Raw genomic sequence first — 221095 nt, 5'->3', positions numbered from 1 at the left:
TGGACGGGTCGAGGAACAGCAGGACGAGCCCGAGCAGCGGCACCCCGCTGGTCAGCCCCCAGGTGAGCAGCAGCCGGGGGCGGACGCCGAGGGTCAACCGCCCGGCCGGCGGGTGCGCGGCGAGCGCGCGGGCGGTGACCGCACGGGCGGCGCGGGCGACCAGCAGATAGGTCACGCCCGCGGTCACCACGCCGCCGAGGAGCGTGGCGACGCCGGTGCGGATGCCGATGCGGGCGTCGGGGAACACCGCCGCCGAGACGACGCCGATGAGCACCGCGGCGATCCCCCAGATGACGCCGGCGACGATCGCGGTGTCGACCGGCAGCCGCAGCGCCTGGGTCGCCTCGGCCGTCGTCGGGGCGCGGTCGGCCATGAGCCAGGCGTTGGTCACCCGCTGCCGGCGCATCCCGATCAGCGTGCCGACCGGCAGCGCGATCACGGTGTAGCCCAGCGCCGTCCACAGGACGGCGGCACGACTGCCACCGCCGGCGTCACCGGAGACGCCGATGAGCAGCAGGGTGACCGTGGCGACGCCGACCAGGTTCGCGACGTTGACCAGGAGCACGATCACCGGGACGGCGAGCCGGCCGCTCGGCGCCCACGACGCCCAGTCGCCGTGCCGTTCGCTGCTCATGATCGCTCCAACGAGTCCCCGGCCTCCCCGCAACGGGAACCGCGATCATGATCACCGGATCGGGTCAACCGCGCGAACCGACCACCACGGTGAGCAGCACGACCGAGTCCTCCAGGGCGGTCAGGTCGTGCCGGGTGAGCGGCAGCACCAGGTAGTCGCCGGCGCGGCCGTCCCAGCTGCTCTGACCAGCGGTGACCCGCACCCGGCCGGACAGCACCTGGAGGGTGGCCTCGCCGGGGCTCTCGTGCTCGCCGAGCGCCTGCCCGGCGACGAGCGCCAGCAGGGTCTGGCGCAGCGCGGACTCGTGCCCGCCGTGCACCGTGTGCGCGCTGCGCCCGCTGTGCGCCTGCCGGGCGGCGGCGAGGTGGTCGTGCGCGAGGTCGGTCAGCGAGAGGCCGTCCATGCCGGTCAGCCTGCCAGGAGCCGGCCCCGGTGACGACGAGACCGGTGACCTGCGGGCGCGGTCGCCCGGGCGGTCAGAGCTCCGTGCGGCGGCCGCGGCGCACCGCACCGTCCCGGCCGTGCCAGTGGTTCAGCTGCAGGAGACCGAGGTCGGCCTCGACGTGCTCGAACCGGTGCACCTCGTCCAGGGGAAGACCGTCGATGTCCCGCCAGGCGCGGCAGTGCTCGTGGAGGAGGTGGGTGTGCACGGACATGTCTTCTTGCACGGCGGCGTTCCCGGAACGGGTTCACGACGCGCCGATGCGCCAAGATCCGGGTCGAGTTCGTCAGCATCGGAGGTCCCTCGTGGCACGCAGCGGTACCCGCCGCAAGCGGGTGGTCGGCGTCGTCGTCCTGGCGGTGATCGCGGTCGTCGTGGGGATCGCCACGACGGTCGTGGCGGCGGTGGCCGCACCCGAGCGGATCACCGCGCTGTGGGTCAGCGCGACGGTCGCCGACGACGGCAGCGCGCAGGTCGAGGAGGTCATCGACTACGACTTCGGCGGCCACCAGCGGCACGGCATCTTCCGCGACGTTCCCGGCCTGCGGACCTCGGCGCCGATCGAGGTCAGCTCGCCGGACGCGCCCGACTCGTTCACGCTGACCGGTTCCTTCCCACCCCAGATCAAGATCGGCGACCCGGACGAGACGGTGAGCGGGCAGCACCGGTACGTGCTGCGGTACACGGTGGACGGCGTCGCCCCGGGCGGGGCGTTCGCGTGGGACGCCGTCGGCACCGGCTGGCAGGTCGACATCGAGGACGTGGAGGTGCACGTCGTCGCTCCGACGTCGCTGTCCGGTCAGCGGTGCGTGGCCGGGACGACCGGGTCGACCGACCGGTGCGCGATCGACCAGCCGGAGCCCGGGCACCTCGTGGCGCACGTCGACCGGGTGCCCTCCGGCGAGGGCGTGACCGTCTACGCGACCGCCGGGGAACCGCTGGCCACCGCGCCGGCGCAGCCCTCCCCGCCGTCGCAGGCCGCGGCCGCCCCGCCGACCGGCACCTCGCCCGCCGTCCCCGGTCTGCTCGCCGGTGTGCTGGCCCTGCTGGTGGGTCTGCTGACCGTGCGGGTGCTCCGGCAGGCCGGCCGCGAGCGGGTACCGGCCACCGGCATCCCGTCGCTCGGCGCTCCGGGCGAGGAGGCGCGGATCGACTTCGAGGAGCTCGGCGGCTACGCGACGCCGACGCCGACGCTGCCGGCCGGGCTGTCAGCGGCGCAGGGCGGCGTGCTGCTCGCCGACGCCGTCCGCAACGAGCACAAGGCCGCGTGGCTGGTCGAGCAGGCGGTGGCCGGCACGATCGAGCTCACCGGCGGCGAGGGCTGGGACGCCAAGGACATGGCGCTGGTGCGGCTCGCCCCGGGGGACGCCGGCGCGCAGCGGCTGCTGGACACGGCCTTCCGCGGCCGGCAGGTGGTCGTGCTCGGCCGCTACGACCAGGACTTCGCCGGCATGTGGAAGCAGCTGGGCGAGGAGCTCTCGGGGTGGCGCCGGGCCTCCGGGCTGTGGGACGGCGCCGCCGACTCCCGGACCGTTCTCGTGCGCGTGCTCGGCACGCTGGTGGGCCTGGTCGGGGCCGGCCTCGCGGTGCTCGGCGGGTGGCTGTCGGCCGAGCAGGTGACCCTGCCGCTGGTGCTCGCCGGTGTCGGGGGCGTGCTGGTCGGCGCCGGGTTCGCCGGGCTGGTGCGCGGGTGGGAGCTCAAGGTGCTGACGCCGGCCGGCTCGGCGACCTGGCTGCAGGCGGAGTCGCTGCGGCAGTTCCTGGAGCAGTCGCCGCCGACCGCGATCGACGAGGCGGTCGGGAACGGCCGGCTCGGCATCTACACGGCGTGGGCGCTGGCGCTGGGTCAGGGGAAGCGCTGGAGGGAGCTCGCGACGACGGCCACCGTGCCCGGGCGGCGCGGCTACTACTCCGACCCCTACTACCGGTATGCCGCCTACAGCCCGGTCTTCGTGCACAGCTGCTCGACCGCCGGCACCGCGCCGTCGTCGTCCTCGTCCGGTGGCGGCGGGGGCGGCGTCGGCGGCGGTGCCGGGGGCGGGGGTGGCGGCTCCTGGTGACGGCCGGCCGGCAACCGGCCGACCGTCACCATCGGCTCACGGCGCGGTGATCGACACGGCCTCCACGTCGGCCGTACCCGGGACGGCGCCGGCCACGGAGAAGAAGGCGAGCAGGTTGCGGCCGATCGCGGTCAACCCCTGGTAGTCGCCGAGGAAGTACCCCCGGGCGACCGGTGCGTTCCTCATGTCGAAGTCCCCCGGGTAGAGCGACCGCTCCGGTTCCCAGGCCGCCCCGGCCGTGTGGGAGTGGGCGAGCACGACCGAGGTGGTCGCCCCGCCCCCCGGGAGGTTGTTCCGGAAGTCGTAGTAGAGAACGGCGACGGTCCCGTCCGAGGTCACCGCCACCGTCGCGTTGAACGCGGCCGCAGCGGCCACCGGCGTCTGGTTCACCTGCACCGGCGTGGTCCAGGTCCGGCCGTTCGTCGACGTGGACAGGACCACGTCCGGCGTCGTCCCGCCGGAGAACCGGGCGTCGGACCACACCACGTAGATCCGCCCGGCCGCGTCGACCGCGATGTCGGGGATCTCCACCCCGGCGCGCACCGGATCCACCTGGTTGTCCGGGTCGCAGACCCCCTCGACGCCGCAGCCCTGAGGATCGACGAAGTTCGAGATCCTGCTGACCGGCGACCAGTGCCGCCCCGCGTCGGTGGACACCATCACGCCGATGAAGTTCTGGTTCGGCGAGGGCTGCACGCCCGAGCCGCGACCGCTCCAGAAGACGTCCACGAGCGTGCCGTCGGGCAGCACGGCGATCTGGTTGCCCAGGGTGAACACGTTCGCGTTGCTCATCGCCACCGGCGTCGACCACGTCGCGCCGTAGTCGCTCGTGAACGAGAACATCGGCTGCCCGCGGTAGGCGAAGGAGTGCGCCTCGGAAGTCAGGCTGCGGTTGCCACCCGGCAGGGTGCCGCGGTCCCACACCGCGTAGACGTACCCCGGCCTGGTCGGGTCGGCGGTGATCGACTCCTTGTCGTTGAAGTGCAGGGCGTCGTCGTCGCGGATCAGCGTCGTGGGCGCACCCCAGGCGAGGTCGCCGTTCGCCAACGGGGAACCCTTCGACACCAGGATCGCCGAGGTCACCTGGTCGGCGGAGACCGACAGCGAGATCTGGTAGGCGTTGCCCGCCGGGTCGAAGGTGACCCAGGGGTCGGAGGCACGGTCGTAGACCGGATCGCCGCCGGAGCACTCGCTGAACCTGGCGGCGGTCTGCGACCAGGACGCCCCGCCGGTGAGGGACGTCGAGGTGGTCAGACCGCGGGCTCCGCCGTCGCTCCAGCGGTCCTGCTGGTAGACGCCGACGATGTGGTTCGGGTTGGTCGGATCGACCGCGACGAACGGCTCCACCTCGGTGTTCGGGTAGTTCGTCCCCGTCGGCCCGCCGGCCGTGCAGGCGGGGTTCAGAGGATTGGTCGCCGAGGCGAGGACCGGTGCCCCGACGGTGTACGGGTAGGCCGCGGCCGGGCCCGCCCCCACGAGCAGCACAGCTGCCGATGCGCCCGCGATGATGGCAGTGCGGTCGGTACGCAAGAGACCACCTCCAGCGTCGGAGATCCGACGGCGGATGGCCCTCCGCCGCCGGTGGACCTGTCCCCCGCTGGCGCCCCGTCCGTCCGATCGGCCCCGCCACACCGGCGAGACCGATCGGTCCGCGCGGCGCAACATAGCCCGCTCACAGGTGGGTCACCAGATGCTCCGCAACTGGGCCGACAGGGCCCCGGCGTGTCGGAGCACCGGCTCCGAGCGAGACCGCTTCAGCCGACGGCGACCGGCTCGCGGTCGACGACCGGGGCCGGGACGACGGTCGGCCGGAAGCCCTTGGCGATCAGGTAGACGGCGAGGCAGATCTCCCACGCGAACACCGGGGCGACGAACAGCACCGCCACGGCGGAGAACAGCTCGGTCCCGCCGAACATCGACATCAGGTTCCAGCCGAACACCAGCGGCCCGCCGACCAGGCCGAGGACGGCGATGAACCGCGGCACCAGGCGCGAGCGGTACATGAGCGCGGCCAGGACGACGGTGTTCGTGCCGCAGACCAGGCCCGGGCCGACCAGGAACGTCCAGTCGCGCACCGCCACCAGGCCTTCGGCGACGGGCTCGGTCGCGGCGCCCGACTGCCGCAGGGTGACGACGGCGAGCAGCGCGACGACGCCGGCGACGATGACCGCCGCCTCCAGCGTGCGCAGGCCGACGTAGCCGATCGCCAAGCCCTCCCCGTGGCGCTTCACCACCGGGTACAGCGCGACCGCGGTGCCGACGACGGACAGCGCGAGGAGCACGTCGCACAGGCCGCCGACCAGCACGCGGGTGTCGCTCCCGGGGCCCAGCGGGTCGTCGAGGAGGCCGCCGTACAGGACGACGGCCGCGATCGACGTCACGTGGGTGATCAGGTACAGCACACCGGCGGTGATCGCTGTTCTGCGTTTCATCGAGGGCCTCCTCCGTTCGAGGTGTACGGCGTACACCATGCCGGAGACCGTAGGTGTACCGTGTACACCTGTCAAGGAGGGAGGCGCCGGTGCCCCGCGAACGGCTCAACCGCGACCGCGTCCTGCAGGGCGCCGTCGCGCTCGCCGACCGGTCCGGCATCGAGGCGCTGAGCATGCGCGCGCTCGCCCAGGACCTCGGCGTCGTCCCCATGGCGCTGTACAAGCACGTCAAGGACAAGGACGAGCTGCTCGACGGGATGGTCGACGTCCTCATCGACGAGTTCGAGCCGCCGGACCCGGCGCTGGACTGGAAGGCGGCGATCCGGCACCGCCTGCTCTCCGCGCGGCGGGTCGTGCTGCGCCACCCCTGGGCGCGCAAGGCCATCGAGTCGCGCACCCGCCGGACGCCGACCGTGCTGGCCTACATGGACTCGGTCACCGGCATGTTCCGCGCCGCCGGCTTCTCGGCGGACCTGACGCACCACCTGATGCACGCGCTCGGCAACCGGATCTGGGGGTTCAGCCCCGAGCTGTTCGACGAGCCGCGGGACGACGACGCCCCGCCGCTGACCCCCGAGCAGCAGGCCGCGCTGGCGGCCGAGTTCGCCCAGCGCTACCCGCACATCCTCGAGGTCGCCATGGCCGCGACCCGGGGCGACCTGTCCGGGGTCGGCGCGGGCTGCGACGAGGAGTTCGAGTTCGAGTTCGCCCTCGACCTGCTGCTCGACGGCGCCGAGCGGCTGCACGCGCGCGGCTGGAGCTCGCGCGATCGGGCGGCGCGCCCCGCTTGACCTTGCCCGCCGGTCAGGCCTCAGGCTGCCCGACGTGGACGAGCTCATGCCGATCGGCGACTTCTCGGCGAGGTCCGGGCTGTCGCCCAAGCAGTTGCGGAGCTACGCCGCGAGCGGGTTGCTGACGCCCGCGGCCGTGGACCCGTACACCGCCTACCGCTACTACTCCCCCGCCCAGCTCGGCGACGCCCGGCTGATCGACGCGCTGCGCGACGCCGGGATCCCGCTGGCCGAGATCTCGCTGCTGCTCCGGGACCGCGATCCCGGCCGGCTGCGCGCCTGGGCGGCGCGTGTCCGCGACGACGCCGAGCGCCGGCACGAGGCGCTCGACCAGGCGCTCGCCCTGCTCGGCTGCGCCGCCGACCGACCGACAGGAAGGAACACCATGGCGTACCTGGACTGCGCCGGACGGACCGACATCGGTCTCGTCCGGGAGAACAACGAGGACGCGATCGTCACCGGCTCCCGGTTCGTCGCCGTCGCCGACGGTCTCGGCGGCCACGCCGGCGGCGAGGTCGCCTCGCGCCTGGCCACCGAGCTGGTCGCCGCCAGCTTCACCGGGGGCTCGCTCGACGAGCTGGCGACGGCGGTCCGCGCCGCGAACTTCGCCGTCTGGGAGCGCGGGTCGAGCACGGCCGGGTCCGAGGGCATGGGGACGACGCTGGTCGCCGCCGGCCTGGTCGGCGACGGCGTGCTCGGCGTCGTGCACGTCGGCGACAGCCGGGCCTACCTGGTGCGCGACGGCGGGCTGCAGCGGCTGACCGAGGACCACACCGTGGCCGCGCAGATGGTCCGCGACGGCGAGCTCACCGAGGCCGACGCCGTCGGCCACCCGCACCGCAGCGTCCTGACCCGCGCGCTGGGCGTCGGCCCCGACGTACCGCTGGACGCGGTGGAGCGGGCGGTCGTGCCCGGCGACCGGCTGGTGCTGTGCAGCGACGGTCTGTTCAACCACGTGCCGGACGACGAGCTCGCCGCGCTGGCGCTCTCCGGGGCGAGCCCGCAGGCCGCCGTCGACACCCTGCTGGAACTGGGCCTGGCCCGGGGTGGGGAGGACAACCTCTCCGTCGTCGTCGCGGACGTGCGCGCCTGAGCGGCAGCGGGGTTAGGCTGCGGCGCATCACCGGGCGGCGAGGTGAGCCATGCGTGAGTTCGGCACCGTCATGGACGGCCTGTCCTACCTCGAGTGCCCGCGCTGGCACGAGGACCGGATCTGGGTCTCGGACTTCTACACCCACCAGGTGCTCTCGGTCCGGGAGGACGGCAGCGACCTCCGCCTCGAAGCGGAGGTGCCGGGTCAGCCGTCGGGACTCGGGTGGCTCCCCGACGGCCGGCTGCTCATCGTCTCCCAGCACGACAACCGGCTGCTGCGCCGTGAGCCCGACGGATCCCTCGCCACGCACGCCGACCTCTCGGCGCACGTGACCGGCGAGCCCAACGACATGGTCGTCGACGGGCAGGGCCGCGCGTTCGTCGGCAACTTCGGCTTCGACCTGATGGCCGGCGCCCCGGTCGAGCCGACGGTGCTCCTGCGCGTCGACCCCGACGGGACGGTCACGCAGGTGGCCGACGACATGTGGTTCCCCAACGGCAGCGTGATCACCGACGACGACGTCCTGCTGGTGGACGAGACGTTCGGCAACCGCATCACCGCGTTCGACGTCGACGCGGACGGCACGCTGACCAACCGTCGGGTGTGGGCGTCGTTCGGTGAGCTGCCGGGCGACCGTGACCTCCAGGCGGCACTCGGGCAGCTGAAGGTCGCCCCCGACGGCTGCGGTCTGGACGCCGAGGGCGCGCTGTGGGTCGCCGACGCGCTCGCCGGCCGGGTCCTCCGTCTCCGGGAAGGCGGCGAGGTCCTCGAGGAACTGCCCGTCGGCACCGGCGTGTTCGCCTGCATGCTCGGCGGATCCGACGGACGGACGCTGTTCCTGTGCAGTGCGCCGGACTTCGACCGCGCCGCTCGCAGTGCCGCGCGCGAGGCGCGCCTGCTCTCCTGCCGGGTCGACGTGCCGCACGGTGGTCGCCCCTAGTCCCGACGATCGCAGAGGGGGAATCGCATGGACGTCTCGGTCGCCTTCCCGACCGCGCTGGACTCGCACGAGAACATCGCGCTCGCGGAGGAGCTCGGGTACGCGCGGGCCTGGCTGTACGACACCCCGCAGAACAGCCCCGACGTGTGGATGTGCCTGGCTCTCGCCGCCGAACGCACCTCCCGCATCGGCCTCGGACCCGGCGTCCTGGTGCCCTCGCTGCGGCACCCCATGGTGAACGCCGCTGCGACGGCGATGCTGGTGGCGATGGCACCGGGCCGGGTCGAGGTCGCGTTCGGCACCGGTTTCTCGGGACGCCGGGCGATGGGCTACAGGGGCATCCCGTGGTCGTTCATGGCCAGGTACATCCGGGCCTACCGGGGGCTGCTGCGCGGCGATGTGGTCGAGTGGGAGGGCGCCCAGATGCAGATGATGCATCCGGCCGGCCACGCGCCGGCCCGGCCGATCGACGTCCCCGTCCTGATCAGCGCGCTGGGGCCGAAGGGCGCCGAGGTCACCCGCGAGCTGGCCGACGGGCTGTACGCGACGCTGCAGCTGCCCGACTTCGCCCGCGAGTTCGCGCGGGTCTCCTACCTGGCCTGGGGCACCGTCCTGGACGAGGGCGAGGACCCGACCGCCGAGCGGGCCCGTCTCGCCGGCGGCCCGGGGACCGCGCTCGCCTGGCACGGTGCGTACGAGTTCGGGGGCCAGGAGGCGGTGGCCGGACTGCCCGGTGGGAACGCCTGGAACGAGGTGGTGAGCCGGACGCCCCAGGACCGGAGGCACATCGCCGTGCACACCGGGCACTGCGTCGAGCTCAACGAGGCCGACCGCGCGGCGTGGGAGTCGGGCGGATCGACCCTGATGGAACCGACCACGCTCAGCGGGACGGCGGAGCAGGTCCGCGGCAAGCTCGACGACCTGGCCGAACGCGGTGTCACCGAGATCGTCTACCAGCCGTGCGGACCCGACGTCCGGCGCGAGCTCGAGAGGTTCCTCGACGTCGCCAGCCGCTCGGCGGCCGGCGTGGGCGGCTGAGCGCACCGTGCAGACGGCGGAGCTGCGCGAGCGCTTCGCCTCCTCCGCTGTCGCCCGGCTGGCGACCGTCCGACCGGACGGCGCTCCGCACCTCGTCCCCGTCGTGTTCGCGACGTCCGGGGACATCGTCTGGCTGGCCGTCGACGCCAAGCCCAAGCGGACGACGCAGCTGCAGCGACTGACCAACCTGCGCCGCGAGCCCCGCTGCGCCCTGCTCGTGGACCACTACGAGGCGGACTGGCGCCGGCTGTGGTGGGTGCGTGCCGACGGCACCGGCACGGTCGTCGACGAGCCGGACGCCGGCGACCCGGGCCTGGCCGCCCTGGTCGAGCGGCATCCGCAGTACCGGGTGGACCCGCCGGCCGGGCCGCTCGTCGTCGTGCGGGTCGACCGCTGGAGCGGGTGGTCGAGCGCATGAGCGCCGCACCGCATCAGCGCGGCTCCTGCCGACGGCTGGTGTCGATCCAGCCGTCGATGGTCGCCCACCACCGGTAGAGCCAGTCGGTCAGCTCGGCGTCCTCGCGCGGCACCTCGGCCGCAGGCACGAACCACCACCGCAGGCGCAGGGTCTTGTCCATGGGCAGGCCGCGCCAGAGGTCGCGGACGGTGCTGAGGTGTTCGAGCCCGGTGTGCGCGACGAAGACGACGTCGGCGTGCGGGGCGGCCCGGACCGCGGCGGTGAGTCCGCCCGGCCGGGGCGGGAGGACGTTCTGCATCGCCTCGGCCCGGCGGGTGGCCTTCACCAGCCCGCGCTGCCGCAGCCGCTGGATGGCCTTGAACCGGCGCTTCGGGGTGAAGTTCCCGCCCTCGGGGAAGATCAGCAGGGCGTCCTCGTCCCCCATGTCGCGGGCCAGGTCGGCGATCGCCTCCTCCGAGCTGTGGTCGCCCGGTGTCACGAAGTAGTTCGGCAACCGGTTGAGGTAGACGTCGATCAGCGGGTCGAGCTGCAGCACGTCCTTGAGCACGACCCGCGGCTGACGCAGGTGGTCTCGGTTCATGAGCGTGTGCACGAGCAGGAACGAGTCGCCCGGACCGGCGTGCCGGCAGAGCACCACCATGGCGTTCTCCGAGCCGGGCACGCCGTCGTCCATCGGCGACCACGACGTCCCGTCGGTGACCACCCGCAGCGCGAACAGCCGCCCGGCCGTCCGCATGAGCACGTCGAGCATCAGCCGCAGCGCGGTGTAGTGCGCCGTCCGGAACGCCGGGGCGTCGATCCGCCGGCCGAAGCCGCTCGCCACCCACAGAACCCCCGCGACGGTGAGCCCGGCCACCTCGAGGGCCAGGTAGACCAGTCCGAACGCCAGCAGCCGCAGCGCGTACCAGCGCCCCGGCAGGAACACCGAGACGACGACCGCCAGGACCACCAGGACCGGCAGCGAGATCACCGCGGCCGCCAGGGCGGCGACGAGCAGCAGGCCGGAGACGCGGCGGACCGGGCGAGGGGGCACCACGTCAGGCCGCCCCGTCCTCGGGAGCGACCAACTGGTCGAGGTAGTCGCGGGCGGCGACGTACGCCTGGTCGATCCGCTCGGGGACCTGCGAGAAGTTGCGGTAGCGCAGGTTGGCCGTCGAGGGGGGTGTCTCGTCGCCGGCCGGCAGCAGGCGCAGCGTCACGCCGGCGGGCAGCGCGGCCAGGTCACCGACGAACCGGTGCCGCCGGGCGATCTCGAAGGCCACCTGCGCCACCTCCCAGGGGCTGGCCGGCGGGTGCAGCGGACGGTCGATCCGCCCGACGTGCAGCACGTAGATGGTGTCGGCGCCCAGGGCGACCGCCCGGCCGACCGGGATGCTGTGCACGAGGCCGCCGTCCAGGTAGTGCTCGCCGTCCACCTCGACCGGCGGGAGCAGGCCGGGGACGGCGCACGAGGCGAGCACCGCGTCGACCAGCGCGCCGTCGGTGAACCAGTGCTCGGCGGCGCGCTCGATGCTGGCGGCCACGCACTGGAACGGAACGGCCAGCTCGTCGAAGGTCTGCACCGGCAGGTGGGAGGTGAGCAGGTCCCGCAGCGGCTCGCGCGGGTGCAGGTGCGTCCGGGTGCGCACGAGGGTGCCCACGCGGGCGAACACCGACCCGGCGAAGATCCGCTGGGAGGCGAGGTCCTCCCACACCTGGCGCAGCCGGTCCACCGCGCTCGGCGTGGGGTCGGCGGCCACCAGCGCGCCGTTGATCGCGCCCACCGACGTGCCCACGATCAGGTCGGGGCGGATCCCGCGCTCGAACAGCGCCCGCAGCATCCCGACCTCGGCCGCCCCCAGCACGCCCCCGCCACCGAGGACGAACGCCGTGCCGCCGGTCGGCGCGGGGGTCGAAGCCATGGACGCATCGTGCGCCATCCCGCTCGGGCGTGCGCGACCGTCCGCGGGGGGCGGGCCGGTTGACGCGTGTGTCATGGTGACCGGGTGGCGACGGTGCCGGACGGCCTGGTGGCGGTCGTCAAGCGCGACTGCCCCACCTGCACGCTCGTCGAGCCGGTGCTGGGGCAGCTCGCCGCCGCCGTCCCGCTCACCGTCTACAGCCAGGACGACCCCGCCTTCCCGGACGGGCTGCCGGTCGTCGACGACCGCGAGCTGGAGACCAGCTGGCGGCTGGGCGTCGAGACGGTGCCCACGCTGCTCCGGGTCGAGGACGGCGTGGAGACCGGGCGGGTCGTCGGCTGGCTGCGGTCGCAGTGGGAGGAGTTCACCGGCGTCCGCGGGCTCGGTGACGGGCTGCCCGAGCACCGGCCAGGGTGCGGGTCGCGCAGCGTCGAGTGGGGCGTCGAGGAGGAGCTCGCCCGCCGCTACGGCGGCCGCGTCCTCGCCAGCCGGCAGGTGGAGCTCGCCGACCTCGAGGACGACGTCGAGGCGATGTACGACCGCGGCTGGACCGACGGGTTGCCCACCGTCACGCCCACCGAGGAGCGGGTGGTGCGGATGCTTGCCGGCACCTCCCGCGCGCCGGACGAGGTGGTCGCCGTCGTCCCACCCGACCTGGTCGAGTGCACCGTCGAGAAGGTGGCGGTCAACGCCGTCCTCGCCGGGTGCCTGCCCGAGCACCTGCCGGTGGTGCTGGCCGCGGTCGAGGCCGCCTGCCGCGATGAGTTCGCCCTGCACGGGGTGCTCGCGACGACGTACTTCGCCGGGCCGGTGCTGGTCGTCAACGGTCCGGTCACCCGGCGGCTGCGGATGAACTCCGGCATCAACGCCCTCGGCCAGGGCAACCGGGCCAACGCCACGATCGGCCGGGCGCTGCAGCTGGTGGTGCGCAACGTCGGCGGCGGCCGGCCCGGCGAGGTGGACCGGGCGACGCTGGGCAGCCCCGGCAAGTTCACGTTCTGCTTCGCCGAGGCCGAGGACGAGCTGTCTCCGTTCGAGCCGCTCGCCGCCTCCCGCGGGGTCCCGGGATCGGCGGTCACCGTGTTCGCGGGGTCGGGGCTGATCCCGGTCACGGACCAGGCCAGCCGGACACCGGAGTCGCTGGCCCGCACCTACGCGCTCGTGCTGCGCACGGTCGGTCACCCCAAATCGGCGCTGGGCATGGACGCGCTGCTGATCGTCAGCCCCGAGCACGGCCGGGTGTTCCGCGAGGGCGGCTGGGACCGCGCCCGCCTGCTCGCCGAGCTCGAGCCGCTGCTGGTGATGCAGCCCGACGAGCTGCGCCGCGGGTCGCTGGGCATCGCCGAGGGCATGCCTCCGGGGCTCGACGACCGTCCGCTGCCGAAATTCCGCACCGGCGGCCTGCTGGTGGCCTACGCCGGCGGCCCGGCCGGCATGTTCTCGGCCGTCGTCGGCGGCTGGGCCAGCGGCGCCACCGGCAGCTCGCCGGTCACCGTCCCGATCGAGGAGGCCGCATGGCCCGCGTCCTGATCGACCCGACCTCGGAGCGCCGGCCGGCGGCGCGGCAGGTGAACCCGCGGCCCCCCTCGCTGGACGGCCGCACGGTCGGGCTGCTCGACATCTCCAAGAGCCGCGGCGACGTGCTGATCGACGAGCTGGAACGGCTGCTCGCCGCCGACGGCGTGCGGACCGTCCGGTACCGCAAGCCCACCTTCGCCCGGCCGGCACCGGTGGACCTGCGGCACGAGATCGCCACCCACTGCGAGGTGGTCATCGAAGCCCTGGCCGATTAGGGCTCCTGCACGTCGTGCAGTGTGCACGACATCGCAGACCTCGAGGGCCGAGGCGTCGTGGGGGTCTTCCTGGCCTCCGCGGAGTTCGCGGACGCCGCCGTCGCGCAGTCGGCTGCGCTGGGTATGGCGGTTCCGCACGTCCTCGTGCCGCACCCGATCCAGGACCGCACGGACGACGAGCTGCGGCACCTGGCCCGTGCCGCCTACCCGGCGGTGCTGGCCGCGGTGACCGGCGGCTGACCACGTACCTGCAGACGAAGGCCGGGGGGATCTTGGCGAAAAGGAAGACCCCAGGTACGGCCAATCGCCGCGAGTTTGCACACTGCGGCCTGCGCCGGCGGTGTCGGGCTGGCTGACCCGTCCGGCGAGGCCGGTGACGGAGATGACCTCCCGGTCACCGTGACGACCGCGCCCCCTCCTCGGCCAGCCACTGAACGCCCGGCCCGGTCAGCTGGGGCAGAGCTGTGCGGGTCCGGCCGGTGAGGAGGAGCAGCAGCGCCTGGACCGGCCCTCGGACCTCGACGCCGTCGCCTGCGGCCCATTCGACGTCCGTCGCGCTCAGCCGCAGTCCGCGCAGCCGGCGCCGGGCCCAGAAGGGCCAGCCCATGCGCCACACCCGGTCGGCGCCCTCACGTGCGGCGTCCAGCGGCATGGCGACCGTCCGGTCCAGAGGAACCGCGACGTCCTGGACGTGCACCAGGGTGTCGAAGAGCAGATTGTCCAGCGTGGTGATGGCCGGCTTGCGCCTGCTGCCGGCCAGCCGCCGCAGTTCGGAAACCAACTCGGCGCTCGGGCGGTCGGCGTGCCCGACCGCCAGGTCCCGGTTGACCACGTCGAAATCGCCCCGAGCGCGCAATGCCATGCCGAGGATGCGCAGGAGGCCCGGCGACTGCGGGGTCAACGCGATGTGCGCGGCGACATCCCTCACCCGCCACTCGGTGCACAGCGACGGCTGGTTGCACTGCGCCTCGTCGAGTCCGTCCAGCAGGTCGGCCAGCTGCCGGCGCTGGCCGGCGATCACTGCCCACTTCTCGTCGCGCTCCACGGGGCATTCCCCCTGAGATGGTGAGAGAGACTGACCAACTCGTCAGAGTGTCTTACTTCTCTCTAGCATCGTCAACCATGACCGGGGCGCTGAACGTCGGGCTGCTGCTGTTCCTGCCGTACCGGGCGATGGAGACGCGTGTGTTCGATGGGCTAGCGGCTGCGGGGTTCGACGACTTCACGCCCGCGCAGGCGCGGGTGTTCCAACGGATCGCGTCGACGGGCAGCCGGCTGACCGAGCTCGCCGCGCAAGCCGGGATCACCAAGCAGAGCGCCGGGTTCCTGGTCGACCAGCTCGAACGCGCCGGCTACGTGGAGCGCGTCCCCGACCCGGCCGACGGCCGGGCACGCCTTGTCCGGATTGCCGAGCGTGGCGCGCGCAGCGTGGAAGCCTCACGCCGGGTCGTCGCCGAGGTAGAGGCCGAATGGACCGCCCACCTGGGAGAGCAACGCATGAGGCAGCTCCGGGACATCCTGACCGATCTGCGAGAGATCACCGACCCCTGGCGGTGAGCCAAAGCGGCGGCGAGCGCGTCGGTTCCGCGCCCGTGTACGACGAAAGCCGGGGCCACCGCTGTCCGCGGTGGCCCCGGCCTTCGTTCGGGGTGGAGGTGGCGGGAATCGAACCCGCGTCCTACGACGCCAGTCCAGGGCTTCTCCGAGCGCAGTCCGCTGTGTCTCTGCTCGGCCCCACCGATCGCACGGACTAGCCGGTGTGACGGGCCCAGTCGCTGTTTGATGTCCCCTCCAGCACCCGCGACCGGTGCGGAGGGTCAGTCACCTAGCTGATGCCAGGATCCGGGCCGGTGACGAACCCGGGCTGACAGAGTCGAACTAGCTACTTAGGCAGCGAGTTCGAACTCGCGCTGACTGGAGTCGGCGCTTGTGTTGTTTGCAACGCGTGGTTAACGAGCTCATCGTTGCCTTCCTCGGCTCGCTTCCCCTGGCCAAACGACCGCAGTCGAGACCATTCACCCCCTGTGCAGTTGTGCAGTCAGGGTAACCGGCCGGGCCACCGAGTTGTTCCGCCGCCACGCGCGCATCACCCAGCCGCGTGCCGACCGCCGTCGCTACCCTCCGCGCATGCAGGGCGTGCGCGTCCGTGCCTGGGTCGGCACGATCGTGTTCCTCGTGGTCACACCGGGCGTGGTGGCCGGGCTGATCCCGTGGTCGATCACCAGGTGGCAGATCCCGTGGACCGGTGGGTGGGCCTCGCCGCTGGTGATCATCGGCGCCGTCCTCGTCGCCGGCGGCATCGTCGTCCTGCTCGACGCGTTCGTCCGGTTCGCCCGTGCCGACGGGACGCCGGCGCCCCCGATGCCGACCAAGCACCTCGTCGTCGTCGGGCCGTACCGGTACGTGCGCAACCCGATGTACGTGGCGGTGCTGTCGATCATCCTCGGGCAGGCCCTGATGTTCGGGAGCTGGGGGACGCTGCTCTACGGGGCCCTCGTGCTGTTCCTGGTGGCCTCGTTCGTGAAGCTCTACGAGGAGCCCACGCTCGAGGGCGAGTACGGCGACGAGTACCGGGAGTACCGGCGCCACGTCCACGCCTGGGTCCCCCGTCTTCGGGCGTGGAGCGGGGCGGCGACCTCTAAATCCAGTCGCGACGCTTGAAGACGCCGTACAGGATCACGCTGACCAGCAGCATCAGCACGATCGCGAACGGATAGCCCAGGTGCCAGTGCGTCTCGGGCATGTCGTCGAAGTTCATCCCGTAGACGGTCCCGACCAGGGTCGGGGCGAACAGGATGGCCGCCCAGGCGGAGATCTTCTTGACCTCCTCGCCCTGCGCGATCGACGTCTCGGTCAGCTCGCGGATCTCGTCGTTCTGCCGCTGCGCAACCAGGGTCGCGTTCACGGTGAGGATGTCGCGCAGCTGCAGCCGGAAACCGTCCACGCGCTCGTTGACCTGGACGACGTGGTCGGCGACGTCGCGCAGGTAGCTGCGCAGCTCCTCGTCGACGCCGTACTTGTCGAAGCCGGCGGTGATCGCGGCGAGGATCCCGGTCAGCGGCTGGGCGGCGCGCTGGAAGTCGAGGACCTCCTGCGAGAGCTCGTAGATGCGCCGGGAGACGCCCGGGTCCCCGCGGAAGACCTCGGTCTCGATCTCGTCGATGTCGTTCTCGAGGCCGGCGAGCACCGGCACGTAGCCGTCGACGACGGCGTCGAGGATCGCGTAGAGCACCGCCTCGCTGCCCTTGGCGAGCAGGTCCGGCTCGCTCTCCAGCCGGCGGCGCACCCGGGAGAGGTCCGGCGACTCGCTGTGCCGGACGGTGATGGCGAACTCCTCGCCGAGGAACAGGTGCAGCTCGCCGAACTCGACCTCTTCCAGCTCGTCGACGTAGCGGGCGGCCTTGAGGACGACGAACAGCGTGTTGCCGTACCGCTCGAACTTCGGCCGCTGGTGCGCCTGGATGGCGTCCTCGACGGCCAGCTCCGGCAGGTCGAACAGCTCGGCGAGCTCGCCCAGGTCCCGCGGCTCGGGCCGGTAGAGCCCCAGCCAGGCGAGGCGCTCCTCCCCCAGGTCCAGCTCGGCGCGGCTGTCGGCCGGTGACTCGGGCGTGGCGATCCGGCGGCCCGCCGAGTAGACGGCGTTGTCGACCAGCCGCGAGGTCCGGCGCGTCTCGGTCGCCGCCGCCGGCGTGGCCGGCGCGGGACGCGCGGGGCGGACGTCGACGCCGGGACGGCGGCCCAGGATGGACAGGGCGGTCAGGGGGGTGCGGCGGTCGGCCATGACGGACTCCCGATTCGACGCGGGGACGAGGACGCCGAGGAGGTCCTCCCCACGCGACCGCGCACCGGCCGATCCGGCCGTGCGTCAGGCGGGGAGAACCTCGGGACTGGGACTGGGAGGTTCGCTGCGCATCGCCCGAGCCTCCCTCCCTCGCCGGCCCCGTCCGTCACGATGTCTTCTCGCGCAAGGCCGTCGTCCATCGTGACACGTCGTGTCCAATCCGCGTCCCCCGGTCGGGTGAACACGCCATGACCAGCGGGGAAGCAGCTGGTCAGCACGATGACCTGCGCCGCGTGGTCGTCGCCCTCGCGGCACGACCCGCGGGTCGCGGCCACGCCGCGAGGGTGATGACCGGCGCGAGCTCAGCCGCGCGCGGGGAACAGCTCGGCGGGGTACGCGCCGGCGGCGACCAGCCGAGCCGAGAGGCCCCGGCCGAGCTCGACGACCCGCGCCGTCCGCTCCGGCCCGAGGTGCGCCCACGGCGCGGCCGACAGCTCGTCGGTCTCCGCCTCGATCCGCGCCCGCAGGTCGGCGCCCTCCGCGGTGAGCTGCCCGTCGGCGAGCAGACCGCGCTCGGTCAGCGACGCGACGGTCGCCGTCCAGTCCTCCTCGCTCCAGCCACGAGTGACGCGGGCGCCGTGCTCGCTGAAGCCGCGGCCGGTGACGACGTGGGTGATCAGCGCCTCGAGGCCGGTCAGGCCGGCGCGAAGCAGCGCGGCCAGGTGCCCGTCGCCGCGGTGCTCGCGCAGCAGCGTCGCCCCGTGCCACAGCTCGAGCACCGGCTCGTCGGGCCAGAGCAGGTCGGCGTGCCCCGCGTACAGCGGCCGCGCCTCGGGGGTGAGCACCGAGCAGGCCTCGCGCAGCAGCCCAGCCAGCTCCGCGACCTCCGGCGACCCGGCGGCGTCGCCGAGCAACCGGGTCAGCGACGCCCGCGCGGCCCCGAATCGGGCGGCGACGACCTCCTCCGGCGAGGCGAGGGTCCAGGCGCGGGGGATGTGCCGGGCGACCAGGGACGGCGAGAAGTTGTAGAACGTCGCGGCGACGACCCCCGGCCCGACCGGGCCCATCGGCGCCGCCCGCCCGGCGAAGTAGCACATGCGCCCCGGCCGCAGCCCGACGGCGGTGAGCCGCTCGTCGTGCTCGGGGGCGAAGTAGACGTTGTTGTGCAGGGGCTCCACCGCGCGGTGGGCGCGGGCGACCACGCGGGGGTCGAAAGCGGGCGAGTCGACGCTGACCATGGCCGCGATTCGATCAGGCCCAGGAACCGCCCCCGCCGCCGGGTCGGCTGAGCAGCACCCACGTGAGCACCGGGCCGAACGGACCGAACGGCAGCATCCGCAGCTGCCATGGCTTCGGGTCCTCCCCGAAGCGCTCGGCCACCAGGCCGGTCAGGCGCGCGCTGAGCACCAGGACGGCAGCGACGAGCACGATCGAGCCCGCCGCGATCGCCAGCCCGGTCATGCCGGAAGCGTAGTTCGGTCGCGCCGGTACATCAGGTAGTCGCCGCGCTCGCTGACGCGCGTGAAGCCGGCGCGCTCGTACAGCGCGCGGGCGGGGTTGGCGCGGTGCACGCCCAGTTCGACCGACCGCCCGTCGGCATCGGCGACCACGCGGTCGAGCAACCGCCGGCCGAGGCCGCACCGCCGGAACTCCGGCAGCACCTGCACGGTGACGACGGTGGCGGTCTGGCCGGTCGGCATCCACATGACGAAGCCGGCCGGCTCGCCGGCGACCTCGGCGACCGTGGTTCGCAGCAGGTTCGCCACCCACAGCTCGAGGTTGCGGTCGGTGGCCCGGATCCAGGCGGGTTCGGCATCCGGCTCGACGTCGCGGATGTAGGCCAGCTCCGCGCGGTAGACCATCGGCAGGTCATCCGGCGTCGCCGCCCGGAACGACGGCGTCACGAGCGAGGTGGCAGCGCGCGGGCCCACGACACCGAGGTGCGCCGGACCGTGAAGCCGAGCCCCTCGTAGAGGCGCAGCGCGCCGGTCACGTTCTCGCTGTCGACCTGCAGGCTGGCCCGCCCGCAGCCGGCGTGGGCGGCGGCGCGCAGCGAGGCGGCGATCGCGGTGGTGGCCAGGCCGCGGCCGCGGTGCTCGGGCAGGGTGCCGATCTGGCCGAAGTGGGCGTCGGCCACCCCGGTCGCCCGGGTGTCGGAGTCGTAGACGTAGACCAGCGCGTAGGCGGCGACCGCGCCGTCCACCAGCGCCAGCGTGGACAGCTCCGGCCGGAACGCGCGCTGCCCGGTGAACATCACCTGCCAGGACGCCGGATCGCGCTCGCTGGAGCCGTGGTGGCGGGTGAACGCCGCGTTGTGCGCCCGGCGGACCTCGTCGTCCCTCTCCCAGGTGAACGGCACGAGCTCGGCGGAGGGGACGGCCGGCAGGTCGGAGAGCGGGCGCTCCATCAACCGGTACCACCGCTCGGCGGTCAGCCCGGCCCCCTCGACCAGCGCGGCCAGCCCGGGCATCGTCTCGAACACCCCGACGGAGAGGCGCGCCGGCGCCTCCGGGTGCCGCTCGGCGTGGATCTGCGCACCCCGCGCCAGCTGCCAGTCCAGCACCGCCCGCCCGATGCCCCGCCGGCGGTGCTCCGGGTGCACCCGGCCCTCGAGGTACACGGCGAACGCGTCCCGGAACGTCGGGGGCGCCAGCGTGGTCCCGTACGCGACGATGCCGCCGTCCTCGCCGCAGACCGCCAGCCCGTCGCGATCGAGGTCGACCAGCTCGTTGACCCACCACTCGGTGAGGTCGTCGGCCTCGAAGTTCTCCCCGGTGTCGTCCACCTTCTCGGCGGCCTGCAGCAGGCCGGCGACGGCGTCGACGTCGTCGGGGGTCAGCGGCCGCGTGGTCAGGCCGGCGGGCAGGGGCAGCGGGGCGGGCACGCCAGGGAGGGTAGGGAGACCGGCGGTCGCTCGCGAACGGTTATGCCGCGGACCGACCGAAGGCGGGGGGCCTCCACACCGCAGGGCCGCAGGGCTCTGGCCGCTCCCCGGGCGGCGGGCCAGGCTCCGACAGCGCACGGGGGTACCCGAGAGGAGGGCCCCCATGGCCCGCTACCTGTTCATCGCCAACTACGGGCCGCAGGGCTCGCGCGCTCTGATGCAGGCCGGTGGATCGGCCCGCGTGACCGGGATCGAGAAGACCCTCTCCGGTCTCGGTGGCCGGCTCGAGTCGTTCGACTTCGCGTTCGGCGGTGACGACGCGTTCGTGATCGTCGACGTGCCCGACGCCGAGACGGCCGCCGCGGTGGCCTTGACGGTCAACGCGAGCGGCACGGTCAGCGTGCGGACGGTCGCGCTGCTCACCCCGGAGCAGGTCGACCGCGCTGCCCAGATCCGCCCCGACTACTCGCCTCCGGGGCAGAGCTGACCCGAGCGCTCTACTCCCGCACCCAGAGGCAGAACGGGTGACCGGCCGGGTCGAGGCAGACCCGGACGTCGTCCTGGGGCTGGAAGTCGGCGACCTTCGCACCGGCCTCGGTGGCGATCGCGACGGCGGCCTCGAGGTCGTCGACCTCGATGTCCAGGTGGACCTGCATCTGCTGGTCGCCGTCGCCGGCCGGCCAGGTCGGCGGGGTGTGGTCGTCCTCCAGCTGGAAGGACAGCCCGGCCCCGCCGCCCTCCGGGCGCAGCGTCGTCCAGGTGGGGTCGTCGCTGCCGATCGGCCAGCCGAGCAGGCGCTGGTAGAAGCGGGCCAGCCCCTGGGGGTCCGGCGTCCCGAGCACGGCGGCGGTCAACGAGAAGCTGGGCATCAGGTCTCCAGTCCGAACAGTCGGGCGCCGTTCTCCCACAGGACGGCGCGCAGCCACTCCTCCCCCAGGTCGAGCCGGTGCAGCGCCGCGAGCTGGTGCGCGTACGGATAGGGGATGCTCGGGAAGTCGCTGCCCAGCAGCACCTTCTCGCGGAGTGCCGACAACCGCGACCGGTCGGCCGGGTCGAACGGCATGAGCTGCTCGGTGAAGTCGGTGCCGAACATCGTGGTGTCCAGGTGCACCCGCTCGTACCGCTCGGCCAGGTCGAAGAAGGCGGCGTACTCCGGCATGCCCATGTGCGCGATGACCAGCTGCAGCCGCGGGTGCCGCGCGAGCACCTCGCTCACCGGCCCCGGCCCGGTGTGCGTGCCGGCCCGCGGCCCCGACCCGCAGTGGATCACCACCGGTGTGCCCTCGGCCTCGAGTCGGCCCCACACCGCGTCCAGCACCGGCGAGCGCGGGTCGAACTCACCGACCTGCACGTGCACCTTGAACACCCGGGCGCCCCGGTCGAGCGCCTCGGCGACGTAAAACGGCGCCTCCGGCTCCGGGTAGAAGGTCGCCGACTGCAGGATCCGCGGATCGCGGCCGGCGAACTCCGCCGACCAGTCGTTGAGCCACGCGGCCATGCCCGCCTTGTGCGGGTAGGGCAGCGTCGGGAAGGCCCGCACGCCCAGCCGCTCGAGGACCGCCAGCCGCTCGTCCTCGTCGGGCATCGCGTAGGCGATCGGCCAGTCGGTGCCGTAGTGCGCGGCGCCGTCCTCGAAGAACTTCCAGACCTTCGCCTGCACCCGGGGCGGCAGGAAGTGCACGTGCGTGTCGACCAGCCCGGGCAGACCGAGCTCGCGCCAGTAGCGCGGAACGTCGGCGTCGTCCTCCGGCGGCCTGATCACAGCATCCATGGTTCGACTCCGCCCTCGCTCCGCTCCTCGGTCGCTGGCGCTCCCTGCGATGCTCACTCGGGCGTCGTTCTCACAACGTGACGACGACCTTGCCGCGCACGTGCCCGCCGGCCAGCAGCTCCTGCGCCTGGCGCACCTGCTCCAGCGGGAACGCCTTCGCGATCGAGACCCGCAGCTGGCCGGCGTCGGCCATCAGGGCCAGCTCCTCCAGGTCGTGCGCGTCGGGCCGCACGAACACGTACCGGCCGCCCAGGTCGCGGACCGCGGGGTCGACGATCGACACGATCCGGGCGGGGTCGCGCACCTGCTTCGGCGCGTCGGCCAGCGTGTCGCCCCCGACCAGGTCGAGGACGGCGTCGACCGGCTCGGCGAGCTGCCCGCTGATCGGCCCGGCGGAGTAGTCGAGCACCTCCGCGGCGCCGGCGTCGCGCAGGAAGCCGTGGTTGCGCGGGCTCGCGGTCGCGATCACCTGCGCGCCCAGCGCCACGGCGATCTGGACGGCGAAGAACCCGACGCCGCCCGCGCCGCGGTGCACGAGCACCCGGTCGCCCTCGCCGACGTCGAGCGCCTCGGTCAGCGCCTGGTAGGCGGTCAGCCCGGCCAGCGGCACGGCCGCGGCCTCGGCGAACGACAGCGACTGCGGCTTGCGGGCCACGCAGCGCACCGGGGCGGGCACGAGCTCGGCCATCGCGCCCCACTGGACGTCGTCCCGGCGGACGTAGGCGTACACCTCGTCACCCGGCGCGAGGTCGGTGACCGCCGGGCCGGCGGCCTCCACGACCCCGGACAGCTCCCAGCCCGGGATGATCGGGAAGTGGTGCGGGAACGCGCCGGCCAGCCGCCCGGCGCGGATGCCCAGGTCCACCGGGTTGACCCCGGCGGCCCGCGTGCGCACCAGCACGGTGTCGGGTCCGACCGGCGGCTCGGGCAGGTCGTCGCGCACGGTCAGGACGTCGACGTCGCCGAAACCGTCGTACGCGGCACCCCTCACCGGCGGCCCTTCACGTACCGGCCGAACGCCTTCTGGATCTCCCGGCGCGAGTCGCGCTCGGCGAGGTCCTGCCGCTTGTCGTAGGCCTTCTTGCCGCGCGCGAGCGCGAGGGTGGCCTTGACCTTGCCGTCCTTGAAGTACAGGTCGAGCGGGACGAGCGTGAGCCCGCCCTCCTTGGTCTTGCCGATGAGCTTGTCGATCTCGGCCCGGTGCATGAGCACCTTGCGCTTGCGCCGCGGGGCGTGGTTGGTCCACGTGCCCTCGGTGTACTCGGGGATGTGCACGTGCTGCAGCCACACCTCGCCGTCGTCGACGGTGGCGAACCCGTCGACGAGCGAGGCACGGCCGGCACGCAGGCTCTTCACCTCGGTGCCGGTGAGCACCAGGCCCACCTCGTAGGTGTCGAGGATCGAGTAGTCGTGCCGCGCCTTCTTGTTCTGGGCGATGAGCTTCCGCCCCTGTTCACGCGGCATGACACCAGGTTACCGAGACGCCGTCACACGGGCCGTCACATGCTCCGACCGCAGCCTGTGCGCCATGACCGCACTCCTGACCGCACCCGCACCGGCCCCGGTTCCGGAGCCCGCCCCCGCGCCGGCCCGCGACCTGCTCACCGTGCTCGGCGACGCGCTCGTGCTGTGCGCCGAGTGCGACGACGCGGAGCTGGGCAGCTGCACGCACGCCGGCCAGGCGGTCCTCTCGCTGGCCGCGCTGGCCCGCCGGACGGCCGCCGCGCTCGGCGTCGACCCCGGCGTCCCGCTCACCGCCGGGCCCGGCGTCGTCGTCGTCCGTGACCTGTCCTCGGCGACCGGCCTGCTCGTCCGCGCGGTCGGCTCGAGCGCGAGCCCGTCCACCGACGTCGCCGAGGAACTGCTCGTCCGGCTGCACAAGGGGCTGACGGCGAACCCGTGATCGGGCACGCTGACGCGCGGCAGAGGAGGACCGCCGTGCTGGACGTGCAGCTCCTCGGGCAGCCGTCGGTGCGCGTCGACGGCGTCCCGGTCGACGGACCACGGGGCAACAAGACCTGGGCGCTGCTGGCCTACCTGGTCGGCGTCGGCGTGCCGGTCCCCCGGGACCGGCTGGTCGGGCTGCTGTTCCCGGACGCCGACGACGGGCTGGCGGCGCTGCGCTGGAACCTCACCCAGCTGCGCCGGGCGGTGCGCTCCCCGCAGTCCTTCCGCGGCGATCCGGTGGCCGTCGCCCTCGGCCCCGACGTGCGGGTCGACGTGCACCTGCTGGCCACCGCACCCTGGTACGAGGTGGTCGACCGGGTCGACGTCGGGGCGCCGCTGCTGGAGGGCGTCACCTTCCCCGCGTGCCCGGGCTTCGAGCTGTGGCTGGAGGGCGAGCGGCGGCACGTGGTCGAGCTGGCCTCCTCGGCGCTGCGCGAGGCGGCCCGGGCGCTGCTCACCGCCGGCCGCCCGGACGACGCCGCACCCCACGCGCGGCGCCTGGTCGACCTGCAGCCCTGGGACGAGAACGCCCACGAGCTGCTCGTCCGGGCGCTGGCGGCCGGCGGTGACGTGGCCGCCGCCCGCCGGCACGTCGCCCTGGTCACCGAGCTGTTCCTCGAGGAACTGGGCGCACCGCCCGCCCGGTCGCTGGCCGCCGCGGCCGAGCCGGTGCTCGCCCGCCCGAGCGGCGCCAGCCGGACCCGGACGACGGCGCAGCTGCAGGCCGGCGCCTCCGCGATGGCCGCCGGCGCGCCCGAGGCGGGCATCGAGTCGCTGCGCCGCGCGGTGGCCGGGGCGCGCGAGCTGCGCGAGCCGGAGCTGCTGGTGCGGGCGCTCACCGAGCTGGGCAGCGCCGAGGTGCACGCGGTGCGGGGCTCCGACGAGTCCGGGGCGTCGGCGCTGCGCGAGGCCGTCGCCGTCGCCGAGCGCAGCGGCCGGCCGGAGCTGGCCACGACCGCCTGCCGCGAGCTGGGCTACGTGGAGTTCCTGCGCTGCCGGTTCGAGGCGGCCGAGCGCTGGCTGGACCGTGCGGCGGTCACCGTCGGCGCCGACGAGTCCGAGCGGGCGTGGATCCTGGCGCTGCGCGGCTCGGTGCGCAGCGACGCGGGTCGGCACGACGAGGCCCTGGTGCTGCTGCGCGACGCCGTCCGGCACGCGGAGATGGCCGGCGACGGGCGGGCCGCGACGTTCGCGCTGACCCACCTGGGCCGGCTGCACGTGCTGCGGCACGAGGACGACGCGGCGGTCGAGTGCCTGGAGCGGGCGGACCGGCTGACCGAGACGTCGGGCTGGCTGTCCTTCTGCCCCTATCCGCGCTCGTGGCTGGCGGAGGTGGCGCTGCGCCGCGGCCGGGTCACGGAGGCCGACGAGCTGCTCGTCTCCGCGCACACCCTCGCGCTGGAGGTCGGCGACCCGTGCTGGGAGAGCCTGGCCGCGCGCGGGCTCGGCCTGGTCGCCGCCGTCCGCGGGGACGACGACACCGCCGCCCGCCTGCTGCACGACGCACCCGCCGCCTGCCACCGCTGGACCGACGCCTACCTCTGGCTGGAGGCCTACGGGCTGGTCGCCCAGGCCGGGCACGCCCTCGAGCACGGCCTGCCGCGGGCGCTGGAGCTGATCGAGGAGCTCGACCGGATCGCCTCCGCCCACGGCATGCGCGAGCTGCAGGCGGAGGCGGCGCTGCTGCGCCTGGCGGCCGGCCGGCCCGGCGCGCTGGACGCCGCGCGCAGCGCCGTGGCCGCCGTCGACAACCCCGTCCTCGCCGCGCGGCTGGCCGCGGCGGAGAAGGGCCTCAGAGGCGCACGTACAGCCGCAGGGTGATGTAGGCGGCGATGCCGGCCGCGACCACCCCACCGATCGTGATGTACGCGCCCGTGGTGGCGACCGAGCTCCAGTGGATCTCGGTGATGATGCCGGCCTTGATCGGGCCGGCCAGCGTCTTGTCGACGAACAGCAGCTTGGTCAGCACCAGGCCGCCGACGGCGAGCAGCCCACCGACCAGCCCGGCCAGCCCGGCCTCGAGGATGAACGGCAGCTGGGTGTACCAGCGCGAGGCGCCGACCAACCGCATGATGTTGGTCTCGTTGCGCCGGTTGAAGGCCGCGAGCTGGATCGTGTTGGAGATCAGCAGCACCGCGGCCAGGGCTTGCACGACGGCCACCGCGATCGTCGCGTTTCTCGCCCCGTTGAGCAGGCTGAACAACCGGTCGAGGAAGTCGCCTTCATCCCTGACCTGGTCGACGCCGTTCTGCCCGTTGGGGAACTCGCTGGCGATCACCGAGTAGCGCTCGGGGTTGACCAGCTCGACGCGGAAGCTCTCCGGCAGCGCGTCGGGGCCGACGTTGTTGACCAGGTCGGGCTGCTGCGCGAACTGCTCCTTGAAGCGCTTGTACGCCTCGTCCTTGGACTCGTAGATGTAGCTCTTGACCTCGTCGGACGCCTTCAGCTTCTGCTCGATGGCGCTGCGCTGGTCGTCGGTGACGTCGTCGGTCAGGAAGATGGAGACCTGCACCTTGTCGTAGTAGATCTCCTTCATGTCGGAGATCATCGTGGCGATCAGGATGCCGGTGCCCATGAGGCCGAGGGAGATGGCCGTCGTCAGGATCATCGCGACCGTCATGGTCAGGTTGCGACGCAGCCCGGTGGCCACCTCGGAGAGCACGAAGTTGACGCGCATGGATTCCCTGTCGTGGAGTTCTGCTTGTCGAGGAGCGGGTTACCGGCCGACGCCGTAGACACCGCGCGACTGGTCGCGGGTGATCTGGCCGCCGTTGAGCTCGATCACGCGCCGGCGCATGGAGTCGACGATGTGGTAGTCGTGCGTCGCCATGATCACCGTGGTGCCGGTGCGGTTGATCCGCTCCAGCAGCAGCATGATCCCCTCGCTGGTCTCGGGGTCGAGGTTGCCGGTCGGCTCGTCGGCCAGCAGCACCAGCGGCCGGTTGACGAACGCGCGGGCGATCGCCACCCGCTGCTGCTCACCACCGGAGAGCTCGTGCGGCAGCCGGTTGGCCTTGCCCTCGAGGCCGACCATCTCCAGCACCTCGGGGACGACGCGCTTGATCGTGCGCTGGGGCTTGTTGATGACCTCCAGCGCGAAGGCCACGTTCTCGGCGACCGTCCGGTTGCGCAGCAGGCGGAAGTCCTGGAAGACGCAGCCCATCGTGCGGCGCAGCTTCGGCACCTTCCACTTGCTCAAGGTGTTGAGCGTCTGCCCGTTGATCGAGATCGTGCCCTTGGTGGGGTCGTCCTCCTTCAGCAGCAGCCGGAGGAAGGTCGACTTGCCCGATCCGGACGAACCGATGAGGAAGACGAATTCGCCCTTGTCGATCTCTGTCGACACGTCATCGAGGGCCGGCCGGGAGCTGGCCGGGTAGAGCTTGGTGACGTGTTGCAATTCGATCACGAGGGTCCACGGTACCGGCCCCGGGCCGCCGAGGGCCGCCGTCGAGGTGAAACGCCCAGGCCTGTCTTCTCAGGTGTGACGGACGGGACGTCCGCGGTCAGTTCGCGGCCACCGATTCCTGCTGGCGGCGCCACCGGATGCCGGCCTCGATGAAGCCGTCGATGTCGCCGTCCAGGACCGCGGTGGTGTTGCCGGTCTCCTGCTCGGTCCGCAGGTCCTTGACCATCTGGTAGGGGTGCAGGACGTAGGAGCGCATCTGGTTGCCCCAGCTGCTCCCCTCCCCCTTGAGCGCGTCCATCTCGGCCCGCTGCTCCTCCTGCCGGCGGGCCAGCAGCCGGGCCTGGAGCACGCGCATGGCGGCGGCCCGGTTCTGGATCTGGCTCTTCTCGTTCTGGCAGGAGACGACGATGCCCGTGGGCAGGTGGGTGATCCGGACGGCGGAGTCGGTCGTGTTGACGCTCTGCCCGCCCGGACCGCTGGAGCGGAAGACGTCGATCCGGATGTCGTTCTCGGGGATGTCGACGTGGTCGGTCTGCTCGACGACCGGCAGCACCTCGACGCCGGCGAAGGAGGTCTGCCGCCGTCCCTGGTTGTCGAACGGCGAGATGCGCACCAGCCGGTGGGTGCCCTGCTCGACCGAGAGCGTGCCGTAGGCGTAGGGCACCTTGACCGAGAACGTGGCCGACTTGATGCCGGCCTCCTCCGCGTAGCTGACGTCGAGCAGCTCGACGGCGTACTTGTGCCGCTCGGCCCAGCGCATGTACATCCGCATGAGCATCTCGGCGAAGTCGGCGGCGTCGACGCCCCCCGCCTCCGAGCGGATGGTCACCAGCGCCTCGCGGGAGTCGTACTCGCCGTTGAGCAGCGTGCGGACCTCGAGCTCGTCGATCTCCTTGCGCAGCCCCTCGAGCTCGCGGTCGGCCTCGGCCAGGCTGCCGGCGTCGCCCTCCTCCTCGGCCAGCTCGTGCAGGACGGCGGCGTCGTCCAGGCGGCGGCGCAGGTCCTCGACCCGGCGCAGGTCGCCCTGCAGGTAGGACAGCTTCGAGGTCAGCGCCTGCGCGGACTCGACGTCGTCCCAGAGGTCGGGCGCGGCGGCCTGCTGCTCGAGGTCGGCGATGTCACGCCGCAGCCGGTCGACGTCGAGGACCGCCTCGATCGACGTCAGGGTCGTGTCGAGCTCGTCGAGGACGGCGGAGAAGTCAGCGGCCACGTCGATCCAATGTAGTCGCGCCCCGGAGCTCGGCCCCGTGCGGCAGAAGTCGCGACTTCTGCCTAGGGGGCCGGGACGGACGGCGACAGGTGCGGAGCGCGGCGCCAGACGGACATCCAGCGCTCCAGGTCGTCGGCGGGCATCGGCCGGGCGATGTGGTAGCCCTGCGCGAACGTGCAGCCCAGCGCGGCGGCGCGGGCCAGCTGCTCGGCGGTCTCCACGCCCTCGGCCAGGGTGCGCGCGCCGCAGGCCGCCGCCAGGCCGACGACGGCGGCGATGGCCGCCTCCGCCGAGCCCTCGCGGCCCTCGATCCCGGCGACGAGGCTGCGGTCGATCTTGATGACCCCGGTCGGGATGTTGATCAGCTGGCTGATCGAGGACCAGCCGCTGCCGAAGTCGTCGATGGAGACCTCGACGCCCGACCGGCGCAGCGCGGCGAACTGGGCGGCGGCGCGCTCCGGTTCGTCGGCGACGGAGGTCTCGGTGAGCTCCAGGATCAGCTGCTCGGCCGGCAGCCCGGCGGCGGCGAGCGCCTCGGCGACGTCGTCCACGAGCGTGCCGGTGGCGAAGTGGCTGGCGCTGATGTTCACCCCGGTCACCACGTGCAGCCCGCGCCGCGACCACTCGGCGGTCTGCCGGGTGGCCTCCCCGAGCACCCAGCGGGCCAGCGGGGCGACGAGGTCCTGCCGCTCGGCGGCGGGGAGGAACTCCCCCGGCGGGAGCAGCCCGCGCTCGGGGTGCTGCCAGCGCACCAGCGCCTCGACGCCGCTGCACTCGCCGGTGGGCAGGTACATGACCGGCTGGTAGTGCAGCACCAGCTGCCCGGCGTCGATGGCGGTGCGCAGCTCGCCGGCCAGCAGCGCCTTGCGCTCGGCGGCGTAGCGCAGGTCGGTGGTGAACGTCCGCACCCGGTTGCGCCCGGCGGCCTTGGCCGCGTACATGGCCAGGTCGGCGTCGCGCACCAGGTCGGTCGAGCGCAGTCCGGTGTCCTCCGCGCCGCAGGTCGCGATGCCGATGCTGGCGGTCAGCCGCGCGGTGCGCGGCCCCAGCGCGAACGGCTCGTCGAAGGCGCTCTGGAAGCGGCCGGCCAGCGCCTCGGCGCCGGCGGTGTCGCAGTCCCGGCAGAGGACGACGAACTCGTCGCCGCCGAGCCGGCCGACCGTGTCGCCGGAGCGGGTGCGCGTGGACAGCCGCGCGGCGACCTGACGCAGCAGCTCGTCACCGACCTCGTGCCCGAGCGAGTCGTTGACCTCCTTGAAGCCGTCGCAGTCGAGGAACAGCACGGTGACCGCGCCGCGGCCGGGGCGCCGCAACTCCTCGTCGATCAGCTCGTGCAGGTGGACACGGTTGGGCAGCTCGGTCAGGTGGTCGTGCCGCGCCTGCCACGCCGAGGTCTTCTCGGCCAGCACGCGGGCGGTGATGTCGGTGTGGGTGACGACGATCTGGCCGGCCTCGTCGACCCGGGAGGCCTGCAGGTGGAACCAGCGGGTGCCGTCGCCCTCGGGCGCGACGCAGTCGACCGCGACCGAGTCGCGCTCGCCGCGGGAGAGCTCGGCGAGGGCGCTGACCAGCGCCTCTCCGGCGGCCTCGTCGCCGAAGCGGCGCGCGGCGGCGAAGTAGTTGCCGCCGACGCCGAGCGCGACGGGCGTGTCCGCGACGGCGGCGTTGCGGGCGGACCAGGCGGAGTTGGCGAGCAGCACGGTGCCGTCGGCGCCCAGCAGCACGGTGGGCGAGGGCAGCGCGTCGATCACCGCCTCCACCCGGACGGCGTGGTTCGCCGCTCGCACCGGCACGCGACCTCCCGAGCCCGCGCGGCGCCCGCCCTGGCGCCACTCCTCCCCCACCATCGGACGCGGGGCGGCCGTTGTTGAGTTCCGCCACGCGGTCGGACCCGAATGGGTGACTCCTCGACGGCGTGTCCGGCGAAACGCGCTGGTCAGGCGTCCCGGGTCTCGGCGGCCAGCCACTCGAGGTAGGCGGGGTTGCCGGCGACCACCGGCAGCGCGAGCACGCAGGGGACGTCGTAGGGGTGCAGCTCGCCGGCGCGCGCGACGATCGCCGGCACGAGCGAGCGGCGGGTGTGCAGCGCCACCCGGGCCTCCGCCTCGTCGTGGACGGCGCCCTGCCAGCGGTAGATCGAGCGGACCTCGCGCACCGCCTGCCCGCAGGCGGCCAGCCGCTCCTCGACCAGGGTGCGGGTGAACCCGGTCAGCCAGTCCGCGTCGTCGGCGGTGACCACGACCTCGCAGAACTCGGTGTCCTCCACGTGCCGATCCTGCCCAGGTGGGTAGGGCGGGCGCATGAGCGACTTCGTGAACATCCGCGTGGACGGCGAGGAGTACGTGCTGCGCCCCGAGGACGGCGGGCTGCAGGTCGGCCGGCGGGTCGGCGGGGACGTGACGTGGCTGGACGACATCGACACCAGCGTGTTCCCCGCCGAGGCCCGCGCGGCGATCGACCGCGGGGACGCCGAGGACCAGTCGCTGCTCACCGCGCTGCGCGGCGTCATCCAGGCCGAGGTCGAGCGCGGCGGCTGACCCTGGTTACCGCAGGTCGATCACCCGGTGCATCCCCATGACGGCGTGCGACATGCCGTCGCCCTCGTCGGCGACGAAGCACAGCAGGACGTACCGGCCGGGCGGCAGGTCGTAGTCGACGGCGTGCCGGACGCCCGGTGAGATCACCTCGCTGCCGACCGGCGGACGGGTCGGGTCGGCGAGGTCGCCCACCGAGCCACCGCCGCTGGCCTCCAGCGCCTGCTGCACCTGGCGCTCGGTGGTGCCCGGCTGCACCGGCTGCAGCAGCATGAAGTGCAGGGTGTCGTCGGCGTTGGTCAGCCACCACGTGCCGGCCCGCGGCCACACGCGCGGGGCGAGGAAGCGGTCGTCGGTCAGCCGCACCCGCACGTCGGCGTGCCGGCTGCCGTCGCCGCCGCTCCCACCACCCGTGACCCGGAAGCGGGTCACGGGGGGATCGTTCACCGGGTCCGGCGGGGTGGTCAGGTCCATGAGCCAGTAGGTGCCGGGCCGCAGGTTCTCGGTGACCGCGAGCGGCACCCCCGGGACGACGTCGGCGAGGCCGTAGAACGTGGCGTGCCGCCGCGCGTCCCGTGTCCCCTCCGCGCGGACCGACAGGTCGGTGGGGTGGAACTCCTTGCGGACGTCGTCGAAGAACTGGTCCAGCGTCGCGCCGTTCTTCAGCTGGAACATCGTGACCGCGCTGAACGCCGGCGCCACGCTGGACACCTCGAAGCGGACCGTGCCGGCGTGCACGTGGTCGTCGTCGACCGAGGCCGCGGTGCCGTTGCCCACGACGTGGACCGTCTGCACGTCCCGCCCGTGGCCGTGGTCGCCACCGGCCAGCGCGGCCGGACCGCCCCCGACGAGGACGGCGCCGGTGGCGGCGAGGACGAGGGTCGAGCGGAGCAGCCGACGGCGCATGGCATCCCTCCGGTGGTCGGGGCAGCGGCCTGGGCAGGATCCCACTCCTGCTGCCGTTGCGGAACCCGCGGGTCACACCCCCCGATCCGCCAGCCGGCGGACGAACGCCAGCCCGGACCAGGTCGCGTCGATCGCGCAGACCTTCACGTCGACCAGGCCTCCGGCCAGCCCGAAGTCGCGGACGACGTTCTCGGTGAGGTCGGTCGGCACGCCGCTGCTCTTCTTCGGCCAGCACACCCACAGCCGCCCGGGCGTGGTCACCCGCGGCACGAGCGCCGGCCAGCGGGTGTGCAGCCGCGCCGCGTCGGGGGCGAAGAGCAGGACGACGTCGTACGGGTCGCGGCCGGGACGGCGGTGCCCGTCGAGCGGGACGTCGTCGGGGGCGCCGTCGAGCAGCACCCGCGTGCCGGCCGTGATGCCGAGCTTGGCCGGCAGCGGGGTGCCGCTGTACCCGGCGGTCACGGCGACTCCAGGCAGGACAGCGACGGGTTCGAGGAGACGATGCAGCTGAGGAAGTCGTTGAGCGCCTCGTGGTAGCCGGCGGGGTCCACGTTCCACGACTGGACGTGCCCCGCATCGCGCACCCGGACCTCCCGGACCAGGTTCGGGTGCGCCTCGTACAGCTCGTCGCTGGTGGCGATCGGCACCGTGTCGTCGTCCGTGCCGTGGAACAGCAGCACGGGCATGCGCACCCAGTCGCCGGGCAGGTAGTCGACGGCGTCCCAGTCCAGGTCGTACCGCTCGGTGGCCAGCCACTCCGCGGTGTGGGTCAGCACGTCGGGCAGGCCGGTGCCGATCACCGGCAGCCGGCGCCGGCTCGCGCCGTACTCGACGGTCGCCTTCAGGTCGAGCGCCGGAGAGTCGAGGACGACGCCGGTGACCAGCCGCGCCTGCGCGGAGTGCTCGAGGAAGGAGGCGACGATCGCCCCGCCCATCGACGAGCCGAACAGGACGACCTCCTGGGCGCCGTGGTCGACGGCGAAGGTGACGGCCGCGTCGAGGTCACGCCACTCGGTCGCGCCGTAGCCGTACCGGCCGCTGGGGTCCGCCGGCGCGTCGGGGTCGTTGCGGTAGCCGATGTCGAGCACGGAGATGCGGTCGTCGACCGCGACCTGCATGGCGCGCAGCGGCTCGGCCCGCGTCGCGCCCTTGCCGTGGACGGCGATCCACCAGGTCGACGGGCGTCCGGGCACGTACCAGGCGGGGCACTGCCCGCCCGCGCACGGGAAGGTCACGTCCTGGTAGTCGACGCCGTAGGCGGCCTTCGGGTCGGTCCAGACGTTCACCTCGAGCCGCGCGGGGGTCCCGTGGCCGGGCCGGCTGCCGGTCGTCGTCCGGAGGTCCCGGTGGACGGCGCCGCCGATCTCGCGCACCGGCTGGCCGGAGAGCACGCCCGCGCCGCCGGGCCAGACCAGGCCGTAGGTGTCCCCGCTGTCGAGCGGGTCGTCGGCGGGCACCTCGCCGGTCCGGCGCAGGACGACGGACTCCCCGTCGACGGCGTCGACGACCAGGTCGTAGCGCGCCGGGTCCACCCGGTGGTCGGCGGCCAGCGCCTCGCTGCCGATCTGGCCGGAGTAGTACCAGCTGCCGCCCGCGAACAGCACGAGCACGAGCAGGACGAGGACGGCGAGCACGAGCAGCAGCCGCCGTCGCGGCAGCCGGCGGCGGGTGCGCCGGGGCCGCGGCGGGTCCTCCGGCGCCCCCGCGACCAGGACGCCCTCGCTCGATGCCATGCCGCGAAACCTAGGCCGCGCGGCGCCGTTCCGCCTCCACCATCTCGCGGACTGCCGGTGCGACCTCCTGACCGAAGACGGCGAGATCGTCGGCGTCGTCCGCGGCGAGGATGAACGCCGAGAAGCCGTGCTCGAGGCTGAACTCGGCCAGCCGCTCGCCCCAGGTGGCCGGCGGGCCGGTCAGGCCCCCGCCGCCGAGGCTGCCGCCGACGTTGAGCAGCCGGCGGATCCGCGCCGGGTCGCGGCCGGCGTCGGCCGCCGCCTCGTCGATCAGCGCGTTCGACCCGGCGATCGCGTCGAGGCCGAGGTAGGACAGCGAGGGCAGCCAGCCGTCGGCGGCCCGGCCGACCAGCCGGAGCATCCGCGGCTTGAGCGCGCCGAGCCAGATCGCGATGTCGTGGGCCGGGCGGGGACCGCGCTTGGCGCCCTCGACCCGGTGGTGGCCGCCCGGCACCCGGAGCAGGCTCCGCTCGTCGCCGTCCCAGATGCCGCGGATGATCTCGATGGCGTCGGCGAGGGCGGCGACCGCCTGGCCGGAGGACAGCCGGATGCCGCCCATGGCCTCGATCGCGTCCCAGAAGCCGCCGGCGCCGAGGCCCAGTTCGAGGCGGCCGTCGGTGAGCAGGTCGAGGCTGGCCGCGGCGCGCGCCACGACCGCCGGCGGCCGCAGCGGCACGTTGAGCACGTTCGGGGCGAGGTGCACCCGCTCGGTCCGGGCGGCGACGTAGGACAGCAGCGTCCAGGTGTCCAGGAACCGGGGCTGGTAGGGGTGGTCCTGAAAGGTGACCAGGTCCAGTCCGGCGCGCTCGGCGGCCTGCGCGAGCGCGACGACCGCCTGGGGATCGCGGTTCGACGGGGTGAGGAACGAGCCGAACTGCAGCTCGTGTCCGTAGTCGGGCATGGCAGCGGCAACTCTGCGCCGGCAGCGGCTCTTCCCGGGCCCGATCTGTGACCGGCGGCACGCGCTCGGCGTGACCTCCACCGCAATCGGGGCCCGGCGGCCACCCCGGAGGGTGAGCGACCCGCAAGGACCTCGCCGCGACCGCCGATGACACAAGCGTATTGCGGACAACGAAGTCCGAGCAGCGGCACCGCGGTGGCGACTGGCCCAACTCCATGGGTTGAGTGACTCAAGTCTGCCGCCGGAGTGCCGATCACAAGGGGGACGACGTGCTCGACGCGGAGCACCGCACGGCCTCGACGCGCTCGGGGAGCCCGGCACCCCCACTTGACCAGCCAGGAGAAGGACCATGGACGACATCGACGTGAACCGGCCCCCGGAGTGCACGCAGGCCGACGTCACGCTGGTGACCCGCGGCATCACCGTGACCGCCTGCGTGGACGTGTCCACCGACTACGCGCTGGTGGTCAGCCCCCAGGGCGAGGGCTCGGCGTGGAAGACGGCACTGTCGCCGGGCGACAAGGTCGAGGTGTTCTGGGTGGCCGGCAACGAGGAGCGCACGCTCCCGGCCAAGATCGTCGAGGTCGAGGACGGCGAGGAGCCGCGCTGGCACCTCGCGGCCACCGGGCCGGCCGAGCGCAGCCAGCGGCGCAAGGCCGTGCGGGCCCGGCTGTCGCTGCCCGTGATCATGCCCTGGGCCGACTCCCAGCTGATCGGGACGACGGTCGACCTCAGCGAGGCCGGCATGCGCGCCCAGGTCGACGGCTGGGGCGTGCCGCCCGAGAAGGGCACCCGCATGCAGGTGACCATCGACCTGGAGAAGGGCTTCGTCGACCTGCACGGCGAGCTGATCTGGGTGGTGCCCGACCGCGGACCGCAGTGGCTGCTCGCCATGCGCTTCGACGACGTCCGCGAACTGGACGCCGACCGGCTGCGGCAGCGGGTGTTCGAGGCCCTGCGCGCGGAACGGGCCCTCGCCAGGGGCTGAACGCTCCGAGAGCGCGCCGTTCCGCAGTAGCGTGTCGCCCTCGCCGGAGGAGCCGGGGGTGCGCATGGCCGTCCAACACGAGGAACTGGTCGTCGACGTCGTCCCGGCCGCGGGCGACCGCAACCTGCTGACGCAGGAGACCGTGGCGATGACGGTGCTGGCGCAGGACCCCACGATCGTCGACGACGGCGGCCCGATCCGGGCACCGATCCCCGTCCCCGCCGGACGGCTGGAGCGCGGCCCGTGCGGCGAGCGCTTCCGGGTGGTCTCCCCCGCCGGCGCTCCGCTGCCGGTAGTGCTGCACGCCGGCGACCCCTGGCGCTACGTCGACCGCTGGTCGCCGTCCGCGCAGCCCGACGCGACGGCCCTGCCCGACGACCCGGACTTCCGGGCGCAGAACGTCTACGCCGTCGCCGCGCACACCCTCGCGCTGTTCGAGCAGCAGCTGGGCCGCCCGGTGCCCTGGCACTCCGGCCTGCCGCAGCTCGACCTGGTCCCGCAGGCCGCGGCCGGCAAGGCGAACGCGTTCTACTCGCGCGAGCGCAACTGCGTGCTGTTCGGCTGGCTGCCGGTGCTGCCCAGCCGCCCGTCGCTGTACACGGCGCTGTCCTACGACGTCATCGCGCACGAGGTCAGCCACGCCATCCTCGACGGGCTGCGGCCGCGCTTCACCCAGCCGAGCCTGCCCGACCAGCTCGCCTTCCACGAGGCGCTGGCCGACCTGGTCGCCCTGCTGTCGGTGTTCACCGTGCCCGGCGTGGCGCTGCGGCTGCTGGCGCCGAAGAACGGCCGCATCCTCCTTCCCCCCGACGCCGAGGGTCGGGCCCGCACGCTGATGGCGTCACCGCTGGCCCGGCTCGGCGAGCAGGTCGGCGCGGCCGGCGGGGGTGGCGGGCCGGACGACGTCCCGGCGCTGCGCTGGTCCGGCGTCCTGGACATCGGCCCCGCGTGGCGGACCGATCCGCAGTTCGACGAGCCGCACCGCCGCGCCGAGGTGCTCGTGGCGGCCTTTCTGCAGACGCTCGTGACCATGTGGGCCGGCCGGCTCGAGCCGCTGCGGATCGACCCGGACGGCGTCGACGCCGACCGCGTGGGCGAGGAGGGCGTCAAGTCCGCCGAGCACCTGCTCGGGATGCTGCTGCGCGCGCTGGACTACCTGCCGCCCGTCGACCTCACCTTCCCCGACGTGCTCGACGCCGTGCTCACCGCCGACAGGCGGCTGGCGCCGGACGACGCGCACGGCTACCGGACGGCGCTGGAGCAGACGTTCGCGCGCTTCGGGATCACCCCTCCCCCGCACCGGATCGTCGACTCCGACGGCGTGGCCGCGCCGACCGAGGAGGCGGCGGCCGACGCGCGCCCGGCCGGCACGGAGGCGGCCGTCGCGCCGGATCCCGACGCGGGCACGGAGACGCGGCTGCGCTACGAGCACCTCAACCTGGCGGCGCTGCGCACCTCACCGGACGAGGTCTTCTCGTTCGTCTGGAACAACGCCGCCCTGCTCTCGATCGACGTCCGGTACCCGACGCGCGTCGAGCGGGTGCTCAGCAGCACCCGGGTCGGCCCGGACGGGCTGGTCGTCACGGAGATCCTGGCCGACTACACCCAGGTCCTCCGGACGACGGCCGGTGCCCTGCCGCCCGGCATCGCCGCGCCGGCCGGGGCGGCGGCCGACGAGCAGGTGGAGCTCTGGGGCGGCGGCGTCCTGGTGTTCGACCAGTTCGGCCGCTACCGCCTGCACCAGCGCCAGCCGCTGCTCGACATCGAGCGGCAGACCGACCGGCTGGCGTACCTGGCCCGCAGCGGCATCCGGGGCGTGCAGGGAGTGCTCGGGGCGACCGACGGCCCGGGCGAGGCGGAGCGCTTCGCCCGGCTGCACGAGGTCGGCTGACGCCGTCCGCTCAGGCGCCGAGCACGGCCAGCACGCAGGCGGTCGCGCCGATGGCGACGATCGCGAGCGAGGTCTCCGCCGTCCCCGGGTCGTGGTGGGGACGCCGCCGACGCTCGTACCAGGCGACGCCCACGGCCGAGGCGGCGATCAGCGGGTTGTGCCCGGCCACGGCCATCAGCGCCATGAGCGGCCAGCAGCTCAGCGCGCAGTCCAGCCCGAGCCGGACGCCGAACCGCCGGGAGGTGCGCCGCGACCGGTCGCGGTCCAGCGGCGGGGCGACCACGCGGTGGCAGCGGGTGAGGCTGCGCCGCTTGAGGGCGGAGTGCTGCCAGCCGACCGCGACCGCGGCGGCCAGCGCGACCGCCCCGAGCACGCCGAGGGTGACCGTCGCCAGCCACGCGCCCGCGACGAGGACGGCGGCGACCACGAGCCAGACCAGCGCCCAGCCGGACGCGACCTCGACGCTCACCCGGCCGCGCACCTGAGCGGGGCTCCGGATCGCCGCGTACCGGACGTTGGGCGCGACCAGCGGGGCCATGACCGCGACCATCGCCAGACCGCCCAGCGCGTGCACGCCGACCGCGCCGTGGTCGGCGTGCCCCTGCAGCACCTCGACGGTGCCCAGCGCGAGCAGGCCCAGCCAGCCCGCACCGGCCACCGCGTACAGCCAGCGTTCGGGACGCGGGACGGCGACCGGCACCCGGCCGGCCACCGCCGCTCCGGTCACGCGACCTCCACCGTCACCCGGTCGATCGAGAGCTGCATCCTGTCGAGGTTCCGCTCCGAGTTCAACGGGACCAGGCGCACCGAGGTCGCCATCGGCCGGAACGTCGTCGACTGCGCCGCGACCTGCGCGGTGACGTCGAGCAGCCGGCGCTGGCCGCTGCCCGGTGAGGCGCCGTCCACGCTGGACTCGTAGACGCCGAACAGGGAGAGCAGCCCGGCGTAGTGGTCGGCGTCGCGCGGGTCGGCGGGCGTGCCCGGCTCGAGGCCGAGGAAGACCAGGTAGGACGTCGCCGCCGGCGCCCCCGACCGGATGCCCTCGAACCGCAGCAGCCAGGTGGTCGCGTCGAACGCCTCGACCCCGTTGGCCTGGTCGGCCGGCGTCCCGCCCGAGACGGCGACGTCCTGCTCGCCGGCGAGCGAGAACGGGCCGGCCTCGGCGATCGGCTGGGCCACCGGGACGGTGAAGCCGATCGGGTCGGTCTGCGCACCGAACGGCGGTGGCGGTGGGTTCGCCGGCAGCGGCGGGGGCGCCGTCGTCTCGTACGTGTAGCCGAGGGCGGCGACATCGAGGACCTCCGGCGCCGTCCAGGTGCGCAGGCTCCCGTCGGTCCTGAGGAACGTAAAGGGCCGGTTCAGCCACGAGGTGTGGGCCGCGGTGCCGACCGCGACGCCGTTGTCGAACGGGTAGCCGTGCCCCAGGTCGTGGGCGTAGGTCTCCCAGAGCCGGTCGACGTTGCAGTGGTGCAGCCAGAACACCGGATCCAGGCCGGCCGACTGGAACTGGCCCATGGCGCCGTTGACCTCGACGTGCACGCTGCCGTGCGGCTGGGCGTCGACCTGGCCGGTCTCGTTGGCCCGGCCGTGGAACAGCTCCTGGTCGTTCGGCTTCTCGATCACCCCGCCGGCGAAGGAGACCGCGGCGCGGTCCTGCTGGTTGGCGTAGTGCGGCCGCAGCAGCGCATCGGTCGCGTCGGCCCACTGCGGGTTGTTCGGGTTGGCCGGGTCGGGGCCGAAGCGGGCCCCGATGAACAGCGGGTTGGGGAAGCTCCCGTCGGGTCGGGCGTCCACGCCCGGCACCTGGACGCCGTCGGGGAGCGTGTCCCCCTGCAGCGGCAGCGGGAGGCCCCGCTGGAGGGCGGCGTCGGGGTCGTCGGAGTAGTTCCAGTAGGGGAGGGCCCAGGTGTCGGCGGGGCCGCCGAGGTCGCGGATGTGCTCGCGGACGACGTCCTCGAACTCGACCAGGTAGGCGCGGTGCCACGGCAGGAAGAACCACTGGCTGTGCGCGCACTCCTGCCACAGCGCCTGCCCGCCCATGATCTGCGGCCAGCTCGACGTCGGCACCCAGGTGCCGTGCACCTGCGACTGGTAGCCCAGGCCGCGGGGGTCCTCCCACTGCGACGCGATCGCCACGAGGTCCTGCAGCGGGTTCGGGCTGCCGCCCGGCGCGCCGGTGAGCGCGTCGAACAGGATCTGCAGGAAGTCGTCGTAGCCGGGCGTCCGCTGCCGCATCTGGTGGATGCCGGCGGCGTACCAGACGAGCTCCTCGTGCCAGCCGTTGTCGGGCCCGCTGCGCCAGATCGCCCGTCGCGTCCTCGTGGCCATGGTGATCCCCCTCGGCTAGGAGGGGCCCGATAGTGGCACCGCCCGGTTCCGCGTGGAGCGGTACGCGTCGTGCCGGAACGCCGGGATCCACGACATACGCTGGGGGCCGCGCACCCTGCCGCGGGGGCTGGTGCACGTCGTCGTCGGAGAGTGCTCGTCCGTTCCAGGCCTGACCCCATCGCCGCGTGGTCCCGAACCCGAGCTGCCCGACCTGCCCCTGACCGGTCTCGCCTTCGAGGCGGCGCCCGTGGCGATGGTCGTGGCCGGCGCCGGCGGACGGCTGCTGCGGGTCAACCGGTCGTTCTGCGACCTGCTGGGCTACGGGCGCGAGCAGCTGGTCGGCCTCTCCTACGCCGACATCACCGATCCCGAGGACCTGCCCCTCGACGAGGCGGCGATGGCCGGGCTGCGCGCCGACGGCCGCGGGCCGGCCGTGGAGAAGCGGTTCCGGCATGCCGAGGGGCACCCGGTCTGGGCACGGGTCACCGCCTCGCTCATCCGGCCGACCCAGGACGGGGTCGAGGGTGCCGCCGTCGTCGTGGTCGAGGACATCGCCGAGCACCGGCGCCGGCACGCGGAGCTGTCGCGGCTGGCGCTGCACGACCCGCTCACCGGCGTCCGCAACCGGGTGCAGCTCGACCAGGACATCGAGCGGGCGCTGCACGAGCGCGACCGCACGGGTGGCGTCGTCGCCGTCCTGTTCGTCGACGTCGACGACTTCAAGGGCATCAACGACGCGCACGGCCACGAGGCCGGTGACATGGTGCTCATCCTGCTGACCAGCCGGCTGCGCGAGGCCGTGCGGGACCAGGACACCGTCGCGCGGCTGGGCGGCGACGAGTTCGTGCTGGTCGCGCACCTGCCGACGGCGGCGCTGGCCGAGGACATGCAGGCGCGGGTCGAGCACATCTGCGCCGAGCCGGTGGTGCTCGACGCCGAGCCGCTGCCGGTGCGGATCAGCGTGGGCCTGGCCGTCGTCGCCTCGCCGGGGCTCACGCCCGCGGCTGCGCTGTCACTGGCCGATACCGCGATGTACCGGGTGAAGCGCAGCCGCAAGCGTGGGGCCCTCAGCTGAGGGCGGCGAACACCGCCAGGGTCAGGGCCAGGGCGTTGTAGGTCGCGTGGATCAGGATCGCCGGGGCCAGCCGCCCGGTGACCCGGACGACGTAGCAGTTGCCCAGGCCCAGGACGCCGACCGACAGGGCCAGCGTGACCGCGCCGAGCAGCGTGCTGACCTCGTAGACGTGGAAGAGCGCGAACAGCAGGCTCGACAGCAGCGCCGCCGGCCAGAAGCCCATCTTCCGCATGAAGCTGCGCAGCAGCAGGCCGCGGAACATCAGCTCCTCGGCGATCGGCGCGAGCACGACCGCGGTCAGCCCGAGGACGACGACCGACAGCACGGTCGGGTGGCCGAGCGGCAGGTTGCTGGCCTCCCGGACCGCCCGGCCGTCGGTGAGCGCGGCGGCGACCAGGGTGACCGCGGTGCGGCAGGCGTAGAGGATCGCGAAGCCGGTGATCCACGGCAGCCAGTCGCGGCGGCGCACGCCGTCCAGCCCGAACGCGGTGCGCCAGCCGCCCTCGCGGGCGGCGACGCCGCGGCCGAACGCGTACAGCGCCGCGATCAGCAGCAGCTCGCCGCCGACGGTGATCGCGATGCCGTAGACGGCGCGGGCGGTGCCGTGATCGGGCGCGAGCAGGGGTGCGAGGACGTTGCCGAGGACGACGATCGCCAGCAGCGCGAGCAAGGGCCCGAGCCAGGTGAGCGGGCTCCACGGCTCGGGGTCGCGCTCGCACGCCGTCCGGACCTGCTCGTCGAGGACGGTGCGCTCGACGAGCAGCTTCTCCTGCTGCGCTTCCGACAGCGCCGTCACGGTCAGCCGATCTGGAAGTGCATGAAGCCGCCGTTGTGCGCGGCCACCGCGAGCAGCACGCCCCAGATGACGAGGTCGAGGATGCCGAGGACGACGGCGGCGATGGCCATGCCGCGGTGCCGGGCGCCCTTGTTGGCCTTCGACCAGCCGATGCCGCCGAAGATGATCGCCAGCGGGCCGAGGATCACGTTGAAGAAGAGCAGCCCGACGATGCCGCAGACGAGGCCGGCGATCGCCAGACCGTTGCCCTGCTGAGTGGTGGTGCGCGTGTCCTGAGCCATGACGTCTCCCCGTTGAGCGGTGGATGGTTGCCGCGCGCCACTACCCGGCGCGCACGCGGCCACCCCACCGGTCACCCGATCGGAGGACTCGTCGTCCGCGCGTCGCGACCTCGCCTGCCCTCTGCCTGCCGCACGATGACCGCCGGTCACGAACGACGGGGGCAGACGGTGAACAGCACGAGGTGGCGCGCCGTCCTCGCGGTCGTGGCGTTCCTGCTGGTCGGCTGCACGACTGCACCGCCGAGCGACACCTCGGCCGCCCCGACCACGTCGGCCTCCCTGGCCGCGGCGGACGGCACTGTTCCGTCGGCCGCGCCGACATCGGCGCTGGCCGCGGTCTCGACGCTGGAGGTCAAGGGTCGAGCGCCGAAGACCGGCTACAGCCGGGACCAGTTCGGTCCGGCCTGGGCCGACGTCGACCACAACGGGTGCGACACCCGCAACGACATCCTCGCCCGCGACCTGTCCGGCGAGACGTTCAAGCCCGGGACGCACGACTGCGTCGTCCTCACCGGGACGCTGGCCGACCCGTACTCAGGCACGACCATGCAGTTCCTCCGCGGCTCGTCGACCAGCGATGACGTGCAGATCGACCACGTCGTCGCGCTGTCGGACGCCTGGCAGAAGGGTGCGCAGGCCTGGGACGTCACTCGGCGGACGGCCTTCGCGAACGACCCGCTCAACCTGCTCGCCGTCCAGGGCTCGCTCAACACGCAGAAGAGCGACGGCGACGCGGCCACCTGGCTGCCGCCGAACCGGGCCTACCGCTGCGACTACGTCGCCCGCCAGGTCGCGGTGAAGGTGACCTACGGGCTGTGGGTGACGCAGGCGGAGAAGGACGCCATCGCGACGATCCTCTCCACCTGCCCGGACGAGACGCTCCCGTCCGGAGTCGTGGCGGCTGCCGCGCCGTCGCCGGCTCCTGCTCCCGCACCGGCGCCGGCCCCCGTGCCGGCACCCGCCCCTGCACCGGCGCCCGGGCCGGCCCCGGACGCCGGCGTCACCTACCAGAACTGCGACGACGTCCGGGCGCATGGCGCAGCGCCGATCCACCCCGGCGACCCGGGATGGCAGGAGAAGTTCGACCGCGACCACGACGGGGTGGGCTGCGAGTGACGCGTGTGAACTCGGGGACTTAAGTCCCTCAAGTCTTCAGTGCACTGTGACGAGTCCGCCGCCGATAGATCGGGACATGACCTCCGGTGTCACCCGCGTGTCGACGGACTCGGTCGCCCACGTCACCACCGAGGCGACGTGCCCCCTCTGCGCCATCGTGCTGTCGCTGGACGACGAGAAGCCCCGGACGGGCACCGTCCGGTGGGAACTGCTCCCCGGCTTCCGGTTCAGCGTCGGCAAGGCCGTGAGCTTCGAGTGCCCGAACGGGCATACCAGCGTGCACGACCCGGACATCCTGAAGGCTTTCCACTCCCGCCGCTTCTAGTGAACCGATCCCGGGTATGGGTCGTTCATCAGGCTGAGACCGGGAGGCCACCATGATCCGATTCGCAGCGCTCGTCTTCGCCGCCCTCAACCACCTGGCGCACCGCTCGTCGGCTCATCCGTCGACATAGCGGTCGCGCTCGACGACGAACTGGCCGGTCGCCGTGTTCGCGTCGATGAAGGCCGGTAGGAGCGGGATCCGCACCGTCACGGTGACGCACACGCTGAACCGCTCCCCCGGCGTCAGCGTCGGCGTGTAGGTGCCGGCCGCGTCGCAGGTCGCACCGTCCGGCGCGTACTGCACCCGCACGTCGGTGGCGTCGACCGACTGGTCCTCCACCGCCAGCTGTGCCGCGCGTTCTGCTCGAGCCAGGCCGCTCGCGACGTCGGGCGCCGTGCCGATCGCCCGGCCGGCCTCGCGCGCCGCCTCGGTCGACGCGAACACCCCGCGCTGCACGGCCGAGAACCCGGCCACCACGTAGACCAGCGGCAGGAACACGACCAGCGCGACGAACACGAACTCGACCAGCGCGGAACCGGCCTCCTCCCGCAACCGGCTCACTGGGCGTTCTCCTTGACCGCCCGGCCCGTCACCTCGAGGGGCAGCAGGTTGCCCAGCGCGGCGAACACCGTCGGCACCGCGCCGGAGCATCGGACGACGACCAGCGTCAGGCCTGTCGCGTCCGGCTCCTCGGCCGACGTGCAGGACAGACCGGCCGCCGTCTGCTCCGACGTCGCCCGCCCGACGATCTCCACCGTCCGCGCTGCCCCGTAGGACGAGTCGACGTCGGCGTTCGCCGCGTACCGGGCACCCTCCTGCGCGCTCGCCGTGACCACGTTGCGCACGTGCACGTAGACCGCCACCTGCAGCACCGCGAGCAGCAGCGCCACGATCAGCAGCGAGACCAGCACGAAGTCGACGACGGCGCTGCCGCGCTCGCCGTCGTCCCCGCTGACGTGCTGCCGGCTACCCACCGCTCGTGACGGAGTCCAGCGCGTTCTGCACCGCGGTGACGATCGCCTCGCGGAACGGGATGAGGATGGCCAGCACGAGCGCCGCCGTCATCACGGTGATCATCACCCAACCCGGGACGTCGCCCCGCTCGGGATCGTCGCCGCGCACCCGATCTGCCAGCGCCACCAGCGCCGCCCACAGCCCCCGTGTCATGTCTGTCGTCCTTCCTGTCGCGTCCGCAGGCTCACTGCGCCAGCGAGACGATGCTGATCAACCCCGGGAACAGGGCGAAGAGAACGGTGACCGGCAGGATGAGGAAGACGACCGGGATCATCATCGCGATCTCCTTCCGCCCACCGGCCTCGAGCAGCCGGCGCTTGCCGGCCTCGCGGACGTCGGCCGCCTGCGCCCGCAGCACCTCGGCCAAGGGCGTCCCGCGCTCGATGGCGACGAGCAGCCCGTCGATGAACCGCGCCAGCGGATCCAGCGACGTACGGTCGGCCACCTGCTGCAGCGCCTCGGTCAGCGGCACTCCCGCCCGCGCCCGGCCCAGCGCCGACCCCAGCTCGCGGGCGAGCTCGCCGCCGGACAGCCGGGTCACGCGGGCGATCGCCGCGGCGGGGCTCTCCCCCGCCGTCACCGCCAGCGCCAGCAGCTCGGCCACGACCGGGAACTCGGCGAGCAGCAGCTCCTCGCGCTTGGCCACCTGCTGGGTCAGCCACCAGTCGCGGCCGAGGACGCCGCCGACCAGCCCTGCGACGCAGAGCAGCCCGGCGGAGAGCACGTTCAGCCCACCGGACACCAGCGACCCGACCGTCGCCAGGACGGCGGCGCCGAGCAGACCGAGGCCACCCCAGATCACCTGCTCGATGCGGAAGTCCTCGACTCCTGCCTCGCCGCCCAGCGCGTCGAGCCGCCGGCGCACCGCGGCGCGGCCGCCGAGCACGCGGTCGACCAGCCGGGCGCCGTCGCCGACGACCGGCCCGAAGATCCGCCGGACGGCGGTCAGCAGCCCGGCCTCGGTCGCCGTCCCGAGCAGCCGGGACGGCGGGGGCGTGTCGTGCACGTACGGCGCGAGCCGGTCGACCAGCCGCACCGAGCGGAACGGCGGCGCGAAGGTCAGCACCAGCACGAAACCGACCGCGGCCATCAGGCCGATCAGCATCCCCACCACACCCGCGCTCACTGCAGCACCCGCACGTCCTCGGGCAGCCGCCCGAGCCGCAGCATCAGCCGGTAGGCGACCAGGCAGACGACCCCACCGCCGACGAGCAGCGCCATGCCGATCGGGGAGTCGTAGGCGGCGAGCGTCGTCGACTGGGTGGCGAGCAGGAGCAGCACGACCCACGGCGCGGCGACGGCCAGCCGGGCGGCGGAGACGGTCCAGCCCTGCCGGGTCTCCAGCTCGGCCCGAGCGCGGGCGTCCTCCCGCAGGAAGGTCGCGAGCGTGCGCAGCACCCGGCCGAGGTCGGTGCCGCCGACCTCGCGGGCCACGCGCAGCGTCTCGACGATCCGGTCGCCGACCGGGTCGGCGAGGTCGTCCTTGAGCCGGTCGAGGCACGGGCCGAACCGGCCGCTCGACCGGTACTCGGCGGCGAACCGGGCGAAGGGTGGCCGCAGCACGTCCGGGCCGCGGATCGCCAGCGCCGACAGCGCCTCGGGCAGCGACATGCCGGCCCGGACGGCGGAGGCCAGGTTGTCGACCACCTCGGGCCACACCTCGCGCAGGTCGGCCCGCCGCCTGCCGGCCAGCCGCCGCACCTGCGCGTACGGCAGCAGGTACCCGAACAGCCCGAACGCGAGGCTGACGGTCACCGTGCCGGTGGTCAGCAGGACGACGACCACCGCGACCACGCCGAGGCCGATCTGCAGCGCGAGCAGCTGGGCGGCGTTGATACCGGTCAGCCCCGCGGCGCCGAGCAGCTGCTGACGGCGGCCGGGACGGCGCGGGTCGGTGCGGCGCTTCGGTGCCCGCGACCCGCTGCGCCAAACGAGGAGCAGCCCGACGCCCAGCAGCAGCCCGAGCAGGGCACCCGTCATCCGAGCAACCCGGCCAGGTCGAGACCGGCGGCCGCGAAGCGCTCGGGGTGCGGCGGGTAGCCGTCGGCGCGCACCAGCCGGCCGTCCCGGGTGGCGAACACGTCGGCGGTCTCGATGACGCCGCCCTCGGCGCGGCCGGGCAGCGCGACGATCTCGCGCACGCGGCGCCGTCCGTCGGCGTCGGTGCCGACGTGCACGACCAGGTCGACGCTCGCGGCCACGGTGGGGACGACGAACGCCGTCCCGATGTTCTCCCCCGCCAGCAGCGGCAGGGTGCACATCTTCACGATCGCCTCGCGAGCGCTGTTGGCGTGCAGCGTGCACATGCCGGGCAACCCGCTGTTCAGCGCGATCAGCAGGTCGAGGCACTCCTCCTGGCGGACCTCGCCGACGACGATCCGCGAGGGGCGCATCCGCAGCGCCTCTTTGACCAGCCGCCGCAGCGGGATCTCCCCGGCGCCCTCGAGGTTCGGCTGACGGGTCTGCATGCTCACCACGTCCGGCAGCGGGACGCGCAGCTCGAACACTTCTTCGGCGGTGATGACCCGCTCGCGCGCCGGGATCGCGGCGCAGAGGCAGTTGAGCAGCCAGACCTGTACGGAGTGGCATACTTGAGCCGTGACCCGCTCCCTGCCGAAGCCCCGCCGCGACGCTGCCGACCAGCCCCGCGCGGCGATCTACTGCCGGATCTCCAGCGACCCGCGGGGCCTCGGGCTCGGCGTTGAGCGCCAGCGCGAGGACTGCGTGGAGCTGGCTGCCCGGCATGGCTGGCGCGTGGTGGGCACCTACGTCGACAACGACGTGTCGGCCTACTCGGGCAAGCCACGGCCGCAGTACGCCGCCCTCATGGAAGCTGTGCGCTCCGGCGAGGTCGACGTCGTGGTGTCCTGGGATCCCGACCGGCTGCACCGCTCGCCGGTCGAGCTGGAGGACTTCATCGGCGTCGTCGAGAAGGCCGGTACCGACGTCGTCACCGTGCAGGCCGGGACGGTTGATCTCGCCACCGCGAACGGGCGGCTCATCGCCCGCATGCTGGGCAACATCGCCCGCCACGAGAGCGAGCACAAGAGCGAGCGAGTCAGGAGAGCCATGCAGCAGCGCGCCGAGAACGGCAAGAGTCACGGCCGACGCGCCTACGGCTGGACCCGCGAGCACGCACCGGACGGCAGCGTCCGCGAGGTCATCGAGCCCGCCGAGGCGGCCGTCGTCCGGCGCATCGCCGACGCGCTGCTGGCGGGCGAGTCGCTGCGCGCCACCACGGCCTCGCTCAACGAGGACGGCGTGCCTTCGCCAACCGGCAAGCCTTGGGAGAAGGGCATGGTCCGACACCTCGTGCTCAGGGAGCGCAACGCCGGTCTGCGCGTGCACCGTGGCGAGGTGGTCGGCGAGGGCGCTTGGGAGCCGATCCTGCCGCGCGAGCAGTGGGAGCAGCTCCGAGCGGTGATGACCGACCCGAGCCGGAGGACGAGCACCGGCACGGCCGCCGCTCACCTGCTGTCGGGCATCGGCCGGTGCGGTGTCTGCGGCGCCTCGCTGCGCGTCGCGCAGAACCGCGGTGTGCCGTCCTACCGGTGCTCTGCGAACGGCTGCGTCATCCGACGCAAGACGGATCTTGACGAGCTGGTGAGCGAGCTGGTCATCGGCCGCCTGTCACGGCCGGACGCATCCGCCGTCTTCGCCCCGACCGATGACCCGTCGCGCATCGCCGCGCTCGCCGAGGCCGACCAGCTCCGGGCACGGCTCGACGAGGCAGCCGACCAGTACGCCGACGGTCGGATCGACGGCCGAATGCTGGAGCGGATCACGGCGCGGCTTCGCCCGCAGCTCGCCGAGGCCGAGGCCCGCGCCCGCGTGGTCGACTCCGCTCCCCTGCTCGACGGCCTCCTCGGTGCGGCCGACGTCCGGGCCGCCTGGGAGGCGCTGTCGCTCAGCCGCCGTCGCGCGGTGGTGGGCACGCTGCTGACCCTCACGCTGAACAAGACGAGGCAGGGTGCGCGCGTCTTCGATCCCGAGTGCGTGCAGATCGAATGGCGCCGATAACCGAGTAGGTATCGAGTAGGACATAACAATTTCGACCGACCCCTATTCACCCCCGAATTTCCGAGATCCGGGGCGTACAAAGGAAGTAACGACGGGCCGGGCGCACTAGGTGGCGCCGGTCGGGACCTGTGGAATCCCGACCAACGGCCGCGGAAGGCGCAGGAGCCCCGCAGGTGGTCGACACCTGAGGCTCCGCGCACAAGGGCCGGAGCCGCCCAACCTCTCCTGAGGCCCCGAAATGGCTCCATCTTCGGCCGTAACCCGCGCCAGATCAGACCTCGGCAATCACGCGCGCTGGCGGCCTAACGACACCGACGGCCTCACCGAGCGCCGACGCAATCTCGCCGCCGAGAAGATCGCCGACTACATCGAGCGCACCGTCGCCGCAGCGCCTCCGCTGAGCGACGAGCAGGTGTCTCGACTGACCCGGCTGCTGCGGACGTCATGACGACGAATACGGCGGCCCCGGCGCCTGCCAGCGCCGAGACCGCCCCGAGACTCCGCACCGCCCAGGCGCTCACCTCGCTTCCGAGGCTACGTCGGCCGCTCGCTGCTGCGCTGCTGTCCGCAGCGGTCGCCGCACTCGTGCTCTTCGCCCCGAGCGCCGTCGCCGTCGCCGCGACCGCCGTCCTGAGCGCTCTGGCGGTGGCCCGATGAGCGACTGGGACGAGGCCCTCACCGCCGAGCTGGACGCCATCGAGGACGCCGCCCGCGAGCAGCGGGCCGAGCGCCTCGCCCGGCTGCGCCCGCTCGCCGAGCAGCAGATCACCGCCGAGCTTGTCGACCAGTACGGGCCCGACCTAAGCGAGTGGCCCGAATGGAAGCGCCCCGGCTCTTCCGAGTACGAGCACCGGGTCGACGGCCGCGCCGACTGGCTCCACGACAAGGAACGGAACATGCAGCTCTGGCAGGAGCAGGCCGCGCGAGGGATGTACCTCCCCGCGAACGTGGGAGCCACCGACGCCGCGATCGAGGTCGAGCCCTACGAGACGTCCGACGGCGTGCGCGAGCGCTACGTGTATCCGGGCGGCCGACGGTTCCCCAAGGACGGGCCGCGGGCGGTCGAGCTGGAGGAGAACGTCGCACTCCGCGAGGACGCGGTCGCCCGCGAGCACGCCGACGGCGGGCACCAGACGACCAATGTGTGGTGGTGCGCCGACTGTCTCGCCCGAGTCGACGGGCTGGAGCGCGGACCGGACGCCGAGCTTCAGCGCACCGCCGCCGACCGGATCCGGTACCGGATCCGCTTCAGGCTCGGCTTCGACGTCGTGGCCCCCCAGCCCGAGCAGCCCGACCGGCTCACGAGCGGGTCCGCGTTCCTGGTCGAGGACGAGGACGGCGGGCAGCTCTGGGGCGGTCTTTGGCAGTCCGGCGAGGCGCTGACGCTCGTCGGGCCGCCCGGCATCGGGAAGACGACGCTCGCGCAGCAGGTGATCGGCCAAGCCATCGACGAGGAGCCCGACACCGTCCTCGGCGAGCAGGTGGCGTGCTTCGACCTCGTCGTCTACCTCGCCATGGACCGCCCGCGGCAGATCGCCCGATCGCTGCGCCGGACGCTGGCCGACGCCGATCCGGAGCTGCTCGACGAGCGCCTCGTCGTCTGGTCGGGACCGCCGCCCGAGGACGTCGCGGCTCGCCCCGAGGCGCTGCTGGAGCTCGTGCAGCGGGCCGCTGGTGGCGACCTCGCGAGCCGTCGCGTCGCCGTCGTCATCGACTCGCTGAAGGACGTCGCGGTTGGCCTGGTCGACGACGCGGTCGGCGCCTCGTACAACCGCGCCCGCCAGCTCGTGCTCGCGGCCGGTGTCGAGGTGCTGGAGCTGCACCACCTCGTCAAGCGCGGCGCCAATGGTGCCAAGCCGACCAGCCTCGCCGACGTCTACGGCTCTGCCTGGATCACCGCGGGCGCTGGCTCGGTCGTGCTGCTGTGGGGCGAGCCTGGCGACCCGGTCGTCGAGCTGCGCCACCTGAAGTCACCCGCGGGCGAGGTCGGCCCACTGCGCGTCGCCATCGACCACACGACCGGCACGGCCTCGCTCATCGAGGGGACCGACCTGCTCGCCATGCTGCGGGCACGGCGGGAGGGGCTCAGCGCCAAGGCCGCCGCGGTGGCCCTGTACGACGCCGAGAAGCCCTCCAGCGGGCAGGTGGAGAAGGCCCGACGCCAGCTCGACAAGCTGGTCTCGAGCGGCCTGGCCTACCGGCACGAGGCCCCAGCGGGCACGCGTCAAGCCACCGTCTGGACCGCACTCACGGCGTCGGCCGACCTCACGGTGACCTCACGCGACCCCTTCGACGAAGAGGGGTCACGGTGACCTCACGTGACCTCACGCAGATCGACGAATCCGCAGCTCAGAGACCTCACGTTCCATCTCACGCACCTCACGAGCCGGCCCCGCGCGGACACCTCACGCACACACCCCCCTCTAGAGGGGGTGTGTGTGAGGTCCCTGGTGTCCGCCCCGCTGGCAGGCCTGCAGGCCTCCACCAACAAGCCCCGACCCGCGACCGCTGGTCGGCCATCACGAGCTAGGAGAACCGACCATGACCGCGCCCAGGATCATCAGCGCTGGCGGGCAGCCCAACCGTCTGGACGACAGTGGCGTCACTGCCCAGGCCGTGGAGGCTTTCGCCAAGAGCTACGCCGAGCGCCGGGACGGGGCGAATTCCGTCGTCCCGCTGCGCGGCCCCATGAGGCACCGGAGCTGGAGCAGCAACGAGGCTGCGGCCTACTCCAGTCGGCCCGCGTGGCACGAGCACGGGACGCCGCAGCCGGTCGCCTCGGCATGGGAGGCCGTCGAGGACGCAGCGACCGCCGAGCGCGCTAGCTGCACGGCCGTCCGGTCGATCGAGAGCGATCGGCGAGCGGAGCGCCAGCTCGCCGAGCTGGCCGTCGACAACGCGATCGAGGCCGGTGAGGAGCCGCCCGCGCTGACCATCACCGACTGGTCGGCCGAGCGGGTCCGCCGCGAAGCCATCGACGCCGCCCGCCAGCGCGCCCTCCGGGCCGCCCGCGAGGAGTACGACGCCGTCGTCGAGGCCGAGCTGCCCGCCTGGAGGGCTGCGCTCGCCGACGAGGCCGCGCAGCGGCTGGGGACCGCGCGAGCCGCGTACAGCTCGGCCGACGAGCCGATCAGGGCGTACCTGGAGGCAGCGTCCGCACTGCTGGCGATGGACCCGCCCGCCGAGCCGTCGCCCGCCGACTACTTCCGGAAGCCCGCGCACGAGACAGAGGTCGAGCTGTTCGCGGCTCGTGCCGAGGCCGAGGACCGAGCCGAGGCCGCCCGCACCGAGATCCGCCACGAGCGGAGCCGCATCACCGCGGGTCGCGATGCGCTCGGCGCGATCGCCGAGGCGCTCGCCTGAGACTGCCGGTCGGCCGGGTCGTGTGGCACCGGCTCGGCCGACCGGCCACCACCGCACAAGCGAAGGGAACAGACACCATGACCACCAACACGCCGCCCAGGCCGCCTAAGGAGCTGGCTGCGCGCGGTCGGGCGCTGTGGCGCTCGGTGCTCACGAAATACGAGCTGGAGGAGCACGAGCTGGCGCTGCTCATGCAGGCCTGCCGGACCGCTGACCGGCTCGACGACATCGCCGCCGCGCTCGTCGGCCAGCCGCTCACCGTCGACAACTTCCGCGGCGACCCGGTCGCTCACCCTCTCCTGAACGAACAGCGGCAACAGAGCATGACCCTCGCCCGGCTGCTGGCAAGCCTGCGCATCCCGACCGGCGACGCCGAGGCCGATGGCCGCCCGCAGCGCCGAGGCGGTGCCCGCGGCACCTACGGCCAGAGGGCCGCCCGTTGAGGCTCCGCAGGCCGCCCGCGAGCGCCGTTCCGCGGCCGACCGCGCCCGCCTACGTCGAGGATTGGGTCGCCTCCGACGAGCCGGTGCCCGCCATGCCCGAGGACGGGCCGCGCCAGCACCGCGAGCCGGTCCCCGACGAGCCCGCAGAGGCCGTGCCGTGGCGCGTGCTAGCCGAGGAACGGGTCGAGGCCGCTCTCCGCGAGTGGGAGGCCGCACAGCCGCCCATCGAGCCGGTCGACGGGCCGCGCGTGGTGCGGACGCGCGACGAGCTGCCCGCCAGCGCCGCCCAGGGACCCGAGCAGCCGTCGCCCGCCGACGTCGGCTGCGTCTCGCTGGCTTTCCAGGGCGCCACTCAGTGCGTCTGGCGCGACGTCCGCGCTTTCCTCGCCGAGGTACGCCGTGGCTGACCACTGGCTCGACGTGCTCTGCGCCGTCGTCGAGCGCTACGGCGGCTCGGTGGTCGGCCACCCAAGCCAGCTCGTCGCCGATGGCCGCGCCGAGTGCGCCGAGTGGCTGCGGCTCGGCTGGCCAGCCACGGGCAGGACCCTCGTCGACCTGCTCGTCGAGCACGCCACCGACCTCCTCGGCGCCGGTCTGCTCGTGCACCACATCCCGACCGGCATCGGCCAGCCCGAGTGGCTGGCGGTCACCGATGTGACCAGCCCGCTGCAGCAGCGCGAGCGGGAGCCCTTAGGAGCTATTCCGGTACCCGAGCTGCGGTGCTGCCATGGCTCCCGGTCGAGCGGCTCCGCGCCGCGACCCCCCTCCCCCCGGCTCGTTCCACCGAAGGGCGCTGCCCGATGAGCGAGCGAGACGTCGAGCAGGCGCGCTGGCTCGCGCTGCTCGGTGCGCGCGAGGTTCACCGTCACTGGCAGCAGCAGCGCTCGACGCCGCTGCCCGATGCGCTCGCGGCGCTGCGTGGGCTGTTCGCGCTGGCTGAGGCTGGCGAGCTGAGGCGCGGAGCAGCGCGAGCGATCGTCGTCGGCGCGTGGGCGCTGCTCGCACCGCGCCCGACGCAGGCTGTGCCGGTCGAGCTGTGGCGCGCACTGTTCTCGATCACCGGTCCATGCATCGACGAGGAGGAGTGGACGCCGCCCGAGTCGCTGACGCTTTTCCGGGGCTGCGCCGACGAGCAGGGCGCCCGAGCGGGCATGAGCTGGACGGTCGAGCCCGCGGTCGCGCGCTGCCACGCTGAGGGCCGCACCGGGTCGAGCGAGGGCGCGCACACCTTGCCGCGGATCTTCACCACGCAGGCGCCGAGGGCCGCGCTGCTGGCACGCATCGACACCAACGGCGAGGCCGAGATCGTCGTCGATCCGGCGCAGCTCGGCGAGGTCACCGAGATCGAGCCCGAGCACTGGCGAGCCGAGTTCCCCGAGCCAATTACCGTTTGGCTCGACGACGTCCAATGCGCCGTGGTGCCGAATTGCCGTCCATGGTCGACACGCTACCGTCGCGCCTCGTGGGATGCCGTTTGGTGAGGGTCTGATGGACTTTGCTCGTTGCCTAAAACGGGTGTCTCGTTCATATCGCTCCCCGCCCTTTCTAGCCGCCTCGTGATCGCTTCACCCGAGGTCATCTCCGAAACATCAAACGCTCGGAGCAACTTATTGAGCTCCTCACGTTCCTTTGCATTGAAGCTGCGCCAGTCTTCGCGCCAACGCTGACGCTTGCTCAGCGTCTCGGCCTTACGGGCATGGAACGCCTTGAACCGTTCCCTCAAGTCAAGAATGCTCCCCTGCACGTCGTCCCGGATGCTGGCCAACTCGGCGCGCAGTCCTGGTAGCTCGTTGATGATCCTCCGTACGCGGCCCCTCTCGGACTCCGCAACCTGGTCGAGGCCCTGGACAGCCAGACTGGCAGCCTCTTCCTGCCACTTCTCCATCTGGGTCAAGCGCCACATGTTGTAATAGAGCTTGAATTCATGATGACGCAATTCCCGTTCCGTGAGGCGCATGTATCGATTCGCCTGCAGATGCAATCTCCAGGATTTCAAGCGCACCAGGGGATGCGCGGCTACGAGCCGCGCAACGATTTCCGCGTTGGCCCGCACGAGAATCTCCAGAGCAGGCGAGATGATGAGGATGCCCATTCCGCAACCCACCGCGATCTCGCATGCCGCGGGCCACCAGGACGCCACTTTGTCGCCCCGCAGTGCACGCAATGCATTGGTCTCACCGAAAGCTAGGACTGCAAGAATCCCCGCCCAGAGCGTGGATTGCAGGGCGCGGAGCCAGCGCGGAAAACCTTCATTCCACCTGCTCACTACCAAGCGGATTTCCAAGACAATTGCTAGTGCGACGACCGGCAAGACTTGAGTCATGGCAGCCCAGTAGTCGCTACTCGCCTTCACCCCTGCATCCTCACGGACTAGGACGCCGACCGTTGAATCCGGCCTGTTGACCGGCGCCGACGGTCATCGCGGGCAGTAACCCATGTTGGTCCGCCCAGGTGTGGAGGGTGGTCTTCCCGGCCTGCGTGCCACCGGAGACGAGAACGTTGAGACCGGACGCGACGGCGGCCTCGAGGAACCGCGCGGCCTGCGCCGTCAGCGTGCCGAGCGCGACGAGCTCGTCGAGGCTGTGCGCCTGCAGCACGAACTTGCGGATGTTGACCGCCATGTGCCGGCGGGTGATGTCCGGGATGACGACGTGCAGCCGGGAGCCGTCGGGCAGCACCGCGTCGACGAACGGGGTCGACATGTCGATGCGTCGACCGCTCGTGCGCAGCATGCGCTCGACGAGGTCGGCCAGCTCGCCGGCCTCGAGGATCGTCGTCGTCAGCTCGCTGCGGCCGCGGCGGGCGACGAACACCCGGCCCGGCTCGTTGACCCAGACCTCCTCGACCTCGGGGTCGTCGAGGTAGCGCTGCAGCGGCCCGAAGCCGGCGACGCGGTCGAGCACGTCGCGGACGACGGACTCCGCGTCGCCGATCGGCGGCAGCGCCGAGGTCAGCGAGCGCTCGGAGTAGTCGGCGACCACATCGCGCACGAGCACGCGCACCGGCGCGGGGTCGGTGAACGGATCCAGGCCGCGCCGGCGGATCAGCTCACGGACCTCGCCGTCCACGACGTCCAGAGCAGTCGGCACAGCACCCCCGTACGGCCTCGGTCTTCCTTCGCCAGGACCCCGGGACTCTAAGAGAACTGGACGGTCCGCGGGGCGCTCACCAGCCGATCTGTGGACAACGCGACGCTCGGTGACCGGCACAACCACCTGATCAGGCGACCGGGGGCGGCCTCAGCAGCCGCGGACGTCGTACCCGCGGACCGCCGGCCACGACGCCGCCGGGGTGGTCGTCCAGTCGAAGATCGACACCCCCACCGCTCCCTGGTCGGTCGCGGCCCGCGCCATCTGCTGGTACTCGGCGGCGGTGATCGCGGTCCCGTAGCCGCCGATCACCGATACCGCCGCGCACGGCTCCCCGAGGTCGCCCCGCACCCGCGAGATGTTCTCCGCCGTGTACCGGTAGGCGTCCCGCCAGCCCGACTCCACGGTGCGGTTGCTCCAGTACGCCATCGGCAGCCACACCTGGTAGTAGGGCGCGAGCTGGTGCCACGGGAACCGCGGCCAGTAGTTCGTGTTGAGCACGTCGGTGACCACCGGGGGCAGCACGATCGCGCCCAGGGTCGTCGACGGCGCCGCCGCGGCCAGACGGGACGAGAGGTCGACCAGCCGGGCGTTGCGGGTGTCGACGTCGGCGACGGAGAGGTCCTCGATGTCGACCCCGACCGCGTCGAACGCCTGCCCGGAGGCGCGGAAGTCGACCATCGCCCGCAACCGCGCCAGGTCGGCGTTCACGTCGGTGAGGTGGGGCAGGTACCAGGCCACCACCTGCATGCCCCGCGCGTGCGCCCGCACGAGGAAGTCCCCCAGCAGGTCCGGGCTGAGGAGCCCGGGGTAGAGCGGGTCGTCCGAGGCCGCCTGCAGATAGATCGTGTGCACCCCCGCGTCGGCCATCGCCGTCACGTCGGCAGGTGTGATCGGCGGGTTGGTGCCGGCGTACTCGCGGCTGAACCGGAACCGGGTCACCCACGTGCCGGCGTGCTCGTAGGGCGAGAGGACGGCGGTCCGGGTGCCGCCGGTCGCCGCGGTCCAGCGGATGAAGCCGCCCTGGAAGTCGCTCTCGCGGCCGGCGTTGACCGAGTACTCCCCGGTGATCGGGTAGCCCAGCAGGCCGCCGGAGGAGCCCTGAGCCACCCAGGCGTTCCGGATCGACCCGTAGACCTCGTGCGCGCCGGTCGCCGGGGTCCAGTAGATCGATCCCCGCTGGAACTCGCTGTGCCGCCCGACGCCGTCGCCGGTGCTCAGCTCGTCGGTCACCGGATAGCCCAGGAAGGCCACGCCGCCCAGCGCCAGCCACTGGGTCCGGATCGATCCGTAGACCGCATTGGCCCCGGTCGCCTGCGTCCAGTACACCGACCCCAGCTGGAACTCGCTGCGCCGCCCGACGCCGTCGCCGGCGCCCTGCTCGTCGGTCACCGGATAGCCGAGGAAGCGCTCGGCGCCCAGCGCCAGCCACTTCGCGCGGATCGACCCGTACACCGCGTTCGCCCCGGTCGCCTGCGTCCAGTACACCGACCCCAACTGGAACTCGCTGCGCTTCCCCACGCCGTCGCCGGTGCCCAGCTCGTCGGTCACGGGGTAGCCGAGGAAGCGCTCGGCGCCCAGCGCACGCCACTTGCCCCAGATCGCGCCCCACACGACGTGCGCGCCTGTCCCCAGGGTGTAGTAGATGGACCCGCGCTCGAAGTCGTTGAACCGGCCGACGCCATCCGCCGTCCCGGTCTCCCCCGTGGTCGGGAAGCCGAGGTAGCTGCCGGGCCCGCCCACCACGTCGTAGCGGGCCTTGATCGCGCCGTAGACCTCGTGCGCGCCCGTCGCCTGGGTCCAGTAGATCGAGCCCAGCACGTAGTCCTGCACCTGCCCGGCGCCGATCGTGCGCCGCGCGCCCACCGGGGCGCCGAGGAAGGCGGCGCCGCCGAGTTCGCAGTAGCGCAGGTCGATCGGGTCGGTCTGCGTGCAGGCCGCGGCCAGGGCGGCAGCGGGGACGACCAGCGTCCCCGCCGCCACCAACCCGGTGAGGACGACGACCGCGACGGCGCCGATCACGCGAACCCTGGCCCGGACGGACACCGCACACCGCCTCCTGCGACGGCGACGAGCCCGCGCCGGGACCCACTTCCTCACCGTCACCGGCGACGGTGCCTGCCCGACCGTCCCCGGCACAGGGGACATGGACCGCGGGAACGAGGCCGATGGGCCGCAGTTCGCCCCGGCCGTCGGTGCGCTGGTCCCGGTCCCCGCCCGGGCGGTCGGAGAATGGTCGGGCGCCACCGAGCAGGGCGCATTTAGCTGTCGGTCCAGGACATCGCCCCACACCCGTTTCGCCGCGCATTCACGGCCGGTCCAGAACCGGCGAAAATGGTCCGTCTCGTGCCACTATCGAGCCGTGCCGGACGAGGCCTCTCCTCACCGGACGAGGGTCCGGCTGGACCCCGCCCAGGCGTTCGACGTCGCCGCGCAGTGGATCCGCGAGGGGCGCCGGGTGGACATGCAGGGCCTGGCGACCGAGCTCGGCGTCACGCGCATGACGCTGCACCGGCACACCGGTGGCCGCGATCGGCTGATCGGCGAAGCCCTGTGGCAGCTCTCCGCGCAGGCCTGGGCGAGGAGCGAGGAGGAAGTGGACGGCGACCGTCGCCCTGACGACGGGGAATTGCGCAGTGCGCGCGTGATCCGCGCATTCAACGGGCGCCTCGTGGAAAGCCGCGCCGTCCGCACCCTCTTGGACACCGAACCCGAATTGTCCCTGCGCCTCATCACCGATCCGGACGGCCCGATCCAGCCCCGCACGATCGCGCGGACACTCCGGCTCATCGAGTCCGACGAGCGGGCCGGACGGCTGCGCCCGGTCATCGCCCGGGAGGACCTCGCCTACGCCCTGGTCAAGCTGGCCGAGGCGTTCCTGTTCGGCGACCTCGCGGCCGGCCGTCCCGTGGCGCTGCAGACCGCCAACCAGGTGCAGACCGCTCTGCTGGAGGCCGGGCGGACCCGTCCGGGCGGCACCTGAGGCGGCCGATCCAGTTCTGTTACAAAATCTCAGAACGTCAACTTGAGTCCGTTAAGTCTGGGCCGATGACCTTCTCATTCGCTCCGTGCCGAGGGGCGTCAGCCGAGAGGGCTCCCCCCATGCGTCGCTCACCGCGCTCCGACGTTCTCGCCGCCGCCGCACTCGAGGAGGCCCGGTCCGACGTGACCGCGGTGACCCGGGTGCTGGCGGCGCTCCAGGCCGCCACGACCGTCGACGAGGTGGTGCGCGCAGCGCTGGACACCGTCCGCGAGTCCTTCGGCTGGGCCTACGGCTCGTACTGGCAGCTCGACCCCGCCGACCACTGCCTGCACTTCGTCGCCGAGTCCGGCAACGCCGGCCAGGAGTTCCGCGACGTCACGCTGCGCGCCTCGTTCGCCGAGGGCGTGGGCCTGTCGGGGCGTGCCTGGAAGAGCCGCGACCTCGTGTTCGTCCCCGACATCGGCGAGGTCACCGACTGCGTCCGGGCGCCCGCCGCCCAGCGCGCCGGCGTCCGCAGCGGCGTCTGCTTTCCGATCACCCGCGGCGGCGCGGTCGTCGGCACCATGGACTTCTTCACCACCGAGACCCTCTCGCCGTCGGCCGAGCGGCTGGCCGCGCTGCGGGGCGTCGGCCTGCTGGTGTCCCAGGCCTTCGGGCGGGTGCGAGAGACCGAGGACCAGCGGCGGGCCGCCGGTGACGTCGCCGCGATGAACAGCCTGCTCCGCGAGCTCACCACCGCGACCACCCCCGACGGCGCCGTCACCACCGCGCTGGAGACGATCCGCCGCGAGTTCGACTGGGCCTACGGCTCGTTCTGGCGGCTGGACGACGAGCGCCGCGTGCTCGTCTTCGGGCTCGAGTCCGGGGACGCCGGGCCGGAGTTCCGCAAGGTCACCCTCGAGGCGACCTTCGCCGAGGGGGTCGGGCTGGCCGGGCGCGCCTGGAAGGCGCGGGACCTGCTCTTCGTGGAGGACCTGGGCGAGGTCACCGACTGCGTGCGGGCGCCGGCCGCGCGCCGCGCCGGTGTGAAGTCCGGCGTCTGCCTGCCGATCACCAGCGACGGCCGGGTCATCGGCACCATGGACTTCTTCGCGACCCGCACCCTCGTGATGAGCGACAGCCGCAAGGACGCGCTGCGCAACACCGCGTTCCTCGTCTCCCAGACCCTGGACCGGCTCGCCGCTTCGGCACGGGTCGCCGACGCCGGCCGGGAGATGGTCACCTCCATCGACGAGGTGGAGCGCAACGTCTCCGAGGCGACCAAGGTGGCCGCCTCCGGCCAGGCGCTCGCCGCCGAGGCCAACGAGGTCGTCACCCGGCTCGGCGAGTCCAGCGACGCCATCGGCAAGGTGGTCAAGACGATCACCGGCATCGCCGAGCAGACCAACCTGCTCGCGCTGAACGCCACGATCGAGGCCGCCCGCGCCGGCGAGGCCGGCAAGGGCTTCGCCGTCGTCGCCGGTGAGGTCAAGGAGCTCGCCCGCGAGACCGCTCAGGCCACCGAGGAGGTCGGCGCCAAGGTCGCGGTCATCCAGAAGGACGTCGAGGCGGTCGTCACCGCGCTCGCCTCGATCCGGGACATCGTCGAACGGATCAACGAGACGCAGACGATGATCGGCGGCGTGCTGACCGAGCAGTCCGCGGTCACCCGCAGCATCGTCGAGCTGCGCTGACCGCGGCTACTTCCCGAGCTCGCTGAGGGCGGCGCCGACCGGCACGTGCGCGCCGCGGGCCGCCGGCACGGGGCGGAAGAGCATCTGCCGGACCTCTTCCTTGACGACCAGTTCGCCGTCCTCGGGCACCTTCGGCAGCTCGATCGGCACGTACCAGCCGGCGATGTAGACCGCACCGGCGTGCTCGAAGCGGGTCTTGCACGTGAGGATCGGGAACAGGTCGCCGTCGACGTAGGAGTCGGGCAGCTCCACCTGCCGCGAGCGGCCGTGCTCGAGGGCGGCGTCGTCCCCGCTGCGGTGGTCGGCCTTGATCAGCGCCCGCCGATCGGAGCCGACCGGCGCCGTCTCGTCGGAGTCCTGGAAGCGGTCCAGCTGCCGGCTGAAGATGATGTCGGAGGCCTCCCGGCCGCCGTCCGCGCCGGGGTGCACCCGCTTGACGAACGCCGGTGGCATGCCCAGGTAGAAGGCCTTGAACAGGAACTCCGCGTCCATCGCCTCGGCGGGCAGGTCCTGCCCCGGCCCGTGGTAGCCCAGCCCGCTCTGCAGTCCCATGAGCTTGCGGTGCGAGCGCCGGGCCTCCACCAGCGGACCGCCCAGGCCGACGAGGCACAGCACCAGTCCCACGACGACGGTCAGCACCTGCGATCCCTGGGCGACCAGTTCGAAGCTCCCGACCTTGCGCACGAACGCGGCGACCACGATGAGCAGACCGACGGCGAGCACGGCCGCGTACGGGCTCTTCTGCACGGTGCCGACGACGGATCCGAGCTGCCCGGCCCATCCCGGGCCGTCCCCCGCGGGCGCGGGATCCTGCGCGGGCTTCGTCGTCACGGGATCGGACATGCCGGCTCCCTCCGCAGGGCCCCGTGCGGACCCAGATTGATCCCGCTCGCGGATGCGGCACAAGGGAGTTCACGCCGATGGACGCAGTCGCTCGCCACCGGCAACCTCATCGCCCAGGGCGCGAGCGGGCTCTTCGGCTTCGCGGCGAATCTCTTCGTCGACGTCGCGGCGATCCCGTTCTACGCGCAGCTGTGGAGCGAGGTCCGCGGGATCTACGGCAAGGGCGAGATCACCCAGGGAGCCGCCAAGGCCTACCTGAAGCCGAACGTCGGCTTCCTCGTCCAGGACCTGGTGTGGGACAAGATCGTCGGCTCGATCCCGATCATCGGCGTGCCGTTCAACGTCGTCTTCGCCAAGGCGCTCAGCTGGCGGCTGCGTGCGTGGTTCGGGTTCCTGTCCGCGATCGACGGCGAGGACGACGACCAGGCGCTCACCGAGGCCACGATGCAGCTCGTCCGCGAGGTCTTCCCCGACAACCGCAGCATCTTCGACTTCGCCGCCCCCGACCGCGACGTGTTCGTCGAGTTCATCGCCTCGGTCGACGGGCTGACCACCGACGAGGTGCACGACCGCACGAAGGCCGCGGTCGACGCCCTCCGGGGACGCTGAGGGTCAGGCCGCGACCGGCAGGGCCAGCGACTGGAAGGCGACGCGGTCGGGCTCGAGGCGCGGGCAGAAGGCCGTCGTCCGCTCGGCCAGCCGGCCGACGCGCTGCATCCGCGACAGCAGGTCACCGTCGACGGCCGGGTCCATCCGCACCGTGATCGGCGTGCTGCCGGGCGATCCGAGATAGGGCGCGGACGAGGCGATCGGGACGACGGCGCCGGCGGTCAGCTGGTCGAGGCCGCGGAGCAGGCCGTCGTCGAGGATCGCCGTCCACCGGTCGAGACCTCGCGCGACCGAGGCGACCCAGCCGGAGTACATGAGCAACTGCGCGATGCCGCGGTTGCGGAAGGCGGCGTCGACCGCCATCACCAGCAGGTCGGCGGCGTTGCGGTCGTCCGGCGACAGACCCAGCGCCGGCAGGGCCGGGAGGGACCAGGGCGGTGCGGCCACGTCGACCACCGTCTTCAGCGACGCGGCCGGGCCCTCCTGCAGGATCAGCGCGCCCACCGGCGCCTGCGCCACCCTGTCGAGCACCACCACGTGGGTCATCGACGGCAGCAGGTCGGCGTACTCGCGGCGCAGCAGCTCCGGGGTGTTGCCGAAGGAGTCGTGGAAGACGGTCGCCGTCACCTGCAGGCTCAGCAGCGCCGCGTCGTCGTCCGGACCGGCCAGGTGCGCCGACAGGCGCCCGGCGGAACCGGAGGTCAGCGAGCGGGCCAGCCGCGACGACTCGACCCGCGTGAGCGCGAACGGTTCGAGGGCCACCGCGCTCAGAACTCCTTGAACACGATCTCCGTGGCGGCGAAGAACTTCTCCGTGAACGTCACGGCGTCCTCCGCCGCGAACGGCTTGCACGTGTAGATGTCGACGCTGAAGAACTTCGGGTCGTCCCAGGCGTAGAAGTGCGCGCCCGACGTCTCCCAGTGGATCCAGCCGGCCCAGCCGTAGAGGTCGGACTGGTGCAGCACCGGCGCCAGGATCTCGATCATGTCCAGCTCGACCGACAACCGGCTCAGGTACTCCGAGATCTCCTCGGCGGTGATGACGTCGGCAGGCGTGCCCTCGATGACGAGGCGCTGCCGATGGATGTGTGGAGCAAGGTCGCGCACGTGCTGGTCCCCCGTGAGTCGGCTCGGCCCGGCGTGTTTGTCACGCAGAGCGACGAGACTCTAAGTGAACTCACCGGTCCGGGGAACCATACGGTCCCGAAAAGTCCGGAAGGTCACCGTGGGTTATCGGGGAATCACCGTATCGGGCTAATGACCGCCCCGTTGATCAACACGCCGCCAGGGACGTCAGCGGACGAGCGCGGCCGCGGTCCAGATGAGGACGTCGAAGAGCGCGACCCCGGCGAAGAAGAGGGTCGCCCGGCTCCACCGGACGTGCGGATGCCTGAGGGCAGGACGCTGCGGCGTGGACACGGGAACCCCTCGGGCGGACGACGTCATCGGAGGCAGCCTGCGTGGCCGGTCCCGCCCGGCTCAACTCCGACAGGCCACGACCGACGACACGCGGAGTGGCGGCGACCGAGCCTCCGGGCGATCGTCACGCAGCGCGATCGAAACCCCGGCCTAGCACCCCGAGGCGGCGTAGTCCTGCAGCGGCGCCCAGGCGGAGGACGGCGTCGTCGGCCAGTCGTAGATCGACACCCCGATCGCGCCGGCCTCGCTCGCCGCCCGCGCCATCCCCGCGTAGTCCTCCGCCGTCTGCCCGACGTCGTACCCGCCGACCACCGACACGACGGCGCACTCCTCGCCCAGGTGCTCGCGCAGCAGTCGCACGTTCTCGCCGACGTAGCGGGCGGCGTCGGCCCACTCGGGCTCGCGCCGGTTCGACCAGTACGCCATCGGCAGCCACACGTCGTAGGAGTCGCGGATCTCCGCCCACGGGAACTGCGGCCAGTACCCGAGGTTGAGCACGTCGGTCACCACCGGCGGCAGCACGACCGCCCCGAGGACGACGTCCGGCACGGCTGCGCGCAGCCGGCGGGAGAGGTCCACCAGCGCGGCGTTGCGGGCCGGCAGGTCGGCGCCGTCGGTGAACTCGATGTCCACCGCCACCGCGTCGAACCCGAACGCGACCATCTGCTCCAGCCGCCGGAGATCGGCGGCGGTGTCGGTGAAGTGCGGCAGGTACCAGGCGACCACCTGCATCCCGTGGTGGTGCGCGCGGGTCAGGAACTGCTCGAGCAGGTCGGGGCTCAGGAGGTCGGGGTACTTCGGGTCGTCCGCGGCCGGCTGCAGGTAGAGGGCCTGCACCCCGGCGGCGGCCATGGTGTCGACGTCGGCCGGCGTCACCGGCGGCGTCGGGCCGCCGAACTCGCGGGTGAAGCGGTACCGCGACAGCCAGGTGCCCACCCCCGCGTACGGCGACGGCGGCCCGGCCGTGGGCGCCGCCTCGACGTCGGCGGTCTCGGCGGGGTGCGGCTCCCCCAGCGACTCCGCCGTCAGTCCGACGATCCCCAGCGCCACGACGACGACGGCCAGCACCAGGACGCCCACCCGCCGTCGCGGTCGCCGGTGCATGGCCGGCAGCATGACGCGCAGGAGGCCGTTCCGCGACGGCCGGCGCACGAGCACAATCCGCCGCCGTGGCCACCGCCTCTCCACCGCTCCCGCCCGGTGACGCCGTCGTCGAGACGTTCCCCGCGAAGCGGCAGCTCGCCATCGGCGGCTACGTGACCCTCGGCACCGTCGTCCTGGCCATCCTCGGCGCGGTGGCCGGCGGCCTCTACGTGCACTCGCAGCTCCCGGTCGCCGTCGTCGCCCCGATCGTGCTGCTGCTGGTCCCGCTCGCCGTGGGCTTCGTCCGCCTCGGGACCACCGGACCGGTGCTGACCACGACCCGGCTGCTGCTGCCCAACTTCCTGCGCGGCTGGCAGACCATTGAGCTGGCCGACGTCTGCGGGGTCGGGCTGCGCTACTACCTCTCGCCGCAGAGCTCGACCGCCGAGTGGCGGCTGCTGATCTGGCTGGACGACGGCTCCCGGCGCTTCCTGCAGATCGGCACGGTGCGCCGGCTGGGCACCTGGTCGACCGCGTTCGGCGCCCCCAAGACCGAGGAGGAGTGGCGGCACGAGTGGGACCTGCTCGCCGCCTCCCGGGCCGGACGGGCGGCCCGGCAGATCGCCGACCGGGTCCGGACGGTTCAGGGGCCGGGCGGGATCTACGAGCGGCGGCACCGCGAGATCAGCGCCGCCGCCACCCGGGCCGAGACCGACTACTGGTCACCGGACGGCCGGCTGGGGCGGTTGCCATGAGCTCGCGGCTGTCCCTCTGGTCGGAGGACTCGTTCCTGTCGATCGGGTCGCGCGGCTCGGTGCTGTCGATCGGCAGCGTGGGCTCGTTCGCCTCGATCGGCAGCATCGGCTCGTTCTGCTCGGCGTTCTCCGTCGGGTCGTCGCTGTCGGTCGGCTCGGTGCTGTCGTGGCTGTCCCGCTGGTCGGTCCTGTCCGACCGCTCCGTGCGAGGGGTCCTCAGCTCCCGCACGGGGAGCTGAGGACCCGGTCGCCGCGCGGCTCAGGCGCTCGGGCGAGCCCCGCCGATGAAGCCGGACCACCGCATCGAGGTGATGCGGACGTTCTTGCCGCTCTCCGGCGCCTCGAGGATGGTGCCGTCCCCGAGCCAGATGGCGACGTGGTGGATCGTGTTGGCGTTGCCGGTGTTGGTGGCCCAGAAGACCAGGTCACCGCGCTGCAGGTTGTTCCGCGACACCTTCGGCAGCGCCTTGTACTGGGCGATGCTGTTGCGCGGGATGGAGATGCCGGCCTGGTAGTAGGCGTACCGGGTCAGCCCCGAGCAGTCGAAGCCGACGACGCCGGCGTCGATGCCGATGCCGGCACTCGGGCCGGACAGCGACCCGCCGCCCCAGGCGTAGCGGGTGCCGATCCAGCGCGAGGCAGCGGCGATCGCGTCCTCGGCCTCCGACGACGAGCCGGAGCCGGCGTCGCTGGCGTTGTCCGGGGTGTCGTCGGCCGGCTCGTTCTGCTGCGCGGCGGCCGCAGCGGCCGCGGCAGCCGCAGCGGCGGCGGCCTGCTGCTGGTCGTAGGTGTTCGACGCGGCGCGCTGGCCCTGCAGGCCGGCCAGGGTCTGCTGGGCGGTGGCCAGCTGGGCCTGCATCGCGGCGGTCTGCGTCTCGAACGTCGCCGCCTGCTGGCGGGCGCTGGTCTCGAGGGCGTTCGCCGAGGCCAGCGCGTCGGCGGCCTGGGTCTTGAGCTGGTCGGCCGTGGTGAGCGCGGCCTGCGCGGCGCCCTGCGCCTGCTCGGCCTGGTGCTCGACGACGGTCACGCGGTCGAGCACGTCGGAGCGGTCGCCGCCGACCGCGTCGAGCAGCGCGTTGCGCTCGATCATCTGGGCGGGGCTGCCGGAGGTCAGCACCGCGGTGATCCGGGACGACGTGCTGCCGGACATGTAGCTGGTGCGGGCGAACGAGGCGACGTCGGCGCGGGCGACGTCGAGGTCGGCCTGCGCCTGCTGGGCGGCGGCGTCGGCGGCCTGGGAGGCGGCCTGGGCCTGCTCGTACTCGGCCTGCTTGGCCTGGAACGCGTCGAGGGCGATGTTGGCCTGCGCCGAGGCGGCGTCGACCTGCGCCTGGGCGGCGGCGAGCTGCGCGGAGAGCTGGCCCACCTGCGCGGCGGCCTGGTCCGCGGCGGCCTGCGCCTGCTGGATCTGGGTGTCACTCGGGTTGTGCGGGCGGGCGGAGGCCACACCCGGGGCGATGCCGACGCCGACGAGGGCCACCACGGCGACCCCGGTGACGCGGCCGGCCCAACTAAGGGCGCCCCGTCGTCCCGCATTCGTCTCGATCCGCTGCCGCACCGAAATCGACTCCTTCATTTCTCTTCGGCATTCGGCTGAATGCCTTCGAGGAATGAATCGACTCGTTCGGGTGAATGCTTGAGAAGTTTTTTCGGACGACGTTGATCGCCATTGCGCGGTCCCCATGTCGACATGGGGACCGCGCAATGGCGATGGGGCTACGAAATGGTCAGCCGACCGGTTCGCGGATCTCCGATTCGGTGCTCACCGGCCGCGACTGCCGGCGTTCGGTCGCGCCGCGCAGCCACAGCCCGCCGAGCAGCCCGACCAGGACGACGAGGCCGTAGAGGCCACCGGTCGTCGTCATGGCCACTGTCATCCCGGGGCAGGTGGCGCCCACCCCGAATCCCAGCCCGAACAGCGCGCCGCCGTACACGTGCCGACGGCCGGCTTTCGAATGCGGCAGGGCGAGCCGGCCGGCGAACCGGGTCCGCCCCAGCCGGCGCAGCAGCGCCAGCCCGACGAATGCGACCGCCATCGCGCTGGCCATCATCAGGAAGATGTACGGGTTCTGCAGCAGCAGCCCGTCGTGGATGGTGTCGTAGTCGCCCAGCCCGCTGACGGTCAGCAGAAATCCGAAGACGGCGCCGACGGCCAGCGCCGACCAGCGGAATCCGCGGCTCACAGCCGTCCTCCGGTCAGCGCGTGCAGGATCAGGGTGACGGCCACCGCCACGGTGAAGAACGTCGCCGTCGTCACGACGCTGTCGGGCGACCCGGCGGCGCACCCGGACATCCCGTGACCCGACGTGCACCCCCCGGCCCACCGCGCGCCGTACCCGAGCGCGACCCCGACCAGCAGCAGCACCGGCACCAGCGCGACCGGCGGCAGCACCTCCGACAGCCGCCCGTACCCGTGCAGGCTCACCGGCGGCCCGAGCACGGCGGCCAGCGCGGCGCCGCCGACGAGCGCGAGGAGGAAGGTGCGCCGCCACGGCTCGGGCCGCCAGCCCTCCGCCGGTGCCAAGGTCGCCAGCCAGGCGCCGGAGACGCCGAGCCGGGCGTTGATCAAGCCGTAGAGCGCGACCACGCACAGCCCGACACCCGGACCGGTGATCCACCACGGCAGCTGTCCACCGATCCACCCGAGCACGCGCCCACCCTCCGCCGACCTGCGCAGATACTGACCGGGAGGGGCGCGGCTGTCGAGACGGCTCGAACCGGTTCAGCCGTTCCGGCGCATGACGAGCTCGACCGGGTTGCCCTCCGGATCGGCCACCCAGGCGGCGCGCACCGAGCCGAGGAAGTCGTGCGGCGCCGCGAGCGGCCGGGCGCCGCCGGCCACGACCGCCTCGAACGCGGCGTCGACGTCGTCGGTCCAGAGCACCACCTCTGCCCGCGGCCGGTCCCCGCCGACGTCGATGCCGTGCATCGCGCGGGCCGCCTCGATCCCGGCCATGCCGACCACGAGCGCGCCGATGCGCAGTTCGACGTGCACCGGCGCCCCCTCGGCCGGCGTCCGGAAGGTCTCGGTGAAGCCGAGCACGTCGCGGTAGAAGCGCGCCATGCCCTCGACGTCGGCCACGTAGACGTTCACCTGGGGATCGCGGAACACGCAGGTCACCCTAGGGACGGCGGAAGGCCCTCCCGCTCGGCCACTCCCCGGCGTAGCGTCCGCGCCACCTCAGCCCTCGACGAGGGAGCACCGCCATGGCCGACAAGTCCCCGCACGACGCCCACTCAGCGAAGAAGTCGGGCAAGTCGATCAAGACGAAGCGGATCGAGCGCAAGGAGAAGCAGCAGACCGCCGACGCGGTGGAGCGGCTGCTGCACCCCCGCAAGGCCTCGCGCAGCTGACCTCACCCGATCCGAACGCCGCGCTAGATGCCCGTCAGGTAGTTCCTGGTCGGGCTCTCGTCGGGCGTGTTGAAGGGGCCCTGCTCGTAGCCGCAGCGCAGGCACGTGCGGACGTGCGTGTGGTGCGGGGCGCCGCGCGCGGTCCAGCGGTGCATCCGCAGGACGCGGCAGCGGAACGGCGCTCGCGTGGTGGTCCCCATGGGGATCTCCCGGCTTCCGGACGACGAGCCCAGCGCGGCGCGCAGGGCGAGGACCTGGGACAGCAGGCCGGCGACGTACCGGGCCTGCTCGGCGGGCGAGAGCCCGTGCAGCTCGGCGACGAACTCGCGCCGGTAGCGCTCCCGGTCCGCGGGAGGCAGCACCCGCGTCGCCTGACCGACGACCCACCGGGCCACCGCGACGGGTGGCGAGGACGTCCCCATGGCGACTCCTCGGTCAGACGCTCAGCTGCCGCCGGGCGGGATGTCGCGGGGGTCGATCCGCGGACCGGGGTCTTCGGCCGCGGGAACCGGCCCCTCCTGGCGGCCGCAGAGCGGGCAGGTGGTCACGACCAGCCCGTCGGCCACCCGGTGGTTCTGCCAGCGGTGCAGCCCGAGCCGGCAGCGCAGCGCGGTCACGTCTCCCCCACCTGCGGGCGCAGCCAGGCGACGGCCGGCCGGTGCGCCCGGGCCAGCGCCGCACGGGCGGCCACGGCCCCCTCGGCGGTGAGCCGGTAGTAGCGGCGCGGCGGACGCCCCTCGACCTGGGGGTCGATCTCCTCCCAGCGCGAGGTCAGCCAGCCCACGCCCTCGAGCCGGGCGAGGATCGGGTGCACGGTGCCGCTGCGCAGGGTGGCGAGCTCACCGATCTCGACCCCGTAGAGCTCGCGGTCGGAGGCGCCCACGAGCGCTTCCAGCACCAGCCGGGTCGGGATCGTCATCCGGGGTCCGCCACCCATGCTCGAACTCTACCTAGCCCCCTAGGTAGAGCTCAACCATGGTTGCGCGGGCGAACTACCGGTCCAGGACGGCGTCGATGAGGTGCGGGCCGGGTTCGGCCAGAGCTCGCCGCAGCTGGTCGGCGAGCTGCTCCGCGGTCTCGGCACGCGTGGCCGGCACACCCATGCCGCCGGCCAGCGCGACGAAGTCGAGGTCGGGGCCGCCGAGGTCGAGCAGCTGGCCGGCGCGCTTGCCGTTGCCGGTCGCGCCGACGCGGGCCAGCTCGTGCTCGAGGATCGCGTACGAGCCGTTGTTGCAGACGACGGTGGTGACGTCGAGCTGCTCGCGGGCGTGGGTCCAGAGCGCCGAGATGGTGTACATGGCGCTGCCGTCGGCCTGCAGGCCGAGCACCTTCCGGCCCGGGCAGGCGATCGCCGCGCCGGCCGCCATCGGCAGGCCGTCGCCGATCGCGCCGCCGGTCAGCGACAGCCAGTCGTGCCGCGGCGCGCCGGAGGTGAGCTCGGCCAGGCCGACACCGGAGGTCAGCGCCTCGTCGACGACGATCGCGTCCTCGGGCAGCAGCGCGCCGACCACCGCCGACAGGGTGCGCGGGGTCAGCGCTCCGGTGGGCAGCTCCGGCCGTGACGCCTCGAGCAGCTGCGGTTCGGCGCCGTCGGCGACCCGGTCGGCCAGCGCCTCCAGCGCGGCGACGCCGTCCTCCCCCGGTGCGGCGAGCACGTGCACGGTGCAGTCGTCGGGCACGGGGGTGCCGGGCACACCCGGGTAGCCGAAGAAGTGCACCGGCGCCGTCGTCCCGGCGACCACCAGGTGCTTCGTGCCGGCCAGCGCCGCGATCGCCATCTCCGGCGGGTACGGCAGCTTCGGCAGGTCGGGCAGGCCGGCACCGCGCGGCAGCCGCGCCGGGAACGTCTCGCACAGCAACCGGGCACCGGTCGCGGCGGTGATCCGCGCGGCCAGCAGCTGCCCGGCCTCCCGGACGGCGTCCCCGCCGAGGAACAGCACCGACGGCTCCCCCGAGCTCAGCGCGGTCGCGGCCGCCTCCACCGCCTCCGGGCCCGGCCGCGGTGCGGGGCGCCCCGGCACCGGATCGGCCGGCTCGGCGCCGTCGGACCACGAGACGTCGGCCGGCAGGATCAGCGTGGCGATGCCCCCGGCACCGGCCGCGGCCACCGCGTCGGCGGCGTCCGCTCCGACGTCGGCCGGGCGGAGCGACCGGCGCACCCACGTGGAGAAGGTGCCGGCGACCGCGTCGATGTCGGATTCCAGCGGCGCGTCCAGCCGCTTGTGCGAGCGGGCGTGGTCGCCGACGACGTTGACCAGCGGCGTGCGTCCCCGGCGGGCGTTGTGCAGGTTGGCCAGCCCGTTGCCCATGCCCGGCCCGAGGTGCAGCAGGCTGGCCGCGGGCCGCCCGGCCATGCGGGCGTAGCCGTCGGCCGCGCCGGTGGCGACCCCCTCGAACAGGGTCAGCACGGCGCGCATCTCGGGGACGTCGTCCAGAGCGGCGACGAAGTGCATCTCCGAGGTGCCGGGGTTGGCGAAGCAGACGTCCACCCCCGCGCCGACCAGTGTGCGGAGCAGTGCCTGCGCGCCGTTCACGGCATCTCGGGCAGGCCGACCAGGATGTCGTGGACGTCGAAGTGCGACATGGTGGCGCCGCCGCTGGCGAAGTTCCCGATGTCGGCGGCCGCGGCCTTGCCCTCGTTGGAGGCGAAGGAGGCGCCCATCGCCTGCTCCGACTCGAAATCCAGCTCCGCGACCAGGTACGGCCCCGGCTGCGAGGGATCCATCGGCTGCGCGTGGCCGATCCGGAACCCGATCAGGCCGGGCAGCTCCGTCACCAGCGGCGCGTGGGTGTCGCGGTAGTAGTCGTCGAACGCCCCGGGGTCCTCGGGCTTGCCGTAGCTGACGAGAAGTCGATGCACCATGCCGGCCAGCCAATCAGCCTCAGAAGGTGAGCACCAGCCGGCCGCGGATCCCGCCGCCTGCGAGCAGCCGGTGCGCCTCGGCCGCCTCCTCCGCCGGCAGCGCCCGGTTGACGCGCAGGGTGACGACGCCGTCCTCCGCCTGCTGGCGCAGCCGGTCCAGCGCGGCGCGGTCCTGCGCCACCTTGCGGACCAGCGTCGGGAACACCCGCAGGTCCCGCTGCCCGTCCCCGCGGTAGCCGCGGACGGTCGCCACCGCTCCCCCGTCGCGGACGGCGGGCAGCACCAGGGCGTCCTGCACCGCGCCGTCGGCCAGCCCGTCGACGCCGTCCGGGAACCGCTCGCGGATCCGCGCGGCGACGTCGTCGCCGCGCCGGACGACGACGTCGGCACCCAGGTCGCGGACCAGCTGCTCGTCGGCCTGCGACGCGTCGGCGACGACGGTGAGCCCGTCGGCCTTGGCCAGCTGGACGACGTACCCGCCGTACGCGCCGGCCGCGCCGGTGACCGCGAGCACCTGCCCGGGCCGCAAACCCATGAGGTCGAGGGAGAACCGGGCGGTCAGCGCGTTCATCGGCAGGGTGGCCGCCTCGACGTCGGTGGCGTTCTTCGGCGCGTGGACGACGGAGTCGCCAGGAAGCACGAGGCTCTCCCGGTACCCGCCGTGGGCGCCGGACGGGACGACGACGCCCATCACCGCGTCACCGACGACGACGTGCTCGACGCCCTCCCCCACCTCGTCGACGACGCCGGCGACGTCCATCCCGGGCACCCACGGCGGGTTCTTCACCGGGTCGCGGTCGGCGTAGACGCCCAGGACGAGGTAGGTGTCGGTCGGGTTGACCGTCGCCGCGCTCACCCGCAGCCGCACCTGCCCCGGCCCGGCGTGCTCCTCCGGCACCTCGACGATGTGCAGGGCCTCCGGCCCGCCGAACTCGGTCACCCCGGCTGCGCGCATGCCGTCCTCTCTACCCGATCGCATTCCGTGACGACTCGTTCCACAGTGAACGCACAGCCCCTCTCCTGCTCCGGTCCAGCTCAGCCCCCGACCGTGAGCACCATGACGCTGACCGAGAGCGCCTCCGGCCGCCGTGACGACCCGGGACCGGTGGCGCCCACCCTCGACGTCGTGGTCCCCGTGCACGACGAGGAGACCGACCTCGAGCCGTGCCTGCGCCGGCTGCACGCCTACCTGACCACGCTGCCCTGGCCGTTCCGGATCACCGTCGCCGAGAACGCCAGCACCGACGGCACCCTCGCGGTCGCCGAGCGGGTCGCCGCGGAGCTGCCCGGCATCGAGGTGAAGGTGCTGCTCGAGCCGGGCCGTGGCCGGGCGCTGCGAGAGGTCTGGCTCGCCTCGGACGCCCCGGTGCTGGTCTACATGGACGTCGACCTGTCCACCGACCTCGCCGCCCTGCTCCCCCTGGTCGCACCGCTGATCAGCGGGCACTCCGACCTGGCGATCGGCACCCGGCTCTCCCGCTCCTCGCGCGTCGTGCGCGGCCTCAAGCGCGAGGTGATCAGCCGTAGCTACAACCTGCTGCTGCGCGGTGCGCTGGCCACCTCGCTGTCGGACGCGCAGTGCGGGTTCAAGGCGATCCGCGGCGACGTCGCCCGGCGGCTGCTGCCGCTGGTCGAGGACACCGGCTGGTTCTTCGACACCGAGCTGCTCGTGCTCGCCGAGCGCTCCGGGCTGCGCATCCACGAGGTGCCCGTCGACTGGGTCGACGACCCCGACAGCCGGGTCGACATCGTCAAGACGGCGAAGGCCGACCTCGCCGGTATCGCCCGCATGCTGCGCGCGTTCGCCACCGGCCGGCTGCCGGTGGCCGAGCTGCGCGCGCAGATCGGCCGCCAACCGCTGCCCGACCCGGTGCCCGGGGTGCCACCCGGCCTGGTCGCCCAGCTGCTCCGCTTCGCCGTCATCGGCGTGCTGTCCACGCTGGCCTACCTGCTGATCTTCCTCGTGCTGCACCCGGCGCTGGGCGCCCAGGCGGCCAACTTCACCGCGCTGCTGCTCACCGCGATCGCGAACACCGCCGCCAACCGGCGGATCACGTTCGGCATCCGCGGCAGCACCGGGGCCGCCGTGCAGCACGCCCAGGGCCTCGTCGTCTTCGGCCTCGGGCTGGCGCTGACCAGCGCCTCGCTCGCCGTCCTGCACTCCGTGGCCCCCGGCGCCTCCCGGACGGCGGAGCTGCTGATGCTCGTCGCCGCCAACGCCGCGGCGACCCTGCTGCGCTTCGTCCTGTTCCGCGGCTGGGTCTTCCGGTCGCGGCGGGCGGCCACGCCGGTCGACGGCGCCGCCGTCCTCGACATGGAGACGGCCCGATGACCGCCACCCTCGGCTCCGCGGAGGCGCCGCCCGGACTCCCGCCGGCGACGGCCGCGCCCATGGCCCCGGCGCGGTCGTCGCGAGGGAAGCGGTTGCTCCGGGGCCGGGACGACGACCCGCGCTGGGTGCGCCCGTCGCTGCTCGGCCTGCTGGCCGCCACCGGGCTGCTCTACCTCTGGGACCTCGGGGCCTCCGGCTGGGCCAACGCCTTCTACTCGGCCGCGGTCCAGGCCGGCTCGTCGAACGCGGAGGCGTTCTTCTACGGCTCCTCCGACGCCGGCAACTCGATCACCGTCGACAAGCCGCCCGCCGCGCTCTGGATCATGGACCTGTCGGTGCGGCTGTTCGGGCTGTCCTCGTGGTCGATCCTGGTTCCCGAGGCGCTGATGGGCGTGGCCGCGGTCGGCGTGCTCTACCTCGCCGTCCGGCGGGTGGTCGGGCCGCTGCCCGCCCTGCTGGCCGGTGCGGTGCTGGCGCTGACCCCGGTCGCGGCCCTGATGTTCCGGTTCAACAACCCCGACGCGCTGCTCACCCTGCTGATGACGCTGGCGGCCTACGCGCTGACCCGCGCGGTGGAGAAGGCCGGCCTGCGCTGGCTGATCGGCGTCGGCGTCCTCATCGGGCTCGCCTTCCTGACCAAGACGCTGCAGGCGATGCTCGTCGTCCCCGGGTTCGCGCTGGTGTACCTGGTCGCCGCGCCGACCACGCTCGGCCGGCGGATCGGGCACCTGCTCGCCGCGGGCGCCGCGCTGGTGGCAACCGGCGGCTGGTGGGTCGCGATCGTCGAACTGGTGCCGGCCTCGGCCCGCCCGTACATCGGCGGCTCGCAGACCAACTCCGTGTGGGAGCTGATCTGGGGCTACAACGGCCTCGGCCGGCTCACCGGTGACGAGAGGGGCAGCGTCGGCGGCGGCTTCGGCGGGGGCGGCTGGGGCGAGACCGGCCTGACCCGGCTGTTCGACACCGAGATCGGCGGCCAGATCTCCTGGCTGCTGCCGGCCGCGCTGGTCCTGCTCGCCGGCGGGCTGGTCGCCGTCGGCCGCGCGCCGCGGACCGACCGGCGCCGGGCGGCCCTGCTCACGTGGGGCGGCTGGCTGGTCGTCACCGCGCTGACCTTCAGCCTGATGGCCGGCATCTTCCACGCGTACTACACGGTGGCCCTGGCCCCGGCGATCGCCGCCGTGGTCGGCATCGGCGGCGCGCTGCTGTGGCAGCGGCGTGCGGAGGTCTGGGCGCGGATCGTGCTCGCCGTCGCTCTGGCCGCCACCGCGGTGTGGGCGTTCGTGCTGCTCAGCCGGTCCGCGGAGTTCCTGCCCTGGCTCAAGGACGTCGTCCTCGTGGCGGGCGTGCTCGCGGCGCTGGGGCTCCTGGTGGTGGACCGGGTCGGGCGCGCGGTCGCCGCGGCCGTCGTCGCGGTCGGGGTGCTCGCCGGAGTGGCCGGCCCGGCCGCGTACGCGGTGCAGACGGCGTCCACCGCGCACACCGGGTCGATCCCGAGCGCCGGCCCGACGGTGAGCCGCGGCTTCGGCGGCCTCGGGGCCGGCGGGTTCCGCAGCCTGGCCGGCCTCGGGCCGGCGCGGGGCGGCATCCGGCCGATGATGCCGGGCGCGGCGCCGAACGCCGGCGGTGCGCCGACGACGGGGACCGTGCCCGGCCGGGCCGGCGGGTTCGGTGGCGTGGGCGGGTTGCTCGACGCCGGCTCGGTCGGCGACGAGCTGGCGTCGACGCTGTCGGAGAACGCGTCGTCCTACACCTGGGTGGCGGCCACGGTCGGGGCGAACAACGCCGCCGGCTACCAGCTGGCCACGCAGCTGCCGGTCATGCCGATCGGCGGGTTCAACGGCACCGACCCCTCGCCGACGCTCGCGCAGTTCGAGCGGCTGGTGTCCGAGGGGCAGATCCACTGGTTCATCGGCGGTGGCCTCGGCTTCGGCGGGGTCGGCGGCACCAGCGTCTCGTCGCAGATCACCACCTGGGTGGAGAAGAACTTCGTCTCCACGACCGTCGACGGCGTGACGGTCTACGACCTCACCCAGCCCTCGTGAGCCACGGTTTCGCGCGCTCAACCACCCGTGGTTAAGCGCGCGAAACCGCAGTGGGGTCAGCGCTTGAGGGCGTACTCCTTGAGCAGGCCGCGGCTGATGATCGTCTTCTGGATCTCGCTGGTGCCCTCGCCGATGAGCAGGAACGGCGCCTCGCGCATGAGCCGCTCGATCTCGTACTCCTTGGAGTAGCCGTAGCCCCCGTGGATCCGGAAGCTCTCCTGGGTCACCTCGGCGGCGAACTCGCTGGCCAGCAGCTTGGCCATGCCGGCCTCGACGTCGTTGCGGTCACCGGCGTCCTTGAGCCGGGCGGCGCGCACCATCATCGCGTGCGCGGCCTCGACCTTGGTCGCCATCTCGGCCAGCTTGAACGCGATCGCCTGGTGCTGGGCGATCGGCTTGCCGAAGGTCTCGCGCTGCTGGGCGTACTCGATGGCCAGCTCGAACGCGCGGATCGCGATGCCGCAGCCGCGGGCGGCCACGTTCACCCGGCCGACCTCGACGCCGTCCATCATCTGGGCGAAGCCCCGGCCGGGCAGGCCGCCGAGGACGTCGTCGGCGGAGGCGCGGTAGCCGTCGAACACCAGCTCGGTGGTGTCCACGCCCTTGTAGCCCATCTTGTCGATCTTGCCGGGGATGGTCAGCCCGGGGACGACCTCGCCGAACCCGGCCGGCTTCTCGATCAGGAAGGTCGTGAGGTTCTGGTGCGGCTTCTCCGCGCCCTCGTCGGTGCGCACCAGGGCGGCGACCAGCGTCGAGGAGCCGCCGTTGGTCAGCCACATCTTCTGGCCGTCGATGCGGTAGCCGTCGTCGGTCCTCGTCGCCTTGGTGCGGATGCCGGCGACGTCGGAGCCCAGCCCCGGCTCGGACATGGAGAACGCCCCGCGCACCTCGCCGGTGGCCATCCGCGGCAGCAGGCGCTCCTTCTGCTCCGGCGTGCCGTGCTGCATCACCATGTAGGCGACGATGAAGTGGGTGTTGATGACGCCGGAGACGCTCATCCACCCGCGCGCGATCTCCTCGACCGCCAGGGCGTAGGTCAGCAGCGACTCCCCCAGGCCGCCGTACTCCTCGGGGATGGTCAGCCCGAAGACCCCCAGCTCCTTGAGCCCGTCGACGATGTCCTGCGGGTACTCGTCGGCGTGCTCGAGGGCCTGCGCGTTCGGGATGATCTCCTTGTCGACGAAGCTGCGGACCGTCGACAGGATCTCCTGCTGGATGTCGGTCAGGTCGGCGGTCTGCGCCAGTCGGGCCATCGCTCGCTCCTCCGGGACTCCGGTGTCCGTAGTTACCCGTGAGTATGGGCCACCTCGAGCGGGGCGACTCGGTGTCCCTCATCACGCGGTTACCGTCGCTGCGGTGAGGTGCCGGCTGCTCGTCGCGTTCGCCGCCGCCGTCGTGCTGGCCGGGTGCGGGGCGTCGTCGTCCACCTCGTCGGGGGCGGCGACGTCGGAGCCCGGGCCCGCGGAGGCCGAGGCGTCGCGGGAGGCGGCCGCCGACCCGGCCGCCGCGACCGATCCGCAGAGCGGGGCGCTGTCGGTGGCGCTGCGGGCGGCGGACCTGCCGGCCGGGTGGTCGGTGCAGGCCAACCCGGTTCCGGACGGCGACCTGTCGGACAACCCCAGCCTGGCCGGCATCTGCGGCTTCTCGTTCACCTCCGAGGCGCACCGCGTGGCCAAGTTCCCGGTGGTCGGCCTCGACGGCAGCGGCGCGGCGCAGATGACGTCGGAGTCGATCGCCTACGACGGCCCGGACGCGGCGAGCACCGCCGTCCAGGAGCTGGTGCAGGCGTTCAGCGGCTGCCCGGCCGACCAGTACACGTTCCAGCAGCCGCCGGCCGCCGACGGGCTGGCGGAGAACAGCGTCGTCTTCCAGTACCAGCTGGCCGGCGGGGTGGTCCAGGTGGTCATCGCGCAGGCCCGCGGCGCCGTCCTGTCGGTGCTGATCGGTGAGGACCCGGCGGTCGCGACGGCGGCCGGGCGCTCGATCGCCACCCGACTCGCCGCGCTGCCTCCCGCCGCGATCGGGCTCTGAGGCCGCACACTGCCCGGCATGAGCGACCCGCAGTACGGACCGCCGCCGCCGGGGTACGGCTATCCGCCGCCCTACCCGGTGTACGCCCCGCCGACGAATCCGATGGCGATCGCCGCTCTGGTCTGCGCGCTGACCATCGCCCCGGTCGGCCTCGGGCTCGGTATCGCGGCGCGCAAGCAGATCCGGCGCACGGGCGAGGGCGGCGACGGGCTGGCGCTGGCCGGGATCATCATCGGCGGCATCGTCACCGGCATCTGGGTGCTGATGATCGTCATCCTGATCATCAGCTGGATCGCCCTGGCCAACTACGGCTTCGGCCCCTGAGCGCGGTTTCGCGCGCTCAACCGCGCGCGGTTGAGCGCGCGAAACCTCAGTCCTCGGGGGGCGTGAAGGAGGAGGTGCGCTCCATGCCGGCGGCGCGGCCCTTGCCGGCGACGACGAGCGCCATCTTGCGGCTGGCCTCGTCGATCATCTCGTCGCCGAGCATCGCCGAGCCCTTCTTCCCGCCGGCCTCGGACGTGTAGTACTCGTACGCGTCGAGGATCAGCTCGGCGTGGTCGTAGTCCTCCTGGCTCGGCGCGTAGATCTCGTTCGCCGCGTCGATCTGGCCGGGGTGCAGCACCCACTTGCCGTCGAAGCCCAGCACCGCCGAGCGCTTGGCCACCTCGCGGAACGCGTCCACGTCGCGGACCTGCAGGAACGGGCCGTCGATGGCCTGCACGCCACGGGCGCGGGCGGCCATGAGGATCTGCATGAGGATGTAGTGGAACGGGTCGCCCGGGTAGTCGGGGTGCAGCGCGCCCACGACCAGCGACCGCATGCCGATCGAGGCCATGAAGTCGGCCGGGCCGAAGATGATCGTCTCGATCCGCGGGCTGGCGAACGCGATGTCGTTGACGTTGATCAGGCCCTCGGCGGTCTCGATCTGCGCCTCGATGCCGATCCGCCCGACCTCGAGGCCGTTGGACTTCTCGATCTGGGTGAGCAGGAAGTCCAGCGCCCGCACCTGCGCGGCGTCGGCGACCTTGGGCAGCATGATGCAGTCGAGCTCGGCGCCCGCGCCCTCCACGACCTCGATCACGTCGTGGTAGGTCCACTCCGTCGTCCAGTCGTTGACCCGGACCGTGCGGATCTTGTCGCCCCAGCCGCCCTCGTTCAGCGCCGCCACGATGTTCTTGCGCGCGCCCGGCTTGGCCAGCGGCGCGCACGCGTCCTCCAGGTCGAGGAACACCTGGTCGGCGGGCAGGCCCTTCGCCTTCTCCAGGAAGCGCGGGTTGCTGCCGGGGACGGCGAGGTTGGAACGGCGGGATCGGAGCTCGGCCACGGTGCCTCATACCTCCTGAGTTCGACTTGCTACCGGAGAGTAGTGACGGCGCTCAGAGCGCGCGCCTCGACGTGATCAAGGCCTCACGTGCCCGGCTCGACGAGGGTCTGCGGCTTGCTCGCCCGGACGACGAGCGCCACCCCGGCGACGACGGCGGCCATGCCGGGCAGCGCGAGCAGCGGCGGCGCCTGCTGCAGCAGCACCAGCGCCACGATCAGCGCACCCGGCACCTCGAGCAGGATCGCCAGGCTGACCACGGTCGGGCCGACCGAGGAGAGCACGAGGTTGAACACCGTGTGGCCGAGCAGCTGCGCGCACACCGTGATCGCGGCCAGCAGCAGCCAGTCCCGCGTGGAGAACCCGGCCAGCGGATCCCCGACGAGCAGCGCCGCGACCGCGACCACGACCGCACAGACCGAGTAGCAGATGACCGTGTAGGCCGAGGTGGCCAGCCGCTCCCGGGCGCGCGCCCCGGCCAGCACGTAGCCGGCGGCGCAGATCGCCCCCAGCGTGGCCAGCCCGTCACCGGCCAGCGCCTCCAGGCTCACGGTGACGTCGACGCCGGCGATGAGCGCGGCCCCGAGGATCGCCAGCGCCAGTCCCCACCACACCTGCGCCGGTAGCCGCACCCCGCTGATCCGCGCGGCCAGCGCCGTCCAGATCGGCGTCGTGGTGACCAGCGCGACCGACGCGCCGATCGAGGTCATCGACAGGCTCGGCAGCCACGCCGCGAAGTGGGCCGCGAGGAACAGCCCCGCGACCACCGAGCTGCCCAGGTGCCGCAGCCGCAGCCCGCGCAGCGTCGCGCGCTCCCGGGTGGCCAGCACCGGCGTGAGCAGGACCGCCCCGGCGGCGTTGCGCCAGAAGGCGATGGCCAGCGCGGGGGCGGTGACCAGCGCGGTGAGCGGGCCGGACAGCGAGATGCCGACCACGCCGACGGCCATCAGCGCGAACTCGCGGCCCCCCGGCCGGCGCAGCTCCCACGCCGACGGAGCGCTCAAGGGACGCGGATGCGGCCCGCGGCCACCGGGACGACGGCGCCCTGCACGGTGGCCGACTGCGCCTGGCCACCGCGCGCGGTGACCGTGCAGTTCAGCACGGACGGGCGGCCCATCCACTCGCCCTGGCGGATCGTGTAGGACGACGTCCCGTCCGGGGAGACGAGCTCGTTGGCGACCAGCCACACGCCGGCGCCCAGGGCGGCCGATCCGGTCGCCGGGTCCTCGCCCCACTCCAGGTCGTGGGCGAAGGCCCGTGCGTAGGAGGTCGCCGTCTGCGCCGTCCACGCGAAGACCACGACACCCTCGCCCAGCCCGATCTCGCCGAGCGCTGCGGAGTCGGGACGCGCCTCGTCGACCACCTCCGGGCGCACGGCCAGGAAGGTCCACGGCAGGCCGCAGCCGGCGACGTGGGCGGGCAGACCGACCGCGTCGGCCGCCGACAGCCCCATCGCCTCGGCCAGCACCGCGGGGTCGGGGCCGTCCTCCAGCGTCGGGCGGCCTCCGGTCAGCGTCGCGCCGTCCTCGGTCACCGCGATCGGCAGCACGCCGGCGCCGCACTCCTGGTGCACCGTGCCAGTAGGCAGCCGCCCGGAGCGGACCAGCGTGTGCGCCGCCCCGACGCTCGGGTGCCCGGCGAAGGGCAGCTCGGCGTACGGGGTGAAGATCCGGACCTTGTAGTCGGCGCCGTCCTCGGTCGGAGCCATGAGGAACGACGTCTCCGACAGGTGGAACTCGAAGGCGAGCGCCTGGCACTGCTCGGTGGTGAGCTCGTCGGCATCGAAGACGACGGCCAGCGGGTTGCCCGCGTAGGCCCGCGGGGCGAAGACGTCGACCACCTCGTACTGCAGCTCAGGGCCCGTCACGGCGCCGACGGTAGCCTTCGCCCCGTGACGACGGCGACGAGGGCATACGTCTCCCGCCTCGCCGGGTTGACCGTGTTCGACCCCAACGGCGACCGGGTCGGCAAGGTCCGCGACGTGGTCGCCGCCCTGCGCGTCGGCACCGCCGCGCCGCGGGTTCTCGGGCTCGTGGTCGAGGTGGTCGCCCGGCGGCGGATCTTCGTGCCGATGGGCCGGGTCACCGGCATCGACCCGAGCTCGGTGATGCTCGCCTCGGGCACGATCAACCTCAAGCGGTTCGAGCAGCGCGCGGGCGAGACGCTCGTGCTCGGCGAGCTCCTCGACCGCGCGGTCACCATCGCGGAGTCGGGCCGGAAGGCCACCGTCGTCGACGCCGGCATGGAGCAGACCCGCACCGGCGACTGGCTGCTCACCCGGCTCGCCGTGCAGGAGCCGGGCCGGCTGGGCCGCCGCGGCCAGCTGCACACGCTCAACTGGGACGAGGTCCTGGGGCTCGCGCTGTCCGAGGAGGACCAGGGCACCGAGACGCTGCTGGCGACCTACCGCGAGCTCAACGCCGCCGACCTCGCCCACGCGCTGCAGGAGCTCCCGATCAAGCGCCGGCACGAGGTCGCCGAGGCGCTGGACGACGAGCGGCTGGCCGACGTCCTGGGCGAGCTGCCGGAGGACGAGCAGATCACCATCCTGGGCACGCTCAGCGAGAGCCGGGCCGCCGACGTCCTGGAGGAGATGGACCCGGACGACGCCGCCGACCTGCTGGCCGAGCTCTCCAACGTCGACCGCGACCGGCTGCTCGAGCTCATGGAGCCCGACGAGGCCGAGCCGGTGCGCCAGCTGCTCGCCTACTCCGAGGACACCGCGGGCGGGATCATGACCAGCGAACCGGTCATCCTCTCCCCCGACGCGACGATCGCCGAGGCGCTGGCCCGCGTGCGCGACCCCGAGCTGACGCCGGCCCTGGCCAGCCAGGTCTACGTGTGCCGGCCGCCGTCGGCGACCCCGACCGGGCGCTACCTGGGCCTGGCGCACATCCAGCGGCTGCTGCGCGAGCCGCCGTCCTCGCTGGTCAGCGGGGCGCTCGACGACCTCGACCCGCTCACCCCGGAGGCGCCGCTGGCCGAGGTGACCCGCTACTTCGCCACCTACAACCTGGTCGCCGCGCCGGTGGTCGACCAGCAGGGCCGGCTGGTCGGCGCGGTCAGCGTGGACGACGTCCTCGACCACCTGCTGCCCGACGACTGGCGGGACCGGGCGCGCCGTGGCTGACGGACGGCGGCTCGACGTCCCGCGTGGGCACGCGCGCACGTTCGGCAGCTTCCTGCGACTGAACCCCGACGCGGTCGGCAGGTTCGCCGAGGCGATCGCCCGGTTCCTCGGCACCGGCCGGTTCCTCGCCGTCCAGACGATCATCGTGGTGCTCTGGATCGGGCTGAACGTCTTCGCCGTCTCGCTGCAGTGGGACCCCTATCCGTTCATCCTGCTCAACCTGGCCTTCTCCACCCAGGCCGCCTACGCCGCGCCGCTGATCCTGCTGGCGCAGAACCGGCAGGCCGACCGCGACCGCGTGCAGGCCGAGGAGGACCGCGCGCGGGCGGCGACCACCCGCGCCGACACCGAGTACCTGGCCCGCGAGCTGGCCGCGCTGCGGGTGGCGATCGGCGAGCTGGCCACCCGCGACTTCATCCGCGGCGAGCTCACCCGGCTCACCGAGGACCACCCCGAGGACCGGGAGAAGAAGAGCAAGAAGAAGAAGGACACCGCCGCTCAGCGCGCGCCCGACCCCATCGCGTAGAGGACGGCGGCCACCGGGTCGCCGGACGCGGTGTCGACGACGGTGTGCGGCTCGGCCCAGCCGTCGACCTCGCGGCCGGTCACCGCGGCCCAGTCCGGGTAGACGAGCCCGGGCAGGTCGCTGGCCCGCTGCTCCACCCGCCGTCGGTGCTCGGCGGCGTCCCCGCAGACCAGCCGCACCCAGCGGGCCGGCACGCCGTGCCGCTCCGCGAGGTCGGTCCAGGGTGTGCGGCTCCCCGCCACGGGGAAGACGGCGTCGGTGATCACCGTCGCCCCGCCGGCGAGCAGCGTGTCGGCGACGGTGAGCGCGAGCCCGTACCCGGCGGCCCCGACCTCGCCCTGCGGCGCCAGCCCGAGGTCGACCAGCCCGGCCTCCAGCGCGTCGATGCGGACGTGGGCACCCCGGGTCCGGCGGGCGACCTCGCGGGCTACGGTCGTCTTGCCGACCCCCGGGAGGCCGCCGATGAGCAGCAGCATCCCGCCATCTTCGCCACCGCCGGACCTGGCCGCCGAGCAGGTGTCCACCGACCGGCTCGAGCTCGAGCCGTTGCGCATCTCGCACGCGGCCGAGGCGGCCCGTGCCTTCGCCGACGAGCGGCTGCACACCTTCACCGGGGGCTCACCGGCGGACGAGGCCGCGCTGCGCGACCGCTACATCGTGCAGCTGCGCGGGCACTCCGCCGACGGCAGCGCGACGTGGCTGAACTGGATGGTGCGCCGCCACGACACCCTCGAGCTGGTCGGCACGGTCCAGGCGACCGTCACCGCCGAGGCGGCCGACATCGCCTGGGTGGTCTCGGTGCCGCACCAGGGCAACGGCTTCGCCCGGGAGGCCGCGGGCGCGATGACCGGATGGCTGCGCGACCGGGGCGTCCGGCACTTCACCGCGCACATCCACCCGGACCACGCGGCGTCGGCCGCGGTCGCGCGGTCGCTGGGCCTGTCCCCCACCGACGTCGTCGTCGACGGGGAGGTCCGCTGGTCCTGAGCAGAATTGTCGGCGCGAGGCCTCACAATCGCGGTGCCCGGAACGTCTACCGGGCATGGAGACGACAACGATGAGCAGGACGCACACCGTGGTGCCCTCGCCGATCGGCCCGCTGACCGTGGTGGCCGAGGGCGGCGCGCTGGTCCGGCTGGCCATGTCGCCGCCCGGCCGGTTCGTCGACGCCGAGATCGGCGAGCGGTCCGAGGACGGGTTCGGCGACGTCATCGAGCAGCTCGGTGAGTACTTCGCCGGCGACCGCACCGCCTTCGACCTGCCGCTGCGGCCGGTGGGCAGCGACTTCGAGCTGGCCGTCTGGGAGCAGCTGACCCTGATCCCGTACGGCGAGACCCGCTCGTACGGCTACGTGGCCAAGGCGGTCGGCGAGCCCGGCGGCGCGCAGGCGGTCGGCGCCGCGAACGGCCGCAACCCGCTGGCCGTCGTGGTGCCCTGCCACCGGGTGATCGGGGCCGACGGCAGCCTGGTCGGCTTCGGTGGCGGGCTGCCGCGAAAGAGGTTCCTGCTCGACCTGGAGCAGCGCGGCGACCGGCTGTTCTGACGTGCGCCTCGAACCGTTCGAGGCGGTGGTGCGACGGCACGGGCCGGCGGTGCTGCGGGTCTGCCGCGCCGTCGTCGGCCCGGACGCCGCCGACGACGCGTGGTCGGAGACGTTCCTCGCCGCGCTGCGCGCCTATCCCGAGCTGCCCCCGGGCAGCAACGTCGAGGCGTGGCTGGTGCGCATCGCGCAGCGCAAGGCGGTCGACCAGCTGCGCGCCGCGGCCCGCCGCGCCGTCCCGGTCGCCGAGCCCCCGGACGTCCCGAGCGCCCTCGGCCTGCCGGGTCAGGACGACGGAGAGCTGTGGACGGCGCTGGCCGCCCTGCCCGACCGACAGCGGCAGGCGGTCGCCTACCACCACCTCGCCGGTCTGCCCTACGCCGAGATCGCTGCCCTCGTCGGCGGCACCCCCGAGGCCGCCCGCCGCGCCGCCGCCGACGGCGTCGCCGCGCTGCGCCGCACCTACCGAGGAGACCTGCCATGACCCTGGACGCACTGACCGCGCGGCTCGCGGTCGAGGCCGAGGACGCCGGCCTGCTCGACGTCGCGTTCACCACCGTGGACACCCCCGTCGGCCCGCTGCTGCTCGCGGCCACGACCGAGGGGCTGGTGCGGGTGGCCTACGCGAACGAGGACCACGACGCCGTCCTGCAGACCCTCGCCGACCGGATCAGCCCGCGGGTGCTGCGCGCCCCGGCCCGGCTCGACGCCGCCCTCCGGCAGCTCGACGAGTACTTCGCCGGCCGGCGCACCGCCTTCGACCTGCCGCTGGACCTCCGGCTGTCGGCCGGCTTCCGCCGCGACGTCCTCACCCACCTGCGCGAGGTCGCCTACGGGACGACGGCGAGCTACGCCGCGCTGGCCGCCGCCGCCGGCAGCCCGCGCGCGGTCCGGGCGGTGGGGACGGCGTGCGCCACCAACCCGCTGCCGGTCGTCGTCCCCTGCCACCGGGTGGTGCGCAGCGACGGCGCGCTCGGCAACTACGTCGGCGGTGTCGTGGCCAAGCGCGCGCTGCTCGACCTCGAGGCGGCGGCATGAAGGACCGCGTCGACGCGCTGGACTGGGCTGACCTCACGGGAGAGGTCGACGCGGCCGGCAGCGCGCAGACCGCGCCGGTGCTGACGCCGGCCGAGTGCCGGGAGGTCGCCGCGCTCTACGACGACGTCGGGCGCTTCCGCTCGACGATCGACATGGCCCGGTACCGCTTCGGCAGCGGCCAGTACCGCTACTTCGACCACCCGCTGCCCGCCGTGGTCGCCGAGCTGCGCGCGGCGTTCTACCCGCACCTGCTGCCGATCGCCCGCTCGTGGGCCGAACGCCTGGGCCGGCCGGCGCCCTGGCCGGACGACCTCGACGAGTGGCTGGCCGTGTGCGCGGCCGCCGGGCAGGGGAAGCCGACGCCGATCCTGCTGCGCTACGTCACCGGCGACTGGAACGCACTGCACCGCGACCTCTACGGCGACCTCGTCTTCCCGCTGCAGGTGGTGATCGGCCTCGACGAGCCCGGCGTCGACCACACCGGCGGGGAGTTCCTCACCGTCGAGCAGCGGCCGCGCGCCCAGTCCCGCGGCTACGCGGCCACGCTGCAGCAGGGCTGCGGGATCGTGTTCACCACGCGCGAGCGGCCGGTCGCCTCGGCGCGCGGCTGGTCGGCGGCGCCGATGCGGCACGGCGTGAGCACCGTGCGCACCGGCGTCCGGCACACCCTCGGCCTCGTCTTCCACGACGCCGCCTGAGCCGTGTTCACCCTCCTCGGAGTCGACGGCCCGTACACCAGCGCGACCCCGGGCACCCTGGGCGGCAACTCGAGGCTGCGGATCTACGGCCGGCTGGACTGCTGGAGCGCCAACAGAGCTCTCGGCAAGGGCTACGAGACGATCCGCGTCTTCTTCGCCGACGAGGACACCGCCATCGCGGCCGGGTACCGGCCGTGCGGCCACTGCATGCGGGAGAAGTACCGCGAGTGGAAGGCCGCTCAGCCCCAGACCACGTGAACGAGCGCGCCGGTCGCCCCGGCCAGCAGGAGGACGACGATGAACGGCGCCCGCAGCGCCAGCGCGATCGCGGCGACGGCCAGCGCGACCAGCCGCCCGTCCAGCACCAGGTCGTGCCCGGAGGTGACCGCCTGGACGACGACGAGCGCGGCCAGCAGCGCGGCCGGCACGAAGTCGACGATCCGCATGACCCACGGCTGCTGCACCCAGGCCGCCGGCACCGAGAGGCCGACCAGCTTGAGCAGGTAGCAGCCCACCGAGCCGACGAGGACGACGGTCCACAGCACCCCGCTGCTCACGCCGGCTCCTCCGCGGCGGCCTTGCGCGGCGGGCCGGCCAGGGCCACCGCGACGACGGCGGCGATCACCTGGAGGCCCGGCGGCACGAACGGGGTCAGCACCAGTGCCACGACCGCGCCGCCCAGGGCCACCCGTCGCTGCACGGCGGCCTCGGGGAACGGCCTGCGCAGCCGCGGCCACAGCAGCGCGAGGAACGCCGCGGGGACGATGGCGTCCAGCGCCGCCTTCGCGGCACCGCCGAGGGCCGCGGCCCCGAACGCGCCGACCAGCGTGGTGACGTTCCACAGCAGGAAGATCGAGCCCCCGCCCACGAGGAACGCCAGGCGGGCCAGCACGCGGTCGGGCGCGGAGATCGCCAGCGCCGTCGTCTCGTCGATGACCCAGTGCGCCGTGGTGAACCGGCGGAACCCGCGCGGGGCTAGCAGCGGCAGCAGGCGGACGCCGTAGACGGTGTTGCGGGTGCCGAGGAGCAGGGCGCTGCCGATCGCGGCGAGCGCGCTGCCGCCGGCGCCGATCACGCCGATCAGCGCGAACTGCGAGGCGCCGGTGAACATCAGCAGCGACATCGCCGAGGCCTGCCAGGGGGACAGGCCCGCGGCGACGGCAGCCGCGCCGAAGGCGGCGCCGTAGAGGCCGACGGCCAGGCCGAGGCCGAGGGAGTCGCGCAGCGTCTCGGAGCGGGCACTGCGCGGCACGCGGCCGACCCTAACGACCGGCGGCACGCCCTCAGGCGGCCTGGTCCAGCAGCCGCACGGCCGCCGCGAACTCACGCACCACGACGATCCCGGGGCCGCTGGCGACGGTGGTCCCGGCGTCGGCGCCGAGGGAGCCGGCCGCCTGCCGTGCGCGCGCGGCCAGCGACAGCAGCTCGCGCCCGCCCGGGGTCCGGCTGTCGAACGAGTCGGGGTCCTCGCCGGCCACCCGGTCGAGGGTGGCGTGCAGGACGTCGCGGAGGAGGTCGGTGGTGGAGGTGGTGGTCTCGCTGCGGATCATCGTCGTCGTCATGGCGACGACTCTGGTTCTGAGGGGTGGCCCCGGACATCGGGCGATCGGGCAGTTCTGGACCGGACGCCGGGGCCGCTGGATCTGAGGGCCTCAGAAGCGCCGGCCGCGGCGCCGCCGCCGGTGTTGCCTGGTCAGCAGCACGAGGTCGCGGCGCAGCGCCCGCTCGTCGGCGTCGAGCGGCTCGGGGAAGGTCGGGTCGGACTCGTCGGTGGTCACGGTGCCAGCCTCGGGCCCGCGGCCAGGCCGGTACATCGGTCGATCACCCCATCTTCCGGTCAGGGGAACCCCTGAGCCGGCGACGGCGGGGCCGGCGACGGGAGTCGGCGACACGGAGGGCGTTCAGGAGGGGCGTCAACTCGAGAGGGCTGCTCATGCGGAGAACGCTCCGTCTGAGGTCTCCGCTCGGGCATCGGGCGATCGCGTCGTCCTCAGGGCGTCCTGCGTCTGAGGGGTCTCGGACGGGTGCGCAGCAGATCACCCCGCCGACCGACGGCACGCCGGATCGCCCGCCGTACAGTTGCGGAAGATCCGTTCCTCGCCTGGCACGGCCGGTGAGGGCACGGTTTCCCCGTCGAAGGAGACACAGGCAACGATGTCGGACACGCTGACCGGCTCGCCGGCGCTCGACGCCGTCAACGCGGCTCTGGCCACCGTCCAGGACCCCGAGATCAACCGGCCGCTCACCGAGCTGGGCATGGTCAAGGACGTGCAGATCGGCGCCGACGGCGCCGTCCGGGTCGAGGTCTACCTGACCGTGGCCGGCTGCCCGATGCGCGAGACGATCACCAGCCGGGTGACGACGGCCGTGTCCGCGGTCCCCGGGGTCACCTCGGTGCAGGTCGTGCTCGACGTGATGAGCGACGAGCAGCGCGCCGAGCTACGCCGCAACGTCCGCGGCACCGACGCCGCCGACCCGGTGATCCCGTTCGCCCAGCCCGGCTCGCTCACCCGCGTCTACGCGGTGGCCTCCGGCAAGGGCGGCGTCGGCAAGTCCAGCGTCACCGTCAACCTCGCCGCGGCGCTGGCCAAGCGCGGGCTGTCGGTCGGCGTGGTGGACGCCGACATCTACGGCCACTCGGTGCCGCGGATGCTGGGCACCGAGGACCGGCCCACCCAGGTCGACAACATGATCATGCCGCCGCAGTCGTACGGCGTGAAGATCATCTCGATCGGCATGTTCACCCCGGGCAACACCCCCGTGGTCTGGCGCGGCCCGATGCTGCACCGCGCGCTGCAGCAGTTCCTCGCCGACGTGTGGTGGGGCGACCTCGACGTCCTCCTGCTCGACCTGCCGCCCGGCACCGGCGACATGGCGATCTCCATCGCCCAGCTGCTGCCCAACGCCGAGATCCTCGTGGTGACCACGCCGCAGCTGGCCGCCGCCGAGGTGGCCGAGCGCGCCGGGGCGATCGCCACGCAGACCCACCAGCAGGTGGTCGGCGTCATCGAGAACATGTCGTGGCTCGAGCTGCCCGACGGCTCACGCATGGAGGTCTTCGGCTCCGGTGGCGGGCAGACCGTCTCCGACGCGCTGACCCGCACGCTCGGCGCCCGGGTGCCGCTGCTCGGTCAGATCCCGCTGGACACCCGCCTGCGCGAGGCCGGGGACGCCGGTGCGCCGATCGTCCTCGCCGAACCCGAGGCGCCCGCGGCGCAGGCGCTCGCGAAGATCGCCGACGGCCTGGCCACCCGCCAGCGCGGCCTGTCCGGCATGTCCCTGGGACTCACGCCCGTCCGGCACTGAGTTCACTGTCGTCCTCCGGACGACGACCGCGACCAGGAGCCGTCCCCGACCTGCGCTGAGCAGCTGCCCGCGCCTCGTCGGGGACCCTTCGGGCCCCGCTCCTCAGCTCGCCTCGCAGGGCGGCTCCGCTACGTCGCGTCGAGGTCGAAGGGCGGGGGCGTCGCCGCATCGCGGGGCTTGGCCGCCGCGGCCGCCGGCGCCGCTCCGGTCGACCCGTTGACCAGGCCGGCCGAGCCGTTGGCACTGCCGCGGTGCACGGTCGGGGCGTCGTCGTCCCCGAACAGCTGGTCGCGGATGAACGTCTTCGGGTGGTACTTGCGCAGGTCGAGGTCGCGCAGTTCGTCGAAGTCGTCGCCCATCGAGTCGCTGACCTGCTCGCGGATGCCCGTGATCGCCTCGCGGACCTTCTTCAGCCCCTGAGCGGCGTCCTTCGCCAGGCCCGGCAACCGCTCGGGTCCGAAGATGAACAGCGCGGCCAGCGCGAGGACGACGATCTCGCCCCAGCCGATCGAGTCGAACACGCTGCCAGGGTAGCCGCGCACCCTGGGCGTGGGCTGTGCCCGGACCGGGCGAAACTCAGGCCTTGTCGAGCGTGGCCTTGACCGTGGACGACGACCCGCCGCGCACGATCTCGATCGTCACCGTGTCGCCGGGCTTGTGCGAATCGATGGCCACGGTCAGCTCCTCGGAGCTGCCCACGGGCTGGTCGTCGACGGCGATGACGACGTCCTGCTCCTTGATCCCGGCCTTGGCGCCGGCACTGCCCGGCTCGACGTTGAGCACCAGAGCCCCGTCGCGCGTGCCGTCGGTGACCGAGCGGGTGTTCACGCCGAGCGAGGCGTGCACCGCCGAGCCGGTCGAGATCAGCTGCTGGGCGACCTCGCGCACCGTGTCGATCGGGATCGCGAAACCGAGGCCGATCGAGCCGCCGCTGGTGCCGTTGCCGCCGAGCGAGGCGATCGCGGTGTTGATGCCCACCACCGCGCCGGAGGCGTCGACCAGGGCGCCACCGGAGTTGCCCGGGTTGATCGGCGCGTCGGTCTGGATGGCGCTGATGACGGCGTTGGTGTCGCTGCCCTCGCCGGACAGCCGCACCGGCCGGTCGAGCGCGCTGACGATGCCGCTGGTGACCGTGCCGGCCAGGCCCAGAGGCGAGCCGATCGCCACCACCGGGTCGCCGACGACCACGTCGTCGGACTCGCCGAGCGAGGCGGTGACCAGGCCGGGCTTGTCCACCTTGATGACGGCGACGTCGCTGGCCGGGTCGCGGCCGACGATGCGCGCGGCCGAACCGCTGCCGTCGGAGAACACCGCCCGGATCTCGGCGTCGGCGTTGTCCGCCGCACCGGAGACGACGTGGTTGTTGGTGACGATGTAGCCGTTGTCGCCGTCGATGACCACGCCGGATCCGGTGGCGCCGGAGTTGCCGACCCGCACCTCGATGGAGACGACGGCGGGCATGATCCGCTCGGCGATGTCGGCCACCGAGCCGGGCTCGCGGCTGATGCCCGGCGAGACGTGCGAGAGCTTGCTGTCCTGGGACAGCAGCGGCGTCTCCGCCGTCTTGCGGGTCAGGAAGTAGCCGACCCCGCCGCCGATCGCGCCGACCAGGAGGACGGCGAGCAGCGCGAGGACCGACAGCCGGATCGACAGGTCGCGCAGCCGGACCTTCCTGCGGCCCTTGGCGTCGACGACGATCGGGCCGTCCTGCTCCTCCTCCTCGTCGTAGACCGCGGGCGCGCCGAGGCCGGACGGCGAGTGGGGGTCGCGCCACGGGTCGGCGGCGGCGTCGGGCTTCCACCACGGCCCGGAGCTGGTGCGCCGCCGGCCGGGACGGCCGCCGGGCGGGTCCTGCAGCCCGGTGCGGCCGGGGCCGGACGGGGCGAACGCGCGCAGCACGGCCTCCGGTGGCGGGGGCGGCGCAGGCCGGGACGGCGGCAGCGGCCGGTCACCGGCGAAGCTGCCCCCCACCTGGGCCGGGCGGCCGAACGCGGCCTCCTGCGCGGGGTTGGCCTCGGGCACGGCGGTGCGCCGTGGCGCCACGCGGTCGGCGGGTGCGTCGAAGGAGCCGGTCGCGCCCTCGGGACGGGAGAAGACGTCGTCCGCAGGCCCGGGACGGCGCTCGTCGGAGCTGCTCAGGGCGTACCGCCACGGACGGCGGGGGCCAGCGACGCGTTGCTGACCGTGAGGGTGCGGACGACGGGCGGCACCACGTCAGTGTGCTCCTCGGGAACCGACGGCCGGGCGACCGGCCCGGACGGCACGCCGTCGTTCGCGGCGGGCAGGGTCAGCGCGAGGGCGACCACGCCCAGGCCGACGCCGGCGAGCGTGCCGGTGATCCCCCGGCGCAGCCAGCGTGCGGTCGCGTCGTGGCGCCCCGGCCGGTGCGGCCGCAGCGACACGGCCCACGAACCGTGCGTGCCGGAGACGGTGAGCGAGTCCGGACCCGCGGCCAGCGTTCCCGGGCCTCCGCTCCCGGGCACGTCGGCGGTGAACGGGATCGCGCACAGCCGCGACAGCAGGTCACCGGGGACGGCGACCTCCTGCGACCGCAGCAGCGCCTCCTTGGCCTCCCGCTGCGCCTGCACCGCCATGCGGCACGTCGCGCAGCCGGTGAGGTGCGCCGCGGCCCGCCGGGCGGGACCTGCGGTCAGCTCGCCGTCGACGAGCGCGGCGATCGCCTCCTGGGCGAGATGACTTTCCGGGATGCTCATGCGAGACCTCCCTCGACCATCGGACGGCGGGGCGCCAGGTGGGCGAGCGCCTCGCGCAGCTGCACCCGGCCCCGGTGGATCCGCGAGCGGACCGTGCCGAGCTTGATGCCCAAGGTCGCCGCGATCTCCTCGTAGGTGAGCCCCTCGATGTCGCAGAGCACGACCGCGACGCGGAAATCCGGTGACAGCGCATCGAGTGCCGCCTGGATCTGCGGGTCGAGGTGGGTGTCGGCGTAGACCTGCTCCGGGGACGGCGCCGTCCCGGGCAGCCGCTCGGTGTCCTCGGGCAGCGCGTCGAACCGGATCCGCTGCCGGCGCCGGACCATGTCCAGGAACAGGTTCGTGGTGATCCGGTGCAGCCAGCCCTCGAACGTGCCGGGGGTGAAGTCGGCCAGCGACCGGAAGACGCGGACGAAGGTCTCCTGGGTCAGGTCCTCGGCGTCCTGGGCGTTGCCGGACAGGCGGTAGGCCAGCCGGTAGACCCGTGCCGAGTGCTCGCGCACGACCTGCTCCCACGACGGCGCGACCCACTCGCCGGCGGCGGGGACGACCACCGGCTCCGGGTCGGGTTCCGAGACCGCCGCTACCGGGGCGGGGGCAGGCGGCAGTGCTCGCGTCAGGCGCACAGAAGCACCAACGGACGAGCTGGGACGACGTGTTCCCGCCCACAGCGAACTCCCAGGGAACGGGCGCCCCGACGCGGCGCAGCCCGGCGTGGACCGCGGCGCCCACTACCCTCGGCCGGTGATGAGAGCCGAGGGACCGCCGGCGACCGGCAGCACCGAGGCCGCCGCTTACGCCGACCGCTACGCGGTCGAGTCCCCCGCGCTCGTCGAGACCCGGGCGCGCGCGATGCGCCTGTCCACCCCGCCGATGGAGCCCGCGGCCGGTGCCGCGCTCGCCCTCCTGGTCGCGACCGGCGGGGCCCGCCACGTCGTCTCGATCGGCGGCGGCGGGATCGCCGGGCTCTGGCTGCTGCAGGGCATGCGCCCCGACGGCGTCCTGACCGCCCTGGACGGCGATCCCGAGCAGCTGCGCTCCGCGCGCGCCGCGTTCGCCGACGCGGGCATCCCGCCCGGCCGCACCCGGCTGATCTTCGGCACTCCGGGCGAGGTGCTCCCCCGGCTCTCCCCCGGCGCGTACGACCTGGTCAGCTGCGCCGGTGCGCCCCGCGAGTACAGCGCGCACCTGCCGACGCTGCTCGACCTGCTCCACCCCGGCGGCGTGGTGTCCTTCCACGGCCTGCTGGCGGGTGGCCGGATCGCCGACCGGGCGATCCGCGACCCGCAGACGGTCGCCTGGCGGGAGCTGGCGCGGACGATCCGCGAGGACGAGACGCTGACCTCCGCCGTCCTCCCCGCCGGCAGCGGGCTGCTGGTCGCCACCAAGCGGAACGAGCCGACGAAGCGCTAGACGATGGCGCGGGCGCCCTTGCCGAGGACGGCGACGCCGCCGGCGGAGACGTCGTAGTGCTGCTTGTCGAAGTCGTGGTCGACGCCGATCCGCGCCCACGCCGGGACGACGACGTTCTTGTCGAGGATCGCCCGGCGGACGTAGGCACCCTCGCCGATGATGACGCCGTCCATGAGCACGCTGTCCTCGACCCGGGCGCCGCGCTCGATCCGCACGCCCGGTGAGACGACGGAGTGGTGCACCGAGCCACCGCCGATGATCGCGCCGGCGCTGACCATCGACTCCTCCGCGCGGCCGCCGAGCACGAACTTGGCCGGGGGCAGCTGCGGCGGCGAGGTGAGGATCGGCCAGCGGTCGTTGTAGAGGTTGAAGATCGGCGTCACGGACACGAGGTCCATGTGCGCGTCGAAGTACGAGTCGATCGTCCCCACGTCGCGCCAGTAGCCGTGGTCGCGCTCGGTCGCGCCCGGGACGATGTTGGTGGAGAAGTCGTAGACCCAGGCCTCGCCCTGCTCGGCCAGCATCGGCATGATCGAGCCGCCCATGTCGTGGGCCGACGACTCGTCCGCGGCGTCGGCACGCAGCGCCTCCAGCAGCATCTCGGTGCTGAAGACGTAGTTGCCCATGGAGGCGAAGCTCTCCTCGGGCGAGTCCGGCAAACCGGGCGGCTCCGCTGGTTTTTCCAAGAATCCGCGCACCTTGCCGTCGGCGTCGGCGTCGATGACGCCGAACCCGGTCGCCTCGTGCCGCGGGACCCGCAGCCCGGCGATGGTCACCCCGGCACCGGTCTGCAGGTGCTGGTCGATCATCTGGCCCGGGTCCATCCGGTACACGTGGTCGGCGCCGAACACCATGACGATGTCGGGCCGGGCGTCGTAGATGAGGTTGAGGCTCTGGAAGATCGCATCGGCGCTGCCGGTGTACCAGCGCGGGCCGAGCCGCTGCTGCGCCGGGACCGGGGTGATGTAGTTGCCCAGCAGCTGCGACAGCCGCCACGTCGTGGTGATGTGCCGGTCGAGGCTGTGGCTCTTGTACTGGGTCAGGACGGCGATCTGCCGGACCTCGGCGTTCACCAGGTTGGACAGCACGAAGTCGATGAGGCGGTAGTTGCCCCCGAACGGGACCGCCGGCTTGGCCCTGTCCTGCGTCAGAGGAGCAAGCCGCTTCCCCTCACCGCCCGCCAGGACGATGCCGAGAACCCGTGGACCGCCGCGCATGAATCGAAACGTAGCCGGTCAGGGCACGATCTGCGCCGCCGGTCGGCGTGAGTACGCCCCCTAGGGTGACCGCGTGCGCATCGGGATCGTGACCAGGGAGTGGCCGCCGGACGTCTACGGCGGCGCGGGTGTCCACGTCGAGCACCTCGTCGCCGCGCTCCGCTCGCTGCCGGCGGGGCCGGAGCTCGACGTCCACTGCTTCGGCGGGCCGCGCGAGGACGCCGTCGGCCACGAGGTACCGCCCGGGCTGGCCGGGGCCAACGGTGCGCTGCAGGCGGTGGGCGTCGACGTGGAGATCGCCGGCGCGCTCGCCGCCGTCGACCTCGTGCACAGCCACACCTGGTACGCCAACACCGCCGGCCTGCTCAGCACGCTGGTGCACGGCGTCCCGCACGTGATCACCGCGCACTCCCTGGAGCCGCGCCGGCCGTGGAAGGCCGACCAGCTCGGCGGCGGCTACCGGCTGTCCTCCTGGGTCGAGCGCACGTCCTACCTCGCCGCGGACGCCGTCGTCGCCGTCAGCCACGGCATGCGCGACGACGTCCTGGCCGTCTACCCCGAGCTGGACCCGGCGCGGGTGCACGTGATCCACAACGGCGTGGACGCCGACGCCTACCGGCCGGTCGTCGCGCCGGACGTCGTCCGCTCCCTCGGCGTCGACCCCGACCGGCCGTACGCGCTGTTCGTCGGCCGGATCACCCGGCAGAAGGGGCTGGCCCACCTGCTGGCCGCGGCCGAGCAGCTGCCGCCGGAGGCCGGCCAGCTGGTGCTGTGCGCCGGTGCGGCCGACACCCCGGCGGAGCGGCAGCAGGTCGCCGACGCCGTCGCCGCGCTGCAGCAGCGCCGCGGCGGGATCGTGTGGATCGAGGCGATGCTCCCCCGCGAGCAGCTCGTCCCGCTGATCACCGGCGCGACGGTGTTCGTCGTCCCGTCGGTGTACGAGCCGCTGGGCATCGTCAACCTGGAGGCCGCCGCCTGCGGCACCGCGGTGGTCGCCAGCGACGTCGGCGGCATCCCCGAGGTGGTCGCCGACGGCACGACCGGCCTGCTGGTGCCCTACGACCCCGAGGACCCCCGGGCGTTCGAGGCCGGCCTGGCCGCGCGGATCGCCGAGCTGCTCGCCGATCCGCAGCGCGCCGCCGCGATGGGCGCCGCGGGCCGGGAGCGCGTGCTCTCGGACTTCGGCTGGCCGGCGATCGCGCAGGAGACGGTGGGGCTCTACACCGCGATCCTCAACGGGCGGCCCTGAACCGCAGCTCGTCGCCGGGACGCAGCTGGGCCGCCATCGGCAGGTCGGCGGTGACGACGACGGCGAGCACCGGGTAGCCGCCGGTCACCGGGTGGTCGGCGAGGAAGAGCACCGGCGCGCCGTCCGGGGGCACCTGCACCGCGCCGGGCACCAACCCCTCGCTGGGCAGCTCGTCGTCGCGCGCCCGCTCCAGCCGCGGACCGGTGAGCCGCAGGCCCACCCGGTCGCTGTCCGGGCTGACCGTCCAGCCGTCCGAGGTCAGCCGCGTCCACGCGTCGGGCGCCAGCCAGTCGCGGCGCGGACCGGGCAGCACCCGCAGCACCGGCCGATCGGGCGGCGGCCGCACCGGTGCCACATCGACGACCGGCTCCTCGCCTGCCGCGTCCCCGACGGCGAGCACGTCCCCGGCCGCCAGCGGCTCGGGGCCCAGTCCGCTGAGCCGGTCGGTGCTGCGCGACCCGAGGACCTGCGCGACGTCGACCCCGCCGCGCACCGCGACGTAGCTGCGCAGTCCGATCGCCGGCGTGCCGAGCACCAGCTCCGCCCCGGCCGGCACGGTCAGCGGCGCGTTGCACGGCGCCGCGCGGCCCGCGACGGTCACCGGCACGGGGGCGCCGGTGACCGCGACCAGCGTCGTCCGCTCCGCGCGCAGCCGCAGGCCGCCGGCGGTGGCCTCCACCGTGGCCGCCGAGGGGAGGTTGCCGACGAGCCGGTTCGCCAGGTCGTGCGCGGCGCGGTCGGCGGCTCCGGAGCGGGGCACGCCGATCGCGGCCCAGCCGGGGCGGCCGGCGTCCTGCACGGTGGCCAGCGGCCCGGGCGCGAGCACGCGCAGCACGCTCAGCGCACCTCCCGCAGCCGCACCCGGGTACCCGGGATGAGCAGTGCGGGTGGGTCGCGGTCGACGTCGAACAGCACGGCGTCGGTGCGGCCGACCAGCTGCCAGCCGCCGGGCGAGGCGCGCGGGTACGCGCCGGCGAACGGTCCGGCCAGGCCGACCGCGCCGGCCGGCACCCGGGTGCGCGGGGTGCTGCGCCGCGGCACGTGCAGGTGCTCGGGCAGCCCGGTGAGGTAGCCGAAGCCCGGCGCGAAGCCGCCGAAGGCGACGGTGAGCTCGGCGGCGGTCAGCTCCTCGACCAGCTGCGGCACCGGCCGCCCGGTGAGATCGGCGACGTCGGACAGGTCGGGGCCGTCGAAGACGACCGGCAGGTCCACCGTCCGGACGGCGTCGTCCCCGGCGGGCGGGGTCAGCGGCAGACGGCGCAACCGGGCGCTGTCGGTCTCGGCCGGCGGCCGGTCGAGCAGCACCAGCACGGTGCGGGCGGCCGGTACGAGGTCGACCTGACCGGGCAGCGGGTCGTGGTCCAGCGCGGTGCGGACGGCGGCGACCGCGTCGAGCCCGTCGACCTCGACCAGCAGCGCCCGGTCGCCGTACGGCAGCACGACGAGGCGGTCGCTCACCCGGCCATGATCGCGCGCACCCCGCCCGGACCGGCGGCCGGGCGGCTGCGGGCGGAGAATTCACCGGTGAGCATCGCCGGGCGGTTCGAGCAGGCGCTGACCTCGGTGACCGAGGCCGGACTGGACGGGCCGGAGCTGCTGCCGACCCGCCTGGCCCGGGCGATCGCCCGGATGCTGCCCGTCGACGGCGCCGGCATCAGCCTCTCCGGCCCCGAGGGACGGCGGATCCCCCTGGGCGCCAGCTCCGAGGCGGCCGCGACCGCCGAACGGCTGCAGTTCACCGTCGGCGCGGGTCCGTGCATGACCGCGCAGGAGACCCGCGAGCCGGTGTTCGCCCAGTACGGCGACCTGCGCCGCCGGTGGCCGGCGTTCGCCGACCTGCTGCAGCAGCGCACTCCGTACTGCGCGGTCGTCGGGCTGCCGCTGCGCGAGGCGATCTCCGGGCTGGGAGCGATCGACCTCTACTTCAGCGGCGAGGACTCCGTCCCCGACCTCGACGTCTTCGAGGCGATGGCCGTCGCCGACCTGGTCACCTCCGCGCTGTCGGAGACCGCGGTGTGGTCGGACTGGGAGCCCGGCCGCGGCCCGGAATGGCTGCACGGCCCGACCGCCGAGCGACGGGCGAAGGTCTGGGAGGCGATGGGCATGATCGCGATCGTCCTCGAGCTCGACACGGCCGCCGCCCTGGCCGTCCTCCGGGCCGCGGCGTACGCGACCGACCGGACGGTGGACGACATCGCCGAGGACGTCGTCGAGGGCGCCCTCGACCCCCAGGACCTGCGCGGGCCGGGTCGCTGACTCAGGCCACGAAGGCGGAGATCTCCAGACCCGCGGCCTCCAGCGCCGTCCGCACTCCCCGGGCCAGCTCGACCGCTCCCGGTGTGTCGCCGTGCACGCAGATCGAGTCGACGGCGACGTCGACCGCGGTGCCGTCGACCGCGACGACGACGCCCTCGGCGGCCATCCGCACCGCCCGCTCGGCGACCACCCGCGGGTCGTGCACGAGCGCGCCCGGCGACCGCCGCGGGACGAGCGTGCCCTCCGGGGTGTACCCGCGGTCGGCGAAGCCTTCGGCGACGGTGCGCAGCCCGGCGGCCTCGGCCTTGCGCAGGAACACCGAGCCGGGCAGCCCGAGCACCGGCAGCTCGCGGTCGTAGGCGGTCACCGCCTCGACCAGCGCCTTCGCCTGCGCCTCGTGGGTGACGACGGCGTTGTAGAGGGCACCGTGCGGCTTCAGGTAGCGCACCCGTCCGCCGCCGGCCCGCGCGATCCCGTCGAGGGCGGCGAGCTGGTAGAGGACGTCGTCGGTCAGCTCGCCGGGCGCGACGTCGACGAACCGGCGGCCGAACCCCGCGAGATCGCGGTAGGAGACCTGCGCGCCGATCGCCACACCGTTCTCGACCGCGCCCGCGCAGACCCGGCGCATCGTCGACGGGTCGCCGGCGTGGAACCCGCAGGCGACGTTCGCGCTGGTGATCACGCCGAGCAGGGCGTCGTCGTCCCCCAGCGTCCAGACGCCGAACCCCTCCCCCAGGTCGGCGTTGACGTCGATCGTGCTCACACCGACGCCGTCCCGATCAGCCCCTTGCGCGTGACCAGCCCGGCCAGCGCCTCCTCGGTCAGGCCGTCGGAGCCCTCCGGACGGCGGGGCAGCACCATGTAGCGCGACTCCGCGCTGGCGTCCCACACCGCGATGGAGGTGGCCGCCGGCAGCTCGAGACCGAACTCGCGCAGCACGCCGCGCGGGTCGCGGACCACCCGCGACCGGTAGGCCTCGCTCTTGTACCAGCTCGGCGAGGGGCCGAGCAGCGCGATCGGGTAGCAGGAGCACAGCGTGCAGACGACGACGTTGTGCTCCTCGGCGGTGTTGGCGACGACCTTCAGCCGCTGCTCCTGGATGCCGCCGGCCATCGACAGCCCCACCTCGCGGATCGCGCTGTTCGCGTCGGCCAGCAGCCGATCGGTGAACGCCGGGTCGACCCAGGCGCGGGCGACGACGCGCGCGCCGTTGGCCGGGCTGCCACCCGCGAGGAACTCGTCGATACGGGTGTCGATCTCCCCGGGGTCGAGCACGCCGCGCTGCTCCAGGAACGCCTCGACGGCCCGCACGTCGGCCGAGATCGCCGAACTGGCGTGGTGCCCGCTCATGCCTGCTCCTCCGCCGGCGTCAGGTAGTCCTCCCACAACTCGACGGTGACCGAGTGGTCGCCGCCGCCGAACAGGTCCGCCGCGGCGAAGCGCACGTGGTAGACCGGCTGCGGATCGGGCCGCAGGCCCCGCGCGCGGTCGTCGGCCAGCGGGTGCCGCCCGGCCGGCTCGACCACCGTGCCGACGGCGCCGCGGGCGTACCGCGGCAGGCGGGTGTGCCCGGCCGGGTCGAGAGCGCGGGTGCGCACCCGGTCGCCGGGAGCGAAGCGGTCAGCCACCGGTCAGCTCCTCGGCCGTCGCGACGCCCTTCTCCACGAGCAGCGTGCGGATCGCGGCGAACCAGCGCTCGTAGTAGGAGGCGCCCAGGTACTCCTCGACCGGCAGCCGCTCCTGGGCGTCGCGGAACTCGTCGAGGTTGTAGATGCCGCGCTTGATCAGCGCCCCGTTGAGGGCGAAGACGTGCGCCTCCCAGTCGGAGTGGAAGGGGGGCTCGTCGGGTTCCTCGACGATCGCCGGGAAGCCGGCCATCCCGCCGACGTCGTTGATGCGGGCCACGAGAGCGTTCCTACCGCACGGCCGGGGACCCGTCAGCCGGTCTGGCCGGTGTCGGCGTGCGCGACGCCGACCGGCTTGGACTCCGGTGAGCCGCGCTGACGCAGGTAGACGGCGAAGATCGCCATCGAGCCGACGGCGAGCATCTCCGACTGCCAATTCTGGAAGGACCGGTTCCAGAAGTCGGCCTGGCCGAGGTAGCCCAGAAAGGTCTCCGGGTCCTGCCGCTGGCCCAGCTGCTGGCTGTTGAACGCCGCCCAGCCCGCGACCGCCGACGCGGCCCAGGTGAGCAGGAACAGCGTGCCCATGAGCAGGCCGAGGGACCGGGAGAACACCGCCGTCCGCCAGCCGCCGACGCGTGCCCACAGCGGGGAGTCGACCTCGGCGTGCCGGCCGACCCTCTGCTCCCGGTCGGACTCGGTCCCCTCGTCGCCGGGGTCCTTGGACTCGCTGGAGCCCTTCTGGACCAGCCAGACGGTGGCGAGGATGTAGAGGAGGAACTGCAGGTACTCCGACTGCCAATTCTCCATCACGTCGACGGCGAACGACGACGAGGTCACGTAGTCGAGGAAGCCGACCTGCGGCAGCCCGTCGGCGACCTGCTGGGCGTTGAAGTCGGCGACGCCGGAGATCGCCTGCCCGACCAGCGTGATCAGGAACAGCGCGCCGAAGGCGAGGCTCAGCGCGTTGTTGCGCAGGAAGCCGTAGCCGGGCTCCTTGACCGTGGTCATCGCCCGGCCAGCCCGAGTGCGATCGCGTACGCGATGCCCAGCACGAGAACGACCAGGTAGGTCACGAAGACCGCCCGCACACCCTTCACGGCCCGTCCACCTCGCAGTCGTACGGTTCCTCGCCGCGGGACTGGCAGCCGGCCGCGGTCACCTTCCAGCCGGTGTCGGTCCGGGTGAGGAACAGGGTGTCGCCGCCCAGCTTGGCCTGGGCGTCCCCGCCCCAGATCTCGACCGAGCTGACCTCGCCACCCGGCAGCTGGACGTCGGCGATGGCGTTCGCGCACGGCGCGGAGGCGTCGGACTGGAAGGTGGCCAGCGTGGCGGGGGCGAGCAGGTCGCAGCGCGCCTGCGCATCCCCCGACGGGTCCTCGAAGGCGGTCGCCACCTTCGACACGTCGGGCTCGCCGGCGCCGGCGCAACCGGTCAGCAGGACGGCCAGCAGCCCTGCCCCCGCGAGCATCCATCGACGCCGCATGCCGGTTCGCTACCCCTGTTGCGTCCCCGACCAAACGATCATCACCCGGGCGGGCGGCGGGTCCGGCTGGTTACCGTGACCGGCGTGGCGCGGGTGGCGGTCGTGGGCGCCGGGCTGGGCGGACTCGCGGCGGCGGCCCGGCTGGCCGCGCTCGGTCACGAGGTCACGGTGCTCGAGCAGGCGGCCGAGGTCGGCGGCAAGCTCGGCTGGTTCTCCCGCGACGGCCACGGCTTCGACACCGGCCCCAGCCTGCTCACGCTGCCGCAGCTCTACCGCGATCTGTTCACCGCGACCGGCGCTGCGCTGGACGACGTCCTCGACCTGGTGCCGCTCGACCCGGCCGCCGAGCTGCGCTTCCCCGACGGCACCCGGCTGCGGATGCCCGGCCGCCGGGCCGACGTCCCGGCCGCGCTGGACGCGGCGCTCGGGGCGGGGGTGGGCGCGCAGTGGGCGGCGCTGATGCGCCGGGCCGAGGACATGTGGCGGGTCGCCGAGGAGCCTTTCCTGCGCTCGCCGCTGGCCGGGGCGGCGACCCTCGCCCGGCTGGCCCGCAACCCCGCCGACGTCGCCACGATCGCGCCCTGGCAGACGCTGCGCGGGCTGGGCTCCCGGTACCTGAGCGACCCCCACCTGCGCACGGTGCTCGACCGGTACGCCACCTACTCCGGTTCGGACCCGCGGCGCGCGCCGGCGGTGCTCGCGACCGTCGCGCACGCCGAGCAGGAGTTCGGCTCCTGGTACGTGCGCGGCGGGCTGCACCGGCTCGGCCTCGCGGTCGCCGAACGGGCGCAGGCCCGCGGCGCGGTGCTGCGGACGTCGTCGCCGGTGGCCCAGGTGCTGCTGGAGGGTGACCGCGCGTGCGGCGTGCGGCTGGCGTCCGGCGAGACCGTGCGGGCGGACGTCGTCGTCGCGGCCGGCGACGCGACCGCGCTGTACCGCGACCTGCTGCCGGCCGACCGGCGCACCCGCGCGGTCCGCGGCGCCCTGGCCCGCACCACGCCGTCGCTGTCGGGGTTCGTGCTGCTGCTCGCGCTGCGGGGCCGCACGCCGGGGCTGGCGCACCACACGGTGCTCTTCCCCGAGGACTACGACGCCGAGTTCGACGCCGTGTTCGGCGGGCGCCCGGTGGCGGACCCCACCGTCTACGTCAGCGCGCCCGACGACCCGGCCACCCGCCCGGACGACGACAGCGAGTCGTGGTTCGTACTGGTGAACGCGCCGCGCCACGACCCGGCGGGCGGCGTCGACTGGACGGCCCCCGGGCTGGCCGACGCCTACGCCGAACGGGTGCTCGACGTGCTGGCGCGGCGGGGGCTGGACGTGCGGGACCGGCTGACGTGGTGCGTCGTCCGCACCCCGGCCGACCTGGAACGGGACACCGGCAGCGTCGGCGGGTCGATCTACGGGACGTCGAGCAACGGCGCGCGGGCGGCCTTCCTGCGGCCGGCCAACGCCTCGCCGGTGCCGGGCCTGTTCCTCGTCGGCGGCTCGGCGCACCCGGGTGGGGGTCTGCCGCTGGTGGCCCTGTCCGCGGAGATCGTCGCCGGGTTGGTCGGGCCGGCCTGAGTCAGCCGTCGAGGACCGCGCGGAGAGCGGCGCGGGCCAGCCGCGGGTCGGTGAGCACCGCGGTGCTGTCGACGAACTGGTCGACGCTGCCGACGGGGGGCAGAGCGGCCGTCTGCTCGTCGGTGATCCGCGCCCGCAGCGCGTCGGCGAAGCGTGCCGCGTCGAGCACCTGGAATGGCCGGTCGTAGTACGCCCGGGTCGACTCGTCGAGCGCAGCGGTGAGCCCGAGGGCGTTGTGCCGCGCGGCCAGCAGCCGGTACGCCTCGCCGAGGGCCGCCTCCCTCGCCGGCCAGTCCTCCGCCGCGAGCGCGCCGCGCAGCGCCGGGCCGAGCCGGTCGGCCGACGGTGCCCGGGAGAACGCCGTCCCCAGCCACTTGGCGTACGGGGCGTGCCGGCGCTCCATGAGCAGCGCCAGCCGCATCGCGTCGCGCACCAGCCGACCGGTCTCGATCCGGCAGCCGAGCTCGTCGCCCACCTCGGCGCACCGCCCCGGGAAGGCCTCCTCCTCCGCGATGCGCTGCCACTGGCAGGCCATCAGGTACCACCACAGCTGGTCGGGGTACCAGCGCAGCCGCTCCCGGACGGCGTCGAGCTCGCCCAGCCCGTCGTGGAGGACGACGCCGCCGGTGACCTCCGCGAGCCGCTGCCCGGGGGTGGCCAGCCAGTCGAACGTGGAGACGCCGGCCCGCGGGTCGAAGCCGAGCGAACGGGCGAACCAGTCGGCCACGCCGGTGACCTCGATCCAGGGCGACCAGCCGGCGATCTGAGCGGGGAGCCGTTCGGACAAGACGGCCCGGACCGGTTCTGCGAAGGCCTCGACGTCGTCGTCGCGCAGGAACAGCTGGAGCCGCGGCCCCCAGTCGTGGTCCGTGGAACGCACGGTGTCGTAGCCGAGGACCTCCGAGCCGGTCCCGATGCGCGCCGCCGAGCACGGCAGCTCGGGGAAGCACTCGGCGAGCAGCGGCCGGACCTCCGCGACGAGCTGCCGCGAGAGCTCCAGACCGGGGAGGAACGACGGTGTCACCGGCTCACTGTGCCGGACCTCTGCGAGACTCGGCTGTGTGCAGGTCGGATACCTCGGACCGCTGGAGGTCCGCGACGGGGAGCGGCTCGTCGTGGTGCCCGGCGCACGGCTGCAGCAGCTGCTGATCGCGCTCGCGCTGGAACCGGGCCGCTGGGTCTCGGCCGGCACCCTCGCCGACGCGGTGTGGGGCGACGAGCTCCCGGCCGATCCGGCCAACAGCCTGCAGTCGCTGGTGTCCCGGCTGCGCCGCACCCTCGGCCGGCCCGAGCTGGTGCAGCAGTCCGCAGCGGGCTACCGGCTGGCCATCGAGCCCGACGACGTCGACGCCGTCCGGCTGGAGCGGCTGGTGGCCGAGAGCCGGCAGCTGCAGGCCCGCGGGGAGACGGCCGCGGCGCGCACGGTCCTGCAGGAGGCCGCCGGGCTCTGGCGCGGTGCCCCGCTGCTCGACGGCGACTCCCCGGAGGCGGCCGGACGGCGGGCCGCGCTCAACGACCTGCGCCTGGAGGTCGTGCTGGAGCAGGCCGGCCTGCTCGTCCGCGAGGGACGCCCGGCCGAGGCGGTGCCGCTGCTGGAGGAGCTGACCGCGGCGGCTCCGCTGCGCGAGGACATCGCCGGCGCGCTCATCGACGCGCTGGCCGCCGCCGGGCGCCCGGCCGAGGCGCTGGCCGCCTACGAGCGGGTGCGCACCACGCTGGCCGACAGCCTGGGCACCGACCCGTCCCCGGCGCTGCGCGGTCGGCACCTCGAGCTGCTGCGGGACGCCGACCGGCCGGCCGAGGTGCAGACCAACCTGCGGGCGGCGGTCACGAGCTTCGTCGGCCGCGAGGACGACGTCGCCGCGGTGCAGCAGCGCCTCGCCGCCTCGCGGCTGGTCACGGTGGTCGGCGCCGGCGGCTCCGGGAAGACCCGGCTGGTCAGCGAGGTCGCCGCCCGGCTCGTGGACACCGGGACGCCGCCGCTGCCCGACGGCGTGTGGCTGGTCGAGCTCGCCTCGGTCACCGAGCCCACCGCCGTCGCCCAGGCGGTCCTCGACGGCCTCGGCACCCGCGACATCGTCATCCCCGACCCGGTCGGCGAGTACCAGCAGCGGCGCGCCGCGCGGCAGCGGCTGCTGGAACGGCTGCGCCAGGCCGAGTGCCTGCTCGTCGTCGACAACTGCGAGCACCTGGTCGACGCCGTCGCCGAGGTGGTCGCCGAGCTGCTGGGGCGCTGCCCCGGGGTGCGGGTGCTGGCCACCAGCCGGGAGCCCCTGGCGATCGAGGGGGAGACGCTCTACCCCCTCGGCCCGCTCGCGGTGCCGGCCGAGGGCATCGTGCCGGCGGAGGCGGCCGCCAACCCCGCCGTCCGGCTGCTGCTCGACCGCGCCCGGGCAGTCGACCCCGACGTCGTCCTGGACGACGCCGTCGTCGAGATCGTCCGCCGCCTCGACGGCCTGCCGCTGGCCATCGAGCTGGCCGCCGCCCGGCTGCGGGTCTACTCCCCCGCCGAGGTGGCCGAGCGGCTGGCCGACCGGTTCCGGCTGCTCACCGGCGGCCGGCGCACCGCGACCCCGAGGCACCGGACGCTGCGCGCCGTCGTCGAGTGGAGCTGGGACCTGCTCACCCCGCTCGAGCGCGAGGTCGCCGAGCACTTCTCGCTGTTCGCCACCGGCGCCACCGAGGAGGCGGTCGCGGCGGTCACGCCGAGCTGGATCGCCGGGACGGCGGACGAGGAGCTGGCCGACGTCCTGCACGCGCTGGTCGACAAGTCCCTGCTCACGGCGACCCGCACGCCCGACGGCACCCGGTTCCGGATGCTGGAGACGCTGCGCGAGTACGGCGGCGAGCGGCTGGCCGAGCAGGGGCTGATCACCGCCGCCCGCACCGCGCACGCCCGCTGGTTCGCCGACCTGGTGCGCGCGCAGGACCAGCGGCTGCGCGGCCCCGAGCAGCTCGACGCGCTGCGGGTGCTCGACACCGAGCGGGACGACGTCCTGGCCGCGCTGCGGTTCGTCGGCGACGCCGGTGACGCGGTGGCCGCGGTCGACCTCGCCGTCCACCTGGGCTGGTACTGGCTGCTGCGGGAGAGCGGTCAGGACGCCACCCGCTGGACGTCGTTCGCGCTGGCGGTGCCGGGCGCGCGGGAGGCGCCGGGCGGGGTGCTGGCCGAGGCGCTGCAGACGGTGCTCGGGTTCGCGATCGGCACCGAGACCACCGACCTGCGCGAGGCGCAGCGGGAGCTCGTGGAGCTGGCCGGCCGCCTGGAGGCCGACTCGCACGCGGGCGCGAAGGTGCTGACCCCGCTGCTGCTGTTCATGGGCGAGGAGCGGGAGGCCGCCGGCGTCGCGCTGGAACGGGTGCTCGGTGATCCGGATCCGTGGGTGCGCGCGGCCGGCCGGCTGGCGCAGCTCGCGTACGCCGAGAACGACGGCGACGTCGACCTGATGCGGCAGCACGGCGACGAGGCCGTGGTCGAGTGGGAGGCGCTCGGCGACCGGTGGGGGCTGGCGGCGATGCTCTCGACGCGGGGGCAGGTGCGCACGCTGGACGGCGACCTGCTCGGTGCTGCGGAGGACTACGAGCGCGCGCAGGAGTGCATCCGCCAGCTCGGCGGCAACTACTCCGACGACGTGATGGTGACCATGCGGCTGGCGGAGCTGCGGCTGCGGGCCGCTGATCCGGCCGGCGCCCGCGAGTACCTCGAGGTGCTGCGCGGCCAGCGGACGTTCGGCGCCGGGAAGCCGCTGCAGCAGATCTTCATCGCCGCGATCGAGGCCGGGATCGCCGTGGCCGAGGGCGACGACGCGGGCGTGGCGGGCGCCTACGAGGCCCTGCGCGAGCTGCTGTGCACCCTGGGCACCCCGTCGCTGATGACCGCGCACAGCGGCGCGATCGGGCACGCCATCGCCGCGGAGCTGGCGGTGAAGCTCGGTCGGATCGACCGGGCCGGGGAGCACGTGCGCGAGGGCTACGCCCAGGCGCTGCTGACCAACGACAAGCCGATCCTCGCCGCGGTGGGCACGGCGGTCGCCGCCTGGGCGCTGGCCCGCGGCCGGGCCCGCGACGCCGCCGTCCTCCACGGGGCGTCGACGCGGCTGCGCGGCAGCGACGACACGACGAGCCCGAGCGTGATGCAGCTGGTCACCGAGCTGCGTGCCGAACTGGGCGAGGAGTACGAGGTCGCCTACGCCGAGGGGATGGCGCTGGACGCCGACGCCGCCACCGCCCGCATCGACCCGGAGGCCGTGCAGGCGGTGGCGGTCGCCGACTGATCAGGCGCGGCGGCGGTAGGCGCGGACCGCCAGCGGCATGAACACCACCAGCAGGATCGCCATCCAGACCAGCGTCCACATGAGGTGCTCGGCGACCGGGCCGCCGATCATCAGGCCGCGGACGGCGCCGACCAGGTGGCTGATCGGGTTGACCTTGACGAAGGCCTGCAACCAGCCGGGCAGCGTCTCGGTCTGCACGAACACGTTGCTGCCGAAGGCCAGCGGGAAGATCAGCAGGAACATGATCCCCTGCACCGCGCCCGGGGTCCGCACGATCATCCCGACGTAGACCGAGATCCAGCCGAAGCAGAGCGCGAAGCCCATCGCCAGCGCCAGCGAGGCCAGCACGCCGGCCCAGCTGGTCGGGTCGAAGCCCATCAGCGTGCCGACGGTGATCATGACGACGAACAGGATCACGTAGCGGACCAGGTCGGCCATGACCGCGCCGACGAGCGGCGCGGAACGGCCGATGGGCAGCGACCGGAACCGGTCGAAGACGCCCTTCTCGATGTCGGCGTTGAGGTTCTGGCCGAGCGAGACGCTGGCCATGGCGATCGTCTGGCCGAGCAGCCCGGGCAGCAGGAACTGGAGGTAGTCCTCCTGCGAGCCGCCGGCGATGGCGCCGCCGAAGATGTAGGTGAACAGCGCCAGGAAGATGATCGGCTGGAGGGTGACGTCGATCAGCGCCTCGGGGGTGCGCCAGGTCTTGATCAGGCTGCGCCGGGCGAGGACCTGGGCCTGGCGCCAGAGGGTGCTGGTGCGCGGGGCCCCCGCGCTGGCCAGGGGCATGGGCCGGGCGGTGCCGGCCGGAGCGGTGGTGGTCATGCCGCCTCCTCGGTGGTCTCGTCGGTGGGCCGGCCGGTCAGGGTCAGGAAGACCTCGTCCAGGCTCGGCAGGTGCAGGGACAGTTCGCTGACCGTGATGCCGTTGCCCGCGAGCCGGCCGACCAGCTCGGGGAGCAGCGAGTCGTCGTCCACCGGGCAGGTGAGCTCGCCGCGGGTGCTGGTCTCGGGCTCTCGGCGGGTGAGGTCGGTGAGGATCCGCCGCACCTCCTGCGTGCGGCCCGGGTCGAGGGGCCGCACCTTCAGCCGCTGGCCGCCGATGTGCCGCTTCAGCCCGTCCGGGGTGTCGTGCGCGATGACCCGGCCGTGGTCGATGACGGTGATCTCGTCGGCCAGGGCGTCGGCCTCCTCCAGGTACTGCGTGGTGAGCAGCACGGTCGCGCCGTCGGCCACGACCTTGCGGACGACGTCCCACATCTCCTCGCGCTTGGCCGGGTCCAGACCGGTCGTCGGCTCGTCGAGGTAGATGACCGACGGGCGGCCGACCAGGCTCGCGGCCAGGTCGAGACGACGGCGCATGCCGCCGCTGTAGGTCTTGGCGACGCGGCCGGCGGCCTCGGTCAGGTCGAACCAGTCAAGCAGCTCGGCGGCGCGGGCGCGTGCCTCGCGGGTGCTGAAGCCGAGGAGCTGGCCGATCAGCAGCAGGTTCTGGGTGCCGGTCAGGTCCTCGTCGACCGAGGCGTACTGGCCGGTCAGGCCGATGCGGGCACGGACCTCGGCCGGCTGCTTGAGCACATCGAAGCCGGCGACGCGGGCGCTGCCGGCGTCGGGCTGCAGCAGGGTGGCGAGCACCCGGACGGCGGTCGTCTTGCCGGCCCCGTTGGGGCCGAGGACACCGAGAACGGTGCCCTCGCGGGCAGCGAGGTCGACGCCCGCCAGCGCCTGGGTCTCGCCGAAGCGCTTGGTGAGGCCCTCGGCCTCGATCCCGTACGTCATGGATCTCTCCCTTCGTCGGCGTCGACGATGAAGGGAGGCGCCGACGGGTCACGCACACGCCGCTGACACGGCGTCCGGCGCGGTGTCAGCGCAGGTCGCGGGCGTCACGAGGGCGCGTCACCGTTCACGACTCACCGATCCGTAGCGAAAGCTCTCCACGAACGCCTACCCGGCTCGAGCGTGGGGTTGACGACCGCACTTGCATTTTGCAAGTGTAGCCGCATGAGCCTCTTCATCACCTGCCCGGTCGAGAACGTCGAGCGCGCGACCGCCTTCTACACCGCCCTCGGCTGGACCCTCAACGCAGAGATGTCCGATCACAACGTGTCGTGCTTCGCGATCGCGCCCGAGCAGTACGTCATGCTCGGCAGCCGCGAGATGTACGCGAGCGTCGGCGGTGTCGAGGAGCGTGTCGGCGGGGCCGACACGCCCTCGAAGGTCACCGTCTCGTTCGACCTGGGCAGCCGCGAGGCGGTCGACGAGCTCACCGAGCGCGCTGGCGCCGCCGGCGGGCGGATCGGTGACACCGATGACTACCCCTTCATGTACCAGCGCCAGTTCGACGACCTCGACGGATATCACTACTCGCCGTTCTGGATGAAGCCGGCCGCCGATCCGGGCGCGTGAGCGACCTCGCCGCGGCCCTCGACATCGTCGGAGCCCGGTGGGCCCTTCTGGTCGTGGAGCGGCTGCTCGACGGGCCGCAGCGCTACGGCGATCTGCAGCGCGACCTCGGAGTGCCGACGAACATGCTCGCGACCCGCCTGCGCGAGCTCGAAGCGGCAGGCGTACTGACCCGCCTGCCGCTCCGGCACAACACGCGGGCCTACGCGCTGACCGATCGCGGGCTCGCCTTGCGCGAGGCGATCGTCGCGCTCGCACGCTGGGGCGCCGAGCAGGCCTAGGCGTGGCGCGGCATCGCGATGCGCTGCAGGGCCTCAGCCGTGGCGGGCCTTGTGGTGGTCGTGCCGGCACAGGCGGCACAAGTCGGTGCAGGGGTGCTAGCGATCCGTCCTGCCCTTCCAGGCGTCCTGGGCGGCGTCCTGCGTCCGCGGCGTCGCGCCCTTGGTGACGACCGAGTTCAGCTGCCGCTCGACCTCGAGACGCCGGCTCCACCGCGCGCGGTGCATCGCCCCGCCGCTGAGCGGGGTGGCGCCGCGCTTGCGGGCGTCGCGGTCCCACCACCAGGAGAGGACGGCGAGACCCACGAGGAGCACCGCGACCGAGCCCCAGAACACCCACACCATGGGCGGATCATGGCCGTTCCGTAATCAGCTGTCCATCACCCGCCCGCGGGGTGTCAGCTGCGGTGCCGACCGCCGTCCTCGGTGCCGACGTGGTCGTCGGCGAACTCGCGGCCCTTCTCGATCTGGGCCGAGTGCTTGCCGCCGGTCTTCTCGTCGAGGAACTCCGCCGCCTTCTCGAAGACGGCGTCGCTCTTCTTCTCGCCCTCCTCCGTGTCGAGGAAGTCCTTGGCCTTCTTGCCGAGCTCGCCGAAGTTCATGACCCGGTCCTTTCCCCGGCATGCTGGGCCCATGCCGGATCCCGTCGATCTCGCTGCCGTCCTCGCCACCTTCACCGAACCGTGGCAACCCCGCACCGTGGCGACGCTCAACGACTACGACATCAGGGTCGTCAAGGTCCATGGCGAGTTCACGCGGCACACGCATCCCGACACCGACGAGTTCTTCCTCGTGCTCAGCGGCTCCATGACCATCCGTCTGGACGACGGCGACGTCACCCTGGGCCCGGGCCAGGTCTACGTCGTCCCGCGCGGCACCGCGCACCAGCCGGTCTCGCCGGACGGTGCCGAGGTCGTGCTCGTCGAGCCGAGCGAGACCGTGAACACCGGCGACAACCCCGGCGCGCTCACCGCCGAGCGCCGGGTCGTCTAGCCGCGCGCGCTGCCGTAGCCGAGCAGCGCCGCCAGGCCGAGCGCGCTCCTGGCCGCGTACGGCATCCGCCACAGCCCGCCGTGCACCGCTGCGTGCGCCTCGTCCTGCCACGGGTGCGCGTGCGCCGGTCCGCCGCCGGTGTGCAGGTCGTGGACCAGCAGCGCGGCCATGAGGACGTTCGACGTCGCCGGCTCGAACACCTCGACGCCGAAGCGGTGCGCGCCCGCGTACGCCGCGGCCAGCGCGCGGTTCTTGACCACCGACCGGGTGCGGGTGGGCGGTGCGACGTTCATCGACACCGTCGTCCCGCCGGCGCGGGCGGTCGTCGCCCGCCACCGCTGCAGCCGCTTGGCCAGCGCGTAGTTCGGCCCCTGCTGCGCGACCAGGACGTCGGCGATGCCCGGATCTGCGCCCGGGACGTAAGCCCGGCGCAGCAACCGCCCCGCCGACAGGGCGCGCAGCGGCCGGGCGACCATCTTCGCCCGCGTCGAGCGCCCGGCGTACGCGGCCGCCGAGTGCGCCACCGCCGTGCCCGGGACGGCGAAGACGTCGGTCGGCGTGGCGAGGAAGGCCAGCGCCGTCTCCGGCCGCGCCGCGAGCAGCCGCAACGTGAGCGCATCGACCGCCATCGACACCTGCACGTTCGCCGCGCCGTCGGCGTAGACGTAGTTGCCGAGCACCGGCGTGCCGGGCAGGCCGGCCACCCACTCGGCCACGGCCGGCATCTCCGTCACGAGGTCGGCGCCCGGCGGGTCGCCCGGGACGAGCAGGGTGCCGGCGTTGCGCCGTGCGGTGTCCAGGACCCGCTGCCACAGCGGCGGCCTGGGCAGGTCGACGCCGGCGACCCGAGCGCCCCAGCGCAGCAGCGACGGCAGCGGCCCCATCTCGGCGCCGGCCCCCAGGACGACGACGGTGCGGTCGGGCAGCCGCAGCCACTCGGGGTTGGCCAGGACGGTGCGCACCGCCTCGGCCGCCGACGGCTCGAGCACGCCCCCGTCGGCCCACGTGTCCAGCCGGCGGCGCAGCTCGTCGCCGCGCAGCCGGGTGCCGCCGTAGGGCAGCGAGAACTCCTCCTCGCGCTCGCCGGTGCCCTGCACCTGCGTCGTCTTCAGCGAGCGCGACGGCTCGGTCCACGCGTCGAGCGCGATCTCGCCGCCGTCCTGCGCCACCCGCATGCGCTCGTGCAGCGACGTCAGCCCGGCCGCGGCGATCGACCCCGCGGCGTCGGCGGACGTCAGCCCCGCCTCGACGAGCCGGCGGAATTGCACGAGGTACCCGGCGCGCCAGTTGGTCTCCTGCTCGGCGGCCAGCGCCCCGGCCGGGTCGACCGGGCGCAGCGCGTCGGCGACGACGGCCCGGCCCAGTGCGGCGGTGCTGCGCCGCCCCTGCGGACCGGCCGGGAAGACGACGCCCTCGTCGGTCACCCGACACCCGCCCCGTGCCGGCCCTCGCCGCCGGCGAAGCGAGCCGCACCGGCCGCGGTGTCGGCGGCGATCGAGATGAGGCCGTGGCGGAACTCGTTGGCCAGCGCCGCGGCCTCGTCGAGCCCTTCCTGCTCCAGCACCGACGCGCGGTCCTCGCGCAGGCAGGTCTGCGGGAACGCGGCGAGCTGCCGCGCCAGGCCCTGGGCGGCGGCCAGCGCCTCCCCCGCCGGGACGAGCCGGTTGACCAGCCCGATCGCCAGCGCCTCGGCGGCGTCCACCGACCGGCCGCTGAGGATCAGGTCGAGCGCCCGTCCTCTTCCCACGATCCGCGGCAGCCGCACGGTGCCGCCGTCGATCAGCGGCACACCCCAGCGCCGGCAGTAGACACCGAAGACGGCGGTCTCGTCGGCGACCCGCAGGTCGCACCACAGCGCCAGCTCCAGCCCGCCGGCGACCGCGTGCCCGGCGATCGCGGCGATCACCGGCTTGGACAGCCGCAGCCGGGTCGGCCCCATCGGCCCGTCGCCGTCGGGCTCGGTGCGGTTGCCGGTCGCCGTCCCGACCGCCTTGAGGTCGGCGCCGGCGCAGAACGTGCCGCCCTCGCCGTGCAGGACGGCGACGGCGGCCTCGTCGTCGGCGTCGAACGCCCGGAAGGCGTCGGCCAGCGCGGCCGCGGTCGGGCCGTCGACGGCGTTGCGGGCGGACGGCCGGGACAGCCGCACCGTGGTGACCGGCCCGTCGCGTTCGACCGTCACGCTCACAGCGGCGCTCCCGCCTCCAGCCAGCGCACCAGGGTCCGCACGCCGAAGCCGGTGCCACCCTTGACGATCTCGGCGTCGTCGGAGGCCGCCCGCGCCGGCCCGGCGACGTCGAGGTGCGCCCACGGCAGGTCGCCCGCGAACGGCCGCAGGAACAGCGCGGCCGTCGTGCCGCCCGGGTTCCCGGGCGCGTTGTTGGCGTCGGCGACGTCGCTGTCGAGCAGGTCGGTGTACTCGTCGGCCAGCGGCATCCGCCACAGCCGCTCCCCCGCGTGCGCCCCGGCGGTGGCCAGCGCCTCGGCGAGCCCGTCGGTGGTCGCGTACAGCCCGGCGGTCTTCACCCCGAGCGCGATCTTCATCGCGCCGGTCAGGGTCGCGACGTCGATCAGCGCCGTCGCGCCGAGCTCCAACCGCGCGTAGGCCAGGCCGTCGGCCAGCACCATCCGGCCCTCGGCGTCGGTGTTGAGCACCTCGGTGGTCCGCCCACCGACGTGCCGGACGACGTCGGCCGGCCGGTACGACGAGCCGGAGACGGCGTTCTCCGCAGCCGGGACGACGGCGGTGACCGCGACCGGCAGCCCCAGCCGGGCCGCGGCGTCGACCGCCGCCAGCACCGCCGCGCCACCGGCCATGTCGGTCTTCATCTCCCGCATGCCGGCGGTGGGCTTGATCGACAGCCCGCCGGTGTCGAACGTGATGCCCTTGCCGACCAGCGCCGGGTGGTGCGCGGGCGCGCCCGGCGGCCGGTAGGAGGCGACGATCACCCGCGGCGGGGTGGCCGAGCCGCCGCCGACGGCGAGCACGCCGCCGAACCCGCCGGCCTGCAGGTCGTCAGGTTCGAGCACGTGCACGGTGACCGAGTCGAGGCCGGCCAGCCGCTCCCCCGCCTCGGCCGCCAGCCAGGCCGGGTTCTTCACGTTGCTGGGGGTGTTGATCAGGTCGCGGGCCCAGGCGACGGACCCGGCCGTGACCTGTCCGGCCCGCGCGGCGGCGGCGAGGTCGCCGGCGTCGGTGGCCACCACGGTGAGGGTGTCCAGGCGCGGCGGGTGCGGCTTCGAGGTCTCGCGGAACCGGTAGCTCGCCAGCAGCGCGGCCTCGACGGCGGCGCGCACCTCGTCGGCGCCCGCGGGCGCGACGGTGGTGTCGACCGGGAGCACCAGCCGGCGGGCGCCGTGCTCGGCGAGGGTCTGCGCGCGCCGGACCGCGGCCGCGGCGTACCCGCGCACATCGGGCAGCGTGGCGTCGCCGATGCCCACGGCGACGACGCTGCGCGGGTGCCGGCCGGGCACGGGCACGTCGGTGACCCCGCCGGGCCTCCCGCCGTTGCCGGTGTCGCTCAGCGCGCCGGCGACCAGGTCGCGCAGCTGCGCCGGCAGCCAGGCGGGCAGCGCACCGCGCGCCCCGACCGGGACCGCGAGGACGTCGTCCTCGGCCAGGACCGGCAGGTCGGGGACCAGGTCCACCCGCGGCAACGGCGCGGCCCCGGCCGCCGGCGAGCTGCCGGTGGCCGGGGCCGTGTCGTCGCGCGCGGAGCTGCCGGAAGGCAGGCTCGCCGCGGTGTTCAGCTGGTCGCGCCCTTCAGGGCCTCCGACAGCGCCTGCGCCTCGTCCGGCGACAGCTCGACGACCAGCCGACCGCCACCCTCGAGCGGTACGCGCATGACCAGCCCACGGCCCTCCTTGGTGACCTCGAGGGGACCCTCACCCGTGCGCGGCTTCATGGCCGCCATGCGTGCCTCCTTCGCCGGCCGCCCGACCCCTCCGCTCGGGGGCGGGACGGCGTCCGTCGCTGCAGTGCTCTTGGTCAATGATCCCGTATCCACCGCATCCGTCCAACACGAGCCCCCTCAGCGGGTGGCCGAGGTGGTGGCACGGAAGCACGTGGCCACGTGGTCGTCGACCATGCCGGTGGCCTGCATGAGGGCGTAGGCGGTGGTCGGGCCGACGAAGACGAAGCCCCGCCGCTTGAGCTCCTTGGCCATCGCGACCGACTCCGGGCTGGTCGCCGGGACGTCGACGAGGGAGGCCGGGCGGGGCCGCGGACCGGTCGGCGCGAACGACCACAGCAGCGCGTCGAGCCCCTCCGGCAGCTCCAGCGCGGCCCGCGCGTTGCCGATGGCCGCGGCGACCTTGGCGCGGTTGCGGACGATGCCCGCGTCGGCCATGAGCCGCGCCTCGTCGTCGGCACCGAACACCGCGACCTTCTCGATGAGGAAGCCCGCGAACGCGGCCCGGAACGCCTCGCGCTTGCGCAGGATCGTGATCCACGACAGCCCGGACTGGAAGGCCTCGAGGGTCATCCGCTCGAACAGGGCGTCGTCGCCGTGCAGGACCGTGCCCCACTCCTCGTCGTGGTAGCGCACGTACTCCGGCGCGCTCGTGGCCCAGCCGCAGCGGGGCGTCCCGTCGTCCACGGCCGGAACGCTAACCGGGGGTGACGACGGTTTCGGCCGCGGGCACCGGCGCGCTGCGGCGGGTGGCCAGCACGCAGCCGACGAGGACCAGCGGCAGGCCCAGCGCGATGCCGAGGGTGAACGGCTCGCCGAGCAGCAGCACCCCGAGGACGACGGCGACGGCCGGGTTGACGAACGTGATGACCAGCGACCGCTGCGGACCGACCTCGCGGATGAGCAGGAAGAACAACGCGAGGGCCAGCGCCGTGCACACGATGCCCAGCCCGACGACGGACAGCAGCGCCTTCGCCGAGGCGTGCACGGCGTCGCCGAGCTGCGGCACGGCGAACGGCGCGTAGACCACGGCGGTGACCGACAGCGCGATGGCGCTCGCGGCCACGCCCGGCACCTCGGGCAGCGCCCGGCTGACCACCATCGGGCCCGTGGCGTAGCCGACCACGGTGAGCGCGACGGCGGCGATCGGCAGCAGCTCGGCGCCGCTGACGTCGAGCCCGAGCAGCGCCACGATGCCGATGACGCCGAGCCCCATGCCGACCAGCCGGACGGCGGTCAGCCGGTCCTCGTCGCCGGCGATCCGCCCGGCCAGCGCGGCGACGAACGGCGTCGTGGCCACGAGCAGGCCGGTCAGCGAGCTGGACAACGTCGTCTCGGCGTAGGAGAGCAGCAGCCACGGACCGGCCATCTCGAGCACCGTGAACAGCAGCAGCGCCCGCCAGTGCCGCAGCGCCGGGCGCACCCAGCCCTGCGCGAGCGCCCAGGGCAGCAGGATCGCCGCGCCGACGACGCAGCGGCCGAAGACGACGAGCACCGGGGTCAGCTCCCCCACCGCGACCTTGATCAGCAGGTACGGGATCCCCCAGATGACCGACATCGAGAGGAACAGCACCCAGCCCCGGCGACTCACCCCGCGATCCTCTCAATCGGGACGGACACTCCACGTACGTCGTCCCTGCCTAATACCGTCGGGATCGTGCCGATGGATCCCGCCGAGCGCTTCGCCGTCCTCGTCGAGGTCATGGCGACCCGTCCCGGTGTCGGGCCGCCGTCCTCGAGCGGGCGGCGCGGGTTCGGGTCGGCCGCGCTCACCGTCGACGGCTCGATCTTCGCGATGGTCGTCGGCGGCGGCCTCGTGCTGAAGCTGCCCCGGCACCGGGTGGAGGGCCTGGTCGCCGCGGGCACCGGGCTGCCCTTCACCGCCGCCAACGGGTCGCCGATGCGCGAGTGGGTGGCGCTGGACCACGGCACGCCCGAGTCCGACCTGGCCCTCGCCGAGGAGGCCCTGGAATTCGTCCGGACGCGGAAGCGCTCCTGACCGGCGTGGACTGGTCGGCCTACGCGGCGTTCGTGGGGCTCGCCACCCTGCTCGTGCTCGTGCCGGGCGCCGACTTCACCGTGGTCACGCGCAACGCGCTGGTCGGCGGACGGCGGCGGGGCTGGTGGAGCGCGGTCGGCGTCACGTCGTCGAACCTCGTGCAGGGCGCCGCCGCCGCGGCCGGGCTGGCCGCCGTCATCGTGCGGATCGAGCCGCTGTTCCAGGCGATCCGCTGGGCCGGCATCGCCTACCTGGTCTTCCTCGCCGTCCAGGCCCTGCGCTCGGCGATCCGCGGCGAGTACCCGACCTCGCCCGACCCCCGGGCCTCCTCGGGGCAGGCGTTCGCCGGCTGGCGGCAGGGCTTCCTGTCCAACATCACCAACCCGAAGGTGCTGGTCTTCTACCTCGCGGTGCTGCCGGCGTTCCTCGGCGCGCACGCGCCGCTGTGGGCGCTGCTGCTGTTCGCCTCCACGCACGCCGCGCTCAGCCTGGTGTACCTGTTCGTGCTGGTCGCGGGCGTGCACCGGGCCCGGCGCTGGCTGGCCCGCCGCCGGGTGCGCCGGTCGCTCGACGCGGCCACCGGGGTGGCGCTGCTCGGCTTCTCCGCCCGCCTCGCGCTGGACTGATCCTCAGGCCGCTTCGGCGGCCTGCACCACCCGGACCGTGTGCCGGAAGCCGACCAGCTCGTGCCCGACCACCTCCACGACGGCCGACAGCGTCACCAGCGCGATCACCGTGACCAGCGCCGTCGTGTCCGCGGGCGACTCGAGATCCACGGGACCGTGCCGGCCGGCGATCGCCGCGACGACGACCGCGGCCACGAGCGGGATCAGCGTCAGGACGAACAGCGGCACGTGCGTCAGGTCGTAGGAGCGCATCAGCACGCTCCAGGTGGCGAAGATCGTCACGATCACGGCGCCGACGGGCACGGCGAGGGCGACGGCGATCTGCACCAACGAGACCTCCTGTTCCTCGACGGCGGCCGCGGCGACCCGTAGTCCGGCACCGACAGCGGCGATCGAGCCGAACATCGGCAGATGGGCGTACCGCCACGCCCACGTCCGCCCGGGCCACTGCTCGAGGATCGCCCGCGAGGGGATGAGGAAGTAGGCCCACCACAGCGACGCGGCCAGCACCAGCCCGGAGGCCGCGATCGCCCCTGCCGCGACCGACCAGCCCTGCGCCCCGGCCAGGGCGCCCACCGCACCCGTCGTGGCGGCGACGACCTCGCCGAGGGTGATGAGGGTCAGCAGGCTGAAGCGCTCCGCGATGTGTCCGGCGTTCCACGGCAGCCGCCCGAGCTTCCGCTCGGCCACCACCGGGGCCGCCATCTCCGCCAGCGCCAGCGCCACCAGCAGCGCGACCGTGACGGCGACCGGCGCGGGGACGAGCGTGGTGAGCACCCACCCGATCTGCGCGATCGCGATCATCACCGCGTAGGCCACCGCGGTCCGTCGGTGCTCCGGGTCCTGCCGGGCCGCCCGCAGCCAGAGCCCGATCAGGGGCACCCGCATGACCACGTACCCGACGACCATCAGCGCGTTGTTCGGGCTGTGCCCCTCCGCGGCGGCCTCGAAGCTCACCGGCAGGCCCAGGGTCAGCACGACGACACCGACCATCTGCACGATGGTCGCGACCCGGAACAGCGCGTCGTCGTTGCCGTAGGCGGAGGCGAACCAGGTGAAGTTCATCCACGCCCAGCTGACCGCGAAGATCGCGAAGACGTACGCGCCGACCGCCGGTCCGACCTCCCCGGCCGAGACGTGGTGCGCCAACAGCTCGGCCGCTGCACCGAACGCGATGACGTAGGTCAGGTCGTAGAGCAGCTCGATCGGGGTCGCCGACCGGTCCCGCTCGCGTGGGTCCCGACCGGTCATCGGCCGCAGGCGGTGCCGCAGGTCGTCGCGCAGCCGGGCCCGGAGGCCGGGGTCCACATCGGTCACGCGGACCATCCCAGGGCCTGCACCCCGGACCGGCAAGTGAAGCCGGGGTCACGCCGACGGGGCAGCGCTGCGGTCAGGCGGGGCCGGCCACTCCGACCAGGTTGCCCTCCGGATCGTGGAAGAAGCCGACGACGAGGCCACCGTCGTGGCGGTGCGGGCCCGACACACGCGTTCCACCCAGCTGTTCTGCCTGCTCGAGCGCGGCCTCCACAGCAGGCACGCCGACGTAGAACAGCGCCCTCGGGGGGTAGCCCGCGCCGCCGCCCACACCCCCGGGGATGCCCACCCCGTCAGGTGTGACGTCGCCGCTGATGAAGCCGTAGTTGCCCGGCTCGGAGACCGCTGCGGCAACGGGCCCGGAGGTGTCGAACCGCCAGCCGAACAGCTCCCCGTAGTAGCTCCGCAACCGCTGCGGGTCGGCTCCGATGACCTCGAAGTGCACCACGGGATGTCCCATGCCCGTCCCCTTCCTCCGTGTGGACCTTCACCGGCCGACGGCCACCGTAGCGCGTCAAGGTTTTGATAAACAACCGAGTACTTGCACGTTACTATCAAGGCATCCGTAGGAGGTGGACATGCCGACGAGCCGCAGTTACGGCGACGCCTGTGGGATCGCCCGCGCCCTGGACGCGGTCGGGGAACGCTGGGCGCTGCTGGTGGTGCGCGAGCTGCTCCTCGGTCCGCAGCGTTTCACCGACCTCCGCCGCGCGCTGCCGAAGGCGAGCTCGAACATGCTCTCCGATCGCCTGCGGGAACTCGAGAGCCGCGGAGTGCTGCGCCGTCGCACGATGCCGCCGCCGGCCGCGTCGGTGGTCTACGAGCTGACCGATCTCGGCCGGGAACTCGAACCGATCGTGCTCGCCTTGGGCGCCTGGGGCCTGCAGCTGCCGTTGCCGCCGGCACCGGTCGGGCTCAGCCCCACCTCGGTGCTGCTGTTCCTGCGCGGTTCGCTCCGCCCCGATCCGCAGGCACCACCGGCCACCTACCGCGTCGAGCTCGACGGCACGGTCTGGAGCATCCGGACGCACGGGCGAGAGGTCGATGTCGAGGCCGGCGCGCCGGCCGACACCGACGCCGTCCTCCGCACCGACCCCGCCACGCTCAACGCCCTGATCTCCGACCCCGCCTCGCTCGCCGCTGCGGTCGCCGACGGCAGAGCGGTCGTCGGCGGCGACGAGGCCGCCCTCCGTCGACTCCTCGGATCCGCAGCAGCCGCACCCGCCGGGTGACGCCCCCTCCGGTGACCCGCGCCGACCGCGGTCAGGCGGCGTACGTGCGGGCGAACTCGGCGAAGCGCCGCAGCGAGTACCGGTAGCCGGCCCGCACCAGCGGCTCGGCGGCCGGCCAGCCCAGCCGGCCGAGCGCGCCCAGCGGCAGCTCGACCTGCTCCGACCAGGTGAAGGTCGACCCGCCCTCGCGCGGGCGGATCTCGAAGGTCCCGGTCCCGCGCACCACCCGGCCGGTGTGCAGCACGTCCAGGCGGGACGGCGGTTCCCAGCGGGTGATCTCCATCGTGTCGACGACGCCGAGCCGCCGGTCGCCGAGCGGCAGTCCGGTGATCGCGACCAGCCGACCGCCGACGCCGCGGGACGGGCCGACCACGGGGCGGACGTCGGTGGCGAGGATCCAGCGCCCCTGCGCCGTCCAGTCGGTCAGCGCCGCCCAGACCTGCTCGGGTGGGGCGTCGACGTCGATGCTCTCGCGGATCTCAGGCATCGGTGTGCTGCTCCTCGCCGTCCTCCTGCGGAGGTGCCGGCTGCGCCTCGGCCAGCCGGGCGCGCAGCTCCTCCAGCTCCTTGTCCCGCTCGTCGAGCGTCTGGGCCAGCTGGTCGATCAGCCAGTCGACCTCGGTCATCCGGTAGCCGCGGAAGGCGACCGAGATGCGCAGCGCGCGGAGGTCGTCGCTGACCACCGGCCGGTCGTCGGGGAGCTCCACCGGGGAGCGGTCCAGCTCGGCCGGCGGCTGGGTCTCGCCGCGCCCGAGCAGCAGCGAGCCGCCGAGGAAGAGCAGGCCGCCGACCAGCAGCACCCCGACGACGAGCAGCAGGAACGCGAGCACGTCAGTCGTCCACGGGCCCGCTGACCACCGGCGGCGGGTCGTAGCGCGGCGAGCGCATGCCGCCGCCGCCCTCGCCCGCCTGGCGCGATGACTCGGCCGCCTGGATCTCCGCGATGACCGCGCCGACGTCGTCGGTCACGGTCAGCAGGTCGACGTCCTGAGGGCTGATCGTGCCGGTCTGCACCAGGGTGGTGCGCAGCCACTCCAGCAGGCCCGACCAGTACTCGACGCCGTAGAGGATCACCGGGAAGCGGGTGACCTTGCGGGTCTGCACCAGGGTGAGCGCCTCGAACAGCTCGTCGAGGGTGCCGAAGCCGCCCGGGAGGATCACGAACGCCTGCGCGTACTTGACGAACATCGTCTTGCGCACGAAGAAGTAGCGGAACGAGATGCCGACGTCGACCCACTCGTTGAGCTCCTGCTCGAACGGCAGCTCGATGCCGAGCCCGACGGACATCCCGCCGGCCTCGGAGGCCCCGCGGTTGGCCGCCTCCATCGCGCCGGGCCCGCCACCGGTGATCACCGCGTACCCGGCCTGCGCGAGCGCCGCCCCGAGCTGGACGCCGGCCGCGTAGTGCGGGTGGTCGCGCGGTGTGCGGGCGCTGCCGAACACGCTGACCGCCCGCGGCAGCTCGGAGAGCAGCCCGAAACCCTCGACGAACTCGCTCTGGATCCGCAGCACGCGCCACGGGTCGGTGTGCACCCAGTCGGTGGGGCCGCGCCGGTCGAGCAGCCGCTGGTCGGTCGTCGTCCCCTGGTAGGCGGGATCCGGTTCGCCGCCCCGCAGCACGATCGGGCCGCGGTGGCGGGTCGGCCGGGGACGGCGGCCGTCGGGCGGCTGGGTCATTCGGGGCCTCCGGACAGGTAGGCGGTCAGGGCGTCCTCGGCGGGCTGCAGGGCGTCGACGCGGACGGATTCCTCACGGGTGTGCGCGAGCTGCGGATCCCCCGGGCCGTAGTTGACAGCGGGGATGCCGAAGGCGGCGAACCGGGCGACGTCGGTCCAGCCGAGCTTGGCCCGGGCCGGGCGCCCGACCGCGGCGACGAACGCGGCCGCGGCCGGCTCGGAGAGCCCGGGCAGCGCGCCGCCGGCGTTGTCGGTGACGGTCAGGCTCGCGCCGGCGGCGAGCGCGTCGGCGAACACCTCGCGCACGTGCGCCTCGGCGGCGTCCTCGTCGCGGTCGGGCGCGTAGCGGAAGTTCACGGTGATCGAGCACTGGTCGGGGACGACGTTGCCGGCGACCCCGCCGTCGATCAGCACGGCGTTGAGCCCCTCGCGGTAGGTGCACCCGTCGATCTCGACCTCGCGCGCCCGGTAGCCGGCCAGGGTGGTCAGGACGTCGGCCGCGGCGTGGATGGCGTTGACGCCGAGCCAGCTGCGGGCGGAGTGCGCACGGCGGCCCTTCAGCTCGATCACCGCGCGCAGCGTGCCCTGGCAGCCGGCCTCGATCTCGCCGTCCGTGGGCTCGAGCAGGATCGCGAGATCGCCGTAGAGCCAGCCGCGGCGCTCGCGGGCGACCCGGCCGAGCCCGTTCCTGGCGTGCTCGACCTCCTCGTTGTCGTAGAAGACGAAGGTGAGATCGTGCGCCGGGTCGGCGCCGTGGACTCCGAAGCGCCCGGCCAGCCGCAGCATCACCGCGTCGCCGGCCTTCATGTCGCTGGTGCCGCAGCCGTACAGCCGGTCGCCGTCCAGGGTGCTGGGCACGTTGTCGGCGATCGGCACGGTGTCGAGGTGCCCGGCGAGGACGACGCGGCCGGGCTTGCCGAGGTTGGTCCGGGCGAGGACGGCGTCGCCCACCCGCTCGACCTCGAGGCCGCCGAGCCCTCGCAGCGCGGTCTCGACCGCGTCGGCCAGGACGCCTTCGCTGCCCGAGACCGACGGGATGTCGACCAGCGCCCGGGTCAGGGTCAGGACGTCGTCCTCGAGGTCGAGTACCGGCCGAACCTCCTGCTGCGGTGTCCCCACGACCGTCGAGCGTACGGGCGGCACCTGGCTCCGGGCGGAGCAGCACGCGGGCCGGTCGGTAGCGTCGTCGTCCGTGACCTCCGCCGTGACCTCCTCCGCCGTCGGCACCGGGCTGGCCACCGTGACGCCGTCCGGGACCGTGCTCGACACCTGGTTCCCCGCACCGGTCCTCGACGTGCCCGAGGGCGGCACCCCGGGCACGAGCCGGCTGGGCGCGCTGGAGCTGGCCGGCGACCTCGGACCCGACCTCGGCCGGCTGCTGCGCACCGACGACGCGCGCGGGGTCGAGGTGATCGGCGTCCGGACCGTGATCCCCGACCTGTCCGCCCCGCCGGTCGACGCCTACGACATCTACCTGCGGCTGCACCTGCTCTCCCACCGGCTGGTCAAGCCCCGCAGCATCAACCTCGACGGCATCTTCGGCCTGCTCACCAACGTGGCGTGGACGTCGGCCGGGCCGGTCGAGGCGGCCGGGTTCAGCGGCGCCCGGCTGCGGGCCGCCGTCGGCAACCTCACCGTGTTCGGCGTCGACAAGTTCCCGCGGATGGTCGACTACGTCGTCCCGTCGGGGGTGCGGATCGCCGACGCCGACCGGGTCCGGCTCGGCGCGCACCTGGCCGAGGGCACCACGGTCATGCACGAGGGCTTCGTCAACTACAACGCCGGCACCCTCGGTCCGTCGATGGTGGAGGGGCGGATCAGCGCGGGCGTCGTCGTCGGGCCGGACAGCGACATCGGCGGCGGGGCCTCGATCATGGGGACGCTGTCGGGCGGCGGCAAGGAGGTCGTCTCCATCGGCAGCGGCTGCCTGCTCGGGGCCAACGCCGGCATCGGGATCTCCCTCGGCGACCGGTGCGTGGTCGAGGCCGGCTGCTACGTGACCGCGGGCTCGGTGGTCGCGCTGCCCGACGGCTCGACGGTGAAGGCCCGCGAGCTCTCCGGCCGCGACGGGCTGCTGTTCCGCCGCAACAGCGTCAGCGGCGCGCTCGAGGCGCTCCCGCGCGACGGCGACTGGGGCGCCCTCAACGCCACCCTCCACGCGAACTGAACAGCACGGTTTCGCGCGCTTGACCGCGCACGGTCAGGCGCGCGAAACCGCGCCGACGCCCTAGGCTCGCCGCCACTCAGAGGCGGAGGGAACGCCATGGCCGGGACGGCGCAGCACAAGATCCTTCTGGACGAATCGCAGCTGCCGACGCAGTGGTACAACGTCGTCCCCGACCTGCCGAGCCCGCCGCCACCGCCGCTGCACCCGGGCACCCTGCAACCGGTCGGGCCCGACGACCTGGCGCCGCTGTTCCCGATGGACCTGATCCTCCAGGAGGTCACCGGGGAGCGGTACGTCGACATCCCCGGCGAGGTGCTCGACGTCTACAAGCTGTGGCGGCCCTCGCCCTTGTACCGCGCGCACCGGCTGGAGCAGGCGCTCGGGACACCGGCGCGGATCTACTACAAGTACGAGGGCGTCTCCCCCGCCGGCTCGCACAAGCCGAACACCGCGGTGCCGCAGGCCTTCTACAACGCGAAGGCCGGCGTCCGGAAGCTGACGACGGAGACCGGCGCCGGGCAGTGGGGCACCGCGCTCTCGTTCGCCAGCGCGCTGTTCGGCCTCGAGTGCGAGGTCTGGATGGTCGGCGCCTCGTACGACCAGAAGCCCTACCGCCGGATCATGATGGAGACCTACGGCGCGCAGGTGCACAGGTCGCCGTCCGACCTGACGCAGGCCGGCAAGGCGATCCGCGTCGACAACCCCGAGCACCCCGGCTCGCTGGGCATCGCGATCAGCGAGGCGGTCGAGGTCGCCGCGCAGGACCCCGACACCCGCTACGCGCTGGGCAGCGTGCTCAACCACGTCCTGCTGCACCAGACCGTCATCGGTGAGGAGGCGCTGCTGCAACTGGCCGCGGTCGACGAGCAGCCGGACGTGATCGTGGGCTGCACCGGCGGCGGCTCCAACTTCGGCGGGCTGGCGTTCCCGTTCCTGCGGGAGAAGCTGGCCGGCCGGATGTCGCCGACGATCCGGGCCGTCGAGCCGGCGTCGTGCCCGTCGCTGACCCGCGGCGTCTACGCCTACGACTTCGGCGACACCGCCGGCATGACGCCGCTGCTGAAGATGCACACCCTCGGCCACCGGTTCATCCCCGACCCGATCCACGCCGGCGGGCTGCGCTACCACGGCATGTCACCGCTGCTCTCGCACGTCTACGAGCTGGGGTTGATCGAGGCGCTCGCGCTGCCGCAGACCGAGTGCTTCGCCGCCGCGTTGCAGTTCGCGCGCACCGAGGGGATCGTCCCGGCGCCGGAACCGACGCACGCCCTGGCCGCGGCGATCCGCGAGGCGCAGGCCTGCACGGAGTCCGGGGAGGAGAAGGTCATCCTCACCGCGCTGTGCGGGCACGGGCACTTCGACCTGGCCGCGTACGAGTCCTACCTGTCCGGCCGCATGGTGGACGAGGACGTGCCCGACGAGCGCTTCGCCGACGCCCTGGCCGACCTCCCGGAGGTCCCCGCCTGATCCGCGCTTTATCGCGATAAAGTGCGCGAGCTTTATCGCGATAAAGCGCGTCAGGTCAGGTTGGCGGGTTGCTCGGCGGGGACGTCGAGGTGCTCGAGCAGCGCGACGACGAACTCCTGCGGGCGCTCCACGTGCGGCGAGTGGCCGACGTCGGGGAACACGACCTCGCGGTAGGCGCCGCCGTCGGCCGCGTACCGGTCGAGCACTGCGCGGGTCTGCGTGACCATCGGCTGCGGCGGGAACTCCTCCGCCCCCGGCCAGCCCGGCACCGCGCCGATCGAGCCGAGGAACGCCAGGTCGAACACCGAGGTGTCGGAGACGATCTGGTCGGCGTCGCCGCGCAGCCACAGCACCGGTGGCTTCTCGGGCAGGTCGACGATGCCCGACAGGTCGCACACCGTCGGCGACATCGTGTTGAGCACGCCCTTCTCCCCCGGCGCGACACCGGGCCAGGCGTCGACGGTCACCGCGTCGCCCGGGTAGTGGTCGACGCCGGTCCGCGTCGTGTTCATCGACGCCACGAAGACGTCCTCGAGCTGCGGGTCGAGGGGCAGCGAGCCGGGGGCGACGTAGAAGGCGCGCAGGATCGAGCGGGGGCTGGTCGGGCTGTCGGCGCCGGTGTCGCCGGCCTCGATCGCCGCGACGAAGTCCGGGTTGGCGCCGCCCGCACCGGAGCCGCAGCCGTTCTCGTGCACGCGGCGGCCGTCGGTGCCGACCGTCCCGCCGAAGCCGTAGGGCGACACCGGCGCGACCAGGGCCAGCGAGGCGACCCGGTCGGGGTGGTCGAGCAGGTACTGCAGGACGACGCCGCCGCCCATGCTCCAACCGACCAGGTGCACGCGGTCGAGGCCGAGGGTGTCGACGAGCGCCGCGACGTCGTCGGCCCAGTCCCGCAGGCCGCGGGAGGCGTCGATCGGCTCGGGGTCGGTGCCCCCGTAGCCGCGGAGGTCGACGGCCAGCGCCCGCACCCGACCGGTCTGGGCGAGCGCGAGCAGCGGCTGCTGCCAGAACAGCGACGAGCTGACGTTGCCGTGCACGAACAGCACCACGTCGCCCGGCCCGGACAGGGCAGTGCCCTCGGCGGCGAGCACCTGCTGGGTCAGCCGGGGTGTCTCGACACGGGTCGCGGTGATGCCCGGCAGCAGGTGATCGGCCATGTGCACTCCTCGTCTCGGCGGCGGCTCACCGTAACGATCACGGCCAGGCTGCGACAGCGGACCGTGTCCGGCACGACGTCCTCGGGTCCCCGAACCTGACGGTCCCCCCACCTACAGTCGGCGGTGATGCCCCCGCCACGCACCGTCGTCCTCGTCCGCCGTCCGGCGAGCGGGGCGCGCAAGAGGACGCCGGCGCGCCGCCGTCCGATGCGCCGGCGACGGTCGACGCGGTTGAAGCTGAAGCCGGCGCAGTGGTGGCCGGTCGTCCTGGTGGCGCTGGTCGTCCTGGTCGGCCTGGCCTGGGACGCGGACGGAAAGGACGCGGCCGTGCCCACCGACTCGTGCACCCTGCCGGCCTCCGGCGTCACGCTCACCGGCGAGCAGATCGCGAACGCCCGCACGATCGCCCAGGTCGCCTGGGACCGCGGGCTGCCCGAGCGCGCCGTCGTCATCGCGCTGGCCACCGCGATGCAGGAGTCGCACCTGCGCAACCTCGACCACGGCGACCGCGACTCGCTCGGGCTCTTCCAGCAGCGACCGTCTCAAGGCTGGGGCACGCCGGCGCAGGTGCAGGACCCGGCCTACGCGGCCGGCAAGTTCTACGACCACCTCGTCCTGTTCCCCGGATGGGACACCGGCCGGCTCACCGAGGTCGCGCAAGGAATTCAGCGCTCGGCGTTCCCGGAGGCGTACCAGAAGCACGAGGGCATGGCCGTCGAACTGGCCGATGCGCTCGCCCACGACGACCTCCCCTGCTGACGTCTCACCTCAGGCCCATGCGCGCGCTGCCGTAGAGCTCGGGGAACTTCACGTGGGTGGGGTCGACCGGCCGGGGGCGGCCGTCGGTGCCGGTGGCGAGCCAGCGGACGAGGGTGCCCAAGGCCAGGACGGCGAGGACGGCCAGCAGGACGACGAAGGCGATGATCACGGCGGTTCTCCTGTTCGGGTGGATTCGACGGGAGAACCGTGCGCCCGACCTCTTGCGAGGAACTGGCGGATGACTGGGGGTCGACTGGTCAGCCGCCCCGGAGCCGGGCCACGTCACCACTCTCGGTGACGCCCACGCCGAGCACACCGCGCTGGGAGCGCTCCAAGAATTTCGGGACCTAATCTTCCGGTGTGCCGCTCACGGGGGGCGCAAGACAGTCACGCCGCTACGGCGCTCTGGCCGCGTGGACCGCGGTGGTCACGATCACCGTGACGGTGGGCGTCGTCCTGTTGCCATTCGTCGACCTCGCGTACCGCGCTCCCGCCCTGCACGTGGCGCTGGAGACCTGCGAGGCGGTCATCGCCCTTCTGGCCGGTTACGTCTTGTACGGCCGCTTCCGGTCCGACCGCCGGCTGCAGCAGCTGCTCCTCGTGCTGGCCTTGTACACCTGGGCGACGGCCAACCTGGTGCTCACCGCCCTGCCCAACGCCGTCGCACTGGCCGAGGGCGCGAACTTCAACGGGTGGACGGGGTTGGTCATCCGCTCGGTCGGCACCCTGCTGTTCGTGGGCGCCGCGCTGGTCCCCCCGGGCCGGCAGGTCGGAGTCGTGGGAGCCCGGCGCTGGTCCGCCGGCGTCGGGCTGGCGCTGCTCGCCCTGACCGGCGTCGGGATCGCGGTCGCCGACCGGCTGCCCCCGACACTGGACCCGTCCGCTCCCGTCCCGGACCCGGCGCGCCCGGTGCTGGAGGCGCACCCTGCGGTGCTGGCCGTCCAGGTGGTCAGCGCGATCTGCTTCCTCGTCGCCGCCGCGGCGTTCACCCACGCCGGGCGCCGGAACCGGGACGAGCTCTTGCGGTGGCTCGGCGCCGGCTGCGTGCTCGCCACCGCCGCCCGCGTGCACTACCTGCTCTTCCCGTCGCTGTACTCCGACTACCTGTACACCGGCGACATCCTGCGACTGGGCTTCTACGTCTTCCTCTCGGCGGGGGCGGCGCGGGAGATCCGGTCGTACTGGGAGCTGCGGACACGCGCCGCGATCCTGGAGGACAGGCGGCGCACCGCCCGCGACCTGCACGACGGGCTCAGCCAGGAACTGGCCTTCATCGTCGCCCAGTCGCGGCGGCTCGCCGGTCACCCGGGTGACGAGCTGCTGGCCGAGCGCATCAGCGAGGCCGCGAGCCGGGCGCAGTTCGAGGCGCGGCGAGCGCTCCGGGCGCTGACCCGCCCGCAGGAGCTGCCGTTCCCCGCAGCGCTGCAGCAGAGCGTCGAGGACCTGGGTGAGCGCTACGCCGTCAAGGTGGTCACCGACCTCGACCCGTCCGTCGTCGTGGAGCAGGGCGCGGACGACGTACTCCTGCGCATCGTCGGCGAGGCCATGCGCAACGCCGTTCGCCATGGGCAGGCGCACCGCATCGACGTCCGGTTGACCGCCGACCCCCTGTGCCTCTCCGTGGTGGACGACGGCCGCGGCTTCGACCCCGGGCGGACCGGGGCCCTGCGTGCGGGCGGGTTCGGACTGACCAGCATGCGCGAGCGCGCTGCGGGGCTCGGCGCTGAGCTGTCGATCGCCTCGCATCCGGGCGAGGGGACGACGGTGCGGGTGGTCCGGCGATGAGCGCACCCCTGCGTGTCCTCCTCGCCGATGACCACGCACCGACCCGCGCGGCCGTCGGTGAAGCGCTGTGCGAACAGGGCATCGTCGTCGTGGCCTCGGTGGCCTGCGGCCCCGCCGCGCTCGAGGCCGCGCGCGAGCACCAGCCCGACGTAGCCCTGCTCGACATCCACATGCCCGGTAACGGCATCGTCGCGACGGCCGACATCACGCGGCAGGTCCCCGGCGTGACCGTCGTCATCCTCACCGCGTCGGGCGACGACGAGGACCTCTTCGCCGCCCTGCGAGCGGGTGCGGCCGGCTACCTGCTCAAGGACATGGATCCGGACCGGCTGGCACCCGCGCTGCAGGCCGTGCTGGCCGGTGAAGCAGTGCTGCCCCGCTGGCTCGTGAGCAAGGTGGTCGACGCCTTCCGCACGCAGCCCCGGCGCCGCTTCGCGTTGCCGAACCGCCCGAAGCCGGTGGAGCTGACCGAACGCGAGGCCGAGGTCCTCGAACTGATGGCCCGGGGGCTGTCGACCGAGGAGATAGCGGCCAGGATGTTCGTCGCCTCGGTGACGGTGCGGACCCACATCCGGGCCATCCTGCGGAAGCTGCGCGTCACGGACCGGCAGGCGGCGATCCGGATGGCCCTGGGCGACCGCGGTTGAGCGTTGAGAGATCTCAACACCCGCGGGGATTGTGGGCGCTCACAGGCGTTCCTAGCGTTTCTGTGACACACCGCGATGCAGTGATACGGGGTCTGCATCTGATCGCTGGGACCCCGAGGAGCGAGTAGCCACGCCGACGCGGTGACCGTCTGCGGCACCACTCGGACTCGTAGGAGCACAGGTGATCTCGATCCTGAACGAGCGACGCCCCCGCCGGGCCTTCGCTCTCCTCGCGGGCGTCACGGCCCTCTCGCTCTCTCTCGGCGGGGTAGCTCTCGCGGACAACGTGGGCATCGACGCCGACACGCTGACGGCGAACGCGGACAGCGCCAAGGCTCTCGGGACCGTGGCACCCGGCGCCACGCTCACGACGGACGCCAGCTTCGTCCTCACGTGCTCCGGCAAGAACCACGTGGACCTGGGTCAGACGGTGACGCTCACGCAGGGCACGCCCACCCTCAACGGCGCCACGGTCGGCACCGACGTGGTGGGTGCCACCACCGCGACGATCGGTCCCATCCCGTCCTCGTGGCCGGACGACACGTCGGGCTCCGGCCAGGACAACTGCGGCACGCCCGGCCCCGCACCCTTGAACGACAACGGGAACAGCTCGGTCACCATCAAGGCGCCGACCACGCCGGGCAGCTACACCGCCGTCGTCGTGTGGAGGTACACGGTCTCCCCTTCCGGAAGTGGCGACAGCAACGCCATCGGCGGGTCCAACGTCCAGGCCACGTACACCTTCACCGTTTCCAACCCCATCAGCCCGACCACGCTCTCGGCGGTGGGCGGCACGGGCACGTACGGCGGCACCGGGACCTTGACCGCCACGCTCACGTCCGGGACGACGGCCTTGGCGGGCAAGTCCGTCACCTTCAAGGTCGGCACCACGAACGTCGGCTCTGCGATGACCGGCACCGACGGCATCGCGACCCTCTCGAACGTGGATCTCGGGGGCCGCACCGCGGGGACCTACCCGGGCGTCGTGAGCGCCGGCTTCGCCGGGGACTCCAGCTACGGCTCGCAGACCGCGACCGGCGCCCTCGTCGTCACCAAGGCCGACCAGACGATCACCTTCGCCGCACTGCCGGACAAGACCATCGGGGACGCGCCGGTCACCCCCTCGGCCACGGCCAGCTCCGGCCTGCCGGTCAGCTTCGCCGTCACCGGCAATTGCTCGCTCGGCAATGACGGCACGGTCAGCCTGACCGGCGTCGGTGCCTGCACCGTCACGGCCAGCCAGGCCGGCAACGGCGACGTCAACCCGGCCCAGAGCGTGAGCCGCACATTCGGGATCACCAAGGCCGACCAGACGATCAGCTTCGCCGCACTGCCGGACAAGACGTTCGGAGACGGGGCCTTCACCGTGTCGGCCTCGGCCAGCTCCGGCCTGCCGGTCACCTTCGCCGTCACGGGTGCCTGCTCGCTCGGCAGCGACGGCACGGTCACCCTGACCGGCGCCGGCGACTGCACGGTCACGGCGTCGCAGACCGGCAACGACCAGTTCAACGCCGCCCCCGTCGTCGTGCGGACCTTCGCCATCGCCAAGGCCGCCCAGACGATCAGCTTCGCCGCCCTGCCGGACAAGACCTTCGGAGACGGGGCCTTCACCGTGTCGGCCTCGGCCAGCTCCGGCCTGCCGGTCACCTTCGCCGTCACGGGTGCCTGCTCGCTCGGCAGCGACGGCACGGTCACCCTGACCGGCGCCGGCCAGTGCGCCGTCACCGCCTCCCAGACCGGCAACGGCGACTACAACCCCGCGAGCGACGTCACGCGGACGTTCACGATCGCCAAGGCCGACCAGACGATCACCTTCGCCGCCCTGCCGGACAAGACCTTCGGGAACGCGCCGTTCGCCCCGTCGGCCTCGGCCAGCTCCGGCCTGCCCGTCACCTTCGCCGTCACGGGTGCCTGCTCCCTGGGCAGCGACGGCACGGTCACCCTGACCGGCGCCGGCCAGTGCGCCGTCACCGCCTCCCAGACCGGCAACGGCGACTACAACCCCGCGAGCGACGTCACGCGGACGTTCACGATCGCCAAGGCCGACCAGACGATCACCTTCGCCGCCCTGCCGGACAAGACCTTCGGGAACGCGCCGTTCGCCCCGTCGGCCTCGGCCAGCTCCGGCCTGCCCGTCACCTTCGCCGCCGTCGGCGCCTGCTCCCTGGGCAGCGACGGCACGGTCACCCTGACCGGCGCCGGCCAGTGCGCCGTCACCGCCTCCCAGGCCGGCAACGGCGACTACAACCCCGCGACCGACGTCACCCGCACGTTCACGATCGCCAAGGCCGACCAGGACCCGGTCACGCTCTCGGCGAGCAGGCCCAGCGGCTTCTTCGGAGACCTGATCTCCCTGACGGCGGCCGGAGGCAACGTAGGCGGCTTCACGTACGCCGCCTCGGGTTCCTGCACCGTCGATGCTTCCGGGATCGTGAAGATCACCAGCGGTACCGGGACCTGTTCGGTGACCGCTACCCGGGCAGGCGACGGGAACTACAACCCGAGGACCTCGGCCGCGGTGATCATCACGCCGACACCCTGGACGACCCTCGGCTTCTACCAGCCGGTCGACATGGGCGGAGTCCTGAACAGCGCCAAGGGTGGCAGCACGGTGCCGGTCAAGTTCGAGCTCTTCGCGGGAACCCGCGAGCTGACCGACACGGCGCAGGTGAGCTTCTCCTACGCGAAGATCAACTGCGACGGAACCGCCCCTACGGACGACGTCGAGACGCTCGCCACCGGTAACACGGTCCTGCGGTACGACACGACCGCCGGCCAGTTCGTCTACAACTGGAAGCTGCCGACCGGCGCCGGCTGCTACCGCCTCACCATGAAGGCAGCGGACGGCACGTCGAAGTCCGCGGACTTCAGGCTGAAGTAGCGATTCGTCGTCAGCGACGAGAGGTGGGCCCCGTCCGGCACCAGCCGGGCGGGGCCTCATCTCCTGCACGGGCCTCCGGCCGGATCAGCCGAGGACGGCGGCGACCGCCAGGCTCTCCTCCTCGATCCCGAGCCCGTCCTGCGCCGCCCACACCGCCGAGACCACCGCGTAGACCGCCGTCCACGCCCGGCCGCGGTCGACGTCCACCCTCATCGCCGGGCACAGCAGGGCCAGCCGCCGTTCGAGCAGTGCGGCCAACGCGGCGGCGTCGCGCGGCAGCGTGCCCAGCGGGTTGAGCATCGCCACCGAGACGTCGAGCGCGGGTTCGGCCCACACCCCGCGCGGATCGATCGCCACCGGTCCGTCGGCGCCGACCAGCACGTTGCCGTGGTGCAGGTCCCCGTGGCACAGCACCGGGGCCGTCGCCGACGCCAGCAGGGCGTCGAGCCGGTCGGCGGCGGCCGAGGTCACCGACGGGGGCAGCAGCGGATGACCGGTGCGCAGGTCGGCCAGCGCCGCCGGCTCCACCGCCAGCGGAGGCCGCGCGGTCCCACCGGAGTGCAGGGCCCGCCCCACCCGGCCGAGCAGCGGGAACGCCTCGTCGTCCGGCAGGCCGGTCAGGTCGGTGCCGGGCCGCACCCGCTCCAGCAGCAGGGCCACGGAATCGGCCGACACCGAGACCTCGAGGAGCCGCACGGCCCCCGCACCGTCCCACGCGGCGAGGACGCCCGCCTCGCGCACCAGGTCGCCCTCGTCGTTGGCGATCCCGACCTTGAGCACCACCTCGGCGCTCCCCCGCCGTCCGGGCGCGACCCAGTGGTAGGTCGCGTCGAACGGCTCCCCCAGCACCACCCCCCACGAGCGGGCACGGGAGGTCACGACCGCGGGCAGCCGCGCGCACCAGCCGGCGCCGCGTGCGCCGTGGATCGACGTCATCGCCGCCACCAGCGCACGTGGGACGACGACCCGGCTCACCCCGCGAGGCGCTCGGCGGCGGCGGCGATCCGCTCGTCGGAGGCGGTCAGCGCCATGCGCACGTGCCGGGCGCCGGACGGACCGTAGAAGGTGCCCGGCGCCGCGACGATGCCGAGACCGGCCAGCCAGTCGATCGTGGTCCAGCAGTCCTCGTCGCGCGTGGCCCACAGGTAGAGCCCCGCCTCGGAGTGGTCGACCCGCAGCCCGGCCGCCCGGACGGCCGCCAGCAGCGTGGCCCGCCGCGCCCGGTAGCGCTCCTTCTGCTCGGCGACGTGCGCGTCGTCGGCCAGCGCGGCCGTCATCGCGTCCTGCACCGGGCCGGGCACGAGCAGCCCGAGGTGCCGGCGCACCTCCCACGCCTGGCGCACCAGCGCCGGGTCACCCGAGAGCAGCCCGGCGCGGTAGCCCGCGGCGTTGGACTGCTTGGAGAGGGAGTGCACCGCGAGCAGGCCGCTGTGGTCGTCGCCGGCCACGGCCGGGTGCAGCAGGGAGCGCGGCTCGACGTCCCAGCCGAGGGTGATGTAGCACTCGTCGGCCACGACCGGCACGCCCCGCGCGCGGCCCCAGGCCGCCCAGGCGCGCAGCTCGTCGTCGGTGAGCACGCGGCCGTGCGGGTTGCCCGGGGAGTTCAGCCAGACCAGGACGACGCCGGTCGCGTCGTCCGGCGGGACGTCGCAGCGGCGCACCGCGAGACCGGCCAGCACCGCGCCCACCTCGTAGGTCGGGTAGGCCACCTCGGGGATGAGCACCGTCCCGCTGCCCGACAGCCCGAGCAGGGTGGGCAGCAGCGCGACGAGCTCCTTGGAGCCGACGGTCGGGATCACCGAGGGGTCGGGCCCGTGCGGCTCGGCGACCGTCACGCCGAGCCGGCGGGCCAGCCAGTCCGCGGCGGCGGTGCGCAGCGCCGGCGTGCCGAGCGCCGTCGGGTAGCCCGGTGCGTCCGCGCCGGCCGCCAGCGCCGCCTGCAGCACGGACGGCGACGCGTCGACCGGCGTGCCGATGGACAGGTCGACCACCCCGCCGGGGTGCCGGGCCGCCCGGGCCCGGGCTCCGGTCAGGGAGTCCCACGGGAAGTCGGGCAGCCGCCGCGCGGCCGTCCCGGTGTCAGCAGCCGTGGTCAGTGGTCCTCGCCCTGCGGCGGGAGCGCGGCGACCAGCGGGTGGTCCTTGGCGATCTTCCCGGTCTTCGCGGCGCCGCCGGGGCTGCCCAGGTCGGAGAAGAACTCCACGTTGGCGTTGTAGAAGTCCTTCCACTTGTCGGGGACGTCGTCCTCGTAGTAGATGGCCTCCACCGGGCACACCGGCTCGCAGGCGCCGCAGTCCACGCACTCGTCGGGGTGGATGTAGAGCATCCGGTCGCCCTCGTAGATGCAGTCCACCGGACACTCGTCGATGCACGCCTTGTCGAGGACGTCGACACAGGGCTGGGTGATGACGTAGGTCACGGCGGATCCCTCCCGGGGACGGGTGCAGCGACCGCGGCCGGACCGCGGTCGGGTGTTGTCGCGCTCAGTATCACCTGTCGTCCGCGCAGCGTCGCCATCCCCTCCCATCAGGGGCGATGCAGCGGCGATCCAGCGGCGATGCAGCCCTCCCCCGTTGGGGGGAGGCGACGACGGCCGGCTCAAGCGGAACGCGATAGTGCCGATCCGCCTACCGTGACGACGGCGAGGGCCCCCCGGGCTGCGGCGACGCGAGGACGCATCCCCGCGCCGCGGCCCCCTCTGCCCACCCGCCGTCCCACCGGCCCGGCCGCGCACTACGACGCGCAGGCCGCGCTCGACCACCAGCTCGCCCGCCTGCGCAGCACGCTGGGCGCCTCCCGGGTGTCGGTCTGGGTGCACGAGGCCACCACCGGCACCGCGGCGCCCTACCGGCAGTCGGTCTGCCCGGGCGCCGACGTGGCCGAGATCCCGGCGCTGAAGAACCCGGTCACGGTGTCCCGCTCGCCGTTCGTCTCCGCGGTGCTCGAACGGTGCGAGCCGGTCGTCGTCCGTGCCGACGGGCGCCGGGCCGCGGACAAGGAGGCCGCCCGCTACGGCATCCGCTCCGCGCACGGCGAGCCGCTGGTCCGCAACGGCGAGGTGGTCGGCCTGCTGACCATCGAGCCGGCGGCCGCCGCCTCCACGGCTCAGCTGCGCCAGGCCGTGCCCGGCATCGCGCTCGCGCTGACCGAGGCGTGGCGCCGCCGCTCCGAGCGCCGCCGCCTGGACTCCGCCGAGGTGCTGCTCGGGCTCGTCGAGCGCGCGCACCAGGCCGACTCGGTCGAGGAGCTGCTCGCCGTGGCCTGCCAGCAGCTGGCCGAGCTCGGCGAGGTCGAGCGGGCCTGCGTCTTCCTCGTCGAGGACGGCGAACTCGTCCCCAGCATGGCCCGGTACGCCGACGGGCGGCGCGACACGGCCGGCTGGAAGCGGTTCCGCAACGCCCCCGAGCCGCTGCAGCTGGTGCAGACCGTGCTGCGCACCGGCGAGCCGAAGGCCGCCGACCGCGACTCCGGCGAGCTCTCCGGGTGGTGGGCCGACACCTTCGGCATCGCCTCCGCGCTGGCCGTCCCGCTGGGCCGGGCTCCACACCTGGCCGGCGTGCTCACCCTCGACAGCCCGCTGCAGCGCCCCTTCTCCGAGGAGGTGCGCCGGATGGCGACCGCCGCCGGCGTCTACCTCGCCGGCGTGCTGGAGCAGGTCCGGACCAACCAGTCGCGCGCGGCCTCGCTGGCCACCGCCGAGGTGGTGCGCCAGCTGCTGGTCGACGGCGCGCACGCCACGGGCGTCCCCGAGGCGGCCGAGGTGCTGGCCCGCGCCGTCCAGGACGTGCTGGGCACCGAGCGCAGCTCGGCCTACAAGGTCGACGCCGACGGCCTCATCGAGGACGTGCGGCACCTCGGCTGGGCCGACGAGCACAAGGAGGTCGTCCGGCGGCAGGTGATCGGCCGCCCCGCCGCCGACGTCAAGCTCTGGCAGCGCACCGTCGAGGAACGGCTGCCGGTGTTCGTCGAGGACGCCGCCGCCAGCGACCTCCTCGACCCGCGGCTCGTGGCGGCCCTGGACCTCAAGGCCTACGTGAGCGTCCCGCTGCTGGCCGGCGACCGGCTCATGGGCCTGATCGTCACCGGTTCGACGTCCTCGACCGGCCGCTGGTCGGCCGACCTGCGCGAGGCCGTGCGCCAGGTGACCCTCGAGGGCGCGCTGGTGGTGGAGAACGCGGTGCTGCGCGCCGTCGAGCGGCTGCGCCTGAAGCAGCTGGCCGACGAGGCGCACCACGACCCGCTGACCGGTCTGCCCAACCGCCGCCGGTTCATCGAGGAGCTGGAGAAGACCGTCTACGACAGCGCGGGCCGCGACTGCGCCGTCCTCATGGTCGACCTCGACCGGTTCAAGGAGATCAACGACAGCTTCGGGCACAGCGTCGGCGACGACCTGCTCTGCCTGGTCGGGCCGCGGCTGGGCAAGGCGCTGCAGCCCGGCGACCTGCTCGCCCGGATGGGCGGCGACGAGTTCGCCGTCCTGCTGCCCGACGCCGACCACGCCCGCGCGCTGGAGGTGGCGCACCGGCTCGGTGCGGCGCTGCGCGACGAGTTCGTGCTCGACGGCATGCCGCTGCACATCGACGCGAGCATCGGCATCGCGCTGTGCCCGGACCACGGCCGCGACCGCTCGCTGCTGCTGGCCCGCGCCGACACCGCGATGTACGCGGCCAAGCGCGACCGGCGCGGCTTCGAGCTGTGGGAGCCCGACGGCACGCCGGACTCCCGCGACCGGCTGGAGACCCTCGAGCAGCTGCGCACCGCCCTCGACACCGAGGAGCTGGTCCCCTACTACCAGCCGAAGCTGGACCTGCGCACCGGCGCGGTGATCGGCGTCGAGGCCCTCGTCCGGTGGCAGCACCCGACCCGCGGGTTGCTCACCCCCGACGTCTTCCTGCCCCTGGCCGAGCAGGCGGGGCTGATGCGCCGCCTGGCGCTGCGCGTGCTGGAGCGCTCGCTGTCGGACCTGCGCGGCTGGCGCGAGGCCGGTCACGACCTGTCGGTCGCGGTCAACCTGTCGGTGTCCAACCTGCAGGACATCGCGCTGCCCGACCAGGTGGGGATGCTGCTCGACAGCCTCGGCGTGCCCGCGCAGTCGCTCACCCTGGAGATCACCGAGGACGTCCTCATGGCCGACGCCGCGCGCACCCGCCAGGTGCTCGACGGCCTGCGCCGGCTGGGCGTGCAGCTCTCGATCGACGACTACGGCACCGGCTACAGCTCGCTGGCCTACCTGCGCGCGCTGCCGGTCAACGAGCTCAAGCTCGACCGCAGCTTCGTGCGCAACCTGACCTCGGACCCCCGGGCGGCCGCGATCGTGCGCAGCACCCTGCAGCTCTCGCGCGACCTGGGCATGACCATGGTGGTCGAGGGCGTCGAGGACGCGGACGCGCTGGCCGCGCTGTGCGAGTGGAACTGCGACATCGCCCAGGGCTTCCACGTCGCCCGGCCGATGCCCGCCGCGGACTTCCTGCCCTGGCTGTCCGCCCGGTCGATGGCCGACGCCGCCCGCTGAGGCACCATCCCCTGGTGCTCTCCGTCGCCGACCTCGAACGCCTGTCCGCCGAGAGCTGGCGAGGTCTGTCGCGCGAGGCCTACGGCGACTGGCTGCTGCGCGCCGGCGGCGGCTTCACCGGCCGGGCCAACTCGGTGCTCGTCGTCGGGGAGCCGCCGGCCGCGCTGCCCGACGCGGTCGCCGCCGTGACCTGCTGGTACACCACACGGGGCCTGCGGCCGCGCGCGCAGGTGCCGCTGCCCGGTGCCGAGGCCGCCGACGCCGCCTTCGCGGCGGCCGGCTGGGACCGGGACGAGGACGTCCTCGTGCTGACCGCTCCCCTGGCCGGCTGGCCGGAGCCGTCGGTGGCGGTCTCGATCGCCGCCGAGCCGGACGACGACTGGCTGGTCGGCTACCGCTACCGCGGCGCCGCGCTGCCGCCGGTGGCGCGGGACGTGCTGCTCGCCGCCGACGACCCGGCGTTCCTCACCGTCCGGCTCGACCCGCCCCCGGCCCCACCCGCCGCGGTCGCGCGGGGCGTCGTCGTCGAGGGCTGGCTGGTGGTGACCGCGGTGACCGTGGACGAGTCCTACCGCCGGCGTGGCCTGGCGACGGCGGTGATGGCGTCACTCGGCGCGTGGGCGGCCGACCGCGGAGCCCACTCCTGCACCCTGCAGGTGGTGTGCACCAACGCCCCGGCGCTGGCGCTCTACGAGCGGCTCGGCTTCACCGAGCACCACCGCTACCACTACCGGCTGGCGCCGCTGTCCTCCTGATCGCGGGTCCGGCGGGGCGAGGCCAGGACCCGGCCGACGGCGAACGCCGCCGCCACGACGCCGACCAGCAGGAACGCCAGGCCGACGTACCCCAGGGCGCCCGTCCCGACGATCACCAGGTCACCCTCGGGACGGCGTCGCGCCGCGCCCAGCGCCACCGCCAGCCACGCCAGCGCCGGCAGGACGGCGACCACCCGCGAGCGCGACCAGCGGTAGGCGGCGCTGACCACCAGCAGGTTGCCCACGACGGCGGCGAGCACGGAGACCGGCACGAGCACGCCGCCCACGCGCAGCGGCAGCCAGAAGACCTCGACCAGCGCCAGCCAGGTGCCGACGACGACGGCCGCGATGCCCCAGCCGACGAGCGCGAGAGCTCTCATCCGGGCAGGCCGGCGAACAGGTCGTCCTCCCAGCCCTGTGGGGAGCCGCCGTCCGGGCCTCGCTCGCCCCGCACCAGCCGGTAGTACTCGGTGCCGAGCACCTCCTGGCCGAGGTTGTTGGACAGCGCGAAGAACGGCCCGTCGACGGTGATCTGCGTCGGGTAGGCGCGCAGGGCGGCGTCCTTGTGGCCGGCGTAGGCGCGGGCGTCGACGGCGGCGGCGATCGCCTCGTCCGGGACGACGAACGGCACCTCCTCGATGTCGCCGAGCCCCTCGAACGGCGAGCCCTCCCCCACCTCGGCCATCGCCTCGATGCCGCGCAGCACCACCGACCGCGGCATGGCGCACCAGTAGACCTTGGCGACCTGCCAGGGCTCGCCCAGCTCCGGGTGGAACGCCGGGTCTGCGGCGGCCCCGACCGCGCGCATGGCGACCCGGTGCGCCTGGATGTGGTCGGGGTGGCCGTAGCCGCCCTTCTCGTCGTAGGTCACCAGCACCTGCGGGCGCAGCTCCCGGACGACGGCGACCGCGTGCGCCGCGGCCTCCTCGACGTCGGCGTTCCAGAAGGCGCGCGGGTTCTCGTTGGCCGGCGTCCCCATCATCCCGGAGTCGCGGTAGCGCCCGGCCCCGCCGAGCCAGCGGTGGTCGGTGACCCCGAGCGCCGCCATGGCCGCGGTGAGCTCGGAGATGCGGTAGCCCCCGAGCTGGTCGGCCTGGTCGGCGGCCAGCTGCGCCAGCTCCGGGACCAGCACCTCGCCCTCCTCGCCCAGGGTGCAGGTCAGCAGCGTGACCTGGACGCCCTCGGCGACGTAGCGGGCCATGGTCGCCCCGTTGTTGATCGCCTCGTCGTCGGGATGGGCGTGGATGAGCAGGAGCGAGCGCACGCAGCGATCTTGCCGTGTCGGTCCTGGCGTGGGACCCGGAGGGTGCCCGCCAGGACCGACGGAACGGCTCCACGGATCAGGGGGACCGCACCTGGCCGCGGTGCACCCCGGAGGGGTGCGGTGTCACAGGACCTGGAGGGCCTCCGCGTAGTGGCAGCGGTTGAGGTGGCCGATGCCGCGGTCCTCCAGCGCCGGTTCCTGCTCGACGCACAGCTGCCGCTCGCTGTCGCTGAGCACGTTGGCGAACTTCTGGCAGCGGGTGCGGAACTTGCAGCCGGACGGCGGGTTCGCCGGGCTCGGGACGTCGCCGGTGATGATGATCCGCTGGCGCTCGCGCTCGCGGCGCGGGTCGGGCAGCGGGATCGCCGAGAGCAGGGCCTGCGTGTACGGGTGCGCCGGACGGTCGAAGAGCTCGTCGCGACCGGCCACCTCGATGATCCGGCCCAGGTACATCACCGCGACCCGGTCGGAGATGTGCTTGACCACCGACAGGTCGTGCGCGATGAACAGGTAGGACAGGCCGAGGTCGTTCTTGAGGTCCTCGAGCAGGTTGATGACGCCGGCCTGGATGGACACGTCCAGCGCGGACACCGGCTCGTCGAGGATGAGCAGCTTCGGCTGCAGGGCGAGCGCCCGGGCGATGCCGATCCGCTGCCGCTGGCCGCCGGAGAACTCGGCCGGGTAGCGGTTGGTGTGCTCGGGGTTGAGCCCGACCTGCTCCACCAGCTCCCGGACCCGCTCCCGCAGCTCCTTGTTGCTCTTGGTGAGCCCATGGATGATCAGCGGCTCGGCGACGATGTCGAAGACCGGCAGCCGCGGGTTGAGCGAGGCGTAGGGGTCCTGGAAGACGATCTGGATGTCGCGGCGCAGGGGTCGCATCTGGGTGCGGTTGAGCCCGACGAGCTCGCGGCCCTCGAACTTCACCGAGCCGCCGGTGGCCGGCTGCAGGTTGAGGATCGCCCGCCCCGTCGTCGACTTGCCGCAGCCGGACTCGCCGACCAGGCCGAGCACCTCGCCCGGGTGGATGTCCAGGTCGACGCCGTCCACGGCGCGCACGGCGCCGACGGTGCGCTTGATGAGGCCGCCGCCCTTGATCGGGAAGTGCTTCTCCAGGCCGCGCACGGACAGGATCGGCTCGCCGTCGCCCAGCGGTGCTTCAGCGCGGTCGGTGGTGGGCGCGGTCACGCGATCTCCTCGCTGGCGCTCGTCGGTCGCGTGACCGGCGGTGCCGGGCTGACTGGTGAGCTCGCAAGCTCGCTCACTGGTTGCTCCCCTTCGGGCCGATGATGCTGCCTGTCTCCCCCGCCGCGTGGTCGGGTGCGGTCTCACCCTCGACCTCGGGCGACGGTCCCCTGTCGCGGTCGACTGCGGCGACGTCCTCTTCCAGCGGGCGGCTCTCGTCGACCAGCAGCGTGTCGGCGCTGGTGTCGTCGAACACCTCGGTGGCGTCGCCGTGCGCCTTCTCGACGATCTCGGTGCGGATGCAGGCGGCGGAGTGCCCGCGGCCCACGTCGAACAGCGGCGGCTCGGCGGCGTCGCACTCGGCGATGTGCAGCGGGCAGCGCGGGGCGAACGGGCAGCCCGGCGGCATGTTCACCAGCGACGGCGGGGAGCCGATGATCGGCGTCAGCCGCTCGCGGCCGGTGCTGTCCAGCCGCGGCAGCGAACCGAGCAGGCCCAGCGTGTAGGGCATCCGCGGTTCGTAGTAGATGTCCTCGACGCTGCCGATCTCCACCGGCTTGCCGGCGTACATCACGAGCACCCGGTCGGCGACACCGGCGACGACCCCGAGGTCGTGGGTGATCAGCACCATCGCCGCGCCGGTCTCCTCCAGCGCGGTGTCGAGCACCTCGAGGATCTGCGCCTGCACGGTCACGTCCAGGGCCGTCGTCGGCTCGTCGGCGATGATCACGTCCGGCTGGTTGGCCATCGCGATCGCGATGACGACGCGCTGGCGCATGCCGCCGGAGAACTCGTGCGGGTAGGAGCGGACCCGGTTGGCGGCGTTGGGGATGCCGACCAGCTCGAGCAGCTCGACCGACCGGGCCTCGGCGGCCCGGCGGGACAGCCGCTTGTCGTGGACCCGCAGCGTCTCCTCGATCTGCCGGCCCACGCGGTAGACCGGGTCGAGCGAGGTCATCGGGTCCTGGAAGATCATCGACACGCCCTTGCCGCGCACGCGCGACATGTTCGGGTCGGAGACGCCGAGCAGCTCCTGGCCGCGGTAGCGCACCGAGCCGGCGATCTGCGCCGATCCCGGCAGCAGGCCCATGACGGCCAGCGACGTCACCGACTTGCCGGAACCGGACTCGCCGACGATGCCGAGCACCTCACCGGAGCGCAGCGTGTAGCTGACCCCGCGGACGGCGTGCACCAGCCCGTCCTGCGTCGGGAAGCTGACCTGGAGGTCGTCGACCTCGAGCAGCGGGGCGGTGGGGTCGAAGCCGGGCAGGCTGTGGGCGCGCTCGGGTGCGAGCGTGCCGATGGACGTGGCTCCCGCGGGCGTGCCGGAACCGGAGGTCTCCTGGGTGGTCAAGACGAGCGCCCCTCTTCTCAGGCCCGCACGCGGCGGTTGCTCGGGTCGAAGGCGTCACGGATCCCGTCGCCGATCAGGTTGATCGACAGCACGATGATCAGCAGCGTGATGCCCGGGAAGTAGAACAGCCACGGCCGGGTGCTCGCGGCCTGGACGCCTTCGGACACCAACCGGCCCAGCGAGGTCTGGTTGGCCCCGTTGACGCCGAAGCCGAGGTAGGTCAGCGACGCCTCGAGGATGATCGCGGTGGCCGCGGCCAGCGTCGTCCACACGATGAGGGAGCCCAGCGCGTTCGGGATCAGGTGCTTGAAGATGATCCGCTTGTTGGACGCGCCGAGGGCGTGCGCGGCTTCGACGTACTCCTTCTCGCGGAGCGAGAGGAACTGGCTGCGCACGATGCGGGCGAGGTCCAGCCAGCCGAACAGACCCAGGATGATGCCGACGCCCAGAGGGGTGCGGGCGCTGGAGAAGTTGCTGGCCACGACGAGCAGCACGACCAGCAGGGGCACGGTGAGGATCAGGTCGACGATGCGCATCAGCACGTTGTCGACCCAGTTGCCGAAGTAGCCGGCCAGCGCCCCGATGAGGACGCCGAGCGGCAGCGCGATCACGACGAAGAGCAGGACGATGAACATCGACCGCTGCACGCCCTGCATGAGGCCGGCGAGCAGGTCGCGCCCGATCGAGTCGCTGCCCAGGATGTAGCCCTTGGTCCCTGGCGGCACCGACTGCGCGTTCTTGTTCTGGTCGGCGTAGTCGACCCCGTGGATGAACGGGCCGATGAAGCCGAACAGCATCATGATCACGAAGATGATGAGGCCGGTCATGCCGACCTTGTTGTGCAGGAAGTGCCGGATGACCTGCTGGCGCTGGCTGCGCGCCTTGACGGTGAACTCACGGTCCGCGCCGCCGGTGGGCGGGGTGCCCGCCTCGGCAGGGAGGACCTCGGTGGCCGAAGCGGTGCTGGCCTGGGTGGTGGCCATGTCTCTCTTCTCTCTCGCGTACCGGGCCGGTCAGGCCAGACGGATCCGCGGGTCGAGGACCGCGTAGAGGATGTCGGCGATCAGGTTGAACAGGACGATCACCGCGGCGCTGACGATCAGCCAGCCCAGGACGACGTTGATGTCGTTGTTGCCGATGCCGTCGTTGAGCAGGTAGCGCCCCATCCCGTTCCAGACGAACACCGTCTCGGTGATGACGGCGGAACCGAAGAGGGTGCCGATCCCGAGGGCCACGACGGTGGTCAGCGGGATCAGCGCGTTGCGCAGGCCGTGCTTGTAGACGGTGCGCCGGTAGGTCAGGCCCTTCGCGCGGGCCAGCCGCATGTAGTCCGAGCCCAGGACGTCGAGCATGGAGGCGCGCTGGAAGCGGCTCCACGCAGCGAACGACAGCAGCGCGAGGCAGATCGTGGGCAGCACGAGGTGGCCGATGCGGTCGCTCCAGAGCTCCCAGTTGCTCGTCGCGAACTGTTTGATGCCCGGTGTCTCCTCACCGATGGTGTAGAGCACCTGCTTGCCGAAGAGCTGGTTGACCTTGACCGCCAGGAACTCCTTGAGCAGCGCGGCGAACCAGAACGTGGGCAGCGCGATGAGGATGTAGGCGATGAAGGTGAAGGCGTAGTCCGACGGCTTGTACTGGCGCACCGCGCCGATCACGCCGACGACGATCGCCAGGATGATCGCCAGGATCATGGCCGCGATGATCATGCGCCCGGTCACGCCGGCGCGGGTGATCAGCTGGTCGGCGACCGGGGTGCCGTTCACGCTCTTGCCGAAGTCGCCGGTGACGACGCCGCGCAGCCAGTTCCAGTAGCGCACGAAGAAGGGGTCGTTCAGGCCCAGCTGCTCGCGCACGTTGTCCAGGAACGCCTGGCTCGGCGGGGGCTGCCGCTGCCGGTACTTCTGGAGCGGGTCGAAACTCGCCGAGCAGAGGGCGAAGACCAGGAACGAACTGGCCAGCAACACGAAGACGGATCCGATGATCCGCCGGATCGTGAAGAAGAACATCAGCGCACCTTACGTCGGGGCGAACGTCTTCCATCGGGAAGGTTCCCACGCCTGAGGGGGTTCGCGCAGGACGTCTGCAAGCCACCAGCGTTGCAGAGGTCCATGCGATCCAAACCGTTGCACGAGCGTTCTCGAGCCCGGGCACCGACTCCTGGCACACCGCGGCCCCCGGGGCGGATCGCTCCGGGGGCCGCGGCCGTGCTGGTGCCGGGTCGGGCCGGCGGGGCGGTGACCGGGCACGTCAGGGACGTGCCCGGTCACCTCACCTCACTGCTTCTGCGACCACTGCTCCGAGTTCCAGAGCGGACCCGCCTGGCTGGCGTTGTCCTCCACCCCCTGGACGCTCGACTGGTACGCGATGAAGGTCGGCTTCTGGTACAGCGGCAGGGTCGCCATCTGGTCCCAGAGCTTCTTGTCGACCTGGTTGGCCAGGTCGGCCGCCTTGCTCGGGTCCGGCTCGGCCACCATCTGCGCCAGCAGCTGGTCGATCTCCGGGGTACCGGTCCGGGAGTAGTTCTGGCCCAGGCCGTTGGCCGGCGAGTAGTAGATCGACTGGTTCGCCGAGACGAACGGCGTCGACACCCACGCGAACAGCGCCGCCTGGAAGCCACCGGCCTCGAGGCTGGTCGGCTTGTCGGCACCGGCGAAGATGTCCGGGTTGGCGTTGAACGTGGCCTCGATGCCCGCCTTCTTGAGCTGCGGGATCATGACCTCGATCGTGGTCTGCCGGAGCGGGTTGTTCGCCGTCGTGTCGATCTGGATCTTCAGCCGCCCGCGCTGCGGGTGGGTGTAGATGCCGTCCGGGCCGAGCGTGTAGCCGGACTGCTCCAGCAGCTGCTTGGCCTTGTCGGTGTTCTGGGACTTGTACTCCTCAGGAGCGTTGTCCTTGTACTCCGGCTGGTTGTTCACGTAGAGCCGGTTGTCGAGGACCTGCGCGTCCGACGAGAACTGCTTGACCGTCTGGTCGACGATCTCCTGCCGGTCCAGCGCCATCGCGAACGCCTTGCGGACGTTCGGGTCAGCGAGGTTCGGGTCGGAGGTGTTGAAGTCGAGGTGCTCGAACGACAGACCGAACGTGATCTTGCTGGTGACGTTCGGCTTGAGGGCCTCGACCTGGTCGACCAGGTCCAGCTGCGGCTGCGGGTAGATGACCCCGAGCTCCTGGTTCTGCAGACCCTGGACGGCGGTCGTCGGGTCGTTGCCGATGCCCTGGATGACCAGCTGGTCCAGCTTGGCCTTGTCGCCCCACCACTTCGGGTTCGGGGTCAGGACGATGACCTGGCCACCGACGTCGATGTTCTTCTTCAGGACCTGCCAGGGACCACCGGAGATGTCGCTGGGCACGCCGTCGGCGATCGGCCAGCCGGTGGTGAAGGTCTGGCACTGCGTCGCCGGGTCGTCGTTGGCCATGATGTGGGCCGGGTAGATCGGCCCGAACACGGCCTGCCAGTCGGCGTAGGACGGCGAGAAGGTCACGGTGACGGTCTTGCCGTCGTCCGAGCCCTTGACGTCGGAGATGTTGGCGTAGCCGTTGGTCGACAGCACGCCCTCGCACCCACCGTCGGCCGGGTCAGCGCTGCGCTGGGCCTTCCAGGTGTAGATGAAGTCGTCGGCCGAGATCGGCGTCCCGTCGCTCCAGACCGCGTCGTTGCTGATCTTGTAGGTGATGACCTGGCCGCCGCCGCTGGTGTCCAGCTTCGGCTCCTCGCTGAGGAGGTTCTTGTCGTAGACGACGGAGAAGTCCGGCTTGACGATGAAGGGCGAGGGCAGGACCCGGCCCATGATGTTCTGCGTCGAGGTCGCGTTACCGGCGGAGATGCCCTGGAACAGGTTCTCCGGCCAGTCGGTGGCCTCGCCGTAGATGACACGGCCGCCCGAGGAGGAACTGCTCCCCGAGTCGTTGCTGCCGCTGCCACCCCCACAGGCGGTCAGCGCCATCGCGCCGGCGATGCCGGTCGCGATCAGCGCGGCATGGCGCTTGCTCAACTTCACGTGCGATGCCTCCCTCGTCCCGCGCGCGCGGGGGGAACGGACTGGTCGGTCGACGCCGGGCTTGGGCTGCCTGGCCTCGCTTCCATGGAAAAGGCGATCCGAGCAGGCTGAGGCCTCCTCCGAACGTCGGGGCGACCCTAGGCACGCGTTCGGAGAAGCGTCCACGACCTACACCGATTTGTGACCTGCGCTCACGATCGCCCCGCGAGCCACAACTTCCGCTCACGTCCCGCCCGCCCGCCGGACCCCTTGCGGTTGCAGCCCCACCCGTCCGCAGACCTTTCGGGTCGTCACAGGAGTTACCTCGTGTGTCACACGGGGCTCGCGGGGGTACGGGGATGAGGACCGACGGACCAGAGGAGGTCTCTTCCATGGGTGACGACGACAAGGTTCAGAACAAGGCGCAGGAGCTCGCCGGCCGCGCGAAGTCCGCGGTGGGCGGTGCGACCAACGACCGCGACCTTCAGGCCGAGGGCGAGAAGGACAAGATGGCCGGCAACCTGAAGCAGGCCGGCGAGAAGGTCAAGGACGCCTTCAAGTGATCGCTCGCGACCACTGACGGCAGGAGCGCCATCCCCTCGGGGGTGGCGCTCCTGCCATGTTCGGCCAGGCGCACAATGGCGGCCGATGGTGAGCAGAGCTAACGAGATTCCGGCGGCCGTCGAGCAGTCCGCCTTCGAGGCCGCGACCGCCGCCGTGGAGGCGGCGCTGGCCGCCGGTGCGCGCTACGCCGACGCCCGGCTGGTCGACCGGCGGCACGAGTCGATGACCGCGCGGGACGGCGACGTGCGGTCCCTGTCGCAGACGACCGCGGCCGGCCTCGGCGTGCGGGCGCTGGTCGGCTCCTCGTGGGGCTTCGCCGCGCTCGGCGACCCCGCCGGCGACGCCGACGCCCGCCGCACGGGTGAGCGGGCCACGGCGATCGCCCGTGCCTCGGCCGCCGTCCCGGGTCCGCCGATGGAGCTGGTCGCCGTCCCGCCCGCGGTGGGCGGGTGGTCCAGCGAGTGCCTCGAGGACGCCTTCGCCGTCCCCCTGTCGGAGAAGGGTGACCTGCTCACCTCGGTGACCACGACGATGAAGGCCGCGGGCGTGGCCGTCGCCGAGGCGCTGTACCAGGCCTGGGACACCCGGACCGCGTTCGTCTCCAGCGAGGGCGCGCGGATCGGGCAGCACGTGCGCGAGGCCGGCGCCGGGATGCACTGCCTGACCGTCGGCGAGGGCGAGACCCAGCGCCGCTCCTACCCCGCGTTCCGCGGCCAGTACGGCACCCGCGGCTGGGAGCTGGTGCGCGCGCTGGACCTGCCCGGGCACGCCGAGCGGATCGCCGCCGAGGCGCAGGAGCTGCTCACCGCGCCGCTGTGCCCGTCGGAGGAGACGACGCTGCTGCTCGGGGGCGAGCAGATGTCGCTGCAGATCCACGAGTCGGTCGGGCACGCCATCGAGCTCGACCGGATCCTCGGGTGGGAGGCCGCGTTCGCCGGCACGTCGTGGCTGGACCTCGGGCAGCTCGGCTCGCTGCGGTTCGGCTCGGACCTGATGAACATCACCATCGACCCGACGATCCCGGGCGCGCTGGGATCGTTCGGCTTCGACGACGAGGGGACGCCGGCCGCCGCGCGCGACGCCGTCCGGAACGGGATCTGGGTGGGTGTGCTGGCCGGTCGCGACTCCGCCGCGGTGGCCGGTCTGGACAACGCCGGCTCGGTGCGCGCCGACGGCTACGCGCGGCTGCCGATGGTGCGGATGACGAACGTGGGCCTGGAACCCGGTCCGCACACGCTCGAGGAGATGATCGCGGCGACCGACGACGGCGTGCTCATGGAGCACAACCGGTCCTGGTCGATCGACGACAAGCGGCTGAACTTCCAGTTCGGCTGCGAGATCGGGTGGGAGGTCAAGCGCGGCCGGCGGGGACGCCTGCTGCGCAACCCCTCCTACACCGGGATCGGCCCGCGCTTCTGGTCGTCGCTGGACATGCTGGGGGGCGCCGCGCCGGGCGAGTGGCAGGCGTGGGGGACGCCGAACTGCGGCAAGGGCCAACCCGGGCAGGTCGGGCACACCGGGCACGGCGCCGCGCCGGCCCGCTTCACCGGCGTCCGGGTGGGGGTGCGCGGGTGAACCTCGATTCCCTGGCCGCCGCCGTGCTCGACGAGGTGAAGCGGGCCGACGCGTCGGCCGACGCGGTGGTGCGCGTGGAGGAGGCGTCGCTGGCGCTGACCCGGTTCGCCGACTCCGCGATCCACCAGAACGTCGCGGACGAGCGGGTCACCGTGCACCTGTCCCTGACCGTGGACGGCGGGCGGACGGCGACGGCCTCGACGACCCGTTCTGCCCCTGAGGACCTCGTGGCCGCTGCTCTGGCCGCGGCCCGGCTGCGGCCGCGGGACCCGTCGTGGCCGGGGCTGGGCGCACCTGCCCCGGTGTCGACGGGGTCGTGGGACGCCGAGACCGCGGCCGCCTCTCCCGCTGACCGGGCGGCCGGGGTGCGGGCGTTCGTGGACGCGGCCGGAGGGCTCTCGTGCGCCGGCTTCGTGCAGACCGCCTCGTTGAGCTCGGTGCTCGGGACGACCGCCGGGCAGCTGGTCTCCGGCGCGACGACGTCGGCGATCTGCGACGGGATCGCGCGGCTGTCCGGAGCGGACGGCGTGGCCCGCTCGATGTCCGGCCGGCTCGGTGACCTCTCCTTCGCCGCGCTGGGTGTGCGGGCTGCGGCGAAGGCCCGCGCCGGTGTGGACGCCGCCCCGGTCGAGATCGGCAGCTACCCCGTGGTGCTCGAGCCCGCGGCCGTGGCCGACGTGGTGGGCGGGCTGGTCAGCGGCCAGTTCAACGCGAAGTCCGTGGTCGACGGGACCTCCGGCGTGCGGCTGGGTTCGCCGCAGTTCGACCCGGCCGTGACCCTGGTCGACGACCCGCTGAGCGGCGTCGGCCTGCCGTTCGACACCGAGGGCACGCCGACCTCGCGGCTGGACCTGGTCCGCGACGGCGTGCCGGTGGGGCTCACCACCGACCGGCGGACGGCGGCTGCCCTGGACCGGTCGTCGTCGGGCCATGCCTCGGACGTCAGCGACACGTGGGGACCGGTGGCCGGCGACCCTGCGCTGTCGGCCGGATCCGGCGGATCGGTGGACGACCTCGTCGCGGGGCTCGCGCGCGGGCTGCTGGTGAGCGACTTCTGGTACACCCGCGTGGTCGACCCGAAGCGCTCGGTGTGGACGGGGCTGACCCGCAACGGCGTGTGGCTGGTGGAGGACGGGCGGATCGTCGCGCCGGTGAGCACGCTGCGGTTCACCCAGTCCTACCTCGAGGCGCTGGCACCGGGTGCGGTCGTGGTCGGCTCCGAGCTCGACCCGCAGCCGTACCGGCTCATGGGACCGATGGGCTACAACCGCGTCGCCGTCCCCGCCCTGCGCCTGGCCGCCTGGAACATCACCGGCAACACCACCGGCTGACCCCTCCCCCGCGGTTTCGCGCGCCTAACCGTGCGGGGTTTCGCGCGCCTAACCGTGCGGGGTTTCGCGCGCCTAACCGTGCGGGTTTCGCGCGCTCAACCGCGCGCGAGCGCGGCGCGGATCCGCTCGACGACGGCGTCGAGGTCGCGCAGGTCGATGGAGCTGAGCCGGATCACCCGCCAGCCGGCGGCCACGAGGGCCTCGTATCGGGCGTCGTCCTCGACGATCTGGAGCTCGTCGAAGTGGTAGGCGCCCTCGTACTCGACGATGAGCTTGGCCTCCGGCCAGGCGAGATCGACTTGGCCGAGGAACACCCCGAACTCGTGGACCTCGAACTGAGGTATCGGGTGCGGCAGTCCCCCCAGGTGGCAGGCGACCCGCACACGCGACTCGGGCGGGCTCATGGCTCGGCCGTCGACCAGCGGCAGCAGGAACTGGGCTCTGCGGCTCCCCCACTGCCCGCGCCGGCTGGCGAACTCGCGGAGCAGCACCGCCTCGGTCAGCTCGCCGTGGTTCTTGCGGGCGTCGTAGAGCATCCCGTCGATCAAGGCGACCGCCGTCATCAGAGGGTCGAGCGTCGCGATGTCCCATGCGGTACGGCGCACCGTCGTCAGCCGGACCCCGTCGTCATCGGTCCAGATCTCGTCCGGTCTCAGGTCCGTCCGGTGCACCTGCACACCACGCGGCCCCTTCCACCGGCAGTCCCGTGGGACGACGACGAGGACGGGATCGGCTGAGGAAGCGAACGGTGCACCGAACCAGACCGCCGCGGATCGGCCTCCGATCGCGGCCTCGGGCGGCATGAGCAGTGCTGCGGCCCTGGTCCTGAGCTGGTGGTCGTGGACCAGATGCGGCTCCGCGTAGACGTTGCGCAGCACCCGTCGGTAGAGACCGGCCTCGATCTGCCGCTTGGTCAGGAGGCCCTCGGCCACAGCGTGCGAGCCGACGAAGAGCTCGCCGGTCAGTCGTCGGTACGTCGTCACCGCGGCAGGGTGGCCGATCTGCAGCCTCCCCCGCCGACGTCGTCCACAGGCCGCGGTTTCGCGCGCCTAACCTCGCGCGGTTAAGCGCGCGAAACCACCTCGAGGAGGTCCTTGACGGCGGGGAGGAGGGGGCGGTCGGCGGGGATCCAGTCGAGTGCGTCGAGCTCGTCGGCGGCGGCCCAGCGCAGCTCCGCGTGCTCACGCGCGATCAGCTCGCCGCCGCCGAGCCGGGCCCACCAGACGCGCAGGGTCGAGGTGCCCGGCTCGCCGCCCGCGACGACGCCGTCGAGCAGCACCTCACCGACGAAGGCCTGGGGGACGACGACGACGCCGAGCTCCTCACCGAGCTCCCGCACCAGCGCCGCCAGCTCCGACTCCCCCGGCTCGACCTTGCCGCCCGGGAACTCCCAGCAGCCGTCGTACGGGCCGCCGGAGCGCTGCGCCACCAGCACGCGCGACCCCTCCACGACGGCGGCGCCCACCACCTGCACGACCTCCAGCGCCCGGCGCGCCGCGGCCGCCGCGTAGAGGTCCAGGTGCGCCTGCATCGCCCGGGTGATCCGCCGCCGCAGCACCACCTGGTCGACGAAGGCGCCGAGCACCCCGGGCAGCCCGGTCTCCCAGTCCACCTGCTCGTCGACGAGCGTGCCGGCGCCGGTGGCGGAGAAGTGCCGCGAGTGGGTGAGGTTGCGGCGCCGCGAGGCGTAGACGTCGCGCACCGGCCGCTCCGAGACGACCTCCTCCAACGGCTCCGGCCAGGGACGCCCGAGCGTGCGCGCCACGTCGAACGCGACGGTCAGCGGCGCCTCCACCAGAGTGGTGAATCGCAGCTGGGACACCGGGTCAGCCTCCCAGACAGGGCAGGATGGGGTCCGTGCGCATCACTGCCCGCGTCGACTACGCCGTCCGCGCCGCGCTGGAACTGGCCGCTGCCGCGCCCGGCGCGCTGACCTGCGAGCGCATCGCGACCGCGCAGAACATCCCCAACCGCTTCCTCCAGGCCATCCTCGGCGACCTGCAGCACGCCCGCCTGGTCACCAGCCAGCGCGGCCGCGAGGGTGGCTACCGGCTCGCCCTGCCGCCGTCGGAGATCTCCATCGCCCGCGTCATGCGGGTCGAGCAGGGCTTTCTCGCCGAGGTGCACGGCCAGCGCCCCGAGGACGTCGAGTACCCCGGGACGGCGGCGCCGCTGGCCAGCGTCTGGGTCGCGGCCCGCGAGGCCTACCGCCGCGTGCTCGAGGAGGTCACCCTCGCCGACGTCGTCGCCAACAAGTTCCCCGACCACGTCGCCGAGCTGATCGACCTGGAGAGCGCCTGGCGTTCCTTCGGCGACCGGAGCGCCGGCTGACCACTCCCACCCGCCCCGGAACCGGACGACGGATCGCCGGACTCACCCTCGGCCTGGGACTGCTCGTCCTGCTCGCCTACCCGATCGGCGTCACGGGCCTGTTCGCCTACGCCGGGTTCACCGGTTGCTTCATCAGCTGCAGCGCTCCCCAGCCGGGTGTCGGGCTGGCCTGGTCGGGGGTCGCGGGCGTGCTGCTGGCCCTCCCGGTCGCCGCCGGCCTGCTCACCGCCGGCGTCCGCTCGCGGGCCGCCTGGTGGTCCGCGGCCGCGCTGGTGCTGCTCGCCGTCGGGGGCTGGGACCTGCTCGCCGTCCTGGCCTGAGGGAGACTGGCGGCCATGTCCGACGGCGTCACCGTGTTCCTCACCGGCCTGTCCGGTGCCGGCAAGTCGACCATCGCCGACGCGCTGGTGGCCGATCTGGAGCGCGACGGCGTCCCGGTGACCGTGCTCGACGGCGACGTCGTCCGCACCCATCTGTCCAGCGAGCTGACCTTCTCCCGCGAGCACCGCGACCTCAACATCCGGCGGATCGGCTTCGTCGCCGGCGAGGTGGTCAAGCACGGCGGCACCGTGGTCGTCGCGGCGATCGCGCCGTTCGAGCAGGCGCGCGAGGAGGCCCGGCAGCTGGTGGAGAAGCACGGCCGCTTCCTGCTCGTGCACGTCGCCACCCCGCTCGAGGTGGTGGAGCAGCGGGACGTGAAGGGTCTCTACGCGAAGGCCCGGGCAGGTGAGATCCCCCTGTTCACGGGCATCAGCGACCCCTACGAGGTACCCGGCAGCCCCGACCTGACCATCGACACGACCGGCACCCCGGTCGAGGAGTCGGTGCGGCTGATCCGCGCGGCGATGCGCGAGGGTGTGAGCTGACGCACGGGCGGTCCGCCGCCCGTGTGTGTCAGGATGGACGCCATGTCGGACCGTGGCGCCCTCCTCGTCGCGCGTCTGCACATCGATCTGGCGCGCGTCTCCAGCGCCGGGTGTCGCGCAGCGCGCTGACACCGGTTCCCCGCGCGACGACGCGCTCCCCGATGGCCAAGCGCCCCAGTCCGCCGGGTCGCCCGTGCGCAGGACGGGGCAGGAAGAAGTTCCGTGACCACGCCACCCCGCACCAGCACCCGGCCCCAGCGCGGCCAGGGTCAGTGGGCGCTCGGCTACCGCGAGCCGCTGAACCCGAACGAGCGGTTCAAGAAGGACTCCGACGGCCTCGACGTCCGCCAGCGCATCCTCGACATCTACGCGCACACCGGCTTCGACGGGATCGACCCGACCGACCTGCGCGGCCGCATGCGCTGGATGGGTCTGTACACCCAGCGCCGGCAGGGCATCCCCGGCGGGAAGACCGCCGTCCTGGAGCCCGACGAGCTCGAGGACCCGTACTTCATGCTGCGCGTGCGCATCGACGGCGGGCAGCTCAGCAGCGAGCAGCTGCGGGTGATCGGCGGCATCAGCACCGAGTTCGGCCGTGACGTCGCCGACATCACCGACCGGCAGAACGTGCAGCTGCACTGGATCCGCATCGAGGACGTCCCCGAGATCTGGACGCGGCTGGAGGCGGTCGGGCTCGGCACCACCGAGGCCTGCGGCGACACCCCGCGCGTCATGCTCGGCTGCCCGCTCGCCGGCATCCTCGAGGACGAGGTCATCGACGCCTCCGGCGTCCTCGACGAGACGGTCGCGAAGTACGTCGGCAGCCGCGAGTTCAGCAACCTGCCGCGCAAGTGGAAGACGTCGATGTCCGGCTGCGTCGACCACTGCACCGGGCACGAGATCAACGACGTCTCGTTCGTCGGCGTCGTGAACGAGGACGGCGAGGCGGGCTACGACCTCTGGGTCGGCGGCGGCCTGTCGACCAACCCGAAGCTCGCGCAGCGGATCGGCGTCTTCGTCCGCCCCGACCAGGTGACCGACGTGTGGGCCGCGGTGACCGGCATCTTCCGCGACTACGGCTACCGCCGGCAGCGCAACCACGCCCGGATGAAGTTCCTCATGGCCGACTGGGGCCCGGAGAAGTTCCGCCAGGTGCTGCAGGACGAGTACCTGAAGACGGCGCTGCCCGACGGCCCGGCGCCGGCCGCGCCCCGGAACGACCAGCGCGACCACGTCGGCGTGCTGCGGCAGAAGGACGGCGCCAACGCGCTGGGCTTCGCGCTGCGCACCGGGCGGATCAGCGGGTCGATGCTCACCCGCGTCGCCGAGCTCGCCGAGCAGCGCGGCCAGGGCCGGATCCGGACGACGGCGCAGCAGAAGCTGGTCATCCTGGACGTCGCCGACGCCGACGTCGAGCCGCTGGTCGCGGAGCTGGCCGCGCTCGACCTGCAGGTGCGCCCGAGTGCGTTCCGCCGCGGCACGATGGCCTGCACCGGGTTGGAGTTCTGCAAGCTGGCCATCGTCGAGACCAAGCAGCACGCGCAGGACCTCTACGCGGAGCTGGAGAAGCGGCTGCCGGAGTTCGACACCCCGATCTCGATCAACGTCAACGGCTGCCCGAACGCCTGCGCCCGGTTCCAGACCGCCGACATCGGCTTCAAGGGCTCGATGGTCCGCGACGACGCCGGCGAGATGGTCGAGGGCTTCCAGGTGCACCTCGGCGGTCACCTGGGTGTCGACGCCGCGTTCGGCCGCAAGTTCCGCGGCCACAAGGTGACCAAGGTCGAAACGGCGGACTACTGCGAGCGGGTGCTCCGTGGTTACCTCGAGCGGCGCGAGGGCGGCGAGTCGTTCGCCGCGTACGTCGCGCGGGCCGAGGAGGACTGGCTGCTGTGACCGAGGAGGCGGGGGGAAGCACCCGGCGCGCCCCGGTGTTCTTCTGCCCGTACTGCGGGGACGAGGAGCTGACCCCGTACGAGGAGACGCCGGGGGCGTGGCACTGCGCCGCGTGCCTGCGCGCCTTCACGGTCCGCCTGATCGCGACGGGAGTGAACGAGTGACCACCGCCGTCCGACCCACGCCGGAACTGGCCGCCGAGGCCGATGCGCGCTTCGGGAGCATCGCCGACCCGGTCGAGCAGGCCCTCGCCGTCCTGACCTGGGCGGGTGAGACGTTCGGCGAGGACTTCGCCATCACCTCCTCCATGGCCGACGGGCTGCTCGCGCACCTCGCCGGCACCGCGATCCCTGGCGTCAAGGTCGTCTTCCTCGACACCGGCTACCACTTCGCCGAGACGATCGGCACCCGCGACTGGATAACCTCCGCCCTGCCGATCACCCTGGTCGACGTGACGCCGGCGCAGACGGTGGCCGAGCAGGACGCCGAGCACGGCGCGAAGCTGCACGACCGCGACCCCGACCTGTGCTGCTCGCTGCGCAAGGTGCAGCCGCTGGCCCGGACGCTGGCCGGCTTCGCCGCGTGGGGCTCCGGTGTCCGCCGCGACGAGTCCGCGACCAGGACGAACACCCGGCTGGTCGACTGGGACGCCAAGCGCGGCATGGTCAAGGTCAACCCGATCGCCGCCTGGACCCAGGACGACGTCGACGCCTATCTCGAGCGCCACCAGGTGCCGGTGAACCCGCTGTTCGAGCTGGGCTACGGCTCGATCGGCTGCGCGCCGTGCACCCGCCCGGTCGCGCCGGGCGAGGACCCCCGCGCGGGTCGCTGGGCCGGCCGGAACAAGACGGAGTGCGGCCTGCACACCTGACCTGAGCAGCGGCAGGATGAGGGGCATGCCAGCGCGCCTCTCCCCCGACGAGCTCTCGGCCGCCCTGCACGGCCTGCCGCTGTGGTCCGGCGACGGCGAGGGCATCCACCGCAGCGTCGAGCTGCCCAGCTTCCGCGACGCCGTCGCCGCGATCGGCTCCATCGCCGACGTCGCCGAGGAGATGGACCACCACCCGGACATCGACCTGCGCTGGCGCACCCTGCACCTGCACGTGGTCACGCACTCCGCCGGCGGGGTGACCGAGAACGACCTGGAGCTGGCCCGCCGCATCGATGCGCTGCTACCGGGCTGAGTTCCGCCGCAGAGCGGCGTCCAGAGCGCTCATGAGCGACCCGACCGGGGTCCGGCTCGCCGGCGCGGGCGGATAGCGGCTCAGGACGTCGACGAGGACCGGTGGGGCGCGCCGCCTCGCCGCCTCGATCGCAGCCTCGGCGTCGCCCGTCTGCAGCTCGGCGATCCGGGCGGCACTGGCGGCCGCCCGGAGGATGTGGCCGACCTGCTCGGCCTGGGCGATCGGGTGCAGGTAGGCGGCGGCTGCGGCGTCCCCGGCGGACCGGGCGGCGAGCCGCGCGACGTCGGTGGTCGCCTCGCGGGCGGCGCGGTGGGCGTCGAGCGAGGTGCTGCGCTGCAGCCGCGTGCGCGGCGCGCCGTCGACGAACTCCCAGGCGGCGCCGACGGCGGCGCGGGGCCGGGGATCGTCCGGGTGCGCGGTCTCGAACACGGGCAGGACCGACTCGGCGCTCTCCGCCACGTACCGCGCGACGACCCGGAGCTCGTCCAGGCTGAGGTCGAAGTCGCTCACGCCAGGGGGCAGAAGAGGTCGACCCGCCAGCCGTCGGGGTCGGCCACGGTCGCGTAGCGCTGACCCCACGGGGCGTCGAAGGCCTCGAGGACGACGGTGCCCCCGGAGTCCGCGGCTCGCCGGGCCGCGTCGTCCACCTGGGTCGGCGAGTCGAAGAGGACGGCGAAGCCCGCGGTGTTGCCCGGCCGCGGCGGCTCGCCGTGCAGCCCCGCCAGCAGCCCGGCGTCGTCGATCATCAGCCGGATGCCGGCCTCCGCCTCGATGTGCTGGGTGCCGGCCTCCAACGGCGGGAACCGGAAGCCGAGCCCCTCGTAGAAGGCGACGGCGCGGGACAGGTCGGTGGCGCTCACGGCCACGGCAGCGATCCGCATGCGCCAGGCCTACTCCCGCCCACCGACGAAAGGCACACGCCCGCGGTTTCGCGCGCTTAACCGCGCGCGGTTAAGCGCGCGAAACCACCTACGGGGTGACGGGGAGGACCAGGAGGCGGAAGAGGCGGTCGGCCTCGGCGTCGGGGTCGTCGGTGAGGCCGGTGTGCACGGGCCCCGGCTGGACGACGGTGCTCCGCGGGGCGGTGAGCCACCGGAACCGCGACCCCAGCGCCTCCCGCCCGGCGGCTCCGGCGCCGGGGTCAGCGGCGCAGACGTCGGCCGCGGCCTGCAGCGCCTGCGCGATCGCGGCGGCGTCGGCGGTGGGGTCCAGCGCCCGCAGCCGGTCGACGTCCAGGTGCACGCGCGAGCCGAGGTAGTCGCGCTGCCGGCAGTAGACGAGCACCCCGGCGTTGAGCGCCTCCCCGCGCTCGACCCGCGGCACCACGCGCAGCACCGCGTACTCGAAGGTGTCCTTCGAGGTCACAGCCTTCGAGGTCATCGCTGCGTCACCCCCTCGGGCGGCGGCGGCCCGAGCCAGCCGGGACGGTTCTCGCCGCGGGGCGCGCGTCGCCGTCCCGCACGGCCGGTGTGGGCGGCCTCGAGCAGGCCGGGCAGCCACGAGGACCGCGCGTCCAGCCGGGCCAGCAGCTGCTCGACGTAGCGCTCCCGCGGTCCCTCCTCGTCCAGCCACTCGTCGGGCACCTGCGCGAGCACCTCCTCCAGCAGCGACCGGGTCACGAGCGCCCCGAGCGCGGCATCGGCCGCGCCGACGTCCGGCGAGCACTCGATCAGCGCGTGCTGCGCCGCGTCGTAGGGCCGCGCCACCGCGGCGGCCGCGCCCGGCCAGTGGTGGTGGAAGGTCAGCGCCGCGCCGTGGTCGATCAGGTGGAGCCGGCCGTGCCAGAACAGCATGTTCGGGTTGCGCCACGACCGGTCGACGTTGCCGACCAGCGCGTCGAACCACAGCACCCGCCCGGCCAGCTCGGGGTCGACCGAGGCCACCCCGGCCTCGAAGTCCAGCGCGCCGGGCAGGTAGTCCAGGCCCAGGTTGCGGCCGGCGGAGCGCTGCATGAGCTCCTGCACCTCGAAGTCCGGCTCCCCCACCGCGAGCTCCGCGGCCACGTCGACGGTCGCCAGCGCGGGCACCGGCAGGCCGAGGGCTCGGGCGAGCTCGCCGCACACCACCTCGGCGACGAGCACCCGCACGCCCTGCCCGGCGGCCCGCCACTTGACCACGTAGGTGCCCAGGTCGTCGGCTTCCATGAGCCCCGGCAGCGAGCCACCCTCGCGCAGCGGGGTGACGTAGCGGGTGGCGGTGACGGCGGGCAGCACAGTGCGCGAGACGTTACCGGCAGGCAGGCTGGGCACGTGGGACTGCTGCGGGTCGCCGACCTCGACCGGCTGAGCAGTGCCCCTTTCACGTATCCCGAGGTCGGCGCCACGCAGGACGACGAGCTGCCGCCCGGGTACGCGCACGGCATGCGCACCGCCGTCGTCGGCCGCGGGCGCGCCGACTTCGAGCGGGCGGTCGCCGCCGTCTTCGACTGGCGCATGCAGAAGGCCGTCGGCCTGCGGGTGCGGGCGAGCGGGCCGCCGTCGGCCCCCGGCACCGTCGTCGTCCTCACCGCCGGGCTGCGCCGGTTCGGCTACGACATCCCGTGCCGGGTGGTCTGGGCGCGCACGGACGGCGACGCGCAGGGGTTCGCGTACGGCAGCCTGCCCGGGCACCCGGAGAGCGGCGAGGAGAGCTTCCTGGTCACGCTCCGGCCGGACGGCGACGTCGTCTTCACCACCCGGGTGTTCTCGCGGCTGGCGAGCCCGCTGGCCCGGCTGGGCGGGCCGGTCAGCCGGGCGGTGCAGGCGGCCGCGCTCGACCGCTACGCAACCGCCGTCGAGCGCACGAGCTAGACGTCGCGGCGCTCCAGCAACAGCGCCGAGACCGCCCACGCCACGAGCGCCCAGCCGCCGACCACCGCCAGCCCCACCGGCCAGGACGTCGCCACGGACAGGAAGGCGTCCTCGCCGACCCGCAGCGCGGGCAGGGCCTGCGCCGTCCGCTCGGCCCACCGTCCCCCGGCCAGCGACAGCACCGGCGGCAGCACGAACACCAGCGCCAGCCCGAGCCCGATGCCACCCGCGCTCGAGCGCAGCAGCGTGCCCAGGGCCACGGAGAGCACGGCGACCAGCGCACCCCACGCGACCTGCAGCACCAGCTGCCGGAGCACGTCCGGCGCGACCAGGGACACCCCGCCCGGGACGGCGGTCAGCGTCCGCGCCGCCAGCCCGCAGCCGGCGGCGGCCACCGCCGTGAGCAGCGCCGACCACGCGGCCACCACGACCGTCTTCGCCGCCAGCAGCCGCCACCGACGCGGCACCGCGGTGAACGACGCCACCGCCATGCCGGTCGAGAACTCCCCCGCGCCGGCGAGCACGCCCAGCACGACCAGCACCAGCTGGGCGAACCCGAACCCGGTCAGCGCCCCCGAGACGGCGATCGCCGCCGACGACGACCGGTCGGTGCTCGCGGCCGCTAACCAGCCCAGGGTGACGGCGGTGAGCAGGTAGATCGCCGTGCACCACCAGGTGCCGGCGACCGAGCGCAGCTTGGTCCACTCGGAGGCGATCACGCTCACCGGGCCACCGCGCGGTACTCGACCTCGTCGTGGGTGAGCGCGAGGTAGGCGGCCTCCAGCGATGCGGTCACCCGGGTCAGCTCGTGCAGCGGCACCCCGGCGGCGTAGGCGACCTCGCCGACCGCGGCGGCGTCGAGGCCGAGCACCTCCAGCGCGCCGTCGTCCTCGGCCGACACCTCTGCGCCGGACCGGACCAGTGCCGCTGCCAGCAGCCGCACCGCCGGCGTGCGCACCCGCACCACCGACCGCGCGCCGAGCAGCTCCTCGATCGGGGCGTCGGCGAGCAGCCGGCCCCGGCCGACGACCACCAGGTGGTCGGCGGTGTCCTCCATCTCGCTCATCAGGTGGCTGGAGACCAGCACCGTGCGGCCCTCGGCGGCGAGGTCGCGCAGCAGCTCGCGCACCCAGCGGATCCCCTCGGGGTCGAGGCCGTTGACCGGCTCGTCGAGCAGCAGGACGTCGGGATCGCCGAGCAGCGCGGCGGCGATGCCCAGCCGCTGCCCCATGCCGAGCGAGAACCCACCCGCCTTGTCCTCGGCGACGTCGGTGAGGCCGACCAGGTCGAGCACGTCGTCGACCCGCGAGACCGGCAGCCGGTTGGACCGGGCCAGGGCGAGCAGGTGGGCGCGCGCCGTCCGCCCCGGGTGCCGGGCGCGCGGGTCGACGAGCACGCCGACGCGGCGCATCGGCACGTCGAGGTCGCGGTAGGGCACGCCGAGCACGGTCGCCGTCCCCGCCGTCGGCCGGGTGAGCCCGACGACGCAGCGCATCGTCGTCGTCTTGCCCGACCCGTTGGGGCCGAGGAAGCCGGTCACCCGGCCCGGCTCGATGCGGACGGTGAGGTCGTCGACGGCGACGCGGGCGCCGTAGCGCTTGGTCAGCCCGTCGAGCTCGATCACGCCGTCCAGGATCGCCAGGCGGAGCGCCGATCCGCGGGAGGCGCGGCCGGTCAGTCGCCGGCTGAGGCCGCGGACCGCTCCCGCTCGATGAGGTTCTTGCTGCGCAGCAGCCGCAGGAAGGTCACCACCAGCAGTCCCCCGGCCATGTTGAGCAGCGCGGTGTACCAGAACCAGCCGAGCCAGTCGCCGTAGCCGAACGGGGCGCCGGCGTGCAGCGCGGCGAAGACGATCAGCGAGTCGAGGATCGAGTGGAACAGCGACAGCCCGGCGAGCAGGAAGCCGCCGGCGACCGCCGCCACGATCTTCGCCGGGTCCGACGTCGTCCCGTGCTGCATGCGGGTCATCAGGGTGAGCGTGCTGCCGGCCAGCAGCGCCAGGCAGACCGCGCGCAGGTCCAGCGGTGCGTCGACGAACGTCGTGGCCGACTCGATCGCCGTGGCCCGGAGCTGGGGGAAGGCCTGCATGATCAGCCAGGCGAAGGCCCACCCGCCCAGCAGGTTCGCGACCAGCGTGCCGCCCCACAGCTTGCCCAGCTGCGGCCAGGACGCGCGCCTGGCCACCACGGCGGTGACCGGCACGAGGAAGCCCTCGGTGAACAGCTCGCTGCGGGCCAGCAGCAGCGCGATGAACCCGATGCTGAAGGCCAGCCCGGCCAGCAGGTGGCTGCCGGTCTCGGCCAGGACGGCGAGCAGCGCGAGCACCCCGGTGGCCACCTCCAGGCCGCCGGCCAGCCCGGTCGCCAGCACCTCCCGCCAGCTGCGGTGCAGGCGCTGGGCGCCCTCGCTGACGATCGTCTCGAAGGCCTCGGCGACCTGGTCCTCGGCCGGCGCGTCGGAGTCGCCGAGCTCGGCCCGGGCGTCGTAGGTGGTCACGGCGGCCCGGTACCCGGCAGGTGACCCGGCGGAATCGCGTTCCACCCCGCGGGACGGCGTCGTTTGCGCTCGTCGCACCCGGGGGTAGCGCGGTCGGACCGCCGCAGTACCGAATCCCTGGAGTTGCCATGCCCCCCGCCCGCCGTCCGGACCAGAAGGCCCCCGGGACGTTCAGCCCGACCGGAGTGGGCTACGAGGGCCCGCGGACCGGCCGAGACCCCCGAGAGCAGTCCGGCGACGCGCTGACCACGCCGAACGGGGTGCGCATCCCCGACTCCGACCACTCGCTGAAGGCGGGTCCGCGGGGACCGGTCCTCCTCGAGGACTTCCACCTGCGCGAGAAGATCATGCACTTCGACCACGAGCGCATCCCCGAGCGCGTGGTCCACGCCCGCGGCGCCGGCGCGCACGGCGTGTTCACCGCCACCGGCGCGGCCGCGAAGGTCACCCGCGCCGCCGTCCTGGCCGAGAAGGGCCTGCAGACGCCGGTCTTCGTGCGGTTCTCCACCGTGCTGGGCTCGCGCGGCTCGGCCGACACCGTGCGCGACACCCGCGGGTTCGCGACGAAGTTCTACACGAAGGAGGGGACCTGGGACCTGGTCGGCAACAACATGCCGGTCTTCTTCATCCAGGACGCGATCAAGTTCCCCGACATCATCCACGCGGGCAAGCCGCACCCGGACGTCGAGATCCCGCAGGCGCAGTCGGCGCACGACACGTTCTGGGACTTCGTGACGCTCCACACCGAGGCCACCCACCACACGATCTGGAACATGAGCGACCGCGGGATCCCGCGCAGCTACCGGACCATGGAGGGCTTCGGCGTCCACACGTTCCGGCTGGTCGACGCCGACCGCAACACCGTGCTGGTCAAGTTCCACTGGAAGCCACGGCTCGGCGTGCACTCCCTGACCTGGGAGGAGGCGCAGATCGCCGCCGGGGTCGACCCCGACTTCCACCGGCGTGACCTCTACGAGGCCATCGAGGCCGGCGCCTTCCCCGAGTGGGACCTCGGCATCCAGGTCTTCCCCGACACCCCGGAGGAGACGTTCGAGGGCATCGACCTGCTCGACCCGACCAAGATCGTGCCCGAGGAGCTCGCGCCGGTGCAGGTGATCGGGACGCTGGTGCTCAACGGCAACCCGACCAACTTCTTCGCCGAGACCGAGCAGGTGGCCTTCCACACCGGCCACCTGGTGCCCGGCATCGAGTCGACGAACGACCCGCTGCTGCAGGGTCGCAACTTCTCCTACCTGGACACCCAGCTCACCCGGCTCGGCGGCCCGAACTTCACCCAGATCCCGATCAACCGGCCGCACGCGCCGGTCAACGACAACACCCGCGACGGCTTCCACCAGCACGCGGTCCACACCGGGCAGGCGCCCTACACGCCGAACAGCGTGGACGACGGGGCGCCCTTCCCCTCCGAGTGGGCCGACGCCGGCTACGTCAACGTCCCCCGCGCGGTGTCCGGCGAGGTCGGCCGGACGGCGCCGGCGTCGTTCGACGACCACTTCTCGCAGGCCGCGCTGTTCTACGCGAGCCTGACGAGCATCGAGCAGCAGCACATCGCCGACGCGTACACCTTCGAGCTCGGCAAGTGCTATGAGCAGGCGATCAAGGAGCGGGCGCTCACCGTCCTGGCGAGGATCGACGCGCAGCTGTGCACCACCGTGGCCGCCGGCCTGGGGCTGCCCGCGCCGGCGCCGGAGGTGCCGGCGCACGGCGAGTCCCCGGCGCTGCGGCAGATCAAGCCCACGCCCTTCCCGATCGCGGGCCGCAAGGTCGGCGTCGTTGCCGGGCCGGGCGCCGATCTCGCCGGCATCGGCACGCTGCGCACGGCCCTGGAGGCGCAGGGCGCGCAGCTGCTGGTGATCGCCCCGCACGGCGGGCAGCTGGGCTCCGGCCGCACGGTCGAGATCGTCGACCGGACCTTCGCCACCGGCCGGTCGATCGAGTTCGACGCGCTCGTCGTCGCCGACGGCGCCCCGAAGGACGGCGACTTCCGGGCGATCGTGATGCTGCAGGAGGCCTTCCGGCACCTCAAGGCGATCGGCGCGTGGGGCGACGGCGTCGAGGTGCTCGCCGACGCCGGCATCGAGCCCGACTACCCCGGCGTCCTCACCGGCCGGAACGCCAACGCCAAGCTGGCCGCGGGACTGGTCGCCGCGCTCGGCACGCACCGCGCGTGGGACCGCACGCCGCTGATCGCCGCGTCGATGATCCCGCCGGCCGCCTGACCCGCCGTTGCGGAGTGCCACGGGCGCGGGATCCGCGCCGTGGCACTCCGTAACCTCGGGCGGGTGAGCGCGCCGCTGACCACCCTGCACGTCTGGGGGGTGCCGGGCCGGGCGGTGCCCGCGGCGCTGCTGCGGATGGCGGCCGGCCGCCGGCCGCTGCGCCGCACGTCCGGGCTGCGGTTCGCCAAGCTGCTGGGCACCGGCAGCGGCCGGACGTTTACCCTCAGGGACGCCGACCCCCGGCGGTGGGCGCTGCTGGCGGTCTGGGACGACGACGCCGCGGCCGAGGCCTTCGAGGGCTCGCCGGTCGTGCGGCGGTGGCGGCGGCTCGCCGAGGAGGAGTTCACCGCCCGGCTGCGGCCCCTCGCCGCGCGGGGGCGGTGGTCGCGCCGCGAGCCGTTCGGGTCGCCCGCGCCGCAGCGGTGGGACGGCCCGGTCGCCGCGATCACCCGCGCGCGGCTCGTCCCGCGGCAGGCTCTGGCGTTCTGGCGCGCCGTCCCGCCGGTCTCCGCCGACCTGCACGCCGGCCCCGGGCTCCGGCTGGCCCTGGGCATCGGCGAGGCGCCGATCGGCCTGCAGGGGACGTTCAGCGTGTGGGAGTCGGCCGCGGCGCTCAACGACTTCGCCTACGGCCGGGCGGCGCACGCCGTCGTCGTCGACCGGACGGCGCGCGAGGGCTGGTACGCCGAGGAGCTGTTCGCCCGGTTCGCCCTGCTGTCGGTGACGGGCACGATCGGCGGACGGTCGGCATGACCTGGGACGACGACACCCCCGGCGTGCTGCGGCTGCCCTCCGGGCTGCGGCTGAGGGGGCGAGGCCTGCGGCGGCCGCTGCCGGAGGGCCCGCTGCCGGACTTCGGCGTCTACCTGCTCGGCCGCGCGCCGGAGGTCCCCTGGCCGTCGACCTGGGTGCGCTGGCCGGACTTCCGGCTGCCCGCCGACCCGGCTGCCCTGCGCGCCGCGCTCGTCGAGGCGCACCGGAGAGCCGCGACCGAGCGCGTCGAGCTGGCCTGCGGCGGTGGCCGCGGCCGCACCGGCACCGCGCTCGCCTGCCTGGCCGTCCTGGACGGCGTGCCTGCCGAGGAGGCGGTGGCCTACGTGCGCACGCACTACGACCGGCGGGCGGTGGAGACCGGCGCGCAGCGGCGGTTCGTGGCGGCGTTTCGGTGAGCACCGAGGACGGCTCGCCCGTCGAGGTCTACCGCCGGCTGCCTCCGATGGGCGAACCGGAGCTGCTGCACGCCCTCGCCCCGGGCGGGCGGGTGCTCGACCTCGGCGCCGGCACCGGTCGGATCGCCGATCCGCTCGTCGCCCTCGGCCACGACGTGCTCGCGGTCGACAGCTCCGCCGAGATGCTCGCGGCCGTCCGGTCCGCCCGCACCCACCGCGCGCGCATCGAGGACCTCGACCTGGCCGAGTGCTTCGACGTCGTCCTGCTGGCCGGCCACCTGGTCAACACCCCCGACGCCGCACTGCGCCGCGCCCTGCTGAGCACCGCCGCGCGCCATCTCGCCGACGGCGGGCGGGTCCTGCTGCAGTGGCACGAGCCGGCGTGGTTCGACCGCCTCTCGCCCGGCGCCCGGCTCGACGGCGCGATCGGTCCGCTCGCGTCCACGCTCGAGGTGCACGACCTCACCGACGGGGTGCTCTCGGCGACGGTCACCTACCGCGACGGGGACCTGGCCTGGTCGCACGCCTTCAGGGCCGCCCGGCTGACGCGCGAGCGCCTCGCGGCCGAGCTGCGGATCAGCGGTCTGCGGCTCGCGGCGTCCTCCCCCGCGCCGTCGTGGCTCGTGGCGTCGGCGGCGCGGCGTCGTCGACGAACGGGATCTTCGTCGAGTACGAGTGGAACAGCTTGACCCCGTCGTCGACGGAGAGATGACCGAAGCGCAGCAGCTCGGCCAGCCCGTCCAGCTCGGCCTTGGCCGCCTCGACCACGCCCAGCCGGTTGATCGCGGCCTCGTGCGACTTCGCCAGGTTGGTCATCACGGCCGCGCCGATCGACACCACCACGGCGATCAGGCACAGCGTGCGCCACACGTAGGAGTCGCTGGACAGGCCGAGCAGGTGCTGCACGCCCTCCGAGAACTTCTCGCCGCCGAACGCCGGGCCGGCCGTGACCACGGCGGCGAGCGAGCTCAGCACGATCGTCACGTTGGCCCGCCGGCGGATGCCCGGCCGGTTCTCCCGCAGGTAGAGGGCCGCTCCCGACCGTCGTGTCTCGATGCGCGCCAAGAGGTCCTGTCGCCGCCCCTCGTCCCCGCTCATCGGCCACCCCCTCCGGGCAGCGTCCTCCGGCGACCGAGCGAGAACAAGCGGTCCGCTCACCCGCAGCGGGAGACCGCGGCCCAGAACTCGTCGGGCGCGTCGTGCTCGCTGGCCATCCCGCGCTGGGTGAGCAGCACGGCGGCCAGGTCGCGGGAGGGATCCACCCACGCGGAGGTGCCGGTGCCGCCGTCCCAGCCCCACCGGCCCGGGCTCTGCCACGGCTGCACCGCCTCGACGTCCACCCCGACGTGCAGCCCCCACGACCGGCCGGCGCCCAGGAACTCCCGCACCGGCACCCGCTGCTCGGGGGCGACGGCGTCGCGGGTCATCGCGGCCGCGGCGTCCGGCGAGAGCACCGGCCCGCCGCCGTCGGCGATCGCGCAGACGAAGGTGAGCACGTCGGGAGCGGTGCTGACCAGCCCGGTGGCCAGGCTCTCGAACCGCGGCGGCCGCGAGAAGACGCCGTCCTGACCGTCGGCCTCCTCCAGCCCGCCGTCCGCGGGCCAGTACTGCACCGCCAGCCGGGCCGGGTCCACCGCACGGAAGGCGGTGTCGGCCAGCCCGAGCGGACCGGTGACCCGTTCGGCCAGCAGCTCCCCCACCGAGCGGCCGGCCGCGCGGGCGAGCAGGACGGCGAGCACCTCGCTGCCGACGTGGTAGCCCCAGACCTCCCCGGGCTGCGCCGACAGCGGCAGCTCGGCGAGGCGCCGGAGGTACTCGTCGGGGTCCAGCAGCGGCGGGAACCCGTCCGGGCCGACGCCGCGCTCCTCCATCGCCCCGGCCAGCGGCCCGATGTCGGGCGCCCAGCCGATGCCGGAGGTGTTGGTCAGCAGGTGCCGGACGGTGATCGGCCGCTGCGCCGGCACGGTCTCCTCGAGCGGCCCGCCGCGGCGGGCGGTCACCCGCGGCGCGGCCAGCTCGGGCAGCCACCGGCCGACCTCGTCGTCCAGGCCGAGGACGCCGTCCTCGACCAGCGCGAGGGTGAGCGCACCCGCGAACGGCTTGGTCACCGAGGCGAGCCGGAACAGGGTGTCCGGCCGCATCGGGGCGTCCCCGCCGAGGGCGAGCCGGCCGCCGGCGAGCACCTCGGTGCGCCCGCCGGCCCGGATGGCGGCGACGAAGCCGGGGAGCCGGCCCGAGTCCACCTGGCCCTGCAGGACGTCGGCCACCGGCCCGAAGCGTTGCGTCATGCCGGTTCCGACCGCGACCGCGGCCGGAACTCAGCGGTCAGGAGGCGGAGGGCCCGAACCGCTCGACCCGGATGCCGTGATCGGGGACGCCGACGTCGACGAGCAGCTGGCTGGCGGCCTCGGCGAAGCGCGCCGAGCCGCACACGTAGGCGGTGCGCCCCGGCTCCCACAGCGACCTGAGCTCGTCGCCCATCAGCCGCGCGGCGGCCCGGTCGCCGTAGGGCTCGCGGGTGAGCACGATCAGGGCTCCGGCGTCCATGAGCTCCATCGCGTAGGGCAGCTCGACCAGGGTCCGGCTGGAGACGGCGATGCGCAGCAGGTCGGTCCGGCCGAGCGTGCGCGCGTGCCGGAGCATCGCCAGGAACGGCACGACCCCGCTGCCGCCGCCGACCAGCAGCGCCGGGGACTCGCCGTCCCAGACGAACCAGCCGCCGATCGGCCCGCGCACCTCCAACTGGTCGCCGGGCTGGACGACGTCGGCGAGGAACGGGGAGACCTCGCCGTCCTCGAGGCGCTCGACGAACAGCTCCACCAGCCGGTCCTCGGGGGCCGAGGCCACCGAGTAGGACCGCTGGGCGCGGTAGCCGTCCTCGGCGGTCAGCCGGACGACGTAGTGCTGACCGGGCAGGTGGTCGATCCGGTCGGGGATGTCCAGCCGCAGCTGCACCGCCCCCGGCGTCGGGTGCTCGACGCCGGCGACGGTCGCGGTCCGCCAGCCGCCGGCCGGCGCGCGCTTGGGCCCCGGGCCGAGCCCCGACCCGAGGAGCTCCGGTTCAGTCATCGCCCTGGTACCGCTGCTCGCGCCAGGGGTCGCCGCGGTCGTGGTAGCCGTTCTGCTCCCAGAAGCCGGGCTGGTCACGGGTCATCAGCGTCAGGCGGGTGACCCACTTGGCGCTCTTCCAGAAGTACAGGTGCGGCACGAGCAGCCGCACCGGCCCGCCGTGCTCGGTCGGCAGCGGCTTGCCGTCGAAGTCCCAGACCACCCACGCCTTGCCGCCGGTGACGTCCTCCAGCGGGAGGTTGGTCGTGTAGCCGGTCTTGGACGTCGCCATCACGAAGTGCGCGTCGTCGGTCGGCTGCGCCGCCTCGAGCAGCGTGTCGACGCTGACGCCGGCGAACCACGTGTCGAACTTCGACCAGGTCGTCACGCAGTGGATGGCCCCGCGGTACTCCGAGCCGGGAAGCGCGTGGGCCTCGTCCCAGGTCCACGTCGAGGGGTTGGCCACCTTGCCGTCGACGGAGATGCTCCACGTCTCCGGGGCGATGCGGGGCGTGGGCTCGGCGGTCAGCACCGGCCAGTCGGCGCCGACGTCGTACTGCCCCGGGGGCAGCCGCGGGTCGCGCTCGCGGCGGCGGCCGAAGAACCCGCGGGTGGGTGTGGTCATGGCGAGCGTCCTCCCCCGGTCGGCGGTCTCCGACCCGGTCGCACCCTATCGATCCAGGTCCAGGTAAGGCTCCCCTTACGTGCCGTTGATCACCTCGTGTTGACATGGCCGCAACCTTTCCGGCGGCTTAGCGTGAACTCTCGTGGTGACGGTGACTTCCTCGGGCCAACGGCGGACCCCGAGGGTGGCGAAGACCAACTCGGTCGCGAAGAAAGCGATCATGGCGGTCAGCGGCATCCTCCTGGTGCTGTTCCTGATCGCGCACATGGTCGGCAACCTGCACGTATTCCAGGGCCGCGCGGCGTTCAACGACTACTCGCACTGGCTGCGGACCTTCGGCGAGCCGGCGCTCGGCTACCGCTGGTTCCTCACCATCCTCGAGGCCGTCCTCGTCGTCGCCGTCGTGGCGCACATGTGGGCGGCGATCTCGCTGTGGCGGCAGGCCAAGCGAGCGCGCCCCGAGGGGTACGCGGTCAAGAAGTCGCTCACCCAGACCTACGCCTCGCGGACCATGCGCTGGGGCGGCGTGATCATCATCCTGTTCGTCGTCTACCACCTGCTGGACCTGACCTGGGGCGTCGCGAATCCCGACGGCACCGGCTCCACGCCGTACGACCGGCTGGTCGCGAGCTTCTCCAACCCGATCCCGACGATCGTCTACGTGATCGCGCTGATCACCCTCGGCTTCCACCTCCGGCACGGGATCTGGAGCGCGACGCAGACCCTGGGGCAGAGCAACAAGCGCCGGGAGAAGTCGGTCAACGCCGTCGCGATCGCGTTCTCCGTGCTGCTCATCGCCGGGTACCTCGTCGTGCCCTTCGCCGTCGTCTTCGGGCTCGTCGACTAAGGAAGTCGCTGTCTCCATGCCTCTCGATCTGTTCACCCTCGGCGACCCGATCGCCGACACCAAGGCGCCCCTCGACGTCCCGCTGCCGGACATGTGGAGCGAGCGCAAGTTCCGCGGCAAGCTGGTGAACCCGGCCAACCGCCGGCGGCTGACGGTCATCGTCGTCGGCACCGGCCTGGCCGGCGGCTCGGCCGCCGCGACGCTCGGCGAGCTGGGCTACCGGGTCAAGTCGTTCTGGTACCAGGACAGCCCGCGCCGCGCGCACAGCGTCGCCGCGCAGGGCGGCATCAACGCCGCGAAGAACTACCGCAACGACGGCGACAGCGTGCACCGGCTGTTCTACGACACGGTGAAGGGCGGGGACTTCCGCTCGCGCGAGAGCAACTCGTATCGCCTGGCCGAGGTCAGCGCGAACATCATCGACCAGGCCGTGGCGCAGGGCGTGCCGTTCGCCCGCGAGTACGGCGGCCTGCTCGACAACCGCTCCTTCGGTGGCGCGCAGGTCTCGCGCACCTTCTACGCCCGCGGCCAGACGGGCCAGCAGCTGCTCTACGGCGCCTACCAGGCCCTGGAGCGGCAGGTGGCCGCCGGCAACGTCGAGGAGCACCCGCGCACCGAGATGCTCGACCTGATCGTCGTCGACGGTCGCGCCCGCGGCATCGTCGCCCGCGACCTGGTCACCGGCGAGATCAGCACGCACTACGCCGACGCCGTCGTCCTGGCCACGGGTGGGTACGGCAACGTCTTCTACCTGTCCACCAACGCCAAGGGCTCCAACGCCACGGCGATCTGGCGGGCGCACAAGCGGGGCGCCTACTTCGGCAACCCCTGCTACACGCAGATCCACCCCACCTGCATCCCGGTCAGCGGCGACTACCAGTCCAAGCTGACGCTGATGAGCGAGTCGCTGCGCAACGACGGCCGCGTGTGGGTGCCCAAGGAGCGCGGCGACACCCGCGACCCGCGGCAGATCCCCGAGGACGAGCGGGACTACTACCTCGAGCGCATCTACCCGGCGTTCGGCAACCTGGTGCCCCGCGACATCGCCTCCCGCCAGGCCAAGAACGTCTGCGACGAGGGCCGCGGCGTCGGCCCCAACGGCCTCGGCGTCTACCTCGACTTCGCCGACGCGATGGCTCGGCTCGGCCGCAAGACCATCGAGGCCAAGTACGGCAACCTGTTCGACATGTACGCCCGGATCACCGGCGAGGACCCCTACGAGGTGCCGATGCGGGTCTACCCCGCCGTGCACTACACGATGGGCGGTCTCTGGGTCGACTACGACCTGCAGTCGACGATCCCGGGCATGTTCGTCATCGGAGAGGCGAACTTCTCCGATCAGGGCGCCAACCGCCTCGGAGCCAGCGCGCTCATGCAGGGCCTGGCCGACGGCTACTTCGTCCTGCCGGCCACCATCAGCGAGTACCTCGCGAACGGCCCGTTCCCGACCGTGGACGACGAGCACCCGGCCGCGGCGGAGGCGGTCACCGCGGTCAAGTCGCAGATCCACAAGCTGCTGTCCATCCAGGGCAACCGCAGCGTGGCCTCGTTCCACCGCGAGCTGGGCCGGATGATGTGGGACCTCTGCGGCATGGAGCGCTCCGAGGAGAGCCTGCGCAAGGCGCTGGACCGGATCCCCGAGATCCGCCAGGAGTTCTGGACCAACGTGAAGGTCGTCGGCGACTGGAGCTCGTTCAACCAGAACCTCGAGCACGCCGGCCGGGTGGCCGACTTCATCGAGCTGGCCGAGCTGATGTGCATCGACGCGCTGCACCGCTCCGAGAGCTGCGGCGGTCACTTCCGCGCCGAGAGCCAGACCCCCGAGGGCGAGGCGCTGCGCGACGACGAGAACTTCGCCTACGTGGCCGCGTGGGAGTGGACGCCCGAGGGGCAGCCGCCGGTCCTGCACCGCGAAGCCCTCGAGTTCGAGTACGTCCACCTCGCCCAGCGCAGCTACAAGTAAGCGGAGCTCCCCCACATGAACCTGACCCTGAAGATCTGGCGGCAGAAGGGCCCGTCGGTCAAGGGCAAGCTGGTCACCTACCAGGTCAGCGACATCTCCACGGACATGTCGTTCCTCGAGATGCTCGACGTGCTCAACGAGAAGCTGATCCTCGACGGTGACGACCCGGTGGCCTTCGACCACGACTGCCGCGAGGGCATCTGCGGCATGTGCGGCGTCATGATCAACGGCAAGGCGCACGGCGGTCTGCAGACCACCACCTGCCAGCTGCACATGCGCTCGTTCCAGGACGGCGACACGATCGTCATCGAGCCCTGGCGCTCGCGGGCGTTCCCGCTGATCAAGGACCTCGCCGTCGACCGGCGCTCCTTCGACCGGATCATCCAGGCCGGCGGCTACATCAGCGCCCCGACCGGCACCGCGCCCGAGGCGCACTCGGTGCCGGTGCCGAAGAAGGACGCCGACGCCGCGTTCGACGCCGCCACGTGCATCGGCTGCGGCGCCTGCGTCGCGGCCTGCCCGAACGGCTCGTCGATGCTGTTCACCGCCGCCAAGGTCACCCACCTCGGGCTCATGCCGCAGGGCCAGCCGGAGCGCGACGAGCGGGTGATCAACATGGTCGCCCAGCAGGACCGCGAGGGCTTCGGCGGGTGCACCAACATCGGCGAGTGCTCAGCGTCGTGCCCCAAGGGCATCTCAATGGAGACCATCTCCCGGCTCAACCACGACCTGCTCGGCGCCCTGCGCGCCGGCGCCCGTCCCAAGAGCTGATCGCCCGCTCCTCGGCCGAGTGAGCAGTTGCGGTCGCCCGCGCCGGCGTGTCCGCGCGTGTCGGCGACCGCAACTGCGCACTCGGCAGCGGGTGGCGCCGGGTCGGTTTGATGTGCAAACCTACTCGGTGTGACCCGTCCCTTCCCGTTCGAGACGCTGCCCGGCCGGCCGTGCCCGATCGCGGCCTCGCTGGAGCTGATCGGTGAGCGCTGGTCGCTGCTCGTCCTGCGCGAGGTGTCGCTGGGCAACCACCGGTTCAGCGAGATCGCGCGCGGCACGGGCGCGCCCCGCGACCGGCTGTCGGCCCGCCTGACCGCGCTGGTCGACGCCGGCGTGCTGGAGCGGCGGCCGTACAGCACCGCTCCCCCGCGCTCCGGCTACCACCTCACCGCGGCCGGCCGCGACCTGCTGCCGGTGCTGCAGGGCCTGCTGCAGTGGGGCAACCGCTGGCTGGCCGACGAGCCACCGGTCGAGCTGCACCACGCGCCGCCCGGGCACGCCGACCACGTGATCGACGCCGAGTGGGTCTGCCGCACCTGCGGCGAGCCGGTCTCGGCCTCCCGCGCCGAGCGGGTGCTCACCCCGGCCGGACGCCGCCTGACCGGCCTGCCCCCCGAGGAGGACGCCGTCCGTGACCGCTGAACTCGCCGCCGACGACTGGGGTCTCCCCCGGTCCCGCACGGTGACCTGGCACGACCCCGCGATCACCGCGCTGGGTGCGCTCGAGCGCTCCGGCCTGGAGACGATGCAGGCGATCCGGGACGGCGAGCTGCCCGCTCCGCCGATCGCCCATCTGATGCAGTTCGACATCGTCGACCTCGCCGAGGGCCGGGTGGAGTTCAGCTGTGTGCTCGACGAGTCGGTCTACAACCCGATCGGCGTCGTCCACGGCGGGCTGGTCTGTACGCTGCTCGACACGGTCGCCGGCTGCGCGGTGCACACCACGCTGCCGCAGGGTGTGGCCTACACGTCGATCGAGCTCAAGGTGAACTACCTGCGGGCCGTGCACGCCGGCAGCGGTCCGCTCACCGCGGTCGGCACCGTGGTCAAGCCCGGCCGCCGGGTGGCGTTCGCCGAGGGCGAGGTCCGCGACTCGGCCGGCCGCGTGGTCGCGACGGCCTCGTCGTCCCTGCTGGTCTTCCCGATCCCGGAGGCCTAGCCGGAGACGGTGGACGCTGCTTCGCGCTCGGCCAGCCAGGTGCACAGCTGCTCGGGCGGCAGGGGCCGGCTCACGTGGTACCCCTGGACGACGTCGCAGCCGAGGAAGGTCAGCGCGTCGAGCGTCCCGGCGTCCTCCACGCCCTCGGCGACGAACGCCAGGCCCAGCGCGTGGGCCAGCTGCAGCGTCGAGGTCACGATCGACTCGGCCCGCGGGCTGCCGGTCATCTCGCTGATGAAGGCGCGGTCGAGCTTGAGCTCGGTCACCGGCAGCGTGGCCAGGTAGGCGAGGCTGGAGTAGCCGGTGCCGTAGTCGTCGATGGCGACGCCCACGCCGAAGTCGCGCAGCCGGCCCAGCACGTGCTCGGCGCGCTCGCGGTCGGCCATGAGCAGGCTCTCGGTCACCTCGAGCACGAGGACGCCGGCCGGCAGGTCGTGGGCGGCGAGCAGCCGCGCGACCTCGAACGGGAAGTCCTCGTCGACCAGGTTCGACGGGCTGACGTTGACCGCGACGGTGAGCCACCGGTCCTGGTCGGCCCAGGCGCGGCACTGGGCCAGCGCCATCTCGATGACCCGCGTGGTGAGCGGCGCCATCAGCCCCGCCGACTCGGCCAGCTCGATGAACTGGTCGGGGAAGACCAGCCCCTTGACCGGGTGCTGCCAGCGCACCAGCGCCTCGACGCCCTCGACCTCGCCGGTGGAGAGGGTCAGCTTCGGCTGGTAGTGCAGCACCAGCTCGTCGCCCTCGATCGCGCGGCGCAGCTGGGCGACGTCCTCGAGCCGGTGCCGGCCCGACCCGTCGCGGGCCTCGTCGTAGACGGCGGGCCCGGTGCGGCCGCCCTTCGAGGAATACATCGCCAGGTCGGCCAGCTGCAGCAGCTCCTCGGCGCTGCCGGCGTGCCCGGGGCCGATGGCGATGCCGATGCTGGCGTCGACGGTCAGCCCCATCCCGCCGAAGCGGAACGGCCGCTGCAGCTCGCGGCGCAGCCGGGCGGCCAGCGCGAGCGCGTCCTCGGCGTCCAGGTCCTCGGCCACGACGACGAACTCGTCGCCACCGAGGCGGGCGAGCAGGTCGCTGCTGCGCAGCTGACCGGCCAGCCGGGGGCCGACCTGGCGGAGCACCGCGTCGCCGGCCGCGTGGCCGAGCGAGTCGTTGATCTCCTTGAACCGGTCGAGGTCGATGATCAGGACGGCGACCGCCGTCCCGGCCGCGAGTTTCTCGTCGGCCGCACGCAGGGCCTCGTACACGGTCCGCCGGTTGCCCAGCCCGGTCAGCTCGTCGGTGCGCGCCTGCCGGCGGCTGTCGGCCAGGGCCCGCACGTCGCGGAAGGTCAGCGCGGTCCGTGCCAGCGCGGCCAGGACGGCGCCGAGCGCCAGCCCGCCGGCGACCGGGTCGCCGCCCTGCTGGTAGCCGTGGAAGAGCAGGCCGAGCGCGGCGAAGGCGCAGGCAGCAGGGACGACGAGCACCGTCATGCCCTCGGGCCGCAGTGCCGGCTCGGTCCGGGGCGCGATGCACGCGGCGACGCCGAGGCACACCAGGGCCAGCCCGTACGCGACGTCGAGCGAGCCGACCACGTACCCGCCGTGCACGACGCCGTAGGCCATGACCGTGTCTGCCACCGCGAACACCGCCAGGCCGCCGGCGAGCCACCACCAGCAGCCGCCCGCGCCGCGGCCGAGGATGACCAGGCCACCGCAGACCAGCACCATGAGCAGCACGTCGGCGATGGGGTAGGCCGCGGTGGCCAGGACGACCGAGATGCTGCCCCCGGTCAGCTGCAGCGAGGCGCCGAGCGCCAGCGCGGCCGCGAACGCCGCCGCGGTGAGCCCGGTGACCAGTCCGTCGAGCAGCATCCCGGCGCTCAGCCGCCGCACCCGCGCCTTGAGCAGGCGCACCAGGGCCAGCCAGGTGAGCGGGTAGAAGGCCAAGAACCCGGGGTCGCACCACGAGGGGCGCGGCAGCGCGGCGGGGTCGTGGTAGACGAGGTGCCAGACGAGGGACCCGGCGAAGTAGGCCGCCACGCCGGCGGCGAGCAGCAGCCAGGACGTGCGGTCGGTCGCGCTCGCCCGCGCGCGCAGGACGAGGACGACGGTGAGACCGGCCAGGAACACCGACTGCCCACCGCCGGCCGCCACCGCGAGCACGCCGGAGACCCCGAAGACCGTCGCCCCGAGGGCGACCAGGTACAGGGCGCCGACCGCGGCCGCGACGAGGCGCACGGGACGCAGGGACCGGGCCGTCGCCCGATCCCGCTCCCGTGCAGCGACGCCGTACCGCACCGAGACCATGACCTCCCATCGGACGGTTCCCCCGCGACCTTCAGCTCTCTACTCGCCGAGACGCGCGGATCTCCCTCTCCGGGGGGAGAGCGCTCAATTCGTGATCTTGACCTGCCGATGGTGGATGGACGACCAGAGAGGAGGGAGCGGGCGTGGCAAGGGACAGGGCGGGAACACCAGGCGGCCGGCGCGGACCCGCGGCGATCGCCGGCTCCGTGATCGGGATCAGCGCGGCGCTGCTCGCCGTCGCCGTCCTCGTCGGTGTGCCCTACGCCCGGAACGCCGCGTACCTCCTCCACCCCGCGCCGCCCTGGTGGCTGCTGGCACTGGCGTTCGCGGCCACCGAGGCGTGCGTGCTGCACGTGCAGATCCGCCGCGAGACGCGCAGCATCTCCCTCAGCGAGATCCCCCTGGTGCTCGGCCTGTTCCTCACCGCGCCGCTCACCCTGCTGGTGGCTCGCCTGCTCGGCACCACCGCCGCACTCGTCGCCGTGCGCCGGCAGCCGCCGCTCAAGGTGTTGTTCAACCTCGCGCTCGCGGCGACAGAGACGGCCCTGGCGGTGGCCGTGTTCAGCGCCCTCGCCCCGGCAGCGCCCGGACCGGGGCCGGCGAGCTGGCTCGCCGCCTACGCCGCGGCCTTCGCCGGCAGCACCCTGGACGTCCTCATGGTCGGGCTGATCATCGCGCTGCACGACGGGACCCGGCCACCGCGCACCCTGGTGCGCGAGATCATGGTCCAGCCCGTCCCGCTCCTGGCCGTCACGGTCGCCCTGGTCGGTGTCGTGAGCCTGGCGGCCTCGGCGACCACTGCCTGGCTGCTCGCCGGCGTCAGCGGCCTGCTCCTGCTCGCCTTCCGCGCCTACGCCACCGTGTCCGACCGCCATCTCCACCTCGATCGCCTCTACCGGTTCAGCCAGTCGCTGGGCCAGGAGACCGAGATCGGCCAGGTGATGGCCACCGTCCTCGGCGAGGCCCGCGAGGTGCTGCACGCCGAGCGCGCTTCCGCTGCGTTCGTGGCCGCCGACGGCGGCATCGTCGCCCGCGTCCGGCTCGGTCCGGGGGCGGAGACGTCCCGCTCCGAGGACCGGGCCACCGACGCGGACGCCTGGGTCCTCGAGTCCGTCGTGGGCGGGGGGCCGCTGGTCATGCCGCGCGCGACCCGCGATCCCCGCGCCCGGGGCTGGCTCGATCAGTACGGGATGCGCGACGCCCTCGCCGTACCGCTTGCCGGCGCGGCCGGGATCACCGGTGTCCTGGTCGTCGCCGACCGGCTCGGCGACGTCAGGACCTTCGGCCCCGAGGACGCCGTGCTGCTCGAGACGGTGGCGAACCATGCCGCCCTGGCCCTGCGCAACGGTGAGCTCATCGGGCAGCTGCGCCACGACGCCGCGCACGACGCGCTCACAGGGTTGCCGAACCGCCGTGCCTTCCAGGCGGCGCTCGGCGGCGCGCTGGAGCAGGTGGCCGACGGCAACGCACCCGGGGCCGCGGTCCTGATCGCAGATCTGGACGACTTCCAGGAGGTCAACGACGCGCTCGGGCACCAGCAGGGCGACCGGCTGCTGGTGGAGATCAGCGATCGGCTGGCCGCGGAACTCGGCGAGGAGGGTGTTGTCGGGCGCCTGAACGGTGACGAGTTCGCCGTCCTGGTGCCGGCGACCGCGGACGAGGAGGACGTGCTCGCCATCGCCCGCCGGCTGCTCCGCGTCGTCGAGCGACCGGTCCTTCTCGACGGTCAGGAGGTCGCCGTCGGCGCGGCGGTCGGGATCGCGCTCGCGCCTCGGCACACGACCGACGCCGCCGTGCTCCTCAAACGCGCGGAGCGGGCGATGCACGAGGCGAAGGCCTCCTCGCGCCAGATCCGGGTCTACGAGGCCGGGCTCGGCCACGAGGGTCCGCGGCGGCTGACGCTCGCGGCGGACCTGCGGGTCGCGCTGCGTGAACGCACCCTCGCGGTCCACGTCCAGCCGCAGGCGGAGCCGGGCACCGGTGCCGTCCTGAGCGCCGAGGCCCTGGTCCGCTGGAGCCATCCCGAGCTGGGTCCGGTCTCCCCCGAGGAGTTCATCCCGATCGCCGAGCGCAACGGCCTGATCGGCGAGCTGACCGGCCAGGTCCTCGACGGCGCCCTCGCGGCCAGCGCCCGGTGGCGCGCTGCCGGGCAGGACCTCGGCATCGCCGTGAACCTGTCCGCCCGCAGCCTCCTGGACGACGACCTCGTCGACTCGGTTGCCCGCGCCCTGCACCGCCACGGCGTCCCGCCCGCGCGGTTGACCCTGGAGGTCACCGAGAGCTCGGTCATGTCCGACCCGGCCCGCGCCGTCGCCGTCCTGCACGAGCTGCGCGACCTCGGCGTCCGGCTGTCGGTGGACGACTTCGGCACCGGGTACTCGTCGCTGTCCTACCTCAAGCGGCTGCCGGTCCAGGAGGTCAAGATCGACCGGAGCTTCGTGATCGGCTTGCGCGAGCAGGGCGACGACGTCGGCATCGTCCGGGCCATCGTCGACCTCGGCCGGCACCTCGGGCTGGAGGTCGTCGCCGAGGGCGTCGAGGACGGCGACACGCAGACCGTGCTCTCCGGCATGGGCTGCGACCTCATCCAGGGATACCACCTGGGCCGTCCGATGCCCGCCGAGGAGTTCCTGCCCTGGCTCGCCGCCCGCGCCGCCGCGGCGCGCCCGCAGCGGCTGAGCCTCGCCTAGGGCGACCCCAGCACTGCGCCCCCGTCCCGGGGCCCGGATCCCGGAACGGGGGCGCAGCCGCCTCGAGGGCCGGCCTCAGGCGGCGACCGGCGCGGCCTCGAGGACCGGAGCCGGGCGGTGCCGGCCGGCGGAGCGGCTCGGCAGCAGCAGGTAGCCGGCGTACGCGGCGGTCAGCGCGCCGGTGGTCACGAACGCGCCGGCCAGCCCGATCGCCATGACCAGCGGGGCGGCGACGAGCGAGCCGCCGACGATCCCGGCGATGGCGGCGGGCAGGGCGATCCCGTACGCCCGGGCGAAGACCTCCTCGTCGAGGTCGCGCTGCAGCGCGGTCTCGGCGAGCACCTCGACCAGGGCGGCACCGGCACCGCCGACGACCGACCAGACCAGCAGCCCGGCCAGGCACGGGGTGACCGCCATCAGCGCGGCGGGCGCGGCCACCGCGAGGAGCGCCAGCACCAGGGTGCGGCGGGGGTGGCTGCTGCGCGCGGCGCGGCTGGTGAGCGTCGTCCCGACGATCCCGCCGATGCCCAGGCCGGCCAGCACGTAGCCGTAGCCGGCGTCGCCGAGGCCGAGGGAGCGGCTGAGCAGGAGCAGCAGGACGGTCTGCATGCCGTAGACGACGCTGCAGATCACGTCGGCGCCGACCAGCCGCACGGCCACCGGGTGCTCGCGCAGGGCGCGGACGCCGGTGGCGACGTCGGCCAGGACGCTCTGCCGCTCGCCGGTGGCGGACGGGGCGAACACGGGGCCGGGGGGAATGGAGAGGACGAGGATCGCCGAGAGCGCGAAGCTGCCGGCGTTGAGGATGAAGGCGGCGGCCGGCTCGCCCAGCAGCAGCAGGACGGCGCCGACGACGGGGCCGGCGGCGATGGCCGCCATGCCCACCGCGGAGCGGGCGGCGTTGGCGCCGGGCAGGTCGGCGTCGGGCACCAGCCGCGGGGTGGTGGCGGCGGTGCAGGGGCCGTACGGCGCGGCGGCGGCGGTGGCGGCCGCGGCCAGCACGGGAGCGAGCACCACGGGCAGGTCGGTCAGCGCGACGGCGGTGAGGCCGAGCATGCACAGCACCCGGACGACGTCGGAGGCGACCATGACCTTCTGCCGGTCGAACCGGTCGGCCAGGACGCCGCCGAGCGGGCCGAGGACGACGACCGGCAGCACGCGGACGGCGGTGGTGACGGCGACCCAGGCCGCGCTGTGCGTGCGCTCGAAGACGAAGGCGAGCAGGGCCACGTTGTAGAGCCAGTCCCCCGCCTGCGAGATCGCCAGGGCGGCGAGCAGGCGGCGGAAGGGGCGGGAGCGGAGGGCGCCGCGGATGGTGCCCTCGGGGGAGGTCACGGCCGGGTCCCGGCGGTGATCGCGGGGCCGACGACGATCCAGCGGGCCTTGCACAGCACCTCGACCTCGGTCGGGGCGGCGGTCAGGGGGCCGATCCACTTGCCCTTGCACAGGATCTCGACGTTCACGGGGACCTCCGGGTCGGTTGCGCTTCGTCCGATGAGGAAAGGGTTCCGCTGAGGACCCGGGTCCCGGATCGGCCGACCGTCCGGTCCTGGACCGGTCGGCTACCTCATATCCGGACGGTCCGGGACCGCCGGACCGCCTTATGCCTGTGAGTCGAGACGATCCCGGCCCGATGAGGTGCCTCAGAAGGCCCCTGACGTGCCACGATCGCGGCCGTGTCGGACGTCGTCAGCCCTGTGCTGGTCGGCCGCGAACGGGAGCTCTCGCGGATCAGGGCCACCGTCGACCGGACGGCGAGCGGGGAGCCGGGCGTCGTCCTGGTCGCCGGCGAGGCGGGTGTCGGCAAGAGCCGCCTGATCGAGACGGCGCTGGACGGCCGCACCGACGTCCGGGTGCTGGCCGGCGGCTGCATCGAGCTGGGCGGCGAGGGCCTGCCCCTGGTGCCGCTGGTCGACGCCCTGCGCACCCTGGCCCGCACCACCGCGCCGCCCGATCTCGACCGGTTCCTCGGGCCGGCCCGGCCCGAGCTCGGCCGGCTGCTGCCCGAGCTGACCACTCTGGACGCCGCCCCGGCGCCGGCCGGCAGCACCGGGCAGCTGTTCGAGCTGGTCCTGGGCGTGCTCGGGCGGATCGGCGCCGACCGCCCGCTCGTGCTCGTGGTCGAGGACCTGCACTGGGCCGACCGCTCCACGCTCGACCTGATCGCCTTCCTCGTCCGCACCCTGCACGGTCTGCCGGTCCTGCTGCTGCTCACCTACCGCTCCGACGAGGTCGACCGGCGCTCGCCGCTGCGACCGCTGCTGTCCTCCTGGGAGCGGGCGCGCGGCGTCGAGCGCATCCAGCTGGAGCGGTTCACGCGTCCCGAGGTCGGGGCCCAGATCAGCGCCATCCTGGGTTCTGCCGCCGATCCCGCCATGGTCGACCTGGTCTTCGAGCGCTCGGAGGGCAACCCGTTCTTCGTCGAGGAGCTGCTGCGCACCCTGCGGGAGGGCGCCTCGGCCGATGAGCTGCCGCCGTCCCTGCGCGACGTGCTGCTCTCCCGGGCCGAGCGGGTCTCCGATCCCGTCCAGCGGTTGCTGCGCACCGCCGCGGTCGCCGGGCGCTGGGTGCCGGAGCGGCTGCTCGCCGAGGTCGCCGCGGTGCCACCGGCGGAGCGGTACGAAGCGTTGCGCGAGGCGGTGGACGCCTCCCTGCTCGTCGTCGACGGCGCCGGTCGCGGCTACGCCTTCCGGCACGCGCTGACACGGGACGCCGTCTACCAGGACCTGCTGCCCGGCGAGCGGGTCGACCTCCACACCGCGTACGCCGAGGCGCTCGACCGCGACCCCACCCTCGCCGGGGACGACGTCTCGGTGTCGGCGACGCTCGCCGTCCACTGGTACGCCGCGCACGACCTGCCCCGGGCCCTGGCCGCCTCGGTCCGCGCCGGCCGCGAGGCGCTCGCGGCCTACGCACCGGCCGAGGCACGGCAGCACCTGGAACGGGCGCTCGAGGTGTGGCGCGGCGTCCCCTCCCCGGAGGCGTGCGCCGGCACCGACAAGGTGGAGATCCTCCGACTGGCCGCACGGGCGTCCTTCCACGGCGGCGACCCGCATCGAGCGCTGCCGCTGCTGCAGCAGGCCTCGGAGCTCGTCGATCCCGCGGCCGATCCCGAGCGGGCCGCGCTCATCGTCGAGCAGCAGGCGTTCACCCTGCGGATGCTCGGTGAGGACGGGGCCAGCCTCACCGCACTGGAAGGCGCCCTGGACGCGCTTCCGGAGACGCCCAGCCGCGCCCGGGCCACGCTGCTCTCCTCCCTGGCGAACACGCTGCTGCGGCTCGGCGAGGAACGGGCGGCCGACGTCGCGCGCGCCGCGATCGAGGTGTCGAAGGCGGTGGGCGCGCGGGCGGAGCTGGCCAGCGCCCTGGTCAGCCTCGGCAGCGCCCTGAGCTACCTCGACGACGCCGACGAGGGCGAGGCCGCCCTCCGCGAGGGACTGCAGCTGGCGCTCGAGACCGGCGACGTCGACAACGCGCTGCGCGGCTACGTCAACCTCTCCGACGCCCTCGAGGCGCACGGCAAGCACGCCGCGGCCGCCGAGGCGGCTCGTACGGGGATCGAGGTGGCCCGACGGGTCGGCCAGTACCGCACCTTCGGCGTCTTCCTGCGCGGCAACCTGGTCGAGCCGCTCGTGCGCGTCGGGGACTGGGCCGAGGCGGAGACGCTGGCACGCGAGGACCTCGGGGCCGGCCTGTCCGGTGTCTTCGCCGCATCGCTGCTGGAGCTGCTCGGCTACCTGGCCGTGAGCAAGGGCTCCCCCGACGAGGCGCGGGACTGCGTGCGGCAGAGCCGGCGACACCTGGGCGAGAGCCGCGAGCCGCAGTTCACCCACGCGCTGGCCTACCTCGAGGCCGACGCCGCCCGGCAGCACGGCGACCTCGCCGCCGCGGCCGCGCTGGTCACCACCGGGATGGCCGAGCTCAGCGCCTGGTCCACCCGCTACGCGTGGCCCCTCATGTGGCTGGGCGCGCGCGTCGAAGCCGACGTCGCCACCCTCGCCCGCGACCGCAACGAGCCGCCGCCGGTGCCCTTCATGGACGCCGTCCCCCACCCGGAGGAGGCCGCCCGGTTCCTGCCGGCCGCAGCCGCGTACCGCGCCATGACCGACGCCGAGGTCCTCCGGCGCGACGCTCGGCCGGCCGTCGCCGCCTGGGAGGCCGCGGTCCGGGCGTGGGAATCCGCCGCTGACGCCTGGCCGATGGCCTACGCCCGGTTCCGACTCGGCGAGGCGCTGTGCGCGGAGGGGCGTCGCGACGAGGCCACCGAGCCGCTGCGCGCGGCGAGCCGCAGCGCCGCCGTCCTCGGCGCCCGGCCCCTCCTGGACGACGTCCGGGCCCTTGCCCGCCGGGCACGGGTGCCGCTGGAGGAACAGGCGGCTCCTGAACCGGACGAGGCCGGTGCTCCGTTCGCGCTCACCGATCGCGAACGGGAGGTGCTGGCGCTGGTCGCGGCCGGCCGTTCCAACGGGCAGATCGCCGCGGAGCTGTTCATCAGCCCGAAGACCGCCAGCGTGCACGTCTCGAACATCCTGGCCAAGCTCGGCGTCGGCGGGCGGGTGGAGGCGGCCGGCGTCGCCCACCGGCTCGGCCTGGTCCCGCCGTCGTGAGAGGAGAGCCGGTGTCCGGTGTCGTCAGCCCGGTCCTGGTGGGCCGGGACAAGGAGCTCGTCCGCCTGCGCGCGGCCGTCGACCGCACCGTGGCCGGCGAGGCCGGCGTGCTGCTGGTCGGCGGTGAGGCCGGCGTCGGCAAGAGCCGGCTCATCGAGACCGCGCTCGACGGCCGGGACGACGTCCGGGTGCTCACCGGCGGCTGCATCGAGCTGGGCGGCGAGGGCCTGCCGCTGGTGCCGCTGGTCGACGCGCTGCGCACCCTCGCCCGGACGACGCCGGCGGTCGACCTCGACCGGATCCTCGGCCCGGCCCGCCCCGAGCTGGCCCGGCTGCTGCCCGAGCTCGCCGGCGGCGACGGCCCCCCGGCCCTGGCCGGCAGCACCGCCCAGCTGTTCGAGCTGGTCCTCGGCGTGCTGGGCCGCATCGGTGCCGACCGCCCGCTGGTCCTGGTCGTCGAGGACCTGCACTGGGCCGACCGCTCCACGCTCGACCTGGTCGCCTTCCTCGTGCGCACGCTGCAGGGGCTGCCGGTGCTGCTCGTGGTCACCTACCGCTCCGACGAGGTGGACCGCCGCTCCCCGCTGCGGCCGCTGCTGTCCACCTGGGAGCGGATGCGCGAGGTCGAGCAGCTGCAGCTGCCCCGGTTCAGCCGCACCGAGGTGGCCAGCCAGGTCGCCGCCATCAACGGGGCCCGTCCGGACGGGGAGCTGGTCGACCTGGTCTTCGACCGGTCCGGGGGCAACGCGTTCTTCGTCGAGGAGGTGCTGCGCTCGCTGCGCGAGGGCGCCTCGGCCGACGACGTCGCGCCGTCGCTGCGGGACGTGCTGCTGGCCCGCGTGGAACGGCTCTCCCGGCCCGCGCAGCGGCTGCTCCAGGTGGCCGCGGTCGCCGGTCGCTGGGTGCCGGAACCGCTGCTGGCCGAGGTGGCCGGCGGCGGCGAGGACGAGTTCTTCGACGCGCTGCGGGAGCCGGTCGACGCCTCGCTGCTGATCGTCGACGACACCGGCCGCGGGTACGCCTTCCGGCACGCCCTCACCCGCGACGCCGTGTACCAGGACCTGCTGCCGGGGCAGCGGGTCAAGCTGCACACCGCCTACGCCCAGGCCCTCGACCGCGACCCGACCCTGGCGGGCGAGGACTCCTCGGTGTCGGCGACGCTGGCGGTGCACTGGTACGCCGCGCACGACCTGCCGCGGGCGCTGGCCGCCTCGGTGCGCGCCGGCCGCGACGCCATGGCCGCCTTCGCGCCGGCCGAGGCGCAGCGGCACTTCGAGCGCGCGCTGGAGGTCTGGGACAGCGTGCCCGACGTCGAGGCCTGGGCCGGGACCGACCAGGTCGACGTCCTGCGGCTGGCCGCCCAGGCCGCGCGGGACAGCGGCGACTCCTCCCGCGCGCTGTCGCTGCTGGAGCAGGCGCTGGAGCAGACAGACCGCACCACCGAGCCCGAACGGGCGGCGCTCATCGTCGAGCAGCGGGCGAACACGCTGCGGGTGCAGGGGGCCGACGTCGCCGGCACCACGGAGCTGGAGACCGCGCTGACCTGGCTGCCCGCCGGGCCCAGCGCGGTGCGGGCGACCGTGCTGGCCTCGCTCGCGCACGGGCTGCAGCGGCTGGGCGATCCACGCGTCGCCGGAGCTGCCCGCGCCGCGCTGGAGGCGGCCCGGGCCGTCGGCGCGCGGGCGGAGGAGGCCAGCGCGTTGATCACTCTCGGCGGCACGGTGAGCTACCTGGAGGACGCCGCCGAGGGCGAGGCCGCGCTCCGCGAGGGGCTGCGGATCGCCCTCGAGATCGGCGACAACGACAAGGCGCTGCGCGGCTACGCGAACCTCTCCGACGCCCTCGAGACGCGCGGCAAGCACCAGCAGGCCGCCGAGGCCGCCCGCAGCGGGCTCGAGCTCGCCCGGCGCGTGGGTGTCGTCCGGACGTTCGGCGCCTTCCTCGCGGGCAACCTCATCGAGCCGCTGGTCCGGCTCGGCGAGTGGGACGAGGCCGCGGAGCTCGCCCACGAGCACCTGGCCACCGGCGTCGGCGACATCTTCGCCGCGTCGCTGCTGGAGCTGCTCGGCTACATGGCGGCCTCGCGCGGTGCGGTCGGCGACGCCCTGGACTGCATGAAGCGGGCGCGGCGCAACCTCAGCGAGTCCGGCGACCCGCAGTTCACCCACGCGCTGGCCTACATCGAGGCCGACGTGAACCGGGCGCGCGGCGACCTGGCCGGCGCGGTCGGGGTCGTCGCCGAGGCGCTCGGGCAGTCCAGCGCGTGGTCGGTCCGCTACATGTGGCCGCTGATCTGGCTCGGCGCCCGCATCGAGGCCGACGCCGCCACCCGGGCCCGCGACCTGGGCGACGCCCTCTCCGAGACGCCGCTCCCCGTGCCGGCGCTGCCGGAGTCGACCGTGAGCTTCTCCCCCGCGGCGACCGCCTACGACGTGATGGCCGCCGCCGAGCGCCTGCGCCGGGACGGCGAGCCGACGGTGGCCGCGTGGCGCGAGGCGGTGACCGCCTGGGAGGCCGCCGGCGACGCGTGGCCGCTGACCTACGCGCGCTTCCGGCTCGGCGAGGCCCTCTGCGCCGACGGCGGCCGGGAGGAGGCGGTCGAGCCGCTGCGCGCGGCCGCCCGCAGCGCCGCGTCGCTGCGGGCGCAACCGGTGCTCGACGACGTCCAGGCCCTGGCCCGGCGGGCCCGGCTGGCGCTGGACGAGCGTGGTGCCGCCCCCGTCGCCGAGCAGGTGGCCTCCCCGTTCGCCCTCACCGACCGCGAGCGCGAGGTGCTCACCCTGGTGGCCGCGGGCCGCTCCAACGGCCAGATCGCCGCCGAGCTGTTCATCAGCCCGAAGACCGCCAGCGTCCACGTCTCGAACATCCTGGCCAAGCTCGGCGTCGGCGGGCGGGTCGAGGCGGCCGCGGTCGCCCACCGGCTGGGCCTGATCCCGCCGGCCTGAGGAGAGGAGGACCCCGTGGCCACCTGGGACGACGTCCGCCGGATCTGCCTGGCGCTGCCGGAGACCGCCGAGATCACGAACGGCTGGGGCCAGCTGTCCTGGCAGGTGCGCGGCAAGGGCTTCGTGTGGGACCGGCCGCTGCGGCAGCGGGACCTGGCCGAGCTCGGCGACGCCGCGCCGACCGGGCCGGTGCTCGCCGCGTACCTGCCCGACGAGGGCGCGAAGCGCGCGCTCATCGCCGACGACCCCGCCGTCTTCTTCACCATCCACCACTTCGACGGCTATCCCGCCGTCCTGGCCCGCCTCGACCTGCTCGACGAGGCGACGCTGACCGAGCTGGCCGGCGAGGCGTGGGCCTGCCGCGCGCCGAAGAAGCTCCTCGCCCAGCACCGGGACCCCTGATGGACGTCCGGCTGATCACCCCGGACGGCGCCCGGCAGGCCAAGCCCGGCGACCTCGTCGACCTGCTCGTCGACGCCGACGGCGTGCTCTGGGTGGACATCCCGCAGGACGACCCGGACGCCGTCCGCGTGCTGACCGAGGTGTTCTGCTTCCACCCCAAGGCGGTCACCGACGCCGTCTCCCGCAGCCCGGTGCCGAAGGTGCACCTCTACGCCGACCACGCCTTCGTCGTGCTGCACGCCCCCGAGCCGGGCACCGGCGGGCACATCCACTTCGTCGAGCTCGACCTGTTCGTCTCGGCGCGCTACGTCGTCACCGTGCACGGACCGGTCAACCCGGCCGTCCCGCAGGAGGCGACCCGGGTCGAGACCGACGCCGTCGCCGCCCGCGTCGACGCCGGCCGGTTCCGCCCGACGACCGGCTACGAGCTGTCGACGGCGATCGTCGGGGCGCTGACCGGCCGGATGCGCGACCACCTCGCCGTCCGGACGACCGACGTGTGGCGATTCGAGCAGCAGGTGACCGCCGGGGAGCTCGGGGACGCCGAGCGGTTCCTCGACGGCATGTTCCGGGTGCGGCACGGCCTGCTCAGCGTGCGGACGATGGCCGCGCAGAGCGCCGAGGTCTACGGCCGGATGCACGCCCGGGAGGTGTTCGGCCCGGAGCACCAGCGGCTGCTCGAGGACAACGAGGACCAGTTCCGCCGGATCGCCACGATGGCCCACAGCCAGGAGGACTACCTGCAGGGCGTGATCGAGTTCTACCAGACCCGCACCAACACGAAGATGACGATCGCGGCCGAGCGGCTGGCAGTCATCGCCGCGGTCACGCTGCCGGTCACCGCGTTGTCGTCGGTGCTGGGCATGAACGTGATCGTCAACCAGACCACGCACTGGACGGCGCTGATCGTCCTGCTCGCGGTCATGCTCGTCCTGTCGGTGCTGCTCCTCGTGTGGGCCAAACGCCACGGCTGGTGGTGACCACGGCAGAAGTCGCGACTTCTGCCGTCTCCCGGCTTGCGGAGATCTTGCGGTTTTCGCGCGGGAGGGCTGCGGTGCGCACCCGATCGTTCGAGGTGCCGGTCGGCGTCCGCCGGGCGGTGCGGAACGAGAAGGAGACATCGACATGCGGATCGCGGATCCCGGTCGAGCGCGCACCGCCCGCAGGGTGGCCGGCTCGGTCGCGGTGCTCGGGGTGGCCGCCGCGGTGGCGGGCCTCGGCACCTACAGCACCTTCACCGACAGCACGAGCCCGGTGGTCACCGGCGTCGGCACCGGCGTCCTGTCGCTGTCGCTGCAGTCCGGCGGCACGGCGGCGACCGTCCCGTTCGACGGCGGCGCGATGATGGCCGGCGACTCGGTGGCCCAGGTCCTCGACCTGGTCAACGACGGGTCCACGGCCTTCGCCTCGGTGACCATGAAGATGTCGGCGACCGCGTCGAGCATCCTCGACACCGACCAGACCAACGGCCTGCAGCTCAAGGTCCAGAAGTGCTCGGTCGCGTGGAGCGGCAGCAGCTGCTCCGGGACGGCGAGCACCCTGTACTCCGGCCCGATGGTCGTCACGCAGGCTCTCGGCGGTGCCGCCAGCCTGACCCCGGGTGGCGTCGACCACCTGCTGCTCACCGCGAGCCTGCCGGCCTCCGCCAACGGCTCGGCCTACCAGGGCAAGCAGAGCACGCTCAGCCTGGTGTTCGACGGGGTGCAGCGTGTCGGCGCCAACCGCTGACCGGGCGGAGGTCACCTACCTCGCGACCGTGCAGCTGCCCTACCGCGACGTGCGCAGCGCGTCGCTGGGGCTGCGGGCCGAGCTGAAGCACCGGGTGCGCTCGATCGGCGGCGGCGACGCGGACTGGGACAGCCTGGTGCTGCGCGGTCCGGTGCCGGTGCTCGACCGCCGGGGACGGCAGTGGTGGGAGTACACCGCCACCGTCCGCGGCCCCTCCGGAGGCCCTTCCGCGGACAAGGCCCCCGCCGTCCCTCAGGACTGAGGGACGGCGGCGGCCACCGCCGCCAGGTGCCGGTCGCGCTCGGCGGCCGGCAGGAAGCTCGCCCGCCAGCTGTTCTCGGCCAGCCGGCGGCGCTCGTCGAGCGTCAGGCCCAGCGCCCGGGTCACCGCCGCGACGTTGTCGTGGAGGTACCCGCCGAAGTAGGCCGGGTCGTCGGAGTTGACCGTGGCGGCCAGACCGGCGTCGAGCATCGCCTTGAGCGGGTGGTCGGCCAGCCGGTCGACGCCGCGCAGCGCGACGTTGGACAGCGGGCACACGGTGAGCGGCACCTGCTCGGCGCGCAGGCGGGCCACCACCGACGGGTCCTCCATGCTGCGGATGCCGTGGTCGACCCGCTCGATGCCGAGGTGGTCCAGTGCCGCCGTCACGTACTCCGCCGGGCCCTCCTCGCCGGCGTGCGCCACCCGGTGCAGCCCCTCGTCGGCGGCCCGGGCGAACACCCGCTCGAACAGCTCGGGCGGCCGACCGGTCTCGGCGCTGACCAGGCCGATGCCGATCACCAGCGGGCGGTAGCGCAGCAGGCGCGGCAGCAGCTCCTCGGCCTCGGCCGGATCGCGCTCGCGCAGGAAGCACGGGATCAGCGCGACGCTCACGCCGTGGCGCTCCTCCGCCGTCGCGAACGCCTCCCCCAGCCCCTCGAAGACCACCTCGAGCGGCACCCCCCGGGCCAGGTGCGCCTGCGGGTCGACGAAGACCTCCGCGTGCCGCACCCCTTGCGCGGCCGCGGTGCGCAGGTAGGCCTCGGCGAGGTCGGTGAAGTCCTCCGGGCGCTGCAGCACCGCCATCAGCTCGTAGTACAGGTCCAGGAACGACTGCAGGTCGCTGAAGCGGTACGCCCGGCGCAGCTCCTCCGGCCCGTCGAAGCGCAGCCGCACCCGGTTGCGCGCGGCCAGCGCCACGGCCAGCTCGGGCTCCAGCGTGCCCTCGATGTGCAGGTGCAGCTCGGCGGTGGGCAGGGGCGCGAGCTCGTCGTCCGGACTCATGTGTCGATCCTGGCTTCCTCGGGGGCCGGTGCGGGCACCCGGCGGCGCCGCACGTCGAGGATCGCCGTGGTGAGCGCGGCGAGGGTGAAGCCGATGCTGACGACGAGGCTCAGCGCGTAGGCGTGCCCGTAGTGCGCCTGGCGGTCGGTCCCGCTTGCGGGCGCGCCGGTGACCGCCGCGTAGAACACGGCCGTGATGACGGCGGCGCCGACCGCGTTGCCGATCCGCTGCGAGGTCTGCAGCATCCCGCCGGCGGTCGAGCCGCCCCGGACGTCGACCTCGGCCAGGGACAGGGCCTGGTTGGGGGTGATGACCGAGCCCCCGCCGAGCCCCGCCACGAACAGCGCGGGCGCCATGGCCAGCGCGACGTCCGCCGGGTCCAGACGTCCGGCGGTCAGGACGGCGACCAGCGCGGCACCGGCGACGCCGAGACCGAACAGCACCAGCGCCCCGACGAGCACCTTCTGCCCGGCGCGCGCGAGCAGCCGCCCGGCGACCGGCGCGGCGATGGTGACCCCGACCGCGTAGGCCGACGCGGTCAGGCCCGAGTGCAGCGGGCTGAAGCCCAGCCCGTCCTGCAGGAACAGCGCGAGCACGATCGGCGTGCCGGTGTAGCCGCAGAAGAACAGCAGGGCGAGGACGACGCCGTCGGAGTAGGAGCGGATGCGGAACAGCGACAGGTCGATCAGCGGGTGGCCGCGGCGGCGGGCCGGCCCGCGCTCCCACGCGACGAACCCGGCGAGCACGGCCAGCGCCGGCAGGACGAGGAGGAACAGCCGGACGTCGTGGTCGGCGTCGAACTCCACCGACGGGAAGAGCAGGCCGAGGACGCCGACCGACAGCAGCGCGGCACCGGGCAGGTCGAGCGCCCGCCTGGCCTCCCGCGGCGGATCGGCCGGGAGGAGTCTGCGGCAGAGCAGGAACGACGCGATGCCGATCGGCACGTTGACCAGGAAGCACAGCCGCCAGCCCCACTCCTCGCCGCCGATGGCGATGATCGCCCCGCCGATCACCGGGCCGGTCGCGGTGGCGATGCCCACCGCGGCGCCGAGCGCGCCGAACGCCTTGCCGCGCTCGGCGGGCGGGAAGAGCTGCTGGATGATCCCGGAGACCTGCGGGTTGAGCAGGCCGCCGGCCAGCCCCTGCACCACCCGGGCGGCGATGATCACGCCCGGCGAGGGCGCCAGCCCGACCGCGGCGCTGCAGACGACGAACGCGGCGACGCCGATCAGCAGCATGGTCTTGCGGCCGCGGTCGTCGCCGAGCCGGCCGCCGATGATCGGCACCATGCCGAAGGCCAGGGCGTAGCCGGAGATCACCCACTGCAGCTGCGCCGGGTTCGCGCCGAGCCCGCGGCCGATCGACGGCAGGCCGACGATCGCGATGCTGACGTCGAGCAGGGTCAGGAAGACGGCCGAGACGCAGACCGCGAGGGCGGACCACCGGCGCGGATCGAGTTCGCCGGCACCGGAGGTCACCGTTGCAGTGTGCAACTCGCGATCCTCCGGATCGCACCGCGGTCAGGAGCCGTCCCCCGTCACGCTGAGCCCCTGCAGCCGCTTCCCTCCTCGGGAGCCCTCCGGGCCCCGCTCGTCGCTCGCCTCCCCGCGACTACATCACCACGTCCTCCTCGCTCTCCAGCGGCAGGTAGCGGGGTTCGGCGTCCTCGACCGCCTCGTCGGGGGCGCGCAGCGGGTCGGCCGCGAGGTAGGCGGAGAAGTCGTAGCCGGTGGCGTCGGCCAGGTCGCGGATCGCGATCTGGAAGGTGCGGTACGCCCCGAGCTCGAAGCCCTCGACCGCCTCGGTGCGCCGGCGCTGCTCCAGCAGCTCGCGGATCAGGTCGCCCTGGCTGAGCAGGTACGCCGTCGCGTGCAGCACCGGCCCGTCGGCGTCCTGCATCGCGACCAGCTTCCAGAACTCCCGGGGCGCGAGCACGCCCGGCTTGATCTCGGGGTCGTCGTCCCGGGCGACCGGGCCGGTGAACACGCAGGCCCGGAAGCCGTGCGTGCGGGCGCTGTCGAGCACGTAGTTCTCCAGCCCTTGCCACAGCTGCTTGCCCTGGTTCATCAGCGAGTGCTGCGGCGCGGCGTTCGTGTAGTGGAACGTGTCGCCGTTGGCCAGCGCGGCGACGGTGCCCGCGGGGTCGGCGTCCCAGTTGGGGTCCTCGCGGCGCACCATGTGCCCGCGGTCGATCTGCGGGTCGTCGTAGTCGCGCGCCCCCAGCTGGGCGTCCGCGGCGATGCGGCCGTCGGTGAACCAGCGGTCCCGCGTCCGCTTGACCCGCACGGAGTGCTCGCCGTCGATGTTCACGGCGGTCATCACCGGCTGGCGGCGGCTGGTCGAGAACCGGACCCCGAAGTGCGTGTACCGCAGCTCGAAGGGTTGCTCCGGCGTCTCATCGCTGGGGTGCGCGAGGTCGGCCCGGACAGCGTCCGGCACACCCGGCCACGGCGCGGCGAGCCCCTCCCCCAGGAACGCGGGGTCGTAGCCGGCCCGGTCGGCGAGGTCGGCGGCCGTGTGGGCGCCGTCGCCGGCGGCCTCGGCGTCCTCCTGCGGACCGGGCTGCACCGGGATCACCACCGGCGACCCGCCGGCCAGCGCCGCCTTGAGCGAGCCCACGCCCACCGCCGAGTTGGCGATCCCGTACTGGCCGGAGAAGTGCAGGCCGACGACCTCGCCCGTCTCCAGGCTGATCAGCGGCGAGCCCGAGTTGCCGCCGAGGCTGGTGCAGTCGTGGGTCAGCTCGGTCCGGCCGGTGAGCGCCTGCATCACCTTGCCCGGCGCGAAGCGCTTCACGTCGTAGATGTCGTGGAAGTACCGCGCCTGGTCGTCGACGTCGTTGCGGGTGTCGAAGGCCGGGTAGCCGACCAGCGCGACCAGGTCGCCGGGCTCCGGGTCGTCGTCCGAGAGCGGCAGCGGGTCGGGCAGGGCGTCGCCGGAGATCCGCAGCAGGGCGATGTCCGGCTTGGTGTCGTCGGCGAGGTAGAGGATGTCCGACACCTCGAACGGACGGGCGTCGACGGCCGCCGAGCCCACCTCCTCCTTGAAGTCGAGGTCGATCCCGTAGAGCACGCCGGTCGCCGGCGAGCGCAGGAAGACCCCTCGGCCGTCGGAGCCGCGCCGGGCGACCAGCTTGGCGACGTGTCGGTTGGTGACGACGACGCGGGTGCTGCCGCCGCTCGCGATCACCCAGCCGGTGCCGCCCCAGGCCATGGTGTGGTTGAGGAACTCGACCCGGCCGACCGACCGGATGTCGACCTCGACGTGCTTGATCTTCGTGTCGGTGCCGGTCGGGAAGTCCGGCAGCGGCTCGAGGACGACGGCGTCGTTGCGGATCATCAGCGGCGGCCGGCCGACCCGCCGGACGATCGCCTCCAGCGCGTCGATGCGGACCACGCTCTCCAACGGCTGCGAGCCCGCGGCCAGCACGTCGGCCGCATCGGGGCGGACGACGTCCGGGCCGATGCCCGGCACCGAGCCCGCGGCGACGGCGTCCCGGACCGCCTGCTCCAGCTCCGGCGACCCTCTCAGGCGCGCGCGGACGGCCTCCAGCCGATCGTCGGTCACGGTCATGGCTCTCTCCGATCTCAGAGTTCCCGGTGCGCCAGCAGCACGGCCGCGGGCGGGACGAAGGCGGCCGGCACCCGGCGGTGCAGCAGCACCTCGGCGACGGCATCGGTGCCGACGGGGACGACGTCGCCCGCGGCGGTCAGCGCCCCGCCCAGCCGGCGGCGCAGCTCGTCGGCGACGGGGCGGTCCCCCGACCACGCGGCGAGCTGCGCCCACGCGGCGGCGACCGGATCGGCCGCGGCGGCCAGCGCGGCCAGCCGGTCGGTCAGCGTGACGTCGAGCGGGCGGTCCCAGCCGCGCGGCGGCCGCTCGTAGGACCACTGGCCGGCCGTCGTCCGCCGCCAGCGCTCGGCGCTGCGGGCCAGCACCCGCAGGTCGGCGTCATGAAGCAGGAACGCCGCCGCGCCGGCCCACTCGGCGAGCAGGCCGAGCGCGGCCAGCCCGTCGACCGGGTCGACCGGCTGCGCGCTCACCGGGGGCTCGCCCGGCAGCAGTCCGCCCAGGGCACCCAGCGCGCGGTCGGCCGCGGCGGCGTGCGCCGCGATCGCGGTTCCGGACGCCAGCCGGCCGAGCGTGGCGGCGGCGTCGGCATAGGGGCTGAGGACGGCGAGCAGCCGCGCGCGGCCGACCGTCGTCGTCCGGTCGGTGCTCGCGACGCGCGTGCCCAGCTGCTCGGCGGCCGCGGTCAGCGCCGGCTCGGCGTCGTCCGGCGCACCGCCCCAGAGCGCGAAGGCCGCGCCCACCGCCGACGGTCCGGACGTCGGCGGCGGTGGCAGCTGCGCCGTGCGGAGCGCGAAGCCGAGGGCGCCGTCGCCGAGCCCCGACCGGACCTGCTGGACGAGGGCGCTCGGTGCGCGCACGAACGCGGCGAACGACAGCTCCGCGCGCATCTCCAGCCGCGGCGCGGCCAGCTCCGGTCGCATGCCCGCGAGGTCGGCGTCCCCACCCAGCCGGTCGCGCTCGGCCAGCAGCCGCTGCGCCTGCGCCCACTGCCCGGACCGCCACAGGAAGGCCAGGACCGCGTCGGCCTCCGGCGAGCGCGCGGCGAACAGCCGGCCCTCGAGGGTCTGCTCGTACACGTGAGCGGCCTCGAGCCAGTCGCCGCGCTCGAGGAGCAGCGCGAGCTCGGCGGCGGCGCCGGGCGGGGGCACGGCACCGGGCGACGGCGCCGCGCCGCGCGCCAGGGAGGACCGCTCGCCCCGGGCCCGCCGGACGACGTCCTGCGCGGTCTCGGGCAGCTCGGCGATGGTGTCCGGATCCAGCTGCTGCAGCACCCGCGGTTCGACGTACGGCAGCGCCGGATCGCGGCGCATCAGCTGCAGCCGGTGGTAGGCCACCTCCTCCTCGGCCCACGGCTCCGGGCGCGCGGCGAACCAGGACGCGGCGGCGCGGTCGATGACGGCGGCCTGCTTCGGCTGGGTCTCGTAGAGCAGCCGCACGAGCACCCGCCGGGTGTCGGGGCGGTGCCGCACGAACCCGGTCGCGACCGGATCGGGCTCGACCAGCCAGTGGTGCTGGGTGAGGTCGTCGAAGAGCTGCTGCGCGCGGGGACGGTCGATCGGGCCGAGGCCCAGGTGCGGCGCGAGCACCTCGCGGATCACGTCCGGATCCAGCCGGCGGACGACCAGCCCCGGGGAGGCCAGCCGGCGCAACGCGTCGTCGGGGATGCGCGAGAGCAGCACCCGGTAGAGGAACGCCGCCGCGACGCCGTCGTCCTGCTGCCGCGCGCGGGTCAGGGCGCGGGTACCGGCCGAGCGCGCCACGTCGGCGGCCAGCCGCAGCACCAGCGGGTTGCCCCGCGCGGTCGCCCGGACGGCGGGACGGGCGGATTCCGGGACGTCGAGCGCGGCCAGCAGCTGGTCGGCGGTGACGTCGTCGAGGCCGGCGAGGTCGATCCGCCGGCCGACCCGGTCGGCGGCGCTGTCGAGGGCGTCCCCCCGGCCGGCGGCGAGGACGGCGACCGGCGCCAGGCCCAGTCCCACCAGCTGGTCGAGCCACTCGAACAGCCGCCCCGGATGGGTCTCACCCCGGGCGCGCAGCACCTCGAGGGTGTCGAGCACGACGAGCAGCTGCCCTCCGGCGGTCCGCAGCTGCTCGGCCGCGAGCCGCACGAGGTCCACCGGCAGCCGCTCACGGGTCTCGCCCTTGAGCGCCGGCGAGCCGTCCTGCGGCGACCCGGACGCGGTCAGCCGCGCCTCGCGGAGCCCGTGCGCCCCGCTGCCGAGCTCGGCGTCGAGCTGCCGGGCCAGCTCGACGGTCAGGCCGGTGAGGTCCTGCACGTCCAGCCCGCGGCGGTCGAAGTCGAGCCGGACGACCAGCCACCGCGCCGGACCGGCGCGGGCGACGCGGACCGCCTCCTCCAGCAGCGTGGACTTGCCGATCCCGGGCGTCCCCCCGACGAACAGCGCGCGGACCGGCGGGGTCACCGCGGGTGCGGTCAGCCACTCGGCGATGCCGGCCAGCTCCGCGGTGCGCCCGACGAACCCGGCGGCCAGCAGCGCGTCGTCGCGGCACTCCCGGCGGGTGAGCTCGGAGCGGACGTCGTCCAGCCGGTCGCGGGCCGGGGAGTGCGGGCCGGCGCGGTCGAGGGCCACGGCGATCCGCTCCAGCGCCGTGCACTCGCTGTCGACCAGGGCGGCGTCGATGCCCTCCGGGGTGAACGAGCCGGTCCCGAGCAGCGCGTCGAGCAGGTCCTGCGTCTCGTCGTCGGCCGGGCCCACGCCGCGCCGCCACTGCACCGCCGCGCGGATGCCCCGGCGGTCGGCGACGGCACCGAGCTCCCAGCGCCGCTCGGGACCGCGCATCAGCCAGCCAGTGCGCTCGCCGCCCTGCCGGGTGTCGCAGCACGCGGCGAGCTCGGCGGCGAGGGCGACCACGTGGGTGGGCTCGGCGGTGCCCGCGGCCGCGCGCAGCGCCTGGCCCGGGTCGAACACCCCCGACAGCGCCGCGAACTCGCGCAGCGTGCGGACCTCCTCTGGTGCGACCTGGGTCATCGTCCGTCCTCCCGCCACGTGTCGAGCGCCGGCCGCACCCGCTCGGCGACGGTCGGGAGGTCCTCGGCGGCGTAGAGCCCGTTGAACGAGGCCAGCCCCTGCAGCGCGACGTCGGCGAAGGCCTCGACCACCGGGGGGTTCGCGGGCGCACCGAGCAGGTCCTCGGCGGCGCGGGTCAGGACGTCGACGACGTCCGAGCGCCGGAACCCGCCGAGGAACTCGACCACCAGCCCGGGCGGCCCGGCCCCGGCAGCCGGCGGCGCGGGGAACTCCTGCCCCGGCAGCGCGACCGTCTCGAAGCCGGCGACGACCAGTCGCAGCCGCGGCCGGCGCAGCGCCGCGGCGACGAACCCGTCGAGCGCCAGCCGGGCCGCCTCGGAGAGCGCGACCGACGGGTTGTCGAAGAAGAACCACACCGTGCGGCCGGCCTGCGCGGCGGCCGCGTCGACGGCGACGGCGAGCAGCGCGGCGCGGTCGCGGGCGGCCGCCTCCGGGGGCGCCGCGCCGGGGGCGACCGCGGGGGCGGGGGCGATCTCGGGCAGCGGCAGCCCGGCCGCGATCACCCGCTCCCGCACGTCGTCCACCAGGTCGGCGACGAGCCGGTCGAACCCGACCCGCACCACGGTGTGCTCGGGTCCCCGCCGCTGCAGGACGCGGCCCAGCATCTCGGCGGAGAACGCCAGCCCGGTGGTCGGCCCGGCCGGGTCGTTGCGCTTGATCCGCAGCCCCCGGACGCGGCTGTCGGGGCCGGCGGCGGCCACGGCCTGGAAGAACAGGTCGCGGCCGATGACCAGCGCCGCGTCGGAGCCGTCCAGCGACCACAGGGTGGTCGGGGCGACGTCGTCGGCGACCAGCGGCTCGAGGTCGGAGAGGAAGCGCCCGATCGGCACCAGCCGGCCGCCGCCCTGCCACTTGCCCTGGTGCAGGCCGGCCATCTCCAGCTCGCGGTCGAAGCACGGGCCGCCGGAGGAGCCGGCCGCGGTCGTGATGTCGTGCCGCCAGCGGGCGGTGACGTTGCGGATCTTGGACAGCCGGCCCGTGCCGAAACCCCTGTCCTGCCCCTCCGGGTAGTGGACCAGGACGACGACGCTGCGCGAGGCGGTCCGCTCCGCCGTCGCCGGCAGCCCGGCGTGGCCGAGGTGGGCGGCCGCCGGCCGCCGCATGACCAGGACGGCGACGTCGTTGCGGCCCTCGACCTCGGCGTCGGCCCGCGGCGCGCTGCCGGTCCACTCCTCGTCCCCGCACAGCGAGGCGAAGCGCGGCGGGACCTCGACGTCCTGCTCGCTGCTGTCGGAGAGCACCACCCGGATCCGCGGGGCCGGCTCCTGCGGGCCGCCGGGCGCGCCGACGGCGACGACGTGCCACGCGGTGAGCACCAGGCTCGGGCCGATCAGGCAGCCGCTGCCGGTGATCTGGTCGTTGACCCGCACCCGGCAGCGGAACGCGAGCGCCCGGGGGGTGAACACGGCGAGCTTCGCGGCATCGACCGCGTCGGCGAACGGCGGCGGCTGCGACCCGACCCCCTGCGCCAGCAGGGCGGCGCCGAACGCGTCGAGCAGGCCCAGGCGCTCGAGCTGGTCGACCCAGATCTCCTCCGGCGGCTGCCGCAGCACCGCGGCAGCGGCCGCGAAGGTCTCCGGGGTGTCCGGCGGGTGGCGGCCGAGCTGGACCCGGGCGAGCGCTTCCGCCGCCGCGAGCCGGTGCGCGGCGATCGCCTCCGCCAGCTCGGCCTTGTCCCACACGGCGGGGCCCCGCGGCTCACGCGAGCAGGGCGGCCACGGCGTCGTGGACGGGCGCGGTCCGCAGGTAGTCGCCGATGTCGTGGTGGTTGCCGCTGTCGTTGACCACCAGGAAGTCGCGGACGCGGTCGGCCGGCGGGTACTCGGGCCGGATGGTCTTGTCCAGCGCGACCAGGTCCCGGGCGTCGCAGACGTTGCGCCACGCGGTGACGCCGTCGGGGACGCGCAGCGGGTGGGTGACCAGGTCCTGGATCTCCTGCACCGCCAGCGGCGACCCTGCGGTGACCAGCAGCGGCACCTCGCGGGACCGCTCGCGCAGCACGTCGTAGGCGATGATCGTGCCGAGGCTGTGCGAGACCACGACCACCGGGCCGTGCACGGCGTCCAGGGCATCGCGCACCCGCTCGCGCATGCCCTCGCCGGAGCCGCCGAAGAAGTAGGCGTAGACGTCGGTGAAGGTGCGCTTGACCAGCGTCCGGAAGATCGCCACCCGCGCCGCCTTCGGCAGCGGCACCGCTTCCTCGTCCGTCTCGGACTCACCGCGCACCAGGGCATCGGCCACGTAGGCCATGTCCCGCACCCAGGAGTCCAGGGCGGCGCCGGGCACGGCCTCCTCCGCGACGCCGCCACCGGCGGTCACCGGCGTCTCCAGCAGCGTCTCGGCGTGGGCCTGCATCACCGCCTCGACGACCAGCTCCTCGGGGTGCAGCTCGTCGTCGGCGACGCCCTCCTCGCCGCCGGGCGCCATCGCCAGCTCGTCGGTCTCGTGATCGGGCAGCGGCGCGGGGTAGCGGAGGTCGGCCCAGTAGGCCATCCGGGACCGGTCACCGGCGGGTCCGCCGAAGAGCGCCTCGTCCCAGATCCGCTTGAGCGTGGTCTCGGCCGGCTTGTTGCCGTTGCCGTGGACGTAGACGACGGTCGGCGCCATGACGATCGCCCCCTCGGTAGGAGGGGCCACAGGATCCGCCGTCCCCGCAGGCAGCGGAAGCACTTCCCGCGCGATGCGAAACGAGCCGGAGCTGTCCGCGGCCGTCCGTGAACCCCGGAATCCGCGCTTTGTCGCGATGAAGCGCGCTCGCTCAGGCCGTCCTTGGTGATCATGAAGTTCGGGGAGGGACACGCCGTCGGTGGACGGCGTGTCCCTCCCCGAACTTCATGATCGCGAGGCCATCGGCGCGAACACTCAGTCGGCGAGGGCTTCGGCGGTCAGGGTGACCGAGCGCAGCCGCTGCTCGGTGGTCGGCGACTGGAAGGCGACGATCAGCTCGTCGGCGTCGGCCTGCTTGGCGAACGTCTCCAGGTAGGCGGCGACCTCCGGGCCGGTGCCGACGGCGCTGTGGGTCATCATCTGCTCGATGTGCCGGCCGGCCGGCGACTCCAGCAGCAGGTCGGCCTCCTCGTCGGTGAAGGAGCGGCCGCGGCCGAACAGGCCGACCGCGCGGATCCGCCGGATGCGCTCCAGCTGCTGCTGGGCCTCCTCGACGGTGTCGGCGGCGATGGCGTTGACGCCGGCGATCACGTACGGCCGGTCCAGCTGGGCGCTCGGCCGGAACTCCTGGCGGTACGCGGCGACAGCGGGCTCGAGCATCTGGGGCGCGAAGTGCGAGGCGAACGCGTAGGGCAGGCCGAGCGCGGCGGCGAGCGTGGCGCCGAACATCGACGAGCCCAGGATGTAGAGCGGCACGTTCGATCCCTTGCCCGGGACGGCGTCGACCCCCGGCACGCGGGTCTCGCCGGCCAGGTACGCCTGCAGCTCGAGGACGTCCTGCGGGAAGCGGTCGGCGGAGCGGTCGTCGCGGCGCAGCGCGTACATCGTGTTCTGGTCCGAGCCGGGCGCGCGCCCCAGACCGAGGTCGATCCGCCCCGGGTACATCGCGTCCAGCGTGCCGAACTGCTCGGCGATGGTCAGCGGCGAGTGGTTGGGCAGCATGATCCCGCCGGCGCCGAGCCGGATGCTGCTGGTGTGCGCGCCGACGTGCGCGATCAGCACGCTGGTCGCCGACGAGGCGATGCTCGGCATGTTGTGGTGCTCGGCGTACCAGACCCGCTGGAAGCCGGTCTCCTCCGCACGCCGGGCCAGCGCGACGCTGGCGGCGACCGCGTCGGTCGCGGAGCCACCCGGGGTGATCGGGGCGAGGTCGAGCACGGACACCGGCATGCGCATCAGGAGGGCCTTTCACGAGGGGTTCACCAGGGCCAACCCCGCCCGCACCCCCAGCCTTCCCGGTCCCCGCCCGTTCTCGTTGCCCGGGTGCGCCGCCGGGGTCTACCTTGCGCGGCCATCGGTGCGGGGGCTGATCCCATCAACGGATCGTCGGAGGCAGTCATGCTGAACGACAGCAAGGTCGAGGCCAACATCCCCGCCGCTGACCTGCAGCGCGCGCGGACCTTCTACGCGGACACCCTGGGGCTGACGCCCGTGCAGGACCTGGGCCCGAACCTGGTGTACGAGACCACCGGCGGCACCCGGTTCAACATCTACGAGACCAGCTTCGCCGGCCAGGCCGGGCACACCATCGCCCAGTGGCACGTGGCCGACATCGAGGCGGAGGTGCGCGACCTCCAGGGCAAGGGCGTGTCCTTCGAGGTCTACGACCTGCCGGGCGTCGAGTGGGACGGTTCGATCGCGTCGATGAAGGGCATGGGCCGGGCGGCCTGGTTCAAGGACAGCGAGGGCAACACGATGTGCCTCGACCAGGCCGAGGCCTGACCGGCCGGGGCATCTGGAGATGCGTCGTGCAGATGCCCAGGCCGACCGACGCCGACCGCGCCCGGTTCGCCGAGCTCGTGCCGGACTCCCCCGACGTCGAGGTGAAGCCGATGTTCGGCAACCTCGGCGCGTTCGTGCACGGCAACATGTTCATGGGGCTGTTCGGCAGCGCGGTCGGCGTGAAGCTCACCGGCGCCGAGGCCGACGAGCTGCTCGCCCAGCCCGGCGCCGGCCCGTTCGGCCCCGCCGAACGGCCGATGGGCGGCTACGTCACGCTGCCCGGGCACTGGTCGGCCGACGAGGCGGCGCCGTGGATCGAGAAGTCCCTCGCCGCGGTCGCCGCCCTGCCGCCCAAGAAGCCCAAGAAGCCCAAGAAGCCCATGAAGGTCACGAAGAAGTCCCCGAACGACGTCGGGGAAGCCTGAAGAAGCAGGTCAGCGCGGGTGCGCCTCGACGCTCTCCGCGGTCACGACCGGGTGCTCGGAGGTGCTGTCGGACAGCGGCATCTCCCGCGCCACGTTCGTGCCCGGGACGCCGGCCTCCGACCGCGGGGCGCCGCGCTGGGCCGGCGTCCGGATCGGGGCCTGCGGCAGCGCGGCCGGGTTGGCGTTGCCCCACTCGCTCTCGACGTCGCCGAGCAGCGCCTCGAGGTAGGCGCGCAGCTGCGTCCGGCAGGCCTGGGCGAACGCCTTGAGGTAGGCGACCTGCTCCTCGAGCTCGGCCGTGGTGGCGTTGCCCGTGGCCGGCTCGGCGACGGCCGCGCGCTCGTCGGTGCCGGTCATGTGCGCGGCCTGCTCGTGCGCGGCCTGGATGATCGCGCCCGCCGTCTCGCGGGCGTGCCGCATCTGCTCCTCGTACCGGGCCCGCGCGTCGGCGGTCATCTGCCGGGAGAAGTCCTCGGCCTCGGCCACGTAGTTGTCCGCGGTCTGCTGCGCGGTGGCGAGCAGCCGGACGGCCTGGTCGCTGGGTGCCTCGGGCAGCTCGACCGCCTCGGCGTCCTCGAGCTGGGCCTGCAGGGCGTGCACGTGGTCGCGCAGCTCGGCCTTCTCCGCGTGCAGCCGGGCCAGCTCCTGGGCGACCCGGTTGAGGAAGCGGTCGACCTCGACCTCGTTGTAGCCCGGGTGCAGCATCGAGCCGTTGGCGAAACGGACGGTCTGGACGTCGCCCGGGTTCAGCCGACGGTCGATCTCAGCGGGCTCGTAGGAGTCCTGCTCCTGACTGGTCATTCGGTCACGTCTCCCTCAACGTTGGGCCCCTGTCGGCTGGGGGCGAAGACCTCGGCTCGGATCCTCTCCTGCGGCAGACCGGAGGCCAGCAGTCGGGCCTCAGTGTCCTCCACCATGGGTGCGGGTCCGGCGATGTAGACGTCGCGCGAGCGCCACGGCCCGTGCCGGTCGACGACGTCACCGATGTCGCCGTGCTCGAGCGACGACTCCTTGTCGTCCGAGACGGCGTAGGTCACCGTCAGCCACGGGTTCTCCGTGGTCAGCCGGTCGAGGTCGGCCCGGTCGTAGAGCTGGTCCTCGATGCGGGCGCCGATGAACAGGTCGACCCGCCGTTTCGGGCCGAACCGGACAACCTGGTCGATGAGCGCCTTGAGCGGCGCCAGGCCCATGCCTCCGGCGACGAGCAGCAGGTCGCGGTCGGAGTCGCGGTCCAGCCCGAGGTGGCCCAGCGGCGGGCCGAGGCGGAGGACGTCGCCGACGACGAGCTGGCGCACCAGCGCCGAGCTCACCGGTCCGCCGTCGCGCGCCTTGACGTGCAGCTCCATGGTGCCGTCGGGCCGCGGCGCGTTCGCCGGGGAGTAGTACCGCCACAGCTTCGGCCGCAGCTCGGTCTCCAGCGAGATCGACTGCCCGGGCTGGTAGCCGAACGGGTTGCGGGGCTTGATCTTGACGACGGCGACGTCGAAGGTCCGCCGGTCGTGCTCGACGACGTCGGCGTCCCACCACGGCGGCTGCTCCGAGGCCGCCTCGGCCGCCTCGATCATCACCTGCGCGACCAGCTGGTAGGCCGCGGTCCAGTCCTGCGCGAGGTCGGCGGTCCAGGCGTCGTCGAAGTGCTGCAGCGTGGCCAGCAGGCTGGCCCCGACCGCCGGGTAGTGCTCGGCCACCGTGCCGAACTTGCGGTGGTCGCGGCCCAGCGCCTGCAGGATCGGGACGAGGGTGTCCAGGTCGTCGACGTAGTGGACGACGTCGCCCAGCGCGTTGAAGAGGCGGTCGCGCTGGTGAGCCATCGACACCGGGAACAGCTTGCGCGTCTCGGGGTGGCTCAAGAACAGGTGCGAGTAGAAGTACAGCGGTGCCTCGTCGCCGGCGGCCGCGGCCTTGGCGAAGCTGGCCCGCATGGCAGGGATGTCCACGCGAATGCGTCCTCGAACGGATCAGGCCGGAGCGGGGGCGGTCACGATCTCGTCGCGGTGCGCGAGCAGCGCCTCGCCGACCGAGCCGATGTCATCGGCCGAGACCCCGAACGAGGTCAGCGTCGCGACCAGGTGCCCGACCACGCGGTCGAAGTCCTCGGGGGTGATGCCGAGCCTCTCGTGCGCGACGGCGAGGTCGCGGCCGGAGTAGACGGCCGGCCCGCCGGTGACCTGGACGAGCAGGGCCGTCTGGTGCGCGCGGAGTCTGCGCAGGTCGACGTCCTCGAAGTAGTGCGCCAACTGAGGATCGCCGACGACCCGCTCGTAGAAATCGTCGACCGCGGCCCGGATCCCCTGCTCCTGGCCGAGTCGCTCGAAGATCGACATCACCCTCTCGCCTTCTCCCCCGTGATGTCGGTTCCGGCACACCACCCTGTCAGACCGTCTCGGATCTCACTACCCGGGGTCTGCTGGTCACGGCGTGTCCGGCCGATGTCGGCAGCGATCCGCCGGACTCAACCCGAGCCCGGCGAGAAGGCGATCGGGCGCGTTCGTCAGAACTTTCGAGGCGTGCCACGACGCGCGTCGGGGGGCGCGCACCGCATGATCGACGGGCGCGGCAGGAGGCTGCGCGGAACAACTGCCAGGAGGTCGCCGGTGCACGTCCGTGCCTGCACCCGGCGACCGATCGTGTCGCTGCCGTCGCCCGCCCGCCGCCGTCCGGCGAGCCGAGGGGGCCCGCGCTGGGTGCACCCGTTCCCCCAGGCTCCGGCCGATCGCAGCGGCGGCGACCACGGCGACGGCGAGCCCGGCCTCGACCAGCTCCCCTGATCCCGGGTCAGGCGCCGCCGATCCGCAGCACCGTGCCCACCCGTTCCTGCCGCCGCGCCAGGGCCTCGAGGGCGACGACGACGCCGACGGTCGCCGGCAGCAGGACGAGGACGACGAGCAGCACCGGCCAGGGCAGCGAGAGCACGGGGTCCGCCGGCTGACCGGTGAGCAGGCGCAGCGCGAGCGGCCGGGCAGCGAGTGCGGCGCTCAGCACGCCCAACGCCGCCCCGCCCAGCGTGGCCGCCAGGACCGGCGGCAGCAGCTCCCCGGCGGTGATCCGGCGCACCTGGGCCGACGTCACTCCCAGCGTCCGCAGCGCGGCGAGCGTGGTCCGCCGTTCCCGCGCGCCCGCCGCCGCGCCCAGCAGGACCCCGAGCACGGCCAGGCCGAGCAGCACGAGAGCCGTGACACGGGCGAGGAGGGTGAGGCCGCGGGTCAGCGGATCGGCGCGGCGCGCGGCCTGCCAGGCCTCGCGGTCGGTGGTCTGCGCCCCGACGAGGTCCGGCGCCGCGGTGACGGCCCGCGCCGCGCCGGCCCCCACCACCCACAGCGTGTTCGGCGCGGCCAGGTCGGCGTCGGCCTCCGGCAGGGCGTCCCGCGGGACGACGACGGTGCCGGCCGCGAACCCGGTCCCGGCCACCGTGATCGCGACCGGCTGCCGGTTCCACAGCACGGCGGGGGTGGCACCGGCGGCCGCCGCCAGGTCGGGGCCCAGCAGGGCCGGGAGCGGTCCGGCCGCGCCGTCCAGCCGGCGGAGCTGCGGCAGGTCGGGCAGCGGGGTGCGCGCCAGGAGGCGGGCGTACGCGGCCGGGTCGACGACCAGCAGGGTGGCCTCCGAGTAGCCCGGCACGCCGGCGAGCGGCACGTCCTCCACGCGCGCGGGCACCGCCAGGTCGACACCCGGAGCCGCCGTGAGCCGTTCGGCGACCGCGGTCAGCGCGTCGGAGGGTTCGGTCCGGACGGTCGCGTCGGCGCCGACCGCCGTCCAGGAGGCGTCCTCCTGGCCGGCGTGCACCGTGGCGTCCACCGTGGCCGCCGCGCAGGCCAGCCCGACGGCCACGGTGAGCAGGAGGAGGAGCAGGGGTCGGCCGGCCGCGGTGGCGGCGCGCGCCGCCGCGAGCAGCGGCACCGCCGAGCGCGCTCGGGTGGCGCCGGTGAGGAGCGCGCGCACCCCCAGCGGCAGGAGTCGCAGCAGCACCAGCGCCCCGGCCACGACGAGGACGGTCGGGGCGGCGGCCAGCAGCGGGTCGGGCCCCGTGGCCCCCGCTGCGGCCGACACGTCGCGCAGCCGGAGGGCGACCACCCCGCCTGCGGCCAGCAGCAGCACGGCCGCCTCGACGGCGAGCCGGCGCGACGGACGGCGGAGCCCTGTGGGCGGCAGCGCGCCGACGGGACCGGCCGCGAGGCCCAGGACGGCGACCGGGACGAGCCACGCACCGTCGACGTGCGAGGCCACCAGCGGGACGGCGGCGAGGGCACCGACGGCGACGCCCACCGCGGTGACGGCGGCGGACTCGACGGCGAGCGACGCCGCGAGCGCCGGCAGGGAGGCGCCCCGCGCGCGCTGGGTCGAAAGGACCTGCCCCCGGCGGTCGGCGAGCACGCGGGCGATCAGCAGGAGCGCCAGACCGCTGACGGTGAGCACGGCGACGACCAGCACGGCGGCCTGCGCGCGGGCCACGTCGATGCGCTCCCGGACCTCGAGCAGCACGAGGCCGAGGCGGCTGCGGACGTCCGGGGTCGGTGTGAACCCGAGCGACACCGGAGCGGCCCGGATCGCGGCCACGGCCTGCGCCACGCGGTCGATGTCCTCCACGCCCAGAGCGCCGGGCGCGGCGCGGAAGGTGAAGGTCCGGGTGGTCGCACCGGGGTCGACGGCGAGCCGGGCCACCGGCAGCGAGTCCGCGGAGAGCAGGGCCACGGCGTCGGTGTGCCGGGCCGACCCCTGCCCGCTGGTCCGGGGGCCGAGCACACCGGGAGCGGCGGCCCAGGCGGGGTCGTCGACGTCCACGGGGACGAAGACGCCGGCCACGAGCAGGTCCACCCGCCCCAGGTGCGTGTTCCAGGTCAGCGTGTCCCCCGCCCGCACCGAGAGGGCGGTCGCGACGTCCTGGGACAGCCCGACCTCGACGGTCGCCGTTCCGGCCGGCGGGCCGCCGGCGACCCAGCGCACGGCCGGTTCCGCGCCGGACCACAGCCAGGCCAGCCGCAGGTCGGTCGGGGCGACGGTGCTGCCGGCGGGCAACGTCAACGGATACGGGCTGGTGACGACCGAGGCGACCGGGGGCCGCACGACCGCCGCCAGCTCCGGCGGCAGCGCTCCGGCGAACCGCACCGCCTGCCCGATCGTCTGGGCCGCCGAGTCCGGTTCCAGCTGGCGCGGCGCGAGGCCGTCGCTCGGGAACCGGGCCACGATCGTCGTGTCGGCGCCGCTGCCCGCGTCCCGCACGGCGGCGTGCACGGCCCCGTCGGCGGTGCCCTCGATCACCCCGGGGAGCAGCACGGCGAGGAAGGCCGCGATCGCGAGGACGACGGTGCCGACCAGCACCGTGCCCAGGTCGGCGCGGGTGCGGGCGAGCGGTCCGACGAGGGCGCTGCCCACCCGCACGCGTCGGGAGGGGACGGCCGTCCGCGCCGTCACCGCGCACCGTCGGACAGGAGGCCGGCCGACGCACGGCGCGGCAGCCGGACGGCGGCCGGGACGGCGACCGCGACGCCGAGCGCGAACAGGCCGGCGGCGAGCAACGACTCCGCACCCCACGGCCACTGGACGACCGGCGCGGGCACCGGCGCCGCGCCGGTGTCCGACGAGGTGAGCCACCCGGCGAGCAGCACCGCGGCGAGCGCACCGACGGCGACCCCCAGCAGCACCGACAGCGCGGAGACCGCGGACGACTCCAGCAGCAGCCCCGCCCGGACGGCGCGCCGTGGGGCGCCCAGCGCCTGCAGCCGCGCGACGTACCCGGCCCGCGTCTCGCGGGTGGCCGCGGCGTGCAGCGCGGCGCCGGCCAGCACCAGCACCGCGGCGGCGAGCGGCAGCAGACCCAGCGCGAGCGGCACGGCGATCCGCGTGGCCCCGCGTTCCAGGTCGGCGGTCAGCCCGGCGCGGGTGACGGCGCCGCGCAGGCCGGCCTCGGCCAGCCGGGCGACCGCGCCCGTCGGGTCGGCCACGGCCGAGGCGAACCACCGTTCCGGGAGCGGCTGGGGCTGCCCCGCGGCGAGCAGCATCCGCGACAGCGCGTCGCTGTCGGCGATCAGCGCCGGACCACCCGGCGACGACGGCACGTACGGCACGACGCCGGCGACGACCGCCGTCAGCGAGGCCGTCCCGACGGCGAGGCTCAGCTGCGTGCCGCGCCGGAATCCGCCGGCCTCGGCGAGGTCGGCGGAGAGCACGACGGGCAGCGTCCCGGGAGCTTCGTACGCGGTCACCAGCAGCGGGGCGGGTCCGTACTCGACGGCCTCGAGCGGCACGTCGACGGCGAGGTCGACCGTCGCCGTCCCCGCGCTGACGGCGACGTCGGACGTCGGGCTCAGCAGCACGTCGTCCCCCGCGGTGCCGGCCCGCCACGTGCCCGGTGCGCCGTCCGCGCCCCCGATCCGCAGCGTGAGGGCGACGCCGGCCACGACGCCGGAGACGGCCTGGGTGCCGTCGAGCAGCTGGACGTCCAGCTGCACCGCGACGACGGTGAGCTCGACGCCGGCCGCGACCGGCGCACCGGCCGGATCCCGCAGCGCGACCGGGTGGTCGCGGCCGTCGAGCGGGACGTCGTCCCCGGTGAGCGGGACGCGGGTGCCCGCCGGGTCCTCGACCACCAGCGTCGGCCGGGCGCTCAGCGCTCCGGCGTCGGTCGAGCCCCGAACCGTGACGGACCCCGCACCCGCGGGCAGGTGGAGGCCGCCGCGGCGGGCGTCGGGGGCGAGCGCACCGGCGCGCACCCCGGGCAGCAGGTCCCCCGACCTCCGGGTGTCCAGCGCCAGCAGGGTCGTCGTCGCGTCCCCGCCGGTCCCGGTGCCCACCAGGCTGCCCAGGGCGACCGGACGGCGGATCACCGGCGTCACCCGTCCCCCGGTGGCCGCGCGGACGGCGGCGCTCTCGGCCAGCGGGGACTGCCCGGCCGCGGGGACGGCGAGGTCGGCGCCCACCCGGGCGAGGGACTGCGCCGCCTGCGACGTCTGCCAGGTGCTGCTGGTGGCGACGGCGAAGGTGGCCGCCGCGGTGGCCAGCACGACGAGGAACGCGGCACCGGTCGCCGCCGGCCGGCGCGCCACCTCCCAGGCCGCCACCGGCAGCACCAGCCCGCGCGCGCGGGCGGCGCGCCGCTCGGCGACGGACGCGACCACCGGCAGCGCCCGCTGCGCGAGGGCCGCGCCGGCGGCCAGGCACAGCAGCGGGACGACGACCACCGCCACGTCGGCCCCGGCGCCGAGCGGGCCGCCGCCGAGCTGCAGGTAACCGACGACGGCGAGCCCGACGAGCAGCACGTCGGCACCGGACCGCGCGAGCGCGCCCCGCCTGCTGCGCCGGCCGGGGCGCGCCGGCCGCAGGACCGGGACCGTCCAGACGGCGGCCAGCGCCAGGGCGGTGACCGCGGCGGCGACGACCACCGCCGGCCGGATCGCGGTCGGTCCGTCCAGGCCGGCGGCGGCAGGTGCGGGCAGGCCGACCAGCAGCCGGTACCCGACGACGGCGAGGGGGACCGCCACGGCCGCCGCCAGCAGGGCGAGGACCGTTCCCTCGGCCGCGGCCTGCCCCACGAGCTGACGGCGCGCGGCGCCGCGGGCGGTGAGCAGGTGCCGCTCCTGCTCGCGGCGCGCGGCGACCAGCCGGCCGGCCAGGTCGAGGGCGGCCGCGGTCAGCGCCAGCCCGAGCAGGGTGACCGCGAGGACCCCGGACCTGGTCACCGCCTGCTGGCCGGCGATCCGGTCGAGGGTGCGGACCAGCGGCGCGTCCAGGGGCGCGGACTCCGCGCGGTCCCCGAGTGCGGTCTCCATCTCCCGCTGCGCCCCGGCCAGCCGGGCGGCGACCCGGTCCAGCGTGCCCGGCGACGCCCCGGTGACGTCTGGGGACGCGATCACCTCGACCCGACGGATACCGAGGTTCCCGCCGAGGAGCGCCTCGGGGGCGACGGCGAAGGGGCCGTAGGCCGGTAGCGAGAGGCGCCCGAACGCGCCGATCACGTACTGCGCGGTCCACCCGCGCCCGGCCAGCAGGTCGCGGTCCCACGCCGGGTCGCCGCCGGTCGGGGAGAAGGTGCCGACGACCAGGACGGACACCGGTGCGGCCTGGGCCCGGGCGTCGGCCGGGTCCGGACCGGGTGCGAGGTCCAGCCGGTCACCCGGCCCGATCCCCAGCCGCTCGGCGGCCGACGACGGGACCGCGGTCTCCACGGGATCGGCGCCGGCCACCGGCCACCGGCCGGACACGAGGGTGGCGTGATCGGCCAGGTCGGAGATCCCGGCCAGGTAGCCCAGCCGCCGCTCGCCGCCGGCGTCGGCCGGGAGCTCGCGCATCGTGGAGCTCGTCCAGGTCGACGCGGTCACCGGGAGGGGATCGAGCGCGTCGGTGAGCACCCGGGTGGCGGTGCCGACGGCCTCCCGCGGGTCGGCGTCGACGTCGGTGAGCAGGACCTGCGCCGTCCGGTCCTCGGCGGGGACGTCCCGCAGCGCGGCGGCGCTCGCCTGCTCGCGGCCGGAGGTCAGCAGGAGCGTGGAGGCACCGGCGAGCGTCGTCCCCACGACGACCACCGCGAGGACGGCGAGCAGCATCCGGACCTGGGCGCGGCTGCGCCGGAGCAGGAACGGCAGCGTGCGGACCATCACGCGCTCATGGGCCCACCAGCCGGCCATCCTCGATGTGCAGTGCCCGGTCGGCGAGCGCGATGAGCACCGGGTCGTGGGTGGCCACGATCGCCGTCACGCCCTCGGACTCCACGAGAGCGCGGAGGAGCGCCATGACCGCGAGGCCGGTCTCGCTGTCGAGCTGGCCGGTCGGCTCGTCGGCGAGCAGCAGCCGTGGCGAGCCGGCCAGGGCGCGGGCGATGGCCACCCGCTGCTGCTGACCGCCGGAGAGCTCGGCCGGCCGCTGGCCGGCGTGCTCCTCGAGCCCGACCAGGCGCAGCAGCAACGCCACCCGCCGCTCGCGCTCGGCGGTCGGCAGCCCCCGCAGCCGCAGCGGGACGCCGACGTTCTCCGCCGCCGAAAGCACCGGGATCAGCCCGAACGTCTGGAACACGTAGGCGACGACGTCCCTGCGCAGCCGGGCGAGCCCGTCGTCGTCCAGCCCGGTCACCTCGGTACCGGCCACCGTGACCGTGCCGTCGTCGGGCCGGTCGAGACCCCCGACGACGTTGAGCAGCGTCGTCTTGCCCGAGCCCGACCGTCCGACCACGGCGACCAGTTCGCCGGGGGCGACGTCGAACTCCGCGTCCCGCAGCGCGTGCACCCGGGTACGCCCTCGGCCGTAGGTGCGGCGCAGGCCGCGCACCGACACCAGCGGAGCGCTCATCCGCGGTCCGGCCGGACGGCCACGTGGTCGGCCTCGAGGGCCAGCCGGACGCGGTGGGTGAGCGCCAGCGCCTCGCGGTACTCCTTCGGGACCTGCACCCGGCCCGCGCGGTCCATCACCGCGTACTCCTCGGCGGTGCTGCTCCCCTCGTCGGGACGGCGCAGCACCTCCGTCGACGTCCGCCCGTCGCGGATGGCCACCGTCCGCTCCACCCGGCCGGAGACCGCGTCGTCGTGGGTGACGACGACGACCGTCGTGCCGAGCGCGCGGTTGACCTCGCGGAGTGCGGCGAACACCTCGTCGGTGGTGGCGGAGTCCAGCTCGCCGGTGGGCTCGTCGGCGAAGAGGACCTCCGGGTGGTTGGCGAGGGCGACGGCGATCGCCACGCGCTGCTGCTCGCCTCCGGAGAGCTCGCCGGGACGGCGGTCGGCGACGTCGGGAACGCCGAGCAGGTCCAGCAGCTCGCCGATCCGCGCGGCGCGGTTCCTGCGACCGACGCCGGCCAGCGCGAGCGGCACCTCGACGTTGCGCCAGGCGCTGAGGTAGGGCACCAGGTTGCGGGCCGCCTGCTGCCAGACGAACCCGACGGTGTTCCGGCGGTAGTCGACCAGGTCGCGCCGGGACATCGCGGCGAGGTCCCACCGCCCCACCCGCACCCGGCCCGCGGTCGGCTCGTCCTGCCCGGAGAGGACGGCGAGCAGCGTCGACTTTCCCGACCCCGAGGCGCCGACGATCGCGACCATCTCGCCGGCGTCGACGAGGAGGTCCAGACCCTGCAGCGCCTGCACCTCGACGGCTTCGGTGCGGTAGATGCGCACCAGGTTGTCGCAGACGATGAGCGCGTCGCGGCCGAACTCGGCCGGTCGGGTGGTGCGGGCGTCGAGCGCGTGCAGCGTCCCCTGCGTCATCCCAGCCCTCCGCCCCCGCGTGCTGCGCCGGCGGGATGTTAGCGCGAACACACCGCCGGGCGCCCCCCGCCGCGCGACCCCGCGGGACACGCCCGGACCGGCGTGTCGTTTGGGGACGCCGCCTCGGGGAACTCTCGCGATCCGACGGGGGGGACCAGTGCCCGGCTCGCGCCGGGCGTCGGCCGTCGTTTCAGGAGCGTGCATGTCGCAGTACCAGGGGAAGCACAGGGTCGAGCCGCCGCGCGGCCGGCACCGGGTCTGGCCCACCGAACGAGCGGTCGCTCCCCTGCTCGGCGCGAGCACCGCGCTGACCGCAGGTGCGCTCGCCGCGATCTTCCTGTCGGGTGCGGCGTCCCCGCCCGATGGCTCCTTCGCGATCGGCCCGTCGCCGGACCACGGGCGGCCGGCCACGGCTGCCCCGGGCGGCGGGTCGTCGGGACAGCCACCGGCGTCGTCCGGTTCGACGACCACGGACGGGACCCTGGACCTGGTCGCGATGCTCAGCCCGAGCGGCGGGGGGTCCGGCTCCTGCTCGTCCTGCGGCGGAGTGCTGACCGGCCTGCTCACCGGCCTGTCCGGCGGGACGACGTCGTCGGCCTCCGGCGGACCCAGCGGGGCCTCCCCGGGCGGGTCGAGCGCGGTCCCGGCCGGTGGCGGCTCGGGCTCCTCCCCCGGCTCGGTCTCGTCGCCGGGCTCCGGGGGCTCGGGAGGCTCGGTCGGATCCGGTGGATCCGGTGGCTCGCTCGGCTCCAGGGGTGGGACGCCGTCCGGAGGTGGGACCCCCTCGGGCGGCGGGACCCCCTCGGGCGGCGGGACGCCATCCGGCGGCGAGCCGGCGCCGGGTCCCGTGCTCGGACCGGTGACCGAGCCGGTGGCGCCGGTCGTCGACCCGGTGACCCAGCCGGTCGCGCCGGTCGTGCAGCCGGTGACCGAGCCGATCACCCAGCCCCTCGAGCAGGCGGTCGCCCCGGTGACGCAACCCGTCGAGCAAGCCGTCGCCCCGGTCACCGCGCCGGTCGCGCGGGCCGCCGCTCCGGTGGCGCAGCAGGCCGCGCAGGCCGCCGCGCCCGTGACCCCGCCCGCCGCCCAGGCGGTCGCCCCGGTCGCCCAGGCCGCAGCCCCGGTCGCCCAGGCCGCCGCGCCGGTGGCGCAGCAGGTCGGCGGCACCGTCGCCGGCGTGGCCGGAGCGGTCGGACTGCCCTGAGCGGACCGCGGGCCCGGTCCGGCGCCGGCCGACCCCGATGTCCGTACCCTGCGCCCGCATGACCCAGCCCCGCAGCCGACCACCCCTCGTCGCCGACGAACGCACCCAGCTGGTCGGGTGGCTCGACCTGCAGCGCTCGCTCGTGCCCTGGAAGTGCGAGGGCCTCGCCGAGGCCGACGCGCACCGCGTCCTGCTGCCGACGTCGCCGCGGATGACCGTCGCCGGGCTGGTCTCGCACCTGCGGTGGACCGAGCACTGCTGGTTCGAGGTGCTCTTCCTCGACCGGCCGGCCGACGTCAACCCGCAGTTCGGCGACGTGGAGGACGCCGACTTCGTGGTGGACGACGTCCCGCTCGCGCAGCTGGTCGAGGAGTACGCGGCGCAGTGCGCCGTCTCGAACGAGATCGTCGCGGGCGCGTCCCTGGACGACGTCGCCGCCAACACGGCCTTCCGGCAGGCCAGCCTGCGCTGGATCCTCCAGCACATGCTCGAGGAGACCGCCCGGCACGTCGGCCACCTGGACCTGCTGCGCGAGCAGCTCGACGGCGCGAAAGGCTATTGGTGAGCGCCCGGTCAATGCCTTTTCGCCGAGGGCGCAACAATTCAGCACGAAGCGTAAAGGGCGGATCGACCGAGAATTATCGGGACCATTCGGAGCAGACTCCGGGAGTCGTCGCAGCACTCGACCCGGAGGACGGATTCCGATGCCCACCAGCGCGAACACCCTGACCGACGCCATCTACGACCGCCTGCTCCGTGAGCGGATCATCTTCCTCGGCCAGCAGGTGGACGACGAGATCGCCAATTCCCTGGCTGCGCAGATGCTGCTGCTCGCGGCCGAGGACCCGAAGCGCGACATCCACCTGTACATCAATTCCCCGGGCGGCTCGGTCAGCGCCGGCATGGCCCTGTTCGACACGATGCGCTTCGTCGACTGCGACGTGGCGACCTACGGCATGGGGATGGCCGCCTCGATGGGCCAGTTCCTGCTGACCGCCGGCACCCCGGGCAAGCGCTACGCGCTGCCGCACACCCGCGTGATGATGCACCAGCCCTCGGCCGGGGTCGGTGGCACGCAGTCCGACATCGCGATCCAGGCCGAGCTGTTCGGCAGGCTCAAGCGGGAGGTCAACGAGCTGCAGGCGCAGCACTCCGGGCAGCCGGTCGAGCAGATCGAGCGCGACTCCGACCGCGACCGCTGGTTCAGCCCCGAGGAGGCGCTGGCCTACGGCCTGGTCGACCACGTCGTCGCGCATGCCGCCGCCCTGCCGGCCCGGGACGTCCCCTTCGTCGACTGAGCAGGTATCCGGGCGCCCCCCGGCGCGCTCTTCCGGGCGTGATCTACCGCGCCGCGGCCGCGCTGCCGTACGAGGACCGGAGCCGGGCCCTTCCCGGCCTGCGCGGCCAGCTGCGGATCATGGCGGTGGCCGCCGGGACGACGCCGGACTGGACGACGCTGACGGTCGCCGGGCCGGACGAGAGGGTCGGCGCGCAGAGCCCGACGCGGTTCGAGTGGCACGCCAGCGTCGTCGTCCACGGGGGCACCCGGTCCTTCCGCCTGCCCGACCTGGTCCCTTGCCCGTCTGCCGACGCCGACGACTGCCGCACCGCGCCCCTGCCGGCGGTCCGCTGAGGCCTGCCCGTCGGGACGGGTCGGGCTCTCCCGCACCACGAGTCACAGCTGTCCCGGATCCGGCGTTCGGGTCAACAGCGCACGTCCGGGCGCCGTTGGCAGACACGCACGACCCCGCGGCACGGATGCAGCGGGTGCAGGGACCGGACAACGGCACGGAGGCCGCGACATGGGCATGAGCGTGGTGACCAACCTCGCCTCGATGACGGCGTACCACAGCCTGCAGCGCACCAGTTCGGCGCTGGAGCAGTCGCAGCGCAGGCTCGCGACCGGACTGCGGATCACCCGCGCGGCCGACGACGCGGCCGGGCTCGGCATCTCCGAGGGGCTGAAGTCGCAGATCGGCGGCATGTCCCGGGCGGTGCGCAACGCCCAGGACGGCGTCAGCGTCCTGCAGATCGCCGACGGCGCGCTCGGCAACCAGACGACGATCCTGCAGCGCATGCGCGACCTCGCGGTGCAGGCCGGCAACGACGCCGTCCTGGACCTGGACGCCCGCACCAACGTGCAGGCCGAGCTGAACCAGCTCGGTGACCAGCTCGACACCATCGCCGCGCGGACGGCGTTCAACGGCGTGAACCTGCTCGACGGTCGGTACGCGGGCCTGTTCCAGGTGGGCGCCTACTCCGGCCAGACGATCCCCGTGACCATCGGCGGCGGCGCCCGGGGCATGGACCGCAAGGGGCTCGACCTGCTGGGCCTCGACGTCCGCGACTCGGTGCAGCTGCCCGCGTCGATGACCGCGGCGGTCTCCGCGGCGCAGGGCGTCCCCTCCGCCGGCCGGATCTCCTTCACCGGCGACTACGTCAACTCCCCCGCCGCCGAGGCGAACTTCCGCGCCCTCGAGGGCACGATCACCTACAACGGCAAGACGTTCGACCTGGGCTCGGTCGACTACACCGGCGCGGTGACCCAGAGCGACTACCTGCTCAAGCTGAACCAGAAGGCCCTCACCGACCTCGGCCTCACCGGCTACCCGTTCGGCGCCTCGCCGGCCCAGCTGGTCTTCAACGGCGACGTCCCCGCCGCCGGGTCGACGCTCGCCGACGCCGACCTGCTGTCGCCGATGTACTACGGGCACAGCGGCGCGGCGCAGGCGATCACCATGATCGACAAGGCCATCGCGCGGATCTCCTCGACGCGGGCCGACCTCGGTGCGGTGCAGAACCGGTTCGAGCACACGATCACCCGGCTGCAGGGTGCGGTCGAGGACGCGACGGCGTCCGAGTCGCGGATCCAGGACACCGACATGGCCGCCGAGTTCACCACCATGAGCCGGCTGAACGTGCTCACCCAGGCCGGCACGGCCATGCTCGCCAACGCCAACCAGTCCAGCCAGTCGATCCTCAAGCTGCTCGCTGCCTGAGGGTTGCTCGGGCCGGCGCGGGTCCGGCTCGACCGGGTCTCCCACCAGGTGCGTCCACGACGTGCTGCGCGCGCTGACCGACGATGTCGATAGCGTCGTCGGCAGCGCTGCCTGCCGATCCCCCGCGGACGACACCGGTTTCGAGCTGGAACGGACCGAGATCGTCTCCTGGGGGCTATGCCCGGTGTGCAACGCGGCATTGAATGACGAGAGGCTTACCCCGCGCGCGACGAGCCGCCCCGTCCCACCAGCGAGCCAAGAAGAGGGATCGACGTGACCGAGAGCGTCAGCGAGAGCGAAAACCCGGGCATCCCCAGCCCCAAGCCGGCAGCGAACCGGCCCCGGACCAACAAGGACTGGTGGCCCAACCAGCCCGACCTGTCGGTGCTCCGGGCGCACAACCCCCGGTCCAACCCGATGGGCGAGGACTTCGACTACGCGGCGGAGTTCGCGACGCTCGACGTCGAGGAGCTCAAGCGCGACCTCGTCGAGGTGATGACGAACTCCCAGGACTGGTGGCCGGCCGACTTCGGCCACTACGGCGGCCTGTTCATCCGGATGAGCTGGCACTCGGCCGGCACGTACCGCATCGAGGACGGCCGGGGTGGCGGCGGCAGCGGCGCGCAGCGCTTCGCCCCGCTCAACAGCTGGCCGGACAACGTCAGCCTGGACAAGGCCCGCCGGCTGCTCTGGCCGATCAAGAAGAAGTACGGCAACAAGCTCTCCTGGGCCGACCTGATCGTCCTGGCCGGCAACGTCGCCCTGGAGTCGATGGGGTTCCAGACGTTCGGCTTCGGCTTCGGCCGCGAGGACATCTACCAGCCGGAGGAGATCTACTGGGGTCCCGAGGACACCTGGCTCGGCGACGAGCGCTACAGCGGTGACCGCGAGCTGTCCGGGCCCCTGGGCGCGGTCCAGATGGGCCTGATCTACGTCAACCCGGAGGGGCCCAACGGCCACCCGGACCCGCTCGCCTCGGCCCGGGACATCCGGGAGACCTTCCGCCGCATGGCCATGAACGACGAGGAGACGTTCGCGCTCATCGCCGGCGGCCACACCTTCGGCAAGACCCACGGCGCGGCGTCCGGGGAGGAGTACGTCGGGCCGGAGCCGGAGGCCGCCCCGCTCGAGCAGATGGGCCTGGGCTGGAAGAACAGCTTCGGCAGCGGCAAGGGCCGGGACACCATCACCAGCGGCCTGGAGGTCACCTGGACCCCCACGCCCACGAAGTGGGACAACAGCTTCCTCGAGACGCTGTACGGCTACGAGTGGGAGCTCTCCGAGAGCCCGGCCGGTGCCAAGCAGTGGGTGGCCAAGGACGCGCCGGACATCATCCCGGACCCCGAGACCAACCAGCCCTCGCGCAAGCCGACCATGCTCACCAGCGACCTGGCGCTGCGCGCCGACCCGGTCTACGACGAGATCGGCCGGCGCTTCCTCGAGCACCCGGAGCAGTTCGCCGACGCGTTCGCCCGTGCCTGGTACAAGCTGCTGCACCGCGACATGGGCCCGGTCTCGCGCTACCTCGGCCCGTGGGTCCCGGAGCCGCAGATCTGGCAGGACCCGGTTCCGGCGGTCGACCACGAGCTCATCGGGGACGACGACGTCGCCGCGCTCAAGCGCACGCTGCTGGACTCGGGGCTGTCTATCTCGCAGCTGGTCTCCACCGCCTGGAAGGCGGCGGCGAGCTTCCGCGGCACCGACAAGCGCGGCGGCGCCAACGGCGCGCGGATCCGCCTCGAGCCGCAGAAGAACTGGGCGAGCAACGAGCCCGACGAGCTGCAGCGCGTGCTGCCGACGCTGGAGCGCATCCAGCAGGAGTTCAGCGCCGGCGGCAAGAAGGTCTCCCTCGCCGACCTGATCGTGCTGGGCGGCTGCGCGGCCGTCGAGCAGGCGGCCCGCGACGCCGGCCACCAGATCACGGTGCCGTTCGCGCCGGGCCGCACGGACGCCTCGCAGGAGCAGACCGACGTCGAGTCGTTCAGGGTGATGGAGCCGAAGTACGACGGCTTCCGCAACTACCTGCGCCCCGGGGAGAAGCTGCCTCCGGAGCACCTGCTGGTGGACCGGGCGTACATGCTGAACCTGACGCCGCCGGAGATGGCCGTGCTGGTCGGCGGCCTGCGGGCTCTGGGCGCCAACTACCAGGGCACCCGGCACGGCGTGTTCACCGACCGGCCCGGGACGTTGACGAACGACTTCTTCGTCACCATCTGCGACATGGGGACGGAGTGGAAGGTCTCCGCCGCGGAGGAGAACGTCTACGAGGCCCGCGACCGCTCCGGTGGCGACGTGAGGTGGACGGCGACCGCCGCCGACCTGATGTTCGGGTCGAACTCTGAGCTGCGCGCGCTGTCCGAGGTCTACGCCGCCGACGACGCGCAGGAGAAGTTCGTGCGCGACTTCGTCAGCGCGTGGGACAAGGTCATGAACCTGGACCGGTTCGACCTGCGCTGAGCGACGGAGGTCCGGGCCGGTCGCACGCCGGCCGGCCCGGGCCGCCCCGTCACACGAACCGCCACGCCCCGCGCCGGGGGCTGGTCAGCCACCAGCCGTAGGCGCCGGTGAGCAGGACGACGGCGTACACGAGGGCGTAGCCCCACCGCGCGGCGGACATCAGCGAGCCGTTCGCCAGCAGGGCGGCCAGCTGGAAGCCGCCGAACGCGGTGTAGGCGATCGCCGGCACCCGGAGCCGCGCCAGGTCGCGCTCGGCCAGCACCAGCCCGGCGCCGACGCCGAACGCCACCAGCCAGGCACCGAGCACCTCGGCGGACAGCGGGGTCAGCTGCCACGGCCAGATCCCGATGGTCGACATGCCGTGGTGCCAGGTCAGGCCGCCGAGGAACAGGATCGCCCCGGCGGTGAACAGCACGATCCCCTGCCCGGCGAGGGAGATCCGCAGCCCGGTCGGCAGCGGCCGCAGGACGACGTCGCGCCGCGCGCGGCCCTCCTCCTGCCGCCCGATCACGACCACGCCGATCAGCGGGACGGCGACGTAGACGGCGATCCAGAACCACGCGGCGCCCCGAGCCAGCGGATCCGCGTCGTGCAGGTGCAGCCGGTGCGCGTGGACGATCGTCGCGATCAGCGTCAGGAACGAGAACACGGTGACCGTCGCGACGGCGACGCGGACCTTCGTCCAGGACCGCTGGCGCAGCGACAGCACCGAGAGCAGGCAGCCGGCGGCGTAGGCGGCGCCGAGGAAGCCGACGGTCGCCGGGCTCTTGATCTGCCACGGCCAGAACCGCTCGGTGTGCCCGAGCACGAGCAGGCTGAAGCTGGCCAGCGCGGTGAGCGTCGCGAAGGCGCGCAGCAGGCGGCGGGTTCCCGGCCGGATCCGGTCGTCGCGGAACCCGGCGGCCGGACCGGCCGGCATCTCGGCGCAGATCACCATCTCACCGCTCCTCCGGGTGTCCTGTGTCACGCGAGAAGGGTGGCGGTAAGGCCGTCCGCGTCACATCGGTCGGGTGACCTATCCCCCACCCCTACCTCTGCCCCACCGGCTGAGGTCGCCGGGCGCCGGCCACGCGGCGCAGCGCCCCCAGCGCCGCGTCGACGTCGTCCGCGCTGGTGTAGAGCGCGAAGCTGAGCCGGCAGCTGGCCGGTGGCGTGAGCCCCAGCTCGCGGTGCGCGAGCGTGGCGCAGTGGCAGCCCGCCCGCGACTCGATCCCCAGACGGTTCAGGCCGGCGGCGATCGCCATCGGATCCATCCCGGCAAGGGTGAACGCGAGCAGCGGGGAGCGCGGCTCGCCGAGCGCGGGTCCGTAGACGGTGAGGCCGGGGATCTCCTGCAGCCCGGCATGAGCCCGGTCGGTCATCGCCCGGGTGTGCTGCCCGATGCGGGCCATCGCCGACTCGACGACCGCGCGCGGCAGCGGCCCGGCGGTGCCGAACCAGTGGGAGGCGCCGTCCACCAGGTCCAGCACCAGCCGCAGCGCCTGGGCCGAGACGATCGTCCCGAGGATGTTCGGGGTGCCGGCCGCGTACTTCCAGGGCAGGCAGTTGTACTGCACGAGATCCGGTGCGACCTGGCCCTCGGCGATCATGTCGCCGCCGTACAGGAAGGGCAGGGACTGCTCGAGCAGGTGCTCCTTGGCGTAGAGCACGCCGACGCCGAACGGCGCGAGCACCTTGTGGAAGGAGAAGGCCAGGTAGTCCACGTCGAGGGCCTGGACGTCGACGCTGCTGCTGGGCACCAGCTGCGCGCCGTCGACCAGCAGCAGCGATCGACGCTCACCCGACGGCTGCAGGTAGCCGCTGCCGTCGGCGATCGCCCGGACGACGTCCAGCGGCGGCTTGGTGCCCAGGAAGTTCGACGCCCCGGTGACGCACACCAGCTTCGTGCGCTCGTCGACCAGCGAGGCCAGGTGGTCGAGGTCGAGCGCCCCGGTGCGGTGGTCGAAGCGCGCCACCCGGCACTGCACCCGGCGGCCGAAGCGCGGCAGGATCTCGCGGCTCAGCGCGTACCAGGGCACGAAGTCGGAGTTGTGCTCCATCAGCGTGGTGACGACGTTGTCGCCGTCCCGGAACTCGGTGAGCAGCGAGTACAGCACTGCGTTGATCGCCTCGGTGGTGTTCCGGTAGCAGGCGATGCTGCGGCGGCTGGGCGCGTTCAGCCAGCTCGCGATGGTGTCGTAGGACTCCTCGAACAGCTGGGTGGTGCGCTGCGAGGCGGTGGACTGGCCGCGGTGCACGTTCTCGTAGGAGGGCGTCAGCGAGCCGTAGAGCTCCAGCAGCTCGCGCGGCGGCTGGGTGCTCGCCGCGTTGTTCGTGACCACCCGGCCGGTCGCCGGGAAGTCGAAGTGCCGCCGGATCCGCTCGACGTCGAGAACGGGGTCCCGGACAGGCGCGGGCCGGGGCGGGCGTCGGCGCCACACGATCGCACCTCCTCGCTCCTCTTGCCCTACCGAGGGGACGGCCCGCCCGCTGATACCTCCTTGCGCTTCCAGGCGCTGAGCATCAGCGGCCAGAAGAGGCTGGCGTCGGGCAGGCGGTCGGCATCGCGGGCCAGCGCCGCCAGCGTCGCGTCGGCCTCCGCCTCACCGGTGACGCCGTGGGCGAGCGCGGCCGGGAGCACGCTGGAGAACGTCGCGGACAGGATCCGCTGCCCGGTGGCCAGCGGCTCGATCCGGCCGGCGACGTCGGTGCCGTCGGGCGCGCCGATCCCGGCCTCGCCGAACAGCTGGGACAGGTGGAATCCCGCGCGGATGTCGCAGCCGAGCGCGAGGAACGTCTCGCAGATCACCCGCCTCACCTCCTCGACGCTGGGCAGCGGCGGCACGAGGTCGATCGCGCCGAGGTCGTACTCCTGCACCACCAGTGCGCCGCCGGGCGCGACGGCGTCCCACAACCGGGCCAGGACGGCGACCCGCTGCGGCAGGTGGAACAGCAGCAGGCGCGCGTAGACGACGTCGTACGGGCCGCCGGGGACCGGTTCGTCCACGGAGAGGTCGGCCGCCACGAACCGGACCTGGGGGTAGCCCTCGGCGTGCAGGCTCCGCTCGGCCACCGCGCCGAGCGCGGCGTCGACGTCGATGCCGGTGACCGTGCCGTGCGGGCCGACCCGGCGCGCGAGCAGACGCATCGTCTCGCCGGGGCCGCAGCCGGCGTCCAGGGCCGACCCGCCGGGCCGCGGCCGCACCCGGTCGAGGACCGTCTCGGCTGCGGACTCCCACGTGCGGGCCTGCGCACGCAGCCGGTCGTACTCGAGGGCGCTGCGCTGCAGGGAGTACTCCTGCTGGGACATGGTGGTCGTCATGCGAAACGAGGGTGGCGGCGGCCCGGCCCCCGGGGATCGTGGAGGCACCACGAGTTTTGGGACGACGGACCGTGGCGGATCGCCGCAGGCAGGGACACACTCCCCCGCGTGGCGCCCGTGTTGCTGGAGCGCGACGTGGAAACGGCGGCGCTCGACCGGCATCTGACCTCGGTGCGCGCCGGGGCCGGCTGCACGGTGCTCGTCGACGGGCCGGCCGGGATCGGCAAGTCCAGCCTGCTCGCGCACACCGCGGAGCTGGCCGGCAGCCGGGGCTTCCGGGTGCTGTCGGCCCGCGGTGCTCCGCTGGAGTCGAGCGCCGGCTGGGGCATCGCCCGGCAGCTGCTCGGCCCGGTGCTGCGCAGCCCCGACTGGGAGGGGCTGGCGGTCGGCGCGGCCGCGCTGGCCCGGCGGGTCCTCGAACCCGACCCCGACCTGCCGCCGCTGCGCGGGGACGCCGCGCACGCCGCGGCCTACGGGCTCTCCTGGCTGGTGGCCGGGCTGGCCGATCGCTCGCCGACGGTGCTGGTCGTCGACGACGTGCACTGGGCCGACGCGCCGTCCCTGCGGTGGCTGGTGCAGCTGACCGGGCAGCTGGCCGACCTGCCGCTCGCCGTCCTGTGCGCCGTCCGGACCGGGGAGGAACCGGCCGACGCCGACGTCCTCACCCAGCTCCTGCTCGCGGTGCCGGCGGCACCGATCCGGCCGCGGCCGC

At 73.8% G+C, this 221095-nt stretch carries 240 protein-coding genes, 1 other RNA gene and 1 pseudogene (2 of these 242 cut by a window edge); 103 read left to right on the top strand and 139 right to left on the bottom strand.

Annotated features, from left to right (window positions below; translation table 11 throughout):
* From GGQ55_RS14755 to GGQ55_RS14745, 3 genes are all read right to left on the bottom strand, one after another.
* A protein-coding gene (locus tag GGQ55_RS14755; protein WP_179717922.1) for an adenylate/guanylate cyclase domain-containing protein crosses the window boundary here: on the bottom strand, nucleotides 1–634 show its beginning. Its footprint begins 866 nt before the window's first position; the window shows 634 of its 1500 coding nt (coding positions 1–634); the start codon lies at nucleotides 632–634; its stop codon lies beyond the left edge, outside the window.
* A 64-nt stretch (nucleotides 635–698) separates the two neighbouring features.
* The gene (locus GGQ55_RS14750; RefSeq protein ID WP_179717920.1) at nucleotides 699–1037 is read right to left on the bottom strand and encodes a cupin domain-containing protein; all 339 of its coding nucleotides are present in this window, start codon (nucleotides 1035–1037) and stop codon (nucleotides 699–701) included.
* A gap of 73 nt (nucleotides 1038–1110) precedes the next feature.
* On the bottom strand, nucleotides 1111–1290 hold the full coding sequence (locus GGQ55_RS14745) for a hypothetical protein (RefSeq protein WP_179717919.1): 180 nt from the start codon (nucleotides 1288–1290) through the stop codon (nucleotides 1111–1113).
* A gap of 91 nt (nucleotides 1291–1381) precedes the next feature.
* On the opposite strand from GGQ55_RS14745, the gene GGQ55_RS14740 reads away from it, so the two are divergent.
* On the top strand, nucleotides 1382–3136 hold the full coding sequence (locus tag GGQ55_RS14740; RefSeq protein WP_179717917.1) for a DUF2207 domain-containing protein: 1755 nt from the start codon (nucleotides 1382–1384) through the stop codon (nucleotides 3134–3136).
* 36 nt (nucleotides 3137–3172) lie between these two features.
* Here the strand turns inward: GGQ55_RS14740 and GGQ55_RS14735 are convergent, their stop codons facing one another.
* Nucleotides 3173–4621, bottom strand: a complete 1449-nt coding sequence (locus GGQ55_RS14735; RefSeq protein WP_179717915.1) for a sialidase family protein — start codon at nucleotides 4619–4621, stop codon at nucleotides 3173–3175.
* 269 nt (nucleotides 4622–4890) lie between these two features.
* Nucleotides 4891–5568, bottom strand: a complete 678-nt coding sequence (locus tag GGQ55_RS14730) for a DUF4386 domain-containing protein (RefSeq protein ID WP_246323818.1) — start codon at nucleotides 5566–5568, stop codon at nucleotides 4891–4893.
* A gap of 89 nt (nucleotides 5569–5657) precedes the next feature.
* Between GGQ55_RS14730 and GGQ55_RS14725 the strand changes: the two genes are divergently transcribed.
* Genes GGQ55_RS14725 through GGQ55_RS14705 form a run of 5 tightly spaced genes read left to right on the top strand, consistent with a single transcriptional unit; the run spans nucleotide 5658 to nucleotide 9848 of the window.
* The gene (locus GGQ55_RS14725; RefSeq protein WP_218859283.1) at nucleotides 5658–6359 is read left to right on the top strand and encodes a TetR/AcrR family transcriptional regulator; all 702 of its coding nucleotides are present in this window, start codon (nucleotides 5658–5660) and stop codon (nucleotides 6357–6359) included.
* A 34-nt stretch (nucleotides 6360–6393) separates the two neighbouring features.
* Entirely contained in the window at nucleotides 6394–7452 is a 1059-nt protein-coding gene (locus tag GGQ55_RS14720; protein ID WP_179717911.1) for a MerR family transcriptional regulator, read from the top strand.
* Between the two features lie 49 nt (nucleotides 7453–7501).
* Nucleotides 7502–8392, top strand: a complete 891-nt coding sequence (locus GGQ55_RS14715; RefSeq protein WP_179717909.1) for an SMP-30/gluconolactonase/LRE family protein — start codon at nucleotides 7502–7504, stop codon at nucleotides 8390–8392.
* Between the two features lie 27 nt (nucleotides 8393–8419).
* A complete protein-coding gene (locus tag GGQ55_RS14710; RefSeq protein WP_179717907.1) occupies nucleotides 8420–9430 on the top strand; it encodes an LLM class flavin-dependent oxidoreductase in 1011 nt (336 codons plus the stop codon).
* A gap of 7 nt (nucleotides 9431–9437) precedes the next feature.
* On the top strand, nucleotides 9438–9848 hold the full coding sequence (locus GGQ55_RS14705) for a TIGR03668 family PPOX class F420-dependent oxidoreductase (RefSeq protein WP_179717905.1): 411 nt from the start codon (nucleotides 9438–9440) through the stop codon (nucleotides 9846–9848).
* A gap of 13 nt (nucleotides 9849–9861) precedes the next feature.
* On the opposite strand, the gene GGQ55_RS14700 is transcribed toward GGQ55_RS14705, so the two are convergent.
* Entirely contained in the window at nucleotides 9862–10884 is a 1023-nt protein-coding gene (locus GGQ55_RS14700) for a lysophospholipid acyltransferase family protein (RefSeq protein ID WP_179717903.1), read from the bottom strand.
* A gap of 1 nt (nucleotide 10885) precedes the next feature.
* Entirely contained in the window at nucleotides 10886–11749 is an 864-nt protein-coding gene (locus tag GGQ55_RS14695; protein WP_179717901.1) for a patatin-like phospholipase family protein, read from the bottom strand.
* 84 nt (nucleotides 11750–11833) lie between these two features.
* Between GGQ55_RS14695 and GGQ55_RS14690 the strand changes: the two genes are divergently transcribed.
* Complete coding sequence (locus tag GGQ55_RS14690) at nucleotides 11834–13279, top strand: thioredoxin family protein (RefSeq protein WP_179717899.1); 1446 nt, start codon at nucleotides 11834–11836, stop codon at nucleotides 13277–13279.
* Nucleotides 13264–13782 (top strand): annotated as a pseudogene (locus GGQ55_RS27865) (UGSC family (seleno)protein). Before GGQ55_RS14690 ends, GGQ55_RS27865 begins: the two are co-directional and overlap by 16 nt.
* A gap of 154 nt (nucleotides 13783–13936) precedes the next feature.
* Here the strand turns inward: GGQ55_RS27865 and GGQ55_RS14675 are convergent.
* Nucleotides 13937–14587, bottom strand: a complete 651-nt coding sequence (locus GGQ55_RS14675; RefSeq protein WP_179717893.1) for a maleylpyruvate isomerase family mycothiol-dependent enzyme — start codon at nucleotides 14585–14587, stop codon at nucleotides 13937–13939.
* Between the two features lie 77 nt (nucleotides 14588–14664).
* Between GGQ55_RS14675 and GGQ55_RS14670 the strand changes: the two genes are divergently transcribed.
* The gene (locus GGQ55_RS14670) at nucleotides 14665–15099 is read left to right on the top strand and encodes a MarR family winged helix-turn-helix transcriptional regulator (RefSeq protein ID WP_179717891.1); all 435 of its coding nucleotides are present in this window, start codon (nucleotides 14665–14667) and stop codon (nucleotides 15097–15099) included.
* Nucleotides 15100–15189: 90 nt separating this feature from the next.
* On the opposite strand, the gene ssrA is transcribed toward GGQ55_RS14670, so the two are convergent.
* Nucleotides 15190–15565, bottom strand: a transfer-messenger RNA (tmRNA) gene (gene ssrA, locus GGQ55_RS14665).
* Between the two features lie 104 nt (nucleotides 15566–15669).
* On the opposite strand from ssrA, the gene GGQ55_RS14660 reads away from it, so the two are divergent.
* Nucleotides 15670–16203 (top strand): methyltransferase family protein, encoded by a 534-nt coding sequence (locus tag GGQ55_RS14660; protein WP_179717890.1) that lies wholly within the window; start codon nucleotides 15670–15672, stop codon nucleotides 16201–16203.
* On the opposite strand, the gene GGQ55_RS14655 is transcribed toward GGQ55_RS14660, so the two are convergent.
* From GGQ55_RS14655 to GGQ55_RS14635, 5 genes are all read right to left on the bottom strand, one after another.
* Entirely contained in the window at nucleotides 16181–17323 is a 1143-nt protein-coding gene (locus tag GGQ55_RS14655; RefSeq protein ID WP_179717888.1) for a magnesium and cobalt transport protein CorA, read from the bottom strand. The two genes, GGQ55_RS14660 and GGQ55_RS14655, sit on opposite strands and share 23 nt — an antisense overlap.
* 362 nt (nucleotides 17324–17685) lie before the next feature.
* On the bottom strand, nucleotides 17686–18561 hold the full coding sequence (locus GGQ55_RS14650) for an SCO6745 family protein (RefSeq protein ID WP_179717886.1): 876 nt from the start codon (nucleotides 18559–18561) through the stop codon (nucleotides 17686–17688).
* Between the two features lie 13 nt (nucleotides 18562–18574).
* On the bottom strand, nucleotides 18575–18784 hold the full coding sequence (locus tag GGQ55_RS14645) for a hypothetical protein (RefSeq protein ID WP_179717884.1): 210 nt from the start codon (nucleotides 18782–18784) through the stop codon (nucleotides 18575–18577).
* A complete protein-coding gene (locus GGQ55_RS14640; RefSeq protein WP_179717882.1) occupies nucleotides 18781–19254 on the bottom strand; it encodes a GNAT family N-acetyltransferase in 474 nt (157 codons plus the stop codon). The genes GGQ55_RS14645 and GGQ55_RS14640 overlap by 4 nt, the downstream gene beginning before the upstream one ends.
* Complete coding sequence (locus GGQ55_RS14635; protein WP_366489358.1) at nucleotides 19224–20207, bottom strand: GNAT family N-acetyltransferase; 984 nt, start codon at nucleotides 20205–20207, stop codon at nucleotides 19224–19226. The genes GGQ55_RS14640 and GGQ55_RS14635 overlap by 31 nt, the downstream gene beginning before the upstream one ends.
* A gap of 163 nt (nucleotides 20208–20370) precedes the next feature.
* Between GGQ55_RS14635 and GGQ55_RS14630 the strand changes: the two genes are divergently transcribed.
* The gene (locus tag GGQ55_RS14630) at nucleotides 20371–20694 is read left to right on the top strand and encodes a GYD domain-containing protein (RefSeq protein ID WP_179717878.1); all 324 of its coding nucleotides are present in this window, start codon (nucleotides 20371–20373) and stop codon (nucleotides 20692–20694) included.
* Between the two features lie 10 nt (nucleotides 20695–20704).
* Here the strand turns inward: GGQ55_RS14630 and GGQ55_RS14625 are convergent, their stop codons facing one another.
* The 4 genes from GGQ55_RS14625 to smpB all read right to left on the bottom strand — a co-directional run bounded on the left by GGQ55_RS14625 (nucleotide 20705) and on the right by smpB (nucleotide 23442).
* Nucleotides 20705–21076, bottom strand: coding sequence for a VOC family protein (locus tag GGQ55_RS14625; RefSeq protein WP_179717876.1), 372 nt, complete (start codon nucleotides 21074–21076; stop codon nucleotides 20705–20707).
* A complete protein-coding gene (locus tag GGQ55_RS14620; RefSeq protein WP_179717874.1) occupies nucleotides 21076–21978 on the bottom strand; it encodes an amidohydrolase family protein in 903 nt (300 codons plus the stop codon). The genes GGQ55_RS14625 and GGQ55_RS14620 overlap by 1 nt, the downstream gene beginning before the upstream one ends.
* Nucleotides 21979–22048: 70 nt before the next feature.
* The gene (locus tag GGQ55_RS14615; protein ID WP_179717872.1) at nucleotides 22049–22969 is read right to left on the bottom strand and encodes an NADP-dependent oxidoreductase; all 921 of its coding nucleotides are present in this window, start codon (nucleotides 22967–22969) and stop codon (nucleotides 22049–22051) included.
* Nucleotides 22966–23442, bottom strand: coding sequence for an SsrA-binding protein SmpB (gene smpB / locus GGQ55_RS14610; RefSeq protein WP_179717870.1), 477 nt, complete (start codon nucleotides 23440–23442; stop codon nucleotides 22966–22968). The genes GGQ55_RS14615 and smpB overlap by 4 nt, the downstream gene beginning before the upstream one ends.
* 64 nt (nucleotides 23443–23506) lie before the next feature.
* On the opposite strand from smpB, the gene GGQ55_RS14605 reads away from it, so the two are divergent.
* Together GGQ55_RS14605 and GGQ55_RS14600 are read left to right on the top strand one after the other, a co-directional pair.
* Nucleotides 23507–23881 (top strand): hypothetical protein, encoded by a 375-nt coding sequence (locus tag GGQ55_RS14605; RefSeq protein WP_179717868.1) that lies wholly within the window; start codon nucleotides 23507–23509, stop codon nucleotides 23879–23881.
* A gap of 35 nt (nucleotides 23882–23916) precedes the next feature.
* Complete coding sequence (locus tag GGQ55_RS14600) at nucleotides 23917–25746, top strand: AfsR/SARP family transcriptional regulator (RefSeq protein ID WP_179717866.1); 1830 nt, start codon at nucleotides 23917–23919, stop codon at nucleotides 25744–25746.
* Here the strand turns inward: GGQ55_RS14600 and ftsX are convergent.
* From ftsX to cutA, 5 genes are all read right to left on the bottom strand, one after another.
* Nucleotides 25718–26602, bottom strand: a complete 885-nt coding sequence (gene ftsX / locus GGQ55_RS14595) for a permease-like cell division protein FtsX (RefSeq protein WP_179717864.1) — start codon at nucleotides 26600–26602, stop codon at nucleotides 25718–25720. The genes GGQ55_RS14600 and ftsX overlap by 29 nt on opposite strands.
* 39 nt (nucleotides 26603–26641) lie before the next feature.
* A complete protein-coding gene (ftsE, locus tag GGQ55_RS14590) occupies nucleotides 26642–27331 on the bottom strand; it encodes a cell division ATP-binding protein FtsE (protein ID WP_179717862.1) in 690 nt (229 codons plus the stop codon).
* A gap of 97 nt (nucleotides 27332–27428) precedes the next feature.
* Nucleotides 27429–28541 carry a peptide chain release factor 2 gene (prfB, locus tag GGQ55_RS14585; RefSeq protein WP_179717860.1) on the bottom strand — a complete coding sequence of 371 codons (1113 nt, stop codon included), beginning with the start codon at nucleotides 28539–28541 and terminating at the stop codon, nucleotides 27429–27431.
* Nucleotides 28542–28603: 62 nt separating this feature from the next.
* A complete protein-coding gene (locus GGQ55_RS14580; protein WP_366489353.1) occupies nucleotides 28604–30334 on the bottom strand; it encodes a putative bifunctional diguanylate cyclase/phosphodiesterase in 1731 nt (576 codons plus the stop codon).
* A 143-nt stretch (nucleotides 30335–30477) separates the two neighbouring features.
* Entirely contained in the window at nucleotides 30478–30807 is a 330-nt protein-coding gene (gene cutA, locus GGQ55_RS14575; protein WP_366489351.1) for a divalent-cation tolerance protein CutA, read from the bottom strand.
* A 34-nt stretch (nucleotides 30808–30841) separates the two neighbouring features.
* Here cutA and GGQ55_RS14570 point away from each other — a divergent pair, with 34 nt between their 5' ends.
* Nucleotides 30842–31078, top strand: coding sequence for a hypothetical protein (locus tag GGQ55_RS14570; protein WP_179717854.1), 237 nt, complete (start codon nucleotides 30842–30844; stop codon nucleotides 31076–31078).
* Between the two features lie 6 nt (nucleotides 31079–31084).
* Here GGQ55_RS14570 and GGQ55_RS14565 read toward each other — a convergent pair whose 3' ends face one another.
* The 4 genes from GGQ55_RS14565 to GGQ55_RS14550 form a co-directional block, all read right to left on the bottom strand.
* Complete coding sequence (locus tag GGQ55_RS14565) at nucleotides 31085–31981, bottom strand: hypothetical protein (protein WP_179717853.1); 897 nt, start codon at nucleotides 31979–31981, stop codon at nucleotides 31085–31087.
* Between the two features lie 72 nt (nucleotides 31982–32053).
* Nucleotides 32054–32443 carry a DUF3052 domain-containing protein gene (locus GGQ55_RS14560; RefSeq protein ID WP_179717851.1) on the bottom strand — a complete coding sequence of 130 codons (390 nt, stop codon included), beginning with the start codon at nucleotides 32441–32443 and terminating at the stop codon, nucleotides 32054–32056.
* Nucleotides 32440–33714, bottom strand: coding sequence for an alpha/beta hydrolase (locus tag GGQ55_RS14555; RefSeq protein WP_179717849.1), 1275 nt, complete (start codon nucleotides 33712–33714; stop codon nucleotides 32440–32442). The genes GGQ55_RS14560 and GGQ55_RS14555 overlap by 4 nt, the downstream gene beginning before the upstream one ends.
* 10 nt (nucleotides 33715–33724) lie before the next feature.
* Nucleotides 33725–34615, bottom strand: a complete 891-nt coding sequence (locus tag GGQ55_RS14550) for an LLM class flavin-dependent oxidoreductase (RefSeq protein WP_179717847.1) — start codon at nucleotides 34613–34615, stop codon at nucleotides 33725–33727.
* A 349-nt stretch (nucleotides 34616–34964) separates the two neighbouring features.
* Here GGQ55_RS14550 and GGQ55_RS14545 point away from each other — a divergent pair, with 349 nt between their 5' ends.
* Together GGQ55_RS14545 and GGQ55_RS14540 are read left to right on the top strand one after the other, a co-directional pair.
* Nucleotides 34965–35603 carry a PilZ domain-containing protein gene (locus GGQ55_RS14545; protein ID WP_179717845.1) on the top strand — a complete coding sequence of 213 codons (639 nt, stop codon included), beginning with the start codon at nucleotides 34965–34967 and terminating at the stop codon, nucleotides 35601–35603.
* 58 nt (nucleotides 35604–35661) lie between these two features.
* The gene (locus GGQ55_RS14540; protein WP_179717843.1) at nucleotides 35662–37494 is read left to right on the top strand and encodes a gluzincin family metallopeptidase; all 1833 of its coding nucleotides are present in this window, start codon (nucleotides 35662–35664) and stop codon (nucleotides 37492–37494) included.
* Between the two features lie 10 nt (nucleotides 37495–37504).
* Here the strand turns inward: GGQ55_RS14540 and GGQ55_RS14535 are convergent, their stop codons facing one another.
* Both GGQ55_RS14535 and GGQ55_RS14530 read right to left on the bottom strand, forming a co-directional pair.
* Complete coding sequence (locus tag GGQ55_RS14535) at nucleotides 37505–38221, bottom strand: copper chaperone (RefSeq protein ID WP_179717841.1); 717 nt, start codon at nucleotides 38219–38221, stop codon at nucleotides 37505–37507.
* Nucleotides 38218–39822, bottom strand: coding sequence for a tyrosinase family protein (locus GGQ55_RS14530; RefSeq protein ID WP_179717839.1), 1605 nt, complete (start codon nucleotides 39820–39822; stop codon nucleotides 38218–38220). Before GGQ55_RS14530 ends, GGQ55_RS14535 begins: the two co-directional genes overlap by 4 nt.
* Nucleotides 39823–39874: 52 nt before the next feature.
* Between GGQ55_RS14530 and GGQ55_RS14525 the strand changes: the two genes are divergently transcribed.
* A complete protein-coding gene (locus GGQ55_RS14525; protein WP_366489347.1) occupies nucleotides 39875–40897 on the top strand; it encodes a GGDEF domain-containing protein in 1023 nt (340 codons plus the stop codon).
* Here GGQ55_RS14525 and GGQ55_RS14520 read toward each other — a convergent pair.
* Nucleotides 40890–41693 (bottom strand): CPBP family intramembrane glutamic endopeptidase, encoded by an 804-nt coding sequence (locus GGQ55_RS14520; protein ID WP_179717834.1) that lies wholly within the window; start codon nucleotides 41691–41693, stop codon nucleotides 40890–40892. The two genes, GGQ55_RS14525 and GGQ55_RS14520, sit on opposite strands and share 8 nt — an antisense overlap.
* A gap of 2 nt (nucleotides 41694–41695) precedes the next feature.
* Nucleotides 41696–41974, bottom strand: a complete 279-nt coding sequence (locus GGQ55_RS14515) for a DUF4190 domain-containing protein (RefSeq protein WP_179717832.1) — start codon at nucleotides 41972–41974, stop codon at nucleotides 41696–41698.
* A gap of 168 nt (nucleotides 41975–42142) precedes the next feature.
* On the opposite strand from GGQ55_RS14515, the gene GGQ55_RS14510 reads away from it, so the two are divergent.
* On the top strand, nucleotides 42143–43090 hold the full coding sequence (locus GGQ55_RS14510; RefSeq protein ID WP_366489344.1) for a GmrSD restriction endonuclease domain-containing protein: 948 nt from the start codon (nucleotides 42143–42145) through the stop codon (nucleotides 43088–43090).
* Between the two features lie 76 nt (nucleotides 43091–43166).
* Entirely contained in the window at nucleotides 43167–43415 is a 249-nt protein-coding gene (locus GGQ55_RS14505) for a hypothetical protein (RefSeq protein WP_179717828.1), read from the top strand.
* Between the two features lie 114 nt (nucleotides 43416–43529).
* Here the strand turns inward: GGQ55_RS14505 and GGQ55_RS14500 are convergent, their stop codons facing one another.
* From GGQ55_RS14500 to GGQ55_RS14475, 6 genes are read right to left on the bottom strand one after another with little or no spacing between them, the layout of a single operon-like run.
* Nucleotides 43530–43976: a hypothetical protein gene (locus GGQ55_RS14500; RefSeq protein ID WP_179717826.1), complete on the bottom strand. Its 447-nt coding sequence runs from the start codon at nucleotides 43974–43976 to the stop codon at nucleotides 43530–43532.
* Nucleotides 43973–44389, bottom strand: coding sequence for a TadE/TadG family type IV pilus assembly protein (locus GGQ55_RS14495; RefSeq protein ID WP_179717824.1), 417 nt, complete (start codon nucleotides 44387–44389; stop codon nucleotides 43973–43975). Before GGQ55_RS14495 ends, GGQ55_RS14500 begins: the two co-directional genes overlap by 4 nt.
* Nucleotides 44382–44582, bottom strand: a complete 201-nt coding sequence (locus GGQ55_RS14490; protein WP_179717822.1) for a hypothetical protein — start codon at nucleotides 44580–44582, stop codon at nucleotides 44382–44384. The genes GGQ55_RS14495 and GGQ55_RS14490 overlap by 8 nt, the downstream gene beginning before the upstream one ends.
* A gap of 31 nt (nucleotides 44583–44613) precedes the next feature.
* Complete coding sequence (locus tag GGQ55_RS14485) at nucleotides 44614–45555, bottom strand: type II secretion system F family protein (RefSeq protein ID WP_366489341.1); 942 nt, start codon at nucleotides 45553–45555, stop codon at nucleotides 44614–44616.
* The gene (locus GGQ55_RS14480; protein WP_179717820.1) at nucleotides 45552–46409 is read right to left on the bottom strand and encodes a type II secretion system F family protein; all 858 of its coding nucleotides are present in this window, start codon (nucleotides 46407–46409) and stop codon (nucleotides 45552–45554) included. The genes GGQ55_RS14485 and GGQ55_RS14480 overlap by 4 nt, the downstream gene beginning before the upstream one ends.
* Entirely contained in the window at nucleotides 46406–46996 is a 591-nt protein-coding gene (locus GGQ55_RS14475; protein WP_246324540.1) for a TadA family conjugal transfer-associated ATPase, read from the bottom strand. Before GGQ55_RS14475 ends, GGQ55_RS14480 begins: the two co-directional genes overlap by 4 nt.
* A 31-nt stretch (nucleotides 46997–47027) precedes the next feature.
* Between GGQ55_RS14475 and GGQ55_RS14470 the strand changes: the two genes are divergently transcribed.
* The 7 genes from GGQ55_RS14470 to GGQ55_RS14440 all read left to right on the top strand — a co-directional run bounded on the left by GGQ55_RS14470 (nucleotide 47028) and on the right by GGQ55_RS14440 (nucleotide 53736).
* Nucleotides 47028–48449, top strand: a complete 1422-nt coding sequence (locus GGQ55_RS14470; protein ID WP_179717818.1) for a recombinase family protein — start codon at nucleotides 47028–47030, stop codon at nucleotides 48447–48449.
* Nucleotides 48450–49102: 653 nt separating this feature from the next.
* Nucleotides 49103–50761 (top strand): AAA family ATPase, encoded by a 1659-nt coding sequence (locus GGQ55_RS14465; protein ID WP_179717816.1) that lies wholly within the window; start codon nucleotides 49103–49105, stop codon nucleotides 50759–50761.
* Nucleotides 50762–50990: 229 nt separating this feature from the next.
* Nucleotides 50991–51812, top strand: a complete 822-nt coding sequence (locus GGQ55_RS14460; RefSeq protein ID WP_179717814.1) for a hypothetical protein — start codon at nucleotides 50991–50993, stop codon at nucleotides 51810–51812.
* 77 nt (nucleotides 51813–51889) lie between these two features.
* A complete protein-coding gene (locus GGQ55_RS14455; protein ID WP_179717812.1) occupies nucleotides 51890–52255 on the top strand; it encodes a hypothetical protein in 366 nt (121 codons plus the stop codon).
* Complete coding sequence (locus tag GGQ55_RS14450) at nucleotides 52252–52662, top strand: hypothetical protein (protein ID WP_179717810.1); 411 nt, start codon at nucleotides 52252–52254, stop codon at nucleotides 52660–52662. The genes GGQ55_RS14455 and GGQ55_RS14450 overlap by 4 nt, the downstream gene beginning before the upstream one ends.
* Nucleotides 52655–53059, top strand: a complete 405-nt coding sequence (locus GGQ55_RS14445; protein ID WP_179717808.1) for a hypothetical protein — start codon at nucleotides 52655–52657, stop codon at nucleotides 53057–53059. The genes GGQ55_RS14450 and GGQ55_RS14445 overlap by 8 nt, the downstream gene beginning before the upstream one ends.
* On the top strand, nucleotides 53056–53736 hold the full coding sequence (locus tag GGQ55_RS14440; RefSeq protein WP_179717806.1) for a hypothetical protein: 681 nt from the start codon (nucleotides 53056–53058) through the stop codon (nucleotides 53734–53736). The genes GGQ55_RS14445 and GGQ55_RS14440 overlap by 4 nt, the downstream gene beginning before the upstream one ends.
* Here GGQ55_RS14440 and GGQ55_RS14435 read toward each other — a convergent pair.
* From GGQ55_RS14435 to GGQ55_RS14425, 3 genes are all read right to left on the bottom strand, one after another.
* A complete protein-coding gene (locus GGQ55_RS14435; RefSeq protein WP_179717804.1) occupies nucleotides 53703–54608 on the bottom strand; it encodes a hypothetical protein in 906 nt (301 codons plus the stop codon). The two genes, GGQ55_RS14440 and GGQ55_RS14435, sit on opposite strands and share 34 nt — an antisense overlap.
* 10 nt (nucleotides 54609–54618) lie before the next feature.
* The gene (locus GGQ55_RS14430; RefSeq protein ID WP_366489337.1) at nucleotides 54619–55344 is read right to left on the bottom strand and encodes an ATPase, T2SS/T4P/T4SS family; all 726 of its coding nucleotides are present in this window, start codon (nucleotides 55342–55344) and stop codon (nucleotides 54619–54621) included.
* 150 nt (nucleotides 55345–55494) lie between these two features.
* Nucleotides 55495–57390, bottom strand: coding sequence for a hypothetical protein (locus GGQ55_RS14425; RefSeq protein WP_179717802.1), 1896 nt, complete (start codon nucleotides 57388–57390; stop codon nucleotides 55495–55497).
* 418 nt (nucleotides 57391–57808) lie between these two features.
* Here GGQ55_RS14425 and GGQ55_RS14420 point away from each other — a divergent pair, with 418 nt between their 5' ends.
* Nucleotides 57809–58327, top strand: a complete 519-nt coding sequence (locus GGQ55_RS14420) for a QsdR family transcriptional regulator (RefSeq protein ID WP_246324537.1) — start codon at nucleotides 57809–57811, stop codon at nucleotides 58325–58327.
* Nucleotides 58328–58446: 119 nt separating this feature from the next.
* Nucleotides 58447–60000: a GAF domain-containing protein gene (locus tag GGQ55_RS14415; protein WP_179717798.1), complete on the top strand. Its 1554-nt coding sequence runs from the start codon at nucleotides 58447–58449 to the stop codon at nucleotides 59998–60000.
* 6 nt (nucleotides 60001–60006) lie between these two features.
* Here GGQ55_RS14415 and GGQ55_RS14410 read toward each other — a convergent pair whose 3' ends face one another.
* Complete coding sequence (locus tag GGQ55_RS14410) at nucleotides 60007–60843, bottom strand: hypothetical protein (protein WP_179717796.1); 837 nt, start codon at nucleotides 60841–60843, stop codon at nucleotides 60007–60009.
* Between the two features lie 36 nt (nucleotides 60844–60879).
* On the opposite strand from GGQ55_RS14410, the gene GGQ55_RS14405 reads away from it, so the two are divergent.
* On the top strand, nucleotides 60880–61452 hold the full coding sequence (locus tag GGQ55_RS14405; RefSeq protein WP_179717794.1) for a hypothetical protein: 573 nt from the start codon (nucleotides 60880–60882) through the stop codon (nucleotides 61450–61452).
* 3 nt (nucleotides 61453–61455) lie between these two features.
* Here GGQ55_RS14405 and GGQ55_RS14400 read toward each other — a convergent pair whose 3' ends face one another.
* The 4 genes from GGQ55_RS14400 to GGQ55_RS14390 all read right to left on the bottom strand — a co-directional run bounded on the left by GGQ55_RS14400 (nucleotide 61456) and on the right by GGQ55_RS14390 (nucleotide 63974).
* Nucleotides 61456–62214 (bottom strand): GNAT family N-acetyltransferase, encoded by a 759-nt coding sequence (locus GGQ55_RS14400; RefSeq protein WP_179717792.1) that lies wholly within the window; start codon nucleotides 62212–62214, stop codon nucleotides 61456–61458.
* 5 nt (nucleotides 62215–62219) lie between these two features.
* The gene (locus GGQ55_RS27860; RefSeq protein WP_366489334.1) at nucleotides 62220–62558 is read right to left on the bottom strand and encodes an S-adenosylmethionine decarboxylase; all 339 of its coding nucleotides are present in this window, start codon (nucleotides 62556–62558) and stop codon (nucleotides 62220–62222) included.
* A gap of 186 nt (nucleotides 62559–62744) precedes the next feature.
* The gene (locus GGQ55_RS27855) at nucleotides 62745–62870 is read right to left on the bottom strand and encodes a hypothetical protein (protein WP_281371306.1); all 126 of its coding nucleotides are present in this window, start codon (nucleotides 62868–62870) and stop codon (nucleotides 62745–62747) included.
* A gap of 150 nt (nucleotides 62871–63020) precedes the next feature.
* Entirely contained in the window at nucleotides 63021–63974 is a 954-nt protein-coding gene (locus GGQ55_RS14390; protein WP_179717790.1) for a glycoside hydrolase family 18 protein, read from the bottom strand.
* Nucleotides 63975–64039: 65 nt separating this feature from the next.
* Between GGQ55_RS14390 and GGQ55_RS14385 the strand changes: the two genes are divergently transcribed.
* On the top strand, nucleotides 64040–64708 hold the full coding sequence (locus GGQ55_RS14385) for a hypothetical protein (RefSeq protein WP_179717788.1): 669 nt from the start codon (nucleotides 64040–64042) through the stop codon (nucleotides 64706–64708).
* Nucleotides 64705–64947: a hypothetical protein gene (locus GGQ55_RS14380; RefSeq protein ID WP_179717786.1), complete on the top strand. Its 243-nt coding sequence runs from the start codon at nucleotides 64705–64707 to the stop codon at nucleotides 64945–64947. Before GGQ55_RS14385 ends, GGQ55_RS14380 begins: the two co-directional genes overlap by 4 nt.
* A 20-nt stretch (nucleotides 64948–64967) precedes the next feature.
* Here the strand turns inward: GGQ55_RS14380 and GGQ55_RS28445 are convergent, their stop codons facing one another.
* The 4 genes from GGQ55_RS28445 to GGQ55_RS14360 all read right to left on the bottom strand — a co-directional run bounded on the left by GGQ55_RS28445 (nucleotide 64968) and on the right by GGQ55_RS14360 (nucleotide 67820).
* Nucleotides 64968–66266: a C40 family peptidase gene (locus GGQ55_RS28445; RefSeq protein ID WP_366489331.1), complete on the bottom strand. Its 1299-nt coding sequence runs from the start codon at nucleotides 66264–66266 to the stop codon at nucleotides 64968–64970.
* 169 nt (nucleotides 66267–66435) lie between these two features.
* Nucleotides 66436–66891, bottom strand: a complete 456-nt coding sequence (locus tag GGQ55_RS14370) for a DUF6691 family protein (RefSeq protein WP_179717784.1) — start codon at nucleotides 66889–66891, stop codon at nucleotides 66436–66438.
* Nucleotides 66888–67358, bottom strand: coding sequence for a YeeE/YedE family protein (locus tag GGQ55_RS14365; protein ID WP_179717782.1), 471 nt, complete (start codon nucleotides 67356–67358; stop codon nucleotides 66888–66890). Before GGQ55_RS14365 ends, GGQ55_RS14370 begins: the two co-directional genes overlap by 4 nt.
* Before the next feature lie 72 nt (nucleotides 67359–67430).
* Entirely contained in the window at nucleotides 67431–67820 is a 390-nt protein-coding gene (locus GGQ55_RS14360) for a VOC family protein (protein WP_179717780.1), read from the bottom strand.
* A gap of 95 nt (nucleotides 67821–67915) precedes the next feature.
* Here GGQ55_RS14360 and GGQ55_RS14355 point away from each other — a divergent pair, with 95 nt between their 5' ends.
* Nucleotides 67916–68062 carry a hypothetical protein gene (locus tag GGQ55_RS14355; protein WP_179717778.1) on the top strand — a complete coding sequence of 49 codons (147 nt, stop codon included), beginning with the start codon at nucleotides 67916–67918 and terminating at the stop codon, nucleotides 68060–68062.
* 23 nt (nucleotides 68063–68085) lie between these two features.
* On the opposite strand, the gene GGQ55_RS14350 is transcribed toward GGQ55_RS14355, so the two are convergent.
* Genes GGQ55_RS14350 through GGQ55_RS14325 form a run of 6 tightly spaced genes read right to left on the bottom strand, consistent with a single transcriptional unit; the run spans nucleotide 68086 to nucleotide 71880 of the window.
* Nucleotides 68086–68484: a hypothetical protein gene (locus GGQ55_RS14350; protein WP_179717776.1), complete on the bottom strand. Its 399-nt coding sequence runs from the start codon at nucleotides 68482–68484 to the stop codon at nucleotides 68086–68088.
* Between the two features lie 21 nt (nucleotides 68485–68505).
* Nucleotides 68506–68679, bottom strand: a complete 174-nt coding sequence (locus GGQ55_RS14345) for a hypothetical protein (protein ID WP_179717774.1) — start codon at nucleotides 68677–68679, stop codon at nucleotides 68506–68508.
* Complete coding sequence (locus tag GGQ55_RS14340) at nucleotides 68676–68999, bottom strand: PadR family transcriptional regulator (protein WP_218859280.1); 324 nt, start codon at nucleotides 68997–68999, stop codon at nucleotides 68676–68678. The genes GGQ55_RS14345 and GGQ55_RS14340 overlap by 4 nt, the downstream gene beginning before the upstream one ends.
* 55 nt (nucleotides 69000–69054) lie before the next feature.
* Nucleotides 69055–70596 (bottom strand): acetolactate synthase large subunit, encoded by a 1542-nt coding sequence (locus tag GGQ55_RS14335; RefSeq protein ID WP_179717772.1) that lies wholly within the window; start codon nucleotides 70594–70596, stop codon nucleotides 69055–69057.
* Nucleotides 70593–70925, bottom strand: coding sequence for an EthD family reductase (locus tag GGQ55_RS14330; protein ID WP_179717770.1), 333 nt, complete (start codon nucleotides 70923–70925; stop codon nucleotides 70593–70595). The genes GGQ55_RS14335 and GGQ55_RS14330 overlap by 4 nt, the downstream gene beginning before the upstream one ends.
* A 19-nt stretch (nucleotides 70926–70944) precedes the next feature.
* On the bottom strand, nucleotides 70945–71880 hold the full coding sequence (locus tag GGQ55_RS14325) for an NADP-dependent oxidoreductase (RefSeq protein WP_179717769.1): 936 nt from the start codon (nucleotides 71878–71880) through the stop codon (nucleotides 70945–70947).
* Nucleotides 71881–71982: 102 nt separating this feature from the next.
* On the opposite strand from GGQ55_RS14325, the gene GGQ55_RS14320 reads away from it, so the two are divergent.
* Entirely contained in the window at nucleotides 71983–73257 is a 1275-nt protein-coding gene (locus GGQ55_RS14320; RefSeq protein ID WP_179717767.1) for a bifunctional glycosyltransferase family 2/GtrA family protein, read from the top strand.
* Complete coding sequence (locus GGQ55_RS14315; RefSeq protein ID WP_179717765.1) at nucleotides 73254–75302, top strand: glycosyltransferase family 39 protein; 2049 nt, start codon at nucleotides 73254–73256, stop codon at nucleotides 75300–75302. Before GGQ55_RS14320 ends, GGQ55_RS14315 begins: the two co-directional genes overlap by 4 nt.
* Nucleotides 75303–75358: 56 nt before the next feature.
* Here GGQ55_RS14315 and GGQ55_RS14310 read toward each other — a convergent pair whose 3' ends face one another.
* Nucleotides 75359–76555 carry an acyl-CoA dehydrogenase family protein gene (locus GGQ55_RS14310; protein WP_179717763.1) on the bottom strand — a complete coding sequence of 399 codons (1197 nt, stop codon included), beginning with the start codon at nucleotides 76553–76555 and terminating at the stop codon, nucleotides 75359–75361.
* 103 nt (nucleotides 76556–76658) lie between these two features.
* Between GGQ55_RS14310 and GGQ55_RS14305 the strand changes: the two genes are divergently transcribed.
* Nucleotides 76659–77333: a hypothetical protein gene (locus tag GGQ55_RS14305; RefSeq protein WP_179717761.1), complete on the top strand. Its 675-nt coding sequence runs from the start codon at nucleotides 76659–76661 to the stop codon at nucleotides 77331–77333.
* An 18-nt stretch (nucleotides 77334–77351) separates the two neighbouring features.
* Nucleotides 77352–77657, top strand: coding sequence for a DUF4190 domain-containing protein (locus GGQ55_RS14300; protein ID WP_179717759.1), 306 nt, complete (start codon nucleotides 77352–77354; stop codon nucleotides 77655–77657).
* A gap of 46 nt (nucleotides 77658–77703) precedes the next feature.
* Here GGQ55_RS14300 and GGQ55_RS14295 read toward each other — a convergent pair whose 3' ends face one another.
* The 3 genes from GGQ55_RS14295 to GGQ55_RS14285 all read right to left on the bottom strand — a co-directional run bounded on the left by GGQ55_RS14295 (nucleotide 77704) and on the right by GGQ55_RS14285 (nucleotide 80521).
* Nucleotides 77704–78657 (bottom strand): HpcH/HpaI aldolase/citrate lyase family protein, encoded by a 954-nt coding sequence (locus GGQ55_RS14295; RefSeq protein WP_179717757.1) that lies wholly within the window; start codon nucleotides 78655–78657, stop codon nucleotides 77704–77706.
* Nucleotides 78658–78740: 83 nt separating this feature from the next.
* Nucleotides 78741–79658: a DMT family transporter gene (locus tag GGQ55_RS14290; protein ID WP_246323816.1), complete on the bottom strand. Its 918-nt coding sequence runs from the start codon at nucleotides 79656–79658 to the stop codon at nucleotides 78741–78743.
* Nucleotides 79655–80521, bottom strand: a complete 867-nt coding sequence (locus GGQ55_RS14285) for a PhzF family phenazine biosynthesis protein (protein WP_179717755.1) — start codon at nucleotides 80519–80521, stop codon at nucleotides 79655–79657. The genes GGQ55_RS14290 and GGQ55_RS14285 overlap by 4 nt, the downstream gene beginning before the upstream one ends.
* Nucleotides 80522–80545: 24 nt before the next feature.
* On the opposite strand from GGQ55_RS14285, the gene GGQ55_RS14280 reads away from it, so the two are divergent.
* Nucleotides 80546–81784 carry a magnesium transporter MgtE N-terminal domain-containing protein gene (locus GGQ55_RS14280; protein WP_179717753.1) on the top strand — a complete coding sequence of 413 codons (1239 nt, stop codon included), beginning with the start codon at nucleotides 80546–80548 and terminating at the stop codon, nucleotides 81782–81784.
* The gene (locus GGQ55_RS14275) at nucleotides 81777–82310 is read left to right on the top strand and encodes a DUF1003 domain-containing protein (RefSeq protein ID WP_179717752.1); all 534 of its coding nucleotides are present in this window, start codon (nucleotides 81777–81779) and stop codon (nucleotides 82308–82310) included. Before GGQ55_RS14280 ends, GGQ55_RS14275 begins: the two co-directional genes overlap by 8 nt.
* Here the strand turns inward: GGQ55_RS14275 and GGQ55_RS14270 are convergent.
* Nucleotides 82283–82786, bottom strand: a complete 504-nt coding sequence (locus GGQ55_RS14270; protein ID WP_179717749.1) for a P-loop nucleotide/nucleoside kinase family protein — start codon at nucleotides 82784–82786, stop codon at nucleotides 82283–82285. The two genes, GGQ55_RS14275 and GGQ55_RS14270, sit on opposite strands and share 28 nt — an antisense overlap.
* On the opposite strand from GGQ55_RS14270, the gene GGQ55_RS14265 reads away from it, so the two are divergent.
* The 6 genes from GGQ55_RS14265 to GGQ55_RS14240 all read left to right on the top strand — a co-directional run bounded on the left by GGQ55_RS14265 (nucleotide 82773) and on the right by GGQ55_RS14240 (nucleotide 85844).
* Nucleotides 82773–83297, top strand: a complete 525-nt coding sequence (locus GGQ55_RS14265) for a GNAT family N-acetyltransferase (RefSeq protein ID WP_179717747.1) — start codon at nucleotides 82773–82775, stop codon at nucleotides 83295–83297. The two genes, GGQ55_RS14270 and GGQ55_RS14265, sit on opposite strands and share 14 nt — an antisense overlap.
* Nucleotides 83298–83367: 70 nt before the next feature.
* Nucleotides 83368–83853 (top strand): methylated-DNA--[protein]-cysteine S-methyltransferase, encoded by a 486-nt coding sequence (locus GGQ55_RS14260; RefSeq protein ID WP_179717745.1) that lies wholly within the window; start codon nucleotides 83368–83370, stop codon nucleotides 83851–83853.
* 1 nt (nucleotide 83854) lies between these two features.
* Nucleotides 83855–84334, top strand: coding sequence for an RNA polymerase sigma factor (locus tag GGQ55_RS14255; protein WP_179717743.1), 480 nt, complete (start codon nucleotides 83855–83857; stop codon nucleotides 84332–84334).
* Nucleotides 84331–84888, top strand: a complete 558-nt coding sequence (locus tag GGQ55_RS14250; RefSeq protein WP_179717741.1) for a methylated-DNA--[protein]-cysteine S-methyltransferase — start codon at nucleotides 84331–84333, stop codon at nucleotides 84886–84888. The genes GGQ55_RS14255 and GGQ55_RS14250 overlap by 4 nt, the downstream gene beginning before the upstream one ends.
* The gene (locus tag GGQ55_RS14245; protein WP_179717739.1) at nucleotides 84885–85586 is read left to right on the top strand and encodes a 2OG-Fe(II) oxygenase; all 702 of its coding nucleotides are present in this window, start codon (nucleotides 84885–84887) and stop codon (nucleotides 85584–85586) included. Before GGQ55_RS14250 ends, GGQ55_RS14245 begins: the two co-directional genes overlap by 4 nt.
* Nucleotides 85587–85589: 3 nt before the next feature.
* The gene (locus GGQ55_RS14240) at nucleotides 85590–85844 is read left to right on the top strand and encodes an Ada metal-binding domain-containing protein (protein WP_179717737.1); all 255 of its coding nucleotides are present in this window, start codon (nucleotides 85590–85592) and stop codon (nucleotides 85842–85844) included.
* Here GGQ55_RS14240 and GGQ55_RS14235 read toward each other — a convergent pair.
* The 4 genes from GGQ55_RS14235 to GGQ55_RS27850 form a co-directional block, all read right to left on the bottom strand.
* The gene (locus GGQ55_RS14235; RefSeq protein WP_179717735.1) at nucleotides 85826–86143 is read right to left on the bottom strand and encodes an AzlD domain-containing protein; all 318 of its coding nucleotides are present in this window, start codon (nucleotides 86141–86143) and stop codon (nucleotides 85826–85828) included. The two genes, GGQ55_RS14240 and GGQ55_RS14235, sit on opposite strands and share 19 nt — an antisense overlap.
* Nucleotides 86140–86838 carry an AzlC family ABC transporter permease gene (locus tag GGQ55_RS14230; protein WP_179717733.1) on the bottom strand — a complete coding sequence of 233 codons (699 nt, stop codon included), beginning with the start codon at nucleotides 86836–86838 and terminating at the stop codon, nucleotides 86140–86142. The genes GGQ55_RS14235 and GGQ55_RS14230 overlap by 4 nt, the downstream gene beginning before the upstream one ends.
* Before the next feature lie 31 nt (nucleotides 86839–86869).
* On the bottom strand, nucleotides 86870–87148 hold the full coding sequence (locus GGQ55_RS14225) for a hypothetical protein (protein WP_179717731.1): 279 nt from the start codon (nucleotides 87146–87148) through the stop codon (nucleotides 86870–86872).
* Between the two features lie 90 nt (nucleotides 87149–87238).
* The gene (locus GGQ55_RS27850) at nucleotides 87239–87364 is read right to left on the bottom strand and encodes a hypothetical protein (RefSeq protein ID WP_281371305.1); all 126 of its coding nucleotides are present in this window, start codon (nucleotides 87362–87364) and stop codon (nucleotides 87239–87241) included.
* A 376-nt stretch (nucleotides 87365–87740) separates the two neighbouring features.
* On the opposite strand from GGQ55_RS27850, the gene GGQ55_RS14220 reads away from it, so the two are divergent.
* Nucleotides 87741–88892, top strand: a complete 1152-nt coding sequence (locus GGQ55_RS14220) for an Mrp/NBP35 family ATP-binding protein (protein ID WP_179717729.1) — start codon at nucleotides 87741–87743, stop codon at nucleotides 88890–88892.
* A gap of 128 nt (nucleotides 88893–89020) precedes the next feature.
* Here the strand turns inward: GGQ55_RS14220 and GGQ55_RS14215 are convergent, their stop codons facing one another.
* From GGQ55_RS14215 to sigE, 4 genes are all read right to left on the bottom strand, one after another.
* Nucleotides 89021–89413: a twin-arginine translocase TatA/TatE family subunit gene (locus GGQ55_RS14215; protein WP_179717728.1), complete on the bottom strand. Its 393-nt coding sequence runs from the start codon at nucleotides 89411–89413 to the stop codon at nucleotides 89021–89023.
* A 55-nt stretch (nucleotides 89414–89468) separates the two neighbouring features.
* Nucleotides 89469–90935 carry a S1C family serine protease gene (locus GGQ55_RS14210; protein WP_366489321.1) on the bottom strand — a complete coding sequence of 489 codons (1467 nt, stop codon included), beginning with the start codon at nucleotides 90933–90935 and terminating at the stop codon, nucleotides 89469–89471.
* 92 nt (nucleotides 90936–91027) lie between these two features.
* The gene (locus tag GGQ55_RS27845; protein ID WP_179717726.1) at nucleotides 91028–91606 is read right to left on the bottom strand and encodes an anti-sigma factor family protein; all 579 of its coding nucleotides are present in this window, start codon (nucleotides 91604–91606) and stop codon (nucleotides 91028–91030) included.
* Entirely contained in the window at nucleotides 91603–92160 is a 558-nt protein-coding gene (sigE, locus tag GGQ55_RS14200; RefSeq protein ID WP_179717724.1) for an RNA polymerase sigma factor SigE, read from the bottom strand. The genes GGQ55_RS27845 and sigE overlap by 4 nt, the downstream gene beginning before the upstream one ends.
* Nucleotides 92161–92353: 193 nt before the next feature.
* On the opposite strand from sigE, the gene GGQ55_RS14195 reads away from it, so the two are divergent.
* Nucleotides 92354–93019 carry an O-methyltransferase gene (locus tag GGQ55_RS14195; protein ID WP_179722725.1) on the top strand — a complete coding sequence of 222 codons (666 nt, stop codon included), beginning with the start codon at nucleotides 92354–92356 and terminating at the stop codon, nucleotides 93017–93019.
* On the opposite strand, the gene glgC is transcribed toward GGQ55_RS14195, so the two are convergent.
* Nucleotides 93016–94236, bottom strand: a complete 1221-nt coding sequence (gene glgC, locus GGQ55_RS14190; RefSeq protein ID WP_179717722.1) for a glucose-1-phosphate adenylyltransferase — start codon at nucleotides 94234–94236, stop codon at nucleotides 93016–93018. The genes GGQ55_RS14195 and glgC overlap by 4 nt on opposite strands.
* 73 nt (nucleotides 94237–94309) lie before the next feature.
* Here glgC and glgA point away from each other — a divergent pair, with 73 nt between their 5' ends.
* A complete protein-coding gene (gene glgA, locus GGQ55_RS14185; RefSeq protein WP_179717720.1) occupies nucleotides 94310–95485 on the top strand; it encodes a glycogen synthase in 1176 nt (391 codons plus the stop codon).
* On the opposite strand, the gene GGQ55_RS14180 is transcribed toward glgA, so the two are convergent.
* Nucleotides 95469–96320 carry a 5-oxoprolinase subunit C family protein gene (locus GGQ55_RS14180; RefSeq protein WP_179717718.1) on the bottom strand — a complete coding sequence of 284 codons (852 nt, stop codon included), beginning with the start codon at nucleotides 96318–96320 and terminating at the stop codon, nucleotides 95469–95471. The genes glgA and GGQ55_RS14180 overlap by 17 nt on opposite strands.
* Nucleotides 96321–96322: 2 nt before the next feature.
* Complete coding sequence (locus GGQ55_RS14175) at nucleotides 96323–96943, bottom strand: 5-oxoprolinase subunit B family protein (RefSeq protein WP_179717716.1); 621 nt, start codon at nucleotides 96941–96943, stop codon at nucleotides 96323–96325.
* Nucleotides 96944–97009: 66 nt separating this feature from the next.
* Here GGQ55_RS14175 and GGQ55_RS14170 point away from each other — a divergent pair, with 66 nt between their 5' ends.
* Nucleotides 97010–97741 carry a GAF domain-containing protein gene (locus GGQ55_RS14170; protein ID WP_179717714.1) on the top strand — a complete coding sequence of 244 codons (732 nt, stop codon included), beginning with the start codon at nucleotides 97010–97012 and terminating at the stop codon, nucleotides 97739–97741.
* A gap of 1 nt (nucleotide 97742) precedes the next feature.
* On the opposite strand, the gene GGQ55_RS14165 is transcribed toward GGQ55_RS14170, so the two are convergent.
* From GGQ55_RS14165 to GGQ55_RS14140, 6 genes are all read right to left on the bottom strand, one after another.
* Nucleotides 97743–98504, bottom strand: coding sequence for a LamB/YcsF family protein (locus tag GGQ55_RS14165; protein ID WP_366489318.1), 762 nt, complete (start codon nucleotides 98502–98504; stop codon nucleotides 97743–97745).
* A complete protein-coding gene (locus GGQ55_RS14160; RefSeq protein WP_179717712.1) occupies nucleotides 98501–99091 on the bottom strand; it encodes a nitrile hydratase subunit alpha in 591 nt (196 codons plus the stop codon). Before GGQ55_RS14160 ends, GGQ55_RS14165 begins: the two co-directional genes overlap by 4 nt.
* Nucleotides 99088–99369: an SH3-like domain-containing protein gene (locus GGQ55_RS27840; protein WP_179717710.1), complete on the bottom strand. Its 282-nt coding sequence runs from the start codon at nucleotides 99367–99369 to the stop codon at nucleotides 99088–99090. Before GGQ55_RS27840 ends, GGQ55_RS14160 begins: the two co-directional genes overlap by 4 nt.
* A complete protein-coding gene (locus GGQ55_RS27835; RefSeq protein WP_179717708.1) occupies nucleotides 99362–99646 on the bottom strand; it encodes an SH3-like domain-containing protein in 285 nt (94 codons plus the stop codon). The genes GGQ55_RS27840 and GGQ55_RS27835 overlap by 8 nt, the downstream gene beginning before the upstream one ends.
* A 32-nt stretch (nucleotides 99647–99678) precedes the next feature.
* A complete protein-coding gene (locus tag GGQ55_RS14145; protein ID WP_179717706.1) occupies nucleotides 99679–100374 on the bottom strand; it encodes a DUF6766 family protein in 696 nt (231 codons plus the stop codon).
* 85 nt (nucleotides 100375–100459) lie between these two features.
* On the bottom strand, nucleotides 100460–100849 hold the full coding sequence (locus GGQ55_RS14140; RefSeq protein ID WP_179717704.1) for a hypothetical protein: 390 nt from the start codon (nucleotides 100847–100849) through the stop codon (nucleotides 100460–100462).
* Between the two features lie 84 nt (nucleotides 100850–100933).
* Between GGQ55_RS14140 and GGQ55_RS14135 the strand changes: the two genes are divergently transcribed.
* Nucleotides 100934–102415: a phytoene desaturase family protein gene (locus tag GGQ55_RS14135; protein WP_179717702.1), complete on the top strand. Its 1482-nt coding sequence runs from the start codon at nucleotides 100934–100936 to the stop codon at nucleotides 102413–102415.
* Nucleotide 102416: 1 nt separating this feature from the next.
* Here the strand turns inward: GGQ55_RS14135 and GGQ55_RS14130 are convergent, their stop codons facing one another.
* Nucleotides 102417–103439 carry a DUF4037 domain-containing protein gene (locus GGQ55_RS14130; RefSeq protein WP_179717700.1) on the bottom strand — a complete coding sequence of 341 codons (1023 nt, stop codon included), beginning with the start codon at nucleotides 103437–103439 and terminating at the stop codon, nucleotides 102417–102419.
* Nucleotides 103440–103476: 37 nt separating this feature from the next.
* On the opposite strand from GGQ55_RS14130, the gene GGQ55_RS14125 reads away from it, so the two are divergent.
* Nucleotides 103477–106689: an AfsR/SARP family transcriptional regulator gene (locus tag GGQ55_RS14125; RefSeq protein WP_179717698.1), complete on the top strand. Its 3213-nt coding sequence runs from the start codon at nucleotides 103477–103479 to the stop codon at nucleotides 106687–106689.
* Here the strand turns inward: GGQ55_RS14125 and GGQ55_RS14120 are convergent, their stop codons facing one another.
* Entirely contained in the window at nucleotides 106690–107514 is an 825-nt protein-coding gene (locus tag GGQ55_RS14120) for an ABC transporter permease (protein WP_179717696.1), read from the bottom strand.
* Nucleotides 107511–108467, bottom strand: coding sequence for an ATP-binding cassette domain-containing protein (locus GGQ55_RS14115; protein ID WP_179717694.1), 957 nt, complete (start codon nucleotides 108465–108467; stop codon nucleotides 107511–107513). Before GGQ55_RS14115 ends, GGQ55_RS14120 begins: the two co-directional genes overlap by 4 nt.
* A gap of 222 nt (nucleotides 108468–108689) precedes the next feature.
* Here GGQ55_RS14115 and GGQ55_RS14110 point away from each other — a divergent pair, with 222 nt between their 5' ends.
* Nucleotides 108690–109094: a VOC family protein gene (locus tag GGQ55_RS14110; protein ID WP_179717692.1), complete on the top strand. Its 405-nt coding sequence runs from the start codon at nucleotides 108690–108692 to the stop codon at nucleotides 109092–109094.
* The gene (locus GGQ55_RS14105) at nucleotides 109091–109372 is read left to right on the top strand and encodes a winged helix-turn-helix transcriptional regulator (protein WP_179717690.1); all 282 of its coding nucleotides are present in this window, start codon (nucleotides 109091–109093) and stop codon (nucleotides 109370–109372) included. Before GGQ55_RS14110 ends, GGQ55_RS14105 begins: the two co-directional genes overlap by 4 nt.
* 96 nt (nucleotides 109373–109468) lie before the next feature.
* On the opposite strand, the gene GGQ55_RS14100 is transcribed toward GGQ55_RS14105, so the two are convergent.
* Both GGQ55_RS14100 and GGQ55_RS14095 read right to left on the bottom strand, forming a co-directional pair.
* Nucleotides 109469–109714: a hypothetical protein gene (locus GGQ55_RS14100; protein WP_179717688.1), complete on the bottom strand. Its 246-nt coding sequence runs from the start codon at nucleotides 109712–109714 to the stop codon at nucleotides 109469–109471.
* A 53-nt stretch (nucleotides 109715–109767) separates the two neighbouring features.
* Entirely contained in the window at nucleotides 109768–109971 is a 204-nt protein-coding gene (locus tag GGQ55_RS14095) for an antitoxin (protein ID WP_179717686.1), read from the bottom strand.
* Nucleotides 109972–110002: 31 nt separating this feature from the next.
* Between GGQ55_RS14095 and GGQ55_RS14090 the strand changes: the two genes are divergently transcribed.
* The gene (locus GGQ55_RS14090; RefSeq protein WP_179717684.1) at nucleotides 110003–110362 is read left to right on the top strand and encodes a cupin domain-containing protein; all 360 of its coding nucleotides are present in this window, start codon (nucleotides 110003–110005) and stop codon (nucleotides 110360–110362) included.
* Here the strand turns inward: GGQ55_RS14090 and GGQ55_RS14085 are convergent.
* From GGQ55_RS14085 to GGQ55_RS14060, 6 genes are all read right to left on the bottom strand, one after another.
* Nucleotides 110359–111786, bottom strand: a complete 1428-nt coding sequence (locus GGQ55_RS14085; RefSeq protein ID WP_179717682.1) for a hypothetical protein — start codon at nucleotides 111784–111786, stop codon at nucleotides 110359–110361. The two genes, GGQ55_RS14090 and GGQ55_RS14085, sit on opposite strands and share 4 nt — an antisense overlap.
* Nucleotides 111783–112547: a crotonase/enoyl-CoA hydratase family protein gene (locus tag GGQ55_RS14080; protein WP_179717680.1), complete on the bottom strand. Its 765-nt coding sequence runs from the start codon at nucleotides 112545–112547 to the stop codon at nucleotides 111783–111785. Before GGQ55_RS14080 ends, GGQ55_RS14085 begins: the two co-directional genes overlap by 4 nt.
* Entirely contained in the window at nucleotides 112544–114007 is a 1464-nt protein-coding gene (locus GGQ55_RS14075) for a leucyl aminopeptidase (RefSeq protein ID WP_366489312.1), read from the bottom strand. The genes GGQ55_RS14080 and GGQ55_RS14075 overlap by 4 nt, the downstream gene beginning before the upstream one ends.
* A 98-nt stretch (nucleotides 114008–114105) precedes the next feature.
* Nucleotides 114106–114273 carry a DUF3117 domain-containing protein gene (locus GGQ55_RS14070; protein WP_091115270.1) on the bottom strand — a complete coding sequence of 56 codons (168 nt, stop codon included), beginning with the start codon at nucleotides 114271–114273 and terminating at the stop codon, nucleotides 114106–114108.
* A 117-nt stretch (nucleotides 114274–114390) separates the two neighbouring features.
* Entirely contained in the window at nucleotides 114391–114957 is a 567-nt protein-coding gene (locus GGQ55_RS14065) for a DNA-3-methyladenine glycosylase I (RefSeq protein WP_179717676.1), read from the bottom strand.
* 10 nt (nucleotides 114958–114967) lie between these two features.
* Nucleotides 114968–115861, bottom strand: a complete 894-nt coding sequence (locus GGQ55_RS14060; RefSeq protein WP_179717674.1) for a DMT family transporter — start codon at nucleotides 115859–115861, stop codon at nucleotides 114968–114970.
* 66 nt (nucleotides 115862–115927) lie between these two features.
* On the opposite strand from GGQ55_RS14060, the gene GGQ55_RS26500 reads away from it, so the two are divergent.
* Together GGQ55_RS26500 and GGQ55_RS14050 are read left to right on the top strand one after the other, a co-directional pair.
* Nucleotides 115928–116269 carry a TfoX/Sxy family protein gene (locus GGQ55_RS26500; protein WP_218859279.1) on the top strand — a complete coding sequence of 114 codons (342 nt, stop codon included), beginning with the start codon at nucleotides 115928–115930 and terminating at the stop codon, nucleotides 116267–116269.
* A 5-nt stretch (nucleotides 116270–116274) separates the two neighbouring features.
* Nucleotides 116275–116895, top strand: a complete 621-nt coding sequence (locus GGQ55_RS14050) for a LysE family translocator (RefSeq protein WP_179717672.1) — start codon at nucleotides 116275–116277, stop codon at nucleotides 116893–116895.
* A 3-nt stretch (nucleotides 116896–116898) separates the two neighbouring features.
* Here the strand turns inward: GGQ55_RS14050 and GGQ55_RS14045 are convergent, their stop codons facing one another.
* Complete coding sequence (locus GGQ55_RS14045) at nucleotides 116899–118212, bottom strand: low temperature requirement protein A (RefSeq protein WP_218859278.1); 1314 nt, start codon at nucleotides 118210–118212, stop codon at nucleotides 116899–116901.
* Nucleotides 118213–118285: 73 nt separating this feature from the next.
* Nucleotides 118286–118669: a VOC family protein gene (locus GGQ55_RS14040; protein WP_179717668.1), complete on the bottom strand. Its 384-nt coding sequence runs from the start codon at nucleotides 118667–118669 to the stop codon at nucleotides 118286–118288.
* Nucleotides 118670–118787: 118 nt separating this feature from the next.
* Between GGQ55_RS14040 and GGQ55_RS14035 the strand changes: the two genes are divergently transcribed.
* Nucleotides 118788–119441 carry a winged helix-turn-helix transcriptional regulator gene (locus GGQ55_RS14035; RefSeq protein ID WP_179717666.1) on the top strand — a complete coding sequence of 218 codons (654 nt, stop codon included), beginning with the start codon at nucleotides 118788–118790 and terminating at the stop codon, nucleotides 119439–119441.
* Nucleotides 119442–119472: 31 nt separating this feature from the next.
* On the opposite strand, the gene GGQ55_RS14030 is transcribed toward GGQ55_RS14035, so the two are convergent.
* The 4 genes from GGQ55_RS14030 to dapE are packed head-to-tail and all read right to left on the bottom strand — an operon-like array spanning nucleotide 119473 to nucleotide 122236.
* Complete coding sequence (locus GGQ55_RS14030; protein ID WP_179717664.1) at nucleotides 119473–119928, bottom strand: SRPBCC family protein; 456 nt, start codon at nucleotides 119926–119928, stop codon at nucleotides 119473–119475.
* The gene (locus tag GGQ55_RS14025; protein ID WP_179717662.1) at nucleotides 119921–120271 is read right to left on the bottom strand and encodes a DivIVA domain-containing protein; all 351 of its coding nucleotides are present in this window, start codon (nucleotides 120269–120271) and stop codon (nucleotides 119921–119923) included. Before GGQ55_RS14025 ends, GGQ55_RS14030 begins: the two co-directional genes overlap by 8 nt.
* A gap of 1 nt (nucleotide 120272) precedes the next feature.
* Nucleotides 120273–121118 carry an LOG family protein gene (locus GGQ55_RS14020; RefSeq protein ID WP_179717660.1) on the bottom strand — a complete coding sequence of 282 codons (846 nt, stop codon included), beginning with the start codon at nucleotides 121116–121118 and terminating at the stop codon, nucleotides 120273–120275.
* Nucleotides 121115–122236: a succinyl-diaminopimelate desuccinylase gene (gene dapE / locus GGQ55_RS14015; protein WP_179717658.1), complete on the bottom strand. Its 1122-nt coding sequence runs from the start codon at nucleotides 122234–122236 to the stop codon at nucleotides 121115–121117. The genes GGQ55_RS14020 and dapE overlap by 4 nt, the downstream gene beginning before the upstream one ends.
* 73 nt (nucleotides 122237–122309) lie before the next feature.
* Between dapE and dapD the strand changes: the two genes are divergently transcribed.
* Entirely contained in the window at nucleotides 122310–123284 is a 975-nt protein-coding gene (gene dapD / locus GGQ55_RS14010) for a 2,3,4,5-tetrahydropyridine-2,6-dicarboxylate N-succinyltransferase (RefSeq protein WP_366489306.1), read from the top strand.
* Nucleotides 123285–123380: 96 nt separating this feature from the next.
* The gene (locus GGQ55_RS14005) at nucleotides 123381–124751 is read left to right on the top strand and encodes a TrpB-like pyridoxal phosphate-dependent enzyme (RefSeq protein WP_179717655.1); all 1371 of its coding nucleotides are present in this window, start codon (nucleotides 123381–123383) and stop codon (nucleotides 124749–124751) included.
* 50 nt (nucleotides 124752–124801) lie between these two features.
* Here the strand turns inward: GGQ55_RS14005 and GGQ55_RS14000 are convergent, their stop codons facing one another.
* The gene (locus GGQ55_RS14000) at nucleotides 124802–125908 is read right to left on the bottom strand and encodes an alpha/beta fold hydrolase (RefSeq protein ID WP_179717653.1); all 1107 of its coding nucleotides are present in this window, start codon (nucleotides 125906–125908) and stop codon (nucleotides 124802–124804) included.
* Nucleotides 125909–126034: 126 nt separating this feature from the next.
* On the opposite strand from GGQ55_RS14000, the gene GGQ55_RS27830 reads away from it, so the two are divergent.
* The gene (locus GGQ55_RS27830) at nucleotides 126035–126667 is read left to right on the top strand and encodes a hypothetical protein (protein ID WP_179717651.1); all 633 of its coding nucleotides are present in this window, start codon (nucleotides 126035–126037) and stop codon (nucleotides 126665–126667) included.
* 4 nt (nucleotides 126668–126671) lie between these two features.
* Here GGQ55_RS27830 and GGQ55_RS13990 read toward each other — a convergent pair whose 3' ends face one another.
* A complete protein-coding gene (locus GGQ55_RS13990; protein ID WP_179717649.1) occupies nucleotides 126672–126836 on the bottom strand; it encodes a hypothetical protein in 165 nt (54 codons plus the stop codon).
* 191 nt (nucleotides 126837–127027) lie between these two features.
* Here GGQ55_RS13990 and GGQ55_RS28440 point away from each other — a divergent pair, with 191 nt between their 5' ends.
* The 3 genes from GGQ55_RS28440 (at nucleotide 127028) to GGQ55_RS27825 (ending at nucleotide 131980) form a co-directional block, all read left to right on the top strand.
* Entirely contained in the window at nucleotides 127028–128452 is a 1425-nt protein-coding gene (locus tag GGQ55_RS28440; protein ID WP_179717647.1) for a sensor histidine kinase, read from the top strand.
* Nucleotides 128449–129099 (top strand): response regulator, encoded by a 651-nt coding sequence (locus GGQ55_RS13980; protein ID WP_179717644.1) that lies wholly within the window; start codon nucleotides 128449–128451, stop codon nucleotides 129097–129099. Before GGQ55_RS28440 ends, GGQ55_RS13980 begins: the two co-directional genes overlap by 4 nt.
* Before the next feature lie 181 nt (nucleotides 129100–129280).
* Entirely contained in the window at nucleotides 129281–131980 is a 2700-nt protein-coding gene (locus tag GGQ55_RS27825) for a PxKF domain-containing protein (RefSeq protein WP_179717642.1), read from the top strand.
* 84 nt (nucleotides 131981–132064) lie between these two features.
* On the opposite strand, the gene GGQ55_RS13970 is transcribed toward GGQ55_RS27825, so the two are convergent.
* From GGQ55_RS13970 to fdxA, 3 genes are read right to left on the bottom strand one after another with little or no spacing between them, the layout of a single operon-like run.
* Nucleotides 132065–132955 carry an aminoglycoside phosphotransferase family protein gene (locus GGQ55_RS13970; protein WP_179717640.1) on the bottom strand — a complete coding sequence of 297 codons (891 nt, stop codon included), beginning with the start codon at nucleotides 132953–132955 and terminating at the stop codon, nucleotides 132065–132067.
* Entirely contained in the window at nucleotides 132952–134037 is a 1086-nt protein-coding gene (gene dapC / locus GGQ55_RS13965) for a succinyldiaminopimelate transaminase (protein WP_281371625.1), read from the bottom strand. Before dapC ends, GGQ55_RS13970 begins: the two co-directional genes overlap by 4 nt.
* A 35-nt stretch (nucleotides 134038–134072) precedes the next feature.
* Nucleotides 134073–134399, bottom strand: a complete 327-nt coding sequence (fdxA, locus tag GGQ55_RS26495; protein WP_366489302.1) for a ferredoxin — start codon at nucleotides 134397–134399, stop codon at nucleotides 134073–134075.
* Between the two features lie 213 nt (nucleotides 134400–134612).
* Between fdxA and GGQ55_RS13960 the strand changes: the two genes are divergently transcribed.
* Together GGQ55_RS13960 and GGQ55_RS13955 are read left to right on the top strand one after the other, a co-directional pair.
* The gene (locus GGQ55_RS13960) at nucleotides 134613–137492 is read left to right on the top strand and encodes a bifunctional diguanylate cyclase/phosphodiesterase (RefSeq protein WP_179717636.1); all 2880 of its coding nucleotides are present in this window, start codon (nucleotides 134613–134615) and stop codon (nucleotides 137490–137492) included.
* A 14-nt stretch (nucleotides 137493–137506) separates the two neighbouring features.
* Entirely contained in the window at nucleotides 137507–138247 is a 741-nt protein-coding gene (locus GGQ55_RS13955; RefSeq protein WP_366489300.1) for a GNAT family N-acetyltransferase, read from the top strand.
* Here the strand turns inward: GGQ55_RS13955 and GGQ55_RS13950 are convergent.
* The 7 genes from GGQ55_RS13950 to GGQ55_RS13920 form a co-directional block, all read right to left on the bottom strand.
* Complete coding sequence (locus GGQ55_RS13950) at nucleotides 138220–138627, bottom strand: hypothetical protein (protein ID WP_246323812.1); 408 nt, start codon at nucleotides 138625–138627, stop codon at nucleotides 138220–138222. The genes GGQ55_RS13955 and GGQ55_RS13950 overlap by 28 nt on opposite strands.
* Nucleotides 138624–139511, bottom strand: coding sequence for an N-acetyl-1-D-myo-inositol-2-amino-2-deoxy-alpha-D-glucopyranoside deacetylase (gene mshB / locus GGQ55_RS13945; RefSeq protein WP_179717634.1), 888 nt, complete (start codon nucleotides 139509–139511; stop codon nucleotides 138624–138626). Before mshB ends, GGQ55_RS13950 begins: the two co-directional genes overlap by 4 nt.
* 123 nt (nucleotides 139512–139634) lie before the next feature.
* The gene (locus tag GGQ55_RS13940) at nucleotides 139635–140696 is read right to left on the bottom strand and encodes an ABC transporter ATP-binding protein (RefSeq protein ID WP_366489297.1); all 1062 of its coding nucleotides are present in this window, start codon (nucleotides 140694–140696) and stop codon (nucleotides 139635–139637) included.
* Nucleotides 140697–140769: 73 nt separating this feature from the next.
* Nucleotides 140770–142047: an ABC transporter ATP-binding protein gene (locus tag GGQ55_RS13935; protein WP_246323811.1), complete on the bottom strand. Its 1278-nt coding sequence runs from the start codon at nucleotides 142045–142047 to the stop codon at nucleotides 140770–140772.
* A gap of 17 nt (nucleotides 142048–142064) precedes the next feature.
* Nucleotides 142065–143030, bottom strand: coding sequence for an ABC transporter permease (locus GGQ55_RS13930; protein WP_179717632.1), 966 nt, complete (start codon nucleotides 143028–143030; stop codon nucleotides 142065–142067).
* A 30-nt stretch (nucleotides 143031–143060) separates the two neighbouring features.
* Nucleotides 143061–144053: an ABC transporter permease gene (locus GGQ55_RS13925; protein WP_179717630.1), complete on the bottom strand. Its 993-nt coding sequence runs from the start codon at nucleotides 144051–144053 to the stop codon at nucleotides 143061–143063.
* Nucleotides 144054–144320: 267 nt separating this feature from the next.
* Nucleotides 144321–146045 carry an ABC transporter family substrate-binding protein gene (locus GGQ55_RS13920; protein ID WP_179717628.1) on the bottom strand — a complete coding sequence of 575 codons (1725 nt, stop codon included), beginning with the start codon at nucleotides 146043–146045 and terminating at the stop codon, nucleotides 144321–144323.
* Between the two features lie 371 nt (nucleotides 146046–146416).
* Here GGQ55_RS13920 and GGQ55_RS13915 point away from each other — a divergent pair, with 371 nt between their 5' ends.
* From GGQ55_RS13915 to GGQ55_RS28435, 3 genes are all read left to right on the top strand, one after another.
* Complete coding sequence (locus GGQ55_RS13915; protein WP_179717626.1) at nucleotides 146417–146587, top strand: CsbD family protein; 171 nt, start codon at nucleotides 146417–146419, stop codon at nucleotides 146585–146587.
* Between the two features lie 85 nt (nucleotides 146588–146672).
* Nucleotides 146673–148163, top strand: coding sequence for a TldD/PmbA family protein (locus GGQ55_RS13910; RefSeq protein ID WP_179717624.1), 1491 nt, complete (start codon nucleotides 146673–146675; stop codon nucleotides 148161–148163).
* The gene (locus GGQ55_RS28435) at nucleotides 148160–149494 is read left to right on the top strand and encodes a TldD/PmbA family protein (RefSeq protein WP_179717622.1); all 1335 of its coding nucleotides are present in this window, start codon (nucleotides 148160–148162) and stop codon (nucleotides 149492–149494) included. The genes GGQ55_RS13910 and GGQ55_RS28435 overlap by 4 nt, the downstream gene beginning before the upstream one ends.
* A gap of 95 nt (nucleotides 149495–149589) precedes the next feature.
* On the opposite strand, the gene GGQ55_RS28430 is transcribed toward GGQ55_RS28435, so the two are convergent.
* Together GGQ55_RS28430 and GGQ55_RS13895 are read right to left on the bottom strand one after the other, a co-directional pair.
* On the bottom strand, nucleotides 149590–150477 hold the full coding sequence (locus tag GGQ55_RS28430) for a DUF559 domain-containing protein (protein ID WP_179717620.1): 888 nt from the start codon (nucleotides 150475–150477) through the stop codon (nucleotides 149590–149592).
* 80 nt (nucleotides 150478–150557) lie between these two features.
* Nucleotides 150558–151316, bottom strand: a complete 759-nt coding sequence (locus GGQ55_RS13895; protein WP_179717617.1) for a (deoxy)nucleoside triphosphate pyrophosphohydrolase — start codon at nucleotides 151314–151316, stop codon at nucleotides 150558–150560.
* A gap of 26 nt (nucleotides 151317–151342) precedes the next feature.
* Between GGQ55_RS13895 and GGQ55_RS13890 the strand changes: the two genes are divergently transcribed.
* From GGQ55_RS13890 to GGQ55_RS13865, 8 genes are all read left to right on the top strand, one after another.
* A complete protein-coding gene (locus tag GGQ55_RS13890) occupies nucleotides 151343–151825 on the top strand; it encodes an RrF2 family transcriptional regulator (protein WP_218859277.1) in 483 nt (160 codons plus the stop codon).
* 188 nt (nucleotides 151826–152013) lie between these two features.
* Nucleotides 152014–152145 carry a hypothetical protein gene (locus GGQ55_RS27820; RefSeq protein WP_281371304.1) on the top strand — a complete coding sequence of 44 codons (132 nt, stop codon included), beginning with the start codon at nucleotides 152014–152016 and terminating at the stop codon, nucleotides 152143–152145.
* Nucleotides 152146–152160: 15 nt separating this feature from the next.
* A complete protein-coding gene (cysC, locus tag GGQ55_RS13885) occupies nucleotides 152161–152691 on the top strand; it encodes an adenylyl-sulfate kinase (protein WP_179717613.1) in 531 nt (176 codons plus the stop codon).
* Nucleotides 152692–152724: 33 nt separating this feature from the next.
* Nucleotides 152725–152820 carry a putative leader peptide gene (locus tag GGQ55_RS28425; RefSeq protein WP_366489292.1) on the top strand — a complete coding sequence of 32 codons (96 nt, stop codon included), beginning with the start codon at nucleotides 152725–152727 and terminating at the stop codon, nucleotides 152818–152820.
* A gap of 93 nt (nucleotides 152821–152913) precedes the next feature.
* Complete coding sequence (locus GGQ55_RS13880; protein WP_179717611.1) at nucleotides 152914–154587, top strand: nitrite/sulfite reductase; 1674 nt, start codon at nucleotides 152914–152916, stop codon at nucleotides 154585–154587.
* On the top strand, nucleotides 154584–154751 hold the full coding sequence (locus GGQ55_RS13875) for a hypothetical protein (protein WP_179717609.1): 168 nt from the start codon (nucleotides 154584–154586) through the stop codon (nucleotides 154749–154751). Before GGQ55_RS13880 ends, GGQ55_RS13875 begins: the two co-directional genes overlap by 4 nt.
* On the top strand, nucleotides 154748–155458 hold the full coding sequence (locus tag GGQ55_RS13870; protein ID WP_179717607.1) for a phosphoadenylyl-sulfate reductase: 711 nt from the start codon (nucleotides 154748–154750) through the stop codon (nucleotides 155456–155458). Before GGQ55_RS13875 ends, GGQ55_RS13870 begins: the two co-directional genes overlap by 4 nt.
* A gap of 25 nt (nucleotides 155459–155483) precedes the next feature.
* Nucleotides 155484–155771 (top strand): 4a-hydroxytetrahydrobiopterin dehydratase, encoded by a 288-nt coding sequence (locus tag GGQ55_RS13865; RefSeq protein WP_179717605.1) that lies wholly within the window; start codon nucleotides 155484–155486, stop codon nucleotides 155769–155771.
* Here the strand turns inward: GGQ55_RS13865 and GGQ55_RS13860 are convergent.
* The 4 genes from GGQ55_RS13860 to GGQ55_RS13845 all read right to left on the bottom strand — a co-directional run bounded on the left by GGQ55_RS13860 (nucleotide 155760) and on the right by GGQ55_RS13845 (nucleotide 158020).
* A complete protein-coding gene (locus GGQ55_RS13860) occupies nucleotides 155760–156281 on the bottom strand; it encodes a putative immunity protein (RefSeq protein ID WP_366489289.1) in 522 nt (173 codons plus the stop codon). The genes GGQ55_RS13865 and GGQ55_RS13860 overlap by 12 nt on opposite strands.
* Complete coding sequence (locus GGQ55_RS13855) at nucleotides 156278–156652, bottom strand: VOC family protein (RefSeq protein WP_179717603.1); 375 nt, start codon at nucleotides 156650–156652, stop codon at nucleotides 156278–156280. Before GGQ55_RS13855 ends, GGQ55_RS13860 begins: the two co-directional genes overlap by 4 nt.
* An 88-nt stretch (nucleotides 156653–156740) precedes the next feature.
* A complete protein-coding gene (locus GGQ55_RS13850; protein ID WP_179717601.1) occupies nucleotides 156741–157151 on the bottom strand; it encodes a DUF3037 domain-containing protein in 411 nt (136 codons plus the stop codon).
* On the bottom strand, nucleotides 157148–158020 hold the full coding sequence (locus GGQ55_RS13845; protein ID WP_366489286.1) for a HipA family kinase: 873 nt from the start codon (nucleotides 158018–158020) through the stop codon (nucleotides 157148–157150). The genes GGQ55_RS13850 and GGQ55_RS13845 overlap by 4 nt, the downstream gene beginning before the upstream one ends.
* Here GGQ55_RS13845 and GGQ55_RS13840 point away from each other — a divergent pair, their 5' ends adjacent.
* Nucleotides 158021–158560, top strand: a complete 540-nt coding sequence (locus tag GGQ55_RS13840) for a DUF1990 domain-containing protein (protein WP_179717599.1) — start codon at nucleotides 158021–158023, stop codon at nucleotides 158558–158560. It begins immediately after the preceding gene.
* Here the strand turns inward: GGQ55_RS13840 and GGQ55_RS13835 are convergent.
* The 3 genes from GGQ55_RS13835 to GGQ55_RS13825 are packed head-to-tail and all read right to left on the bottom strand — an operon-like array spanning nucleotide 158557 to nucleotide 161056.
* Entirely contained in the window at nucleotides 158557–159285 is a 729-nt protein-coding gene (locus GGQ55_RS13835) for an ABC transporter permease (RefSeq protein ID WP_179717597.1), read from the bottom strand. The genes GGQ55_RS13840 and GGQ55_RS13835 overlap by 4 nt on opposite strands.
* Nucleotides 159282–160184 carry an ABC transporter ATP-binding protein gene (locus tag GGQ55_RS13830; RefSeq protein ID WP_179717595.1) on the bottom strand — a complete coding sequence of 301 codons (903 nt, stop codon included), beginning with the start codon at nucleotides 160182–160184 and terminating at the stop codon, nucleotides 159282–159284. Before GGQ55_RS13830 ends, GGQ55_RS13835 begins: the two co-directional genes overlap by 4 nt.
* A gap of 50 nt (nucleotides 160185–160234) precedes the next feature.
* Entirely contained in the window at nucleotides 160235–161056 is an 822-nt protein-coding gene (locus GGQ55_RS13825; RefSeq protein ID WP_179717593.1) for a formate/nitrite transporter family protein, read from the bottom strand.
* A 128-nt stretch (nucleotides 161057–161184) separates the two neighbouring features.
* On the opposite strand from GGQ55_RS13825, the gene GGQ55_RS13820 reads away from it, so the two are divergent.
* From GGQ55_RS13820 to GGQ55_RS13805, 4 genes are all read left to right on the top strand, one after another.
* The gene (locus tag GGQ55_RS13820) at nucleotides 161185–163296 is read left to right on the top strand and encodes a catalase (RefSeq protein WP_179717591.1); all 2112 of its coding nucleotides are present in this window, start codon (nucleotides 161185–161187) and stop codon (nucleotides 163294–163296) included.
* Between the two features lie 63 nt (nucleotides 163297–163359).
* Nucleotides 163360–164049: a monooxygenase gene (locus tag GGQ55_RS13815; protein ID WP_179717589.1), complete on the top strand. Its 690-nt coding sequence runs from the start codon at nucleotides 163360–163362 to the stop codon at nucleotides 164047–164049.
* A complete protein-coding gene (locus GGQ55_RS13810; RefSeq protein ID WP_179717587.1) occupies nucleotides 164046–164465 on the top strand; it encodes a protein-tyrosine phosphatase family protein in 420 nt (139 codons plus the stop codon). Before GGQ55_RS13815 ends, GGQ55_RS13810 begins: the two co-directional genes overlap by 4 nt.
* Nucleotides 164462–165154, top strand: a complete 693-nt coding sequence (locus tag GGQ55_RS13805) for a class I SAM-dependent methyltransferase (RefSeq protein WP_366489282.1) — start codon at nucleotides 164462–164464, stop codon at nucleotides 165152–165154. Before GGQ55_RS13810 ends, GGQ55_RS13805 begins: the two co-directional genes overlap by 4 nt.
* Here GGQ55_RS13805 and GGQ55_RS13800 read toward each other — a convergent pair.
* From GGQ55_RS13800 to GGQ55_RS13785, 4 genes are read right to left on the bottom strand one after another with little or no spacing between them, the layout of a single operon-like run.
* Nucleotides 165042–165563 carry a hypothetical protein gene (locus tag GGQ55_RS13800; protein ID WP_179717585.1) on the bottom strand — a complete coding sequence of 174 codons (522 nt, stop codon included), beginning with the start codon at nucleotides 165561–165563 and terminating at the stop codon, nucleotides 165042–165044. The two genes, GGQ55_RS13805 and GGQ55_RS13800, sit on opposite strands and share 113 nt — an antisense overlap.
* A gap of 56 nt (nucleotides 165564–165619) precedes the next feature.
* Nucleotides 165620–166753: a serine hydrolase domain-containing protein gene (locus GGQ55_RS13795; RefSeq protein ID WP_179717583.1), complete on the bottom strand. Its 1134-nt coding sequence runs from the start codon at nucleotides 166751–166753 to the stop codon at nucleotides 165620–165622.
* 37 nt (nucleotides 166754–166790) lie between these two features.
* Nucleotides 166791–167534 carry an FAD-binding oxidoreductase gene (locus tag GGQ55_RS13790; protein ID WP_179717581.1) on the bottom strand — a complete coding sequence of 248 codons (744 nt, stop codon included), beginning with the start codon at nucleotides 167532–167534 and terminating at the stop codon, nucleotides 166791–166793.
* Nucleotides 167527–168138: a sulfite oxidase-like oxidoreductase gene (locus GGQ55_RS13785; RefSeq protein ID WP_179717580.1), complete on the bottom strand. Its 612-nt coding sequence runs from the start codon at nucleotides 168136–168138 to the stop codon at nucleotides 167527–167529. Before GGQ55_RS13785 ends, GGQ55_RS13790 begins: the two co-directional genes overlap by 8 nt.
* Before the next feature lie 184 nt (nucleotides 168139–168322).
* Here GGQ55_RS13785 and GGQ55_RS13780 point away from each other — a divergent pair, with 184 nt between their 5' ends.
* From GGQ55_RS13780 to GGQ55_RS13760, 5 genes are all read left to right on the top strand, one after another.
* On the top strand, nucleotides 168323–168985 hold the full coding sequence (locus tag GGQ55_RS13780; RefSeq protein WP_366489279.1) for a succinate dehydrogenase cytochrome b subunit: 663 nt from the start codon (nucleotides 168323–168325) through the stop codon (nucleotides 168983–168985).
* 16 nt (nucleotides 168986–169001) lie between these two features.
* Nucleotides 169002–170948, top strand: coding sequence for a fumarate reductase/succinate dehydrogenase flavoprotein subunit (locus GGQ55_RS13775; RefSeq protein WP_179717578.1), 1947 nt, complete (start codon nucleotides 169002–169004; stop codon nucleotides 170946–170948).
* Between the two features lie 15 nt (nucleotides 170949–170963).
* Nucleotides 170964–171719: a succinate dehydrogenase/fumarate reductase iron-sulfur subunit gene (locus GGQ55_RS13770; RefSeq protein WP_179717576.1), complete on the top strand. Its 756-nt coding sequence runs from the start codon at nucleotides 170964–170966 to the stop codon at nucleotides 171717–171719.
* A 129-nt stretch (nucleotides 171720–171848) separates the two neighbouring features.
* The gene (locus GGQ55_RS13765) at nucleotides 171849–172361 is read left to right on the top strand and encodes a winged helix-turn-helix transcriptional regulator (protein WP_179717573.1); all 513 of its coding nucleotides are present in this window, start codon (nucleotides 171849–171851) and stop codon (nucleotides 172359–172361) included.
* Entirely contained in the window at nucleotides 172351–172878 is a 528-nt protein-coding gene (locus tag GGQ55_RS13760) for a PaaI family thioesterase (protein WP_179717572.1), read from the top strand. Before GGQ55_RS13765 ends, GGQ55_RS13760 begins: the two co-directional genes overlap by 11 nt.
* On the opposite strand, the gene GGQ55_RS13755 is transcribed toward GGQ55_RS13760, so the two are convergent.
* Nucleotides 172875–175097: a putative bifunctional diguanylate cyclase/phosphodiesterase gene (locus GGQ55_RS13755; protein WP_179717570.1), complete on the bottom strand. Its 2223-nt coding sequence runs from the start codon at nucleotides 175095–175097 to the stop codon at nucleotides 172875–172877. The genes GGQ55_RS13760 and GGQ55_RS13755 overlap by 4 nt on opposite strands.
* A 212-nt stretch (nucleotides 175098–175309) precedes the next feature.
* Here GGQ55_RS13755 and GGQ55_RS13750 point away from each other — a divergent pair, with 212 nt between their 5' ends.
* Nucleotides 175310–177856, top strand: coding sequence for a putative bifunctional diguanylate cyclase/phosphodiesterase (locus GGQ55_RS13750; protein WP_179717568.1), 2547 nt, complete (start codon nucleotides 175310–175312; stop codon nucleotides 177854–177856).
* 75 nt (nucleotides 177857–177931) lie between these two features.
* Here GGQ55_RS13750 and GGQ55_RS13745 read toward each other — a convergent pair whose 3' ends face one another.
* Both GGQ55_RS13745 and GGQ55_RS27815 read right to left on the bottom strand, forming a co-directional pair.
* Nucleotides 177932–179191 carry an MFS transporter gene (locus tag GGQ55_RS13745; protein WP_179717566.1) on the bottom strand — a complete coding sequence of 420 codons (1260 nt, stop codon included), beginning with the start codon at nucleotides 179189–179191 and terminating at the stop codon, nucleotides 177932–177934.
* Nucleotides 179188–179319 carry a hypothetical protein gene (locus tag GGQ55_RS27815; RefSeq protein WP_281371303.1) on the bottom strand — a complete coding sequence of 44 codons (132 nt, stop codon included), beginning with the start codon at nucleotides 179317–179319 and terminating at the stop codon, nucleotides 179188–179190. The genes GGQ55_RS13745 and GGQ55_RS27815 overlap by 4 nt, the downstream gene beginning before the upstream one ends.
* Nucleotides 179320–179532: 213 nt before the next feature.
* On the opposite strand from GGQ55_RS27815, the gene GGQ55_RS27810 reads away from it, so the two are divergent.
* From GGQ55_RS27810 to GGQ55_RS13715, 6 genes are all read left to right on the top strand, one after another.
* Entirely contained in the window at nucleotides 179533–182463 is a 2931-nt protein-coding gene (locus GGQ55_RS27810) for a helix-turn-helix transcriptional regulator (RefSeq protein WP_179717564.1), read from the top strand.
* A gap of 11 nt (nucleotides 182464–182474) precedes the next feature.
* Nucleotides 182475–185408, top strand: a complete 2934-nt coding sequence (locus GGQ55_RS27805) for a helix-turn-helix transcriptional regulator (protein WP_179717562.1) — start codon at nucleotides 182475–182477, stop codon at nucleotides 185406–185408.
* Between the two features lie 15 nt (nucleotides 185409–185423).
* A complete protein-coding gene (locus GGQ55_RS13730) occupies nucleotides 185424–185810 on the top strand; it encodes an MmcQ/YjbR family DNA-binding protein (RefSeq protein WP_179717560.1) in 387 nt (128 codons plus the stop codon).
* A complete protein-coding gene (locus GGQ55_RS13725) occupies nucleotides 185810–186790 on the top strand; it encodes a CorA family divalent cation transporter (protein WP_179717558.1) in 981 nt (326 codons plus the stop codon). The genes GGQ55_RS13730 and GGQ55_RS13725 overlap by 1 nt, the downstream gene beginning before the upstream one ends.
* A gap of 145 nt (nucleotides 186791–186935) precedes the next feature.
* Nucleotides 186936–187538, top strand: coding sequence for a hypothetical protein (locus GGQ55_RS13720; RefSeq protein WP_179717556.1), 603 nt, complete (start codon nucleotides 186936–186938; stop codon nucleotides 187536–187538).
* On the top strand, nucleotides 187519–187800 hold the full coding sequence (locus tag GGQ55_RS13715) for a hypothetical protein (protein ID WP_179717554.1): 282 nt from the start codon (nucleotides 187519–187521) through the stop codon (nucleotides 187798–187800). The genes GGQ55_RS13720 and GGQ55_RS13715 overlap by 20 nt, the downstream gene beginning before the upstream one ends.
* Here the strand turns inward: GGQ55_RS13715 and GGQ55_RS13710 are convergent.
* From GGQ55_RS13710 to GGQ55_RS13680, 7 genes are all read right to left on the bottom strand, one after another.
* Entirely contained in the window at nucleotides 187791–188801 is a 1011-nt protein-coding gene (locus GGQ55_RS13710; RefSeq protein WP_179717552.1) for an adenosine deaminase, read from the bottom strand. The two genes, GGQ55_RS13715 and GGQ55_RS13710, sit on opposite strands and share 10 nt — an antisense overlap.
* Complete coding sequence (locus GGQ55_RS13705; protein ID WP_218859275.1) at nucleotides 188798–190279, bottom strand: MFS transporter; 1482 nt, start codon at nucleotides 190277–190279, stop codon at nucleotides 188798–188800. The genes GGQ55_RS13710 and GGQ55_RS13705 overlap by 4 nt, the downstream gene beginning before the upstream one ends.
* A gap of 133 nt (nucleotides 190280–190412) precedes the next feature.
* The gene (locus GGQ55_RS13700) at nucleotides 190413–192374 is read right to left on the bottom strand and encodes a DNA/RNA non-specific endonuclease (RefSeq protein WP_179717548.1); all 1962 of its coding nucleotides are present in this window, start codon (nucleotides 192372–192374) and stop codon (nucleotides 190413–190415) included.
* Nucleotides 192375–192388: 14 nt separating this feature from the next.
* Nucleotides 192389–195364, bottom strand: coding sequence for an ATP-binding protein (locus tag GGQ55_RS13695; RefSeq protein WP_179717546.1), 2976 nt, complete (start codon nucleotides 195362–195364; stop codon nucleotides 192389–192391).
* Entirely contained in the window at nucleotides 195361–197106 is a 1746-nt protein-coding gene (locus GGQ55_RS13690; RefSeq protein WP_179717544.1) for a trypsin-like serine peptidase, read from the bottom strand. The genes GGQ55_RS13695 and GGQ55_RS13690 overlap by 4 nt, the downstream gene beginning before the upstream one ends.
* Before the next feature lie 16 nt (nucleotides 197107–197122).
* Nucleotides 197123–198031, bottom strand: coding sequence for a hypothetical protein (locus GGQ55_RS13685; protein ID WP_179717542.1), 909 nt, complete (start codon nucleotides 198029–198031; stop codon nucleotides 197123–197125).
* A gap of 255 nt (nucleotides 198032–198286) precedes the next feature.
* A complete protein-coding gene (locus GGQ55_RS13680; protein WP_246323810.1) occupies nucleotides 198287–199261 on the bottom strand; it encodes an LLM class flavin-dependent oxidoreductase in 975 nt (324 codons plus the stop codon).
* Nucleotides 199262–199429: 168 nt separating this feature from the next.
* Here GGQ55_RS13680 and GGQ55_RS13675 point away from each other — a divergent pair, with 168 nt between their 5' ends.
* Together GGQ55_RS13675 and GGQ55_RS13670 are read left to right on the top strand one after the other, a co-directional pair.
* Nucleotides 199430–199813: a VOC family protein gene (locus GGQ55_RS13675; protein ID WP_179717538.1), complete on the top strand. Its 384-nt coding sequence runs from the start codon at nucleotides 199430–199432 to the stop codon at nucleotides 199811–199813.
* Between the two features lie 32 nt (nucleotides 199814–199845).
* Nucleotides 199846–200238, top strand: a complete 393-nt coding sequence (locus tag GGQ55_RS13670) for a TfoX/Sxy family protein (RefSeq protein ID WP_246324497.1) — start codon at nucleotides 199846–199848, stop codon at nucleotides 200236–200238.
* Between the two features lie 9 nt (nucleotides 200239–200247).
* Here GGQ55_RS13670 and GGQ55_RS13665 read toward each other — a convergent pair whose 3' ends face one another.
* Genes GGQ55_RS13665 through GGQ55_RS13655 form a run of 3 tightly spaced genes read right to left on the bottom strand, consistent with a single transcriptional unit; the run spans nucleotide 200248 to nucleotide 202562 of the window.
* Complete coding sequence (locus GGQ55_RS13665; protein WP_179717535.1) at nucleotides 200248–201039, bottom strand: DivIVA domain-containing protein; 792 nt, start codon at nucleotides 201037–201039, stop codon at nucleotides 200248–200250.
* Entirely contained in the window at nucleotides 201036–202175 is a 1140-nt protein-coding gene (locus tag GGQ55_RS13660; protein ID WP_179717533.1) for a globin domain-containing protein, read from the bottom strand. The genes GGQ55_RS13665 and GGQ55_RS13660 overlap by 4 nt, the downstream gene beginning before the upstream one ends.
* Nucleotides 202176–202196: 21 nt before the next feature.
* A complete protein-coding gene (locus GGQ55_RS13655; RefSeq protein WP_179717531.1) occupies nucleotides 202197–202562 on the bottom strand; it encodes a group I truncated hemoglobin in 366 nt (121 codons plus the stop codon).
* Nucleotides 202563–202832: 270 nt separating this feature from the next.
* On the opposite strand from GGQ55_RS13655, the gene GGQ55_RS13650 reads away from it, so the two are divergent.
* Complete coding sequence (locus tag GGQ55_RS13650) at nucleotides 202833–203006, top strand: hypothetical protein (RefSeq protein ID WP_179717529.1); 174 nt, start codon at nucleotides 202833–202835, stop codon at nucleotides 203004–203006.
* Nucleotides 203007–203013: 7 nt separating this feature from the next.
* Here the strand turns inward: GGQ55_RS13650 and GGQ55_RS13645 are convergent, their stop codons facing one another.
* The 4 genes from GGQ55_RS13645 to GGQ55_RS13630 are packed head-to-tail and all read right to left on the bottom strand — an operon-like array spanning nucleotide 203014 to nucleotide 210422.
* A complete protein-coding gene (locus tag GGQ55_RS13645) occupies nucleotides 203014–205647 on the bottom strand; it encodes an FtsX-like permease family protein (protein ID WP_179717527.1) in 2634 nt (877 codons plus the stop codon).
* On the bottom strand, nucleotides 205644–208826 hold the full coding sequence (locus GGQ55_RS13640) for an FtsX-like permease family protein (RefSeq protein WP_179717525.1): 3183 nt from the start codon (nucleotides 208824–208826) through the stop codon (nucleotides 205644–205646). The genes GGQ55_RS13645 and GGQ55_RS13640 overlap by 4 nt, the downstream gene beginning before the upstream one ends.
* Before the next feature lie 7 nt (nucleotides 208827–208833).
* A complete protein-coding gene (locus GGQ55_RS13635) occupies nucleotides 208834–209514 on the bottom strand; it encodes an ABC transporter ATP-binding protein (RefSeq protein WP_179717523.1) in 681 nt (226 codons plus the stop codon).
* The gene (locus GGQ55_RS13630; RefSeq protein ID WP_179717521.1) at nucleotides 209511–210422 is read right to left on the bottom strand and encodes an ABC transporter ATP-binding protein; all 912 of its coding nucleotides are present in this window, start codon (nucleotides 210420–210422) and stop codon (nucleotides 209511–209513) included. The genes GGQ55_RS13635 and GGQ55_RS13630 overlap by 4 nt, the downstream gene beginning before the upstream one ends.
* Nucleotides 210423–210624: 202 nt before the next feature.
* Between GGQ55_RS13630 and GGQ55_RS13625 the strand changes: the two genes are divergently transcribed.
* The 7 genes from GGQ55_RS13625 (at nucleotide 210625) to katG (ending at nucleotide 217082) form a co-directional block, all read left to right on the top strand.
* Nucleotides 210625–211626 carry a hypothetical protein gene (locus GGQ55_RS13625; protein ID WP_179717519.1) on the top strand — a complete coding sequence of 334 codons (1002 nt, stop codon included), beginning with the start codon at nucleotides 210625–210627 and terminating at the stop codon, nucleotides 211624–211626.
* A 58-nt stretch (nucleotides 211627–211684) separates the two neighbouring features.
* Complete coding sequence (locus GGQ55_RS13620) at nucleotides 211685–212191, top strand: DinB family protein (RefSeq protein ID WP_179717518.1); 507 nt, start codon at nucleotides 211685–211687, stop codon at nucleotides 212189–212191.
* Nucleotides 212192–212330: 139 nt separating this feature from the next.
* A complete protein-coding gene (locus tag GGQ55_RS13615; RefSeq protein ID WP_179717516.1) occupies nucleotides 212331–212924 on the top strand; it encodes an ATP-dependent Clp protease proteolytic subunit in 594 nt (197 codons plus the stop codon).
* 38 nt (nucleotides 212925–212962) lie between these two features.
* Nucleotides 212963–213259 (top strand): hypothetical protein, encoded by a 297-nt coding sequence (locus GGQ55_RS13610; protein ID WP_179717514.1) that lies wholly within the window; start codon nucleotides 212963–212965, stop codon nucleotides 213257–213259.
* Nucleotides 213260–213434: 175 nt separating this feature from the next.
* A complete protein-coding gene (locus GGQ55_RS13605; protein WP_179717512.1) occupies nucleotides 213435–214625 on the top strand; it encodes a flagellin N-terminal helical domain-containing protein in 1191 nt (396 codons plus the stop codon).
* A gap of 61 nt (nucleotides 214626–214686) precedes the next feature.
* A complete protein-coding gene (locus GGQ55_RS13600; protein WP_179717510.1) occupies nucleotides 214687–214902 on the top strand; it encodes a hypothetical protein in 216 nt (71 codons plus the stop codon).
* Entirely contained in the window at nucleotides 214899–217082 is a 2184-nt protein-coding gene (katG, locus tag GGQ55_RS13595; protein ID WP_366489268.1) for a catalase/peroxidase HPI, read from the top strand. Before GGQ55_RS13600 ends, katG begins: the two co-directional genes overlap by 4 nt.
* A 49-nt stretch (nucleotides 217083–217131) precedes the next feature.
* Here the strand turns inward: katG and GGQ55_RS13590 are convergent, their stop codons facing one another.
* The 3 genes from GGQ55_RS13590 to GGQ55_RS13580 form a co-directional block, all read right to left on the bottom strand.
* Nucleotides 217132–218049, bottom strand: coding sequence for a hypothetical protein (locus tag GGQ55_RS13590; protein ID WP_179717508.1), 918 nt, complete (start codon nucleotides 218047–218049; stop codon nucleotides 217132–217134).
* A 61-nt stretch (nucleotides 218050–218110) separates the two neighbouring features.
* Nucleotides 218111–219502, bottom strand: coding sequence for an aminotransferase class V-fold PLP-dependent enzyme (locus GGQ55_RS13585; protein ID WP_179717506.1), 1392 nt, complete (start codon nucleotides 219500–219502; stop codon nucleotides 218111–218113).
* 26 nt (nucleotides 219503–219528) lie between these two features.
* Complete coding sequence (locus tag GGQ55_RS13580; protein WP_179717504.1) at nucleotides 219529–220383, bottom strand: class I SAM-dependent methyltransferase; 855 nt, start codon at nucleotides 220381–220383, stop codon at nucleotides 219529–219531.
* A 108-nt stretch (nucleotides 220384–220491) separates the two neighbouring features.
* On the opposite strand from GGQ55_RS13580, the gene GGQ55_RS13575 reads away from it, so the two are divergent.
* A protein-coding gene (locus tag GGQ55_RS13575; protein ID WP_179717502.1) for an ATP-binding protein crosses the window boundary here: on the top strand, nucleotides 220492–221095 show its start. Its footprint extends 2225 nt past the window's final position; only the first 604 of its 2829 coding nucleotides appear in the window; its start codon is at nucleotides 220492–220494; its stop codon lies off the right edge, out of view.

It is taken from the genome of Petropleomorpha daqingensis (genome assembly GCF_013408985.1).
Classification (GTDB): domain Bacteria; phylum Actinomycetota; class Actinomycetes; order Mycobacteriales; family Geodermatophilaceae; genus Petropleomorpha; species Petropleomorpha daqingensis.
Note: the sequence above shows the minus strand (reverse complement) of the source record. Positions and strands in the feature narration are given on the sequence as shown.

What these genes read in the sequence shown, in the direction of transcription:
- GGQ55_RS14750 (WP_179717920.1), bottom strand. Translation starts at nt 1,037, where the DNA reads ATGGACGGCCTCTCGCTGACCGACCTCGCGCACGACCACCTCGCCGCC.
- GGQ55_RS14745 (WP_179717919.1), bottom strand. Translation starts at nt 1,290, where the DNA reads ATGTCCGTGCACACCCACCTCCTCCACGAGCACTGCCGCGCCTGGCGG.
- GGQ55_RS14730 (WP_246323818.1), bottom strand. Translation starts at nt 5,568, where the DNA reads ATGAAACGCAGAACAGCGATCACCGCCGGTGTGCTGTACCTGATCACC.
- GGQ55_RS14715 (WP_179717909.1), top strand. Translation starts at nt 7,502, where the DNA reads ATGCGTGAGTTCGGCACCGTCATGGACGGCCTGTCCTACCTCGAGTGC.
- GGQ55_RS14710 (WP_179717907.1), top strand. Translation starts at nt 8,420, where the DNA reads ATGGACGTCTCGGTCGCCTTCCCGACCGCGCTGGACTCGCACGAGAAC.
- GGQ55_RS14695 (WP_179717901.1), bottom strand. Translation starts at nt 11,749, where the DNA reads ATGGCTTCGACCCCCGCGCCGACCGGCGGCACGGCGTTCGTCCTCGGT.
- GGQ55_RS14670 (WP_179717891.1), top strand. Translation starts at nt 14,665, where the DNA reads ATGACCGGGGCGCTGAACGTCGGGCTGCTGCTGTTCCTGCCGTACCGG.
- GGQ55_RS14660 (WP_179717890.1), top strand. Translation starts at nt 15,670, where the DNA reads ATGCAGGGCGTGCGCGTCCGTGCCTGGGTCGGCACGATCGTGTTCCTC.
- GGQ55_RS14655 (WP_179717888.1), bottom strand. Translation starts at nt 17,323, where the DNA reads ATGGCCGACCGCCGCACCCCCCTGACCGCCCTGTCCATCCTGGGCCGC.
- GGQ55_RS14650 (WP_179717886.1), bottom strand. Translation starts at nt 18,561, where the DNA reads ATGGTCAGCGTCGACTCGCCCGCTTTCGACCCCCGCGTGGTCGCCCGC.
- GGQ55_RS14645 (WP_179717884.1), bottom strand. Translation starts at nt 18,784, where the DNA reads ATGACCGGGCTGGCGATCGCGGCGGGCTCGATCGTGCTCGTCGCTGCC.
- GGQ55_RS14630 (WP_179717878.1), top strand. Translation starts at nt 20,371, where the DNA reads ATGGCCCGCTACCTGTTCATCGCCAACTACGGGCCGCAGGGCTCGCGC.
- GGQ55_RS14625 (WP_179717876.1), bottom strand. Translation starts at nt 21,076, where the DNA reads ATGCCCAGCTTCTCGTTGACCGCCGCCGTGCTCGGGACGCCGGACCCC.
- GGQ55_RS14620 (WP_179717874.1), bottom strand. Translation starts at nt 21,978, where the DNA reads ATGGATGCTGTGATCAGGCCGCCGGAGGACGACGCCGACGTTCCGCGC.
- smpB (WP_179717870.1), bottom strand. Translation starts at nt 23,442, where the DNA reads ATGCCGCGTGAACAGGGGCGGAAGCTCATCGCCCAGAACAAGAAGGCG.
- GGQ55_RS14605 (WP_179717868.1), top strand. Translation starts at nt 23,507, where the DNA reads ATGACCGCACTCCTGACCGCACCCGCACCGGCCCCGGTTCCGGAGCCC.
- ftsX (WP_179717864.1), bottom strand. Translation starts at nt 26,602, where the DNA reads ATGCGCGTCAACTTCGTGCTCTCCGAGGTGGCCACCGGGCTGCGTCGC.
- GGQ55_RS14570 (WP_179717854.1), top strand. Translation starts at nt 30,842, where the DNA reads ATGAGCGACTTCGTGAACATCCGCGTGGACGGCGAGGAGTACGTGCTG.
- GGQ55_RS14565 (WP_179717853.1), bottom strand. Translation starts at nt 31,981, where the DNA reads ATGCGCCGTCGGCTGCTCCGCTCGACCCTCGTCCTCGCCGCCACCGGC.
- GGQ55_RS14555 (WP_179717849.1), bottom strand. Translation starts at nt 33,714, where the DNA reads ATGGCATCGAGCGAGGGCGTCCTGGTCGCGGGGGCGCCGGAGGACCCG.
- GGQ55_RS14550 (WP_179717847.1), bottom strand. Translation starts at nt 34,615, where the DNA reads ATGCCCGACTACGGACACGAGCTGCAGTTCGGCTCGTTCCTCACCCCG.
- GGQ55_RS14545 (WP_179717845.1), top strand. Translation starts at nt 34,965, where the DNA reads ATGGACGACATCGACGTGAACCGGCCCCCGGAGTGCACGCAGGCCGAC.
- GGQ55_RS14530 (WP_179717839.1), bottom strand. Translation starts at nt 39,822, where the DNA reads ATGGCCACGAGGACGCGACGGGCGATCTGGCGCAGCGGGCCCGACAAC.
- GGQ55_RS14515 (WP_179717832.1), bottom strand. Translation starts at nt 41,974, where the DNA reads ATGGCTCAGGACACGCGCACCACCACTCAGCAGGGCAACGGTCTGGCG.
- GGQ55_RS14505 (WP_179717828.1), top strand. Translation starts at nt 43,167, where the DNA reads ATGACCTCCGGTGTCACCCGCGTGTCGACGGACTCGGTCGCCCACGTC.
- GGQ55_RS14490 (WP_179717822.1), bottom strand. Translation starts at nt 44,582, where the DNA reads ATGACACGGGGGCTGTGGGCGGCGCTGGTGGCGCTGGCAGATCGGGTG.
- GGQ55_RS14480 (WP_179717820.1), bottom strand. Translation starts at nt 46,409, where the DNA reads ATGACGGGTGCCCTGCTCGGGCTGCTGCTGGGCGTCGGGCTGCTCCTC.
- GGQ55_RS14465 (WP_179717816.1), top strand. Translation starts at nt 49,103, where the DNA reads ATGAGCGACTGGGACGAGGCCCTCACCGCCGAGCTGGACGCCATCGAG.
- GGQ55_RS14460 (WP_179717814.1), top strand. Translation starts at nt 50,991, where the DNA reads ATGACCGCGCCCAGGATCATCAGCGCTGGCGGGCAGCCCAACCGTCTG.
- GGQ55_RS14455 (WP_179717812.1), top strand. Translation starts at nt 51,890, where the DNA reads ATGACCACCAACACGCCGCCCAGGCCGCCTAAGGAGCTGGCTGCGCGC.
- GGQ55_RS14440 (WP_179717806.1), top strand. Translation starts at nt 53,056, where the DNA reads ATGAGCGAGCGAGACGTCGAGCAGGCGCGCTGGCTCGCGCTGCTCGGT.
- GGQ55_RS14420 (WP_246324537.1), top strand. Translation starts at nt 57,809, where the DNA reads ATGCAGGGCCTGGCGACCGAGCTCGGCGTCACGCGCATGACGCTGCAC.
- GGQ55_RS14415 (WP_179717798.1), top strand. Translation starts at nt 58,447, where the DNA reads ATGCGTCGCTCACCGCGCTCCGACGTTCTCGCCGCCGCCGCACTCGAG.
- GGQ55_RS14410 (WP_179717796.1), bottom strand. Translation starts at nt 60,843, where the DNA reads ATGTCCGATCCCGTGACGACGAAGCCCGCGCAGGATCCCGCGCCCGCG.
- GGQ55_RS14390 (WP_179717790.1), bottom strand. Translation starts at nt 63,974, where the DNA reads ATGCACCGGCGACCGCGACGGCGGGTGGGCGTCCTGGTGCTGGCCGTC.
- GGQ55_RS14380 (WP_179717786.1), top strand. Translation starts at nt 64,705, where the DNA reads ATGAGCTCGCGGCTGTCCCTCTGGTCGGAGGACTCGTTCCTGTCGATC.
- GGQ55_RS14355 (WP_179717778.1), top strand. Translation starts at nt 67,916, where the DNA reads ATGGCCGACAAGTCCCCGCACGACGCCCACTCAGCGAAGAAGTCGGGC.
- GGQ55_RS14350 (WP_179717776.1), bottom strand. Translation starts at nt 68,484, where the DNA reads ATGGGGACGTCCTCGCCACCCGTCGCGGTGGCCCGGTGGGTCGTCGGT.
- GGQ55_RS14340 (WP_218859280.1), bottom strand. Translation starts at nt 68,999, where the DNA reads ATGGGTGGCGGACCCCGGATGACGATCCCGACCCGGCTGGTGCTGGAA.
- GGQ55_RS14330 (WP_179717770.1), bottom strand. Translation starts at nt 70,925, where the DNA reads ATGGTGCATCGACTTCTCGTCAGCTACGGCAAGCCCGAGGACCCCGGG.
- GGQ55_RS14325 (WP_179717769.1), bottom strand. Translation starts at nt 71,880, where the DNA reads ATGCGCGCAGCCGGGGTGACCGAGTTCGGCGGGCCGGAGGCCCTGCAC.
- GGQ55_RS14320 (WP_179717767.1), top strand. Translation starts at nt 71,983, where the DNA reads ATGACGCTGACCGAGAGCGCCTCCGGCCGCCGTGACGACCCGGGACCG.
- GGQ55_RS14315 (WP_179717765.1), top strand. Translation starts at nt 73,254, where the DNA reads ATGACCGCCACCCTCGGCTCCGCGGAGGCGCCGCCCGGACTCCCGCCG.
- GGQ55_RS14310 (WP_179717763.1), bottom strand. Translation starts at nt 76,555, where the DNA reads ATGGCCCGACTGGCGCAGACCGCCGACCTGACCGACATCCAGCAGGAG.
- GGQ55_RS14300 (WP_179717759.1), top strand. Translation starts at nt 77,352, where the DNA reads ATGAGCGACCCGCAGTACGGACCGCCGCCGCCGGGGTACGGCTATCCG.
- GGQ55_RS14265 (WP_179717747.1), top strand. Translation starts at nt 82,773, where the DNA reads ATGAGCAGCAGCATCCCGCCATCTTCGCCACCGCCGGACCTGGCCGCC.
- GGQ55_RS14270 (WP_179717749.1), bottom strand. Translation starts at nt 82,786, where the DNA reads ATGCTGCTGCTCATCGGCGGCCTCCCGGGGGTCGGCAAGACGACCGTA.
- GGQ55_RS14260 (WP_179717745.1), top strand. Translation starts at nt 83,368, where the DNA reads ATGAGCAGGACGCACACCGTGGTGCCCTCGCCGATCGGCCCGCTGACC.
- GGQ55_RS14250 (WP_179717741.1), top strand. Translation starts at nt 84,331, where the DNA reads ATGACCCTGGACGCACTGACCGCGCGGCTCGCGGTCGAGGCCGAGGAC.
- GGQ55_RS14245 (WP_179717739.1), top strand. Translation starts at nt 84,885, where the DNA reads ATGAAGGACCGCGTCGACGCGCTGGACTGGGCTGACCTCACGGGAGAG.
- GGQ55_RS14225 (WP_179717731.1), bottom strand. Translation starts at nt 87,148, where the DNA reads ATGACGACGACGATGATCCGCAGCGAGACCACCACCTCCACCACCGAC.
- GGQ55_RS14220 (WP_179717729.1), top strand. Translation starts at nt 87,741, where the DNA reads ATGTCGGACACGCTGACCGGCTCGCCGGCGCTCGACGCCGTCAACGCG.
- GGQ55_RS27845 (WP_179717726.1), bottom strand. Translation starts at nt 91,606, where the DNA reads ATGAGCATCCCGGAAAGTCATCTCGCCCAGGAGGCGATCGCCGCGCTC.
- GGQ55_RS14195 (WP_179722725.1), top strand. Translation starts at nt 92,354, where the DNA reads ATGAGAGCCGAGGGACCGCCGGCGACCGGCAGCACCGAGGCCGCCGCT.
- glgC (WP_179717722.1), bottom strand. Translation starts at nt 94,236, where the DNA reads ATGCGCGGCGGTCCACGGGTTCTCGGCATCGTCCTGGCGGGCGGTGAG.
- GGQ55_RS14160 (WP_179717712.1), bottom strand. Translation starts at nt 99,091, where the DNA reads ATGAGCGGGCACCACGCCAGTTCGGCGATCTCGGCCGACGTGCGGGCC.
- GGQ55_RS14145 (WP_179717706.1), bottom strand. Translation starts at nt 100,374, where the DNA reads ATGACCACGGTCAAGGAGCCCGGCTACGGCTTCCTGCGCAACAACGCG.
- GGQ55_RS14140 (WP_179717704.1), bottom strand. Translation starts at nt 100,849, where the DNA reads ATGCGGCGTCGATGGATGCTCGCGGGGGCAGGGCTGCTGGCCGTCCTG.
- GGQ55_RS14120 (WP_179717696.1), bottom strand. Translation starts at nt 107,514, where the DNA reads ATGACCACCACCGCTCCGGCCGGCACCGCCCGGCCCATGCCCCTGGCC.
- GGQ55_RS14115 (WP_179717694.1), bottom strand. Translation starts at nt 108,467, where the DNA reads ATGACGTACGGGATCGAGGCCGAGGGCCTCACCAAGCGCTTCGGCGAG.
- GGQ55_RS14110 (WP_179717692.1), top strand. Translation starts at nt 108,690, where the DNA reads ATGAGCCTCTTCATCACCTGCCCGGTCGAGAACGTCGAGCGCGCGACC.
- GGQ55_RS14100 (WP_179717688.1), bottom strand. Translation starts at nt 109,714, where the DNA reads ATGGTGTGGGTGTTCTGGGGCTCGGTCGCGGTGCTCCTCGTGGGTCTC.
- GGQ55_RS14095 (WP_179717686.1), bottom strand. Translation starts at nt 109,971, where the DNA reads ATGAACTTCGGCGAGCTCGGCAAGAAGGCCAAGGACTTCCTCGACACG.
- GGQ55_RS14090 (WP_179717684.1), top strand. Translation starts at nt 110,003, where the DNA reads ATGCCGGATCCCGTCGATCTCGCTGCCGTCCTCGCCACCTTCACCGAA.
- GGQ55_RS14070 (WP_091115270.1), bottom strand. Translation starts at nt 114,273, where the DNA reads ATGGCGGCCATGAAGCCGCGCACGGGTGAGGGTCCCCTCGAGGTCACC.
- GGQ55_RS14040 (WP_179717668.1), bottom strand. Translation starts at nt 118,669, where the DNA reads ATGGGACATCCCGTGGTGCACTTCGAGGTCATCGGAGCCGACCCGCAG.
- GGQ55_RS14035 (WP_179717666.1), top strand. Translation starts at nt 118,788, where the DNA reads ATGCCGACGAGCCGCAGTTACGGCGACGCCTGTGGGATCGCCCGCGCC.
- GGQ55_RS14030 (WP_179717664.1), bottom strand. Translation starts at nt 119,928, where the DNA reads ATGCCTGAGATCCGCGAGAGCATCGACGTCGACGCCCCACCCGAGCAG.
- GGQ55_RS14020 (WP_179717660.1), bottom strand. Translation starts at nt 121,118, where the DNA reads ATGACCCAGCCGCCCGACGGCCGCCGTCCCCGGCCGACCCGCCACCGC.
- GGQ55_RS14005 (WP_179717655.1), top strand. Translation starts at nt 123,381, where the DNA reads ATGGCCGGGACGGCGCAGCACAAGATCCTTCTGGACGAATCGCAGCTG.
- GGQ55_RS14000 (WP_179717653.1), bottom strand. Translation starts at nt 125,908, where the DNA reads ATGGCCGATCACCTGCTGCCGGGCATCACCGCGACCCGTGTCGAGACA.
- GGQ55_RS27830 (WP_179717651.1), top strand. Translation starts at nt 126,035, where the DNA reads ATGCCCCCGCCACGCACCGTCGTCCTCGTCCGCCGTCCGGCGAGCGGG.
- GGQ55_RS13980 (WP_179717644.1), top strand. Translation starts at nt 128,449, where the DNA reads ATGAGCGCACCCCTGCGTGTCCTCCTCGCCGATGACCACGCACCGACC.
- GGQ55_RS13950 (WP_246323812.1), bottom strand. Translation starts at nt 138,627, where the DNA reads ATGAGAGCTCTCGCGCTCGTCGGCTGGGGCATCGCGGCCGTCGTCGTC.
- GGQ55_RS13930 (WP_179717632.1), bottom strand. Translation starts at nt 143,030, where the DNA reads ATGGCCACCACCCAGGCCAGCACCGCTTCGGCCACCGAGGTCCTCCCT.
- GGQ55_RS13925 (WP_179717630.1), bottom strand. Translation starts at nt 144,053, where the DNA reads ATGTTCTTCTTCACGATCCGGCGGATCATCGGATCCGTCTTCGTGTTG.
- GGQ55_RS13915 (WP_179717626.1), top strand. Translation starts at nt 146,417, where the DNA reads ATGGGTGACGACGACAAGGTTCAGAACAAGGCGCAGGAGCTCGCCGGC.
- GGQ55_RS13910 (WP_179717624.1), top strand. Translation starts at nt 146,673, where the DNA reads ATGGTGAGCAGAGCTAACGAGATTCCGGCGGCCGTCGAGCAGTCCGCC.
- GGQ55_RS13890 (WP_218859277.1), top strand. Translation starts at nt 151,343, where the DNA reads ATGGGGTCCGTGCGCATCACTGCCCGCGTCGACTACGCCGTCCGCGCC.
- cysC (WP_179717613.1), top strand. Translation starts at nt 152,161, where the DNA reads ATGTCCGACGGCGTCACCGTGTTCCTCACCGGCCTGTCCGGTGCCGGC.
- GGQ55_RS28425 (WP_366489292.1), top strand. Translation starts at nt 152,725, where the DNA reads ATGGACGCCATGTCGGACCGTGGCGCCCTCCTCGTCGCGCGTCTGCAC.
- GGQ55_RS13865 (WP_179717605.1), top strand. Translation starts at nt 155,484, where the DNA reads ATGCCAGCGCGCCTCTCCCCCGACGAGCTCTCGGCCGCCCTGCACGGC.
- GGQ55_RS13855 (WP_179717603.1), bottom strand. Translation starts at nt 156,652, where the DNA reads ATGCGGATCGCTGCCGTGGCCGTGAGCGCCACCGACCTGTCCCGCGCC.
- GGQ55_RS13850 (WP_179717601.1), bottom strand. Translation starts at nt 157,151, where the DNA reads ATGACCTCGAAGGCTGTGACCTCGAAGGACACCTTCGAGTACGCGGTG.
- GGQ55_RS13820 (WP_179717591.1), top strand. Translation starts at nt 161,185, where the DNA reads ATGCCCCCCGCCCGCCGTCCGGACCAGAAGGCCCCCGGGACGTTCAGC.
- GGQ55_RS13810 (WP_179717587.1), top strand. Translation starts at nt 164,046, where the DNA reads ATGACCTGGGACGACGACACCCCCGGCGTGCTGCGGCTGCCCTCCGGG.
- GGQ55_RS13800 (WP_179717585.1), bottom strand. Translation starts at nt 165,563, where the DNA reads ATGAGCGGGGACGAGGGGCGGCGACAGGACCTCTTGGCGCGCATCGAG.
- GGQ55_RS13795 (WP_179717583.1), bottom strand. Translation starts at nt 166,753, where the DNA reads ATGACGCAACGCTTCGGGCCGGTGGCCGACGTCCTGCAGGGCCAGGTG.
- GGQ55_RS13790 (WP_179717581.1), bottom strand. Translation starts at nt 167,534, where the DNA reads ATGACTGAACCGGAGCTCCTCGGGTCGGGGCTCGGCCCGGGGCCCAAG.
- GGQ55_RS13785 (WP_179717580.1), bottom strand. Translation starts at nt 168,138, where the DNA reads ATGACCACACCCACCCGCGGGTTCTTCGGCCGCCGCCGCGAGCGCGAC.
- GGQ55_RS13775 (WP_179717578.1), top strand. Translation starts at nt 169,002, where the DNA reads ATGCCTCTCGATCTGTTCACCCTCGGCGACCCGATCGCCGACACCAAG.
- GGQ55_RS13770 (WP_179717576.1), top strand. Translation starts at nt 170,964, where the DNA reads ATGAACCTGACCCTGAAGATCTGGCGGCAGAAGGGCCCGTCGGTCAAG.
- GGQ55_RS13725 (WP_179717558.1), top strand. Translation starts at nt 185,810, where the DNA reads ATGGACGTCCGGCTGATCACCCCGGACGGCGCCCGGCAGGCCAAGCCC.
- GGQ55_RS13720 (WP_179717556.1), top strand. Translation starts at nt 186,936, where the DNA reads ATGCGGATCGCGGATCCCGGTCGAGCGCGCACCGCCCGCAGGGTGGCC.
- GGQ55_RS13710 (WP_179717552.1), bottom strand. Translation starts at nt 188,801, where the DNA reads ATGAGTCCGGACGACGAGCTCGCGCCCCTGCCCACCGCCGAGCTGCAC.
- GGQ55_RS13700 (WP_179717548.1), bottom strand. Translation starts at nt 192,374, where the DNA reads ATGACCGTGACCGACGATCGGCTGGAGGCCGTCCGCGCGCGCCTGAGA.
- GGQ55_RS13695 (WP_179717546.1), bottom strand. Translation starts at nt 195,364, where the DNA reads ATGACCCAGGTCGCACCAGAGGAGGTCCGCACGCTGCGCGAGTTCGCG.
- GGQ55_RS13685 (WP_179717542.1), bottom strand. Translation starts at nt 198,031, where the DNA reads ATGGCGCCGACCGTCGTCTACGTCCACGGCAACGGCAACAAGCCGGCC.
- GGQ55_RS13680 (WP_246323810.1), bottom strand. Translation starts at nt 199,261, where the DNA reads ATGCCGGTGTCCGTGCTCGACCTCGCCCCGATCACCCCGGGTGGCTCC.
- GGQ55_RS13675 (WP_179717538.1), top strand. Translation starts at nt 199,430, where the DNA reads ATGCTGAACGACAGCAAGGTCGAGGCCAACATCCCCGCCGCTGACCTG.
- GGQ55_RS13670 (WP_246324497.1), top strand. Translation starts at nt 199,846, where the DNA reads ATGCCCAGGCCGACCGACGCCGACCGCGCCCGGTTCGCCGAGCTCGTG.
- GGQ55_RS13665 (WP_179717535.1), bottom strand. Translation starts at nt 201,039, where the DNA reads ATGACCAGTCAGGAGCAGGACTCCTACGAGCCCGCTGAGATCGACCGT.
- GGQ55_RS13655 (WP_179717531.1), bottom strand. Translation starts at nt 202,562, where the DNA reads ATGTCGATCTTCGAGCGACTCGGCCAGGAGCAGGGGATCCGGGCCGCG.
- GGQ55_RS13640 (WP_179717525.1), bottom strand. Translation starts at nt 208,826, where the DNA reads ATGGTCCGCACGCTGCCGTTCCTGCTCCGGCGCAGCCGCGCCCAGGTC.
- GGQ55_RS13635 (WP_179717523.1), bottom strand. Translation starts at nt 209,514, where the DNA reads ATGAGCGCTCCGCTGGTGTCGGTGCGCGGCCTGCGCCGCACCTACGGC.
- GGQ55_RS13630 (WP_179717521.1), bottom strand. Translation starts at nt 210,422, where the DNA reads ATGACGCAGGGGACGCTGCACGCGCTCGACGCCCGCACCACCCGACCG.
- GGQ55_RS13625 (WP_179717519.1), top strand. Translation starts at nt 210,625, where the DNA reads ATGTCGCAGTACCAGGGGAAGCACAGGGTCGAGCCGCCGCGCGGCCGG.
- GGQ55_RS13620 (WP_179717518.1), top strand. Translation starts at nt 211,685, where the DNA reads ATGACCCAGCCCCGCAGCCGACCACCCCTCGTCGCCGACGAACGCACC.
- GGQ55_RS13615 (WP_179717516.1), top strand. Translation starts at nt 212,331, where the DNA reads ATGCCCACCAGCGCGAACACCCTGACCGACGCCATCTACGACCGCCTG.
- GGQ55_RS13605 (WP_179717512.1), top strand. Translation starts at nt 213,435, where the DNA reads ATGAGCGTGGTGACCAACCTCGCCTCGATGACGGCGTACCACAGCCTG.
- GGQ55_RS13580 (WP_179717504.1), bottom strand. Translation starts at nt 220,383, where the DNA reads ATGACGACCACCATGTCCCAGCAGGAGTACTCCCTGCAGCGCAGCGCC.